The organism is Glutamicibacter sp. JL.03c (assembly GCF_025854375.1).
Lineage (GTDB): Bacteria > Actinomycetota > Actinomycetes > Actinomycetales > Micrococcaceae > Glutamicibacter.
The window spans coordinates 802,898-1,033,583 of sequence record NZ_CP107575.1 but is presented as its reverse complement, the minus strand read 5'-3'; the positions used below and the strand labels follow the sequence as shown (position 1 = coordinate 1,033,583).

The following is a 230,686-nucleotide window of genomic DNA, read 5'->3' as shown; positions in this document are numbered from 1 at the left end:
TCAGGGTGTCCTTGGCTTCCCAAGCACGATCCTCGCGCGGGCGCAGTTCATTGGCGGCTGCAACCAGGGTGTCGATGGTAGGAGTATTTGGCGTCTCGATGACCTCGAATGCAGGAGCATCCGTGTAGTCGATGTCTTCTGGCACCACCGTGGTGACAGCTTCCACGTTGGCTGCATAACCGCCTGGCGAGCGGACGAAGGTATCCTCACCGATAGCGGTCGGGTGCAAGAACTCTTCGGACTTCGATCCACCCATGGCACCGGCCTGGGCAAAGACCGGGACAACCTCAAGGCCAAGGCGCTCGAAGATCTTCAGGTAGGCGCCGCGGTGAGCCATGTAGGCCTCGTCCAGGCCAGCGTCGTCGATGTTGAAGGAATAGGAATCCTTCATGATGAATTCGCGGCCGCGCAGCAGCCCTGCGCGTGGACGGGCCTCGTCACGGTACTTGTTCTGAATCTGGTAAAGGTAGACCGGCAGGTCCTTGTAGGAGTTGTACAGGTCCTTCACCAGAAGGGTGAACATTTCCTCGTGGGTTGGCGCCAAGAGGTAGTCGGCGTCCTTGCGATCCTTCAGGCGGAACAGGCCCTCACCGTACTCGGTCCAACGGCCGGTCTGCTCGTAAGGCTCGCGTGGCAGCAACGCAGGGAAATGCACTTCCTGGCCGCCGATGGCATTCATTTCCTCGCGCACAATAGCTTCAACGCGCGCAAGGACCTTCAAACCCAGCGGCAACCAGGTGTAGATGCCCGGGGCCGCACGGCGGATATAACCGGCGCGTACCAACAGCTTGTGGCTGGCGACTTCGGCGTCAACCGGATCTTCACGCAGGGTGCGCAAGAAGGTAGTGGAAAGCTTCAAAACCACTCGGGGGCGTCCTATTCCGTCCGTCGACATCCGAAAGGGTTTTCGGTGTCGACTAGCTATGCAAAATCAAAAGGGTTTTTGGCCGTAAAGTCGACCGATTCCAATGCTACCGCTTCGGGCCACTTCCCAATAAATTCAAGGGCTATGAGCTATCCCGTGTTGCGAAATGAGCCACCGAAAAGCAGAGCCGGGGAGATCCAAGAGACAGCTCTTCCCGTTCCATTACAGATTGAACGCCACACTACCGCTTTTTCAGGCCTGATGGTAGGTCTCGGCGAGCGCGTATACCGGGGTCGCCAGGCCCTCATAATGAGTTTTGAGCTGCAGGCCTAAATACTTTGAATAATGCCTTGATTGGTGCAATTTACCTCCGTAGAACTACAGGTTCTTGACGTTGGTAGGTTTCCACATACTTGCGCAGTTCCCCATGCCACGGTCCTGGATCCTTCGTAGTTCCTGAACCCAGACCCCAGCATTTGCCACGAACATGCTCAGGACCGGAATTTTGCACGGGACCTTCCCCAGCCATAGCCACGCCGATCCCGTTAGTTCCGACATCGCCCTCTCGCCATCGAGCACGTGTCACGAATCCAATACCATCACTACGACGACGGATCGTGGATGGTCCCCGAACCCAAAGAACGTATCCTTGCACTTCTGATATGACTAATTGGATACCTGCCTGAGTCGCCAAGGTAGCAACCGATCCTTGAAGAGTTCAACGAGATTTGACAGTTCGTGATCTGATTCGCGCAGGTCGCGCACCGATGAGGTATCCAAGGCAACAAAGTATTCATCCAAAGAACCGGCCCGGGACCAAGATCGTGCGACAACAGGACGTACGATGTTTGGAACAAGCGTTCCTTCGGCTCAGCTTTGATGCAACGCCTTGAGATTACGCGCTTTGACCGACGGATTCTCGCCGGCCGTTAATGCTGCCTGAATCAATGCCTCGGGGACACGATACTCCACAGTCACTTATTGATGATGCCACGCTTTTCCCTGCGTTGGGAGGTGCTATGACAACTCCTTAAACCAGAGAGCTCTTCCCCGGGACATGAATGCAACCGGGGAAGAGCCATAGAAACTCTCGAAATCTACTTCGCAGCAGACTTTACTTCAGCGACGGCTTTGTTCAGTTCACCGACAAGCTGTTCTAGCACTTCGCTTTCTGCCTTTTCTTCGGTCCCACCGGTGTAGGCGACCACTACGGCGTTATCGCCAACCAGTCCCTGAAGCTGGTAGGAACCGCCGGGGACTTCAGTACCATTAACTGTCATGCTGGTTTGAGTCGCAACCGTGGTATCAGCATCAGAAGTAGCATCAAGGATTTTCGCCGATGCAGAAATCTCCTGACCTGACATAGACATGGTGAACTTGTCACAGCCTTGCAGGTCTTTCTTTTCTGCCATGGTTTTTGCTTGCTCAAGCTTTGCCGAATCTTCGAATCCGGTGACCGAATACGTCGTCGTTTCCGCGCCTTCACCAGGCACTACGGCCACAGCCATGTTGGTGCCGTCGAGATCCTGAGTTCCCTGCTGTGTCACCAATTCGGCGCACTTTTCAGGCTTGATGTTCATCTGTTCGAGCAGTTTTTGCGAGTCCGGCAAGGATGCCTTAATCGTGTCGCCGTCTAGCACTTGGGCATTGGATTCATCTCCGACCAGCGACTTGACCACCGCGGTAGCCTGCTCGGCCGACAGGGCTCCAGTCTCAGTAGACTGCTCCTGAGCAGTCCCTGACCCTTCGGAGTTTCCAGCCGATTCATTGCCGGAACTGCCGCAACCACTCAGGGCGAACGCTGCTGCAACTGGCAGCACCCAGAAAGCTTGCTTCTTCATGGTGTAATCCTCACGTTGATTGCGAAAAGCCATCTCCAGTATTACACAACACGTTCGAAATAAAAGTCCTTACCGGAACTATTGCGTGGCTTTAATTTCATCAAACGCTTGATCTGTCAGTTCTACCGCTTGAGTCGCCAATTCCGCAGGTTGCATCGATCCCGTCTGTAAGGTGACCAGAACAAAATTGTTTCCATCCAGCGCCTGAACAGCAACTGAACTCAGTTTCTGTCCACCGCCTGCATCCATGATGGTCGACATCGTCAATGACCTCTCGGCTTTGACATCCAACGGCAGAACCTGCCGTTGCGCCTTAATCTCCTTTCCGCCTTGTTCAATAGTGACCGTTTCGCATCCTGCTAGGTCATCCAATGCCAGGGCATCTTGCACGTTTTTTCGCGTCGCTTCGTTGGTCAACGAAAAAACCTGTACTACTTTTCCCAATTGCTCAGAGCTGCTGGTGGACGTGGCCGCTACCGAACCGGTCAGATCCGTAACCGTATATTCTGCATTTAGTTCAGCGCATTTCTCAGGCTTGATTCCATCAGGTTGCGTCGCATTCTTGGCAGCTGAAAGCTGCGGTTGCATTTGCTCGTTGCCGATGACCTGAACGGAGGGGTCCCCATCAAGTAATTTTGAGGCGATGTCTTCTACTTGCTGCGCGCTGAGATTTTTCCCAGTCGTTTGCCCACCGGTGCCCTCTTGGCTTGTCACGGCGCTCGGTGATCCCGAGGTAGCTGGTGCTTGGTCGGATGATCCGGCAGAGCAACCTGCCAATGCCAGGGATGCCGCAATCGGGCAGGCCAATAACAGTATCCGCTTTGTCATGAAATTTTCCTTGCGTTGTCCCTGCGATGTTCTCGGAGAATGGGGCGCTGAATCCTCTAGTTCAGCTCTTTCAGCAATTCATTGATTCTTGCCGAAGCATCTTTGAGTTGTTGCTGCGTTTGGCCTTGGGCGGTGGTTTGCTGAATTCCAATCAGAACATTTGCGGTCGCCGATCGGACGATGAGCTGTTGCTGAGTAGTTTTTCCGTCACTGCTGGTGACGACATAGCTCTCGTCCTGCCCTGCTTGCGAGTCAATCGGCTGTTTAGCCAGGTGGAAGGCACGGGATTCGCTGCCAGAAGTAACGGAGTAGCGAGAGCACTGCTCATTGGCGGAAGCCTTGGCTTCCCACTGCTTCTTCAGAAGTTGGGGATCCTTGTAAACGGCCACAGTCAAATAGCTGTCGTCGAACTCGATAGCGCCCATGGTCGAATTCTGAAGCTGGTCGGCAACGGGTTCAGCAAAGGTGACGCCGCATTTGCTCGGGTTGACCTTGACGCTTTCAAGCCATTCTTGCGCTTGCGGGATACCGGAGCGCAGTTTTTTGTCATTAATGACCGTAGCGTTTGCATCGTCTTGGGAATAGTCTTCAAGTATTTTTTGAAGCTGATCTGCATCGATTTCCACCACCGCTTGAGCGGTTGGCTCTGGCGCAGGCTGAGCAGTGCTGCAGCCTGCCAACGTCACCGTACCAAGGCAAAAGGCAGCGGCCAGATACAACTTGAAACCATTGGCTGGAGCCACAAAATTTCCTATCCCGTTTAGCTTTACCCTCTAGAGTCTAAAAGATCCTCGAGAGCTTCAACGAGATTGCGACACTGGCACGCTCGATCGCGTCAGGCGTTGGCCAAAGATCAATCAAAACAAGATAGTTGCAAAAGTACCTACTTGCTCAAAGCCAATGCGCTGATAGGACTTCAGGGCAGGAACATTAAAATCATTGACATACAAGCTCACTACGGGCGCGAACTGCATTGCGTAGTCAACAGTGCTGCTCATATATCCGGCGGCCAAGCCAAGACCCCTGTATTTGGGATTGACCCACACGCCTTGGATCTGGACTACTTCGTCGGTAACAGTACCTAGATCCGCCTTGAAAATGACTTCGCCATCCTCGTCGCGGTCGATGACCGTGTACGCATCCCGAATGAGTTGCCGAACGCGGCTTCGATAAAAACTGCCACCATTTTCCAGCGGCGAGTAGCCCAGTTCTTCCTCGAACATGGCAGCGCTGGCTGGGAGTACAAGATCAAATTCGTGAATGCGTGCAGGACGGATCCGGTTGCGCTGTATTCCAACAGGTGGCTGGGAAATCGTTAGCAGGGGTTGGTTCTCCCTGACATCAAAGATGGCTTGAGGACCCTCGCGCAGCACCTCGTGCATGGCCAGAACGGACTGGGCTGGGCCGAAAACAGAGGCGAATCGTTGGCGGGACTCCATGGCATGCTGCGCATATTTCTTGGCCTCGTCCTCGGACATGAGGGTAGGCGCCACATTGGCACCCACCCAGCATGCCGATTCGAGACCGTCTTCACCGTCGAGCCCCACAATATGGGCGAAGCCATCTGGTGCGGCCGAACGGTGCAAGTTCACCTGGGAACGGGTGAAAATATTGGCGACGGGGTCGCGGTCGAGCAACTCGATCAGAGCCATCGTGTCACGACGGCTCAAAGTCCGCGGCATCCCTTTGTCGCTTCGCCGGCTGTCTTTAGCTGACGGAGACCACGGGAGAACCCGCGGCAGGATTCTCGTCATCGTTCAGTCCCATTTCGTCAGCCAAACGGTTGGCTTCTTCAATCAGCGTCTCAACAATCTGGTCTTCAGGCACGGTCTTGATCACTTCGCCCTTGACAAAGATCTGGCCCTTGCCGTTGCCCGAAGCGACGCCGAGATCAGCGTCGCGAGCTTCACCGGGACCGTTGACAACGCAGCCCATGACGGCGACGCGCAATGGCGCCTTCATGCCTTCAAGGCCCTCGGTGACCTGTTCTGCCAAGGTGTAGACATCAACCTGGGCACGACCACATGAAGGGCAGGAAACAATGTCCAGCTTGCGAGGTCGCAGGTTCAGCGATTCAAGAATCTGGTTGCCGACCTTGACCTCTTCCACAGGAGGCGCAGAAAGCGAAACGCGGATGGTGTCACCGATGCCCTGGGACAGCAGCGCGCCGAATGCAGTAGCGGACTTGATCGTTCCTTGGAATGCCGGACCGGCTTCGGTCACGCCCAGGTGCAGCGGCCAGTCGCCGCGTTCTGCCAGCAGTTCGTAGGCGCGAACCATGATGACGGGGTCATTGTGCTTGACCGAGATCTTGAAATCGTGGAAACCGTGTTCTTCGAACAGCGAAGCTTCCCACACCGCGGATTCAACCAAGGCCTCGGGAGTGGCCTTCCCGTACTTCTGCAGCAGGCGGCGATCCAGCGAGCCGGCATTAACACCGATACGGATCGAGGTGCCGTGGTCCTTGGCGGCCTGGGCGATTTCCTTAACCTGGTCATCGAATTGGCGGATGTTGCCTGGGTTGACGCGAACGGCGCCGCAACCGGCTTCAATGGCCGCAAAGACGTACTTCGGCTGGAAGTGAATGTCAGCGATCACTGGGATCTGCGACTTCATCGCAATGATCTTCAGTGCTTCAGCATCCTTGTCCGTGGGGCAGGCGACACGCACGATATCACAACCAGCAGCGGTCAACTCAGCGATTTGCTGCAGCGTCGCGTTGATGTCATGAGTTTTGGTGGTGGTCATCGACTGGACCGAAATCGGCGATTCAGAGCCGACCCCGACAGACCCGACCTGGAATTGGCGAGTCTTGCGACGTGGTGCGAGTACCGGCGGTGGGCCTGCCGGCATGCCTAGGCTGACCGAAGTCAATGGACGCCTCCGAGTAAATTGTGGGTAGATCACTTAGTCCAAGTATGTCACCGTATTGAGGTGAGCGGGTACTCATGCGAGAAAGGCCACGGGGTCGCCGTGGCCTTTCTCGCAATTTCAAAGCAATTCAGTCAATAAGCTCTTAGTTGGCTTCAGCAATTTCCTTGATGCTGTTGAGCACCGAAGTCACCTGCTCGACAACCTCAGCGTCTTCCTTTGGGTGCAGTTCAGCGAAGCGAACAACCGAGTTAGGGATGGCCAGCTTGACATCTTCCAGGACCTTGGCGCCTGCGATGCCCAAGGCCTTGCGAGCTTCATCCTGGGCCCACACGCCACCGTACTGGCCGAAGGCGGTGCCAACGACAACGGTTGGCTTCCCGGAGACTGGGCTGGCACCGAATGGGCGGGACAACCAGTCAATAGCGTTCTTCAGAACTGCCGGCATCGTGCCGTTGTACTCAGGAGTGACCAGCATCAGGGCGTCAGAGCCGGAAGCTGCATCGCGAAGTGCCTGAGCCGCAGCTGGAACGCTGCCCTCAACGTCGTTGTCTTCGTTGTAGAAAGGAATGTTTTCCAGGCCGCTGAATACGGAAACTTCCATACCTTCTGGGGCGTTGTGGGAGGTAGCTTCTGCCAACTGCTGGTTGGTCGAACCGTTACGCAGGGAACCAACGAGGGTGAGGACCTTAGTGGCCATGGGGTGTACTCCTAGATCAGAATATAGAAACAAGCTGACGCTTCATCTACTTTCAACTATCGGTGACGCCTGGCAATTCCGCGAACCAAAGTGATCTATCCCATAATTTCTGCGGCTGGTTATTCTTGCCCGGGCCGTCGTCGCAATTGCTTCGTGGTGGATCTGTTGGATTTCGCGTTCAGCCTTCTGCGGTGGGATCCCCGCGTCGGTTTCGTAGGCTTTCGCTTAGGGGCGTCAGGAGCCAAGCCTTGGGCAACAAGCCGGCCCAGCTTCTCCATGGCGATCTGGCGATTTCTCCACTGCGACCGCTCCTCGGAAGCCCGTACAACCAACGCTCCGGACACTAGCCGGGCACCGAATTTGTCGAGCAAGCGCTGACGCTGCCAAACCGACAATGCACGCGAGGCAGCCACGGACCATGACAGCTCGACCCGGGAATCCGACGTATTCACATGCTGGCCACCAGGCCCGGTGGACCTCGTAAATTTCCACGCAAGCTCGTATGCAGGGATCACGAGGTTTTCATCGACGTATAAGTCCATCACTCCCCCACCCTCCGTTCGAATCTTGCAGTTTGAAGTACATGGCAACTTAAATTGACAAGCTCCCGCCTTCCGCGAAAGAAGCACAGGAGCCTACCGGGCCGTTCGTCTAGGCCGAGAATTCCTTCAAGAGCCCGATGACCGGGTTCCATTCGGAGATGTTGGCCTCAGCAATTGCACCGACCTTGCTGAACGGGTCGCTGGCCAAAACCTCGTTCAACGCGGCTTTCGATTCAGCAGCGAAGATCAACAGGGCGCCGTCGGTAGCGGGAGTCGGACCCGAGGCCAGAACCCGCACAGGTCCCTCGTTCACGAAGCTGACAAGGTACTCACGGTGTGCCGGGCGGTGTTCATTTCGCAACTCAACGGAGTCATCGGCGTAAACATATTCAACAGCAAAAACAGTCATGGCTACAGCTTATTTCCCTTGGCTCAGAACAACTGTATTGGCTTAAAGATGTCTGCATATATTAAGAGGCCACCCATGACCAGCATGGCAACAACCACAACGTAAGTCAGTGGCAAAAGCTTTACCGTGTCGACCGGCTTAATATTCTTCAGGTTGAAGACTCGGGCAAATAGTCGCTTGATGCCGTCGTACAGGGCACCTACCACGTGCCCGCCATCAAGTGGCAGCAACGGAATCAGATTGAAAGCAAATAAGGCTAGGTTCAGCCCGCCAACCAAGGAGAGCAAAGTCGCGAATTTGTCAGCCACCGAAATGGAGTCCTCTGCACTGATCTCCCCAGCGATTCGCCCCACGCCGACAATTGACACCGGACCATTGGGATCGCGCTGGCCATCCCCGAAGGCTGCCTGGGCCACGTCAACCATGCGCTGAGGCAGGTGCAAAATGACATTGCCAATGGTGAGCAGCTGGTCGCCGATAGCCCCGGGCACCGCGCTCAGCGGCTGGGTCAGATCCTGCTGCAATGAGCTCATCCCTACGAAGCCGACCTTGGTCATGATGTAGTTGCCCTGGTCATCTGTCAGCACATACCCGTTGTCATCGGTGGCAGGCCGGTCGGTGAGGTACGGGGTCAGCTTCGTAGTGTGGCTTTGCCCATCCCGCTGGTACTCGAGAGTGATCGACTGCCCGGGATTCACCCGGATCACGTCGGTCAGCTTGTTCCATTCGCCCTGCTCCACCGCATGGCCGTTGACCGCGGTAATGGTATCGCCAGGACGCAGCCCCGCCTCATAGGCAGGTGCCGGAACATCCTTATCCGTGCATTCGGTCTTATCGGCGTTTTCCGCGCTGGCGATGCACTGATACACCTCGGAAACCGTCGTTGTTGGCGTTGCCTGCCCGAAGCTGGTGAGCACGATGGCAATGACAACAAAGCCGATGACCAGGTTCATCAAGGGGCCACCGAGCATGATGATCACGCGCTTGTATACCGGGAGCTGGTAGAACAGGCGCCCCTCATCACTGGGCAGCACGTTCTCATTGGCTTGCGAGCGTGCGTCGTCAACCATCTGCCCGAAGACCTTCTGAAAGAGGCTCGGCTTCTTGGCCGGCTGCTCTTTGTCGGTGTCCGGACGTGGCGGATACATACCAACCATGGAGATGTAGCCGCCGAGTGGCAGTGCCTTGATTCCGTACTGGGTTTCGCCCCGTTTGAAGGAAAAGAGCGTTTTGCCAAAACCGATCATGTACTGCGGTACTCGCAGCTTGAACAGCTTGGCCGGGACCAGGTGCCCGATTTCGTGAAGTGCGATGGACAACCCCACGGCCAGGACCATGAACAGTACACCGGCGATGAACAAGATGACGCTCATGCTTTTGCCTCCAGAATCTTGGCAGCATGTGCTCGTGCCCAGCGGTCGGTTTCCAATACCGTTTCAACGCTGAGTTCCGCGTTCACCGGAGTGTAGTCGTCGAGCACGTGCTGGATAGTTTCAACGATGTCAGTGAAGCGGATCTTGCCCTCGTGGAATGCATCCACGGCAACTTCATTCGACGCGTTATATACGGCCATATGGGTCCCAGAGGCCGCCGCGGCCTGCTTCGCCAGCTTCACCGCAAAAAATACTTCTTCGTCCAAGGGTTCAAAAGTCCAGTTCGATGCCTGGGTGAAATCGCAGGGCGCCGCGGCACCGGCGACGCGATCAGGCCAGTTGATACCCAAGGCAATCGGCAGGCGCATATCCGGCGGAGAAGCTTGGGCAATCACCGAACCATCGATGAACTCCACCATGGAGTGAATGATCGACTGGCGGTGGACCACCGGCTCGATCCGGTCCAGCGGCACGTCGAAGAGCAGGTGGGCCTCGATGACTTCCAGTGCCTTGTTGACCATCGTCGCAGAGTTCGTCGTCACCATGCGGCCCATAGCCCAAGTGGGGTGCGCCAGCGCCTGTGCAGGGGTCACTTCACGCAGCTGATCGTAGGTGTATCCGAAGAAGGGGCCGCCGGATGCCGTCACCAGAAGCCTTGACACTTCCTCTGGAGAGCCCGAGCGCAGGGCTTGGGCCAGGGCCGAGTGCTCCGAATCGACTGCTGAGATCTGCCCCGGGGCGGCAATCTGCTTGACCACCTGCCCGCCGATAATCAGGGACTCCTTGTTGGCCAGGGCAAGCAAGTGCCCGGCTTCCAAGGCGGCAATGGTTGGTGCCAGGCCAATGGCACCGGTGATCCCGTTGAGAACTACATCCGCTCCGCCAAAAGCGGCGACGGTCGTTGCAGCATGTTCCCCCGCAACCAGTTCCGGCTCATACCCGCTAACCGAAGCCTGCCTCGCCGCAGTCTTGATTGCGGCGGCAAGTTCATCTACGGAATCACTGGCACAGCCCACAAGAGCCGGGCGGAATTCAACAGCTTGCCGCGCGAGCAGTTCCAGGTTGTATCCGCCGGACAGGGCGGCCACCGAGAATTTTTCTGGTGCCTGGGAAATGACATCCAGGCCTTGGGTGCCAATGGATCCGGTAGAACCGATCAGCGAAACCCGGCGAGGGTGACCAGCTGGGGTAAAAGTTTTTCGGGAGCTCACCCATCCATTATGGTTCGTCTAACTGTGAGCACCCAAAGTGCGCCACGCCTTGTGCATGGCATGGCGCACTGCAGGCATGAAACTAGAGCCCCAGGCTGCGGGCGATGAGCATCTGCTGGACCTGGGTGGTCCCTTCGCCGATTTCCAGGATCTTGGAGTCGCGGTAATGGCGGGCCACCAATGATTCGTTCATGAATCCGTATCCGCCAAAGATCTGTGTTGCATCCCGGGCGTTATCCATGGCTGCTTCGCTGGCGATGAGTTTGGCGTGGGCTGCCTCGATCTTGAAGTCTTTCCCGGCCAGCATTTTCGCGGCCGCCGCGTAGTATGCGAGCCGGGCAGTGTGCACGCGGGAAGCCATGCGGGCGATCATAAATGAAACACCTTGGTTTTTGCCGATGGCGGTGCCAAAGGTCGTGCGCGTCTTGGCATATTTGACTGCTTCGTCAAGGCATCCTTGTGCCGCGCCGGTGGCCAATGCCGCGATGGCGATTCGGCCTTCGTCGAGGATTTCAAGGAAATAGGCGTACCCGCGTCCACGTTCCCCCAGGAGGTTGCCTTCGGGAACCCGTGCACCATTGAAGCTGAGCGGGTGGGTATCGCTGGCTCTCCAGCCGACCTTGTCGTAGGCCTTCTCGGCAGTGAATCCGGGTGTTCCCGCAGGTACGATGATGGCCGAGATTTCCTTCTTCCCAGTCGCTTCATCCATGCCGGTAACGGCGGTGGCAGTGACGTGCGACGTGATGTCGGTTCCGGAATTGGTAATGAATTCCTTGGCCCCATCAATGACCCAGTGGCCATCTTCGAGCTTTGCCTTGGTCAAGGCGGCCGAGGCATCCGATCCTGCTCCGGGCTCGGTCAATCCGAAACCTGCAATGCGTTCGCCAGTGGCCAGAGGGGTGAGCCACTGCTGCTTTTGGGCTTCATTGCCAAAGCGGAAGATCGGCATTGCTCCGAGCGATACGCCAGCTTCCAACGTAATGGCGACGGATTGATCGACCTTGCCCAGTTCTTCCAGGGCGAGAGCCAGATGGAAGTAGTCCCCGCCGGAGCCACCGTATTCCTCGGAGATCGGCAGGCCGAAAAGTCCCATCTGACCCATTTGCTTCACGATGTCGTAGGGAAAAGAATGGTTGGCATCGTTATCCGCGCTCTGTGGCGCAACCACTTCTTGGGCGAATTCTCGGACCATGTCGACCAGGTCTTGGTACTGTTCGCCGAGTTCGAGGTTGATCATCAAGTTCTCTCTTCGTTGAGGGATAGGCCAGCATCGGATTATTGGTTCTCAATATGTCGCTGTTGGTCTTTTTCTGCGTCTGCCGTGTGAGTGCCTTGGTAGCAAGGGGCACGACGAGTATGGTTAATTATTATTAACTGATTGCCGCCTGCTGGTGGGTAAACAGCTTATTTTTGACAGTAGTGGCACCGGTCACACTTGTCCAGAGTTCAACTTGGCAGTCGTAAGGAGAAGATGGTGATGGCGAGCAGGTATCAAGCCCTCAACGAACCAACGGACCGCGAACGCGCCAAGGCAGAACGGCGTGAAGCGCTGCTGCGAGAAGCGACCCGGCTCTTTGCCCAGCACGGCTATGCAGGAGTCTCCCTGGAGGATCTTGGAGCGGCCTGTGGCATTTCGGGGCCAGCGGTGTACCGTCACTTTGCAGGCAAGCAAGCGGTGCTCATCGCGTTGCTGGTCGACATGTCCAAGGATATCTACGCCGGCGGGCAAGAAGCCTGCGAGCAGGGCGGCTCGCCACTTGAGGTGCTTTCACGCCTGGTTGATTTCCACACTGATTTTTCACTCTCGCGGCCAGACATTTTGCAGGTCCAGGACCGCGATCTGAAGTCCTTGCCCAAAACAGAATTGGCTTTGGTCCGCAAACTCCAGAACTCGTATATCGGGTTGTGGACCAGCGAATTGGCGAAGCTGCACCCCACGGGAACCAAGCAGTCACATCGCTTCCGCGCCCACGCAGTCTTCGGGCTGCTCAACTCAACAGCCCACTCAGCGCACTCCCCGAGAACAAAAAAGTCGGGCTTGAAGCCACTATTGTCCAATATGGCTCTCGCAGCGCTGACATCCCCGGTAGTGTAGATCCCAAGCCATTGTTCCGCAGCGTTCCGAAACCGGCATGCTGACCCACCCGATTGAAAGGCCTTTATCGTGCAGCTACGTGAAGTCCGCCCTTCCGACTTGGACGCATTCTTCGCTCACCAGCAAGAACCCGAGGCGAACCTCATGGCCGCTTATCAGGCGCGTAACCCAGCCGACCGCGCGGTATTCGACCACCACTGGAACTCGATCCTCAATGATCCTGATGTCCTGGTTCGCACCATTGAGCACGAGGGTGACGTAGCTGGTTCCATCCTGGTATTCGACGGTGACACCCCAGAAATCAATTTCTGGACCTCCACCAAGTACTGGGGCAAGGGAATCACCACCAGCGCGGTGGATGCCTTCCTAGCCGAGTACACCAAGCGCCCGCTGACCGCGCATGTCGTCCAGGACAACCTTGGTTCCATCAAGGTCCTGGAGCGCCGCGGATTCAAGACCATCGGCACCGAACAGATCTTCTCAAACGCACGTGCCGAGGTCGTCACCGAGAACGTGATGCAGCTGGACTAGGTTCCACGCAACAGGATGGCAAAGACCGCAGGAGCTGGGCCCATGGGCCCAGCTCCTGCGGTCTTTATCCACGGAACTATGGCCGTGGCCCGTAATAGCCCTTGCCACGGTCGATGTCCTTGCGCGCGTGGCGCAATGCTATCGACGTTTCCGGGTCACGGCTTTCCAGTTCGTCAGCCTTGCGATCCAGTCCCCTGAAAGCACCGATAATGAATGGGAACGCGCACAGCACGACCACTGCCACGACGATAAGTATCGATGCCAAGTCCCTGCCAACTCCTAGAGATTCGCTGCTCTGCTCATGCAATGGAAAAGGAGCCGGATAATGGTTCCGGCTCCTGATCCGTGCGGGTGCTACTTGGCGTTGTTCAAGATCCGCCATGCCTCGCGCCGAGTGGCCTGCTCATGGGGATCAGGCACCGGTGCGGCAGCCAGCAAGCGCTTGGTGTACTCGTGGGTTGGCGAGTGCAGCACGGTCTCAACCATCCCCTGCTCCACGGCCTTCCCCGAGCGCATCACCACCACCGCGTCGGCCAGCATGTCCACCACAGCCAAGTCGTGGCTGACGAACAAGCAGGCGAAATTGAAGTCGCGCTGCAGGTCCTGGAGCATTTCCAGCACCACGGCCTGCACCGAAACATCCAACGCGCTGGTCGGCTCGTCGGCAATCAGCAGTTCCGGGTTCAAAGTCAGCGCACGCGCGATGCAAATACGCTGGCGCTGACCACCCGAGAGTTCATGCGGGTAGCGGTTGATGACGTTGCGTGGCAGCTTGACCGCATCCAGCAGTTCCTCGGCACGCTTGATGCGTGATGCCTTGGTACCCACCTTGTGCACCACCATGGGCTCGGTGATGCATTCGCCAATCGGGAAACGAGGATTCAGCGAAGCCGCCGGGTCCTGGAAGATGACGCCGATCTGCCTGCGCACTGCGCGAGCTTCCCTGGGCGAGAGCCTTGGAAGGTCATGCCCCTTGACCGAGAGCGTGCCATCGGCCACCGGCAGCAAGCCGATCACCGCCTTGGCGATGGTGGACTTGCCCGAACCGGACTCGCCCACAATGCCCAGCACTTCGCCCTTGGCAATATCGAAGCTCACTCCCTCAACTGCGCGGAAGATCTTCCCACGCATGTTGTATTCCAAGACGAGGTCCTTGGCTTCAAGCACCAGCTCGCGCCCAGCGGGAGCGGTCTTGCTGCTGTGCGGCGCGTTTTCGGTGATGAGCGCCGGGGCAGATAGCCGCGGGACCGCGGCCAGAAGCCGCTGAGTGTAGGCGTGCTGCGGGTTGAGCAGTACCTGATCCACGCTGCCGGTCTCCACCAGGTTGCCCTGGAACATCACGGCGACTTGATCGGCCATATCGGCTACCACGCCCATATTGTGGGTGATCAGCAGGATGCCGGTGTTCAGCCGGTCCTTCAGCTCGCGCAGCAGGTCCAGGATCTCGGCCTGCACGGTCACATCCAGCGCGGTGGTCGGCTCATCGGCAATGATGACCTTCGGGTCGCAGGAGATCGCCATGGCGATCACGATGCGCTGACGCTGGCCGCCGGAGAATTGGTGCGGGTACTGCTTGATCCGCTTACCGGGCTCTGGGATGCCGACCATGTCCAGCAATTCGATGGCGCGGTCGGTGGCAGCCTTGCCATAGGCAATGCCATGCAGTTCCAGTGCCTCGGTCAGCTGGCGTTCAATGGTCAGCACCGGGTTCAGCGCGGTCATCGGCTCCTGGAAGACCATGGCGATGTCGGTGGCGCGCATCTTGCGCATCTTGCCCTGTTCCAGGCCCACCACATTGACGTTGCCGATCTTCGCTTCGCCGGAGATGTTCGCGTTCTCCGGCAGCAGGCCCATGGCCGCGGTGGATGTCACCGATTTGCCCGAGCCTGATTCGCCCACCAGCGCGACGACTTCGCCCGGACGCACCGCCAAGGACAGCCCCTTGACTGCGTGGACCAGAGGACCTGAGGTTTCGAAGGTGACCTTGAGGTCGTTGAAGCTCAGCGCGTATTCACCGGCGGAATTTTCTGGGGCGACGTGGCTCATGGCTTCTCCTTGCGGGTTGGCAGGGCAAACAGCCCTGCGCGGCGGCGGCGCTTGTCGTTCTGTCGTGGATCGAAGGCATCGCGAAGGCCATCGCCGAGGAAGTTGACCGCGAGCGCGATGACCACAATGATCATGCCCGGCCACCAGAACAGCCACGGACGGGTGACAAAAGCATTCTGATACTGGCTGATCAGCAAGCCGAGGGACGATTCCGGTGGCTGCACGCCGAAGCCGAGGAAGGACAGCGAAGATTCGAGCAGGATCGCGCCAGCGATTGCGAAGGTCGCGTTCACGACGATCACGCCGATGGTGTTGGGCAGCAGGTGCTTGAAGATCACGCGCGAGGTGCGTGATCCCATGGCCTGCGCGGCGGAGACGTATTCACGTTCGCGCAGGGAAAGGATCTCGCCTCGCACCAAGCGGGCCAGGCCGGTCCACGTGACCAGGCCGAGCACCAGCGCCAGCGCGAAGATCGATCCTGAGCTTCGTCCGGCGATCTGTCCGAGCACCGCGGCCAGTACCAGCAGCGGAATCACGATGAACAGGTCGGTGATGCGCATCAGCACCTCATCAACCCAGCCTCGGAAGTAGCCGGCGACCGCACCGATCACGGCACCGAGGAAGGTGGCAACCAAGCCTACGACCAGGCCGATGATAATGGACTTCTGCGTGCCATTCATGACCAAAGCGAAGTAGTCCTTGCCTACCGAGTCCTGGCCGAAAGGATGCTCGCCAATACCGATGCCGGCTCCACCAAGCCACGTTGGCAGCAGGGAGAGGGTCGGCTTGCCGCCGTTGACCACGGTGCCGGCATCCAGATAGCTCTGCTTCCACCAGCCTGGAAGTGGGCCTATTCCTATAGAGGTGAAAGCGACCACCGTGATGACCACCAGCACTACAGCCGAGATCATTGCGGGCTTGTGCTTGATAAATCGCCCGAAGACAATTTGCGACTGGCTCTTTGACTGTTCGGTCGAAGCCGCGAGTTTCGCGTCTTCGACTTCTGCAATAGAGGTCAAGTTTTTCGGAGCTTGTCCGTTTAAGTTACTCATCGATTGTCCTAAATTCCCTAGACCCGGATCCGCGGATCAAGCAGCGCGTAGACGATATCAGCCAGCAGGTTGAATAGGATTGCGGCGCTACCGGTGACCAGGAAGAATGCCATCACGGGGGCCGGATCCACGGAATGCAGACCGGTGTTGAACATATCTCCCATGCCCTTCCAGCCGAACACCGTCTCGGTGACCACCGCGCCGCCGATCAGGCCGGCGAAGTCAAAGGCGGCGATGGTGGCGATGGGAATCAGCGCGTTGCGGAATGCATGGCGGAAGATCACAGTGCGTTCGCTCAGGCCCTTGGAACGTGCGGTGCGGATGTAGTCCTGCTGCTGCACTTCCAGCATCGAGGAGCGCGTGTACCGCGAGTAGCTTGCCAGGGAGATGATGGCCAGCACGATCGTTGGAAGGAGCAGCTGCGTTGCGTTGTCCAGGAAGGTATCCCAGAATCCGCCGCCAAGGTTTGCGGTGGAGGAACCAATCGTTCCGATAGGCCGGCCCTTCAGTTCCAGGAATCCAGGCCATGCGCGGAAGATATGATCCAGCACCGTGAGACCGGCGCCCACAACGCCAACGAGGACCGAAACGCCGGCGGCAATCCGGGATAGGCGGCCGCCCATGAAATTGCCGATCAGGCCAGGAATGGCCACTGCCAGAATGGCGCCGAAGAACAGGATCCAGGCGTTTGCGTCTTTCAGCAGCCAGAAGGTCGCGTAGTACATGACCAGCACCAGCACTACGGTGATCAGCGCCGGGTACAGGACCTTCTTCTCCTTGAGCCCGACGCTCATGGCGGTAGCGGAGAGTGCAAGCAGCAAGGTCAGGACAACGATGATTGCCGGGCCCATTTGCGGGTAGCGATAGAAGTTCAGCCACAGGCTGTACTGCAGCAACAGCGGAACGAAAACTGCCGTAATGATGAACGTGAGTCCGCGGCGCTTGAGCGAGCCTGCCAGCAGCATTTGCAGCACGATTCCGGCAACCACGCCGATGAGGATGCTCGTGCCGATCGATATCTGCGGATTTTCAAGCCAGTCGTTGTATCCGATGGCCATATATTCCTTGAGCAGCACGGCAGCCCAGAAGACAGGCAGCGAGAAGAAGAGGAAGGTCAGGAAGGTGACGAGGTAGTCCAGTCCGGAATATTGACGTACCGCGGTCAGCACGCCAATCGCGATACCGAGAATGGCCGCGATGATGGTGGCCAGCAGCACAAGCCGGAGGGTCGAAGAGGCGGCGTTGGCAAGCAAGCCGCTGACCTCGACGCCGTTTATGTTCCGGCCTAGGTCGCAAGAGCCTACGAAGCATTTGCCGACTCCGCCGAGCCAGGTCAGGTACCGCAGATACCAAGGCTGTTCCAGGTTCATGTATTCGATGCGTTGCTGCATCAGATACTCGCGATTTTCAGCGTTGCTTTCGCGTAAATCGCCCAGGGGGTCGCCTGAGTTGATAACCAAGATATAGAGCAGCAGCGAGGCGCCAAACAGCACGCCAACGGCCGATCCTAATCTTTTGAGAATGAACTTCAACACGGTTCTAATGTCCTCTTTCTTCTCACCTCATAGCGCTGGTGCCGCCCGGTGATGGTGGCAGACACACCGCGGGGCCCGATGGTGATCGGGCCCCGCAGGCGCTCACAGTTGGTGTTAGCAGCTAGTTTGCCCTCGGGGCTTACTCAGCTCGCTGCCACTGCTCGGCGTTCCACACGATGCCGCTCTGGGTAGCGGTGTGGCGAACATTCTGAACATCGGATCCCGAAGCACTCAAGCCTGGGTGTGCGAAGATCGGAATGCCGAACAAGTCATCCCACAACAGCTTTTCAATGACCTTGGTCTGCTCGGCGTGGACTGCTGGGTCAAGGGAGGTTGCCAGCTTGGTCCATGCTTCGTCGACTGCCTCGTTGGAGTACTTGCCGTAGTTCTGTGGCTTGCCGCTGGCGTAGATGTTCTGGCCCGAGGTGATCTGGCCGGAACCTGCCCAAGCGAACAGGGCGACTTCGTAGTCACCACGTTCCTGGGTGCCGCCTGGTGCGAAGAACTTGGGGTCGCCCGCGTCTTCGACCTTGAAGCCTGCCTTGTCGCAGGAGGACTTGATGGCAGCAACCTCATTCGTGCGGCGCTCGTTGGGAGCGGAGTAGCCGATGCGGATCTTGGTGCCTACAGCGTCCTGCTCCTCGAGGATCTTCTTGGCACCGTCGATGTCGACCTGGTCGTAGCGGCCGTCGTAGGACGCATCAACGACTTCCTGGTAGTTGTCCTGGAACGGGAAGACCTCACGCGCGTTCATCACGGTAGCTTCCGGGTTCAGCGGCTTGACCAGGTTGTCAACGATTTCCTGGCGTGGAACACACATGGCGAATGCCTTGCGCAGCTCCAGGTTGGTCATCTCGTTGCCCTTGGCGAAGTTGAAGTCCAGGTGTTCCCAGGTCAAGGTGTCGCCCTGCTGGATGTTCACGGAGTTGCCCAAGCCCTCGAGCTGAGCCAGGGTGTCGACAGTCGGCTGAGGAGCAATAACGTCAACGTCCTTGTTCTGCAGCGCTTGGACCATGCCGGTATCTGCCAAGAAGCGGAAGGTCAGCTTCTTGGTAGCAGCAGGGGTGCCATAGTACTTGTCGTTTGCGGTCAAGGTGACTGATTCGCCGGCCTTCCACGACTCCAGCTTGTATGGACCGGAGACTGGCATTTCGGCTTCATCAGGCAGGGTGCCCGGCTTGGTCATCCAGCCTTCGTTCCAGAACTTGGCCGCCTTCTCCAGCTTCTTGGAATCCCCGTCCTGAATGGCCTTGACCAGTTCCTCGGTGCTCAAACCACCCTTCTTGGCAACAACGTGCGCTGGGTGCATCATCCAAGTTTGCAGCTGCCAGTCCGGATCAGGATCCTTGAAGGTGACAGTGAATTCCTTGCCGTCGATAGCTCCCTCTGGGCCCTTGGGCACGGTATCGCCCAAGTCGGTGGAGACCGAGTTGAACAGCGGCTTGTCCTTGGAACCGCTGTTGAGATTCAGGTTCTGCGTACCCCACGCCAATACGGCATCTGCCACGGTGATCGGTGTTCCATCAGACCACTGCGCATTGTCGTTGATGGTGTACTTGATGGTCAGGGGGTCCTCGCTGACCTTCTCGTAGGAACCCAGATCCTCGTTTTGGTAGATGGTTCCATCGGTACCCATGTAGTAGAAGCTGGCGAACATGCGATCCACGATGGCCGAGTTGTAGGTCGAGTAGGTCTGTGGAGTCATGCCGTTGTAGCTGATGAACTCTGGTGCGCCAACGGTGACGTTGAAGGTGTCATCCTTGGTGGTGACATCGCCCAGATCGGCCAGGCCGGAGTTGGTGACCTCAGCGCCACCATTGGACTCGGCACTCTTGCTGGCCTCCGGGGCGGCATCTCCGCCACCCGGGGCACAGGCCGAAAGCGCCAATACCAGGGCAGCGCCTACGGCTACTGCTTTCGAAACGCGCTGAATCCGCATTTCGCCTCCTTGAGATCGTGATGATACGAGTTGTGAATCCGTATGATTCCTTGTGGATCAGATCACATGACCTGTCCATTGAGGAATACACTAACCTGAATTTTCTGGCTTGGATAGAGAAAGATTCGCTTCACATCTACCTGCGCGAACTGCTCTTGAGAGTGATTTGCAACGAGCTTGTTACCAGCGAGTTCATGCGATCCACGCCACATCCGCTAGATTTCAAGGGTTTCTTTCAGATTGGGAAAATTCAATCGGAACACCCGCGTTACGAGCATGTTTCATGGATGGATTTATAACGGTTTTGCAACATTTGCTTCAGTTTGAAAAAATATGAAATATTCGTTGAATATGACGAAGGATGAGGCTTCGTTTAACGAGCAAGGGGACGCCGAAACCATTGGTTTCGACGCCCCCTTGCGGCGTTTTCGGCGACCGATTAGATCAGTGACGCACCCGGAATAGCACCCAGCAGGTTGCGGGTGTACTCGCTCTTTGGCGCATCGAAGATCTCATCGGCAGTCCCCTGCTCGACGATCTTGCCATGCTCCATCACGCAGACGTTGTCGGCGATCTCGCGAACCACTGCAAGGTCATGGGTGATGAACAGGTAGGTCAGTTCCATCTCCCGCTGCAGTTCATCCAGCAGCTCCAGCACTTGGGCCTGAACCAGCACGTCCAAAGCGGAGACGGCTTCGTCGCAGACGATCATTTCCGGTTGGAGCGCCAGTGCCCGGGCGATAGCGATTCGCTGTCGCTGCCCGCCGGAGAGCTCATTCGGGAACCGGTGCATGGTAGAAGCCGGCATGGATACCTGCTCCAGCAGTTCCTTGACCTTCTTCTGGCGCGAAGCGGCATTGCCGATCCCATGGATGCGCAACGGCTCCTCGATGGTTCGGTAGATCGAATACATCGGGTCCAGGGAGCCATAGGGATCCTGGAAGATTGGCTGAACGCGGCGGCGGTATTTGAACAGCTTCTTTTCGCTCAAGTTGCCGATCTGCTCGCCGTCGAAGAGGATCTCGCCCTCGGTCTTGTCAAGCAAGTTCAGCACCATCTGGGCGATGGTGGACTTGCCGGAACCGGACTCGCCTACCACTGCCGTGGTAGTGCCTTTCGGGATCTCGAAGGAGACATTGTCCACCGCAATGAACTTCTCCTTCTTGCCGAAGCCCTTGCGGATGTCGTAGACCTTGGTCAGGTTGCTGACCTTCAGCAGCGGTTCGGCCTTGCCTGGGACAACCTCATCAACGATGGCCTCGTGCTTGTCGCCGCGTTGCGCCGACAAGGACGGAGCGGAGCTGATCAAGCGCTTGGTGTACGGATGCTGCGGGTTGCGCAGGATGTCCAAGGCCGGACCGTACTCAACAACGCGGCCCTTGTACATCACGACGACCTTCTCGGCACGCTCGGCGGCCAGCCCGAGGTCGTGGGTGATCAGCAGCACCGCGGTGCCCAATTCACTGGTCATGGTGTCCAGGTGGTCCAGGATCTGCTGCTGGACGGTAACGTCCAGTGCGCTGGTCGGCTCATCGGCGATCAGCAAACGCGGTCGGCAGGCCAGCCCGATAGCAATCAGCGCTCGCTGGCGCATGCCGCCGGAGAACTCGTGCGGGTACTGGCCGGCACGAACCTCCGGGTTCGGCAAACCTGCATCAGCAAGGATCTGGGCAACACGCTGCTTGGGGTTGTCCCCCGCCAGGCCATTGGCCTTGAGCGTCTCCTTGACCTGGAAGCCGATCTTCCACACCGGATTCAAGTTGGACATCGGATCCTGCGGAACCATGCCGATATGGTTGCCGCGCAACTCGACGAAGCGTTTTTCGCTGGCGTGCGAAATATCTTCGCCATCGAACAGGATCTGGCCGGAGGAAACCGAACCGTTGCCGGCCAACAGGCCGATGGCCGCCAGGGCCGAAGTCGATTTGCCTGAACCGGACTCGCCCACAATGGCCACGGTCTCCCCCGGCATCACGGTGAAGTTGGCATCGCGCACGGCGTGCACTGGACCGTCAGGAGTGGAGAAGGTGATCGCCAGGTCCTTGATTTCCAGCAACGGCTTGGGGGTTGCAGTCTCAGTCATTCTCTAGGCTCCCTTCCGGGCCTTGGGATCCAGCGCATCGCGCACTGCATCGCCGAGCATGATGAAGCTCAGCACCGTCACAGACAGGAATAGCGCAGGCCACATGAGCATCATCGGATTGTTGCGAAGCTGGGTCTGCGCGGAGGAAATATCATTGCCCCAGCTCATGACATCCGGCGGCAATCCGACGCCAAGGAAGGACAGGGTCGCTTCGGCAACAATGTAGACGCCCAGGTTCACGGTCGCCACCACAATGATCGGCGCCAGCGAGTTGGGAATGACGTGCTTGAGCAGCGAATTGAACTTGGACAGCCCCAGGGCGCGCGATGCCTTCACGTAGTCGGCGTTGCGCGCCTCGATGACAGCGCCACGCGTAATTCGGGCCAGCTGCGGCCAGCCGAAGATCGCCAGCGTGACAATAACTGTCCACACGCTGCGGTTGTCGCGGAACGCAGGAAGCTGCATCACGATGATGGCACCGAGGATCAGTGGCAAGGCGAAGAAGATATCACCCAGCCGTGCCAGGACCGCGTCGATCCATCCACCGTAGAAGCCGGCCAGAGCGCCGAGCGCGCCGCCGACGATGACAACAAACAAGGTGGTGAACACGCCGACCAGCAGGGAAGCCCGCGTGCCGTAGATCACCCGCGCATAGATGTCGCAGCCCTGGAGGTTGAAGCCCATGATGTGGCCAGCGCGGCCAGGCTCGTTCGAATTCTCCAGTGCGCAATAGGTTGGGTCTTGCGAACTGAACAGTTGCGGGAACGCCGCAACCACGATGACCGCGAGAATCAGGATCGCGGAAATGATGAACAGCGGCTGCTTGCGCAGCGAACGCCATGCCTCGGCCCACATGGACAGCGGCTTGCCGGTTTCCTTGACGGAGTCGACAGCCTGCAGCGGCGTCTCATCCAAGGGAGCAACAAAGTGCTCGATCTTGTATTTGGAAACTTTGCCGGCGCGGACCTTGCTGATGGGCAGGCCGTCCTCCGGATTAAAATTCTGGTTCTCAGGCATAACGGATCCTTGGGTCAAGCAGTGCGTACAGCATATCCACGATCAAGTTGGCGATAACGAAGACAATCACCAGCACACCGACAATGGCGACAACGGTCGGGGTTTCGCCCTTCTGGATTGCCTGATAGAGCAAATGTCCCACGCCGGGCACGTTGAAGATGCCTTCAGTGACAATCGCGCCGCCCATCAGCGAGCCGAGGTCCGCTCCGAGGAAGGTCACGACAGGGATCAGCGAGTTGCGAAGGATGTGTACGGTGACAACGCGATTGCGGCTCAGCCCCTTGGCGGTGGCGGTGCGCACGAAGTCCGCGGACTTGTTCTCGATCACCGAGGTTCGGGTCAGGCGGACCACATAGGCCAGCGAAACCAGGCCGAGCACCAGGGCCGGCAGGAAGAGTTCTCCCCAGGTCGCCGCGCCGGAAACGGTGGGCTTGGCCCATTCAAGTTTCACGCCAACGACAAACTGCAGAACGAAGCCGAGGACGAAGGTTGGCACCGCGATCACGATCAGCGAAGCAACCAGAACGGTCGAATCGAACCACTTGCCCTTGCGCATGCCGGCGATGACGCCGAAGATAATGCCGAAAACGCCTTCAATGAGCAGCGCAAGAATCGCAAGCCGCGCGGTGACCGGGAAGGCGCGGCCGAGCAGGTCGCTGACTTCTTGACCCGAGAACGAGGTTCCCAGGTCGAAGGTCACCAAATTCTTCAGATACAGGCCGTACTGAACCCAGAACGGCTTGTCCAAGTTGTATTGCGCTTCGAGGGCTGCCCGTGTCGCCTCGGACATCGGCTTGCCGCCGGAAAGCGCGGCGATCGGGTCGCCAGGTGTGGCGAAAACCAGGAAGTACACCAGCAGCGTCGCACCGATGAATACCGGGACCAGCTGGGCAATTCTCTTCAGCATGAAACTTAGCATGCGTGCATCTCACCTCGAGATGCTGTACGGCACTTGGCCATTTTTTCCCTCTTTCCGTCGATAAATCATTCGACGTTTACTTTTGGGAGGCAGGTCGAACATGCCAAAGGGAGACCCATTGAATCTGGGGTCTCCCTTGACATGCCTTCCAGACAATTTCGAACTTGACCAGCCCGAATGCTGAAATTACTTACTTACCAGTGATTTCGTTGTACAGCGGAACGCCGTTCCAGCCGAACTCGACGTTGGATACGTTCTCGCTCCAGCCGCCCTGGACCGCCTGGTACCACAGCGGGATGGCAGGCAGGTCCTTGAAGAGGATTTCCTGTGCCTCGTTGAAGGTCGTTGCGCCTTCAGCCGGGTCGGTGGCAGCCAAGCCCTTGGCGAGCGCGTCGTCGAATTCCTTGCTGGAGTACTTGCCATCATTCGAACCTGCACCGGTGCCGAATAGTGGGCCCAGGAAGTTGTAGAGCGATGGGTAGTCAGCCTGCCAGCCGGTGCGGAACGATCCGGTCATGGTGTACGCAGTGACCTTGGCGCGAAGCTCCTTGAAGGACGCGAACGACTGCGCGGTGGCGTTGATGCCCAAGTTGTTCTTCAACTGGTTGGCAATTGCCTCGACGAATTCCTTGTTGCCGGCGCCGTCAACGTTGTAGCCAATGGAGAATTCCTTGTCGGCGTCCCACTTGCTGATCTTGTCCGCTTCGGCCCACAGCTTCTTGGCTTCGGCATCGTCGAAGGAGAGCACCTCGCTGCCAGGCAGGTCGTCCGCGTAGCCTTCGAGCACTGGAGCGGTGAAGTCCTTGGCGATGACCTTGCCGCCCTGGTACACCTTGTCGATGATCAGCTGGCGGTCGATGGCACGCGAGATGGCTGCGCGGCGGAGGTTGCCCTCTTCATCCTGCTTGAAGTGATCCAGGTAGCCAGGGATGGTGATGGTTGCGTTGCCTGCGTATGGCGAGTTGACCGAACGGTCGCCCAAGTCGGACTGGTAGGAGGCCAGCTGGCTCGGTGGGATCTGGTCCAGCACGTCCAGGTTGCCGGAAACCAGGTCCTGGTAGGCCGAGTCGGTGGACTGGTAGACCTTGAAGTCGATACCGCCATTGGCAGCCTTGCGTGGGCCGTCGTAGCTCTCGTTGACGTCCATCTTCAGGTTGACGTCGTGGTTCCACTCGGTCAGCTTGTATGGACCATTGCCCACCGGCTTTTCGCCGAAGGCCTTGGGATCCTCGAAAGCTGCTTCAGGCAATGGCATGAAGGCGGTGTAGCCAAGGCGCAGCGGGAAGTCAGATTCCGGCTGGGAGAGTTCGACGGTGAAGGTGGTGTCATCGACAACCTTCAGGCCTTCCATCTTGTCTTCCTTGGACTTCTCTGCGCTCACCTTGTCGTAGCCCTTGATGGACTCGAAGAAGTAGGAATTCAACTGAGCGTTCTTGGCTGCGGCACCGAAGTTCCACGCATCCACGAACGAAGCAGCGGTTACCGGGGAACCATCCGAGAAAGTCTGGCCTGACTTGATCTTGATGGTGTAGTTTTGGGAATCAGTGGTCTCGATGGACTCTGCGAGTTCATTGACCGGGGCTCCCTTTGCGTCATAGCTGACCAGGCCCGTGAAGAGCAGGTCCATGACGCGACCGCCACCAACTTCGTTGGTGTTGGCCGGCAGTAGGCCGTTTTGCGGTTCGGTGGTGTTTGCGGTGACGACGTACGAACCGTCGCCTTCGCCGCCTGCGGAATCAGTTGAACCGCCGCCACAAGCCGACAGGGTCAGTGCCAAGGCTGCTGATAGAACGACAGCCTTAGATGCGTGCGAGTATCGCATCCTATTTCTCCTCAACATAAGGTTGCTGCTTCTGCGTTTAGCAGAGCCGTGCAGGCAAGCGTGAGCTGTAGCACGTAGTGAATGAGATTACATCAAATATTGCGAAACAACCAATGAATATTCATGAAAGCAATGCTTGAAATCGCCTTTATCATTCGGACTCATTTATTTGGTCCTAGTAAAAATCCATTACTTCTCAAATAAAAATATTCATCAATCCTGGGTCCTCCAAAACCGATCCGACACCTGCGAGGAACTCGCTTGCTTCTTTGCCGTCTACGACTCTGTGATCGAAGGACAAAGCCAAAGTCGTGGTATGGCGAAGCGCTACTTCGCCTTGATGCTCCCAAGGCCGGCGCTTCACTTGGCCTAGGGCCAAAATCCCCGCCTGCCCGGGCGGCAGGATCGGTGTTCCGGCGTCCACGCCGAAAACTCCGACATTCGTGATGGAGAACGTCCCTCCGGACATTTGGGCTGGAGACAGCGTGCCTTCTCGCCCTTGGAGAATGATCGCGCTCAGCGCCGAGGCCATTTGCGGCAGCGGCAGGTCCTGGGCATTTTTCACCACCGGAACGAGCAGGCCCCGGTCAGTGGCAACCGCCATCCCCAGATTCACCGACCCGAATTCGATGATCTCGTCGGCCGCTTCATCCCACTTCGAGTTCAATGCGGGGTAGGTGCGCAACAGCCTGGTCACCACCACAGCAGCCAGGGTCGTGAAGTTCAGCTTGACGCCCTTCAGCAGGCGGTGGGACCGCAACCGTTCGATCAATGCCATCGATTCGGTGACATCCACAGTCAGGAACTCGGTGGCATGAGGGGCCGTAAAGGCCGACTGCACCATGGCTTGGGCCGTCGCACGGCGCACGGCAGTGATCCTGACGTGCCGATCCGCTGTGCTGGAAGCCTGGACTACGGCCGCGGCTACCGCCGATTCGCTTTCGCCGGTGGAGGTGGTACCGGCATCGATGGCATCTTGAACGTCGCGGCGAAGCACCAATCCGTCTTCCCCGCTGCCGGCAAGGGTGGAAATATCCACGCCATGATCGCGGGCGAGCTTGCGCACCGGCGGGGTGCAACGGGTCACCGTGCGACGCGGTTGCCCAATGTGCCCGGTGCTTGCTGCGTCGGGAGCCTTCATTGAACGGGACTTCCGTTGCGGGCGGGCCCCGGTGTCCGCAGGAGCGCCATAGCCGACGAGCGTAGGGGTGCGCTCCGCTGCCACGGGTTCCTGCTCCTTGGCCTGCGCTGGCTCTTCATCACCGAAGGTGACCAGCGGGCCTCCGACTTGGACGACCTCGCCCTGGGCAGCATGAATCTGCTGGACCACCCCGGCAAAAGGCGAGGGCAGTTCAACGACCGCTTTCGCCGTTTCCACCTCGGCAATCACCTGGTTCAGCGCCACATGCTCGCCCACCTTGATTTTCCAGTTCAGCACCTCGGACTCGGTCAATCCTTCGCCAAGGTCTGGAAGCTTGAATGTCTGATCTGTCGTCACTGGGCAGCTCCTTTGCGTGCCTCATGGTGTCGCATTACGGTATCCACCGCGTGCATCACTCGATCCAAGTCGGGCAAGTGGTGGCTTTCAAGCCGCGACGGCGGATACGGAACATCGAATCCGGTCACCCGCAGCGGCGCATGCTCCAGGTAGTCGAAGCAGCGCTCGGTGATCTCGGCGCAGATTTCGGCGCCCAGGCCGCTGGTGCGGCTGGCTTCATGGACCACCACCAGCTTGCCGGTGCGTTGCACCGACTGGGCGACTGTATCGATATCCAGGGGATCCAAGCTGCGAAGGTCAATGACCTCCAGGCTCGTTCCTTCGTCTTCGGCCGCCATGGCTGCGTCAATCAGCGTGTAGGTAGTTGGGCCGTAGCCGACCATGGTGGCATCGGTTCCGGAGCGGATGACCCTTGCCTTGGGAGAGGCATCGGGCTGCACGTCACCCAGTTCCGCATCGCTTTTTTCGTGGTACCGGCGTTTGGGCTCGAAGAAAATCACCGGATCATCGCAGAGAATTGCCTGGCGAAGCATCGCATAGGCATCTTCCACGCTGGACGGCGCGAAAACCCGCAGGCCAGCGGTATGGGCAAAGTAGGCTTCGGGAGATTCGGAATGGTGCTCCGGCGAACCGATGCCCCCGCCATAGGGAATGCGGACGGTCACCGGCATTTTCACCCGCCCGCGCGAGCGGTAATGCAGCTTCGCCAGCTGCGAGACCAGCTGATCGAAAGCCGGGTAGGTGAATCCATCGAACTGGATCTCGACCACCGGGCGGTAGCCGCGATAGGCCAGGCCGATGGCCGTGCCGACGATTCCAGATTCAGCCAGCGGGGTATCGACTACCCGATGCTCGCCGAACTCGGCCTTGAGCCCATCGGTCACGCGGAAGACTCCGCCAAGTGTTCCGATGTCTTCGCCGAGCAGGATGACCTTCTCGTCTTCGCTCAGGGCATCGTGCAGCGACTTGTTCAGCGCCTTGAGCATGGTGGTTGCCACGGCTATTCACCACCTTCGAAGTCGGCCAGGTAATCCCGGTAGTTCTTCGCGGCGCGTTCGGTGGGTTCATGCGTTTCGGCATAAACGTTGGTGAACAGTTCTTCCGCCTTCGGGTCTTCCATGCTGGTGATCGCGGCGCGCAGCTTGGCGGCCATCTCATCGGCGGCATTCTGGGCGCGCTGTTCATAGGATTGAACGTCCGCTCCCATTTCGTGCAGATATTTCACCAGGCGGTCGATCGGATCCTTGGCTTTCCACTCTTCGAGCTGTTCGGCCCTGCGGTATCGGGTGGGATCATCGGCCGTGGTGTGCGACCCCATGCGGTAGGTGACCGCTTCAATGAAGGTCGGACCGAGCCCGTGGCGGGCATGGGCCAAAGCGGCCTTGGTTGCCGCGTACACCGCAAGGATGTCATTGCCGTCCACGCGCCAGGTTTTCAAGCCGAAGCCATGGGCGCGGTCAGCGATCTGGGTGCGGCTTTGCAACGCGACCGGCTCCGAGATGGCCCACTGGTTGTTCTGGCAGAAGAAGAGCACCGGAGCCTGGTAGCTGGCGGCGAAGACCATGGCCTCGTTGACATCGCCCTGGCTGGTGGCGCCATCGCCGAAGTAGGCTACGGAGACCTGCCCGCCGCCATCGAACTTGATCCCCATGCCATAGCCGGCGGCGTGCAGTGCCTGGGATCCGATGACTATCTGCTGGCAGGCGATGTTGACCTCATTCGGATCCCAGCCGCTGGCCTGGGCCCCGCGCCAGACGCTGAGCAGGTCCTCGGCCTGCACTCCCCTGGCCCAGGCGACTCCATGCTCGCGGTAGGAAGGGAAAATGAAATCATCGCCATTGGTGGCGCGCACCGAACCGATTTGCGCGGCTTCCTGCCCGAGCAAAGGGGCCCAGAGGCCCAGCTGGCCTTGGCGTTGCAGGGCGGTGGCCTCATTGTCCATCCGCCGCAGCACGACCATGTCGCGCAGGAAATCCGCAAGGTCCGCCTCTGCGAGGTCCTTGAGATGGTGGTCAAGTTCTTCGTCCGGGATTCGTTTCCCGTCGACGTTCAGCAGCTGATGCGTTGGTAGGCTTCCAGCGGCTACGTCCATGTGCTGTGTGGACACGATCGGCATCCTAACTCTCACGTAGTCGGTGGCGGGACTCTTCATCAAACCCCGCTTAATGTGATGCTACTCACGCAACGCAAGACGCACAATGGCGATTCTGAAATTAGCGCAAAACGCCCTATTTATCCCCCGAAGGGGGTGCTAACGTGCTCATTATGCACCTCTTGGACATGACTGACCGCCGGATATTGCTCGCCCTGGCCACCGCGAAAAAGCGCACCGGCTCGGCCATCGCGATGGCGCTGAATTTGGGGCGAAATACGGTGCAATCGCGCATGACCCGCCTGGAGAACGAAATCCTCGAGCCCCCGGACCGCCGGATTCCGCCCGCCGCCCTGGGCTACGGATTGCTCTCCTTCATCGAGCTGCACGTCGACCAGCGCTACCTCGAAGAGATCTCCGCCAAGCTGGCCGCCATCCCAGAGGTCCTCGAAGCCCACGGGCTCACCGGCAACGCCGACATCCTGGTGCGCGTGGCCGCCAAGGATGCCGAGCAGCTCTTCCGGGTGCACGGCCAACTGCTGCATATCGACGGGGTGAATCGCGCGGACTCAGCCCTGTCCATGGCACAGCTGGTCCCCTACCGGACCACGGAGCTGCTGCGGCATTCATTGGAATCCCCCAGCCCATAGCAGCCATGGCAAAGCCCTGGGTGCCACGCCGGATTCGGCGGGCCCCCAGGGCTAGCGGAGTAGCGGCTGGTGCCGCTGGCCTCTAGTGGTCGACAGCCTTTTCAGCGCCGACACCGGTGAGCGAACGAACTTCCATCTCCGCCTGCTTGGCAGGATCCTCGGTGCCCCGATCGGTCACCGAGCCCACCCAGCCGAGAAGGAATGCCAGCGGGATCGAGACGATGCCCGGGTTGGCCAGCGGGAAGATCGACATGTCGATGCTCGGGATCATCGAAGTTTCCGCCCCGGAGAAGACCGGCGAGAAAATGATCAGGATCAGTGCCGAGCCAAGGCCGCCATACATGGACCACACCGCGCCGCGGGTCTTGAAGCCCTTCCAGAACAGCGAGTACAGGATGGTGGGCAGGTTCGCCGAGGCAGCCACCGCGAACGCCAATGCCACCAGGAAGGCGACGTTCTGCCCCTGGGCACCGATGCCGCCGGCGATCGCGAAGACGCCGATCACCAGCACGGTGCGACGGGCCACCTTCATTTCCTTCTGCGGGGTGGACTTCCCCTTGGCGATCACCGAGGCATACACATCGTGGGCGAAGGAAGCCGCGGCGGTAATGGTCAGGCCTGCGACCACCGCGAGGATGGTTGCGAAAGCAACTGCCGAGATCAGGCCCAGCAGCACGGTGCCGCCCAATTCATAGGCCAGCAGCGGAGCCGCCGAGTTCACGCCGCCCGGCGCGGCCTTGATGCGGTCCGGCCCGATCAGCGCGCCGGCTCCGAAGCCCAGAACCAGGGTGAACAGGTAGAAGGCGCCGATCAGCCAGATCGCCCACACCACGGACTTGCGGGCTTCCTTGGCAGTAGGAACCGTGTAGAAGCGCATCAGCACGTGCGGCAGGCCAGCGGTGCCAAGGACCAGGGCCAGGGCCAGCGAGATGAAGTCCAGCTTGGAGGTTTCGCTCTTGCCGTATTGCAGGCCCGGGTTCAGGATTTCCGGGTTGCCCGCGACTTCCGCGGCCTTGCCCAGCAGTTCGGAGAAGTTGAAGCCGAAGAGCGCCAGGGTCCAGACGGTCATGATCAGCGCGCCGGCAATCAGCAGGCAGGCCTTGATGATCTGCACCCAGGTGGTGCCCTTCATGCCGCCGACCAGTACGTAGAGGATCATCAGCGCGCCGACGATCACGATCACCAGCGACTGGCCGAGCTTCTCATCGATACCCAGCAGCAGCGAGACCAGCGCGCCGGCGCCAGCCATCTGAGCCAGCAGGTAGAACACGCACACTGCGAGGGTGGAGATGGCCGCGGCAATGCGCACCGGGCGCTGCTTGAGGCGGAAGGAGAGCACGTCGGCCATGGTGAACTTGCCGGTATTGCGCAGCAGCTCGGCGACCAGCAGCAGGGCCACCAGCCAGGCGACCAGGAAGCCGATGGAGTAGAGGAAGCCGTCATAGCCGTTGATGGCGATGGCGCCGACAATGCCCAGGAAGGAGGCCGCCGACAGGTAGTCGCCGGCGATCGCGGTGCCGTTCTGGGTACCGGTGAAGGAGCGGCCGCCGGCGTAGTAGTCGGCGGCGGTCTTGTTGTTCTTCGACGCCCGCAGCACGATCACCAGGGTGATGCCCACGAAGGCGATGAAGATGCCGATATTAACCAGCGGATTGCCCACCTGGGTGGATTCCGCGGCTTGGGCGAGGATGGGGAGCTGGTGCATTTATTTCACTCCCTCGTGCTCGAGGCGTTCGCGGATGGCAGTGGCCTTGGGGTCCAGCTTCTTGTTCGAGAAGCTGACGTAGGCCGCGGTGATCAGGAAGGTCGACACGAACTGCAGCAGCCCGAGGAGGATGCCCATGTTGATGTTGCCCCAGACCTTGATCGACATGAAGTCATGGAAGTAGTCGGCCAGCAAGACGTAGGCGAAATACCAGACGAGGAAGAGGATGGCCATCGGGAAAACGAAACTGCGGTGCGTTCTGCGCAGTTCCTGGAATTCCCCGGATTGGCTCTCCGTAACAAAATCGACGTCGCCGGTGACGTCGTGTTCCGGGTTGGCACTCATTGATGCCCTCCTTGAGCGAGTTGGGGATGTGATTGAGCGCACATCCAGTGTGTGACTCATTTCACTATTGGCGAAGATTCAGTTCGCGACTAGGGGTATCCGGTGGCCTGTGGCTCAACGGGGCGAAATCTGCGCCCAACGGCGCAGGGGCACCGTTCAGCGGTCCGCGCACCACCGGGCTCTAAGATGGGATCATGTCTCCAGCGTTGCAAGCCACCCTGATCGCGGTCATCGTGGTGCTTGGCATAGCCATCGTCGGCTACTTCGGCTTCAAGATCTCCCGCTCGACCAGGGAGATGGGCACGGACGCCGAAGAAGCCACCTACAAGACGCTGCACCACATGTCGGTAGCGGTCCCCCACCTCGAGCGCGGGCTCACCGAGGAAGGCGCGGCCAAGAGCGCCAAGGCCCTGCGCCGGCTGCTGAACTGCCAGGTGCTGCTGATCAGCGACACCTCGCGGATCCTTGCCACGGATGCCGGCATCGACTTCACCGCGCAGCTGGAGGAAGATGCCTCCAAGGCCTCGGCCAGCACCCTGGCCACCGGGAAAACCCAGGTGAGGCATTCGGCCGGCATGGATATCGTGGCCGCGCCGATCACCGTCGGGGATCAAAGCGTGGGCACCGTCGTGGCCCTGTCCGTGCGCGCCGGGGCCAGCTTCGTGCGCGCGGTATCGGAGGTGGCGGTCTTCGTCTCCGCCCAGGTCTCCACCGCGCAATTGGACGAGTCCAAGGCCATGCTGCTCGAAGCGCAGATGCGGGCCCTGCGCGCCCAGATCTCCCCGCACTTCATCTACAACTCGCTGAATGCCATCGCCTCCTTCATCAATACCGATCCGGCGCGCGCCCGCGAACTGGTGATCGAGTTCGCCGATTTCACCCGCTACTCCTTCAGGCGCCGCGGAGAATTCACGACCCTGGCCGAAGAGCTGGAAGCGATCGACCGCTATCTCCTGCTGGAAAAAGCCCGCTTCGGCGAACGCATCAAGGTGTCCCTGCAGATCGCGCCCGAGGTGCTGCCCACCCAGATCCCGTTTCTGGCCCTGCAGCCGCTGGTGGAGAATGCGGTGCGCCATGGCCTGGAGGCGCGGCCCGATGGCGGCGTCATTTCGATCACGGCCACCGAGGATGGCATGCATGCGGTGATTTCCGTGGAGGATGACGGCATGGGCATGGATCCCGAACAGCTGGCCAGCGTCCTGGCGGGGACCACCACCACCATGCATGTGGGGCTGCGCAACGTCGACCTGCGCCTGCGCCAGCTCTACGGAAACTCCAATGGATTGGTGATCGATACCGCTCCGGGGGCCGGAACGCTGATCACCCTGCGCGTTCCCAAATTCCGCGCGCCAGACACCAGCGGCCAAGATGTTTAGGAAACCGCGGAAAACGGTAGAATTCTTGCATGATTAACGTGGTGGTGGCCGATGATGAACTCCCGGCAGTAGAAGAGATCTCCTTCCTGCTGAGCCAGGATTCGCGAATCGGCAAGATCCACCGGGCCACCTCCGGAGCCGCGGCCCTCAAGGCCCTGGAAGAAAACGATGTCGATGCGCTCTTCCTGGACATCCACATGCCTGCGCTCTCCGGCCTGGATATCGCCCGGGTCATTTCCCGCTTCACCCATCCCCCGCTGATCGTTTTTGTCACCGCCGACGAAGACCAGGCCCTGCAGGCCTTCGAGCTGGCCGCCATCGACTACGTGCTCAAGCCGATCCGCCCGCAGCGCCTGGCCGAATCCGTGCGCCGCATCTGCGAGCTGGTGGAGGAAACCCCGGCCAAGCCCGAAATGATCACCGTCGACCAGGGCGGCATCACCAAGCTGATCCCGCGCAGCGCCATCGCCTACGTGCAGGCCCAAGGCGACTACGCCCGCCTGCACACCAAGGATTCGAGCTACCTGATCCGCGTCCCGCTCAACGACCTGGAGCAGCAGTGGGGCGAATCCGGCTTCGTCCGGATCCACCGCTCCTACCTGGTGTGCATGGACAAGATCGAGACGGTGCGCCTGCAGACCGGCAAGGCCGCGGTGATCGTCCATGGCGCGGAACTGCCGATTTCGCGCCGCGCCCTGCCCTATCTGCGCGAGCGCTTGGCCGCCAACCGCGTTCGCCCGCTCTAGGAACCCGGGCCGCCAGTGCACAGTTCCTCCCCCGGGCCACAGCCCCCTGAGCCCGCCGGGCGTTTTGCCCAGCAACGTCCGCAACGCGTGCGCGTCCAGGCGCCCCAGGATGCCTCGCTGCTGCCGCCGAACCAGAGCCCGGAGCATACCGCCGAGGAATTCTACGTCCGCCAGCTCATCCGCTCCCAGCTGCGCCTGGCCTGCGCGGTGGCCGCGGGCCTCCTGGCCCTGCTGGTGGGCATCTGCTCGCTGCTGGTCTTCTGGCCTGTGGTCTCGCATATCCAGCTCTTGAGCATTCCGCTGCCCTGGTGGGTGCTGGGAGTGGGCATGTACCCGCTGATCATCCTCGCCGGCTTGCTCTACAACCGGGCCGCGGCACGCAATGAGCAACGGTATCGGAGCATCAGCCGTGGCTAGCGCGCTGTCAATCTCCGCGCTCGTGGTGGTCTGCCTGGCCACCATGCTCATCGCCTTTTACGGGTTGCGCCTCTCGCGCACCACCTCGGATTTCTACGTCGCCTCGCGCACCGTGCGCCCGTGGTGGAATGCCTCGGCCATCGGCGGCGAGTACCTTTCGGCCGCCTCCTTCCTCGGGGTGGCCGGGCTGATCGTGCTCTCGGGGCAATCCGGGCTGTGGTTCCCGATCGGCTATACCGCCGGGTATCTGATGCTGCTGCTTTTTGTGGCCGCCCCGCTGCGCCGCTCCCGGGCCTATACGATCCCGGATTTCGCGCAGATCCGCTTCGAGAATTCGCCGATGCTGCGCAAGCTGACCACCTACCTGGTGGTGGTGATCTGCTGGCTTTACATCGTTCCGCAAATGCACGGCGCGGCGTTGACCCTCTCGATCGCCACGGGCCTCCCGGGCTGGGTCGGGCCAGTGGTGGTGGCGGCGGTCGTCTGCGTGACGGTGCTCTCCGGCGGCATGCGATCGGTGACCTTTGTCCAGGCCTTCCAATATTGGTTCAAGCTCGCAGCCCTGGTGATCCCGACGATCTTCCTGCTGGTCCGCGCCATCCCCCAGCAGTCTGCCGGCGAACGCGCGCACAGCCTGTCTGCGCAGCTGGAATCGGTCACTACGATGAACCTGTACGAAACGGTCTCGATCATCCTCGCGCTGCTCTTCGGCACCCTGGGCCTGCCCCACGTGCTGGTGCGCTTCTACACCAACCCCACCGGCCAGACCGCCCGCACCACCACGGTGATCGTGCTGTGCCTGCTCTCGGCCTTCTACCTGCTGCCCACGACACTGGGGGTCCTGGGGATTCTCTATACCCCGGACCTCGGAGCCAACAACGAAACCGATGCGACGATCCTGCTGCTGCCGGCCCGGCTTTTTGACGGCTTCCTCGCCGACGCGCTGACCGCCATTGTGGTCGGCGGCGCCTTCGCCGCGTTCCTTTCCACCACCTCCGGCCTGGTGGTATCGCTGGCCGGTGCCATTTCCCAGGAGTTCTTCTCCGGCACGGTGCGCGGGTTCAGGATCTCCACGGTGCTCGCCACCGCCCTGCCGGTGCTGATCGCGGTGCTCACCAGTTCGCTGGCCTTGGCCGGAGCCATCGGCAATGTCTTCGCCTTCACCGCCTCGACGATCTGCCCGCTGCTGCTGCTGGGGATCTGGTGGCGTTCGCTCACCGCCCGAGGCGCCATCGCGGGACTGCTGGTCGGAGCGATCACCTGCGGGGCATCGTTGATGATCGGGATTTTCCTGCCTGCCACCGACCAATGGTGGATCCACCTCTTGCGCCAGCCAGCTGCGTGGAGCGTGCCCTTGGCGTTTGCGGTGATGATCACGGTTTCGCGCGGCACCCAGCGCGCCGTGCCCGGCAATGTGGAGCGCGTCATGGCGCTGCTGCATGTACCGGATCGCGGGGTGAAATTCTAGCTGGTGCTCTTTTGGCCAACAGCCCCAGGAGCACGCCGGAAAGCACCATGGCCATGCCGCCCAGACTCTGCAAGCCAAGGGTTTCGGCCGCCAGCAGCGTTCCCAGAATCACCCCGGTCACCGGATTCAACAGGCCGAGCAGCCCCACGGTGGCCGAGGGCAAATGCCTCAAGCCACTGAACCAGGCGAGGAACGCGGCCGCGGTCGCGACAAGGCTCAGGTAGCCGAAACCCAGCACTGCGGGGAGGTCCAGAGCCGGGGGCGGTCCCTGGATCAGCCAGGCGAAGGGCAAGAGCAGCAGGCCGCCGGCCACCAGCTGCCAGGCCGTGGTATCCAGGATCCGTTGCCCGCGGGACCATTTCTTGGCAAGGATGAAGCCAAGGCTGGAAATGGCCATGGCGGTCAACGACAAGAGAATCCCGAGCATGTTGATGCGGCTCTGCCCGTCGAACACCATGATCGCCACGCCGATGAAGCCCAGCGCGGCTCCCAGCAGCGGCCAGCGGGTCGGACGCTCCCCCAGCAGCGGCCAGGCCAGGAGCATGAGCACTGCGGCGGACACGGCCATCGTGGTCGCGGCAATGCTGGAAGGCAGGATCTGTGCGACCGCATAGACCAGGGCGAAAAATGCGCCGATATTCAAGGTGCCCAGAACCAGGGATCTCCACCACCAGCTGCCTTGCGGCAACCGGCGGCAGACCAGCAGCAAGATCAGCCCTGCCGGCAAGGCCCTGAATACCCCGCCCCACAGCGCCGCGTCCGCTGGCAGGTACTCGCGGGTGACATAGTAGGTTGATCCCCACGCGATGGGAGCGATGGCGGTGAGGGCCAGCCGGCCCAACGGCAGGCCCCGGGCAGCCCGGCGCGCTGAAATAGTTTCCATGGAAACTATATTAGCTTCCTTGGAAACTATAATAAAGACATGGAGCATTTAGACCATGTGGGGCGCATCCAGCAGCAGTGGGCCACCGAGCGCCCCGATCTGGATCCGGCACCCCAGGGAATCATCGGCAGGCTGCACCGGCTAGCGATCTTCCTGCGCGAAGAAGTCTGCGCGGTATATGCAGAACACGGGCTGACCGAAGCCGAATTCGATGTACTGGCAACCCTGCGGCGCAGCGGAGAACCCTACTCGCTGGCACCCAGCGAGCTCGCTGCCCAAACCATGGTCACCTCGGGAGCGACCACCAAGCGGCTGGACCGGCTGGTCTCAGCCGGCTATGTATCGCGGCACCACGACAACGGCGACCAGCGCCGGCGCCGCATCAGCCTGACCGCCCAGGGCAAGAACAAGATCGACGAGGTCATGACCGACCACCTCGCCAACGAAGCACGCTTGATCGCGCAGCTGTCCGCCAACGAGCAAACCGCACTGGAAGGCGCCCTGAAGAACTGGCTGAAACACTACGAGCCTTTGCAGGAATGACACAAGCCGCAACGGCGGGCAGGAGAAACATCCTGCCCGCCGTTGCGGCTTGTATCTAGTACCCTGCTGCGCTCGTATCAGTCGATGGATGCCATCAACTCGACCACGCGATCGAGGAAGGCATCAACCTGGGATTCTTCATAGCCGTCGGTACCCTGCGCGGAACGGAACTCAACGCGGCGCACGGCATCCACAGCCATCGGCACATCGTTTTCGAAGTAGTCGATCAGCTGGTCGCAGAGCCGGTCGACGTCTTCGACGTTGTAGCTGGGGGCGTTGGATCGCGATGGGCGGCGGAAGCGCTCGCCCTTGGCGCGGTGCAGGCGTCCACGCAGAATGGCTGCCAGGCGTCCGACCTGCTGCAGCCAGACCTCTTCTCCCTGATGCGCGATCAGGTCATCGCGTTCCCGCTTGGCGAAAACGTCTTCAAGCCGATCCAGTGCGCCATCCACTTCGCGCGCCTGGTATCCGCCCTTCTGCGGGGCAAACGTGGTGCGGCGAATCAGGTGGCTGGTGACCACGCTGTCGTCGTTTCCCCCGCCGTTGAAGGTTGCCCGGGCACGGCTGAGGAACGCATCAACCTGCTTTGCGTTGTAGCCGAACTCGGAGTCCGGTACGCGGGAAAACGGAGCATCTTGCTGCTGCGACACGACAGTTCCTTTTTCTCTAGAGAGACGTCAGTGGCTTGCCATCGGCAGACGGCACCCCACCCATTCTATTTGCTCGAGCCGAACTTGGCTCATTGGCCACACCAGCGTCGGTGCCGCGCAGGGATCAGAAGACCGCAACGCTCCAAGCCAACAGGTGCGAAATCAGGTACCCCAGCGGGATGACGAAGAGCACCGAATCCAATCGGTCCATGATTCCGCCATGGCCGGGAAGCAAGTTGCTCATATCCTTGATGCCCAGCTCGCGCTTGACCATCGACTCCGCGAAGTCGCCGGTGGTGGCCGCGATGGTGGTGAAGAACGCGAGGATCACGCCGGCCCACCAGGGCATATCAAGCCAGAACACCATGGCGCAGGCGCCGATGATCATCGAGCCGAGCATCGAGCCGCCAAAGCCTTCCCAGGACTTCTTCGGCGAGATCTTCGGAGCCATCGGATGCTTGCCGATCAACACGCCCACGATGTAGCCGAAGGTATCGTTGGCGACCGCCAGCAACAGGATCGTGGCGATCAGCCACTGGCCGTTCTCCCCTTCGAGCATCAAGAGCGCAAAAGACAGGAGCAACGGTATCCAGCTGATGATGAACACGCTGCTCATCACCGAGGCCACCGCTCCCTTGAGCCCTTCCATGAGCCGGAAGAGCAAGGCTACGAGCATGCACGCGACAAAACTGAATCCGAGCGCTTCCACCCCGCCGAGCACGGCGCTGACCGGCAGCAGGATCGAGGCCAGGTACAGCGGCACCTGGGGCACCGCGGTTTTCGCATGGGTCGTGGCTCGCGCGACTTCCCAGCAGCCGATGCCGCTGAGCACGGTGACGGCAAAGACCAGCAGCGGCTCGTAGAGGAACAATCCCCCGAGCACCACGCCAAGGAGCACCACGCCGACGCCGATGGCCGCTGGCAGGTTGCGTCCGGCCCGCGACTTCTTCGGCTCCGGGTTGCCGATCAGCAACTCGGGCGGGATCGCCGCTTCCTGCGCATCGGGTTCCCCGGTTTCCGCCAGGTCCTCGGAGTCGCTGTGCGGCGGCTCCGGCATCTCAGCCGCGACCGGATCCTTGTCCGGCTTGGATTCGGGCGTCGCGGCGGGCTGTTCCTTGTCGGCTTCGAATACGATCTTGGCGCGCTGCTTGGCGTGGGCGGTCGTGGCCTGGTCCAGCTTGCGCATCTCGGGCGCCTCGGGTGCCGCGCTGTCAGCGGGCTGGCGCGAGGCACCCCCGCGCTTCCTGGCCTTCTCTTCGGCCTCGCGCAGCGCACGGGCTTCACGCCGAGTCATCGGCTGGACGGTACCGGATGCCACTGAGGGCACCGCCGAAGCGTTGCCCTCAGTGTTCTCTGTCGAGCCTGGCATTAGACGTCCAGCAGCTCGGCTTCTTTTTTCTTCAAGATCTCGTCGACCGAATCAACGTGCTTCTTGGTCAGCGCGTCGAGGTCCTTTTCTGCACGGGTGCCCTCGTCTTCGCCGATTTCGCCATCCTTGACCAGCTTGTCGATGGTGTCCTTGGCCTTGCGGCGGTGGTTGCGCAGTGCAACGCGTGCGTCTTCGCCCTTGGACTTGGCCAGCTTGACGTATTCCTTGCGGCGTTCCTCGGTCAGCACCGGAAGCACCACGCGGATCATCTTGCCGTCGGAAGATGGGTTGGCGCCGACCTCCGGGTCACCCAGCGCCTTCTCGATTTCGCGCAACGCGGTGACGTCGAACGGAGTGATGGTGATGGTGCGTGCTTCAGGAACTGCGAAGGAAGCCAGCTGCTGCAGCGGGGTTGGCGAACCGTAGTAGTCGACCATGACCTTCGAGTACATGCCCGGGTGGGCGCGACCGGTACGAATAGTCGCGAAGTCCTCCTTGGCGGCATCAATGGTGCGTTCCATCTTTTCGGCGGTCTCCGCCAGCGTTTCCTCAATCACCGGTACTCCTCAAGTACTTCATCTGTGCTTCCGCAACGGGAAAATAAATCTACTTCAATCCTAGGCCACGATCACCGATTAAACGGTGACGGTGGTGCCGATCCGCTCGCCGCGAATAGCGGAAGCCACGTTTCCTTCGCCTTCCATGCCGAAGACGAGCATATCCAGCTTGTTGTCCTGGCACATGGTCATGGCGGTCTGGTCCATTACGCGGATGTTCTTCAGCAGTGCTTCGTTGTAGGTCAGGGTATCCAGCTTCTTGGCGCTTGGATCCTTCTTTGGGTCCGCCGTGTAGACGCCGTCGACGCCCGACTTGGCCATCAGCACCTCGTCCGCGTCTACTTCCAAGGCACGCTGCGCGGCGACGGTATCGGTGGAGAAGTACGGAAGGCCCGCGCCGGCACCGAAGATGACTACGCGGTTCTTTTCCATGTGGCGGATGGCACGGCGCGGGATATAGTTTTCTGCGACCTGGGCCATGGCGATGGCCGACTGCACACGGGTTTCAACGCCGCACTGTTCCAGGAAGTCCTGCAGGGCCAGGCAGTTCATGACGGTGCCGAGCATGCCCATGTAGTCAGCACGGGAGCGATCCATGCCGGCTGCCGAGAGCTCGGCACCACGGAAGAAGTTGCCGCCGCCGACAACGATGGCCACTTCCACTTCACCCACGGTTGCGGCGATCTGCTGGGCGACACCGCGCACGGTGTCCGGGTCAACGCCGACCTTGCCGCCGCCGAACACCTCGCCGGAGAGCTTGAGCAGGACGCGACGACGTTTGGTTTCTGGGGTGGTTGGCATATGGTGTCTTACTCCTGGAGGTCGGAATCAAGCTGTGGGTAGTACTTCCCAGTTCCCAAGTTATCTTGTGATCCGGGCTCAAGAAAAGGGAGGCGAGTCACCGAGTTATTTCTCGGTGCCCACCTCCCTTTGTCTTGTGCGCTCAGATTCCCCTGAGCGCGTGTCGCTTAGCGCGTGTTGATAGTGCCTGAAGCTCTAGGGCTTAGGCGCCAACGCGGAAGCGTGCGAAAGCAACTGGCTTGGTGCCAGCTTCTTCGAAGACCTTGCCTACGGACTTCTTGGCGTCCTTGGCGAAAGCCTGGTCAACCAGGACGATCTCCTTGAAGAAGCCGGTCAGGCGGCCTTCAACGATCTTGGTCAATGCAGCTTCTGGCTTGCCCTCTGCGCGAGCGGTCTCGTCAGCGATACGGCGCTCGTCGGCAACCTTATCTTCTGGAACCTCTTCGCGGGACAGGTAGGTTGGAGCCAGTGCGGCGGTGTGCACAGCAACGTCGTGGGCAACGGTTGCAGCAGCTTCGCTGTCTGCATCCACAGCCATCAGAACGCCAACCTGAGCTGGCAGGTCCTTGCTGGTCTTGTGCAGGTAGGCAGCAACCTTGGCACCCTCGATGCGGGCAACGCGGCGGACAACGATCTTCTCGCCGAGGATTGCGCCCTCTTCGATGACGGTGTCACCGATGGTCTTGCCGTCCAGCTCGTAAGCCAGCAGTGCTTCTGCATCTGCAGCGCCGGAAGCCACAGCGGCATCCAGAACCTTGGCAGCCAGAGCGATGAACTTCTCGTTCTTTGCGACGAAGTCGGTCTCGCAGTTGATCTCGACCATTACGCCAACGGTACCTTCGACCTTGGCAGCAACCAGGCCTTCAGCGGTCGAACGGCCTTCGCGCTTGGTAGCGCCCTTCAGGCCCTTGACGCGAATGATCTCGATGGCCTTCTCGGCGTCGCCGTTAGCCTCGTCCAGAGCCTTCTTAACGTCCATCATGCCGGCGCCAGTGCGCTCGCGCAGTGCCTTGATATCAGCAGCGGTGTAGTTTGCCACGTGCAATCCCATTCAGCTAGGAGTTTCAAGTTTGATTTGCTTGTGGGACGGGTCGGTTCTCCGGCCCGTCCCACAAGACTTGGCAGAGCTCGCCTCAATCAACACGCTAGTGCCTCAAGGCAAACTCTTTGAGTCACGCAGGTGACTACTTGGCTTCGCCAGCCTCGGTTGCAGCTTCCTCAGCAGGAGCCTCAGCCTTGGCCTTCTCACCCTCAAGCAGTTCGCGCTCCCACTCAGCCAGTGGCTCAGCGGCACCCTCAGACTTGCCGGCAGCCTTGTTGTTCTTGGCGATGAGGCCTTCGGCCACAGCGTCAGCAACAACGCGGGTCAGCAGGTTGACGGAGCGGATAGCGTCGTCGTTGCCTGGGATTGGGTAGGTAACTTCGTCTGGATCGCAGTTGGTGTCCAAGATGGCGACAACTGGGATGCCCAGCTTCTGAGCTTCGTCGATAGCCAAGTGTTCCTTCTTGGTGTCAACGATCCAGATAGCGGAAGGGGTACGGGTCAGGTTGCGGATACCACCGAGGTTGTTCTGCAGCTTGGTCAGCTCGCGCTTGAGCAGCAGCAGTTCCTTCTTGGTGTGACCGGAGCCGGCAACGTCCTCGAAGTTGATCTCTTCCAGTTCCTTCATGCGCTGAACGCGCTTGGAGACGGTCTGGAAGTTGGTCAGCATACCGCCGAGCCAGCGCTGGTTCACGTATGGCTGGCCAACGCGGTTAGCCTGCTCAGCAATGGATTCCTGGGCCTGCTTCTTGGTACCAACGAACAGTACGGTGCCGCCGTGGGCAACGGTCTGCTTCACGAACTCGAAAGCGCGGTCGATGAACGACAGCGACTGCTGCAGGTCGATGATGTAGATGCCATTACGCTCGGTGAAGATGAAACGCTTCATCTTTGGGTTCCAGCGACGGGTCTGGTGGCCGAAGTGGACGCCGCTGTCAAGCAGCTCTCGCATGGTTACGACTGGCATGTCGCAACTCCTTTCAGCAGTGGCGGACCGGGCACACGTGCGCCCGCGGTAACTGCTCTTGGTTGTTCGGGTTGATGCAGATAGCCATTGTGGATATCCGCCCTAGCATGAGGGCCGAAGATGCTTGGCATCTCGCCGTCGGTCCACCGATTCTCTCGGACCACTGGAACCTCTGGCCACAGCCGTTGTGACCGTGGAACCTCATGCGCGAAGTCAATCTCTTGCCTGTTGCATCCAATTTTGGACACACCTATGACAGGAAACTGCTGTTTCAAGTGTACTACACGCATTGCTTCTCACCGCACCCAGAACCGTGATCTAGAGCCCATCGGCTTACCCACAATCCGACGCGTTTTCGCTGATCTGCCTCGTGCTGCATTCCACGCTATAGAAATGAAAACTCATCCGGCATTGAAACTACCAAGGCTTCTGGCATGCGCCGTGGGTGTCATCCTGTTTGCGACGGGGGCATCAACGACACAACTGCCGCCGCAGATTCCATCTGCGCTGAGAACGGCCGATGGCTGGCGATGGCCGTTGGCGGGTGAACCAAGGATCACCGAGCCCTTCGACAAGCCGGCCGAGAACTGGCTTCCCGGACACCGCGGCGTCGATCTCGCCGCCGCCGAAGGGGACAAGGTCTTCGCTCCACAGCGAGGGCAGGTCACCTTCGCGTCGAGAATCGTCGATCGCCCCGTGATGGTCATTGATCACGGCAACGGATTCAAGACCAGTCTCGAACCGGTCAGCTCGAAAGCGGACGTGGGCGATTGGGTGGATGCCGGTGCCCACGTGGGAACAGTGTCCACCGGAGCGCATTGCTCATCAAGGTGCATCCACTGGGGTGTGCGATTGAACGGCGATTATATCGATCCGGTCCTGCTGATCCGGGATATGCGCCCGTCGATCCTGTTGCCGCTGGAGCAATAACGGCCCAGCCCGTTCCGATAGAAGCCACCTGGACAGTAGATCGGCTGGAGCGGGCGATGAAAAAAGCGATAGCCATAACAGTGTGCGCCATGATCGTGCTGCTTGGCGTGATCCATGGGCTCTCGGACGACGATGCAAGAACGAACTTCGGGATCATCCCCTGGATCGCGTTCCCGCTCGCGGTGGCGGCAGGACTCATCCGCCGCCTCATTCTCGCGCGGCGCCAGGGCAATCTTCGCCAGGGCTTTGAACCGCTGGGCGATGCCGGCATCGCCATCGAAAACATGGCTATGGGCAAAGAACCTGACTCCCGTCCTGGAACCATCCAGCATGCAGGGAAGCCGCAGCCGGAAGATCCACTGAGCTGAACACATGAAAATCGCCCGATAACTCGCTGACACGAGCTATCGGGCGATTTGCCTTGGTAGGGAGTATGGGACTTGAACCCATGACCAAGGGATTATGAGTCCCCTGCTCTAACCAACTGAGCTAACTCCCCACATGAGTTCGCAGCCGAAGCCGTAACCACACTCGAAATATTCTAGGGCATCACCAGCCGAAACACCGATTTGGCTCACCGCTGCCCGTCATCGGCATTAATGGGTTGAGACTTCTTCGCCGCGATACAGCGCTTCGAACGAGTCTATGGTTTTCTTCTGCGCGTGGTTCAGCACCTTGCGGTGGCCTGCCTCGCCAAACTTCAATCGCTGCACATCGTCCATGGACAAGATCAGGTCAAGCTTTTGCGCCAGGTCGTTCCGATCCCCCGGCTTGAACATGTACCCGTTGACCCCTTCATCGACCAGGTGCGGCAACGCCATGGCGTTGGCCAAGACGACAGGCTTCGAGGCAGAGAGCGCTTCGAGTGTGACCAGTGACTGCAATTCAGCGGTACCCGGCTGGCAGAACACGTCACAGCGCAGATACGCCTGGCGCAACTCCTCATCGCTGATATGGCCAAGGAAACGCACGCGATCGCGGATCTCCAGCTCGTCAGCGATCTTTTCCAGGTTGCTGCGCTGCTCGCCGCCGCCGACAATCTCGATGATGGCGTTGGGAACTTCACGCATCAGCGGCAGAGCTTCAATCAGTTCGTTGATGTTCTTCTCAACTGCCAGTCGGCCGGCGAAGAGAATCGTCGGGACATCATTCTTGATGATTTGCTCCCCCGGTGCCAGTTCATAGTTGCCGACCTCGATGCCGTTAGACAGCGGCAGCACGTTCATCAACTTTGCCCGCTCGCGCATCGCCTTGGCAGCCAAAGGGGTCGGCGTCGTCACGGCGCTGGCGCGACCGAAGATCTTGCCCATATCCTTCCAGGAATTATGCGCAACAATGCGCTTGAACCAGCGCGGGAATGGCAGGAATGGATCAAGATTCTCGGGCATGAAGTGGTTCGTGGCTACGGAACGGACCTTGTTCTTGCGAGCCCACCCGAGGGAGCGCTGGCCAATCATGTAGTGGCTTTGCGCGTGGATGACATCCGGTTTGATCTCGGAGAGCAGCCTGTCGATCTGCTTGTTCGCTTCCCAGGGGAAGACGATTCGAAAGTATTCATGAGTCGGCACCGAATGCGACTCCAGACGGTGCACGATAGCCTCGTCGCGGATTTCAGTGAAGGTCTTGCCCTTGTCGCCACGCACCGCAAGCACGTGCACCCGGTGGCCACGGGCATGCATTTCGGTAGCGAGCCGGTAGCAAAACATCGCTGCGCCATTCACATCAGGCGGATAGGTATCAGCTGCAATGACAATGGTCAGTGGTTTTTCCTCGGCCACGGGCATCCTTAGTCGTTCACAAGAATCTTGGTTGGGTGAAAAAGTCTGGATCTTCAGTCTATTTCTACTCTGGCAATTGATTGTCAGCTTCGGCTTGGTTGCGTCGCTCGATCACATCCGGGTGATGGCGTGACAGGGCCATGACACCGACGATAGCCAATGCAGCCGCCACCAGCATCAGCACCGTGACCAGCATCGGGACATCGGGGCGCAATTCGCCGAGGATGCTGGCGCCAATGACGATGCCGACAATCGGGTCAATCACGGTCAAACCCGCGATCACCAACTCAGGAGGTCCCTTTGAGTAGGCTTTTTGCACGAAATAGGAGCCAAGGAGACCTGCGACGATAACGGCCAGACCAGCGATCCATGGCAACTGCAGGAAGCTGCTATTGCCGATGCCCAGCACAGCGATGGCAATGGTTCGCACCAGCACCGCAACGAATCCGAAGAGCACGCCTGCGCCTACGATGAAGAAGATCGCTCCGAGCTTCCGATGGAAGAGGATGGTGGCTAATCCCACGATTGCGACCACTCCTGCGAGGATCAGTTCGATCAGATGTGATTGAGCTTCGGTCACTGCATGGTTGCTATTGGTTGCTGTCACTGCCAGAAGGACGAATCCGACCGAACCGACCATGCAGCTGATGATCGCCATCACCGTGGGGCGATTCATCGTGATGTCGGTTTCCTTGGCATTCACCACGGCGGTAATAACCAGCGCGATTGCGCCAATTGGCTGCACCACTGTCAACGGGGCGCTAGCCAAAGCGAAAACATTGAGCGCCATGCCCAGGATCATGAGCAGCAGTCCGCCCATCCATCCCTTATTGGCGGCGAGCTTCCCTGCGTTTTTGAGTGTCAGTTCCAGTCCATCGACCGAATTACGTACTGCGATGGATTGGAAATGGGCGCCGAAGGCAAGACAAAAGGCACTGCATAGTGCCGCCGCAATAGCGATCCAGACCATGTCAGTGCCTTTCTAACCTAAATTCTTCGTACGTAACGGGGCAACCCAGTTCCAATAGGCGCTGTAGCGCCGCCCCGTCAGTCGAAAACTTAGGAGCGCTTGAATAGTGCGCGAATTACTGCACCCAGTGCCAGCGTTGATCCAGCCATCACCAGGTACGGACGTGCCTGCTCTAAGCGTTGGCCATTGGCTCTGTCAGCCTCCGATTGATCTTCGGAAGCCGAAGACGCTGGTCGGACGAATCCACGAGCCTTGGCCGCCGCACCGGAAACTTTGTCTCCAGCGCTTTGCGTAAAGGAACGTACTTTGTCGATCTTGGCCAGCGGCGCTTGAACGCTCTCACCAAGGTTGTCACGCAGCGCCTGAATCTGGCGGCGACGACGGCGGGTCCGAAGGATCAATTCGTCAGCGCTTGGTGCTGGCGGCTTTGGTTCCTTCTTCTTATCGCTATCGTCATCTTCATCAGACTTCTTCTTCAGCGGTTCGTCGAGCGTGCTGACGTCGAACTCGCTGCCATCCTTGAGCACACCCAAGTCATGGCGAATGCCTCTAATTGCTGCTTCGGGCTTCAGCGGCAGCGCCTTCTTCACCTTGGCGTATCCCACCAACCCCAAGATGGCTGCGACCAGCAGGAAGAAGCCGGCAATAATCAGTGCTGCGGCCCATCCAGGAAGCCAGATAGCCAGAACGTTTACCAAGGTCACCACGACGGCAATCACAAAAAGCAAAACCACGACGAGTGCAGCACCTGCAAGTGCCGCTGCCACGCCAAGGCTGATTCCTTTGCCCTTAAGTACGGTCGTCGCCAGCTTGACTTCGTCTGAGAGCTGTTGTGGAACAAGCTCCTTGAGTCCATCAACCTGCGCCTTCGCACTCTTGACGCTCGACTTTAGGCTTTCGTCAGCTTGCGTCGATTCAGCTTCAGTCATGGTTTCTCCATTTTCTCGATCGCGCAGCAACCGGCGTATCTCACGCTAGCACCCCGGTTGCCCCAAACGACTCAGTCGTCAGGCGTAAAACCCATAGCCCAAACTCATGCTGTGGGTGTAACTGTTAACGATTCGAAAGTCTATCGTCTAATCACCTGAGGTTATAGGAGATCCAGCCTTTGCCGGGTAACCACTTCAAATTAGTTGTTTCCCCGAGTTCAATTTTGGGACGACCGAACCGTTCCGATTCGCTTCGGACGTCAGATCCAGTACTGGTGACTTCCACCAAATCTGCACGCGGCATCACACGAAGCTCCAGCGGCTGATACTGCAAGAATCCTCCGACGCTGGCCAACACCATCTCCTGTTGCACATGACCTCGGTGATGCTTGGGGTTAGCGCAAAGTTCATTGCGTGGACTGATCCGCATCAATGCCGCTTGTTGCCGCCGCTCTGCGATTCTTCGCCCTTGCGCTGACGTAGGGTTATTCCATGCAGGACGCCTCATATCGGAACGAAGATCAAGCTCGGAGCTCAATAGCCCGGTCACGGCCACATATCTGGTCTCGTAGCTACTTTGCGCTCCAATCGCTGGCTGGAGTGTGCTGGTGGATTGGTGTTTTTGCCGTCGATGAGATTCGCGCAGCTACCCTTGGCGATTTACCGGCGGGGATAATCGCGTGGTTCGACATACCCCTCTTTGCCGTTGGTTCAGTGCTGGTCGCTTGCGGGTTGCGGCGAGCCGTCTGGATCGTTGTCCCCTGGATTCTCATTGTCACCTTCGGGCTGCTGACTTATTCCCTGGCCACCCGAACAGCTGGTTTTGGCGCGCTGCTGATGATGGCATCCTCGGTCTGCTCGATTCTTGCGGGCACACAACTTCTATGCGGGAGGATTCCGACCGAGCTATTACTGCGTGGACCTTTTGCTTTTCGCACTGCGCCAATGCAAGCTACCCGTAGCCACCTCTGGCGCACCATAAGGCAGCTCATCCTCTTTTGGGTGCTGTTCTTGTGCATCATTCCGGCGATTATCATCCAAGCAGAGCAGCGCTTGGGATTGGCCATCGACTTCGCACTTTGGACTCGGGCCTTCGGGGTCTGCGTATTGATACTGGCTAGCTGCTTGGGCATTTGGTCTGCTGTGACCATGTCCACCCGTGGACAAGGAACACCATTGCCGTCGGCGATGCCGAACCACTTGGTCATTTCTGGCCCCTACGTTTTCGTGAGAAATCCTATGGCTGTCGCAGGAATACTCCAGGGTATGGCGGTGGGGTTAGTGTCGAGCTCCTGGCTCGTTGTCATTTACGCCTTCGCCGGATCGCTGCTCTGGAATTGGCTGGTGAGGCCGTCGGAGGAAGCCAATCTCGAAACGACCTTTGGCGACGAGTTCCGTGCCTATCGAAGCCGAGTGTCCTGCTGGCTCCCGAAAATCCGCAGGCGCCAGTAGGCTGTCGCAGGGCCTGAATGCGGTATTTGGCGTTCTACGGTCACGCGCAGCTGCGCGATGGATCCCTGTTACAACGGCTTGGACCTGCCCGGCCCTTGATGGAGGACATCCGAATAGTTCGTGATTCAAGCCGCCACGCCTCCAACGGCCCGCTGGCCGTTATCCCACCCTTGCCAAGAGAAGCAAGCGGCATCAGCACCCTGAAATTCAAGGCTTCCGGCCCATAGCCAAGGCCTCCCAGGCGCATCTGCGTTGGAAGAGCTTCGGCCCGCGCAAATGAAAAAATCCCGACTCGCGCCTGCGAGCCGGGATCCTCATGAAAGCTCCTCCAACTGGACTTGAACCAGTAACCCTTCGATTAACAGTCGAATGCTCTGCCAATTGAGCTATGGAGGAATGCAACGAGTAATACTTTAGCACTGGCCAAGTCAGGTTTTCAAATCGGCAGCCACTCGACAGATTGGCCTCGATTTCTCGCCACTTTTCCGCGATTTAACCTTGTTTCAGCTTGTTGCCCGGGCGGAAAATCCGGAACTCATTTCCTGTGATCTGACGCATACTTGGCTAGTTCCAGCAGTTGCTGGGCAGAGCGCTCCCAGGAGTAGTGTTCCGCGCGTTGTACCGCACGTTGAGAAAAATCTTTCCAGGTTGCCGGGTCAACCAAGGTGCGCACCTGCTTGGCGAATCCGGGAGCGTCGTCGGGCGAGGAGTAAAGGGCCGCCTCCTCAGCTACTTCTTGGAAGATCGGCATATCGGTGACAACTACCGGTGTGCCCATGCTCATGGCTTCCACCAAGGGCAGTCCATAGCCTTCTTCTCGCGAGAGCGTCACCAAGGCAGTGCATTCGCTGAGCAGCTGTTCATATTCCTGATCGCTCACGCCATCGTGGAACACGATGGCTGCCCCGGCTGGAATCAATTCCGTGAGCTCCTGGCGTCGGGGCTCCTTGATGCCGCTGAGCAGATGCAATTCAAAATCCGGGAGGTATTCCATGGCGCGGATCAGGGTCTCGACGTTCTTGTACTCCATGAAGGACCCCATGTAGAGCAAGGTCCTCTGCGGCTTCTTTTCCGGATCCCGTCTCGCAAAGCCACCGGTTGGAGCGTTGGATACCAGCCCGATGCGCTTCCTGGTCAGGCGATGCTTTCGCATCAGGCCCGCGGTCGTGTTGGAGACGGTTGCCACCGCATCCGCCCGGTTCAGGAGTAGCCGCTGCGGCCAGTAGACCTGATGGAACAGGAACCAGCCGACCCTGATCGGTGCCGGCAGGAATTTCGGCGCATGCGGATGCGCATAGTAGATCAGGTCATGAAGCGTCAAAATGACGGGGAAGTTCCTGCCCAAGGTCCCCATGGTTTGCATGGGCGAAAACACCACGTCGGCCTTCAGCTTGTTGATCTGCAAGGCAACAAAGGGTTCAAGCACGCTAGTGGGGGCGGAGATCTTCAGGTAGGGCACCTCGGGAAGCATGGCCAGCTGGCGGGTGTCGTTAATGAGCATGGTGACGTCTGCCAACTTGCTGGCCGCGGCGATCAAGCCGGCAGTGTATCGGCTGATTCCGTCATGGTGGGTAATGCGGGTGTATCGTGCGTCGATAACAAGTTTCACGTGCGCAGTTGCCTTTGGTTTCTCGGATCCAACACCTTCCAGCCTAGCGGTCGGCAGGTACTCGCAGGATCAGGAAACACGACACCGCGCTCACGCTTGCCGCCACCCAGCCAGCTAAAGCTGCCTGGGTACCTAGCGCGGAGCCCAACGCGCCGCCGAGCAAGCTGCCGATGGGAACTGCGCCGAAAGTCAGCAGGCGGCGAGCGCTCAGTACCCGCCCAAGCAATTCTTCTGGCACCATCTCCACCAGCCACGACGAAGCAGAGATATTGAAGATCAAAGCCACGCTCCCCCAGCCCAAGGCTGTAAGACCGAGCAAGCAAATGCTCCAGATATCGCTCGTAAATGCCGCGGCCAGGACCATCGAAGCCAGAACTATTTGAGCCAGCCCGGTCCACAACAAGAGGGTGGGCGATGGATACTTTCCAGTGATCCTGGTAGCGAGCAGTGCCCCGATCAATCCTCCAGCGCCCGAGACCGAGGCATAGGCGCCGAACCCGGCTTCGCCAAAGCCAAGGTCGTTGATGATGAAGATCGCATCCACAGATGATCCGATGGCCAACCCCAGATTGGAAAGCGCCACAGATACGGTGGTGGCCAGCAGCAAGCGGTTGGAAACCAGGTAGCGAAGGCCGGTGAGCATCGAGCCGGAGCTTGCGCTGCGATCGTGCACTTCGTTGGCGGTGTTTCCGGCGCGATACTCGAGAACCCTCCATGCCAGCATCAAGGCGAAACCGCCGAGTGCTGCGGACAGGCTCAGCAACGCCGGCCCGCCAAACAGGGCGAAGCCGGTACCGGCGAGCGCAGGAATTATCACTGTCAGGCTTTGATCCGCTGCACCCAGTCGTGCGATGAGCTTGCTGATGCCCACGGCCCGCGTGTCGGAGTCTTCGCCGATGAGCCTGGGTACTGCGGCAGTTTGCGCCGTTTCAGAAAAGACATTGCAGATGCCTAACAGCACACACAACATCATGCCCAGCGCGATATCCAACGCCCCGCTGATCGCGAGCACCGCGAGGCAGGCCAGAACTGCTATCTTCCCGGCCAATCCAATGCGCAGCACTTTCAGCGCCGAGCGCCGGTCCACAAGGTGTCCGGCCGGGATGCTGGCGAAGACGAAAGCGAGCGATCCGAGCGTGTTCAGCAGCCCCATCTGGAAGGCGGTTGCGCTCAGCGCACCGACAAAGAGCAGGTCAACGGTGATGTCCGCCAGTGTTCGACTAGCAGCATCCGCGGCGTTGGACCCAAGGAGATAACGCTGGCTGCGGAAACGCTGCCTGGTTTCACCCATCGTGACGTGCACCCCCTTGCTCCAGTTGGTTGAGCATACAGGAATGCCATCACCGTTGCCTTCAATATACAATCGAACGATTAGCGTTATTTCACAAACAATTCAAGCAGAGGGATTTACTCCGCTTCTCCACTTATTCGCTAAAAAGATGAACCTTCAAACTTCAGGTCAGCTGGCAATTTACCACAGGATCAGTAGGCAAGGTCGAAAAATGTCGAAAAAATCTCATCCTCGCAAGACTTGGGTTTCTCGACTTGCATTAACTAATTGCTTTATGTTGTTAATAGATTCTTGTTAGGTGAGCCTGACCAAATATCCATTGACTCTATCTGAGGAGCATGCTCTTGGGTGCCTCACTACCTACCCTGCAAATCCCTGATGTTCCCCTCCCGCTCTACGACGACGCGCTGTTGTGCTCGGAGACCGTAGAAGCCTACGAAGAAGCATCACGCCATGCTGTATCCTTCGTCGCCGAGAGATTCGCGACTACCAGCGCCCCTACCACCGGGCCGACACCGCAGCAGATGGCAGCGAAGATCAACCATGTGGATCTTCATTCGCCCTTGGGCTCGACTGAACAGTCCTTCAACGAGCTGACCGCCCTGTACCTCGACGACGCGGTCTACTTCCATGACACCAAGTACGCCGCCCACCTCAACTGCCCCGTAGCCATCCCAGCGGTTGTTACCGAAAACTTCGTCACCAGCATCAATACCTCGATGGACACCTTCGACCAAAGCGCCGGCGCCACCCTGATCGAGCGCAAGCTGGTCAGCTTCACCGCAGAACTCATCGGCTATGATCCCAGCACCGCTGACGGGATCTTCACATCCGGCGGCACGCAGTCCAATCTCCAAGCCATGCTCATCGCCCGCAATACCGCAACGGCCAGGCTCGAAGGTTCCCTGCCCGAACGCCTGGCGAAATTGCGGATCTATTGTTCCGAAGACGCGCACTTCTCGATCCGCAATGCCGCGATGCTGCTGGGGCTGGGCTATGAAGCAGCGGTCGCCATCCCTACCGATGCCCAGCACCGCATGGATGCCCAGGCCTTGCGCGACCAGCTGGCCGAAGACCTCGACGCAGGCCTGATCCCCATGGCCATTTCCGCCACTAGCGGCACTACAGACTTCGGCGCCATCGACCCTCTGGCCGAGCTACGCCAGATCGCAACCGAGGCCGGCGCCTGGCTGCATGTGGACGCCGCGTACGGCTGCGGGCTGCTCGTGTCGAGCCGGCACCGCCATCGGCTTAGTGGAATCGAGCAGGCCGACTCGGTCACCGTGGATTACCACAAGTCCTTCTTCCAGCCCATCGGTTCCAGCGCCCTGATTGTTCGCTCGGAAGCGAGTTTCGAATCCATTGCTCACTACGCCGAATACCTGAACCCGGCCGCCGAGGCCGCCGCCACCCCCAACCAGGTCTCCAAGTCCCTGCAGACCACCCGGCGCTTCGACGCGCTGAAACTGTGGGTCACCCTGCGCACGCTCGGCGCCTCGCGCCTGGGCGAAATGTTCGACCAGGTCATTGCGCTGGCCGAAGACGCCCAGCAAGAGCTCGCCATGCGCTCCCAGCTCCATCTGGTGGCTGACGTGCAACTGAGCACCTTGGTCTTCTCTTTCGAAGATCCTCAGCACCGCCTGGATCTGGCCGAGCATAATGCCTTGGCCAACCAGATCCGCCAACGGCTCTATGCGAGCGGCGAAGCCATGATCGCAGCCACCACGGTGGCCGGCAAACGCCTGCTCAAGCTCACCTTGCTGAATCCCAACACCACGCTGGCTGACATCAGCGAGATCCTCGATGCCATTTGCCGCATCGGCACCGAAATCCTGGCCGAACGCACCACCGGAGACAACTAATGAATCAACCAAGCGAGCACTTCGACGTCATCGCCATCGGCGCCGGACCCTTCAACCTGGGATTTGCCGCCTTGACCGACGGCATCGAGGACCTCAAGGTCGCCGTCCTCGACGCCGCCGAAAAATTCGTCTGGCACCCGGGAATGATGCTTCCCGGAACGCATCTGCAGGTACCCTTCATGGCGGACCTGGTCACCATGGCCGACCCCACCAACAAGTACTCCTTCCTGAACTACTTGAAGGGACAGCAGCGGATCTACCCGTTCTACATCCGCGAAGACTTCTACGCCCTGCGCCAGGAATACTCCAACTACCTGGCCTGGGCCGCCGAAAGCATCCAGAGCGTCCGCTTCGGGCATCGGGTGCTGGAGTGCGAATACCGCGATGGCCTCTATAATCTCTCGGTGCTCACCGAGGCGGGAATGAGCCGCTTCACCGCGCAGAAACTGGTGCTCGGCACCGGCACCCAGCCCTACCTTCCACCAGTGATCAGCGAAAACGCTTTGAGCACCGGCAAGGTGGTGCACTCCAGCGACTACCTCTTCGAACGCGACGGGCTCGTGGCCTCCACCGGCTCTGCCCGCGCCAAGGTCACCTGCGTGGTGGGCAGCGGGCAAAGCGCGGCGGAAATCTTCCTGGATCTGCTGCGCAGCCTGCCGGAAGAAGACCACTTGATCTGGGCCACGCGCTCCGAGCGCTACTTCCCGCTGGAGTACACGAAGCTGACCTTGGAAATGACCTCGCCCGAATACATCGACCACTTCCACGGCTTGCCGATGGCCAAGCGCGATGAGCTCTCCTCCGAGCAGAAGGGCCTGTACAAGGGAATCAACGCGGATTTGATCAACGAGATCCATGAGGAACTCTACGAACGCAGCATTGCCGCCCCGGCCAACGTGCACCTTCGCACCGGCTGCGCCGCCACCAGCATCACCGCAGATGACCAGAACATCTACGTCTCGCTGCGCCATGAACGCACCGAGAAGGACCTGGACTTCGCGGTCGACAACTTGGTGATGGCTACCGGCTACCGCGCCGGCGTGCCCGACTTCCTGGGCGGGATCACCGAACGCATCAGCTACCTGGCCGACGGCCGCTTCAACGTGGACCGCGAATACTCCATCGGTCTGGAACAGGACATCTTCGTGCAGAACGCCGAACTGCATACCCACGGCTTCACCGCGCCCGATCTGGGCATGGGTGCCTACCGCAATTCGGTGATCATCAACCGCCTGGCCGGACGCGAGGTGTACCAGGTCGAAGAACGCATCGCCTTCCAGGAGTTCGGCGCAGCGGAACTGACCGGACTGCCCACCGCCGCCCCTGCCACCTCGCACGCCTAAGGACACCACCCCATGACGACCTTCACTTTCCGCTCCGTCGACCTGCCGCACGACACCGCCTTGCTCCATTCCTGGATCGCCACCGAGCACGCCGCCTTCTGGGGCATGCCCGAAGCCACCCGAGAACAGATCGCCACCGAATACAGCTCCTTGCTGGCCACCGACGACTATGAGGTCCTGCTCGGGCTCGATGAATCAGGTACCGCCCGGTTCCTCGTCGAGCTGTACAACCCGGCCACCTCGCCACTGGCACAGGCTTATAACTACGTGCGAGGCGATCGCGGGCTGCATTTCCTGGCGCCGGCCAGCGAACAGCCGCAATCGGGGTTCACCCGTGACGCCATGACCGCCGCGGTGGGCCATGCCTTCACTCGTTCTGGCATCGAGCGGATCATTGTCGAGCCGGATGTGCGCAACAAGGCCATCCACGCGCTGAACGCCCGCGTCGGCTTCCGTCCGGTCCGCCCGATTGAGTTGGCCGAACATGATGGCTCGATCAAGCAGGCCTTGCTATCGATCTGCACCCGCAACGATTTCGAAGCCGCCACCGGCCACAACCTGGGTTCGTCCTTCCTCTCCCCCGCGCGCTGGGAAATCGCCCATCGCCACGTGCTGGCCAAGGCCCTGGGCGAGTTTTCCCATGAACGATTGCTGGAACCGGCCGATCACGGCGATGGCACCTATTCGGTGCAGAAGGACGGGCACCGCTACCTCTTCGCCGCACGCCAATTCCAGCTCAATCACTGGCTGGTCCAGCCAGCCAGCCTGGAGCACCACGAATTCATCAACGGAAGCTGGCAGCCCTCCGAGGTCGATGTCATCGATTTCGTGACCCGTTTTTATCAAGAGCTCACGCTCTCCGAAGCCCAGCTGCCGACCTATCTGGAAGAGCTGTCCTCGACGCTGTCCAGCCATTGCTACAAGCAGTCCCATTCCACGCACGATTCGGCCGCCCTGGCCCAGTTCCCTGGCACCGCGGCCCAGTCCTTCCAGCTGGTCGAGTCCTCCATGACCGAAGGCCACCCCTGCTTTGTCGCGAACAATGGCCGCATGGGCATAGGCCGCAGCGACTACCTGCGCTATGCGCCGGAAACCGGTGCCGCAGTGAATCTCGGCTGGGCCGCGGCGCATAAATCCCGCGCCCGGTTCGATGCCATCGACACCCTGGACTACGAAGCCCTGCTCTCCAGCCAGCTGGATGACGGCGAGCGCGAAGAGCTGGAACAGGCGCTGGCCCGGGCGTTGTTCGGCACTGGCTACCCAGCCGAGGACTACATCCTGATGCCGGTGCACCCTTGGCAGTGGGAAAACCGCCTGTCGGTAACCTTCGCGAACGATATTGCGCGCAAGCAGCTGATCTGGCTCGGCACCAGCCACGACGAATACCAGGCCCAGCAGTCCATCCGCACCTTCTTCAACCTTTCGGATCCGACCCGGCACTATGTCAAGACGGCGATGTCCATCCTGAACATGGGCTTCATGCGCGGCTTGAGCGCTGAATACATGAAGGTCACCCCAGCCATCAACCAGTGGCTGGGAGAGCTGTTCGAGAGCGATCCGGTGCTCTCTACCCAGCCAGTAGCCCTGCTGCGGGAAATTGCGGCCGTCGGCTACCGCAATCCGCAGTTCGAAGCGGCGACCGACAAGAGCGCAGCGCAACGCAAGATGCTCGCTGCCCTTTGGCGCGAATCGCCGATCAACCTGCTGGAAGAGGGCCAGACCCTGGCCACCATGGCCAGCCTCCTGCATGTGGATTCACAGGGCAAGTCCTTCGCCGCGGCGCTGATCCGGCGCAGCGGTTTGGACCCTGCCCAATGGCTGGCCCAGTACTTCGACGCCTATCTGGTGCCTTTGGTGCACTGCTTGGCCGCTTACGATCTGGTCTTCATGCCGCACGGCGAGAATGTGATCATGATTCTGGAAAACGGCGCGGTGAAGAAGGTGCTGCTCAAGGATCTGGGCGAAGAAATTGCGGTGCTCTCCGACCGGGTTCAGTTGCCGGAAGACATCCGCCGGGTGCGCACCGGTGGAGATCCGGTTCTCTCGGTCTTCACCGACGTATTCGATTCCTTCTTCCGTTTCCTGGCACCGCTCCTGGATCTCGAAGGCATCATGCCCGAACAGGACTTCTGGAAGATCGTGGTTGAACGACTGCTGGATTATCGTGCCGAGCACCCAGAATTTGCGCAGCGCTTTGACGAGCTGGGGCTCTTTGAGAAATCGTTCCCGCTCTCTTGCCTGAACCGATTGCAGCTGCGCAACAACCAGCAAATGCTGGATCTGACCGACCAGTCCGGCGGCCTGCTCTACGCCGGCGACCTGGATAACCCGTTGGCGTTTGCAGTGCTGGCCGCCAACTAGCGCCCATCAAAATTTGCATCGCGTCGCACAGTATTCGTGCGACGCGATGCTTTCTGCGCTCCCGGCCTCACAAAAGCCTCAAGCGGAGTTCTTCAACTGCTTCGCCCTCCAACTCCCGCAGGAATGCTGGCCTGCCTGCCATAACCATCACCAGATCCAATAGCTGGCCGCGCACTACAGCTCCGTGTCCGGCGGTGAAGGAGTCATCCGTGGCGACGAGCTTGAGGCCTTTGACCAAAGTCCTGCTGTTAACGGCAAAATCCCGCGTGGAATAGAACCGGGCAACTTCACGAACCGCGGCAGGGTCTGGTTCCAGCTTCAGGCCCAGCGCGACGGCAACGTCCTGGCTGTGGACCACGATTTCTCCCAGCAAACCCGGCACCGAATTGAAAACCGCCCTGGATTGAACGCAAGATCTATCAAAATTTTCCAGCGTTTGCTTTGCCGAGGTCCCCCAATATTTTTTCAAGAGCCGATCGTTGTGCCGATCAGTACTAAATCCGCTGAGCACCATATTCAGCAGCCATTGGCCCGTCCCGGTTGAACCTGCCGCCGCGAGGTGCGCGGCTACATGGCGAACGCTCCAGGCCCGGCATAACGTTGTGGTTTGCCACTGGTACGGGTCGAGGTCATTCAAGAGCCGCGAAAGCCTCTCGCGCTCGCTTCTCACCAATTCCCACAGCTGTGTGGATTGCATGCGGCTTACTCCTCGGTGGTTGACTGTTTCCCTACCCTATCGACCAGGTTGTTCTTGCAGCGCTTTTGATTTGCGCCCGTCATGCCGATCTTTGGAAACGCGCGCCAGGCCGCTGCAAAAAATTCTCGGTAGTAAGTGTTGCTATATACCGCTACTTAGTTCTACTATCTACTTGTACTCAATAACACTAAGTAGATAGGAGGTTCGCGATGGCATCACAAATGACCGAGATGCTCAAGGGAACCCTGGAAGGAATCGTCTTGGCCATCTTGGCCGAGCGTCCGGCCTACGGCTACGAGATCACCACCGGATTGCGGGATCGCGGTTTCACAGATCTCGCTGAAGGAACCATTTATGCGCTCCTGGTGCGCATTGAGCAGAAGAAATTGGTTTCAGTTGAAAAGGTGCCCTCCGAAAAAGGGCCGCCACGCAAGGTCTTCACCTTGAACAACACCGGAGAACAGCAGCTCTCGGACTTTTGGGCTACTTGGAACGTATTAGTCTCCCGCATCAATGCCCTGCCCCACCCCGACGGCAACGACGAAAGCAGAGAATCATGACCGCCAAATGGATTGAAAACATCACCGGCTCCCTCGAGCAAAAGAAGCAGTACAAGGAACAGAGCACTCGCCTCAAATCATTGCCCCAGCCCTACGCCAAGGCCGCTCTGGGCATCCATCGATACCTGCTGGCCCAAAGCGGGATCACCGATGGGGACACCATGGTCACGATGTTCACCGACCTCGCCGACCTCTTTGAACAGGCCGCCGCACATGGCACCGCCTTGCGTGAAATCACAGGCAGCGATCCTGCTGATTTTGCCGACGATTTCGCATCAGCCTACGGCGGCCAGCGCTGGACCGACAAGGAACGCAGGCGCTTGGCTGAAACCATCGACGAAGCCGAACAAGACACGTGAGGTGAATGATCATGAACGCAACCCCTGCGGAGAGTCCCGTTGTCGAGGTCCATGGATTGGCCAAATCATTCAAGGATCACCGGGTCCTTGACGGAGTTGAATTTTCGGTCCCAGCGGGCAGCATTTTTGCCTTGCTAGGTTCCAACGGCGCCGGGAAAACCACACTTGTGCGCATTCTCGCGACCCTGCTACCGGCAGATTCAGGGTCGATCACGGTCTGCGGAAACGATGTGTCCCACTCCCCGGGGAAAGTTCGCGAGTCTATCAGCCTGACCGGGCAGTTCGCGGCGGTCGATGACGTTCTTACAGGTCGCGAAAACCTCACCCTCATCGCCCGGCTGCGTCGAGTAGCAGACCCGACGGCCGCCGCCGACGCGCTGCTGGAACGTTCTGGCCTCACCGAGGCCTCGAACCGGCCAGCTGGCACCTACTCCGGTGGCATGCGGCGAAGGCTGGATATTGCCATGAGCCTTATCGGCTCCCCCGATCTCATCCTCCTCGATGAGCCAACCACCGGGCTGGATCCGCAGGCGCGTCGCGAAACCTGGCAATCCATCCGCACCTTGGCGGCGGACGGAACTACCATCCTGCTCACCACGCAATACCTCGATGAAGCCGAGGCCCTGGCGGACTGGATTGCAATCCTGCACGAGGGATCGATCATCCATCAAGGGACGCTCCCCCAGCTTCAAGCACTGCTTCCGCCAGCGCCAACGGAGCTGATCACCAAAAAACCCACGCTGGAGGAGATTTTCCTCGAGCTCATCAGCCGCGCATCGCGGCCAGAGCGGAGCGAAACATGAGCATCGCGTCCTTGTACGAAACCCGAATTCTCACCGGCCGCTCAATGCGCCACATCTTGCGCAGCCCCGACACCATCATCACCACCGCGGTGACACCGGTTGCCATGCTGCTGCTGTTTGCCTACGTCTTCGGCGGTGCTATTGATACGCAAACCACCGAGCCCTATGTGAATTACCTGCTGCCTGGGATCCTGATTATCACGATCGCCTCAGGTGTTGCCTACACTTCTTACCGGCTATTTCTGGACGTGCGTGACGGGCTGGTGCAGCGCCTGCGCGCCATGCCCATCTCGCGCTCAAGCGTCCTGTGGAGCCATGTGACTACGTCCTTGATATCCAATTTGGCCTCGATGGCTTTGGTTCTGGCCGTAGCTCTCATCATGGGGTTTCGCACGAGCGCCTCGTTCGCCCAGTGGCTTGGGGTCATTGGATTGCTCTGCCTCGTCACCTTGTCGATGACTTGGATTGCGGTCCTTGCAGGCCTCAGTGCAAAATCCGTTGATGGAGCGAGCGCCTTCAGCTATCCGCTCATCTTCCTGCCCTTGATCTCATCAGCGTTCGTGCCCACCGATTCCATGCCAGCTCCGGTGGCCTGGTTTGCCGAGCACCAGCCGATCACCGCAATCGTCGAGTCCCTCAGAGCCCTGCTGGCTCAGGAGCCAGTGGGAACCAATCTCCCGATCGCCTTGGCTTGGCTCGTTGCCGTCGCACTACTGGGTTGGGGTGCAGCAACGCGTGTCTTTCGAACGAAAATCTCCAGCTAGGCAATTCAATAGCCGGCGGAACGCCAACCCCCGGTCAAGTGCGCAATGGGAGCCGCTGAATAGAGCATTGCTGTGCACCGCGGCCCATCCAGAACCTTGCCGCTCACATCGGACAGGTGTTTGCCCATGGTCGGCGGTCCCCCTACAGGCCGCAGGACCCGAAGACCTGGTGGACCTAGGCGCGAGGCAGGGTCAGGATTTCCGCGCCGGTTTCAGTGATGGCGATGGTGTGTTCGGTGTGCGCGGTGCGGCATCCGGTGGAGCTACGCAGCGTCCATCCGTCCTTGTCCATGATGAGCTTGTTGGTATCAGTCATAATCCATGGCTCCAATGCCAGCAGCAGTCCTGGGCGCAACTGGTAGCCGCGTCCGGGGCGGCCATCGTTGGATACGTGCGGATCCTGGTGCATGGTCGAGCCGATGCCGTGGCCGCCAAATTCGAGGTTCACCGTGTACCCGGCAGCTTTGATGACCGATCCCATGGCGTAGGACAAATCGCCGATCTTGGCATCCGGACCGGCCGCGGCAATACCGGCGGCCAGGGCCTGCCGGGTGGTTTCGATCAACTTCCGGTCTTCCTCGGTGCCCTCGGCGCCGACAACAAAACTGATCGCCGCATCGGCGGCAATGCCGTTGAGCTTGACCGCCAAGTCCAGGCTCAGCAGATCGCCTTCAACCAGGGCGTAGTCACGTGGCAGACCATGAAGCACCGCATCGTTTACTCCAGTGCAGATATAGTGCCCAAACGGGCCGTTGCCGAAGGCCGGAGCGTAGTCCACGTAGCAGGACTCGGCGCCGGCCCCCAGGATCATCGCCTTGGTCCACGCATCGATCTCCAGTAGGTTGGTTCCGACGTGGACCCGTTCCTTGAGTGTCGCCAGGATCGTTCCGACCAAAGCTCCGGTTTCGCGGGCCTTATCCACTTCTGCAGGTGTGAGAATTTCAATCATGCCAATAACTATACCGGTCATATAGTACCGGTACTATAATTTTCCTATGGTCCGATTACCGCTCACCGCCAAAGAACTTGAACAAGGGAAGATCCTTGGATCTATCCTGCGACGCGCGCGTGGCGAGCGAACCATCCTGGATGTAGCCCTCGAAGCGGGTCTCTCCCCCGAAACCCTGCGGAAAATCGAGACCGGGCGCGTGGCCACCCCGGCATTTTCAACGATCGCCGCCGTGGCAGCCGTGCTGAACCTGTCACTCGACCAGCTCTGGTCAGCACTGAACCAGCCGGGCGATCTAGATTCTCCCGAACCTCGGTCCAGGCAGCTCGCCCACCGCTAGGACGGAATAACCACCCGAAACTACTTGTTGGCTCAAGTATGAAGAACATCGGATTCTTGTCCTTCGGCCATTGGACCGACCATCCGCAGTCAGGCACCCGGAGTGCTTCGGATGCCCTGCTGCAGGCCATCGACCTCGCGGTGGCCGCGGAAGAACTGGGCGCGGACGGCGCGTATTTCCGCGTGCACCACTTCGCCCAGCAGTACGCCTCACCGTTCCCCTTGCTGGCTGCCATCGGCGCTAAAACCAGTCGCATCGAAATCGGCACCGGCGTCATCGACATGCGCTACGAGAATCCCTTGTACATGGCCGAAGACGCCGGCTCAGCGGACCTGATCTCCAATCGCCGGCTGCAGCTGGGCATCAGCCGCGGCTCACCCGAGCAGGTTATCGACGGCTGGCGCCATTTCGGTTTCGAGCCGCAAGCCGGCGAGTCCGATGCCGATATGGGACGGCGCCACACCGAGCGGCTGCTCGAAGTTCTCTCCGGCGAGGGCTTTGCCGAGCCCAATCCCAACCCGATGTTCTCCAACCCACCAGGGCTCTTGCGGATCGAACCGCATTCTCCGGGCCTGCGCGAGCGCATCTGGTGGGGCTCCGGATCGAACGCCACTGCGGTATGGGCCGCCAAGCTGGGCATGAACCTGCAAAGCTCCACGCTGAAGGATGACGAATCGGGCAAGCCCTTCCACGTCCAGCAGGCCGAGCAGATCCAGCTGTACCGCGATGCATGGAAGGAAGCTGGCCATGAGCGCGAGCCTCGTGTCTCGGTGAGCCGAAGCATCTTCGCCCTGACCGATGAACGCGACTGGCAGTACTTCGGCCGCGACCGCTACAGTTCAGACCAGATTGGCAACATCGATGCGAAGACTCGCGCGGTGTTCGGCAAATCCTATGCCGGCGACCCGGACGAGCTGGCCAAGAAGCTGGCCGAAGATGAAGCCATCGCCGCAGCCGATACGCTTCTGCTGACCGTTCCCAACCAGTTGGGCGTCGAGTACAACGCGCACGTCATCGAGTCGATCCTCGCCCATGTCGCCCCGCAGCTCGGCTGGCGCTAACGACGGTAATAGTTACGCCGATTCGCCGGGCAATTAAGCCCGCCGGTCACTGGTCACTAGGCTAGGGCCATAGGAACTGAACTTTCGGACGAGGAACAGGGAGAAACTCATGAGCAATCCATTGAAGGTCGCCTTCATCAAGGCAAGCTGGCACGCAGATATTGTCGATCAGGCACTGGCCGGATTCACCGCCGAGATGGACGCCTCAGGTACCGGATACACCATTGATACCGTCACCGTCCCTGGCGCTTACGAAATGCCGCTACAGGCACAGCGCCTTGCCAAGAGCGGAAAGTACGATGCGATTGTCGCCGCCGCACTGGTTGTCGACGGCGGCATCTACCGCCACGACTTTGTCGCCCAAGCCGTAGTCGACGGGCTAATGCGCGTCCAGCTGGATACCGACGTGCCGACGTTCTCGGTGAGCCTGACCCCGCACCATTTCCACTCCAATGATGAGCACCAGACCTTCTACTTCGAGCACTTCCTGAAGAAGGGCGCCGAAGCAGCTCGCGCGGTTCGAGCCGTGGCAGCCATCGAACTCTAGTCTCCAGCAGACGGTCATCAGGCGCGTTGCTTACTCCTCATCTCGTGGGACCAGGCAGCGCGCCTGAGCTGCACCTATCCTGTCCTTCTGCTTCAGTACGATCAGGACATGATCGATTTTAATAATTCTTCAGTCTTCAAATTGGGCCCTTGGGATCTTGCACAAGTAGCACCAGAAATCATGCCCATGCTCGTTGCCGGCGAAGAACTGCTTGCTGCGTTTAAAGGTGCTCGCGACTACGTGGTTTTCACCAACAAGCGGCTTATCGCCGTCAACGTCCAGGGAATGACCGGCAAGAAGCGCGATTACACTTCGTTGCCCTATTCGAAAATCCAGACTTTCTCTGTCGAGACAGCGGGATCTTTCGATCTCGACGCAGAACTGGATCTTTGGTTCAGTTCTTTGGGCAAGGTCCGTCTGGAGTTCAAGGGCAAAGTTGATGTTCGGGCCCTGTCGCATTTGATCGCCAGCTACGCACTATAGCTACGCTGGCGCGCAAGTAACTTCCCTCATGCGCTTACCATGAGAATTCCAGAATATCCTTGTTCACTGGGCAAGTCTCTTTCCCGAATCCACCGCCTTCGTTACAGAATGCATGTATGCACAGCACAGCAGAACGTTCTCAAGGTCGCGATACCCTGCGCTATGTGCGCCTCATGCTGCTCGTGGTTCCCCTGCTTCTAGTGGTGGCCATCGTGATTTACGGCCTCGTGAATCACCGCATCGAGGACTCGCTCAGTTCCTACTACCTGGGCCCTGCCAGAGATCTGTTCGTGGCCATGCTGGTGACCACCGGAGCCCTGCTGGTGGTGTACAGCGGCGAGGAGCTGGAGGATTATGCACTGAATTTGGCGGGGTTCTACGCCATGTTCGTCGCCCTGGTTCCCACCAAGCTCGGCGAGACGCTCTCCACGCTGGCCCCAGGCGAGCAAAGCAAATTGATCCTCTCGGTTCGCGTGGCCATCGTTGCCGTTTTGGTGGTGAGCGCGGCTTTTGCCTGGCTGGGGATCAAGACCGCCCGTACCCCGCACCAAGCCCTGGCACATAGCTCCTTGACCAAGACCTTGGGATGGGTCAGCACCGGCCTGCTCGCCGTATTTGTCGTGCTGCTGCTCTTCAGAGCCATCGAAGGAAAAACCTTCGCATGGGTTCATGCCAGCGCGGCGTTTTTGCTGATCTTCTCCATGGGCATCGCCATTGCCAGCCATTTAGGCCACGCACCCATGTGCCCAGCTGATACCAGCGGCGGCACTCCGAACCGATATCGCATCATCCTCGGACTGATGGCGCTGGGTTTGATCGCTTGGCCGATCCTGCTGCTCTCCGGCATTGACGAAGCCCTGTTCATCGTCGAGTGGTTCCAGATAGGGCTGTTCGCCTACTTCTGGTATCTGGAATCACGGCGCCTGTGGAACCCGGCCACAGGAAAATAAAAAATCCCGACTCGCTTTCGCGAGCCGGGATTCTTCGATGAGCTCCTCCAACTGGACTTGAACCAGTAACCCTTCGATTAACAGTCGAATGCTCTGCCAATTGAGCTATGGAGGATTGCAACGAGATATAACTTTACCGAAGATTTCCGCTAATGCAAAATCGATCCCCTAGGTGCCCCGCAGGATCCTGCGGCGCATCTCCAGCTCCATCAATTCCCGGTTGATCTGGGCGTATTCCTCGCCTTCCGGCTCCATCTCGGCGCGCTGCAAACGGCCGATCAGCTCAGCCTTCCGGTGTGTGATTTGAAGCTCAATCAATCCGTTGATGATGTCGGCGCAATAGCGGTTCAGGCTGTGCTCATCCGAGGCCGGAATGCTGGTCACCGCCAGCTCCGAGACGAAGCTGCGCAGCTGCTCGGGAACTTCATCGCGGATCACTTCCACCCACGAGGTGGCCGAAGCACCAGCGCTAGAAGCTGCAACAATTCCGTCATGCACCGCCGAATGGGCCGGCGCCATGAACCTCGCCTCGTAGAAGGCCTGCCATTGCTCATCCTGCAAGCGCTGCGGCTGCTGGATCACCACTTCCAGGGCCTGGCGCTCCAGGCGCATGACCGGGTCGCGTTGATCCGGGCGCTCAAAAGCCGGCGCAGCCACCGGCTGCTGAGCACCCTGGGCCGGGGCCGGCAGCTGCTGCTCGGCATTCTTGGGCAGCCGGGCCCGCTTGATCGACGCGCCCACCGAGCGGTTCACGTCCTCGTTGTTCATGCCAAGCCAGCCAGCCAATTCGCGGGCGTAGGCCGGGCGGATGGCCGAGTCCTTGATCTGGGCGACGATCGGAGCGGTCTGGCGCAGCGCCTGCACACGGCCTTCCACCGTATTCAGGTTGAACTTCTTCAGCTCGGCCCGGATCGCGAACTCGAACAGCGGGCGCTTGAGCTCGATCAGCTCGCGCACCGCCTCATCCCCGCGATGCAAGCGCAGATCGCAGGGGTCAGCCCCCGTAGGTTCCACGCAGACATAGGTCTGGGCAATAAAGCGCTGGTCTTCCTCGAAGGCGCGCAGCGCGGCCTTCTGCCCGGCGGCATCGCCGTCGAAGGTGAAAATCACTTCTCCCCCGGTGCCGTCATCCTGCAGCAGCCTGCGGGCGATCTTGATGTGGTCGGTGCCGAAGGCCGTGCCGCAGGTGGCCACCGCGGTGGTGATCCCAGCCAGGTGGCAGGCCATCACGTCGGTGTACCCTTCCACCACCACGATCTGCCGGCTCTTGGAGATCTGCTTTTTGGCCAGGTCCAGGCCGTAGAGCACCTGGGACTTCTTGTAGAGGGAAGTCTCCGGGGTGTTAAGGTACTTCGGGCCCTGGTCATCCTCGTAGAGCTTGCGTGCGCCAAAGCCGATGGTCGCCCCGGACAAATCGCGGATCGGCCACATGACCCGGCCGCGGAAGCGGTCGTAGATCCCGCGGTTGCCCTCGGAGAACATGCCGGTCAGCTTCAGCTCGTCATCGGCAAAGCCCTTGGCACGCAGATGCTTGAGCAGTGCATCCCATCCCTTGGGCGCGTAGCCGACGGAGAATTGCGCGGCCACTTCCGCATCGAAGCCGCGCCCGGCCAAAAACTCCCGCCCGGCGGCCCCCTCCTCGGTGGCCAGCTGCGCGCGGAAGAATTCTTCGGCGATCTTGTGCGCGTCCACCAGGCGCTGTCGCTTGCCATAGTCCTCGCGGCGCGGACCTGGTCCACCGTCCTCATAGTGCAGCTCGTAGTTGATCCGGGCGGCCAACAGCTCCACGGTTTCGGTGAACGAGGAGTGGTCCATCTTCTGGATGAAGGCGATCACGTCGCCCGATTCGCCGCAGCCGAAGCAGTGGAAGGTGCCCAGCTGCGGGCGGATGTGGAAGGAAGGGCTGCGCTCGTCGTGGAAAGGGCACAGGCCCTTGTACGAGCCGATGCCCGCGGATTTGAGCGTGACATAGGATTCGACGACCTCGCGCAGGTCGGTGCGGTTGCGCACCTCGTCGATATCTTCACGCTTGATCAGCCCTGCCATGATTCCCTTCTAGAACAGTTGCGCTTCAGGGGCTACGCCCTTGACCAGATATGAATGCCACTCGGTGGCCGACACGTCGGTGAGTGAGGCGACCTGGTCGATCACCACGCGCAGCTGGGCGGCCTCATCGGCCGCATCTTCCCAGTCCGCGGCGAAGATCGGCTCCAGATTGTCCTTGCCGGTCTCCACCAGCAGCGCCACCAGCTCGGCCAGCAAGGTGCGCTGGTCCAGATACAGCGGCTGGCGCACTTCGGAGGTCATCACGTAGCTGGCGGCGATGCCCTTCATCACCGCGATTTCGTGCACGGTTTCCTCCGGCACGATCAGGCTCGCGTTATAGCGGGTCAGGTTCCCGCTGCCGTAGCGGGCGCGCGTGGCGTCCAGGGCGGCCGCCGCGAAACGCCCGATGAATTGGCTGGTCATATCCTTCAGGCCAGCCATGGAACGGCGTGACCCGTCGAAGTGCGATACCCACTCGTCGCTGGCTTCCAGGCGGCGCAGGGCCGCCTCGATATCGGATTCGCCGGTGGATGGCAGATACCATTCCCGGGTGACCTGCAGGGCCCGTTCCCGCTGCAGATCCTGCTTGAGCCAGCGCAGCTGCAACTGGCCTCCGACGATCGCATCCTCGACATCGTGCACCGAGTAGGAGATGTCATCGGCCAAGTCCATGACCTGGCCTTCCATGCAGACCACGCCCGGGGCGGCTTCGGGAACATCGCGCAGCCAATTGAAGATCGGGGCATCATCCTCGTAGACGCCGAACTTCTTGGTCTTCTTGCCGTTGGCCTCAGGCGCGTCGGCCTTGAGCCACGGGTATTTGCAGGCGGCATCCAGCGAGGCGCGCGACAGGTTCAATCCGGCAGAATGGCCGTTGTGCCTGAAGGTCTTGGTTTCCAGCCGGGTCAGCAGGCGCAGGGTCTGCGCGTTGCCCTCGAATCCGCCGATGCCGGAGGCCAGCTTGTCCAGCGCCTTTTCGCCGTTGTGGCCGAAGGGCGGGTGGCCCAGATCGTGCGCCAGGCACGCGGTATCAACCACGTCCGGATCGCAGCCCAGCGCCGCCCCCAATTCGCGGCCCACTTGGGCCACTTCCAGGGAGTGGGTGAGCCGGTTGCGCACAAAGTCATTCTGGTTCGGCGCGACCACCTGGGTTTTGGCGCTCAGCCGGCGCAACGCCGAAGAGTGCAGCACCCGAGCACGGTCGCGCTCAAAAGCAGTGCGATAGGACTTCTTGGCCGGCTCGGGCACCCACCGTTGCGAATCGGCTTCTGCATAGCCGGGGATCTGAGTCATGTTACCTAGTCTAGTGACATTTAGGGGTGCTCGGCGGTTATCCACGGCGAGCGCCTAGCCGCCGGAAATGTCCAGTTCTGCCGCCTTGATCATTTCGCGGTGCGCATCGGACATCACGCGGTTATCCAGCCAGCCATCAGGCACGTGGGTCTTCTTCGGGTGGCCCGCCCGTCCGCGGGTGCCTTCAGCGGCAGCACCGGGGTACGGCAGGTCCAGATCCAGCTGATCCAGCAGCTCGCGCAGGACAGCCAGGGATGGCACCTGGGCCAGCTGGGAGCGGATTTCGCCGCCGACCGGGTAGCCCTTGAAATACCAGGCGATGTGCTTGCGGATGTCGCGCATGCCCTTGCCCTCGTCCTCGAAGAACTCGGTGAGCAGTTCCCCGTGGCGGTACACGGTGTCAGCCACCTTGCGCACACCGGGACGGAAGCGATCCGCCCGGCCTTCGAACGCGGCCTGCAGGTCGCCGAAAATCCAGGGGCGTCCCTGGCAGCCGCGTCCCACCATCACCCCGGCGGCACCGGTCTGCTCGACCATGTTGATCGCATCCTCGGCGCTGAAGATATCGCCGTTGCCCAGTACCGGCAGGTCGTCCATGGCTTCGCGCAGGGTGGTGATGGCGTCCCAGTCCGAATGACCGGCGTAGTACTGGCCGGCAGTGCGGGCGTGCAGGGTGACGGCTGCGGCCCCGTGATCGCGGGCGATCTTGGCGGACTCCAGGTAGGTCAGGTGGTCCTTGTCGATGCCGGTGCGGATCTTCACGGTCAGCGGGATATCGCCCTTGGCGGCCTCGGAGGTCGCGGCCTCGATGATCGAGGTGAACAGATCGGTCTTCCACGGCAGTGCCGAACCGCCGCCCTTGCGGGTCACCTTCGGGACCGGGCAGCCGAAGTTCAGGTCCACGTGATCGGCCAGGTTCTCGTCAACGACCATGCGCACCGCGGCACGCACGGTGCCCGGGTCCACTCCGTAGATCTGGATGGAGCGGATCTCCTCATCCGGGTCGTGCGAGATGATGCGCAAGGATTCCGGGTTGCGTTCCACCAGGGCGCGGGCGGTCACCATTTCGGTGACGAACAGCCCGCCGCCGTATTCGCGGCACAGCCGGCGGAAGGCGCGGTTGGTCACCCCGGCCATGGGCGCAAGAACCACCGGGGTATCGATGGTGAGCTTGCCCAGCTGCAAGGGCGGCAGCTTCAAGGTGGGGGTGTCATTCGGCGCATCAGTCAGGGTCGTCACCCATCCATTATCGCGCATGCAGGCAAATCGGTAACTGAGATCTTGATCAAATCGTGCCCCGCAGCATCTGGCTTCTGCCCTGCTGCAGGCGGAGAATAGGGCAATGACAAGTAATTTTTCGGTCGCCAGGGTGGTGCTTGTCGTAGTGGCCGCCGCCTGTGTGGCCTTGGTTATAGCCGCGTTGCTTGTGGTTTCGCTGCGTCCGGCACCACAAGCCCACGCGGAGAACACCCCGGAAGGGGTCGTGCAGCGGTATCTGATGGCCTTCGAATCCGAGGATTTGCCTGCCATGCGGGGCTTTGTGCTTCAGGGCGAATCCAGGATGCCGTGCAATCCGGAGCCCTACGCGACGCAGCCGCTGGAGGTGCGGCTGCTCAGCAGCACCGTGGGTACTGCGGACGCTACCGTCCTCACGCGGTTCGATACCGCAGATGCCAGGTTCCTGCCCTGGCCGGATCTGTCCTCCTATGAGGATGCCTTCGAGCTGCGCAAGGTCAATGGGACCTGGCTGATCGACCGCATGCCATGGCAGGTCGGGCTGTGCACCGCCGAGGAGATGGGCTACTGATGGCTGCCGCTACTGATCCAGCTCCACTGTCGCGAAGCAGCAGCATGCTGCGTCCGGTGATCCTCCACGGACTGCTGTTCATCCTGCTGCTGGTCGTGGCCACTGGCCTGTCCGCCCTGCTCACCGCGGTGTTCCATGGGTTCGATGCACAACAGGTCAGCACCGAGCAGCTGGCGATGGCCTTCGCCTTCAGCTTGGTCGGGATCCCGCTGGCTTGGTTGCTGTGGCGCTCCATCCGCAAGCGGCTGGCCCACCCGTCGGCCTTCGACGCGGCGATCTTCTCCTTGCAGGCCTCGGCCACCTATCTTGCCACCCTGGCCGCCAGCAGCTGCGCCGCGTTGGCGGTGCTGTCCGGACTAATTGCTCCTTCCGCTCAAGGCGCATGGCAGCCAACCTTGGGCACGGCTTTGGGATGGGGCGCGGTGTGCGCCTGGCAGCACCGGCAGATCGTGGCCGAGCGGACAGCACCAAGGCAATTCGCGCATCTGGCAGCGGCGGTGGGAAATTACTTCAGCGTGGCGCTCGTCGCACTCTCGCTGGTGGCCTCGCTCAAGGCGGCACTGGAAATCCTGGTCCGGCCGGAAAATGCCTTGGCAGGTGCTACGGGCCTGCAGCATCTGCTGGTTGCTGTGATCTGGCTGGGTGGCGCGTCGGCACTGTGGTTCTGGCATTGGAAACTGCGCCGCGTGCAGAAAATGTCCGATCCCTTCAGCGACGTCTTGCTGATCGCGCTGGGATTGGCCGCACCGGCACTGGCGCTCCTGCTCTCGGGCGCCAAGCTGTTTTCCTGGGTGTGGCCGCAGGCGTGGAGCACCCAGGAACGCACCGGGCTGCTCCTTGCCGGCGGCCCGCAGCTGCTGGCCATCGTCATGGCGGCCGCGGTGATCTGGATCTACCACCAGTTGCAATTGCGTTCCGGATTGCGCTCGGCCGCCGTAGTGAACGCGGCCCGCTTGGTGCTTGGCGGGCTCGGTCTGGCGGTGCTGGCAACCGGCTTGGGCATGATTCTCAATGCGCTCTTCGCGGCAATCGCCGCCAGTGTCACGGCGGAATACCCGGTGCGATTGCTAGGCCATGGCCTGGGACTGCTCATCTTCGGGACGGCGGCTTGGCTAGGGTATTTCAAGCCGCTCAAGCCTTCGCCAGCGGATTCCCGCAGCGTCTACCTGGTCTTGTTCTTCGGAGCCAGTTCCACGGTCGCCCTGATTTCCCTGCTGGTCCTCGGATACCGGATTTTCGAATACTATCTGGAAGCCGGGAATCGCCTTGATTCCCTTCTGGACGCCGTGCGCGTCCCGCTGGGCTGGCTGGTCGCAACCGCTGCCGTGGCTGGCTACCACTTCGTGCTGTGGCGTGCGGACAAGCAGTCCAATGCCGCGTCCTCGGGTACGTCCGCGGTGGACCACAGCTCCGTGACGCGTCGTGCTGTGATCATCGTTGGCCCAGCTGCCTCTGAACCGATGGCCGCACCACTGGCAGCACGGCCCGGGTTGTCGGTGGCGTGGATTGCTTCGGCCGGTCCTGCCTTGGATGACCGGGCCGAGGTGTCGGTGCTGGCGCGAATCGATGAACGCTTGGCAACTGAGGCTGATTCGTTCCTGGCCATTGCCGCTGCTGACGGTTCAGTGCAATTTACCAATCTGGCCTAGTCGCAGGTCGTTCAGCAGCAAATGAACAATAGCTGCATCGATTATGACTTAACTTAGCCTGCCCTAAAAACATCATGATAGTGTGGCTTTTTGTACTTACGTACGAGTGAGTGTCCCCTAATTACGGAAAGTCGCATGACCCTTCTTGCGCCGCATCATCCCGCCAGCGAATCAACCCAGGCAAACGAGGCCCTCCATCCGGCAGGGTTGACCAGCAGCAACGCCTGGAAATCTATAGCCTTGGCGATCTGCCTTGGCTTGCTCGTTGCCGCCGTTTTCGCGTCCCTGGGCATCGGGGCCAAGGCCATTGCACCGATGGAGTCCATGCAGGCATTGCTTGGATCCGGCACTCCCGAAACACTGGTGATCATCAATGAGCTGCGCGTGCCGCGCACCGCGATTGGACTCCTGGCAGGACTCTCGTTGGCTGTTGCCGGTGCTTTGATCCAAGCGCTGACCCGGAATCCACTGGCCGATCCCGGTATTCTCGGGGTCAACGCCGGCGCCGGATTCGCGGTAGTGCTCGCCGTGGCCTTCCTGGGCATCACGCAGATCTCCCAGTACATCTGGTTCGCCTTTGCCGGAGCCGTCGCAGCCACCATCGCGGTCTACGCCATCGGCTCCCGTGGCCGCGGCGGAGCGACCCCGGCCAGGCTGACCCTGGCCGGCGTCGCGCTGGGCGCCGTGCTGGGAGGAATTTCCAACGGGATGACTTTGCTCAATCCCGAGGCCTTCGACCGCATGCGCTATTGGGGCGCCGGGACCTTGAACAACCGCACCATGCCAATGGTGTGGACCATCGCACCTTTCGTCGTGCTGGGCGTGCTCCTGGCGGTGCTGTGCACCCGCTCGCTCAACACGCTGGCCCTGGGCGATGATGCCAGCCTTGCGTTGGGGACCAACATCGGCCTGACCCGTGGATTGGTCATTGTGGCAGTCACCTTGCTGTGCGGGGCGGCGACAGCCGCCGCGGGCCCGATAGGTTTCGTGGGCTTGATGATCCCGCATATCAGCCGCTGGATCGTCGGGCCAGATCAGCGATGGATCTTATGCTTCTCGCTGCTCCTCGGCCCGGTGCTGCTGCTCGTTGCCGATGTGCTCGGCCGCGTCGTGGTCCTTCCGGGTGAAATGCAGGTGGGTGTCGTTACCGCTTTCCTTGGTGCTCCGGTGCTAATTTGGCTGGTTCGGCGGAAGCAGGCCAGCGGACTATGAGCACCGTCGATTTCGGCCCCGGCCACCGCGTTCTGCGCATTGGGCCCATCAGCTTGCGCGTGCAGGCCCGCCGGCTGCTGTTCGCCGCCCTGCTGTGCGCGTTGGCTGCCGCACTGGGACTGTTCGCTTTGGCCACCGGAGACTTCGTGCTCAGCGTGGGAGAAGTGCTCAATGCCTTGGCTGGAACCGGGGAGGCCAGCAGCCAGAGAGTGGTGCTGCAGTGGCGCCTGCCCCGGGTCCTGATGGCACTGGTGCTGGGCGCAGCGCTCGGTGCCAGCGGCGCAATCTTCCAATCCATGACCCGCAATCCGCTGGGTTCGCCGGACGTCATCGGATTCAATACCGGCGCCTATACCGGTGCTCTGGCCGTGATGCTGCTCCTTGGCGGCGGGTACTTCCAGGTAGCGCTTGGGGCGTTGGCCGGCGGCTTGGCCACCGCTGCCGTGGTCTATGCGTTGTCCTACCGGAAGGGGTCCGAGGGGTTCCGGCTGATCATTGTCGGGATTGCGGTCAGCGCGGTGCTGGCTTCGGCCAACACCTGGCTGATCCTGCGCAGCGACTTGGAGGACGCCATGTCCGCTGCCATCTGGGGTGCCGGCTCGCTGAACGCCATCGGCTGGGACCAAGCAATACCGGCCGCGGCCGTCGCATTGCCTCTCGCGCTGTGCGCCATGGCCTGCGCGCGCAGGATGCGCCTGCTGGAAATGGGCGATGACGCGGCGGTAGCGCTGGGCATCAGGGCCGAGTCAAGCAAGCTGGCCCTGCTGGTCATCGGGGTGGCATTGACCGCCTTGGCCACGGCGGCGGCAGGTCCCATCGCCTTCATTTCGCTAGCTGCTCCGCAAATCGCCCGCCGGCTCATGGGCAGCGCCGGGGTGTCGCTGGCATCCTCGGCTCTGCTCGGCGCGGTGCTGCTGCTGGCCAGCGATGTGCTGGCCCAGCGCGTGTTGGCAAATACTTCCCTGCCGGTTGGCGTCGTCACCGTCAGCATTGGCGGGGTCTACCTGATCTGGCTACTACTTCGTGAGGCACGACGCCAATGAGCATCACCCATCCACAGCTATCCGCCGACCAGCTCACCTTGGGCTACGGGCCGGCGGCCATCTCCGAGAACCTCTCGGTGTCCATCCCGCCGGGTTCGTTCACGGTGGTCATCGGGCCCAACGCCTGCGGGAAATCGACGCTGCTGCGGGCCTTGTCCCGGGTCCTGAAACCCGCTTCCGGCCAGGTCATCCTCGATGGCAAGCCGATCCTCTCACTGCCGGCCAAGCACGTGGCGCAGCGGCTCGGGCTGCTGCCGCAGTCCTCGCTCGCCCCGGATGGCATCACCGTAGCGGACCTGGTCGCCCGCGGCCGCCACCCGCACCAGGGCGTATTCTCCCAATGGTCAGCCGCGGATGAGCAAGCGGTGCTCAATGCCATGCACGCCACCGGCACCACCGGGCTTTCCCGGCGGCTGGTCGACGAGCTCTCCGGCGGGCAACGCCAACGCGTGTGGATCGCCATGGTGCTCGCCCAGCAGACTCCCTTGCTGCTGCTCGATGAGCCGACCACCTTCCTGGATATCGCGCACCAGATAGAAATCATGGAGCTCTGCCGCCGGCTCAACGAGCAGCAGGGAAATACGGTGGTGGCCGTGCTCCATGACTTGAACCAGGCCTGCCGGTATGCCACGCACCTGATCGCAATGAAATCCGGCGAGATCATCGCCGCCGGAGCTCCATCCGAGATTGTCACCGAGGAACTGATCAATGAGGTCTTCGCATTGCCCTGCACCATCATCCAGGATCCCGTTTCGCACACACCGCTCGTGATCCCGCTGGGCCACGAAGCCAACTAAGAAGGAAAAGTACATGCAACCAATCACCCGTCGCGCCGTGTTCGGTGCAGCATCGCTGGCCGCGGCGCTGGCCCTGGCCGCCTGCAGCCCGAGCACCCAGGCGGCGCCCCCAGCCAGCAGCGAAGCCGGCGAAGCGTGGAGCTTCACCAGCTCCGGCTATGGGAAGACCATCTCCTTGGACGCCGCACCGAAGTCGCTGGTCGTCGATTCCTACTCGGCCGCGGCCCTCTGGGATTACGGCATCCGTCCTTCCGGCGTCTTCGGCTACGGCCTGAATGAGCCGGGAAGCCTGGCTCTTGGCACGGCCGATCCGGCGCAGATGGAGACCATCGGCCAAGACGGTGAATTCAATCTTGAGAAGCTGCTGGGCCTTGCCCCGGACCTGATCGTGGGCTTCGGCAATGCCGACGGCACCGGGTGGACCTGGTGGGATGAAAAGGTCCAGGCCGAGGCGACCGCCACTGCGCCGTTCGTGGGCATCAAATTCAGCGGCCGGCCCGTCGAGGAGGTGATCGAGGACTATGAGTCCTTGGCGGAGTCGCTGGGAGGCGACGTTGACTCGCAGTCTGCAGCCAAGGCCGACTACGAAGCCAAGCTCGAGCAGTTGCGCACCCTGGCCAAGGACCAGCCGCTGCGGATCATCGCGCTCAACGGCTATGACGACTTGTACGTCGGCCAGAAAACCCTGGGCCAGCTGGCCCTGCTCGACGAACTCGGGTTCGAGATCGTCGGCCCGACCGAAGACAGCGGCTGGGCTTCCTTGAGCTGGGAAAAGGTTGCCGACTACCCCGCCGATGTGGTCCTGAGTTATTCGGGCACCGCCCAGCAGGTCGAGAACCACCCGGTCTTCACCGCTTTGCCCGCGGTCAAGGCCGGCCAGGTGGTCGAATGGGATGACAAGCGTCCCTTCACCTACAGCAGCTATGCGCAATGGTTCGACGAGCTGATCTCAGTGCTCAGCACAGCCAAGAGCCTGGGCTAGAGTCCTGGCTCACCAGGGCACCAGCGCCGCCCTTCCGGCACCCTGCGCGTCTTGGCGCGTCAGGGTGCCGGGACCGGCGGAACGATCCCGGTCAGGCGAGCACCCCCAGCAGCACTCCCCCGAGCCCCGAGATGGCAACCACGATCCATGGCACCATCTTCCAAGCGGTCAGCAGGACAAAGCAGAGCAGCGCCAGCACGAACGCGGGAGCGGAAGTAATCGCCGAGGTGAAGACCGGGTCGTAGAGGGCGGCGGCTAGCACGCCGACCACTGCTGCATTGGCGCCGCGCAGGATAGCGCGTGCCGCCGGCCAGTGGCTCAGCCGATTCCAAAATGGCAGAACGCCCAGCAGCAACAGGAATCCCGGAAGGAAGATGGCCAGCAAGGCAATGGCCGAGCCGAGCATGCCGCCGGGACCTGATTCCACGAAGACGCCGAGGTATGCGGCGAAGGTGAACAATGGTCCGGGCACGGCCTGTGCCGCGCCGTAGCCGGCGAGGAAATCCTGGGAACTGATCAGCCCGGGATCCACGAGCGCGCTTTGGAGCAGCGGCAGCACCACATGGCCGCCGCCGAAGACCAGTGCGCCGGAGCGGTAGAAGGCATCGATGAACGCCAGCAGATCCCAACCGGTGGCCCAGGCAGCCAGCGGCAATCCGAAAAGCAAAAGAGCGAACAGCGCCAGGCAGCTGATCCCCAACGACCTTGAGACCGGGAACTGCAGGACAGTCGCTGGACCCGGATCCGCATCACGGCACCAGAAGTATCCAGCTACGGCGCCGAAGGCGATGGCCAGCAGCTGTCCGAAGGATCCCGCCCAGAGCAGTGCCGAGGCGGCAGCCGCCACGGCGATAGATGCACGTGTCCGATCCGGTGCCAGATTCTTGGCCATGCCCAATACCGCTTGGGCGATGATGGCGACCGCGACGATTTTCAGGCCGGTCAGCAGCCCGGTCCCGGCTGGACCGGCGAACAGTGACGAGCCGAAGGCGAAGACCGCGAGCAGAACCGCGGAGGGAAGGGTGAAGGCCAGGAACGCCGCCGAGGCTCCGCGCAGGCCGGCGCGGTGCAGGCCGAGGCCGAAACCTACCTGGCTGGAGGCCGGGCCGGGCAGGAACTGGCCCAATGCGACCAGCTGGGCGTATTGCTGGTCATCGAGCCAGCGGCGCCGGTCCACCAGTTCGGTGCGGAAATATCCCAAGTGGGCGATGGGACCGCCGAAAGAAGTAAGGCCGAGCTTGAGGAAGACCTTGAAGACCTCGCTGGCCGAGCCCTTGTCCAGCTGCTGTGATTCCATGAATTCCAGCTTAGGCGTGAAAGGGAAACGGACAGTGAACAACCACAGCGCGGCAGGCTATTCGCGCACTGCGACCGGGCTGCGGTCGCTGGATTCCTGTGCGCTGCGCGCCCCCGGGAACGAGGCCAAGCCAACGGCGAGCAGTGTCAGCACGGTGCCCGTGGCGGTTGCGGCCGTGACGGAGGATCCCAGGGCCGGGGGAAATCACATCCAGGACCAGGAAGCCGACAGAAGTTGACCAGGGTCGCCGTCGTGGCACCGCCATAGGGTGCCACTGGCTCGCCGTTGGCCGCAGGCTGGAAGCCCATGAGCAAGCCGAGGATGCGCAGGGCATTGATCTTTCGTGGCGCGGCCCCGCCAAAGCCCACCCGGTCCATGAGCATGGAACCGATCGCCTGGCCGGTTGCCAGGCAGACAGTGAACGCCGCGACGCCGATGCTCGGCACCTGCCGCACGGTGTTGAGCACCCGGGGTACGGCGAGGGCCAGCAGGATCAAGGCCGCCAAGCCGGCTCCGAAGCTGATGGTTGATGCCGCCATGGCATCTCCCAGCTACGCGCCCAGCGCCCCGTTGATGCGCGACTGCACGCACAGCGGCAGGCCGGAGGCGAAGGAGAACAGCACGAGAAAGAACGTGCCGCCGGTGCGGCGCTGCGTGTCACGCAAGCTGCTTTCGTGCCAAAGGGCAGAAGGGGCCGAGAGGACGCAAAAGCGGGACCAGTTCACGAACCTGGTCCCGCTTGAGCTGGCACTACTTGGCTGCGTCGCTGGCCATGATATGCGTGGTCGAAATGACCGTGGCCTGCTCAACCCCCGCCAGCGCGTCAATCAGCGAAGCCAGGATGAACATGGACGAATCCACTTCCAGCTTCACCGGATACTGGTGGATCAGCATCGCGACCATATCGCGCACCGCCTCGGCCACCTCGTCATCACTGAAGGCCGGGTTGTGTCCCACCAGCACATCCGAGGGAGCGTCCTCGCGCGCTGGTACGTAGCTGACTGCGAAGGCCAGCGGCACCCCGCCCTCCCGCTTGGGCTTATCGCGCAGCACCAGGGCCGCTTGGGCGCCGGTATGCTCGTCGAGCAGCATGCGCTGGGCCGAGCCAACGGTCATCTGGGCTGGATCCCACTGCTCGTGGACCTTGTTGTAGAAGTCCATGACCAGCTTGGTCAGCTCGACGCTGCCCGTGGACAGCTCCTCGATCACCCGGTCGTTCGTATCGAACACCGGTTCTGCCAAGGCGCCCGGCTCCAGGATCACATCGCGCGAGACCTGGATTTCGCCCAGCCCCAAAGCCCTGCAGAAACCTGCCGCCGCGGTGGCCGGATCGCCCGGGGTCACGGTGTAGCGGGCCTTGAGCTGCTGGACCTGATCGGCCGGGATCTGCTGGCGCAGCTGCTGGACCAGGGCGGTGCCCACGCCGGAGCGGCGCTGATCGGCAGCCACCTCGACGTAGAGCCACAAGCGCTGCGGGTGCAGCGAGGAGGCGAAGACCACGCCGGCACCGATTGCTACGCCATCGATGCTGGCCACCAGCGTGCGGGAGAACAGCGCATCGCTGTTCTCGCGCAGCATGGTGCGATCCTGGTGGGCCTGTGGCGAGCGCGGATCACCGAAAACCTGCAGCAGCTCCAGGTCATCCCCGTTGCGCCAGGGCCGGAATTCCAGTTCGTTCATCGGGCTCTAGGCTCCGTTCAGACGCTCGGAAAGGTAGGCGGTGACCTGGTCCAGGGACACGCGTTCCTGGGTCATGGTGTCGCGCTCGCGAATGGTCACGGCCTGGTCGTCGAGGGTGTCGAAGTCCACGGTGATGCAGAACGGCGTACCGATCTCATCCTGGCGGCGGTAGCGGCGGCCGATGGCTCCGGCGTCATCGAAGTCGATGTTCCAGCGCTTGCGCAGCTCGTTGGCCAGCTCCTTGGCCTTCGGCGACAGGTTCTCGTTGCGGCTCAGTGGCAGCACAGCGGCCTTGACCGGAGCCAGGCGTGGGTCCAGCTTCAGTACGGTGCGCTTATCCACGCCGCCCTTGGTGTTCGGCGCCTCGTCCTCGGTGTAGGCATCCACTAGGAAGGCCATCATCGAACGGGTCAGGCCGAAGGAAGGCTCGATCACGTATGGGGTGTAGCGTTCGCCGGTAGCCTGGTTGAAGTAGGTCAGCTCTGCGCCCGAAGCCTTGGCATGGCTCGACAGGTCGTAGTCGGTGCGGTTGGCGACACCCATGAGCTCGCCCCATTCCGACCCCTGGAAGCCGAAGCGGTATTCGAAGTCGATGGTGCCCGCCGAGTAGTGCGCGCGGTCGTCTTCTGGCACGTCGAACTGGCGCAGGTTTTCTTCCTTGATGCCCAGATCAACGAACCATGCCCAGCAATCCTTGACCCACTGGTCGAAGTACTTCGGTGCATCTTCCGGAGCGGTGAAGAACTCGATTTCCATCTGTTCGAACTCGCGGGTTCGGAAGATGAAGTTACCTGGGGTGATTTCGTTACGGAAGGCCTTGCCGACTTGGCCGATGCCGAATGGTGGCTTCTTGCGGCTGGCGGTGAGCACGTTAGCGAAGTTCACGAAGATGCCCTGAGCAGTCTCTGGACGCATGAAGGCCATGCCCGATTCTGAATCCACTGGGCCCAGGAAGGTCTTCATCAGACCGGAGAACATCTGGGGCTCGGTGAACTGGCCCTTGGTGCCGCAGTCAGGGCAGGCAATCTCGCTCATGCCGTCCTTTGGCGCACGCCCCTTCTTCGCTTCGAAGGCCTCGATCAGGTGATCTTGACGGTGGCGCTTGTGGCACTGGATGCACTCGACCAGTGGATCGGTGAAAGTAGCTACGTGACCGGAAGCTTCCCAGACAGCCTTTGGCAGGATGATGGACGAGTCCAGGCCAACCATGTCTTCGCGGCCGCGGACAAAGTTCTGCCACCACTCGCGCTTGATGTTTTCCTTCAGTTCGGTACCAAGAGGTCCGTAATCCCATGCGGAACGGGAACCACCGTAAATTTCACCAGCCTGGAAAACGAAGCCTCGACGCTTTGCGAGGGAAATTACCTGATCTAGCTTGGACTGTGGCGCCATATCAACTCCAATGGAAATTACGAGGCCGCTGGTTGCGGTCCGTAGAAAAATACATACCGTTCAAGGGTATCGTTTCCAAGGCCGTGAGACTAAGCGGATGCGGGTAACGCGAAAGTGAACTTCCCCGCTCTTGCCCACATCGTGGCGCGACTGGCCCAGTTATAGGGAAGAATGGGAGCCATGAGTGCCAACGAAGCTTTTGACCTAGAAATCCGCGACGAATCGATCCGCTTGGGCCAGCTGCTCAAACTGGCTTCCCTCGCCGAAGACGGCATCCACGCCAAGGAGCTTATTTCCGAAGGCGTTGTCACGGTCAACGGAGCAGTCGACACCCGCCGCGGGGCCCAGATCCGCCCCGGAGACGTCGTCTGCGTTAACGGCGAATGCGTGAAAGTGACCTCCCAGCAGTAACTATTCCTGCCCGAGCACCACTTTCTTGAGGAACGCATCGACGTCTTCAAGTTCTTCCATGCTGACCGAGTGCCCGATTTGCGGGTAGGTTTCGATGGTCAGCTCTGCATGTTTGGATACCCATCCAAGGGTGAAAGCGATCTTGTCCTGGGTAATCACCGGATCGGCAAGGTCTCTGCCCCAGAACAGCGGAATCGGATTCTGCCGCAATTTTTCGTCGTCGAGAATCTCTAGATCTCGCGGTTCAACGGCAAACCCAGATAGACCAATCACTGCAGTGATGGCCTCGCGCTGATATCGGGCCAAGGATGTTGCCATTGCCATTCCCTGCGAGAAACCCAGCAGCGTGATCGAGGAGTGCTGCTTGCTCAGCGGCTCCAGCAGCTGCCACAATGCAACAACGCTACTTGAAACGGCTTCACTTGAGTAGTCGATTTCTTGCGTAAGCGGGAACCAGCAGAATCCAGGGCCGGCCTGCAGTGGTGCGCGCACGGATAAGTAGGTGAATTCTTCGGGCAGGTAGCGCGAGAGACCCATTAGGTCTTGTTCATTTGATCCATAACCATGCAGGAACACCAGCAACGGGGTGCCCAAGCGAGAATCGTCGTTGCGGGAGATGATGGCCACTGGCGCGGTCTCGGATGAAGTCATGTGCTCAAGATTAGCGAAAAGACATCGTCGAGGTTGGGCTTATTGCCCTATGCCCTGTGGCTAGTGAACGAAAAATCTTGTCATGCCACGTCTTGGATCACTACCTCTGCGGAAGCTCAGAAGTTCCCACCCACTCGTCTTAGTGACTGAAAAAACTTGTCATTACGAGTACGTCGCTGGCGTACGACCAATCGTTCGTTTGTTCAGCATCAACGGACAAAAAAATCCATTCACGCTGTCAGGAATTCAAGCTAGGGTGTAGCCCAAGAATTGAGGCCGCGAGGATTCAAGGCCATCAGCTTCATGGCCGATACCGATACGTGATTATGGGTGGTTTGAAGTCCCTTGCTGACTGAAAATATTTGTCATTCAACGAATCACTAGTGGTCCGCCAGATCAGGCGGAATTAAGCTTTGCTTCCGGCTGTTCCGGATAGCTGAGAACCCGAAGCGTATCTGCGTTGAGCCGGACCTGCGGGATTCGTGGAGGTTCAGGCCGCTGCGGACAGTGATCATTTATGTAATCCAGGTTTTCAACAACGTCAATGCTTTCCGGCGTGATGATGACGTGCAGCCCATGCGGCGTGAGCCAAGACCTCGTCCCGTCGGGCCTTGCATGGATTTTCCACCCCAGTGCGTGCTTGAACATCTGATGCCGCTTGCACAGCAGATGCATATTGTCGCGGTCAGTGTTTCCGCCATGCGCCCAGTCTTCAATATGATCCATTTCCGAAACGTCAGCAGGGCGCCTGCATCCGGGGAAACAACAATGAACATCCCTGTGCCGCAGGAGGTCCTTCATTCCTTGCGTTGGGGTGTACTTCCTACGTTCAACATCAATTACCGCGCCGGTCCACGGATCAGTCAGGACCCGCTGGAATGATGGAGCGTCCTTCGCCAACTCAAGCGCTAGCCCTACGGGGATAGGACCAACGCCTTCCAAATCAGCAAGGGCTTTGTTGGGATTCGCCAGCATTTCCAACGCTGGAATAGTGATCGATAAGCGAGGCTTCAGCGGTGAACCGTCGCTACCAGGCCAGCCATTGATCAAGGCATCCGCATAAACGTCTGCCATCTGCTGCTCAACAGTGCGTTCATCTCTTGGATCATTGTCCTGATCCACCGTCCAACGAAGAGTGCTCATGATGGACTTAATGACGTCGGAACGGTGGGTCAGCTGGATGGTTCCCATACCGGATGCGTCGTCGAACCAGTGCGTTACCTTGCGCGCGGCCTCTGACTTATTGCGACGTTCTTGCGCTGATTCAGGATTCATCCGATCATGCAGTCTGCGTGCTTTCTGATAGACAGTGTCGTCGCTGGCAGTCTTTGCAAGCGGTAGCAAGAGATGCTCCATGATCTCGATTTGCTCTGGCACCAAGTCCTGCGAGAACTTCACAATGTAGTGGGCCGCCTTGACCGTGATTTCCCCGGCGGCAAGTGCTATCAAAGTGTCCTTGCAGACATGGCGCAAGCCCTTTGCATAGAACATGCGCTTGCCCACCATCTGCGGAGTTTCCCTCAGCGCAACCGCGGCCTCGGCCACGAAATTGGCATTGATAATCTGATCAGAGCCAGGGTCTACACGATAAAACTCGGCACTCCGCCCAGCCTCGCGCAATTCGTCCGGGTTGGAAGCGCGCAGCTCAGCAAGGTTATCCGCGAAACCCGCTCCAACCTGCTCAACGGTATCCGCCAGCAAGGTGGACGTCATCGCGTCCAGGGATCCATGGAGCTGTTGAATGGTCTTCAGACGTTCTAGCGCATCAAAAGTACTCTGCACCGGCCCCGCGTTAAAAAGGACTTCAGCTCGCTTCATGACCGGACCATAAAAAATCTGATGCGAAAGATACTGCGAAAAGATGGAGTCTGGACGAGACTCGTTGCGAGTGCCCGGAGGGCTCAGCGGTAGACGATGTTCATCGTCATAATCTTCAGAATAATTTGGATTGCTCATATCTAATTTTCCCGTGAGCGACCGACAAAATAGCCCGGAATCAAGCGGATTGTGGACAATGGTCTCGGATTTTTGCCCGAAAATTTCAGCCCCGAAAAACGACAGTCTTCAAGCCTGAGCAAGGCCGAAGAGGCAGACGGCCACACCATATCGATTGCGATTTGATAAAAGTTGCCGGTCCAGCAGGTTCCATCAAATAATCCATGCTTGACTAGCAATAAGAAGCATTAAACCAACTAATGAATTTTCTTCGCAATTTTACCGAGTAACGACGAACGAAGGTGCAATGAAAAACAGCGAGGTCATTTACGGCTATGACGAGTCACTGCCAGCCGATGAATCCAGTTTTGGCTACATAGAGGACGATCTTTCCACTGGGTCTAGCTTTATAGATGCCACGTTCTCCGTGATGCCGATACTCATAGGGCTAGTTGCCGTATTTTTAGTCTCCATCGTGATTTCCATTGTTTTTGCTCAGGCACGTAATTCGCGCAATATCAAAAGCGCTGGTATGGATCCCATTACCTTCGAAACCGACTTGAAGACAAAATTGGCGCAATCCAATCTCTTGGCGGCGAAGCAGTCGTTGGAAGCAAAGCTGGAAGAGCTAACAAGCCTGCGTTCCCGTGGGATCCTTTCGAACGATGAGTACGTGCAGGCCCGCCAGGATTTGCTGAAAGGCTGGAGTGAGGGGTGAAGTAGATCATCCCCAAGATTGATTGACGGATAGTTACCATAGGGTAACAATGTAGATTGTGCCTAAAGATTTTGACCTTGAAACTCCCGAATCCGCAGTAGAGTCGCTACATCCTTGGCGTCGTTACATCGCGCTGGGTGACTCGTTCACCGAAGGAATAGGCGATCCCGATCCGTCAAATCCCGGCCGTCATTTGGGGTGGGCCGATCGGCTGGCTCAGGAGCTGAGCAGCACTGTTTCAGATTTCGCCTATGCGAACCTGGCAATCCGCGGCCGGCTGATCGGACAGATCGTGGCCGAGCAGGTAGCTCCCGCCATCGCTTTGAAGCCGGATCTGATCTCTTTGTGCGCCGGCGGCAATGACGTGCTGCGGCCGGGCGGGGATCCGGATAAGATCGCTGACATTCTCGACGGCGCGGTCGCGAAGCTCAGCTCAACGGGCGCGACCCTGTTGATCGTCACCGGTCCGGATATTCGCGATACGCCGGTGCTGGGAAGCATCCGCGGCAAGGTGGCCATCTACAACGAAAACATTCGCACGGTGGCCGCGCGATACGACGCCATTGTGGGCGACATGTGGGCGCTACGCGAATTACACCAGTCACAAATGTGGGCCCCGGATCGCTTGCACTTCTCGCCCATAGGTCATCAACGGATTGCGGCCATGGCTCTGGATGCCTTGAACGTGCCGCATTCGATCGACACCGAGGTGGCACCGCTGCCTGATTTGCGAACCTGGCGTGAGGCACGGATTGAGGACCTGCAGTGGGCTCGTGAGCACCTGGCGCCGTGGGTGCTGCGCCGGTTGCGCCACCAGTCCTCGGGCGATGGCATTACCCCCAAGCGCCCGTCGGCGGTGCCGTTCACCGCGCCGAAGCCCAATGATTCGCTGGGCGCCGGCGATAGCGCCCAGTAGCCAATCGTTAACAGCATGAAGGGACAGCGTCCACCGATCACTGGTGGGAGCTGTCCCTTCGCGTTAAGCTGCTAGCGGCTGAAAACCCTGCCGCGCAAGATCCCGTCGAGCTGGCTGGCATCGGTCAGGAAGCCATCGTGGCCGATCGGCGAATCGATGTAATGCACCGAGGTTGGTGTCGCCAAGCTGGCCGCAAGCATCTCGGATTGCTCCGGGAAGTACAGGCGGTCCGAATTCACGGCGGCAACCACCACGTTGACCGTGTCCAGGCGCGCCAAGGCGGCTTGCAGCGACTCGTAGCCGCGCGCCACATCGTGGCTCATCAGCGCCTCGGTCAGCACCAGGTAGCTGTTGGCATCAAAGCGGTTCACCAGTTTGGTGGCCTGATGATCCAAGTAGCTTTCCACCTGGTAACGGCCGCGCGGACCATCCAACTGGCCGGTGGGGTGCTCGCCGGGCTGGGCGGTGCGCCCGAAGCGGGCCTCCAGCTCGGCCGCCGAGCGGTAGGTGATGTGCGCGAGGCGCCGAGCCAGGCCGAGTCCGGCTTCCGGACCTGCTTCGCTGGTGTAGTAATCGCCGCCGTTGAAGTTCGGATCCAGCCGGATGGACTGGGTCTGGACCTGGGCGAAGGCGATCTGTTCGGCCGTAGCTTGAGCGCAGGAGGCCATCACCACCAGGTTCTTGACCTGTTCGGGAAATTCGACCGCGTACTCCAAGGCTCGCGCGCCGCCCATCGATCCGCCGATCACCGCATGCCAGGAGGTGATTCCCAGCAATTGCGCAAGGCGTGCTTCGAGGCGTACCGAATCCTTGATGGTGACGAACGGGAAGCGAGAGCCGTAGGGCACGCCGTGCTCGTCGAGCGAGGACGGGCCGGTGGATCCATTGCATCCGCCGACCATATTCACGGCCAGCACGAAGTACTTATCGGTGTCGATCGTGGCCCCGGGGCCGACAAATCCGTCCCACCAGCCAGCGCTATGCCCGTCGCCCTGGGCAACATGGGCGTCGCCGGTCAGCGCGTGCATCACCAGCACGGCGTTGGATCCGCCTTCGTCCAGGGTTCCCCAGGACTCATAGGCAAGCTCTATCTGCGGCAGGTAGCCGCCGAATTCGAAGTGGTGCTCACCGACGGCGCTACGGCGCATCATGCCGTCTTGGCCGCCGGCGAGCTGTGGTTCCTCGGTGGTTGCAATGGATGCCATTCCTAAAGGGTTTCCTGCAATTCCTTGTTATCGTCGGCCGCGGAATCCAGGGCGGCAACAGCGTTGAAGCCCAGTTCCAAGTCGGCCAGGATGTCCTTGATGTTCTCCAGGCCGACGCTGATGCGGACCAGGGACGGGCTCACGCCGGCGGCGACCTGATCGGCCTCGGAGAGCTGGGCGTGGGTGGTGGAGGCCGGGTGGATGGCCAGCGAGCGGACATCGCCGATGTTGGCCACGTGCGAATGCAACTCCAGCGCGTTGACGAAGGCCTGGCCGGCGGCCGCGCCACCGGCAAGCTCGAAGGCGATCACCGATCCGGCGCCGTGCTCGCTGTACTTCTGGGCGCGCTCGAACCATGGCGAGGAGGCCAGTCCCGCATAGGCGACCTTTTGCACTTCGGCGCGGGCTTCGAGCCAGCTGGCTACCTCGCGCGCATTTTCGCCGTGGCGCTCGATGCGCAGGGACAGGGTTTCCAGCCCCTGGGCGATCAGGAAGGCATTGAATGGCGAGACCGAGGCGCCCAAATCGCGCAGCAGCTGCACGCGCGCCTTGAGGATGTAGGCCAGATTGGCCCCGAGGATGCCGTCCACACCCAGATCGCGGGCGAAGACCAAGCCGTTGTAGGACTCGTCGGGGGTATTGAAGCCCGGGAAACGAGCTGGGTCTTTGGCGAAGTCGAAGTTGCCCGAGTCCACGATCACCCCGGCGATCGCATTGCCGTGGCCGCCGAGGAACTTGGTGGCCGAGTGGATGACGATGTCGGCCCCGAATTCGATCGGGCGGATCAGGTACGGGGTGGCCAGGGTGTTGTCCACCAGCAGCGGCACGCCGTTTTCGTGGGCGATCTTGGCGACCTCTTCGATGTCCAGCACGTCTTGGCGCGGGTTGGAAATGGTTTCGCCGAAGAAGGCCTTGGTGTTCGGGCGGACCGCGTCGCGCCAGTCCTGCAGGTTATCCGGGTCGGCCACAAAGGTGACTTCGATGCCCAGGCGCTTGAGGGTGTGCTTGAGCAGGTTCTGGGTTCCGCCGTACAGGCTGGGGCTGGCCACCAGGTGGTCGCCGGCCTCGGCGAGGTTCAGGATGGCGAAGGTGGTGGCGGCCTGGCCCGAGGAGAGCAGCAGCGCCCCTACTCCGCCTTCCAGATCGGCGATCCGGGTTTCCACCGCGTCGGTGGTGGGATTGCCGATGCGGGTGTAGATCGGTTCCAGCTCCTGCAAGGCGAAGCGGGCGGCCGCGCTCTGCGCGGTCGGGAAGACGAAAGACGTGGTCTGGAAAATCGGCAGCGCTCGTGCGCCGGTGGCCGGATCCGGGGTCTGGCCGGAGTGGATCTGACGGGTTTCAAATGACCAGTTGTTGCTCATGGTTTCCTCCAAATAGCGTTTCATGACTATGGGGGTAGACCACTGAGAAGACACCGACAGGAAGCACCTCGTCAAGAAGTCTTCCAGGGTTACCCGCGCTTGTCCTTAGCTGCCGTATGCACCTAAGGGCCAGGTCTTCACCCGGGGCACCCCACCGCGGTTGGAGGGTTGCCGCCCAGTAAGCCGGGGCTTATTACTGGGACTCATGACCTGTTACCAGTGTGCCCGAAAACCGAAGATCTTTGCAATGCGGGCGCCTGCAAATGGTCGCAATCGGTCATATTCCAGATAGTTCGCGCTTTTGCCGCAGGGAATTCGATCCAGCAAAAAAGATTAGGGTCACCTAAGTAGAGACTGCGGTCACATGTTGCCATGATGGCTTCATGATGAGGCTAGATCACGTTAGTTATGCTTGTGGCCCGGATGGGCTGCTGCCAACCGCGCAAAGAATCTCCGAGTCGCTCGGCCTGGAGTTCGTCAAGGGAGGCGTGCATCCGAGGTTCGGGACGCGCAATGTCATCTTCCCGCTCAAGCATGGGCAATACCTGGAAGTCGTTGAGGTGCTGAACCACCCGGCCAGCGACAAGGCCCCCTTCGGCCAGGCGGTGCGGGCCCGTTCGGAGCTCGGCGGCGGCTGGATGGGCTGGTGCGTTTCGGTGGACGATCTATCCAGCGCCGAAGACCGGCTGGGCCGCAAGGCCGTTCCGGGCAACCGCAAGTTCCCCGATGGCCGCGAGCTGACCTGGCAGCAGATCGGCATCAAGGGCCTGATCGCCGACCCGCAGTGCCCGTACCTGATCTCCTGGGACGAGGAAGCCAGGGATCTGCATCCTTCCAAGGCCCTTGAGCCAGCCGGGGCGATCAGCGAGATCACCATTGCCGGTTCCCGCGATCGGGTGCTGGAGTGGCTGGGGCAGCCGGAAAACGTGCATCTGGGCGCAGTGACCATGGCCTATCAGGCGCCCAATGGCACTCCGGGCATCATGTCGGTGACCTTCGAGACCGAGAACGGCCCGGTAGTGTTGTAGTACGACGGTAGGCGGGGACAATGGCGTCCCCACCTACCATTTTTTATGCGCCGGCATCAAGGCGCTTGCCCAGGACCACGACCTGCTGGTCTTGGAATCCCAGCCGCTCATAAAAGCCGCGCACCGCGGCATTTTCCTCGCGCACCATCAGCTGCACCTTGGGCACACCCCGCGCAGTGAGCCAGTTGCAGGCGGCATCCACCATCGTGGCGCCCAGCCCGAAGCCTTGCCTCTGCGGATCCACCGCCACGTAGTACAGCCAGCCGCGGTGACCGTCGTGGCCGGCCATCACGGTGGCGAGAACTTGTTCGTCGTCGATCATGGCCAGCACCGTGGAGGTGGCGGTTTCCAGGGCGCGCCGGGCATCAGCGCAGGGATCATTCCAGGGCCGGGTCAGCCCGGTGTTTTCCCACAGGGCCACAGCATCGGGAATCAGTGCTTCTCTCAGCTCGCAAATCTGCATTATTACAGCTTAGGTGCTAGCTCCCGATCCCGATGGCCGGGCCAATCAGCGCGTACCCAACAAAGCCGATGGCGTCGAGCAGGAAGTGCGCGATCACCAGCGGCATCACCCGCCCGTACTTGTGATAGACCCAGCCAAAAACCACACCCATGAGCAAGTTGCCGATCATTGGCCCCAGACCCTGATACAGGTGGTAGCTGCCACGAATCACCGCCGAGCCAATGATGGTGGTCCATAATCCGAGGTTCAGCTTCTTCGCGTAGGTGAATAGGAAGCCGAGCATCAGCACTTCCTCAAGCACCGCATGGCGCACCGCCGAGAGCAGCAGCACCGGCACGCTCCACCAGTAGTCCCCCAGATTGGCAGCGGACAGCGCCGTGGTGATGCCCAGTGCCCGACCGGCCGCATAGACTCCCAAGGTGCCAAGGCCCATGGCTAGGAAGAGTCCGGCACCTAACAATGAGTCTTTGCCTGGCCGGCGCACATCAAAACCGATCTCGTGTACGCCGAAGCCCAGGCTGCGCTTCATCAGATACAGGGCCAGCGCCACCGGAACCAGCGCAAAGACAATGTCCAGCAGCTGATAGGAGAAGTCGAAAAATTCGCGGGTGCTCAGCTGGTTGTTCAGCGACGTCGTCTGATCACGCAACGGTGCCCGGGTGACTTTGTCGGCAAAGCTCAGCAGCGAGTAGATCGCGCTCTGCCCCAGCGACAGGGCAAGGACCAGGGCGATCTCGAACTTCAGGATCTTGGCATTCACGTTCTCGATCATAGGCTGATCAGGCTGTGCGGGAGCTTTGGTAGCCTGAAGACAGCGAATTAAAGGAGCATTAGTGTCCCGTCCTGCCACGGAAGAAGAACTGTCCATCGCCCGCCGATTACGCCCTGACCTTTCCTGGGAGCACGCAGCGGTGAACGAGGGCGGACAGTTCCACAAGGTGGTGATCGCCAACCCGGACTCGGTGATCCGCATCGCGCGGACCATCGATGCCACCGAAGAAATGCCGCGCTCCATCAAGCTGCTGGAACTTGTGGCCGAACAGCTGGACTACCAGATCCCGGTGGCGACCTCGCCGATGCTGAAGGTGGATTCTTTGGGGTCGGTGGCCCTGTCCTTCATCCCGGGCAGCGCCCATGAACCGCACTACGGGGACCCCAAAGTCTTGGGCCAGCTGGTGAGCGACCTGGCGCAGGTCGAGCTTGAACCGCTGCGCGAGCACCTGGCCTCCCCTTTTGCCTTCCGCGGCCCGTGGACCGATGAGCGCCAGCAGCAATGTTTTTATGCCTTGCCCGATCAATTGCGCGGCCCTGCCAGCAGCCTGTGGGCGCAGCTTGACGAACTGGCCCAGGTGCCTCCGAGCCTGGTCCATGGAGATCTGGCCGGGCACAATATGCACTGGGTGGATGAAGAACTGATCGGCATCCTGGACTGGGATCTGGCCGCGGCCTGGGACCCGGCATTGAATACGGCGTACCTGAGCCTGTGGCACGGGTTGGAGATGGTGGATTTGATCGCGCCGAGCCCCGATGAAGCCCGTCGGGCGAAGATCTGGCTCGGGCTGATGAGCCTGGAGCGGCTTTCCGATACGCTCTCGCGCACCGATAGCCCAAAGATCGACAAGCTGATGCGCAAGATCGGACCGCGGATTGAGCACGCCGCGCAGGTTGCGGGGTGCTGATGCCCGATCATTGGCATCCCTCCCCCGGGGACGGCGAAGGCCCATCCAAGCTCGATGCTCGGATGGGCCTTGGCAAGCATCACCAATGATGCAGAAGGCGATTAGCCCAGGGCTGCGATGGCTGCATCGTAGTCTGGCTCGGTGGTGATTTCAGGAACGACCTGGGTGTAGGCCACCTTTCCGTTCTCGTCCAGGACGATGACCGAGCGGGCCAGCAGGCCAGCCAGCGGGCCGTCGATCTGGGTCACGCCGTAGTCCGAACCGAAGTCCGAGCGGAAGACCGAAGCGGCGGTGACGTTCTCGATGTCCTCGGCACCGCAGAAGCGGCCCAGTGCGAATGGAAGGTCAGCGGAGACGCACACGACGGTGGTGTTCTCCAGGCCGGCAGCCAGTTCGTTGAAGCGGCGAACGCTGGCAGCGCACACGCCGGTATCGACCGATGGGAAGATGTTCAGGACAATGCGGCGGCCAGCCAGCGATTCGCTGGTGACATCTGCAAGGCCGGTGTCGGTGAGGGTGAATGATGGAGCCTGCGAGCCTACGGCTGGCAGTTCACCAATGGTCTGTACGGGGGTTCCCTTAAAAGCAGTATTAGCCATGGTTCTTGTCTATCACGAATGGCTAATTGACTGCCAGATTTCAGGCGAACCGACCGGAACAAGTCGAAGGCTGGCAGCTCATGGAATACCAGCGACCATGAGTTTGAGCAAAGGCTATGATTCCTATGCAGCGAAGATGCGCAGCATGACCCTAACGGGGACGGATCTTGAGACTGCAGCACGTTTTGTAGATATGTTGTGTCCACGTGGCTCAAGAATTCTAGACATCGGTTGCGGCATCGGCAATACGGTCAATGCCCTACGCCAAAAAGGTCACCAAGCATTCGGAATTGATCCGACACCAGAGGTTCTGAAGGTGGCTGGTGAACTCTTTAACGATGCCTGGTTTACGCAACTGGCCGTTGACGAACTGAAAGCCGAGGTCATGCATGCACGCGGCCTACCGGTCAGTTTTGGAGCCATTGTGCTTGCCGGTAACGTACCCGCATTCTTGTCCACCAAAGAGTTCCGCAAGCTGTCCGCCATTGCTCAAGAGTTGCTCAACGACACTGGAGTTATGATCATCGGATCCACTGCACGGGCACGAAGTGGGACAGTCGATCAAGACGACCTGTTCGCTGATTCACGATTGCAGCTCGTTGGTCGATTCTCAGACTGGCATCTTTCGCCATTTGATTCGACAGCCCAATGGTCCGTCAGTATCTATGCCAAAGATCGGAAGCGAACCGGTTTCAAGGCACCGGATGGAATTTTCGTCTTGCCTGTCTGACCGAGGTACTTGTCATCAGGATCGATACCATTGATGATATGCGTTTGATAGACAAGTGGTTCGAAGAGAGTCACTGGCCACGAGATCCCGAGTTGGATACTTTTCGAGACGCGGTCTGGGAACTGAAGCAAGATGGCCTGCTCCGAGGATGGTTGACGACTTCGGTAGGTATCATGCGCTCATTCCCCATTTTCTGGGAGAAGCAAGAACAGATGTGGTGGCAAACGCACTGGATAGACGGCCACCACGATTTCCTTGAAGAAGACTACGGCCCAGGCTGGTACACGGCCAATGAACTACGTGATGGCTACGTATTGGTGAACGATCCAAAAACGCAAGTCGAAGCTCGTTTTGAAGCAAATCTCATGACGGGCGCTGAACGCGACCGCCTGTGGAAGATTCTGGGCCATGGCTCTATAGGCTAGGACCTACCAGACCAGATCGACAATCGTCTGCGGAACTACACTCCGACGTCTGTTTGGAAATACAAGTGCCTAGGCAGGTTCGGCACCGCAGCGCCAATCGGGAGAGTAGAAGCCAACGCCTTCGATCAGCTGGTATCCCTGCAAAGCGGGATACCAAGCGGCCTCCATCGGTTGCAAGAAATCGTTCAATGCGGACATTGTTTCAAACCAATGTTCGCTCTCCCCCGACGACATTTCTTTCTGGCTGTCAGAATTCCTCAAGATCGCCAGCCAGTAGCCAGTAATTTGACCCAAAAGTTCTGTCTGTTCTGCTTCAACCCAATCAAGTGTGCGTTCCCGTCGTCCGCTTTGAGTGGGCAGCCCATCGGCTTCTACGACAATGTAATGATCTGCGAACCTACTTTTCGTAGCATAGCCCATGAATTCGGCCTGCCCTTTGCCAATATTTATTAGCGAGGGACCCCACTCTTCGGGGTCGGGAACCGAAGCTTCGATTTCTTGTAAGCGGCGAAGGTACGCTTCCTCGCTTTGTGCAAGGATTTTGCGCCTATTGGCTTTTGGCCACATTCCGATCATTGTCTGTTTCAGATGAAATACCACGATTAATTACATCTCAAATTTGGCGAGCACCAAAGTCGGAGTAGAACTGATCGCGGAAAATATTCGAGCAGAGATGTACGGTATGCAACGCATAGCACTCCTTATGCCCGTCCAAAAATTGGTAGCAAACTTCTGGCCCATGCCTCAGCTAACCAGCTTCCCGGCCCGGTAGACACTATGGGTCAGGTTCATTCCCGGACGGTAGGCCAGATGCGCAGCTGCCGGCGCATCAAGAACGTGCAGGTCTGCGCGCTTGCCGACCTCGATGGAGCCTACCTGGTCGGCGATGCCCAGCGCGAGCGCTCCGCCGTAGGTGGCGGCTTCGATGGCTTCGGCCAAGGACAGATTCATCTGCAGCACCGCGGTGGCCACGCAGAAGTTCATGTTGCTGGTGTAGCTGGTTCCTGGATTGCAATTGCTGGCCAGCGCGATGCCCACCCCTGCATCCAGCAGCTCGCGCCCTGGTGCCAGCGGCTGACGGGTCGACAAGTCGCAGGCCGGCAGGCAGGTGGCGACAGTCCCGGGCTTTCCGGAACGTGTCGTGCGGTCCCACTTGGCCCAGCTTCCGGCGAGCGCATGGATATCCGAGTCCTCAAGGTAATTGACGTGATCCACCGAATGGCTGCCGAATTCAACCGCAAGCTTCACTCCCGGGCCTGGGCCCAGCTGGTTTCCGTGGACCTTGGTTGCCAAATTCCGGTCTTGCGCTGCTTGCAGAACGCGGCGGGTTTGATCTTCATTGAAGGCGCCGCGTTCACAGAAGATATCCACAAAGTCGATGTCCTGTGCGACGGCCTCAAGCATGGGGCCGGCGACAAGGTCAGTATATTCATCGGCATCAGCGCCAGCGGGAACCAGATGGGCGCCGAGGAAGGTCAGGGTATCGGCGATGGGTCCGCCCAGGCGCGCATGGCGGCTTTCCTCCGATAGTTCCAGGCCATAGCCGGTCTTGGTTTCCATCCAGGTGGTCCCCATCGACAGGGCTTCGGCGCGGCGGGCGGCAACCAGGCCGGAGAGTTCCTCGTCGCTGAGGCTCCTGGTGGCCGAGGTGGTCACCGCGATTCCGCCGGCTGCGTAGGATTGGCCGGCCATGCGGGCAACAAATTCCTCGGCGCGGTCTCCCCCGAATATCAAGTGGCTGTGCGAGTCGACCCAGCCTGGCAGCACGGTTCGCCCTGACAGGTCGTGAACGGCATCGGCCGCTGGTGCATCTGTTGCAGCGCCGATCCATTCGATCCGGTCCTCGCGGATGAGCACGGCGGCATGCTCCAGTACGCTGCCCGCGGCATCAACGGTGACCAGTTGCGCGATATTCGTCAGCAATGTCGTACCCATATGGCGACCTTTCTTGTTCTGCGCAGCCCGTTGCGGGGCATCGCGAAATCCGTGGATGTTCTCCTTTGACGAGCCTACTGGCCCGCGCCGCGGCTGCGCCCTCGGCGCAGGCTATTCAGATCCGGGATTTCAGACAGAACGAGGGCCCCGGGGATCCGGGGCCCTCGCTGCACCTGCGGTTTCGGCTAGCCCTTGGTGGCCCCTGCCAGCAGGCCACGCACGAAGTACCGCTGCAAGGCGAAGAAGACCACCAGCGGGATGATCATCGAGATGAACGCACCGGCGGTAAGCAGCTCCCAGGATTGCCCGTAGGTTCCCGAAAGATCCTGCAGCGCCTTGGTGATTGGCAGGCCGCCGCCCGAGGTGAATACCGTGGCGACCAGCAGATCATTCCACACCCAGAGGAACTGGAAAATGCCGAAGGAGGCGATGGCCGGCATCGAGAGCGGAAGGACGATTTTCGAGAAGATCTTTCCATGCCCGGCACCGTCCACGCGGGCCGCTTCGATCACCTCGTCTGGGATCTCCGAGATGAAGTTGTGCAGCATGAAGATCGCCAGCGGCAAAGCGAAGATCGTGTGCGCGATCCATACCTTCGCATAGGCCCCATCCAGCCCGTTGACGCCCAGGCCCGGCAGGATGTACAGCCCGCCGATTTTCAGGCCATCGGAGAAGAGCTGGAGCAGGGGAACCAGGGCCATCTGGATCGGCACGATCTGCAGGGCGAATACCAGCACGAAGAGCGTGTTGCGGCCCTTGAAGTTGATCCAGGCGAAGGCGTAGGCCGCGAGGCTGGCGATGATGATCGGCACGATCGCCGCAGGAATGGTGATGACCAGCGAGTTCAGGAACGCCTTGGACAGCGGCAGGCTGTCTCCCGAGGAGAAGGCCTGCACGTAGTTATCCAGCGTGAAGGACGGGTTGGACAGCGCGGTCCACCAGCCCGAGCTCTTGATGTCATCGGCCTGCCTGAAGGAGGAGACAAAAAGGCCGAAGGTCGGAATGGTCCAGATCGCGGCGATGATGAAGGCCGCGATGGTGGCCCCGCGCGAGGTGGTGGCCTTGCGCAGCTTCCCGCTGGTTTTTTCGGTGGCCCGCATCAGGCGGCGAGAGGATTCGCTGACGGCGCTCATCGGATTCCCCTTTGCTTCTTATGCTGCCGCACGTTGTAGATGATGATCGGCAGCACCAGAATGAACAGGATGACCGCCAGGGCCGAGCTATAGCCGGTGCGTGCGCCGAGCTGGAACTGTCGCACCATTTCGAAGGCCAGCACGGTGGTATCCGAGCGGCCGCCAGTCATCGAAGAGACGATGTCGAAGACCTTGAGCGAGGCGATGGAAATGGTGGTCAAGACGACGATCACCGAGGAGCGGATCCCGGGCAAGGTGACATTGGCGAAGCGCTGCCATGGGCTGGCGCCGTCCAGGGCGGCGGCTTCGAGCTGTTCGGCCGGCACGCCCTTGATCGCCGCCGAGAGGATGACCATGGCGAACCCTGCCTGGGTCCAGATCAGGATGACCACCAGGAACAGGGTGTTCCATGGTTCCAGCCCGAGCCAGTCCACGGGCTCGGCACCGAAGGCGGTGATGATCGCGTTCAATACGCCGATCTGTTCGCCCTGGCGGGTGTCGTAGAAGAACTTGAAGATGATCGAGGCGCCCACGAAGGAGATGGCCATGGGCATGAAGACCATCAGCTTGAAGAACTTCTCGCCGCGCGACTTGTCGATGAAGACCGCATAGGCCAGGCCGATGATGGTGGACACCACGGGGGCCACGAGCACCCACACCAGGGTATTGAGCAGGGCGGTGACGCCATCGGGGCTGGTGAAGACCCAGATGAAGTTGCCCAGCCCGACAAATCCGGACCCGTCGTTGGCCATGAACGCGCTGATCGCGGTCCTGATCGTGGGATAGATCAGGCCGATAGCCAGCAGGAGCAGCGCGGGGGCCAGGAAGCCGCCCAGCTGAAGCAGCGAACCGGCACCTTCGCGCGATCGGCGGTCGGCGAGGTACAGCAGTGCTCCGAGCACCGCGGCGATTCCGGCCACCCACATCACCGAGTTGTACAGTCCCAAGGCCAGGAGAATGACCACGGGAACGAGGACCGCGGCCAGAAGCCGCAGCACGGTGAACGTGCGGCCGCGCCTGGTGGCGGCTTCCACGAAGGCGAGGATGAGCGCGATCAGGACGGCGAAGGCGGCCAGGATGATCGGCACCTGGATCAGCGGCGGCACCCCGGCCAGCCACTGGAAGAATTCAGACATGGTTCAAGCTCCTGTCATCACGCCAACGGCCGGGAGGCCCGGCCGTTGGCGAGGTGCGAGGTCGTGGCTAGGAGTCGTATCCGGACTGGATATTTTCCAGTACTTCCTTGGTTGGCTTGCCGTCGATCCAGTCGACCAGGCCCTTCCAGAAGGAGTCCGAGCCCACGCTCTTGGGCATCAGGTCCGAGCCGTCAAAGCGGAAGGTGGTGTTCGGATCCTGCAGCAGCTCCACCGCGGAACGCAAGAGGTCGCTGCTGGCGTTCTCCGGATCCAGTCCGGAGTTCGCCGAGATCACGCCGCCGAGACTGACGCGGCTGTTGGCCCAATCCGCGCTGGCCAGGTATTCCTGGACCTTGGCGGTGTCCTCGTCATTGGAGAAGGCCGCAACGAATTCGCCGCCGCCGACCACTGAGACCGGGTCATCGGCCTTGGCTGGCGGGGCGACGAAGGCCCAGACATCTCCGTCCGGAGCCACGGTGGCCTTCTTGCCGTCGGCGTTCTTGGCATCAAGGACGTAGCCTTCGAGGAAGGAAGCCTGGTGGGTCAGCGGGCAGGTGCCCTTGGCGACGGCGGTTCCCACATCGCCGAAGGCGGTGGCGTTGATCGACTTCACGTCGCCGTAGCCGGCGTTGACCTGCTCGGGGTCCAGCAGGATCTTTCCGACGGACTCGAAGGCGCTGGTGACCTCGGGCGAGGTGAATTCCAGGTCGCCGGCAACCCACTTGTCGTAGGCATCGGTTCCGGCCTGGCGCAATACGGCATCCTCGATCCAGTCGGTGCCCGGCCAGCCCGAAGCCTCGCCGGAGGCGAATCCGGCACACCAGGCAGGTTCATTGGTCTTCTTGGAGATCTCGGTGCCCAGGCTGGTCATCTCGTCCCAGGTCTGCGGCACGCTCACGCCCCATTCTTCGAATTGCTGGGGCGAGTACCAGATGTAGCCCTTGACGCTGGCCATCAATGGCACGCCGTATTGCACGCCATCAACCTTGCCGTAGTTCTGCCAGTCTTCGGACCAGTTGCTCGACAGCTGGCTCTGCACGGCTTCGGGGAGCTTTTGCACCTTGCCCTGAGCCACGGTGGCCTGCAGCAGGCCGGGCTGCGGGAACACGGCCAGGTCGGGGGTGTCGCCGCCCTGGACCTTGATGCCGATCTGCGATTCGAAGTTCTTATCGCCCGTATAGCGGATCTTGATGCCGTTTTCCTCGGACCACTTGGCCCAGGACTTCTCGAGCAATTCCGCCTCGATGCCGGTGACCGGGCCGTAGATGTCCACGACGCCGTCGGCCTGGCCCACCGGGGCTTCACCTGAGCCGGATGCGTTGGGGTCATTGGGGTCGACTCCCCCCGAACAGCCGGCCAGAAGCAGGCTGATGGCCGCTATTGAAAGGACCGGTGCAAGTTTCAGACCGCGTTGTGCTTTGTTCATGATGCCCTCCACGTCGAGTTGTGCCCTGCCGGCTTCGATGGCCTGGCACGGATGATCCCTCCCATAGTGACCCAGCTCATCGACGCGCGTCAACAGTCGGTGGTGGTCCCTGGCTGGATTTCCGGGGGCGACTCAGCGCGGGGCCGGGCCCGAACTGTCACGCACCATCATCTGCGGGGTGATCAGCTCCTGCACCGCGCCGGCGGTGCGGCCCTCGATTTTCTGCACCAGCGCGTCCACTGCGGCATGGGCAATCCGCTCCCCCGAGGGCGCCACGGTCGTCAGGGCGGGGGCAACCATTTCCGCGGAACGATCGCCCACACCCAGGGCGATCACCGACAGGTCCCCGGGAATCCGCAGCGACGCCATCCCCGCGGCGTTGACAAAACCCGCGGTGGCAAATTCCTTCAGGGCGAGCACTGCCGTGGGCCGCTGATCCATTGACAGGTAGGCGTCCAGGGCCTGGCGGCCGCCGCGGGCGTTGTTCTCCACCGGGACTTCTTGCATTTCCAGGCCGCGGCCAGCCACCGCATCCCAGATCGCGCGGGCCGTGCGGATGGCCGGCCCATTCCCGGCTTTCTGGTCCTCGATGGAGACGTTGATGTACAGGAGCGAGAGATGCCCGAGGCCGGCCAGGTAGTCCACGGCGATGCGCCCGGCTTCGGCGAAATCATTATCCACGTAGGAAAGGTCCGCGCTGTCATCGGGACGGCCGATGGAGGCGAAGGGGATGTTGGCCCGGCGCAGAACATCAAAGCGCGGATCGCTGATCGACACTTCCATGAGCAGCACCCCGGCCACCAGCTTCTGGCCGACCAGGCTTTCGAGCCCCATCACATCGGTCATCGGGTTGGACCAGAGCAGCATGTGGTAGCCCAAGGCCCGGGCGCGCTCCATGGCGGCGGTGACGTACTCGAATTCGGTGGAGGAATAGCCGTCCACGCTGGTGGGGAAATGCAGGGCGAGGATGCCGCGGCGCGCCCCGGCCAAGCCCTGGGCAAAGGCATCGGGGGTGTAGTTCAGCTCCCGCATGGCCGCCAGGACCTTGGCCTTGGTCGCGTCGGAGATCGTGCGCCGGCCGCTGATCGCATAGGACACGGTGCTGGGGGAAACGCCGGCCAAGCGCGCCACGTCATCCCTGGTCGCCATGAGTCCTCCGCCTTTGGTTATGCCAACTCGTAGTTCCTATTGAAACATGAGCACCGGCCGGCCCCTGGGTCAGCGGCTGGCGGCAAAGGCCTGGACGCAGGCCTCGATATCCTGTGCCGAGTGGGCCGCGGAGAGCTGCACGCGGATGCGCGCGGCCCCCTGGGGAACCACCGGGTAGCTGAAGGCGGTGACGAAGACGCCTTGCTCGAGCATCCTCGCCGCCACCTCGGCGGCCTTGATGGCATCGCCGAACATCACCGGGATGATGGCGTGCTCGCCGTCCAGCAGCTCGAAGCCCTCCTCGTTCATCCGGCGGCGGAAGTGCGCCGCGTTCTCGAAGAGCTTCTCGCGCAGGTCCCCGGAGCCTGCCACCAGTTCCAGCGCCTTGAGGGTTGCGGCCACGATCGACGGGGCCAGCGAGTTGGAGAACAGGTAGGGGCGGGCCTTCTGGCGCAGCATCGCCACGATTTCGCCGCGGCCTGAGACGTAGCCGCCCGAGGCGCCGCCCAGGGCCTTGCCGAAGGTGCCGGTGTAGATGTCCACGCGGTCCGAGACGCCGGCGTGCTCCGGGGTTCCGGCGCCGGTGGCGCCCATGAAGCCCACGGCGTGCGAGTCATCGACCATCACCAAAGCCCCATACTTGTCGGCCAGATCGCAGATGGCCTCCAGCGGAGCCAGGTAGCCGTCCATGGAGAACACGCCGTCGGTGACGATGATGGTGCGGCGGGCGCCGGCCCCGTCGTTCAGCTGGGCGGCGGCCTGCAGCTGCGTTTCCAGATCCGCCATGTCCTGGTTGGCGTAGCGGAAGCGCGCGGCCTTGGACAGGCGGATGCCGTCGATGATCGAGGCGTGGTTCAGCGCATCGGAGATGATGGCATCCTCCTTGCCGAACAGCGACTCGAAAACGCCGCCGTTGGCGTCGAAGCAGCTGGAGAAGAGGATGGTGTCCTGCGTGCCCAGGAACTCGGAGAGCTTGGCCTCCAGTTCCAGGTGCGCATCCTGGGTGCCGCAGATGAAGCGGACCGAGGCCATGCCGAAGCCGCGCTCGTCCATGGCGGTCTTGGCGGCGTCGATGATCTGCTGGTTATCGGCCAGGCCCAGGTAGTTGTTGGCGCAGAAGTTCAGCACCTGGCGTGCTTCGGCGCCCAGCGAGCCGGCCTTGATGGAGGCGGACTGCGCGGAGTCGATGTGGCGTTCGGCCTTGAACAGCCCGGAGGCCTTCAGCTCGTCGAGCTCGGCGGCCAGCTGGTCTTTGAGGTCGGTATACATGTGGATTGCTCCTTGTTGGTGCGGGGAATTCTTAGCCTTGGAAAACGGTCCAGTCCAGCACGACCTTGCCGCCGTGGCCGCTGCGGGCGGCATCGAAGCCCTGCTGCCATTGAGTAGCCGGAAGGAAGTCGGTGACTACCGAGGAGATGCGCTCGCGCATCACCTCGGAGGAGGTGAGCATGGCGCTCATGGCGTACCAGGTTTCGAACATTTCACGGCCGTAGATGCCGCGCAGGGTGAGCATGTGGGTGACTACCTTGCCCCAGTTGATATCGATCGAGGTGCTGGGCAGTCCCAGCATGCAGATCTTGCCGCCGTGGTTCATGTTTTCGATCATTTCCGGCAGGGCGGTCTTGTGGCCGGACATTTCCATGCCGTAGTCGAAGCCCTCGACCATGCCCAGCTGCTGCTGGGCTTCCTTGATCCGGGTGGTGGCCACGTTCACGGCCAGGTCGATGCCCATGGACTGCGCCAGTTCCAGGCGCTGTTCGGAGACGTCGGTGATGGCGATGTTGCGGGCACCGACGTGGCGGGCCACGGCGGCGGCCATCAGTCCGATGGGGCCGGCCCCGGTGATCAGCACGTCTTCGCCGACCATGGGGAACTGCAAGGCGGTGTGCACGGCATTGCCGAAGGGGTCGAAGATGGCGCCGAGCAGCGGGGTGATGCGCTCATCGCGATGGATGTAGACGTTGCTTTCGGGGATCGACACGTACTCGGCGAAGGCGCCATCGCGCTGGACGCCGAGAGAATCAACGTTGATGCACATCTGCTTGCGGCCGGCGCGGCAGTTGCGGCACAGCCCGCAGACCACGTGGCCCTCGCCGGAAACGCGGTCCCCGACCTTGACGCCGTGCACGAAGTCGCCGATCTCCACGACTTCGCCGTAGAACTCGTGGCCGGGAACCAGCGGGGTGTTGATCATGGCCTTGGCGGCATCGTCATAGGCCTCGATGTGCAGGTCGGTGCCGCAGATGCCGGCAGTCATGACACGGATTTTCACATCGTGCACACCTACTTCTGGTTCTGGGCGGTCCACGAGTTCCAGCCCAGCGTGCGGTCCGGACTTGTACAGTGCTTTCATGCGTGATCCTTTGCAGATGGCCGTCGGGTTCACACGCGACGGACTGTGTTGCTTCCAGTGTCGCACCGCACTCCCGGGGAAAACATATTAGAAGAACCACGATTTGCTGATCTATTGATTTAGCATTTACTTCATGGAATTACATCAGCTGCGGATCCTGCGCGAACTTGCGGATCTGGGGAGCGTCAATGCCGTGGCCAAGGCGCTGTTCGTCTCCCCTTCGGCCGTCTCCCAGCACTTGGCCCAGTTGCAGCGCGGGTTCCCGGCACCCCTGACGCAGAAGGAAGGCCGGCGCCTGGTGCTCACTTCCGAGGGCAAGCTGCTGGCTTCCGCGGCAGCGTCGGTGGCCTCGACACTGGCCGAAGCCTCGGCAAGAATACGCACCGTGGAGCAGGACAAGAATGTTCCCATCAAGATCGCCGGCTTCCATTCCATCGGGCAGACCATTTTTGCGCCGCTGCTAGCCCTGCCCGAAGGCCAGTTGCCGCCCCTGCATTTTTCCGATGAGGATGTGTCGCAGCAGGATTTCCCGGCACTGACCTCGACCTACGATTTGGTCCTGGCCCACCGCATGCCGCATACAGCCCCGTGGCCCGAAGAGCGCATCACGGTGATCCCGCTGGCCTTCGAACCATTGGATATCGCCATCCACAAGGATCACCGGTTGGCCGACTTCGATGAGCTCTCCCCCGAGCAGGTCATCGATGAACGCTGGGTTGTTTCCCGCGCGGGATATTCGCCGGCCGATGTCCTGGAAACCATCGCCGCGCTGGCGGGCAAGGCTCCGCAAATCGAGCACCGGGTCAACGACTATGCAACAGCTGGCGCGCTCGTCGAAGCCGGCGATTGCCTGGGGATATTGCCTCGATTCACGGCGCGGAGAACCCTGGATGAATCGGTGACTTTACGACCGATTAAAGGCATAAACTCCGGTCGACAAATCGACCTTTTATTGCGGGCAGAGCACCTGCACCGAAAGACCGTCAATGACGTCATCGAAGCTATTCGCACGGCGGTGCAGGGACTGGTTACCGGCTGATTTGCCGATTAGGTTTCTGAGCAAACAACTCAACGACGGTTTCATCGGGGTTGCTGAGAACTTTCCGTTGGCGGATCTGCCACGCCTAACAAAGTTACGTGAGTCCAAGACAATCAGCGGTTCCCGACAGCATTGTTTTAATGAGAGTTCTTGCAACAATCAACACTATGGAAGCCTCCAATTTCTACACCGGCATTTTTGCAGAACTTTACGCGCCACTAAAATCCACGAGCCAAGCTTGGGAGCCTTACGCGGAGTTTATCTCGCAGGAAGGTGAACCTGCACTCGAGCTGGGATGCGGCGACGGGGAACGCATTCTCGACTTGCGCCGAAATGGGTTCGACGTTGACGGTATCGATTCATCGACAGACATGCTCGCACGGTGCGCGCAGCAGGCAGCCCAGGCGGACATTGAAGTTGCACTCTTTCCTCAGCGCATGGAAGAGCTTGAATTACCCAGAAGATACCGTTCAATATTTCTCGCCGGCCCTACGTTCACGTTGCTTCCCGACGACGTGACTGCGTTGCGCGCCTTAAAGCGCATCCGTGGTCATCTTGCAGATGGAGACACCGCCCTAGTGCCTTTGTTCATCCCAGCACCCACCGACCCTCGCCAGCTTGGCATGGTCAGCGAAGTGGTTACCAAGGGCGGCGAGGTCTTGCCTTGTTCCATCGTTTCCGCGGATCGCGACGAAGACGCAAGGGTTCAACGCAATCTCCTCCGATACGAGAAGCATGCCAACGGTACTAGCGTGGTCGAGGATAGAACTTGGCTGTTGCACTGGTACACGCAGTCGGGATTTCGGCAACTCGCCGAAGCCGCTGGACTGGTCGTTGTCGCCCTACAAGACAAGGAAGGCCGTACGATCTCCACCGATGCGAACGCGACAGAGTTTAGAGTCGTTCTGCAATCCGCTCGCTAAATCTCCGCCGGCAACGGTCTACCTACACCAGAATGACCATGTGATGAGCATGTTCCGATCGAGATAATTAGGCTTAGCAACGGGCCAAACGATTCGAAGTGCTTCTGCCGTGCAGAAGGTTCCCCTTGCGGGCACGACGGCACGCGCTGCTTCGCATGTTTCGGCGCCCGCATGTTGCCCCTCAAGCGGTGAGCAACGCGAGCGGGATGACCGCCACTCCGTCTGGGCGACGGTAGGCGTAGGCGCCGGTGTTGATAACGACTAGATCGACAATTTGGTCAGGGGCTGATTCTTTTAGCCAGAGAAGATGACGAACGTCGTGGTCCGTGATCGAGGACTTGAGCTTCACTTCAAATCCCACAGCTTCCGCATGCCCGCGGTGAACAATGAAATCAATCTCATGCCGCCCGTCGTGGTCACGGAAGTGAGACACTTGTGCATCGTTTGCAGCGGCATAAGTTTGGAGGCTGAGAGCTGCGAGTGCCTCGAAGAAATCACCGAGGCGGGTACGGTCTCCATTATTGGTCGCAGGCTCAGCAGCAGACAGCAGTTTAGCTTCGTTGAGATTGAGCAGCCGCGCGGCCATTGCCGGATCGGCGAGAAAGTGCTTGGGCGCGAGGGCCGTGCGTGCCAGAATCTGTTGCTGAGGCGACCATGCATCGACCTGGTCAAGTAGAAATAGGCTGCCGAGAACGTCGCGATAGGCAATCGAAGTTTTTTTCGTCGGCCCCGTTGACTCACCTGGGTCGAGAGTGGCACCGATCTTCGTAAAGGTCGTCGCAGAGGCTGTAGCCGAGGCATAACCTCGAAGCCAGCCTCGTAAAAGCTCCGGACGCCGGATGCGATGTCCCTGTTCGGCAAAGTCGTGGGTGATGACACGCTCGATGTAGTCATCAAGCCAAACTCTGCGGGCACGATCACTCATCTGCCGGGCCTGAGGGAATCCAGAGGCGAGGATTTCACGGACATAGTCATGCAGTTCAACGTCGCTGGAACCTTGGATGTCAGGAGTGACTCCATCGAGCAGATCACGGACCCGGACGGTCGGTGTTGCTAGGTCGCGTTCCGCGACGGACAGAGGTCGCATCCGGAATCTGATGATTCGGCCGGCACCGGAGTGGAGTCGTGCGCCCACGGGTGCAGCGCTGCCAGCCAGGATGAATCGCTCGCCGGTCGAGTCACTGTCGACGAGCCGGCGTACACGGTCCCAGATCTCGGGGACATGTTGCCACTCATCAATGAGGACAGGGGTGTCCACTCTGCTCAGATACTTGGGATCGGCTTGGACTAGCTGCCGGATTTCAGGGAGGTCCAAGTCGAGAGTTGCCTTCGCCCGTTGTCTCCCGGTTGAGGTCTTGCCGATCGCGCGAGCCCCTTCAAGGCAGATCGCGGCGAACGAAGGAAACAGTTCGTCGATTGAGTCGTCGATGATCCTCCGTTGGTACCCAGCCACTACGCAACCACACCCCGCCCTCTGTTGGACCACCACATCGATTATTTGTACTATACCTTTTTGATCTTCCCTAGTACACCTTAATGAGCATATCTACTCCACTATCATGAGCGGCATCAGAACTACTACGCGGGCTACCTTTTGCCACTCACCTTACGGCCGCTTAAAGCGCTTCTTGCGCATATTGAAAAGCTCCCCAGATGTTGGTTACTGATTTCTCAGTCCAACTCCTGGGGAGCAGATCAAAATGGGCGGACCCTACCTGAAACGAGAATATTTAGCCGTTGAAGGTGTCCGGGTTTGGTCCGGTGCGGCCGTCGCGATCAAGTGCGTCGATGCTGGCCAGTTCATCGCCGGTCAGTTCAAAGCCGAACAGATCCAGGTTGGCGATGATGCGGGACTCGGTGACCGACTTGGGGATGATCACGCGGCCCTGCTGCAGGTGCCAGCGCAGGATGACCTGTGCAGCGGTAGCCTTGTGAGTCTCTGCAATCGCGAGGATGGTTTCATCAGTGAGCATTGCTCCCTGAGCCAGCGGGCTCCAAGCTTCGGTGACGATACCGTGCTCGGCGTTGAAGGCAATAACTTCTCGGTTCTGCAGGGCCGGGTGTAGCTCAACCTGGTTCACTGCTGGAGTGATGGTTCCCCCAGCGATCAGCTTGTCCAGGTGTGCTGGCTGGAAGTTCGAAACGCCGATGGCGCGGATCTTCTTCTCTGCGTACAGCTTCTCCAACGCCTTCCAGGTCTCCACGTAGAGATCCTTTTCAGGAGCTGGCCAGTGGATCAGGAACAGGTCCAGGTAGTCCAGGCCCAAACGCTCCAGGCTTGCATCGAAGGCTTCGAGAGTCTGCTCGTGACCCATGTCTGCGATCCAGATCTTGGAGGTGATGAACAGTTCCTCGCGGGCAATGCCAGACTGAGCCAGCGCCTTGCCAACGCCCTCTTCATTGCCATAGATGGCAGCGGTGTCGATGCTGCGGTAGCCGGCCTTAAGTGCTGCGCTCACTGCGGCTGTGGTTTCCTCATTGGGAACCTGGAAGACTCCGAAACCTACCTGAGGCATTTCAACGCCGTTGTTCAGGGTGATGGTTGGGATGGCGGTAGTCATATCTAACTCCTAAAAATTGGTTGAAAAACTGGGGAAATCTGTTGGTTAGCTAGCTGGAACCAGCTGAGGTGCCGCGGCCGAGGCCTTCTTGGCCAAGCCCATGGCAACCAGAATGACAATCAGCGCAACGAGGGTGATCAATGCACCGATCCAGATCGGCGAGGTGTAGCCGAGACCTGCTGCGATACCCAGGCCGCCGGCCCAGGCACCCAATGCGTTGCCGACGTTGAAGGCACCGATGTTGGCGCCCGATGCCAAGGTTGGCGCATTGCCGGCGTACCGCATGATGCGGCTCTGCAGGCCGGGAACGGTTCCGAAGCCGAAGCCGCCCATGAGCAGCAAGGCGACGACGGTAGCGATCTGGTTGCTTGCGAAGAATCCGAAGAAGACAAGGACGACCAGCAGTGCCGAGATGAAGAAGAGCAGGGTGCGATCGATGCTCTTGTCGGCCATGCGTCCGCCGATCCAGTTGCCCACGAAGAGGCCCACACCGAAGAGCATCAGCAGCCATGGCACGATGGTCGCATTGAAGCCGGTGATTTCGGTCAACGTGTAGGCGATGTAGGTAAAGGCGCCGAACATGCCGCCGTAGCCCAGGATGGTGACGCCAAGGGAGAGCCAGACCTGCAGGGAAGCGAAAGCGCCGAGTTCCTTGCGCAGTGAAATGCCTTCGGCTGCGTGCTTGATCGCGGGAACCAGGACGAGGATTCCGATGAGCGCCAGGACGCCAATGCCGGAAATGGCCCAGAAGGTCGAGCGCCAGCCCGAGTGCTGTCCAAGCAAGGTTCCGAAAGGAACGCCCAAGACGTTGGCGGCAGTCAGCCCGGTGAACATGATGGCGATAGCGCCGGCCTTCTTATTGGCCGGAACCATGTCAGCGGCCACTACCGAGCCGATGCCAAAGAATGCACCGTGACATAGTGCGGCGATGACGCGGCCGATCATGGCCACTTCATAGTTGCCGGCCAGCGCGGTGAGCGAGTTGCCGATGATGAACAGAACCAGCAGGCCGACAAGCACCGGCTTGCGTGGCAGGCGGACGGTTGCTGCGGTCAGGCCAAGGGCTCCCACAACAACGCTGAGTGCGTATCCGGAAATGAGCCAGCCAGCTGCGGCCTCGCTGACTGCGAAGTCGGTGGCCACGTCTGGCAATAGGCCCATGATGACGAATTCAGTAAGCCCAATGCCAAAGGCACCGATGGCCAACGCAATAAGACCGAGCGGCATAGCGTTACTCCTGATAGACTAGATAAATTAGTTGCACACGCTTGTTATTGCGCGATGGATACTATCGTTGCACACGCAACTAACCAGCGCAAGCAAGTATTTTTGGAGGAACCCATGGGAATCGCAGATGATGCTGTCGAAATCCGTGCTCGTGGATGGCGCACTTTGGCGTCACTGCACGGATTAATCGATGCCGCACTAGAAAAGGACCTGACCGCCCAGGTCGGGCTTTCTGTGGTCGAGTACACATTATTGGACGCCTTGAACCGGCAGGACGGCTGGCACATGCGCATGGCGCAGTTGGCCCGCGCCACCGCACTGAGCCCCAGCGCAACGACGCGCCTGGTCACGAGGCTCGAAGATCGCAATCTGCTCTCGCGCGTGCTGTGCGCGGACGATCGTCGCGGCATCTACACCGAGCTCACCGCCGCTGGGCACGAGCTGTATCAAAAAGCCAAGCCTATCCACGATGCCACGCTGGAACGCGTGTTGAAGCAAGCCGAGGAGCAGCCCGAACTGGCGCCGCTGGCCCGCATTCTCCACGAGTTCTCTGCCGCTTAGCCAATCGATGATTCCGCAGGAAGGATCAAACTTGCCGCGTCCAAAATTCTCCGCTGTGCTCTTTGATTGCGATGGCGTACTGGTGGATTCCGAGTCCATCACGAACGCAGTGCTCCGGGAGATGCTCATTGAATTGGGATGGAACATCAGCCAGGAAGAATGCATCAGCATCTTCATCGGCAAGGCCCTCAAAGACCAGTGGGAACCCATCCTGGCGCATACCGGTGTGCGCATTGACGAGCAGTGGATTACCGGGTTCAGGCAACGCCGCGATATAGCCCTGCGCGAAAACTTGCAAGCCGTGCACGGTGCCTTGGAAGCCGTCATGCAGATATCTGCCGCCTACGGCGAAAAGATCGCCTGCGCCACGGGAGCCGACCGGGCCAAGGTCGAGATGCAGCTATCGATAGCCCAGATGGCGCCATTCTTTGGCAATCGGGTCTATAGCGGCATGGAGTTTGCCCAGAGCAAGCCCGCGCCCGATGTCTATCTAGCTGCAGCCGCCGGGCTAGGAATAGATCCGATCCAAGCCGCGGTCGTTGAGGATACGGTCACCGGAGTGAGCGCCGGGGTTGCGGCCGGAGCCACGGTCTTCGGCTACTGCCCGGGTGGACCCATCAGCAGCACCGAGGAAAAGCTCTTGGCGGCAGGCGCTGCCGAAGTATTTACCAACATGGATCAGCTACCGGGGCTTCTCACGCAAAAATAGCTGAGGCCAGGGGCATTTGGATGCCACAAGCAATGCATCTCAGCCCCAGGGATCCAAGGTGAATTCCTTGCCTAGCGGACCGCGCCCGGCCAACCACGCAACCAGCTCGGTGCGCGCTTCCGGGTTCGCCAAGCGTTCGGGAACCGTGGCCAGCAGGTTGCCCAGATCCCATATTGTGTATTCTTCGGGCCACTGGCTTGGCGAGTATCCCAGCCCAAGATCGACAAGATGCATCTGGACTTCGCGCAGGCGGTGAGCTGGACAACCACCAACACCGTAGTGCCCGCCGCCCATGAAATCGGCGTTAGGCCAGTGAGCCTGCTCGCTTTGCTCAAGAAGACGGTCTAAACGACGAACGCTCGATTCAAGATCCGCCAAGATTTCAGATGCTGCATTCCCCGCACCGTCCTCAATTTCTTGGCGACGCTGCTCTGGACCGTTGGCGTATTTGGGAACGTCCTCGCCGTTCAAGGCTCCTTCCAGACGCCGTGCATGTGCATCGGCATTTCTCGCAAGATGCGTCAGCACATGGCCTACGGACCAACCGGGCAATTTGCTGCCCTGTTGCATGCTCACGTCGCCGAGACCAACCACATGCTCCAATAGCTCCGCGTGGGATTCGAGGCATAAACGTGCAGCCACGCTCGGATTCTTCTCAAGATCCATAGTGGTCCTCTCGCTGGCCAAGACAGTCAATACTCGGGTGATTGAGTTCAGCTTACGGTCTGTAGCAGCTCAAGTGGTGCTCTTTCGGACCTACTCGGAGGAGGCAAGGAGTACTTCCAAGGTTTCCCGCCCAACAATACCCAGAAGATCATCGGTGCCAAGATTTGCGGTGAGCATGGCATACCGCAGTGCCCAACCGCGCGCTCGTTTCCACGTTGGGCTGCCGACTGCGATGCCATAGCTCTCGAAAGCTCGGCTAATGCCAGTGGGGGTGAAATGCATCCAGAACATGCCCAGATCCGAGGCGGGGTCGCCAACGCATAGATCCCCGTAATCAACCAGGGAGACAGCGGGATGCGGCAGCTCGTCGCCAACAATGGTGTTGTGTGGATGCGGATCACCATGCATCCACACTGGAGCGCTCTGATAATCTTCAGCCTCAACGGCTTCCTCCCACAGCGCTAGGGCGCCGGGCCTCAACGACGAATCCAAGTTCGAAATTTGCTCGCGAGTCCGTGCATCCAATTGCGCCAACGCACAACCTCGAAAGCCGCTTCGTGGTTCCGGCGAACTTGCAGGTTGATGAAGAGCTCGCAGCAGTCCAGAAAATTCTTCCGCGTATCCATCGCGGTCGGGCCGCTTGAACCGAGCCGCACTGGTACCAGGAACGTAGCGGCAAATCGAAAAAGTATAGGGGTAGCTGGACGTGGGCTGCCCTTCAAAGATCGCCAGGCCAAGATCAATCCCGCAGTCCTTTGCCATTTGCGGCAGCCAGCGGCGTTCCTTGATGCCAATCTCCTCCCCCAGCTGTCGTCGGGGCAAGCGAATCATCAGGGAATCCCCGAGGCGATAGACCTCGTTGTCCCATCCGGTAGCAAGGTATCTGACCTCTTCATGAGCCCACTGTGGCGCCTGTGCGGCGACCAGCTGGCGGACCATTGACAAATCGATGTCGACTTCAGCGTCGGGCATGACGGACTTCTTAGCTGATGGCTGGCTCATCGCTCAATACTAATCTTCCGCATTGAGCTGACCGCAATTTAGCCCACTGAATTGGAATCCGTGAAGCGCCGCACCTGGTGTCATGAATTGAAGCAGGCCAGATCTCTGATGGCAAGATGACAATCAAACCCACTTGAATCCATGAGGAAGCAGACCGCTATGCATGTACTTCCCGTTGTTCGCTATGCAAACCTGTCGGCTCAGCCTTGGAAGAACGGCAAGGGAGTGTCGCGCACCGTCCTCAGTGACTCGGATGCCCGTGGTACGTGGTCCTGGAAAGTCAGCATTGCTGAAATTTCCCAGGCCCAGCCCTACAGCCAATATCCGGGAATCCAGCGGATTCAGGTGGCCTTAGGTCCTGGCGAGATCGACTTGACCGTTAGTGGCCAGACGAGTCGCCTCCGTGCTGGTGAACAAGCAGCGTTTGCCGGCGACGACGAGGTTTCAGTTGTACCCCTGGGCCCTGGATTCCTGGCCCTGAATTTGATGTTCATCGGCGAAAAATGGGAGGCTAGCGTTTCCACGGTGGACTCGACCACCGGGAGTTCACCGCGCAACGAAGTGAGAATCCTCGTGGCATTGGACAATACCTGTCGAGTTGGAAGTGCGGAACTCGCATGCTTGGATGCACTACTGATTCCCAGAGATACACCTGTAACCACTGTGGGGCGTTTTCATCTTGCAACTTTGATCCCTCGGGGCACGGACACCAAATAGGTGTAACCGGGGTTACCGAGAACGCCGTGGTTTTTCCTGCTGCTGAAACCGCCAGTGATTGACTCTGACGCTACTCTGCACGCAGGCTCCCGTCGTCTGGCCGATGCGTCTTTCAGCTCTTGCCCGCGGCTCATGGCAACGCCTGCTTTCGTCTAGACTCGGGGCATGAATTCACTGTCGAGCAGCGAGCAGATCCTAGCCACACTTCTACTCGACAAGTTCGACCAGCTGTTCGAAACCGTCAACGAAATTCCAGACGAATTGATCAACAGCTGCTTGCCGATGGAAGGCAGCAACTCGCCGGTGCAGATTCTGTTGCACTGTTGCGGCATGATGCGTCGCTGGTCCTCAACGGTGAATCTCGGCATCACAGTCCCCCGGGATCGGGATGCAGAGTGCAGCGCAAAAATGGACAAGCCGGGAGCAATGACGTTGGCTTCCGAAACCAGAACAGCATTCGCCGCAGATATTTCGCGCACCGAAATGCAGCAAGCTCCCGCCGTTTTGCCACGGGGCCGGGAGGCCGAATATTGGATGTCCACCTGCGAAGGCGTCCTGCTGCATGTGTACGAGGAGTTTTGCCAGCACTTGGGCCATCTGGAAATTACTCGCGATTTCTTGTGCCGCCCTGCTCAATGAAATCGTGAACGACGACGTCAGATTTTCAGGTCATCCCAGTCGAAGCTGGTCATTTCGCCACTCTCCCAATCCTGGCGGAGAATGGCTTAGGCGACCGATGCCAATCTTGTGCCATCATCGGCGGGCCAGCTCATCCGATAGTGGGCTTCCTTGAGGAAGCCAGCCTTCAGGAACACCTTGCGCATCCCTATTTTGTCTACTCTGGTTTGCCCCTCGAATCTCACGGCTTCGGGCTTGTCCAGTCCGGGCGAACATGAAACTCGAACTTGCTGCTCGATAAGAACGCGATATTCATGGCGCAAGCCCATGCAAACCATGTCAATTGCGGTCTGCCTGGACATGGGTTTGGTCGCCATCGCAAGCTGCCGGATACCCGCTGTCGTTTCAGTCTTCTTTAAATGACTCCAAAACCTCTCGCGTCGAAACGACCCGCGCAAAGCCATCTCCATGAAGATTTGTCGCTGTCACCTGCATCAAGGTGGCAGTTGGAATGACGGTGCCATCGGGCCCTGCCAGATCGAACGTTCGTGTGGCATCCAGAGGAACAATGACATCAAACCCGAGGTTCCCGCCCATGCGGGCGGTCGTCTCCACACATAGATTGGTTTGGATTCCGCAGACTACAATCTGCTTGATCTGCTGCGATACAAGCCAACTTTCCAGATCCGGCGAACCATAAAATGATGAATTCACTGTTTTAGTCACCAGCAGATCAGCTCTGACCGCTTGCACCGATTCGTGAAGGCCATTGCCGGCTCCGTCCGCGAACAAGGGCGAATTCGGATTCCGGCTATCGTGCCGGACGATCACTATCGGCATGTGCCTGGCGGACCATTCCGCAAGAAGCCGATCAACGTTGTTCTCGCATTCCGGGTAGTTGGTCGTCGGCCCCCATGAGGCGTCGTAAAAACCCTGCTGCATGTCGACCACGATTAAAGCCGTCGTGTTGTTTGCAATCATGGTTCCACTTCATCATCGAAAGGAGGAGGCAACCAATGGCATGAATGACATGATTCGATAAGATTACGCCATGACCATCGTGGGAATTCTTGTGGGCCCAGGACGCCGCGCCTTTGATATCGAAGTTGCGCGCGAGGTCTACGATGACCGCTCGGATCGGGGGCTGCCCCAGCCGGAGGTCCGCATCCTCGCGGCCAGAGCCATCACCGATCTTGATCCGCTCCATTCGATGCGGCGCACCCACGCGCTCTCCACGGCTGACCAGCTCGACATCCTCGTAGTCCCGGGCTGCGTCGACCCGCTCGCAGCCCCTAGAGCCGAGGAAGTCTCCGCCGTAGCACGAGCAGCGGCTGCCGGAGCGCTTGTTGCCTCATTGTGCACCGGAGCATTCACACTGGCCGCCGCTGGCCTGCTTGATGGACGGGCAGCGACGACCCACTGGCGCTTCGCCCAAGAGCTTGCCCTGCGGCATCCGAAGGTCGAGGTCCGGTCCCGGGATTTGTACTGTGGCGGAGACAAGGTTTGGACATCCGCCGGTGTCACGGCAGGAGTTGATCTCCTGTTGCATTTGCTCCGGATGGATTGGGGATCCAGCGCGGCGGAAACGGTCGCGAAGGCAATGGTCACCCCTGTGTGCAGGCCGGGAACGCAAGCCCAATATGCGGATACCAGCCTCCCCATCAAGGCTTGGCCCTCCGTCGAGCAATTGCATTTGACGGTCAGCGAGGATCTCCGGCGGCCTTGGAACATCAAGGAACTCGCAGCTGCCTGCACCATGTCCCCGCGCACCTTTCACCGCTGGTTCGCCGCCAATCTCGGGACAACGCCTCTTGCTTGGCTCAACGGCCTTCGCGTCCGCGAGGCCCAGCGTCTCTTGGAGCAGACGGACCTGCCCGTGGGCGCCATTGCCCGCGAGGTCGGCTTCGCTTCTGATGATCTGCTGCGTAAGCATTTCATCGCCCGGCTGGGGGTCGCACCTACGCACCACGCAGCAGCGTTCCGCCGACAACGTCCTTGATCATCGGGGTTGTCCCCTGCCAAGCCATTTTCGCCAGTGCAGGCGGTCTCGGCTCGCCGGACAGCGCTTGGCCGGCAAGCTCTCGACCGGCACCGTCCCCACGGCAAATTGCTCCACTGGTTCGATGCGCCCGTTCAGAACCTGGCCGCCTCTCTCAGGCAATGGGCTCTGGCTATGGTGCAGGCGTGATCGTGGGCCACCAGCCTTGGGCACTTCAATCCGCGTGTGGCTGGCCGGTGAGAATATGCCGTATCAGGCAGGGAGCTGCAAGCAGCCGATGATTGGGTCGTCACGAGGTGAAAGGATGGATTATTCGATCCCCACCACGAAAGCATGGATTCAAGGGCACCCGTTCCCATCACCCGCTACGCGCAGCTGGCAGCTCGACCTTGGAAGAATGGACAAGGAATCACGCGCACGCTCTGCAGCGACAGCACTGGAATCGATGACAGCTGGACCTGGAAGATCAGTATTGCCGAAATCACCGGCACCCAGCCATACAAGCTTCTATCCGGGAGTGCGGCGCGGGCAAATGGCGTTCGGCCCTGGCTCAGTTGACCTCGTGGTCAATGGCCGCAATGTCCTGTAGCCGGTCGAAGACGCCATCGTCTTCGAAGGCGAAGACGATGTATCTGCTACTCCCGCCAGCGAAGGTTTCCTGGACCTGGACGTCATGGGGCGGCGCAGCAAGTGGGAACCATCGGTGCAGATCGTGGACTCGCCGGCCGCCAACTTCCGCTAATCGAGGATCCAGGTGCTGGTGGCACTGGAGGATTCCTGCCCAATCGGCGGACAGTCATTGGCCCGGCTGGATTCAGTTTTCCTCGCAAGCCCTGCAGAGCAGCAATTTTCTGGACAGTTTGTGCTGGCCACCCTGGCAAGGCACTAGGAGGCGAAGGCGGGCAGGCACGTGCAGCACCGGGTGGGGCACGGATGAAACGCAGATGGCCCGCACTCGGCATGAGCGCGGGCCATCAGCGTGGTATTCAGCGAAGGGCTAGAGGCCCAGCTTCTCCATCACGATCTCGCGGACGCGGCCGGCGTCGGCCTGTCCGCGGGTGGCCTTCATGACAGGGCCCATCAGCGCGCCGATGGCCTGCATCTTGCCGCCCTTGATCTTCTCGACCACATCAGGCATGGCGGCCATGGCATCATCCACGGCCTTGCCCAGTGCGTCGTCGTCGTTCACGACAGCCAGGCTGCGCTTCTCGACGATTTCGCTCGGGGTGCCTTCCCCGTCAATAACGAACTCCAGGACCTGGCGGGCGATCTTGTCGTTGATCTTCTTCGCTTCGATCAGCGAGTTCAGCTCAACGATGGTCGCAGGGGTGACGCCCAGATCGGCGATGTCCTTGTCCGCGGCCTTGGCCAGGCGGGCGATCTCGCCCATCCACCACTTGCGGGCTACCGCTGCAGTGGCACCGGCGGCAACGGTCTGCTCGATCTCGTCGAGCACGCCGGCGTTGACCACGTCGCGGAATTCCTTGTCCGCGTAGCCCCACTCGGCCTTCAGGCGCTTGCGGCGCTCTGCAGGAGGCTCTGGCAAGCGGCCGCGCAGCTCTTCGATCCACTCGGCGGTGGTGACGATCGGCACCAGGTCGGGCTCCGGGAAGTAGCGGTAGTCATCGGCATCCGACTTCGGGCGGCCCGAGGTGGTGGAACGGGTGTCCTCATGCCAGTGGCGGGTTTCCTGGACGATCTTCGCCCCGGAATCCAGCACCGCTGCGTGGCGCTCGATCTCGAAGCGCACCGCGTGCTCCACGGCGCGCAGGGAGTTCACGTTCTTGGTTTCGGTACGGGTGCCGAACTTCTCGGCGTCCTTTGGCATCAGCGAAACGTTGGCATCGCAACGCACGTTGCCGCGTTCCATCTTGGCGTCGGAAACGCCCAGGTTCTTCACGATTTCGCGCACCGCGGCCACGTAGGCCTTGGCCAGCTCGGGGGCGCGCCTGCCGGCGCCAACGATTGGCTTGGTGACGATTTCCACCAGCGGCACGCCGGCGCGGTTGTAGTCCACCAGCGAGTAGTCGGCACCCTGGATGCGGCCTGCGGCGCCACCCATGTGGGTCAGCTTGCCGGCGTCTTCTTCCATGTGGGCGCGCTCGATCTCGACGCGGAAGACTTCGCCGTCTTCCAGCTCGATGTCCAGGTAGCCATCAAAGGCAATCGGATCATCGTACTGGGAAGTCTGGAAGTTCTTCGGGGTGTCCGGGTAGAAGTAGTTCTTGCGGGCGAAGCCGCACTTCTCGGCGATCTGGCAGTTCAGGGCCAGGCCAATGAGGATGGAGTACTCCACGGCTCTCTTGTTGACCACTGGCAGCACGCCGGGCAGACCCAGGTCGACCGGGGTGACGTTGGTGTTCGGGTCGTCGCCAAATGCGTTCGGCGCGTCGGAGAACATCTTGGTCTTGGTGTTCAGCTCAACGTGGACCTCGAAGCCCAGGACCGGATCGTAGCGATCCAGTGCTTCGTCGAAGTCGACCAATTCATCGGTGTAATTGCTCATGATCTCTAGGCCTCCTGCGCGATCGAAGCGGTGTCAATGGCTGGTGCCTGCGAGATCAGCGACTGGCCCCACTGCTTTTCCAGCAGGGTTTCCAGGGCGGCGCCGGCACGGTACAGGCGGGCGTCCTCGAACGCCGGAGCCAGGAACTGGATGCCCACCGGCAGGTTCTCGGACAGGCCGCCAGGCACGGTGATGCCCGGGACGCCAGCGAGGTTGGCCGGGATGGTGGCCACGTCGTTGAGGTACATGGCCAGCGGGTCGTTGTCGTTCGCGCCCAGCTCGAAAGCCACGGTTGGCGCGGTGGGCGAAACCAGCACGTCTGCCTGCTCGAACGCGGCGTCGAAGTCGCGCTGGATCAGGGTGCGGACCTTCTGGGCCGAACCGTAGTAGGCGTCGTAGTAGCCGGCGCTCAGGGCGTAGGTGCCCAGGATGATGCGGCGCTTGACCTCGTCACCGAACCCGGCGGCACGGGTAGCACCCATGACGCGCTCGATGGTCAGCGGGCCCTCTTCTGGCAGCACGCGGTTGCCGTAGCGCACACCGTCGAACTTGGCCAGGTTGGAGGAGACCTCCGATGGCATGATCAGGTAGTAGGCGCCCAGCGCGTACTTGAAGTTCGGGCAGGATACCTCGACGATTTCAGCGCCGGCGGCCTTGAGCAATTCCAGCGACTCGTTGAAGCGCGCCTGGACGCCCTCTTGGTAGCCCTCGCCAGTCAGTTCCTTGATGACGCCAACGCGCAGGCCCTTCAGGTCCCCGGTGGCACCGGCTTCAGCAGCGGCAACCAGGCCTTCTAGGTCCTGTGGCAACGAGGTGGAATCCTTTGGATCGTGCCCGCCGATCAGTTCCTGCAGGTAGGCCGAGTCCAGCACGGTGCGGGAGACCGGGCCGATCTGGTCCAGCGAGGAGGCCATGGCGATCGCGCCGTAGCGCGAGACCGCACCGTAGGTCGGCTTCACGCCCACGGTGCCGGTGACCGCACCTGGCTGGCGGATGGATCCACCGGTGTCGGTGCCCAGTGCCAGCGGAGCTTCGTATGCTGCCACGGCAGCAGCCGAGCCGCCGCCGGAACCGCCGGGAATGCGGTTCAGGTTCCACGGGTTGCGGGTCACGCCGTAGGCGGAGTGCTCGGTGGAGGAACCCATGGCGAATTCATCGAGGTTGGTCTTGCCCAGCATTGGCAGCTTGGCAGCACGGATCTTTTCGATCACGGTGGCGTCGTACGGGCTCATCCACCCTTCGAGCATCTTCGATGCCGCGGTGGTTGGCTGGCCCTTGGTGACGATCAGGTCCTTGATCGCGATGGGCACGCCGGCCAGCGGATGCAGCGCTTCGGCTTCGGCGCCACCGGCGGCACGGATGGCGTCAACTTCTGCGGCTACTGCCAGGGCTTCTTCCGCGTTCACGTGCAAGAAGGCATTCAGTGCGCCGTCCACCTCGGCGATGCGGTCCAGGTGCGCCTGGACGGCTTCAACCGAGGTAACTTCGCCGGCGCGCAGCTTGGCGGCCAGTTCGGTGCCGGAAAGCTTGATCAGTTCGTTCATGGAATTATTCACCGTCCAGAATTGCCGGGACCTTGAAGCGGTCCGAATCCGAATCCGGGGCGTTGAGCAGGACTTCGTCGATGCTCAGCGTCTGCCCCACCGTGTCTTCGCGCAACACATTGGTCAGCGGGATCGGGTGGCTGGTGGCTGGGACGTCGGAGGAGGCGACTTCGCTGACGGACGCGATGGCACCGACGATTGCGTCGAGCTCACCGGTCATCTTGTCCAGCTCTGCGCCGCTCATCTCGATGTGGGCAAGGTGTGCCAGATGCACAACGTCCTCACGGCTGATGGCAGACATGTATCTCCCTTTGAATGGCGGTTGGGTTTCATAGACAAGTCTATCCCTTGCAGGCTCGCCATCAGACCTTTATGTGGCGCAGTAGTTATGCTGTGCGCAATACCAAACCGGTCAATTCCTGGCCCAGCGCGTTTTCCCAGTAGCCGATGACCCCGTCACCTGCGGAGGCAGTCACAACGGGCTTGCGGATAATCACCGCATCCTTGCCAGCGGTGTGGCCTTTGACCTTGACCCGCGGCTCGTCGGTGAAGGACTCGGAATGATGCTGCGCCGTGGTGTTCCCGGCCAGCAGTTGGCGGGCTTGGGCGATGAATACCGGGTCCCCGGCGGCGTCGTAGATGAAGCGCTCGCCCAAGATGGCATGCTCGCTGGTTCCGATCAGGTGCTTGTCGCCGCCGGGCAGCCGGGCCTCGCGGTAGGTCAGTGGCACGTGGTACACCACATCCGAGGTGTCCGAGTGGTCGGCGTAGATGCGCAGTTCCATGCCGACTTTGCCTTCGGGGTCCTCCAAGCGGAAGCCGCCGATGTGCTGGAGCCTTGGGGTGCCTTTACCGGTATAGAAGTCCTGCTGGGGCAACCACGCAGATACCAACTCGTCCTTGCTTGGCGACATACTGGTGTTGTAGACAATTCCCATGGGCTTAGTCTGTCAACTGTGCCATGGCCGCACAAGTCCTACTTGGCCGCGGCTTGGAGCATTGCCTTGACCAGCGGGCCCGCGCTCTGCGCCCCGCCATCGCCGTCTTCGACAAAAGCAGCCACGGCGAGGTCGCCCTGGGCGACGATGGCCCAGGCGTGGGCATTGCGCTCGCTGTCGTATTCTGCGGTGCCGCTCTTGCCGATGATCTTGCCACCAGGCAGCGTATTCAAGTCCTTGAGCGTGCCGTGGTCGATGACTTCACCCATCATGCTGGCCAATTGCCCGGCCTCTTTTTCGGTGAGCTCTGAGGCCGGCTTGGCTGGGGCGTTGGGCTCCGGAGACACCACGAGCTTTGGCTGGACGGTCGACTTGGCCTGGACCGAGGCAGCCACGGTGGCCATCCCCAGAGGCGAGGCCTGCACCACGCCCTGGCCGATCATGTTCGCGGCCTGAGTGGTCCCCTCGGAGTCATCGGGGACCGAGCCGAGCACCGCCCCGACCCCTGTGCCATCTTCTCCGGTCAGGCCAAGTGCTGCGGCGGCTTCAGCCAGCTTCTCGCCACCGATTTCCGCTCCCTGGTTCACGAAAACGGTATTGCAGGACTGGGCAATGGCTTCGGACAGCGGAATCGTGCCCAGCTGGGCGGCCGGGTATCCGTCGTAGTTCTTGAAGGTCTTTCCATCCACCACCGTGGTGGCCGGGCACTGGACCTTGGAGTCCGGGGTGGATCCTGCACGCAGCATGGACAGTGCGCTGATCACCTTGAACGATGAGCCCGGGGCGTAGGCGCCCTGCAGGGCGGTGTTCAGCCCGGAGTCCACGGGGCCCGAAGCGGCAGCGAGCACGCTGCCGTCCGAGGGGCGGATGGCGACGATGGCTGAATTGGAATCGGCGTCTTCCAGCAGCTGGTCGGCACTTTGCTGCAGGTCCATGTCCAAGGTTGTTTCCACGTCTTTGCCGGCGACAGGTTCAGCGGTGAAAAGTTCAGCTTCAGCCTTGTTCTCGCTGTTGTACCGGGAAACCACAACGCCGTCGGTGCCCGAAAGCGTGTCGTTATAGGCCGACTGCAGTCCAGACATGCCGACCTGGTCGCCGCTCTTGATCTTGCCCTCGGACTTCTTGATGATTTCCGCGGTGGCTTCGCCGACGGATCCCAGCAGCGGGCGGGCGAAGGAGCGAGTGGGCGCCAGGGGAATTTCGTCTTCCTGGAAGGTGGCTCCAGGGATCTTGTTGATTTCTGCGTCGGTGACTTCGCGGGTGGCATCATCGCGCAGCACGATGGCCTGGACCCAGGCCTTGTCGCCGGCGGCGAGCACGGTCTTGGCGTACTGCTCTTCATCGATGTCGACCAGCTTGGCCAGCTGGGTGGCGGATTTTTCCCAATTGGCTTTTTCGGTGTGGGTCTTGTCGATGCCCACCCGGATCACCGGGCGGTTGGTGACGATCTTCTTGCCGCCTGCCGCGGTGATGCTGCCTCGGTCGGCGGCCTGGTAGCTGGCCTTGAGGTAACCGCCGGTTTCCAGATCCGGTGCGAGCACCGATGGATCAAAGCGCAGCTTCCACTGCTCGGCGTCCTTGTCATATTCCCAGACGGCCTTGGTGGTGTAGCTCAGGTCCTTGTCCGTTTCGTCGACATCCCAGACCGTGGTGATGTCGGCCGTGGCGGTCTTGACGCCGTCAGTTTCTTCCTCGTCCTCGGCCACCGAGCTCACGGTGCTGTTGTGCTTGATATCGCCCATGGGGCCGAAGGCCGTTTCCTGGGCCTTGGCCACTGTCTGGGCATCGGAGCTGGCGAATTGCACCTTGGAGAAGTCGCCGGAGTTGATGGCTGAAACCAGCTCGTCGGCCACCGGGGCGGGATCGGGTGCGCCAGCGCTGCAGGCGCTCAGCGATCCCAGGGCCAGGGCAGCAACGGATAGGGCAACGGCAGAACGGCGAAGGTCACTCATAGCGCCATTCTATTCACGCGGGGAGGACTGTTGGCAAAAAACTCCTGGACGACACCTCATTATTTCCTGCGTTTGGGCTTTGAGGCCGGTCTCAGAGTTCCAGCGTGTACACCACAAGCTTGATGTCGGTCCCGGGAACGGTCCAGTCGCGCTGTGGCGCATGGGCGAAGTCCATGGACTCGTAGAGGGACCTGGCCGAATGCCAGGTGGCCCCGGTGGTCAGGCTGACCGAATGGATTCCGGGCAGTCGGCGAGCGCGTTCGATGCTGGCGTTGACCAGGGCGCGGCCGACGCCAGCGCGCTGGGCGGCCGGATCGACGCTGAGCATCCGGATCTCCAGTTCGCCCGGCAAGGCAATGTCCGCATAGTCGCTGCCGATCTGGATCAGGGTCATTGACCCGATGATCTCCCCTTGGCGCCGCGCAACGTAGATCTCGGATTGCTCGGAACGTTCCTGGACTTTGCGTACAAACTGCAGGTAGTCATGCTCGGGGGTCTCGAAATGCCCTGCGGCGAAGTATGACTGCGCGGTCAGCTCCCCCACGCGCTCAAAGTCCCCGGGCGTTGCCAGTTCGATGACCAGATCTTTGGCGCGGTAGCTGAAGGTGTCTGCCTGATTCATGATGCTCTTAGTGTGCCAGAAAAGTCCGGGTTCAGCCCGGCACTGGCACAGGGCCCTGGGATTTGCCCGGCCTCATGGTTCGACTCATTCGATCATGGCACCTGCTCTCGCAGGCCAGTGCAGGTTGGCGCGCCGTCTGGCGGAGCCTCGGGGTCACCGCTCTTGCACGGCGGGCCGCGTGGGGCGGATGACCGTCCGGTGGCGAAGCGGCGGCTAGCGGATAGCGCCACTTCGGGTGTCGAACCGTGCCGGGTCGTGGTGCGGCCTGCGAACTACGGACCGGGGGTGCCCTGCCCTGCGTCCCATGGCAGACTGATCGCATGGCTGTCTACTTTGAATGCGTCACCATCACCGATATGCCGCGGCAGGAGCTCTTCGAGAAATCCCTGAGCATCGATGCGCATACCGGTTCCATGGCCGGTTCCGGCGAGCAGGCCGTCGGCGGGGTCGTCAGCGGACGAATAGGCCTCGGCGAGCAGGTTACCTGGCGAGCGAAGCATTTCGGGTTGCCGCTGCGCATGACCTCGGAAATCAGCGAACTGGAGGAGCCCTCACGTTTCACCGACCGTCAGGTGCGCGGACCTTTTAAGAAGTTCCATCACGTGCATGAGTTCCATGCCGCTGAGGCAGGCACCATCATGGTGGACAAGATCCATTTCGAAGCGCCCCTGGGGCCGCTGGGTTGGTTGGCCGAGCGTTTGGTGCTTAGCTGGTACATGCCGCGACTGATCCGGGTGCGCAATGCGTACCTGGTGAACACTTCAGCAACATAAGCAAGGCGTGAGAATTTTGATGCAGGTTTCCTCCCCCGCCATCGATTCCATGGCCGTGCGCCGGATCGCGCTGGGCATTTCGCATCTGCTCTCGCCCATCGTCCTGGCCACCTTGTTGCTGGCGCTCTCGCCATTGCGCGATGCACGCATCAGCTGGGCTGGGGCGACAGTGGCTGCCCTCTTCACCACGGTGATCCCGTGGTTGCTGCTGGTGACGGCAAAATTGCGTGGCAGGGTCACGGATTTGCATGTCACCGTGCGCCGCCAGCGCCACGGAATTTATGCGATGACTTCCGGCTTGATCCTCTGCGGCTTGCTGGTGTTGTGGCTGCTGGACGCCGGCGCCGGCATTTTCCGCGAGGTCCTGTGCATGTTGCTGGGACTGCTGGTGGTGGCCATCATCAACATCTGGTGGAAAGTCTCGGTGCATCTGGCGGTGGGCACGTATGCCATCTTGCAAGTTGCCGGGCAGAGTCCGCAACTGACGCCGTGGGTGCTCTTGTTCATCGCGGTGCTCTCATGGTCCCGCATTCGAAGCTTCCAGCACACCGCAACACAGGTGTGCGGCGGTGTCGCTGTTGGCATCGCCATCCACTACGCGCATGAAGCGATGGCCCTGGTGCTGGGCTAGTTTCCGGGTTCGATCAGTTTGGCGGTATCCACCAAGCCGGCATACTGCCACCCGGGATTGCTGGCCGGACGGCCCACCTGGCATCCGGCTTCCTCGGCAATCAATGCCCCGGCGGCCCAGTCATACTCCTGGGTGCCGTATTCCGCATAGGCATCCAGTGCGCCTTCAGCGACCAGGCAGAGGTCCAGGGCTGCCGAGCCGATTCGGCGAACATTGACATAGTCTTCGAGCATGCCTTCCAGGACGCGGGCCTGGAATTGGCGGCGTTCGGCATCATAGCCGAAACCGGTGCCAAGGATCTTGGCTGGCGATTGAACCGGACCGGTCAGCTGGGTCAGCTTTCCGGTGCGCAGGTCATGCTTCCACGCACCCAGGGACTTGCCCGCGAAATACTCCACCTGCAGGGCCGGGGCCGCAATGGCCGCTGCCACCCAGGTTTCGGTGCCGTCTTCCTCGAGCTGGCACGCGCCCACCGAAGAACAGTAGTAGGCGATATTGCGGACGAAATTGGTGGTGCCGTCCAATGGATCGATGCTCCAGCGCACGCCGCTGGGGTTGGCCGGCTTGGCGCTGGGGAACTCCTCGCCGGTCAATTCGTCGCTGGGGCGCGAGGTCACAATGGTGGCGCGGATGGCCTCTTCTGAGGCGCGGTCGAAGTCAGTAACCCAATCCCCGGCCGCCGACTTGTCGCTGAGGTTGAACTGCGATTCATCACGCCGGGCCAGCACCTCGGCTCCGGCGGCCGCGGCGCGGCGCGCCACCAGCACCAGCGGGTCGTGGCTGATTGCCTTGTCCATGTCTTAGCCTTCCGTAGGTACGGCGAGGGCGACCTCGCGCGCTGCGTCGGGTCCCTGCTCGAGGAGCACGCCGAAGCCTGCTTCATCGAGTACCGGAACGCCCAATGATTGTGCTTTGTCCAGTTTTGATCCGGCGGATTCCCCGGCAACCAGGAAGTCTGTTTTCTTCGAAACGCTGCCGGTGGCCTTGCCGCCACGAACGATAATGGCTTCCTTGGCGGTGTCCCGGGAGTAATTCTCCAATGTTCCGGTCACGACGATGGCGAGGTTTTCGAGATTTTTCGTGATGTTCTCGTCTTGCTCATCTTTCATCTTCACGCCGGCATTCTGCCATGCGGAGACGATCTCGCGATGCCAGTCGACCTTGAACCATTCGACCAGGGCCTCGGCGATGATGGACCCGACAGAATCGATTTCGCTCAGCTCGGTGACCGCGTCGCCGGAGTCCAGGACTTCGAGCAGTGCATCCATGGAGCCATAACGGGTGGCGATGGCGCGTGAGGCGTTGGGGCCCACATGCCGGATGGACAGGGCCACGAGCACCCGCCACAACGGGTTCTCCTTGGCTTTTTCGAGCTCGTCAAGCAGCTTCAGCGTGCTGCGCGTGGGCGCCGACGGCTTCTTCGCGGTGGCCTTGGAGTAGAAATACGGAACCAGTTCGAACTTTCCGGTGCCTTCGCCCTTGGAACGCTTTTCACGCCAGACCTTGACCTCGCCCAGTTCTTCCAGCTTGTCCTTGAGGTTGAACAGCTCCGCCTCGTTGTGCAGCGGGCCCGGTCCTGCAGGCAGCACGATGCCGCCTTGGGTTGCCGGATCCTCCCCTGGTCCGCTGGTCAATGCAGCTGCCGCTTCATAGCCCAGGGCTTCAATGTCCAATGCGCTGCGCCCGCCGAGATAGGCGACGCGTTCGGTCAACTGGGCTGGGCAGGATTCGGCGTTCAGGCAACGGATATCCACGTCGCCTTCCTTGGCCGGTGCCAAGGGCTGGCCGCAGGACGGGCAGACGGTCGGCATCACGAAATCACGCAGGCCGGTGTTGCCCTCGCGCAATGGCAGGACCGGTCCGACGATTTCAGGAATGACATCGCCTGCTTTGCGCAGGATGATGGTGTCGCCGATTTTCACGTTCTTGGCCTTGACCACCTCCTGGTTGTGCAAGGTCGCGCGCGCCACGGTGGACCCGGCTACGAGCACCGGCTCCATCACGCCAAAGGGAGTGACTCGGCCGGTACGGCCTACCTGCACCTGGATATCAAGAAGCTTGGTGTGCACTTCCTCAGGCGGGTATTTGTAGGCCACAGCCCAGCGCGGAACCCGGGAGGTGTATCCCAGTTGCTCCTGGGTGGACAGGTCATTGACCTTGATGACAATGCCATCGATGTCGTGGATCAGGTCATGGCGCTTTTCACCGTGCTCGGCGATGTAGTCCTTGGCTTCGGCCCGGCTGTCAACCACCCTGCCATACGGGGAAACCGGCAGTCCCCAGCCCCGCATGAGCTCATAGGCCTCAGACTGCTCGGTCATGTTGAAGTCGCGGCTGCGGCCCAGGCCGTGGACAAACATGCGCAGGGGGCGCTTGGCGGTCTGTTCCGGGTCCTTCTGGCGCAGGCTGCCGGCGGCTGCATTGCGCGGGTTGGCCAGAGGGGCCTTGCCCTGGGCAATCAGGGCCTGGTTGTAGGCGTTGAAGTCGTCGGTGGCGATGAAGACTTCGCCGCGGACTTCGAATTCGGCAGGCCAGCCGGAACCGGCCAGCTCCTGTGGAATATCGCTGATGGTCAAGGCATTGTGGGTGACATCCTCGCCGGTGGTGCCGTCGCCGCGGGTGGCAGCGCGGACCAGCTTGCCATCACGGTAGGTCAGATTGAGCGCAAGTCCATCGATCTTCACCTCGCAGAGCCATTTGACCGGGGTCTGCGGGTGCAGGCGTTCGGCATTTACCTGTGCCCGTTCCAGCCAGGCGTCGAGTTCTTCGAGTGAGAAGACGTCTTCCAGCGAGTACATGCGGCTGGCGTGAGTGACCGAAGCGAACGCCGCGGAGACTTCGCCGCCGACTTCTTGGGTGGGTGAGTCCTGTCCGGCCAGGATCGGATATTTCGCTTCGAGCAGCTGCAGCTCGTGGAAGAGCGCGTCGTATTCCACATCGGAAACCAGCGGAGCGTCATTTTGGTAGTACGCGTCGCGGTGGGTGCGGATCTGTTCGACCAGCTGTCCATAGCGGGTCTTGTCAGCTTCCGGCGGAGCATTAGTCGTCTCAACTGGGGTTACGGAATTTTCACTCACGTATCCAATTGTGCCCCACCGGCCGGCAGAATCGCAGACTTGAAAGCCTAGTTCTCTTCTGCGTCTGGCGTCGGGTATTGCGCAGCAACCACGTCGATCACGATCACCGCGATATTGTCCCGGCCGCCGGCTTCCAAGGCCGCCCCGGTCAAAACCCGCACGGCTTCGGCCCGGTCCTTGAAGTTCACCAGAATGGTCTGCAGGATGTCCTCGGTCAGCTCGCCGGAGAGGCCATCGCTGCACAGCAGGTAGCGGTCGCCGATGCGCGGCTGAAGCACGGTCACGTCGGGCTGGCTCTCGGCGCCGGCTCCCAATGCCCGGGTGATCAGGTTGCGATGCGGATGGTTGCGGGCCTCGAATTCGGTGATCTGCCCGGCATCCACCATTTCCTGGACAGCCGAGTGGTCCCGGGTCAGTTGCTGCAGGGCGCCATCACGCAACCGGTAGCCGCGCGAATCGCCTACGTTCACGAGCAGCAGGTTGGGGATTTCCTCGATGAGCACAGGCAGCGGAGCGGTGCCCGGAGCTGCGGAGTCGCGGTGCTCTTCGAGCATTTCAGGCGTGATCTTGGCGATCACGTCGGTGTTGACCTTCATGGAGAAGCTAGAGGTCCAAGGCGGTACCGCGGAAATCGGAGCGGTGACGTTATCCCTGCCTTGATCAGGGGCCTTGATCTGCAACAGGGCGCAGAGCGTGGTGCCGCCGCGGGCTTCCAGGGCTTCGCGGATCCGGTCATCTGCAAGCTGCACCTGTCGCTGGACTTCAGCCACGGTGGGCAGCTTGCGCACGGAGCTCTTATTAGCGAAGGTGCAGATCTCCTGCATGGTTTCCACCGCCAGCTGGCTGGCGACTTCCCCGGCTTCGTGCCCGCCCATGCCATCGGCGACGGCATACACGATGTCATGCATCAAGATCCGGTCCTGGTTTTCGGTCCGGCGCCGCCCAACGTCCGTCATTCCGGCGGCGGCAAGGTTGAACGGCACGGGTGTCGGTTCATTATTCATCAGTCAATCACCAGTCCGGCTCCCTCGCCTGGCGAGAGTTCGTAAGGTTGGATGTCACCGAATCCGCGCACTGCCGTGATTTCCTGGGCAGTGAGAACGAAACGGGCATCGTTGCGCAGGGTATTGGCGGTCAGCGCATCGGTGAGCACTGAGCCGGGTTCTGCCAAAGAGGTCAAGCGGGCCGCCATGTTCACGGTCGGTCCGTAGATGTCGCCAAGGCGCGAGAGCACACGGCCCCACACCACAGCACCTCGGGTTTGCGGGAATAGCTCGTCCTGCGCCAATTCGCGGGAGAGCGAGAGCGCGATGCGGGCACCGGCCTGCGGGGTTTCGGCCACATAGAGCACTTCATCGCCGATGGTCTTCACCAGGCGTCCGCCACCGACGGAGATGATTTCCGCGCACTTCGCTTCGAAGCGCTGGACCAGCTTCGCCAGTGTGCGCTCGTTCATGCGTCGCGACAGCGAGGTGTAGGAGACGAGGTCGGCGAAGCCCACGGCACGGGCCAAGGGCAGCGGCGTGCCGCCATCGGCTTCCGGGCTGTCCTGCTTATAAGCGGCGACGCCGGTTTCCACGCGCAAGGCCATGCGGTGCACTGCGGAATTCAGCTGGCGGCGCCAGGAGTACAGCAGCAGGTCTTCAATGGCCGGAATGATTTCCGGCAGCATGCTGAACAGCTGGCGGCGGGCCTGGCGGTCAGACATGTTCTGGTTGGCGATCATGTCCTCGACCAGGGCTTCGATCTGCCAGACCACCATTCGGTCGGTCATCTGGCCTACCGAACGCATCAGCGAGATGGCGGTTTCCTCGGTGAGCTTGCCTTCGCGCACCATGCCCACCATGGTGCCCAGCGCGGCCTTGTCGGCCTTGGTGAAGAACACCTCGTCATCGCCGAGTTCTGGGAATCCGATGGCGCGCCAGAGCTTGCGGGCGGAGTGCAGGGAAATCCCTGCTTCGGCAGCGACCTCGCGGCGGCGGAATTCGCGTTGCCCGCCGATCAGCCGGTCTTCCAGCGAGGCGACGTTATCGCGCACGGCATCCGGGGTGTGCGCCGGGATGCGCAGCGGGCCTTCCATGGCCTGGGCCAATTCGAGGATTGGATCGGCGAGGTCCGGGCTTTCGACGGCAGGGGCCTGGCGGGCTTCGCGAGCGGCCTGCGCGGCAGACTGCGGGGAGTCGGCCCGGGGTGAATTGGTGTGCTCGGTGCTCATGCCCCCATGCCCTCACTGTTCGTCGTTTCGGTGTGTGCCGCGCCTTGGTTGTTGCGCAGATTCGTCATAGCTTCCATGGCCAGCGACCGGAAATACGGGACGGAAGGAACGTGCGCGATTCTCACGTATCCCTGGTTCAGGACGATGTCCAGGGTTCCCGCACGAGTCATCGCATTATTCTGCTTAGCGTAGGCGACCAGGTCGCGAACCGTAAATAATCCTACGGATTGCAGCTGCCCCTGGCTGTAGGTCGAGCGGAACATGATGCGCTCCGTAGTCAGCACGATCAGACTGCGCGTCCAGCGGATCCAGGGAACGATACTCCAGATCAGAACCAAGGCGGCCCAGAGAACCACGGCCACGATCATCCATACTTCGGCGTTGGCGGCCAGCCAGTCGGACAGGTCATCACGCGAGAGGTAGCCGACGGCGAAAGCGCACAGCGCAGTGAGGATGAGGAAGGCGCTGATGGGCTGTCGCAGTACCCGGGAGTGCTCACGAGTCTTGATGATCACTCGTTCCCGTTCATGTAGCGGCAGCTTCATCGTTGTGGTCCTCGCCCCTCCTGTCTGGACACGGTTCTTCGGTCTGTACATTCAATAATAGTCCCGGTGCTAGGCACGATGCTGGTTAGGCATACTTTCCATCGGCGCGCCGCACATGGTGCACATCCCCCGCCAGCACGTGGGTGCGCCGCCCTGAACTCTCCTCCAAAACCAGCGCGCCGTCAGCGGCCAGCTGAACCGCGGTGGCTTCCAGGCTCTTGCCATCGGGGAATTCGACGCGAACGATGTGCCCCAGGGTGGCCAGTTTTTCACTGACCAGTTCTTGCAGGCTGCGGCCCTCGAATCCTGGCAGAGGCACCTGCGCGGAACCGGAGACCTGGCGGAATGCGCGATCCAGGTCCACCAGTTCCTTGAGGTACTCGGCCAGCAGCTCGGTGCGGTCGATGGCACGGGAGCTGGCAAGGCGCAGCGAGGTGGCGGTAGGGACCGGCAGTTCTTCACGGCTTTGATCCACATTCATCCCGGTACCGACTACAACCCCGTGTCCAGAGCCGGCGGGAACCATTTGGGCGAGGATTCCGCAGATCTTGAATCCACCGGCCAGCAAGTCGTTGGGCCACTTGATCCGCACGGGCACTTCGGCAACGCGTTCTGCGGCCCGGCTCCAGGCGAGGGCTGCGAGCATGGTGTACCAGGAGAGCGCTTCGGTGGGGAAGCTGGCCCCGGGAACCATCAGCACGCTTACGGTGATCGATGAGCCCAAGGGTGTCACCCAGCTCCGGCCAAGGCGCCCTTTGCCCGCTTGCTGATGCTCGGTGTAGTAGACGCTCAGATGCCCAGCCGTGCCAGCGGCGGCAAGCTCCGCCAGCTCGGTGTTTGTCGAACCCGAGCTGCTCTTGAACAGCACTGCCCCCAGTTCGAGCCGCTGTGTGAGTTGCGCGAAGCGGGCTGGGTCTATGGCCGCGCGGGCGGTGCCATCAGAAGTGTTCATAGCTAAAACCCTAAAACACCGTCGCGCGGTCGGCCTCCTTGCGTGGATTCTTTAAAGGAATATGTCCTCTACCAGTGGCACGTCGGGGTTCAGCGCGTACTTCTCCAGATCCGTGGCTCCTGCCAGCTTCAGCACCTGGCCGTCGGTGAAGAAATTGCCGCTGAGTTTCTTCGGATCGCTGCCCAAGATGGCCATGGCAGCATCGGCAACGATTTGCGCGTCGCGGGCGCCCTGGATCATCTTCTGGCCTCCGGGCAGGTTGCGGATGGCTGCGGTATCAATCAAGGTTTCCGGCCATAGCGAGTTCACGCCGACGCCTTGTTCCTTGAGCTCTTCGGCCAGCCCCAGGGTGGTCATGGACATGCCGTATTTGGCCATGGTGTAGGCCAGGTGTTCACCGGCCCAGCGTGGATCCAGGTTCAGCGGAGGCGAGAGGGTCAGGATATGCGGGTGCTGCGAGGCGCGAAGGTAGGGCAGCGCGGTTTTCGAGAGCAGGAAGGTTCCGCGCACATTGATGTCCTGCATCAGGTCGTAGCGCTTCATATCCACTTGATCGGTTTTGGCCAGGTTGATGGCCGAGGCGTTGTTCACCACTATGTCGATGCCGCCGAAGGTGGCGACCGCCTCGCTGACGGCGCGCTGCACGTCCTCGTCGATGCGCACGTCGCCGACTACCGCCAGGCCGCGGCCACCGGCCTGGTTGATTTCTTCCACGGCGGTATGGATGGTGCCTTCGAGGCTCGGGTGCGGGTCTGCGGTTTTGGAAAGCAGGACGACGTTGGCGCCAAGGGCTCCGGCCGCCTTGGCTATGGCTAATCCGATACCGCGGCTTCCGCCGCTCATCAGGATGGTGCGATTCTTGAGGCTCGCTGAGACCGGAGCGATTTCAGTGCGGGATTCACTAGTCATGTGATCCAGATTACGCGAAGTTCCTCGGCTAAGCTACTGTACAGTAACTTATTCTGGGGTGCCACCCACTGGATATCGAGCCATTTTGTAAGTTTCCTACAACCAGAAGTCCTGTTTCCCCAGCTAGACTGACTTAGATGGCATTTTTCTTGTGCTATTCCTACACATTGAAGACAACTCGAGGGAGTCGAAGGCATGACGCAGGGCAGAACCGAGGCAGCCGAGTCAATCGACCTGTCCACCACCGCCGGCAAACTTGCTGAATTCCGCCGCCGCCAGAAGCTCTCCGAAGCACCAAGCGGCCAGGCAGCAATCGAAAAGCAGCACTCCCGCGGAAAGCACACCGCCCGTGAACGCATTGAAATGCTCATGGATGAGGACTCCTTCGTAGAATTCGATGCCCTGGCAGTTCACCGTTCCACCGCATTCGGCATGGAAAAGAAAAAGCCAATGGGCGATGGCCTGGTTTCCGGCTACGGCACCGTTGACGGACGCCTCGTTGCGGTCTATTCCCAGGACTTCACCGTTTACGGCGGCTCGCTCTCCCAGGTGAACGGCGAAAAGATTGTCAAGGTCCAGGAATTCGCCCTGCGCAACGGCTGCCCAGTGGTCGGCATCCTGGACGGTGGCGGCGCTCGCATCCAGGAAGGCGTGGCCTCCCTGGCCATGTTCGCCGATATCTTCCGCAACAATGTTCACGCCTCGGGCGTTGTTCCGCAGATCTCCTTGATCATGGGCCCATCGGCCGGCGGCGCCGCCTACTCCCCTGCGCTGACCGACTACGTGATCATGGTCGATAAGACCAGCCACATGTTCATCACCGGACCAGATGTCATCAAGACCGTCACCGGCGAAGAAATCGACATGGAAGCCCTGGGCGGCGCACGACAGCACAATGCCAATACGGGCACCGCGACCTACCTGGCCAGCGATGAAGAAGACGCCGTCGAGTTCTGCAAGGAACTGCTGGACTTCCTGCCTTCCTCGAACCTCGCCGACGCGCTGATCGCCGACTTCGATGAGGACCTGGAAGTCTCCGCGGATGACCTGGCCATGGATACCATCATCCCGGATTCAGCCAACCAGCCCTATGACATGCGCAAGGTCATCGAATCCGTGGTCGATGACGCCCACTTCTTCGAGATGCAGTCCCTGTATGCTCCGAACGTCATGATCGGCTACGCCCGCGTCGAGGGACGGACCGTCGGCATCGTGGCCAACCAGCCGATGCAGTTCGCCGGCACCTTGGATATCGCCGCCTCGGAGAAGGCAGCACGGTTCGTGCGCAACTGCGACGCCTTCAACATCCCCATCCTCACTTTCGTGGATGTCCCGGGCTTCCTGCCGGGCAAGGACCAGGAATTCCAGGGCATCATCCGACGCGGAGCGAAGTTGCTCTACGCCTACGCGGAGGCCACGGTGCCGAAGCTGACCGTGATTACCCGCAAGGCCTACGGCGGAGCGTACATCGTGATGGGTTCCAAGAAGCTTGGCGCCGATGTGAACCTCGCCTGGCCTACCGCGCAGATCGGCGTGATGGGCGCACAGGGCGCAGTCAACATCCTCTACCGCCGCGATCTGGCAGCAGTGGAAGCCGAGGGCGGAGACGTCGAGGCACGCCGCAAGCAGATCATCGACGATTACGAGGCCGAGCTGCTCAACCCTTACCAGGCGGCCGAGCTGGGCTACGTGGATGCGGTCATCGCACCGAGCGACACCCGAGTGCAGCTGGTGCGCGGCCTGCGCGCCCTGCGCGAGAAGCACGCGGTATTGCCGCCGAAGAAGCACGGCAACATCCCGCTGTAACCACCGCCCGCACCGCCAAATCGCGAACTACCCAGGAGCAAAGCCAATGGAACAGGACACCGCGACGCCTGCCGCCCCACAGATCCGCGTGACCAAGGGCAACCCCACCGCCGAGGAACTGGCGGCAGTCACCGCCTTGCTGTGCGCCATGGGCAATACTCCCGTTGATCAGCCCGAAGCAGCGGCGCCAGCCAAGAAGCGGGTCACCCGTCTGCGTAAACGCCGCGCACTGACTCCGCGCCTGGGGTGGACTATCGGGCACCGGTAAGTCCGCGTCCGCGCAATCAGCACAAAGCGATGGCTTGGCGCTGCCCTTGAAGGGCAGTGCCAAGCCATTACTCGTTGAATCCCTCGGGCCAGCTAGTCGTCCTCGGGCACCTCGGCGTCGAGGAGATCCAGGTCCGATCGGGTCACCAAATGGGAACTGACCGCATGTTCAACAAGCCGGGCCTTGCGATTGGTGGCCAGCTTCCCCGGCCCGCCGCGGAGCCCTGCAATACCGGCCCGGTCCAACTTATCGCAGACGTTATCGAGCTTGCGGTTGAATTTCGTGATTCCCCAGCCCAACCGTTCGGCGGCCGCGGCACTGGTGGGAATAGCGCTCAGTCCAGTCCCGTCGCGTTTGAGCATTGGCTCGCTCAGCGCGACAATCAGGGCGCGCTGGGCCTGAGTCAGCAGGACCGGCCCGATGGTGGTTTCGCCATCGCCGTCGCTGTCAATATGGTCCTGCCGGAATGCCGGCTGCGCAACATGGATGGATAATTCATAAGTGGTCGGGCCAGCAGTGAAGACCACCGAGACCCGGTTCAGCACCAGCGGGAGGCTGGACTCCGGGGAAAGCCAGGCCTGCAGGCCACCGGTCTTGTCAGCAATGGTGGCGGTCAGGCGGGAGCCCACATTGTTCAGCCACCACAAGCCCGCATGTTTTGAAACAGTCAGGAATTGGCGGTGGAGATAGGGGTTGTCATCAATCACGAGATCCCCTTCGCGTCCGATGACGAAGGTCTTGTCCTCTTCCAGTGGATAGAACTGCCCACAATACTCAACGTAGAGTTCGTTCAAGGATTTCGCCTTCTCTCCTGATTATCAACCGGTGCAGAACTTGGAAGCTTCGGAAATCCGGCCATCGTCGCGTACCAGCTTAACCTCTATGCATGTCTGTCCGCCCTCGGCGATGGCCGTGGTCGCACTGGTGGATTTGGTCTGCTGGACCTTGCCCTTATCGGTCGCCGTAATGGGAGCCCACCGGTAGGAGTCCCCCTGATTCGGTTCGGGGTTTTCCCAGCGGAAGGTCACTGTCTTACCCACCGTAGAGTACTTGAAATTCTCGACCGTCGGCACCGTGCCACCAATCAGCGCGTCCTTGGGATCGTCGGAGGCCGTGATCGGAGGCCCGCTCTGGGTACTGCTTTGCTCTTGCGGCAGCATTCGATTCACTGCTATGGCACCGCCAACCAGCAGGACCAGGAGGATTCCGACGGCAATGAATATTTTCGGGAAACTCCTAGCTTCATTTGCCGCCTGGGGCGCGTCGGCTTCATGCACGGCGCTGGCGGAGGAAGAATCCTCTGGGCCATCCGGGGCAGCGACAAATCGTTCTGCAACCCGTGGCTTGACCGGACGCGCGGAGCCGGAGTCGTTCGGGCGCTGGCCGGGCACGAAGGAAATCATCGGCCCCGAAGACAGCGGACGCTGGGCATCACTGATCGAGGTGACGCTCCGAACCCGGGTTGCCTCCCCTTCTTCATCCGGCAAAGTTTCGGCCGGATCCTCCAGCACTTCGAAATCGGTGACAGAAAAACCCAGTTCGATCTGGATGCGCTGCAAGCTGCGAGCCAGTTCAGCGGCCGAGCCGAAGCGGCTTTCGGATTCCTTGGCCATGGCAACCGCCAACGCCTGATTCAACGAGTCCGGCACGTCGGCTCGATCCAAGGCCTTCAACTCGGTATTGCAAATGCGCTCGATGAGCACCGCTTGGGAGTTATCCTGCCCCGGGCGCACAAAGGGCGAGTGCCCAGCCAGCACGGTATAAATTGTGGCGCCCAGGGAGTAGACATCCATGCGCACCCCGGGTGGCAATCCATCGTCGAAGGCCTCGGGCGCGGACCACGGAACCGACATCCCCGCAGCATGGGAACCCACGGTTCCCGAGATGCCGAAGTCGGTCAATGCCGGCCGATTGTAGTCGGTCGTCAAGACGTTCGCCGGCTTGATGTCGCGATGCACAATTCCTGCCAGGTGGGCGGTATGCACCGCGGAGCACAATTGGATCGCCAGGGTCAGCGCCTCGTCCACGCTCAGTACACCCCGGCGGTAGCGCGCATCGAGGGAAGGCCGCGAGCAATACTCCATGGCCAGGTACGACCGGCCGTCGTCGGTAATTTCGGCCTGGTAAATAGTCACAATGTACGGATGCGAGGACAGCTGCGCCATGAGGTTGGCTTCAGCTTCGAAGCGCTGCCGTGCTTCGTCCTTGCTGACATCAGCCAGCAGCACCTTGATGGCCACCTTGCGGTTGGGCCGATGCTGCTCATAGAGATACACATCGGAGAACCCGCCCGTGCCCAGCGGCTTGATGAGGGTGAACCCCGGAATCTGTGGCGCGGGCGCCGACGGACGCCGTGGGCTCACGGCAGGTCCTCAAAGCGCAGGCTCACGCCGTCGCCGAGGTCTGCCACGTCGCCGTTGATCAGCATGACTTCCTGGTTCTTCGACAGACGTCGCGGCGCCTGGCCTTCACGCAAAAGCATCGTGCCGTTGGTGGCGCCCAGATCCACCAGCTGCACATGCCAGCCTTCCAGGCGCACCAAAAGGTGCGAGCGGGAGATGTCTCCGCTAGGGCTGTCAATCTGCAGCAGTCGCGGCGGGTTTGGCTCGTTGACGGCTGAGACACTGGGCTGTCGTCCAAGGACGACAGAGCGGTTCAGCTCATGCGAATACTGGCGGATGCCGCCGCGATCACGCACCATCATCCGGCCCATGGCCGGCTTGCGCACCTGGCGGGCGGGGCCTGAGAGGGTTGCTCCGCACAGGTGGCAGGTGGATGAGGTCGGCGGGTTGGGGTGGTGCTGTTCGCAGGAGCGGGCCAGGATGTATTCGGTCGGACCCGAGTGGGACTCATCGCCCGCATCCGGTTCCGGGCGTGGCGGTGGCACCTGATTCATCCCCTTGATTCCGCGGATGATGGTGTGCTCATCGGCTGGCTGGGCTGATGAGGCGGCCGCGCGGGATTTGATGATCGTATCGAGGTCATCGCCTTCGCCGGTATCGTACTTGGTGTCTAGGGCGCCGCGGATGCCCAGCAGCTGGCTGGCTAGCGAGAACTCGGCCGAATGCAGATGGTGCTCGTAGTCTTCGGGGTCCTGAGTCTGTCCATTAACGTCATCATCGGGGTAATCGCGTTCCGAAGAAGGAATGAAGGTATCGTCGTTGTCGGCATCTTGGGATTCTGGTTGCTGTGGCTTCGGGATTTGCCCGAGGCTCGGCTGCTTGTCTGCCGCCTCCTTGGCCACCGGAAGCTGTGGCTTAGGCGCTTCTTCTTCGTTCTCGGGCTTGGCTGGCGCTGGTGCCGGTTTTTCAGCAACCGCCGAGGCATCGGCGGCATCCTCGACCACCGGAGGCTGTGGCTTAGGCGCTTCGGCCACGCCCGGTTCATTGGCAGCAGGTGGAGTCGGCGCCGAGCTCGGCATGGCTGGAACGGACTTGGAAGCCGTGGCTTGAGGTTCCTGCTTTACCGCTTCTTCGACGTCAGTTGTCGGGGTGTTGTCCTGGTTCCACGACAGGTGGGAGACACGAACGATGCCTTCCTGGATTGGCAGTGCGGCTGCATCGCCCGGCGTGGCTTCAACAGGTCCCAAGGTCCAGCCTTGTGATTCAGCTAGTTGGCGCTCAGCCCAGGTGGCAATGCCAACGCCGCTGACCAGTTCGTCGCTGCTGTTGCTCTTCGAACGCAGTTCGAGGCTTCCGCGCACGACAGTATGAGGCGCTGTTGTCCGGGAGACCAGGGCGAAATCCGGAAGGGCCGCAATATTCATTTGGTACAGGGACAGCAGCTCGGAGAGCAATGACTCAACGGTCGCAGCTTCTTGGAGCTTGTTCCAGAAGGCCATGACCTGCGCGGAGCTGGTGTCGGCAGGCAGAAGTACGGCATGCTCGGCATTGACCAAGGCGCACCAGTCGCCGGGGGTGTAACGCAGGCTGTTCATGATTTCTCCTCTGTGTGGCTCGTGGTCGACAGTCGCGGGACGGTCACTTCGACGTCGTCGGGATGTCCGTACTGGACATCGGCTACGATCACGCTGATATTATCGCGTCCTCCGGCGGTGAGGGCTGCTTGGACCAATTCTTCGGCAGCCTGTTGCGGATCCGGGAAGTACGCCAAAATCTCTCTTATTTTTTCATCGCTCACTTCGCTGCTCAATCCATCTGAGCACACCAGGATCCGTTCGGCGCCTGAGACAGGCAACATCCAGAAGTCCGGCTGGCTGTCAGCATTGATGCCCAGCGCTCGGGTGATCACGTGGCGCCGCGGATAGCTGGCGGCTTCATCCGGGCTCAGCTGACCGTTGTCCACCATTTCCTGGACTTCCGAATGGTCAATGCTCACCTGTTGCAGCTGGTCATGCGACCACAGGTAGGTCCGCGAATCCCCGATATTGAAAACCAGGAGCTGCGGCTGCGCCATTGCGGCTTGGGATGCTTCGTCAACGAACACCGCCCCGCTCAGCGTGGTTCCTGCGCGTCCTGCCCCGACGGCTATGATCTTCTGGTCGGTGCGTTCAAGCAGTGCTTCGAGCTGTTCCGGGTCGATCTGCGCGTGCACGTCACCGAGACCATCATCGAGCAGCTTCAAGCACAAGGCACTGGCTATCTCTCCCGCTTCGTGTCCGCCCATGCCATCAGCGATGGCGATCACGCGGTCGGTGGCCAGCATGCTATCTTCATTCAGCGCGCGGCGCAGTCCACGATCCGTAGCTTGGCCGCAGCTGAAGGTCGGGGTGAAGCTGGGCGCTGGGCCGTTCACGGTTGCTCCACGTAGAAGTACCGGTCGCCCAGGTAAACCGTCTGCCCCACCAGTGCCTGTTCCGGTTTGCCCGGTTCCAATGCACGCACGGCACCCTGCGCGTCAACGATCGATGAGCCGTTAGCCGAGCCGCGATCGGTGACCCAGATGCAGCCGGCACCGGGCTGAATGAGCAAATGGGTTTTGGAGACGCTGCGTTCGGGATCATCCAAGACGACCAAACGCACTCCGACGTCCCCGTCGCCGTGCGAGGGGTTGCGGCCCAACAGGATGCTTCCATCAAGTTCAATGCACTTCTGGTCATCAAATTCCAGATGAAGGCCTTCCGGCGCTGGGGTGCGCAGCCGGGTGTAGCCGGCTTCGTCGTCATCGTCGGCGCCATCATGGTTCGGGATTTCCGGCCTCCGTTGCGGCTGCGGCTCCGGTTGCGGTTCGGGGGCGCGCACCGCGCCGGGCACCGAATCGATAACGGCTAGTTCCTTCTCCGCGGGAACGTCGGCTTCGTTCTTTGGCGCTTCGGCAGCTGGCTCAGCTTTGCTGGCTGCTTGCTGCGGTGCGAAGGACTCTGGCCCCTGCTTGCCGCCCGTGCTCAACGGATCGCGACCGGCCTTGATATCCGCCACCAGCGTGCCAGCCGCCTTGTCATGCCATCCCTGCTTTTTGCCATTGGCGTCAAACTGATTGGAAATGACCATAAGGATGGAACCGACCACCGGGATGATGCCGGCAACGGCAATCAGCAGACGGCGTCCGATGGTTTTCCCCCAGCCGGGCACGCCACCTTCGAGGTTCGTGGTACGCACGCCGAGCAGCAGGTTGCCCGGTGTCTTTCCAGCGGTGGCCTCCCACCACCAAAGGAACACGGTGTAGGCCAAGGAAAGCAGCCCGTAGGTGACATAGAGTCCGGCGATATCCCCCAGCACGTCGGGGACGCTCAGGGATTGGATCATCTTGGCTGAAATCATCGGCAGGAAAATCACCGAAAGAATCAGCACCGGCACCATATCAACCAGCCATGACAGCAGTCGTTGGGTGGACGTGGCGTCCACCAGATTCATTTTCGCTGCCATGGCAATTTCCTGTTCTTGTGTTTGAAAGTTCTTGCGCTCTTGACCGTTTTGGCCGCTAGTTCGTGGATCAGCGACCGTGGCGAGAAATTCACCCGCATCCGGCCGAAGACACCCAACGGCTCCTGCATTTTCCGGGTATGTGTCATGACGTCATCCCAGTACTTCTGCACCTGCTCATCGGTGGGCTGCTCGCTGGAGAAGTTCGCAGCGTCGGCCCGGTGGGACAAGGTCGCCACCGAGGACGCTAGATCCGGGAACCCGGTAGCCAGTACTGCCGCGTTTTCCCGGCGCGTTGCCCCGCTGGCGGTCGCAACCCGATGATCCGTGGCGTAGCTCAAGAGTTCCTGCCATCCACCGCTCATGCGTTCGGCCGTGTTGCCCGTGCCGGAGCGCTTCTTGCGGCGTTGAAGTTTCAGCAGCGCAATCAGCGCCAGCGGCGAGAGCAGCACCAGCAAGGAACCAAGGGAAATGCCAATCACCTTGATCAGCATGCCCCAGCGTTCCCAGAAGGTCTTTGGCTCTTCTTCGACTTCCTGTGGTTCCGGTGCGGTCTGCGGCGGAAGGTCCGCTTCATCCTGCGCCGGCGGCGGTGGCTGCAGCACCTGCGGCTGCGGTACGGATTTGGGCTCCTGCTCGGGCGGAGTTGGCTGCTCATCCTCGTCGGGAGTCGGGTTAAAGGCCACCCATCCGGCGCCTTCAAAGGCGATTTCCACCCATGCGTGGACATCGGAACCGGTCAACTTCACTGCCTGGTCAGGACGATATTCTTCAGGGTAGAAGCCCATGACCACACGTGCTGGCATGCCTTGTTCGCGAGCCATCAAGGCCATGGCCACGGCATACTGCTCGTCGTCGCCAATCATCTGGTCCGCATCCAGCAGGCTGGTGATGCGCCCTGCGCCATGGCCGGAGAGCGACGGGACCTGGCCCTCGGTGCCGTTGGAGAAGAATCCGGTGCCAGACAGCATCGATTCCAGGCTGCGTGCCCGTTCCAGGTCGCTGCGGGCGGTCCCGGTGAAGTCGGCGGCCTTGGCCCCCGCCATGGCTGGAACATTGGCCAATTCCGGCATGCGCAGCTGGGCGAAGTCCACCTGCGCGAGTTGTTCGTCGGTAGGCTGCGCCGGGAACTGCACCTTCGCGGTGTACGAGTCGCCCTTGCGCAGGCCCATGGAGCTCAGCACGCTTTCGGAGGTATCGGAATAGAACAGCGAACGGGCTAGCTCGTCTTCGCGGTCGCCAGAAAGATCCATGCCCAGCAGTTTTCCGCCAGCAGGGACCCAGACTCCTTCGTAGTCCTGGATATCAATGCTCAGATCCGCGGTTTCCCGTCCATCCGCGGAGTCTGCGGAGCGGATGTCGCTCGCGTCGCCTACCGGGGAGAAACTGCCTCCGGCGGCCGGGTCGACGTTGATCACCATGCCATTATAGGAATCCAGCGCGGCCAGGCGGATGCGCTGGCCCTTGGGAAGGCCCTTGACGGTGAGCAGCGTGTCATCAGCCATGGTCTTGACATACTTGCGGAAGCGGGTCAGCGGGCTGGGATAGTCATACAAATCCACCGGTGGTTCCAGCGCATCGCGCAGCACCTGGCGGGGATTCTCGGGAGCCAGCAGCGGGGTTGCCGCCGCCGTGATGGTGCCGGCGCCAGCCAATACCAGCGCTCCGGCAATGACGCGGCGCACCAGCAATTGCTGGCTGCCGCGGGACTCTCCGTGAGCGACATCCAAGGTATTGAAGTCGCCGGCGATCCGAGCGGACATGAAGGTGCGCCAGGCCAGCCAGCCCACCAGGACCGCCACCAGGGCTACGCCGCGGGCAATGGGCAAGGGCACATCACGGGTGCCGAAGGCGATCCCGAGGACAAACATGGCCAGCAATGGAATCAAAGCCCAGTACGGCGAACGCAGCCGCCATGCGGCCAGTCCCGCCAATACCGCGGTCAGCAGGGTGGAGAAGAAAGCGACGATCAGCACCCCGCCGTAGCTGCCCACGGGCGGGGCAACGGTGAGCATGTCTTTCCAGCTGAACACCAGGCCAGCGAGCAAGGTGCGCAGCGATGAGGCCGTGGGCAGCACGCCGAAGGCGGCCTCGCGCGGGGTGGCCAGCGGGGTGCCCAGCAGCAGGTACAGCAGAGCAAAGATGCCAACGGTGCGCCAAGTACCCAACCGGAAATAGACGTTCGCCCAGGCCAGCGCCAGGCCGGCAAGAATGCCGCCGGTGGCAGCCAGGATGAAATTTGGGCTGGCGCCATAGGCGTCCAGAAGCCCCAGGGCGCCGAGCAGCAGGGCCACGGCCAGGCACGCGGCATCCACTCCGAAACGCCAGATCGGTCGCTTGTTCATGCCACCGCCTTTCGCAGCATCAGCCCGAGTTCCTCGAGCTTGCCCAGGCTGAGCACGGTCAATTCGCCAATATTCGATCGGGTCGGCTCGATTCCTGCTTCGCAGCGGATAGCGATGGCCCGCACTCCCACGGGCACATGCATCCAGGCTTCGCGCAATGCCTTCGCGCTGGTGCCGGTGCCGGTCAGGAAGAACACCACCGAGGCCCCGGGCACGGTGTCAGCGGTATGCCGCACCACATCCACGAGATAGTCGCGCAGCACCGGCGCGGATTCGATACGGGTCAGCCCGTCCATCATCATGCGCCCGCTGTCGGTGCGCACCGGACCTGCTTGGGTGAGAATCGCCAGCTTGCGCTGTTCGGCTACCGCTTGCTGGCCGATGGAGGCGGCCACCGAGACGGCCAGCTCGAAGTCCTCTTCGGCATGGGCCTCGGAGTATTCCTCCAAGTTGGTCGACAGGCTCAGCGCCAGGTGCGAGCGCCGGGTCTCCTCGAACTGCCGCACCATCAGCGCCCCGGTGCGGGCCGTGGATTTCCAGTGGATATGCCGGCGGTCATCGCCGGGCTGGTAGTCGCGCAGGGCGTGGAAAGAGACATCCGAGTTGGACAGATCCGAGGTAGGCATGCCTTCTAGATCGCGGATGAAACCGGCCGAGGAACCATCCAGGGCCGTGGTTTTCGGGTGGATGAACAGTTCGTAGGTGTCGGTCCACTTCACCTGGCGGCGCAGGATCGCGAAGGGGTCCTGGCGTACCGAACGCACCGGCCCGACATCCAGGACCTGGCGCCGCTGGGTGGGGATGGTGAACAGTTCTTCATGCTGTTCGCCGGTGGCCAGGCGCGGAATCCTGAACGCGGTGGCGCCGTGGCCCACCGGCAGCTCCATCATGACCGCGGCCGAGCCACGCGATGCCTTGTTCGTGATCTGCAGCGCGCCGACGGCACGGTCGCCGACCGCCACGCGGGTGCGGTGCAGGTCCAACTGCACGCTGAAGTCGTTGCGCCCGAGAATGAACCCGACGGCGGCCAAGAGCAGGACGGTGGCCATGAACGCGCCGAGGATCGCTTCTTGCCAGCCGAAGACCGCCCCGAGGATCCACAACAGGATGGTGGTGCCGGCCAGGGCGAAGCCGAGCGGGGAAATCACCGAGGCCAGCGGAGCGAAGAAGCGCTCGCTGAAGCTGCGCACCTTGCCGGTTGCCGGGCGCAGGTATTCGCGCAGCACCGACAACGCCTCGCTGGCCATGCTCAGCGATTGGCCGGCCCTGCGGTTCAGCGCCCTGCGCCCTGATGAACGCCTAGCTTTTCGGTTCATTAATGCGCTTCCTGGCCGCTGCCGGATTCCTGGTTGCCGGTCCCCGTCTCGTCGCTGCCGCGGCGGGTCGGAGCCGGGACCTTGTTGAGCACCGAGGTGATGACCTGGGCTGCGGTGGTGCCGGTGAATTCGGCTTCCGGATCCAGGACCAGGCGGTGGGTGAAGATATGCGGGGCCAATTCCTTGATGTCATCAGGCAAGACGTAGTTGCGCCCCTGGCTGGCGGCCCAGACCTTGGCCGCGCGGACCATGGCCAGCGCGCCACGCACCGACACACCCAAGCGGGTTTCGGGCACGTCGCGGGTCTGCTCGCACAGGGCAGCCACGTAGTCGAGCACCGCGGCGTCCACGTGCACGGTGGTGGCCAGCTGGGCCATATCCACCACGGCTTCGGTGGTGATCACCGGGCGCAGCGAGGCCGAGCGGTCGCGCTGGGCGCTGCCCGAGAGCAGCGCCACCGTCGCTGCGCGGTCCGGGTAGCCGATGGAGGTCTTGATCAGGAAGCGGTCCAGCTGGGCTTCGGGCAACCGGTAGGTGCCGGCCTGCTCGATCGGGTTCTGGGTGGCGATCACCATGAACGGCCGGGCCTGCGGGTAGGTGACGCCGTCCACGGTGACCCGGCCTTCTTCCATGACTTCCAGCAGCGCGGACTGGGTCTTGGGCGAGGCGCGGTTGATTTCATCGGCCAGCACCAGGTTGGCGAAGATCGGGCCGTGGTGGAATTCGAATTGTCCGGTGCGCTGGTCGTAGATGGTGATGCCGGTGACGTCCGAGGGCAGCAGGTCCGGGGTGAACTGGATGCGGGAGTTGCTGCCCTTCACGGTGGCGGCGAGCGAGCGCGCCAGCATGGTCTTGCCGGTGCCCGGGGCATCTTCGAGCAGGACGTGGCCTTCGGAAAGCATGGCGGTCAGCACCAGCTTGATGGTCTGGTCCTTGCCCAGCACGGACTGCCCCACGTTGGAGACCAGGGTGGAAAAGGTGTCGGCGAACCAGCTGGCCTGCTCGGTGCTCATGGTCGTTGGCATAGTGCCCTTTCTGTGTCTTGCTGTGCCACAAGGTGGCAATTAGAAACTGGTCCTGTTGGATTCGGTGCCATCGATTCTGGCGAAGTACGGGGTGGCATAGCCCGGCTCGATCACGCAGGGCAGGTCTTTCGATGCCCGTCCGTTGCCGTTGACCGTGAAGCTCACATAGTTGTCCGAGAACATGCCGCCGGAGTGGTAGCACTGGGCCAGGTAGGTATGCGTCCCGGGCGCGAAGTTGTACAGCTCCACGTGGTACTTGTAGCAGTCCGGCTGGCAATCCGAGTTCGAGTAGCCGTTGTACAGCGGTCCCTTGGACAGGGTAATCGAACGCGCAGGCTTCGGATTGGTCTTCTCGGTCTTGGACCAGGAGCGCGACTGTCCCGCGTTATCGCTGGCGATGACCTTGATGGTGCGATCGGTGGAGTAGCCAAGGCCGGTCACCTTTTGCGTGCCGTCATTCTTGGTATTGTTTCCGCCGATCTTCACGGTCTGGCTGACCGTGCGGCCATTATCCTCGCCTGCGTTGGTGTTCCAGTTGAAGGTGATCCAGTCATCTCCGTGCGAGGCGGAGATGTTGGCGTTGTCGCGCAACGGGCCGTAGGCGCTTTCCTGGTTGCTGGCCGGGCTCGGCGACGCCGCGCCGGCAGCGTTGAGCGCCCGGACCCGCCAGGTGTGGGCGTTGCCGTTCGATCCGGTGTCAATCACCGCGCCGGGACCGCCAAAGGACTTCCAGGCCCCGCCGTCGGTGGAGTACTGGTATCCGGTGATCTTCGACCCGTTGGATCCCGGAGCCTGGAAGTTCAGCTGCACCATCCGGTAGGCCCCGGTGGCCTTGGCGGCCACCGACGAGATGGTCTTGGGCCGCCCGTAGGGGGTGACCGCAGCCGAAGGCGAACTCTGCGCCGAGGCACCGACCCGGTTGCTCGCGGCAATGGTGAAGGTGTAGGAGCCGGAGGTGCTCAACCCGGTGACGCTCTGGCTGCGCTGGTCGGCCGAGATGGATCCCACGGTCTTGACCAGGGTGCCCGACTTGAACACGCGCAGGGTGTACCCGGTGATCGGTGCACCGTTGTTTCCCGGTGCCGTCCACGCCACGTTGACCACGCCGCCGTCCACCGCGGATTCCTTGCGGGCCGCGGTCGGCGCCGCGGGCTTGAACGGCTTTCCGGCCGGGGTGACGGCCGCAGAGTAGGCGCTGAAGGCCGAGGGCTTTGCGGCCTTGTTCACCGCGCGCACCCGGACTTGGTAGTCGGTGCCGTTTTTCAGGCCCTTCCAGGTGTAGGAGGTGCCGGTGATCCCGGTAACCTGGGTGATCCCGTTGCCAGGGGCCGGGGAGATTTCCAGCGTGTAGCTCTGGATCGCCGACCCGCGGCTGACCGGCGCGGTCCACTTGAAGGCGGCCTGCGTATCACCGCTGGTGCCGGTCGGGGCAGCAGGCTGCTCCGGCTCGACATCCGGGCGCGCATCGGCGGACTGGGCGGAGGCCGGGGATTCGCCGACCGCGTTGGTGGCGGTCACGGTGAAGTTGTACACCTTGTCGTTGGTCAAGCCGGTGATGGTGCAGGTGGTGGTGGCGCACTGCTGGGTGTGCCCGCCGCCGGTGACGGTGTAGTGCGTGATGGCCGAGCCGTTATTGGCGGGCGGATCCCACTGCAGCACGACTTTTTCATCGCCGGTGGATTGCACGCGCGGCAGGCCCGGTGCTTCCGGAGCGCCCTTGACGTTCAGGGTCACGGTCCCGATGACATTGCGGGCCACATCCTCGGTGACATCGCCAATGGTGTATTCCACGCGCATCGTGCCCACGAAGTCGTCCTTCGGGGTGATCGCTACCTTGTCCCCCTTGATCTCGACCTTTCCGGTGTCCTGCAGCGCCCGGGCATTGATCAGGCGCAATGGGCCCTGGTCCGCGTACGGGTTGTGGTCATTGGCCAGGACGTCAACCACTTCGGTTTTGCCCTGTGCCGCATCGGCGACATTATCGGCCACTGCCACCGGCAATTCGCGGTTGGAGCCAGTGACGGTCACCCTCATATTCGCGGCCACCGGCGGGTTCACCCCGTCGCTGACGGTGACCGAGACGGTGCCGCTGGTGCCCTTGGGCGTGGAGGCGTCGGCGCTGACCTTCAGCGTGTGGCCCTCCACCAGCTGGGCTTCGACACCCTGGATGTCCACGCCCCCGAGGGCGAATTTGAGCTTGGGCACATCCTCCTCATTGGCGTCGTTCGCGGCCATGCGCAGATCCAGCAAGGCTGGTTCCTCGCCCTGGCCAACCGAGAGGGAGTTGGACTGCAGGGTCGGGGCGAAATTCTCTTCGTCCGGCTGCTTTTCCTCTTCCTCTTCTTCCTCTTCTTCCTTGCTCTTGCCGTCTTCGCGCTGGTCCTGTTCCTCGTCGCTGTTGTTCTGCCCCGGAGCCGGGGTGACGTTGATCGGCACGGTGAGCTTGGATGTCAAGCCCTTCTCGTCATCCGGTCCCGAGCCGTCGGTCACTTCGAAGCTCACGGTGGCTGAGCCGTCGAAGTCCACCGGTGCGCGGAAGTTGAGCTCCGTGGCGGAGGAGACCAGCGCGCCATCGTTCTCCGGCATGGAGGTCACCGATTCCTCGGTGGTCAGTCGCGGGCTGCGTCCTTCGCGGACCAGCACCAGGTCCTCGAGCTTCAGCGGCAGGTTCTTGCCGGCCTGGACCTGCAGGTTCAGGCCGCTGCGCAGGATCGGGCGGGCGCCAGCGGTACCGGGCACGTGGACGAATGCGGTCGAGGTCAAGCCATCTGCGTCTTCCAGGGAGTAGGCGATGACCTGCGGGTTTTCACCGGCGGTGACCGCCAGCCCCTCATCGGTCACGCGGGCGCTGTCGGGGTTATCGGGCAGGGACACTTCCAGCTCATCGGCACTGCCATCGGGGTCCTCGTCATTGCGCAGGATGTCAACGGTGATTTCGTCGTTGCTGATGACCTGTTCCAGGGACACCCGGTCATCGCGCGCGATCGGAGCCAGCAGCTGGGCCTGGGGATCGGATTTGATGCTCAGGGTTCCCGCTGCGGTGCCGCCGCGTCCATCGGAAATCATGTACCGCACCGAAATGCTGCCGTCCTCTCGCGGCGAGGTCAGGATCACCCGGCCGTCGGCGACGCTCACGTCGGCCCCGGATTCGGTGGAGACTTCACTCATCAGGGCGATGGGGTCCCCATCCGGGTCGGTGTCATTGTCCATCACGTCCACGGCGACCGGGCGGTTGGGACGCACGGTGAGGAAGTCGTTGACCGCCACCGGGGAGTTGTTGGTTTCGGCCAGCGGCGCGACGCCGATCTTGATGGTTCCGGTGGCGCGGGCGCCGAGGCGGTCCTCGACGACATAGCTGAATTCATCGGTCCCCGAAGCATCGGGGTTCGCGGTGTAGTCGATGGAGCCGTCGCGGATCTTCGCGGTGCCCAGGCGCGGCGCATCACCGAATTGCACGAGCGAGACGGAGTCTCCATCGGGGTCGATATCCTCGATGGGCACCTGCACGTTGGTGCTGGAGCCGGCGAAGACCCGGCCGGTGACCGGTTCCGGATTCGGCGGGCTGTTCTTTTCCAGGTCGCTGGCCGCAGCGGCGGGCTGGATATTAAAGGTGACGGTGGCGCTGGTTTCCTGGCCGTCGGGGCCGGCCACGGTGTACACGGCGGAGACCTGCTTGGCCTTGCCGCCGAAGTCGCCGGCGCGGAAGCGGATGGTCTCATCGGCCACCGAGATGATGGAGCCTTCGCCCAGGCCGTCGGTTTCCTCCAGCTTCGGGCGCAGGGTGAGTTCCGCGCCGTTGGGGTGGACGTCGTTTTCCAGGACCTTGACCGTGGCCACGTCGTTCTCGCGCACGGTGACGGTATCCGGGTTGGCCTGTGGCGGGTCCATGCGCGGCGGGGCGGGGATCGGGATGACGCGGATGGATCCGGTGGCTTCGCGGCTGCCGTTGGAGACGGTATAGCTGATGGTGGTCGGGTCACTCAGGCCGCGCACGTCGGTGATGCGCACGAAGGTGTTGCGCTCGATGCTCGTGGAGAATGGCTTGTCGGTGGCGCTTTGCACGCCGGTGGCCACCAGCACCCCGCCGGCCGGGTCGGAGTCGTTGCCCAGCACGTTCACCAGCACGTCCTGGCCTGCCGGGAGCAGGGCCACATCGCGCACGGCGATCGGGTCGGCGGCCTGCTCTTCAGGCTTCTTCACATCGATCCGGGCCAGGCCCGGAGCGCTGGCCGGGCCGTTGGTGGCCATATATTCCACGTAGTAGGTTCCGGCGCGTTCGGCCTTGACGGTAACGGTTCCGGTTTGGGCGTTGCTGGCCAATTCCAGTCCGGCCACATCATCCACGCCGGCCAGGCGCAGTCCGTCGCCGGTCGGGTCGGTGTCGTTCTCCAGCGGGCTGAAGCTGGCCGATTCGCCGATGTTCGTGACCACGTGGTCGGTGGCGGTGACCGGCTTGATGGTCGATTCGGCCATGACCTCCACCAGCACGCGGCCTTTGGTCCCCTCCCTGCCGTCGGAGACCTGGATGGCGACTTCCTTCTGCCCCAGCTTCTTCCCGTCGTCCTGGAAGGTCATGGTGCCATCGGGCTGGACGCGGATCACGTCGTCGCCGTCGGAGGTTCCGCCGAGCAGGCGCAGGTCATCGCCTTCCGCGTCGGTCCAGTCGGTGAGCAGGTTCTGGCTGACCGATTCGCCCTGCTGCACGCGCAGGACGGTGGTGCGCTGCTGTTCGGGGGCCTTGTTGCTGTCTTCGCCAACCACATTGAGCTTGACGGTGGCGGTGTCCTGTCCGCCGCGGCCGTCCTTGGTGGTGTAGTTGAAGCTGGCCGATCCCTTGGCGTCCTCGGGGACCACGATCTGGAAGCCGGTGCCGTCATGGACCGGCTGGATGGAGCCCAGCGACGGCGAAGCTCCTTCCACGGCTGCTGTGAGCAGGTCGCCGTCCGGGTCCACGTCGTTGTAGAGCACCGGCAGCAAAGTGGTGCGTCCGGGGCGGATGGAGTACTGGTCGTCTTCCGCGATGGGCTTCTTGTTCTCCTCGGTGCGGTTAGGCAGCTCGATGGCGTCGGTGATCTCCTTGGTTTCTTCCTCCTTGGCTTCGCCTTCACCGGCCGGAGGCTCCAGATCGCTCCAGTTGCTGACGATTTCCATGCCTTCGTTGGCCAGCCAGACCTGGCCGGAGTGCACGTCGTTGAGGACCACGACGTCACGGTTGACGCGGAAGGCCAGTTCAGCGCCCTCGGTCATTTCCGGGATGAGGGTGCTTTGGTTGCCGGATGGGTCATCGCAGTATCGCAGGTACTCGCCGCTGGTCTGCCAGGCGGCGTAGGTGCACGAACCAACTCGCACCGGGGCGATGGGTGTGCCCGCGGTGTCGACCTGTTCGTAGTTGGTGTCCTTGCCCGAAAGCGACACCGTGGCCAGCGATTGGTCCAGGGCGATGGCGACATTTCCGGAGTCCGGTCCTGGGGCCTGGATCCGGGCGTTGGCCGCGTTGTCCACGGTGGCCTTGCCGCCCTTGGACGTGACCAGCTCGCCGCTGGCTTCGTCGAAGACCACGGCGGTTTTTCCCACTGCGGAAAGCTGCGGCTTCTTCATGGACGCCAGCTCTGAGATTTCCAATTTCTCGCCGGCGACGGCCGTGCCGTCGTTGTCCAAGGTGAAGCTGGAAAGGGTGCCGGCGGCATAATCTGCCGCCCAAATGGTGTCGTCGGTACCCACCACGGCTCCGACGTCGCCTTCGGAGTCGATCAGGGGTTCAGCGCCTTCGCCTTTGAAGTCGCCGATATGCTCGAGGGCGCTGGCTTGAACGGTGCCATGTTCTGCATCGGTAACGGCGACAACGGATGACCCGAAGGAGAAGGAGGAGTTCGCTGGCAGGTTGTTGTCGCCGGCGAATTGCACCATGGAGGGGTCGATGGTGGTCAGTGAGGCCTGCTCCAGATTGCGGACCATCACGTTTTCTTCGTGCTGCACCAGATCGTAGCTGGCCAGCGGCGTAGCTACGCCACCATCGATCGTGCGCGACTGGTAATTGACGTGGCCGATCTTGCCTTCGGACTGGTTGACCACCCAGACGCCGCCATCGTTGAGTTCAACGTCAGCGGTTTCGAATCCGGGGTAGATAATGGCCCCGGTGACGGCGAGGGCGGCAGCCACCGGTATGGCAGTTGCTTTGAAACCGGTGCTTTTCAACATGCCGGTCCAACCGGATGAGGCAGTTCTGGCCATTAAAGGTCATTCCTTGAATTGCTGGTACGAGTGCGCGCCGGCTAATGACTTTTAGTCACCAGATGCATAGTCAACGCCCACCAATTCTATCGATGCGATAAAAAGCGCGCCATGGTGACTTCTCCCCATGCGGGTGAATAGGCCGTTCGCTCACGAAATATCTTAACGGAACCTGCGGAGATCGAGGTTGCGGGGTTGAATGGCGAAACTCTTCAACAAATCTTTCATATCAACTATTCTTAGCTACATGACATCTCCCGCACCGCACCGCGAACCATCTGCGATCGACCAGATCGCCGAGGAGTTCTATCGCAAGAGCCTGGAGCTCACCCCCGAATGGGGAGTATCCCTGGGCCTTCCCGGTTATGAATCCGCCTATGGCGATTACTCGCCCGCCGGCACTACCGGGCACATCCGGCTCCTGAGCGACACCCTCTCTTCCCTGGCCAATGCCGCGCCCGTTGATGCCGTGGACGAGGTGACGCTCGATGCGATGACCGAGCGCCTCGGCCTGGAACTGGAGATTCTTTTTGCCGGGCGCACGGAACTGAACAACATTGCCAGCCCGGCCCAGGAGATCCGTTCGATCTTCGATCTCATGCCCCAGGACAGCGCCGCGGATTTCGCCTTCATCGCCCAGCGCCTGGAAAACCTGCCCGCAGCCATCGACGGCTATATCGCCTCCCTGCGCGATTCGGCGGCCAACTCGATGATGCCCGCCAAACGGCAGGTGCGGATAGTTGCCGGACAATCGATCGACTACGCCAAGGACGGCGGATTCTTCGATCAGCTCGCCGCCTCAGGCAGCGCCATCGATTCCGCTGCGGCTGAACGCCTGGAACGCGGTGCCGATGGCGCAAAATCCGCTTATCGCAAGCTGGCCGAATACCTCGAAACCGAGCTCCTGGAACAAGCGCCAGAGCAGGATGCCGTAGGGCGTGAATACTATTCGCTGATGTCCCGCCGATTCCTGGGCGCAACCATCGACCTGGAGGAAACCTACGCGTGGGGCGTCGCCGAACTTGATGCCATCATCGCCGAGCAGCAGCGCGTCGCCCAGCAGATCAAGCCGGGCTCGACCATCGACGAGGCGAAGCGCGTCCTGAACGAGGATCCAGCGCGCAAGCTCAACGGGACCGATGCCTTGCGCGAATGGATGCAGGGCAAAGCCGATCAGGCGATCGCGGACTTGTCAGGCAAGCACTTCGACATCCCGGCACCGATGGATCGCATTGAATGCATGATCGCGCCGACCCAGGATGGCGGGGTGTACTACACCGGGCCTTCCGAGGACTTCACCCGGCCCGGGCGCATGTGGTGGTCGGTGCCGCCAGGCGAGGACCAGTTCACCACGTGGGCGGAACTGACCACGGTGTACCACGAGGGCGTGCCCGGGCATCACCTGCAAATCGGCACGGCGCAGATGCAAGCGGCGACCCTGAACAGCTGGCGCCGGCTCATGTGCTGGGTTTCCGGCCAGGGCGAAGGCTGGGCCCTGTATTCGGAGCGCCTCATGCACCAACTGGGCTACCTTGATGATCCCGGCGACTACATGGGCATGCTCGATGCGCAGCGCCTTCGCGCGGCCCGGATCGTTTTTGATATCGGCGTGCACCTCGGATTGCCGGTGCCACCGCAGTGGGGCAAGGGCACTTGGGATGCGGAGAAGGGATACGAGTTCCTGGAGCGGAACCTCGATCTGTCCCAGGGGCAGCTGGACTTCGAGTACAACCGCTACCTGGGCTGGCCCGGCCAAGCGCCGTCCTACAAGATCGGCCAGCGGCTGTGGGAGCAGATCCGCGATGAATACGCTGCCGCCGAGGGCGCTGCCTTCTCGCTCAAGGATTTCCACACCGCGGCCTTGCAGCTGGGCTCGGTGGGATTGGATACCCTCAAGCGCGCGCTGCTGAATTAGCCTGCTGAACAAGCCGGGCCCCACGGGCCCGGCTTGTTCATCCCTTGTAGCTGGAAATCTGGATCAGGTTGCCGCAGGTGTCATCGAAGGTTGCCACGGTCACCGGGCCAGTCTCGGTGGGACCCTGCGTGAATTCAACGCCCCATCCAGTCAACCTCTCGTACTCTGCTTGCACGTCGTCCACCGCAAAAGACGTGACAGGAATTCCGTCGGCCTTCAGCGCCTCACGATATGGCCCAACAGCCCGATGGGCAGCGGGCTCCAGCAGTAGCTCCGGCCCAGTTTCATCGTCGGGCGCTACAAGGGTCAACCAGCTGTAGGGTCCAACAGGCACGTCCTGCTTGATCCTGAAACCCAAAATCTCGGTGTAGAACTTTTTGGCCTTTGTCTGGTCATCAACGAAGACACTGGTGATATATACGCGCATTGAGAGTGATCCTTCGGTTTGATCGGCACTTTCATCGCCCGGTGCCACAGTACGACGCGAGCTTGCATCCAACTCTTCCATACCGCTGCCCCGAATCAAGGGGCGGCAGACTGCAGATTCGATATTTCGGCCTCGTGGGACCCACCGCTCAGCGGCGGCCTCCGGTTCTTGGTGCAAGAGTGCCGCCAGCTTGCCGTGAAGCTCCTGCCATAGGGGGCTCCGAGATTCCAGCTGGATGGCCAAACCGAAGAGCGATCATCGGCGCCGCAGGCGATGTGCAGATGACTGGATGTGACCAGTGATTGCGGAGTATCACCGGATTCATGCGCCACTTCACACTATTTGGGTGTTCAAAAACACAATGCAGGCATATTCGTCATTTTGCGTCATCTCGACTGCGCCCGGCGGTGAGAACCGACCTAGCCTTGAAAGCATGTCAAACGCCGCACCTTCATCTAAACTCCCTCGTTGGATGACCAGCTTCGGGCCGCAGATCATTGCGGCCCTCATCGCAGGTCTCATCCTGGGACTCATCGCCAAGTACACCGGCAGCACGGCCGACGAGCCTAACGGCCTGGGCCGCGCCCTGTCGATCATCGGCTCCAGCTACGTATCACTGCTTCGCACAGCGGTCATCCCGCTGATCTTCTTCGCGGTGGTCGCTTCCATCGCCAACCTCTCCAAGGTCACCAATGCCGCCCGCCTGGCATGGCAGACCTTGCTCTGGTTCGGAATTACCGCGCTGGTGTCCGTCACCATCGGCATGATCCTGGGCGTGGTGTTCCAGCCAGGTGCAAACACCGGGCAGGAAGCTCCTGCAGGCTATGACGGCAAGACCGGCGACTGGCTTGGCTTCCTGACCGGCCTGATCCCATCGAACTTCTTGGGACTCGGCGCCAGCACGTCCATTGACGAGGGAGCGGCCAGCACTTCGATCAGCTTCAATGTGCTGCAGATTCTCGTGATCGCCATCGCCGTCGGCGTGGCAGCGCTGAAGGTCGGCAAGGCTGCCGAGCCATTCCTGGCATTCTCGGCTTCGGCTCTGGCCATCATCCAGAAGGTGCTGTGGTGGATCATCCGCGTTGCGCCAATCGGCACCGTCGGCCTGATCGGCAACGCTGTGGCAACCTACGGCTGGGACACCATTGGTGCCTTGGGCAAGTTCACCGTAGCGATCTACGTGGGCCTGGCCTTGGTGCTCTTTGCCCTCTACCCGGTCCTGGTGCGCAGCCACGGCCTGTCGATCAAGCAGTACTTCTCCGGGGTCTGGCCAGCGGTCCAGCTGGGCTTCGTATCCCGCTCTTCGATTGGCACCCTGCCACTGACCCAGCGTGTGACCGAGCGGAACCTCGGCGTGCCTTCGGGCTACGCTTCATTCGCTGTGCCTCTGGGCGCGACCACGAAGATGGATGGCTGTGCGGCGATCTACCCTGCGGTTTCCGCCGTCTTTGTCGCCCAGTTCTTCAACATTGACCTGACCCTCACCGACTACATCCTGATCGCGATCGTTTCGGTGCTCGGTTCGGCAGCCACCGCCGGCACCACCGGCGCGGTGGTCATGCTGACGCTGACGCTGTCCACCCTGGGCCTGCCGCTTGCCGGCGTTGGCCTGCTGATGGCTGTTGATCCGATCATCGACATGGGCCGCACCGCGGTGAACGTTGCTGGCCAGGCACTGGTTCCAACCATTGTGGCCAAGCGCGAAGGCATACTGGATCTTGATATGTACAACGCTCCACGCAACGGCAACCCGTTTGCCGATGAGTCCGTGGCCGAAGGCGAAGCCATCGCGGAACCTGCATCCGTGAAATAGCACCGATCGCTGAAATTGGCGTCCGAGCAAGATTGCTCGGACGCCAATTACCTTTAAGGATCCAAAAGTGAATACTGGAGAACTGCGCCAACTTGCACAGCGTGCAAGTTTGCACGTAGTGTAAGTATGTGACTTCCCTGAGTACCGGCACGCGCCGAGAACAAAATAAACGAGCCACCAAGCAGGCCATCGTCGACGCCGTCGCGCAGTTATTGCGCCAGGGTGCCGACACTGCGCTCACGGCAAATCAAATCGCTGATGCCGCCGGGATTTCACGGCGCACCCTGTTCAACTATTTCCCCACAGTGGACGCCATCTATTCCTATCCCCTGCATCAGGTCCTGGACACGATGGTCGAATCCATGGGCGAGACCGCCGACTCCGTGCCCCTGCTGGACTCCATCATCAAGGCGCTCAAATCCGATGAAGTCGCTGAGCAGCTGGGACAGGTGGCCCATTTCGGCGCCTACGTCATCGGCAACGAGCCCAATGGCTGCATTACAGCGAATATGAACGAATGGCAGCAGGCCACCGCCGATGTCCTCGACAAATTCGGCCGCCGCTACCCCCACGCCGACAGCTTCTCCATCCGCGTCCTGACTCATGCCCTCCTAGGGGCAGGCCAAGCCGCCTTCGATGAGTGGATGGAACACATCCCGGCCCAGCAAAACCAGAACATGGATATCTCGCCAGAACTCATTGCCACCTTCCACACCCTGGTGACCAAGGCAATGCACACCCTGGAACAAGGCTTCAACCACTTCCCGCTGAACAGCACTAGCACTTCGAAGGACATCTAAGCTCATGGCATCAATCCTTTACCGCCTGGCACGATGGGCTCACCGCCACCGCATGCGCGTCATCTCGATGTGGCTCGCTGCCTTTATCTTCATTGGTGTTTGCGCCAGCTTGTTCATGGGGCAGCTCTCGAATACCTTCACGCTCCCGGGAACTGAAACCCAGCGCACCCTGGACCGCATGAAACAGGAATTGCCGGATCTTGCCGGCGGTTCCGGTTCCATCGTGTTCCGCGAGAGCACCGACAAGCCGCTGAGCGAAGGACAGCAGAAGTCCATCACCGAAGCGCTGGAACAGCTCTCCTTGCATCCTCAGGTTGTGGACGCGATGAGCCCCTTCGATCTGCAGAAGCAGCTTGACGAGGCCCAGCCGGAGATCGATAAAAACGAGAAGAAGCTGGTGGATGGCCAGAAGAAACTCGACGACGCCAAGAAGCAGATCGCTGATGGCAAGGTACAGCTCGAAGACGGCCGCGAGGACCTGACCGATGGCTGGGCCCAGTACTTTGATGGCGAAAAGAAAATCAAGGACGCTCAGCCGCAAATCGATGCCGGCGAGAAGAAGCTGGCCGACAGCCGCGCGCAGCTGGAGGCTGGCCAGAAGAAGCTTGATTCGGGAGCGGCCCAGCTGGCCGCGGGCGAAGCCAAGTACAACGACGGCCTGGCAAAGTACAAGTCCGGCAAGAGCACTTACGAATCCGGCCAGGCACAGTACGATGCCGGCGAGAAGAAGCTCGACGCTGCTCAGAAGGAAATCACTTCCGGCGAACAGCAGTACACGTCGGGAATGCAGCAGCTTCTTGGCGGTTCTTCACGCTCGGAATTCGAATCCACGCTTGCCTCCGGCAAGGCCGAAGCCACTGCCGGCCTGGAAGAAGCCGAGGAAGGATTGGCCCAGGCCAAGGCCGGGCTGGCTGAAGCAGAAGCCGCCATTGCGCAGCTGAACTCGCAGATCGAATCCACCGAGCAGGCACTGGCACAGGCTCAAGCCGACGGCGACGAGGAAGCCGTTAATGACTACACTAAAACCCTGAACCGCTTCAAGGCCGGTTTGGCCCAGGCACAGCAGGGCAAGACCGCGGCTGAGGCCGGAATCTCGAAGGCCCAGGCAGGCAAGGAGCAGGCCACCGCCGCGCTGGCGAAGATCGCCCAGGGCGAGGACGGCCTGAAGCAGCTCGATGCCGCGCGCACGAAGCTCGATGCTGGCCAAGCCCAGGTGGATGCCGGACGCAAGGAACTGAAGGCGAACAGCAGCAAGCTCAGCGCCGCGAAAACCCAGCTGGCCGATGCGAAGAAGCAGCTCGATGAAGCAAAGTCGCAGATTGACGCCAACAAGGCGAAGCTGGCTGAGGGCCAGGCCGAGTTGGATGCCGGACGCGCCCAGCTGAATGCAGGCCAGAAGGAATTCGACCAGAAGAAGGCCGAGTTCCTGAAGGGCAAGGCTGATCTGGCCGAGGCCAAGGAGAAGCTCGAATCCGGCGAGAAGACCCTCAAGGAGAAATCCGCCGAACTTGAGCAGGCCGAAAAGGATGTTGAAAAGGGCCAGAAGGAACTTGAAGCTGGCCACGCAGAATTGCAGTTCGCTGCCCGCCAGGTGGGCGCCAACTCGGACATGCGTTTTGTCTCCGAGGATCGTAGCACCGCGGTCTCGCAGGTAAGTTTCAAGATCCAGACTGATGCGTTGACCCCTGCTGATCGCGAGCAGATCAAGGCCATCGCCGCGGGCCCCCAGGCCAATGGCGTGGAGGTCCTGTTCTCCAAAGAAATCATGCAGGACATGTCCCAGGTCTTCGGATCATCGGAAATCATCGGCGTGGTCATCGCCGCGATCGTCCTGATCATCATGCTTGGCACATTGATTGCCGCAGGCCTGCCATTGCTCTTGGCGGTACTGGGTGTCGGCGCCGGCGTCGGCACCACCATGGCCTTCTCCTCGGTGATCGACATGGCCTCGATTACCCCGGCACTGGCCCTCATGCTGGGCCTTGCGGTGGGTATCGACTATGCGCTGTTCATCATCCATCGACACCGCACGCAGATGCTGGCCGGCATGGAGGTAGGCGAATCGATCGCGCGCTCCGTGGGCACCAACGGCAACGCTGTGGTTTTCGCCGGCTTGACAGTGATCATCGCGCTGGCAGCGCTGGCCGTTCCAGGACTCCCGTTCCTGACGGTGCTGGGGCTATCGGCGGCTTTCACCGTGCTCTGCTCGGTTCTGCTGAACATCACCTTGCTGCCCGCCTTGCTCTCCCTAGCTGGCAATCGCCTGGTTTCCCAGCGCGCCCGCCGCAAGGCCGCGGCCAAGGCGGAGAATCCGGAAATCAAGGAGCCGTTCTCGGCACGCTGGGTTCGCATGGTGACCAAGGTGGCCGTGCCAGTCACGTTGCTGGTGGTCATCGTCCTGGGCGCTATTGCGTTGCCGGCAACCCAGATGCGCACCGCCCTGCCCGATGGCAGCGCGGAACCCGCCGATTCGCAGGCCTTCCAAGCCTTCGAGCAGACCAGCGACAAGTTCGGCGCCGGATACAACGGCCCGTTGCTGGTCCTGGCTGACCTGCCAGAAGAGCTCACCAAGCGCCAGGCCGAATCCAAGGCGTTGGACGTGGCCGATAAGCTGCGCGAATATGACGGTGTTGTGGCCGCGATTCCGGTCGCCTTGACCGACAACCACCGGCTCTCGGCCATCCAGGTCATTCCGACCGATGGCCCGTCGTCGGAACAGACCGAAGCACTGGTCCATCAGCTGCGTGGCGACTACGCGGAATTCTCCGCAGCCACCGGAGCGGATATCGCGGTCACCGGACAGGTTGCCGCCCAGATCGACGTCTCCGAGAAGGTGACCGCGGCACTGGTTCCGTACCTGAGCATCGTGGTTGGCCTGTCGCTGATCCTGCTGTTGCTGGTCTTCCGCTCCGTCGTGGTTCCACTGCTTGCCACCGGTGGCTTCCTGTTGTCCTTGGCGGCGGCCTTCGGCGCTAGCGTCATGGTCTACCAGTTCGGCTGGTTCTCCAGCTTCTTCGACGTCAATGTCCCTGGCCCGTTGCTCAGCTTCCTGCCGATCCTGCTGACCGGCATCCTCTTCGGCCTGGCCATGGACTACCAGGTCTTCCTCGTCTCGGCGATGCGCGAGCGCTACGCCCACGGCGAGCCTGCCAAGGATGCGGTGCGTTCGGGCTTCTCCATGGCCGCTCCTGTGGTGACCGCCGCGGCGCTGATCATGATTTCGGTCTTTGCCGGATTCGTCTTCTCGCATTTGGCGATGATCCGCCCGCTGGGCTTCGCTCTGGCCTTCGGCGTGCTCTTCGATGCCTTCATCATCCGCATGACATTGATTCCAGCAGTAATGCATCTGCTTGGCGACAAGGCCTGGTACCTGCCCAGGTGGCTGGATAGAATTCTTCCGGACGTTGATGTGGAAGGGTCGAAGTTGAACGAGCTGCTTGATTCCGAGGAATCAATCGCAGACGATGACTACGATCAGGATTACACCAAGGAGAACGCCACCGTATGAGCACGCAGCCTCGACCTTCCGCCCGGCTAGTTCTGGCCTCCGCGTCATGGGGACGCAAGAAAGTGCTCACCGATGCGGGCCTGGAATTCACGACCCAGGTTTCGGCGGTGGATGAGGATGCGGTGCTCGCCCGGGCGGTAGCCCAGCACGGCGAGCAGTCCCCTGCGCAAACCGCGCAGCTATTGGCTCGGGCGAAGGCCGAGGAGGTCGCCAGCGGCCAGCACCCTGCGGGGACCCTGGTGCTCGGTTGCGATTCGGTCTTCGAGCTCGACGGTGCCGCCTACGGCAAGCCGCATACCGAGCAGGTGGCCAGGGAACGCTGGCAGCAGCTCAGCGGAGCCACCGGCGTGCTGCATTCGGGCCATTGGCTCATCGACACGCAGCAGCCGGAAGAGCCGGTCGGCAAGGTGTCCTCCGCTGTGGTCCACTTCTCGACGGTCAGCGATGCAGAGATCGAAGCCTATGTCGCCAGCGGTGAACCGCTGCCTTGCGCCGGGGCATTCACCATCGATGGCTTGGCAGCCTCATTCATTGAATCCATCGAAGGGAACTTCCAGAACGTGGTGGGCTTGGATGTCTTCGTTCTCCGGAAGCTGCTGGCTGAACTCGGAGTAGGGATCGTGGATCTCTGGAAGTAGTCGCGGGATGCGCGCCTGGAAACACCGTTTCTAGGCGCGTATTTCTTTGCTCGCTTTGGGCGCCTGGCAGTCGTATCCTACCTGCCTCATCTGCTGGGTTTTGCACGTGTGGCACTGCAGGTACTGGACGATTCCGGTCGAGGTGTGGTGGCTTGATCGGGTCTGCCAGCTGTGTTCATGTTCGCTGGCGGGAACTGCGTGGCTGGCCATGGCGATGTTCTTTGAAGTGGTCATGGCTTCAGCATGATGTAATGTCCTTATGCAACTCAACCCTTACGGTGAATATGCGGTGCTGCTGGCTGCTTCCCTGGCCAACCGCTGGCCCGAGGATCGCGGGAATATTGAGCAACGCACCAGGGATGCGGGGATGACCATGCCCTTCCCTTGGCACCCCGACGACCATGAGCAGACGCGCCGGGTCATCGACGACTGGTTGCGCATCGTTGATGCCACCTCCGATGAGCACCGCGCCGAACTACTCAATGAGCAGATGGCCCGTGCCGCGGCCTACCCGCGCATGGTGGATCATGATGGCGAAGGCTGGCACTTGCACTATCGCGATAACGGGCAGAGCCTGCCGCAGGTCCTGCGGTCGGTGATCGCGGTGGGCACTGCCCTGCATTTGACCACTCGCGGAATGCATCGGTTGCGCCGCTGCGAGGCCGAACCGTGCAGGCAAGTGGTAGTGGACGTGACGCGCAATGGACGGCAACGCTACTGCTCGGTGCGCTGCGCCAACCGCGCGGCGGTGCGGCGCCACCGAAGTCGGCAGTCCTAGCAGCAAGGCGTCCGCGATGTTCTCGTGGGTGCGGCTCCAGGCAGACTCCTCCAGCGCTGCAGCATCCGCATCTTCGCGCACCAGCATCATTTTGAAGGACGGGATCTTCACCTCGACAGCGATCGCCGAGCCACCGGCGACTGCGCAGCCGGCGACGCTGTGCAGTACGGAATCCTCCTCGAATCCGCAGAGGCAAGCGGCCTGCTGGTGGGTCGAGGCCACGACAAAATACCTGGCGCCCTCATGCGAGGCCAGTGGCCGCACCGACTGCTCTTCGAGGCCTTCGAGCGGCCCGCTGTCCCCTGGCCATTGATCTCCCTCGACCGCCGGATTAGCCCAGGGCGGCAATCCCCGCGGATGGCGAGCAAGCGGTGATAGCCATATCAGCCCGGCCATGGCCAATGGAACGGCCTGAGCATTCGACGTTTCCCTTTCAGATCCTGGGCTTGAAGGTTGCTCCAACCCCAATACGGACTGCGCTGGGGCGCTAGAGCCACTCAGTGAGGAGCGCTAGCACGAATATTTTGTAGGATTCCTCCAAACTTTTCAGGCAAACACCCGGGTTTGACCGTTTAACTACATATAGTTCCCACAAAAACGATAGGCTCCTAGATGAGAAACCCTATTTTTGAAGACAAGGTTCATGATGAATCAATTGACGAAGGTGCTTATCGCCAACCGCGGCGAGATTGCCGTGCGCATTATCCGGGCCGCACGCGATGAAGGAATCGAGTCCGTAGCGGTCTACGCTGACTCCGACCGCGATGCACTGCATGTGCGCCTGGCTGACGAGGCCTACGCGCTGGGTGGCACTACCGCAGCCGAGTCGTACCTTCGCATTGAGAAAATCCTGGACGCCGCCGAGCGATCCGGCGCTGATGCCATCCACCCGGGCTACGGCTTCCTTTCGGAAAACGCAGAATTCGCCCAGGCCGTGATCGACGCTGGCCTGACCTGGATCGGCCCTTCGCCGGATTCCATCGACCAGCTCGGCGACAAGGTCAAGGCCCGCCACATTGCCGAAAAGGTTGGCGCCCCGCTGGTGCCGGGCACCAAGGATCCGGTGGCTTCGGCTGATGAGGTCTATGCCTTCGCCGATGAGCACGGTCTGCCACTGGCCATCAAGGCCGCCTACGGCGGCGGCGGACGCGGCATCAAGGTCGTGCGCAACCGCGAGGAAATCGGCGAGCTCTACGACTCCGCAGTTCGCGAGGCAGTGGCCGCCTTCGGCCGCGGTGAATGCTTCATCGAGCGCTTCCTGGACGCGCCACGCCACGTGGAAACCCAGTGCCTGGCCGATGCCCACGGCAATGTCGTGGTCGTCTCCACCCGCGACTGCTCGCTGCAGCGCCGCAACCAGAAGCTGGTCGAGGAAGCTCCGGCTCCATTCCTGAGCGAAGAGCAGACCACCCGCCTGTACGAGGCATCCAAGGCGATCCTGCGCGAAGCAAAGTACACGGGCGCTGGCACCTGCGAGTTCCTGGTAGGCCAGGACGGCGTGATCTCCTTCCTCGAAGTCAACACCCGCCTGCAGGTCGAGCACCCGGTTTCCGAGGAAGTCACCGGACTGGATCTTGTCCGCGAGCAGTTCCGCATCGCTCGCGGCGAGGAACTCGGATATGGCGACCCGGAAGTCCGCGGCCACTCCTTCGAATTCCGCATCAACGGCGAGGACGCCGGCCGCAACTTCATGCCGACCCCAGGCACCATCACCAAGATGGCCCTGCCTTCCGGCCCTGGCGTCCGCGTTGACTCCGGCATCGAGCAGGGAGAAAGCGTCTCGGGGAACTTCGACTCGATGATCTCCAAGCTGATCATCACCGGCAGCACCCGCGAGGTCGCCGCCGCGCGTGCCCGCCGCGCCTTGGAAGAATTCCAGATCGAAGGCATGGCCACCGTTCTGCCATTCCACCGCGCCGTGATGAGCGACCCGGCCTTCGTTCCTGCCGAGGGGACTTTCAAGGTCCACACCCGTTGGATCGAAACCGAGTTCAAGACCGCCATCGAGCCCCACCCGATGCCGGGCGCGGAGGCTGAGGACGAGGAGAACGAGCGCACCAGCGTGACCGTTGAGGTTGATGGCAAGCGCCTGGAGGTGACCCTGCCCTCCTCGCTGGGATCGGTGTCCGCCAACGGCGCGGAGCGCGCGGCAGGCAAGAAGAAGCGCAAGACCAGCCGCAAGGCCGCTGCCGGAACCAGCGCCAACAGCGCTGAGCTGCGTTCGCCCATGCAGGGCACCATCGTGAAGGTGGCTGTGGCCAATGGCGCTGAAGTGTCCGAGGGCGACCTGGTTGTTGTGCTCGAAGCCATGAAGATGGAACAGCCGATCACCGCGCACCGCGCCGGTGTGGTCAACGGCCTGGAAGTTGCTCCGGGCGAAACCTTGTCCTCCGGTGCCGTCATCGCGACCATCGACGACGCCAGCTAGGACTGTCCTTAAAGGCCCTGAGGGGTCCTGCCGCGCAGAATCGCGGCAGGGCCCCTCAGGGCCTTTTTCTAGCTAAGGCAAATCCGCAGGTTCGCGGCTATTGCCGGGCGAGCCAGTCGGTGAAGGTCTCCTGGCCCAGCCGTGCCGAGGTGTCCGGCAGGATTCCGCCCTGGCGCATGGCTTTGCCCATCGCCCCGGGAACCGGGACCTCGATGATCTTCGGGGACTTCCCCTGGTGCTGGAGATACTGCGCGAAGAGCTCTGGCATATTCTCTTCTTTCGGGCCGGCAAGATCCTGCACCAGACCTTGGGCAGGGGCCAGCGCCAGATCTATCAGCGCGTCAGCAACCTCGGATCCGGCAATGGGCTGTAGCCGCATCTTTGGTGCCATCTGCACCGGGCCGGCGCCCAGCCGGTTGATATTCTGCCCGACAAATTCATGGAATTGGGTGGCGCGCAGGATCGTGTAGCCGTCCTGGAGGATCTGGAGCATGCGTTCCTGGGCCGCCTTCCCGGCGTAGTATCCGGAGTCGATGCGGGCCGCACCGACAATGGACAGCGCCACGTGGTTCTCCACGCCTGCCTCTCGGCCGACGCGAATGAGGTTGGCGGTGGATTGGGTGAAGTAGCGCATGGCAGCCGAGGCACTCGTCGTGGACGAGCCGGAAACATCGATGACCGCTTGGCAGTCAACCAGCCATTGCTTCACCGAGTGGAAGTTGGTCAGGTCGCAACCGGCAGATCGCGCGAGCACCACCGGCTCGTGGCCCAGTGCCGCGAGCTTCTCCACGATCTGGCGTCCCAGGACTCCGGTGCCTCCGGCAACTGCAATGCGCATGACTACTCCCCCTGCGAAAGATTTCGGTTACCTGCCCATAGTGGCACACATATTCCTTGATGCAACGGGCAAAGGCCGGGCAGCCCATCATCCAAGGATGGGCTGCCCGGCCTTTGCGCTTCGAAAAGTTCGGCTTATTCGACGAATTCTTCCATGTCGATATCCGAGGTATCGCGGGTCATGAACAGTGCCACCAGGGTCAGCACTGCGCCCAGGGCGAGGTAGAGCCCGACGCCCAAGGTGTTGCCGTTGCCGGCCTTCCACAGCGCCACAGCGACGAAGGATGCTGGTGCCGCACCGATCACCGAGGACAGGTTGTAGGCTACGGCCGAGCCGGTGTAGCGCACGTTCGAAGGGAACAGCTCAGGCAAGTAGGCGGCCATCGGACCGAAGGTCGAACCCATCAGGGTGAAGCCGATGATCAGACCGGCCATGGCAGCGCCCTGGCCCGGACCGAAGAAGAGAGTCCACGCCAGCCCGAAGACCAGGATGCCGGAGGTGACCCAGATCAGGAACTTGCGGCGGCCGAACTTCTCAGCCAATGGGCCGGAAACGACGGTGAAGATGCCGAAGAAGACAACACCGATGATCAGCATGGTCAGGAAGGTCGGGCGTTCAATGCCCAGGCCCGGGACGAAGCCGGCAGCGTCAAAGGTCTTTCCCTTGGCTTCGGCCGCCGCGGTAGCCTGCTCCACGCTGGCTGGCTGGGTGCCGTAGGTCAAAGTGAAGGAGGTCATCAGGTAGAACAGCACATAGGTAGCCAGCATGATGAAGGTACCGGCCAGGGTTGGGCGCCAGTGCTTCTTCATGGTCACCGCGAATGGCGACTTTACAACCTTCTTCTGATCCAGGACCTTCTGGAAGGAAGCGGATTCAACCAGCTTCAGGCGTACCCACAAGCCGATGATGACCATCACTGCGGAGAAGAAGAACGGAATGCGCCAGCCCCATGCCTGGAACTGCTCGGCAGTGGTCCAGGTCTGCAGTGCGACGAACATCAGATTGGCAATGATGAAGCCGATAGGAGCGCCCAGCTGCGGGAAAGTCCCGTAGATGGCGCGCTTGTTCTTTGGAGCGTTCTCGGTGGCCAGCAGCGCAGCGCCGGACCACTCGCCACCCAAGGCCAGGCCCTGGGCGAAGCGCAGCAGCACCAGAGCGGTTGGTGCCAGCACCGTCCAGCTGCCGGCCGCCGGTGGCAGGAAGCCGATGAGGAAGGTCGCAATACCCATCAGCAGCAGCGAGGCAACCAGGGTTCCCTTGCGGCCCAGCTTGTCGCCGTAGTGGCCGAACACGATCGAGCCGAGCGGGCGAGCCACGAAGGCCACACCGAAAATCGCGAACGAGGAAAGGATCGCGTTGATTGCGGTGGCGTTCGGGAAGAACAGGGCCGGGAATACGAGAACCGACGCGGTGGCGTAGGCGTAGAAATCAAAGAATTCGACCGTAGTGCCGATCATGCTGGCAAACAGCACGCGTCCGCGTGAGTTTTCCTTTGGCACCACCGTCTGGTTAGCCTGCGACATTGAGGCTGCTCCTTAGGGTGAAAGTACGAGTGAATCGTTCATTTGCGAATGTCACAATCTTAAACCTCAATGCCCAGTATTCGGATATTGATGTCCACTATTTGGACATCATTAGGCCATCAACCAGCTGCCAGCAGGTCATTTGCCATCTAACTAGCGGGAATACGCCAGTTCACATAATGAGACGTGACTAGTCCACAAAGGAATCCCACTTATACCAAAAGGCGGATCGAATGTGAACTCCATCACTATATTTCACCAACGGGCAGTTAATAAAGCAACGGCGGCATCTGGCATGAAATGCCGATGCCGCCGTTGCTGACAAGCGATAGCTAGCTGTGCCGATGCAGACGGCGTGCGGCCTCTGCCAGTGAGCCAGACAGCGATGGGTACACGGTGAAGGTCTCAGCGACGTCATCCACGTGCAGGCCGTTCTGGACGGCCAAGGCCAGTGAGTAGATCAGCTCGCTGGCACGTGGCGCAACCACCACGCCGCCGATGACGGTGCCCGAGCCCTTGCGCGAAACGATCTTCACGAAACCATGCTCCACGTTCATCATCTTCGCGCGGGCATTCGCGTTCAGATCAACCTTGATGATGTTCGCCTGGTACTTGCCCTCGGCCACAGCACGCTGAGTGACACCGACAGTGGCGATTTCAGGAGAGGTGAAGACGTTGGAAGCCACCAGATCAAGATTCAGCGGCTTCACCGAGTCTCCGAGCAGGTGGGCTACGGCAATACGGCCCTGCATCGCGGCCACCGAGGCGAGCGCGAAGACGCCGGTGCAGTCACCGGTGGCGTAGATATTGGTAGCGGTAGTACGGGATACGCCGTCGACCCTGATATGGCCGGATTCGGTGAGCTGCACGCCAGCTTCTTCCAAGCCGAGGTTGGCGGTATTCGGAATGCCGCCGACGGCCACCAGGCAGTGGCTGCCTTCCAGCACGCGGCCGTCAGCCAAGGTGACAAAGACCTTGTCGCCCTTGCGCTCCACGCCTTCTGCGCGGGCCTGGGACACGACGTTCACGCCGTTTTCCTTGAACGCGTCTTCCAGCACGCCAGCTGCATCAGCATCCTCGCCGGGAAGAACACGGTCGCGCGAAGACACCAGGGTGACCTTGGCGCCGAGCAGGTTGTAGGCCGAAGCGAACTCTGCACCGGTAACACCGGAACCAACAACGATCAGGTGCTCCGGCACCTCGTTCATGTTGTAGATCTGAGTCCAGTTGAAAATGCGTTCGCCGTCCGGCTTCGCGGAAGGCAGCTCTCGCGGGTGCGCGCCAACAGCGATCAGAATGGCATCGGCATCAATGGTCTGCTCCGAGCCGTCCGGGTGGGAGACCGCCACCGTGTGCTGGTCAAGCAGGCGGCCTTCGCCGATGACAATGCGAACCCCGTTGCGCTCCAAGCCGGTACGGATATCCGAGGACTGCTCCTTGGCAAGGTCCAGCAGGCGGTGGTTGACTACCGAGAAGTCGGTCACTGCGGAGTCCAGTCCATCAACGTGGACGCCGAAAGCCTCGGCCTGCTTCACGCGGCGCACGGCGTCGGCGGTAGCGATCAGAGTCTTGGACGGCACGACATCGGTCAGCACTGCTGAGCCGCCCATGCCGGAACGTTCCACAATGGTGACATTGGCGCCCAGCTGGGCCGCCCCCATGGCAGCTTCATAGCCACCCGGTCCGCCACCGAGGATAACTAAACGGGTTGCTTCATTCGTACGATCTGCGCTCACGGTTTCTATTGTTCACCATGTCGGTTCAATGCGCACATCCGAATGGCCGTTTCTGGACGTGATATTGATTCTGAAGCACTAGCTTCACCTGACAAAGCGCCTCGCTACCGGTAGCGTATTGCCCGTGACTGATATGCATAATGACCCACAGGCTCTAGCAGCACAGGCTGCACAGGTAATCGCCGAGCAGACCAACGTTGAAAAACACGATATCGCGCTAGTGCTGGGCTCCGGATGGGGCCAGGCCGCCGAACTGATCGGCGAAACCACCCACACCCTGGATGCCACCACCATCCCCGGCTTCCTTGCCCCGGCCGTGCCCGGCCACAAGGGCAGCATTTCCTCGATCCTGACCTCCACCGGCAAGCGCGTTCTGGTGCTCGGCGCCCGCACCCACTACTACGAGGGCCGTGGCGTGCGCTCAGTGGTCCACCCCATCCGCACCGCAGCGGCCACCGGGTGCCAGACCCTGGTGCTGACCAACGGCTGCGGCGGCTTGAACGAGGACTGGGCCCCAGGCACCCCGGTGATGATCTCGGATCACATCAACCTCACAGCCGCTTCCCCGCTGGAAGGCGCTACCTTCGTAGACCTGACCGACCTGTATTCCTCGCGCATTCGCGGCATTGCCCGCGAAGTGGACTCCAGCCTCGATGACGGCGTCTACGCCCAGTTCACCGGTCCGCACTACGAAACCCCGGCCGAGGTCCAGTACGCCAAGAGGATCGGCGCCGACCTGGTGGGCATGTCCACCGCTCTGGAAGCCATTGCCGCACGCCACGCAGGCATGGAGATCTTCGGCATGTCCCTGGTGACCAACCTGGCCGCAGGCATCAGCCCGGTTCCGCTGAGCCACGAAGAAGTGATCGAAGCCGGCCAGGCCGCTGGCCCGCGCATTTCCAAGCTGCTCGCGCAAATTATCGCCAAGCTCTAGGCCGCAGCGCAGTACCGGGAATCAACGGCGTTCTTCTCAGAGGGAAAACAGTGAATCACACGCAAAAGATCCAGCTCCTTGATGCAGCTGGCAAATGGGCGGCCCAGGATCCAGACCAGGAAACCCAGGCCGAATTGCAACGGCTCATCGAGCGGGTCACCGAAGGCGACGCACAGGCCTTTGACGATATCGCCGACCGCTTCAGCGGCGTGCTGGAATTCGGCACCGCGGGCCTGCGCGCCGAGCTCGGCGCCGGGCCGATGCGCATGAACCGCGTTGTGGTCATGCGCACCGCGGCGGGCATCGCCCGTTTCCTCGCCCAGAAAGCCGCCGGCCAGTACACCCCCAAGGTCGTCATCGGCTTCGATGCCCGATTCAACTCGGATGTCTTCGCCGAAGACTCCGCAGGGATTTTTGCGGCCGCCGGCTTCGAGGTGCTGCTGATGCCTTCGCCACTGCCCACCCCGGTACTGGCCTGGGCCGTCCGCGAATTCTCGGCCGAGGCCGGAGTCATGGTCACCGCCAGCCACAACCCGCCCCGCGATAACGGGTACAAGGTCTACGTCGGCGGACGCATCACCGACGAGTCGGGACGGGGCGCGCAGATCGTCTCCCCCATCGATGCTGACATCGCTGCCCTCATCGACCACCAGCAACCGGTCGCCCAAATCCAGCGGGCCGTCGAAGGCTGGGACGTGCTGCCAGCACCCGGTGCCCCAGGCGATATCGAGGCCGCCTACCTGGCAGCCATCAGCCCGGTGATCCCCGGGGCACAGAACCAGGAGGCCGCCCGCAAGAACCTGCGTATTGTCGTCTCGGCCATGCACGGCGTCGGCGGGCACACCATGAAGCAGGCATTGCTCAACGCCGGATTCACCGACGTCCACATGGTTGCCGAGCAGGAACAGCCGGATCCGCTGTTCCCTACCGTGAAATTCCCCAACCCGGAAGAGCCGGGAGCCATCGACTTGTCGCTGGCCCTGGCACGCACGGTGGACGCTGACCTGGTCATCGCCAATGACCCGGACGCTGACCGCTGTGCCGCCGCCATCCTCGATGGCGGAACATGGCGGATGCTGCGCGGCGACGAAGTGGGATGGCTTCTGGGCGACCAGATTTCCAAGAACCTGCCCGAAGGCAAGAAGCTGGCCAATTCGATCGTCTCCTCCCGCATGCTGGCTGCCATTGCCAAGGAAGCCGGACGAGAGCACGAGGAAACCTTGACCGGTTTCAAGTGGATCTCCCGTGTCGAGGATCTGGGCTTCGGCTACGAAGAGGCTCTAGGGTACTGTGTTGCCCCGGATCTGGTCCGAGATAAGGACGGGATTTCCGCCGGCATCGTCCTGGCTGACCTCGCCTCGCAGCTGAAAGCCGAGTCAGGGTCCTTGGCAGGCCGTCTCGATGAGCTGGCCGCCAAGCACGGGGTGCATGTCACCGACCAGCTGTCGCTGCGCTTCACCGATTTGGCCCAGATTCCAGTGCTGATGGACAAGTTCCGCCATCGCGCCCCCGAGACGCTGGGCGGTTCCGAGGTTTCCGAGGTCACCGACCTGTCCGCGGGAACCGAAAAGCTCCCGGCCACCAACGCGATCATCCTGCACACCTTCTCCGGTGCGCGAGTGATCATTCGCCCGTCCGGCACGGAGCCAAAACTCAAATGCTATCTGGAAACCATTGAACCGGTCGACGGCCTGGATGGGGTCCGGGCAGCTCGCGAGCGAGCCACCGAACAGGTGCAAGCCATCAAGAAGGAATTGGCAGCCTACCTGAATGCCAACTAGGCTTGCCCTTTCGAGACATTCATTTGAACTGCTTGAGATCTTAACTGTTAGAGGAAAAGATGACTGAACTTACCGCCCGCGAGATCGCTGGCTACATTGACCACACCTTGCTGGCTCCAAATGCTTCGCGGGAGCAGATTGTCCAGATCTGCGATGAGGCCAAGAAGTACGAATTCAAGTCGGTCTGCGTCAACCCGCTGTGGGTCTCCACCGTGGCTCGCGAGCTCGAAGGCTCCGAGGTCTTGACCTGCTCGGTAATCGGATTCCCTCTGGGCACCTCGGCCACCGACACCAAGGTCTTCGAAACCAAGCACGCGGTGGCTGACGGCGCCAATGAAATCGATATGGTCATCGATATTGCCGCGGCCTTGCGCGGAGACCGCGATGCCCTGGTCAATGAGATCTTTGCCATTGCCCAGGCAGCCCATGAAGGCGGAGCGATCCTGAAGGTCATCATCGAGACCTGCCTGCTCACCGAAGATGCCAAGGTCCTGGCCTGTGAGGCGGCGAAGGCTGCCGGCGCTGATTTCGTGAAGACCTCCACCGGATTCTCCACGGGAGGAGCCACCGTTGAAGATGTGGCATTGATGCGCCAGACGGTCGGACCGGAAATGGGTGTCAAGGCCTCCGGCGGCGTCCGCAGCGTTGAAACCGCTCGTGCCATGATCGCTGCTGGTGCTACCCGGCTGGGATCCAGCTCAGGAGTTGCTATCCTAGAGGGAGAGCAAAGCGGTTCCAGCTACTAGGACATCGCACCTATCAGTTTCCTCAAGGAGAAAAAGTGTACTCGAACGGCAAGAACACTGCCCATTCCGGTGAAGGCCGCCTTGTCGGCAACCTCATCAATTTTGTGATCTTCTTCGTGATGTTCGCAGCCGGCATCTACACCCTGGGCTACTGGGAACTGGACAATGCCTGGTGGCCAACCCTGGTGGGCTTCGCTCTGATGTTCCTGGCCTTTGCCATTCCGATGCACCTGATGGGCCGCTCGGAAAAGTCCGAGGACCTGGTTGCAGCCAGCGCTGCAAGCCAGAAGTAGCTTTTAGGCCTCTTGCGAAAGGCTGCCGGGCCCGCTGGGCCCGGCGGCCTTTCCTGTTTAACCGCCTAAACTGGGCCCATGAGCAAGACGTGGGAACAACGGGTGGAAACCTACTGGAATACGACTGCGGGGAAAAGCGCGGAACAGCTTCGTGAAGAGCTCGGGGAGCTGCTCCAAGGCCGTGACCCCGCGGATCCGCGGGTGCTCTTTGAAATTGCTTCGCTGCATGACTTCCTCGGCGAAGAAGAACAGGCGGTTCTGCCTTATCAGCGGGCCTTGCAGGCCGGCCTAAGCGGTCAGAAACAGGAAGAAGCGCTCATCCAGCTGGCAAGCACCCTGCGCAATCTGGGACAGCCCAGGCGGGCCATGGCCTTGCTGGAACCGATTCAGCCGTCCTCGGTTCTGCATGCAGATGCCCAGGGGTTTTTGGCTTTGGCCCTGCTGGATGCCGGCCGCAGCGCCGAAGCGCTGCGCACAGCCATCACCGCGCTGGCGCCGCACGCCCGGCTCTATGGCCGGGCACTGGCTGCCTACGCCCAGGACCTTGACATCCCGGGCGCAGCACAGCGCTAGCGTCCGAAACAACTAGGCAGTTGCCGGGGCCGGGGTCGGCTCAAAGATCGCGTAGAGCAGCTTTTCAGCCCATTCGAGGATCTCTTCATCCGCCAAGTCACGGCCGCCAATCGGCGAGGTCTTGGGCTTGGGCAGGAATATCGAATTCAGTGCCGGCTTGTTCGCGGCCCCCGGGTAGAGGCGTTCCAGGCGCACCTGGCGTGATGCCGGAAGGTCCTCGATCTTCGCAGGCGACAACTTGATATTGTTGCCGATCTGCTGGATATCGTGCAGCCCCACGGCGCGGGCGCGGATACGCAACGCGGCAACCCGCATGAGATTCTCCACCGGCTGCGGCAGCTTGCCGTAGCGATCCACAAGCTCTTCGCGTACTTCGGCGAGCGCCTCGTTCGTTTCCGCCGAGGCAATATTGCGGTAGGCCTCCAGGCGCAGCCGCTCGCCGGGGACATAATCATGTGGCAGATGGGCGTTGACCGGCAGGTCGATTTTCATCTCGGTGGCCTCTTCTTCACCTTCGCCCTTGTAGTCGGCCACGGCTTCGCCCACGAGGCGCAGATAGAGGTCGAAGCCCACGCCGGCAATGTGGCCAGACTGTTCGCCGCCGAGCAAGTTGCCCGCCCCGCGCAGTTCCAGGTCCTTCATCGCCAGCTGGTAGCCCGAGCCCAATTCGTTGTGCGCGGCGACGGCCTTCAGACGTTCCAGGGCAACCTCGCCCAACGGCTTTTCCACATCCCACAAGAAGTAGGCGTAGGCACGTTCGCGCCCGCGGCCTACACGCCCACGCAGCTGATGCAGCTGGGACAGGCCATAGTTGTTGGCCCGGTCCACAATCAGCGTATTGGCATTGGAAATATCCAGACCAGTTTCGATGATCGTCGTGGAGACCAGAACGTCAAACTTCTTTTCCCAGAAATCCTGGATAATCCGCTCCAGCCGTGATTCGCTCATCTTGCCGTGCGCGACTTCCACGCGAGCTTCCGGAACGAGTTCACGTAATTCCGCGGCCACACGCTCAATGGAGCTGACGCGGTTGTGCACAAAGAACACCTGCCCGTCGCGCATGAGCTCGCGCTTGATGGCTGCGGAGATCTGCTTGTCGCTGCGCGGGCCCACATAGGTGAGCACCGGGTGGCGTTCTTCTGGCGGTGTTGCCAGGGTGGAGGTTTCGCGAATGCCGGTCAATGACATTTCCAAGGTACGCGGAATCGGGGTGGCGCTCATGGCCAGCACGTCCACGTTGGTGCGCATCTTCTTGAGCTCTTCCTTGTGCTCCACACCGAAGCGCTGTTCCTCGTCGATAATGACCAGGCCAAGATTCTTGAACTCGACATTCTTGGAAAGAAGGCGGTGGGTGCCGATGACGATATCCACGCTGCCGTCCTTCAGCCCGGCCAGGATTTCCTTTGATTCCTTGGCGGTCTGGAAACGCGACAGGGTTTTCACGCGCACCGGGAAGCCGGAGTAGCGCTCGGTGAAGGTCTGGTAGTGCTGGGAAGCCAGCAAGGTGGTGGGCACCAGCACGGCCACCTGCCGCGAATCCTGCACGGCCTTGAAGGCAGCGCGCACGGCGATTTCGGTCTTGCCGAAGCCCACGTCGCCGGAAATCAACCGGTCCATCGGGATTTCCTTCTCCATATCGGACTTCACCTCATTGATCGCGGTGAGCTGATCTGGAGTTTCAATGAACGCGAAGGCTTCTTCCAGCTCGTTCTGCCACGGGGTGTCCTGGCCGAAGGCGTGGCCGCGGCTGGCCATGCGTGCCGAGTACAGCTTGATCAGATCCCCTGCGATTTCCTTGACCGCTTTTCGGGCCTTGGATTTGGTGCTGGCCCAATCCGAGCCGCCCATCTTGGACAGGGTGGGGGCTTCGCCGCCCACGTACCGCGTGACCATATGCAACTGATCCATCGGGACGAAGAGCCGGTCCCCCGGCGCTCCGCGCTTGGAGGAAGCGTATTCCACCACAAGGTATTCGCGCTTGGCGTCTTTGCCTGAGCCGTTGACCTTGCGGGCCATCAGCTCCACGAATTTGCCGATGCCGTGCTGCTCGTGGACGATGAAGTCCCCTGCCTGCAGGCTCAGCGGATCAACCGCGTTGCGCTTGCGCTTCACCGTGAGCTTGCGGCCCTTGCGGTTGGGGTACGCGCTGGAGCGGCCCAGCAGGTCGGCTTCGGTGAGCAAGCCGAGCTTGAGGCCTTCAAAGACGAAACCTCGCCCGGCGGTGGCCTGGGTGATTTCGATCAGCCCCGGCGTTGGCGCCTGGTCCATGTTGTCGACGCGATGCGCGGGGATGCTGAATTCCGCGAAGAGTTCAGAGAGTCGCTGGGCCGGACCAGGACCTTCGGTGGCGACGACAAAACGCCATTGGTCCTTGACTCGTCCGGCGATGAATTCCATCATCGCTTCGATATCGCCCTGATAGCCGTGGGGTTCTCGGGCCGGGATGCGGATAGTCGAAGCGCCAAGATCCAGTTCTTCATCCGCGCCCATGGCGGTCAGCGCCCACCAGGAGACCTTGGCCGCCTTGGCATGTTCCAGGGTTTCGGCCAATGAGGCGAAGTCGCCGGTGGCGAGCTTGCGCTCGGAGGTGGCGGTGTTCAGATCCAGCGGAGCAGTGGCGCCGTCGGAGGCCGAGGCCCAGGCAGCGGCCAGGAACTCGGCGTTGGTAGCGTTCAGATCCTGGGCACGGGCGCGCACGCGTTCAGGCTCCATTACCAGGGCTATGGAGGACTCCGGCAACAGCGAGAGCAGGGGAACCATCTTGTCGACCAGCAATGGCGCAAGAGACTCCATGCCTTCCACTGCGATGCCGCCAGCAATTTTGGTGAGCATTTCCTGGGCTGCGGGGAAATGGTTTTTCAGGTTTGCCGCGCGGCTCATGACCTGCGGGGTGATCAGCATTTCACGGCAGGGGGTAGCAATGATTTTCCGCGGTCCGGCGTCATCGGTGGAGCGCTGATCGGCGATGGCGAAGTAGCGCATGGAATCGATCTGATCCCCGAAGAAATCAATGCGGACGGGATGGTCGAGCGTCGGTGGGAACACGTCGATGATGCCACCGCGCACAGCGAATTCGCCGCGATGGGTGACCATGTCAACGCGGGCGTAGGCCGCGGCGGCCAGATCCCTGATGACTTGGTCGAAGCCTGGTTCGGCATCCAGTTCCAGGGACACGGGACGCAATTCGCCCAGACCGTCCACCAGTGGTTGGAGCACGGCGCGGATCGGTGCGATGACGACGCTGAGGCTGTCATCACGCTGGTGGAGCCGGCGCAAGACTTCGAGCCGGCGGCCGACGGTATCGCTGCGGGGCGAGAGGCGTTCATGCGGAAGGGTTTCCCATGAAGGGAACTCGGCAATCCGCTCTGCTGGCAGGTAAGCGCTCAGCGAGCTGGACACCTCTTCCGCCTCGCGTCCGGTGGCGGTGACGATCATCGTCACTCCGTCATTCTTGCTCTCATCCAGGGCCTGGCTGATATGAGCGGAGAGGATTGCGCGCATGCCCTGCGGGGCCGCGATTTCCAGTTCTTCGCTTCTGGTGGAGAAGCTATTGGCTGCACTCGTGCGGATGCGGCGGAAGGCTGGCTCCTCGCGCAGGAAGTCATGAAGTCCGTTAAGGCTCATGGGGATTTCGGATCCTCTCGTGCAGGCGCTAGGTGCAGTGTGCCCAGTGGTATTACGGGGCGAAACGACACCACGAACACCGACCGCAAATGTTTTCCGCGGCCGGCTCAACGCCAATATGTTGTTTTAAGTGCAGTCCTAGCCTACCTAATACATCCCACCGGATAGTGTTAATACTGTCCATCCCCGGGCCGGCTCCTTTTGCTTGCCCGTCCAGCCAAATTTCCAGATTGGGATCAGCTTTCATGGCATTGAATGCAAGCACTCAGATCAGCCACCCTGCCCAGCAGGTCATCGCCACCCTGAGCGATCGTGGCTTCGCCGAGCATCTGACCAAAGTCGCCAACGGCACTTTGAATGAATTCACCGTAGATGGCGATGTCGCTGGTGCTTTCACCTTGACCACGGTCCGCGCGGTTCCTACCGACCGGGTGCCAGATATCGCCCGCAAGTTCGTGGGCGCTTCCATCGAGATTACCCAGGTGGAGAAGTGGAGCGCGCCTGATGCTGACGGCAGCCGTTCTGCGTCGGTGCAGATCACCGTCGGCGGTGTTCCAGTCACCGTCAGCGGCACCGAACAGCTGACCGGCCAGGGCGAGGTCTCCGAGCTCGCTGTGGACGCCAAGGTCTCTTCCTCGATTCCTTTCATCGGTGGCAAGCTGGCGTCGGCGGCTGAGCCATACATTGGCAAGGCGCTGAATCTGCAGGCTGCTCAGGTCAACGATTGGCTCTCGAAGTAGATCTGCCAGTCCTCACGATTTGAACTTCCTCAATCCCCGGATGCGCGTTTTCCGCAATACATCCGGGGATTTGTAGTCCCCAGCACTGATCGCGATAGGGTGGAATCAGGTGTGCCGGGAAGTCTGGTCGGCGAGAAATATTCATTTAACGAATTAAGCGAGTTGAACGCATGAGCCAAACTCCGACTTCGGGTTCCGGCAGGAACCTGTTTTCACGCCCAAGCTACAAGGAATCAGTGCGCATCGGAGATATCCTGCGCAAGGAAACCGTCGGTGGCATGGTCCTCATCGCCGGCGCATTGCTAGCTTTGGTCTGGGCCAACACTCCCCTGCGGGACTCATACTTCACGCTGCGTGATTTCCACTTCGGCCCGACGCTCTTTGGCGTTGATCTGAACCTGTCCATCGGCCATTGGGCCGCTGACGCACTGCTCGCAGTGTTCTTCTTCCTCACCGGTCTAGAGCTGAAGAAGGAGTTTGTCATTGGCGATCTGCGCAATGTCAAAACCGCTGCGGTTCCGGTGGCGGCGGCCTTTGGCGGCGTGCTGGTCCCGGCGTTGATCTTCATGGCCATTGCAGCCGGTTCCGGCGGTGGCGCGGAACTCCTACGTGGCTGGGCCATCCCCACGGCCACCGACATCGCCTTCGCAGTGGCCGTGCTCGCGGTGATCGGCTCCGCCCTCCCCGCTGCCCTGCGCATCTTCCTGCTCACACTAGCAGTGGTCGATGACCTGATTGCCATTGTCATCATTGCGGTGGCCTTCACCGATGAACTCAAACTGTCGTACTTGGGACTGTCCCTGATCCCGATCATCCTGTTTACGGTTCTGGCCCGCTACCTTGGCAAATTCTTCGCCAAGAACGCTTGGGCTGCCTGGGTGATCTTGTTGCCACTGGGCATCATCACCTGGATCTTCGTCTTCGGATCCGGCATCCACGCCACCATCGCCGGAGTGGTCCTGGGCTTCTGCGTCCCGGTCAAGCGCACCGATGGACGGGAGGGCGCCGGATTGGCAGAACAGTTCGAGCACCGTTTCCGTCCGCTCTCCTCAGGTTTCTGCATCCCGATCTTCGCCTTCTTCGCCGCCGGTGTCACGGTGGTTTCCTCGGAGTCCGGTGGCGGCAGCGTCCTTGCCGACCCGGTCTTCTGGGGCATCGTTGCGGGCCTGGTGCTTGGAAAGCCAATTGGCATCATGGGATTCACCTGGTTGCTGACCAAGTTCACCAAGGCCTCATTGGACAAGGACGCGCGATGGGGCGATCTGCTGGGCGTGACGCTGCTTGCCGGCATTGGTTTCACGGTGTCTTTGCTGGTTTCTGAATTGTCCTTCGGCTTGGAGTCCCCGCACTATGAGCATGCCAAGGTGGCCATCCTCAGCGGCTCCTTCATCGCAGCCATCCTGGGTGCCCTGTGGCTGGTTCCCCGCAATCGCCGCTATAAGATGCTCGACGAGCGCGAGACGCGCGATGAGAACAAGGACGGCATTCCTGACGTGTATCAGCAGGATGAGAACAACAGCTAGGCAGCGACCGAGCTAGTAGCTATTAAAGACTCTGGCGCCTGGCCTCCATTGTGGAGGCCAGGCGCCAGAGTCTTCGGCTGTCGCCTACTTGTTAGCACCGAGCATTGCAGCTTCAGCGGCGACCCAAGCCAGCATCGCGCACTTGACGCGTGCAGGGAACTTGGAGACGCCGACAAAGGCGGCTGCGTCTTCCAGGACCTCTTCATCTGGCTCGAACGCACCCTTGGAACGCATCATTTCGCGGAAAATCTCCAGCTTGTCCAAGAACTCGTCCTTGGTCATCTCTGGGAGCATTTCGCTCAGGACCGACGCCGAGGCCATGGAGATGGAACAGCCATCGCCTTCCCAGCTCATGGCTTCGAAATGATCATCGTCATTCAACTCGACGCGGACGCGGATCTGGTCACCGCAAATAGGGTTGTGCTGGTGCGATTCACCATGCAGGAAACCCTCGGTGAGGTCTGCCAGCGGTGAGCCGATGCGTCGCTTGGAGTGGTCCAGAATGACCTGTTGGTATAGCTGATCTAATTCGTTCACTTAGACTCCAAAGTATTCACGCACGGAACCCAGGGCTTCGAGAAGCGCCTTGATGTCGTCTTCCGTGTTGTACAGGTAGGTGCTTGCTCGGGTGGTGGCAGTGACTCCCAAGGCACGGTGCAGTGGCTGGGCACAGTGGTGTCCCACGCGCACGGCGATGCCTCGCGAATCGAGGTACTGGCCCACATCGTGCGGGTGCACTCCAATGACTTCAAATGGCACGGTGCCGATACGGCGGGCCTCGCTCGGGCCGAAGACGCGCACGCCTTCAATCTGGGACAAGCCTTCGTAGAGCATTGCGCCGAGGTGTTCTTCCCACTGCGCGATGCGGTCCATGCCAATTTCCTGCAGGTAGCTGACTGCAGTGGCCAGGCCATGGGTCTGGGCGATGCGCTGGGTCCCGGCCTCAAAGCGCTGCGGCGCTGGCAGGAATTCTGCGTGTTCCATATCAACGACGGTGATCATTGATCCGCCGGTGAGGAATGGCGGCATGGCGTTGAGCAGTTCTTCACGGCCGTAGAGGGCGCCGATGCCGGTTGGACCGAGCATCTTGTGGCCGGAGAAGGCCATGAAATCAATGTCGAGCGCCTTGACGTCTACGGGCAGGTGAGGCACCGACTGGCAGCCGTCGAGCACAGTCAAGGCGCCAACCTTGCGCGCGGCGTCGACAAAGCGCCGGGTGTCGGTGATCGTGCCGAGCACGTTGGATACGTGGGTGAACGCTACCAGCTTGGTTTTCTCGGTGACCAGTTCATCCAGCAGGTCATAGCGCAGTGCGCCATCTTCGCCCACTGGCACATAGCGCAAGGTGGCGCCGGTACGGAAGGCAAGTTCCTGCCAAGGGATCAGGTTTGCGTGGTGCTCGATTTCGGTGGTGAGGATTTCATCGCCTGGTCCAATGCGGAAACGTTCGGCGGCTTCGCCGCCACGTCCCAAGGAGGCATTGGACATCGAGTAGCTGATCAGGTTCAGCGCTTCGGTGGCATTCGAAGTCCATACCAATTCGTTGGTGCGCGCACCGATGAATTTGGCGACGGTCTCGCGGGCCTCTTCATAAATCTCGGTGGCTTCGACGGCCAAAGTGTGAGCGCCACGGTGCACGGCGGCGTTGGCGTTCTCATAGAAGTGCTGTTCCGCTTCGTAAACGCAACGCGGTTTCTGGCTGGTGGCGCCTGAGTCCAAGTACACGACGTCGGTACCGTTGACTTGGTGCTCCAGGATCTCGAAATCTGCTTTGATACGCTGAACCTCTACGGCACTGAGCGATACCTGGGCATCTGGCTGACCGGTCATCGTCTGCACGTGGTCCTCCGAATAATTGTCATGGGTTGCCTTGTCACCACGGCGATCTAGCGACAATGATGGAATAGGCAAGGTGTACATTGGGTAATTATTCCACTCCGCGCCAAGATACACATCTAAGTTGGGCCTTAGTAAGTAACACCTCAAACGGTGCCTATTTAACGGTCCAAGGACCGCGGAGAGCCGGCTGTGCCGTCCCGCGATCCTTGACAACTCATTCTTCCCGCGTTGCCTGGCAACGATTCAAGAATCAGCTGGTATGAAATTTGGCTTGCGCTACTTCGAGGCCTGAACTGATCAGCAGCTCGACTGCATCAGCACAGTTGTCAATCAAGAACGGAAGATCCTGCTTCTCGGTCTTGGAGAAATCCTGCAAGACCCACTTCGCGGTATCCATGCGTCCCGGCGGGCGTCCAACGCCAGCGCGAACACGCAGATAATCTTTGGATCCCATCGCCTTGGAGATATCCCGCAGGCCATTATGGCCGCTTTCTCCCCCGCCGCGCTTGAGCTTGATGGTGTCGAAGGGAATATCAATCTCATCGTGCACCACGATCAGATGCTCAACGTCGATTCCGTAGAACTTGGCAGCATTAGCTACCGGGCCACCGGAAAGGTTCATGAACACCATCGGCTTGGCCAGCACGATCCGCGGACCGCCGATGCCCAGACGTCCTTCAACAACTTGCGCGCGTGACGAGTGGGTTTTGAATTTCGAGCCGATCCGAAGGGCCAGCTCATCGAGCACCATCTGCCCGATATTGTGTCTATTGCCAGCGTAGCCGGACCCGGGATTCCCGAGTCCGGCTACGAGCCAAGTTCCATCACTCATGATGCTTAGCTAAAACCTAGGTCGCTGGAATTAAGCAGCGATGATCAGGTCCAGGTGATCAACGGTGCGGTGCAGCGCGTGGATCTGGATGTCCTTGATGGTGGTCTTGACGGTCTTGCCTTCGACGTTCAGCACCAGCTCAACACCGCGGTCGCGAACGGCCAGCGAGGTTTCGCGGGCTGGAAGCAGTACGTGCTGTGGCTCGGAGCCTGCACCGTAAACAACTGCTGGGATCTGGCCGTCGCGGCGAGCCTGGCGGGCAGCGCCCTTGCCGAAATCGCTGCGTACTACGGCGTCAAGGTTGACGGATGCCATGATAATTCTCCTTAGGAAATGAATGCTTCGTTAAGGCCCTTGCGTGGACTCGGGAAGCATCCAACATCTAGGAGATGAAAGAGCTTGTCCGGCCTTGTCGATAACGGTCCCACCATTACTGGTGTTTCCCTCGCCTGGGCACAGTCACCAATTCTACCAGCTGCAATCACCAACGAGAAAACCTGTAATTGAAGACACTGCCGAGGAACCGGAGCTAGCGCGGCAGCTGGCTTCTTTCACCGAGGTATGGTGCATCTAAGCGACACCTTGAGGAGCAAGCCCATGCCATCGACCCAGCCTGCAATGTCCCCGTCTGGACTACCAGTCGAATCCGTGCTGGACCGCGCCTCTGGTCCGCGACGGGCCGAGGCCGAAGAACTGGTTGAAATTTTCCGGGGGATTTCGCATGCTGAACCGGTGGTATGGGCGGGGCGAATTCTCGGATTCGGAGAACTCGAATACCGTTACCAGTCCGGGCACGGGGGAATCGCTCCGCTCCTGGCATTTGCACCAGGTCCCAAGAACCACACCATCTACCTGGTTTCCGATTTCGCTGAGCGGTGGCCGGACCTTCTTGGCAAGCTAGGAAAACACCGCAGCAGCAAGGTTTGCCTTTACATAACCCGCCTCGCCAACGTTGATCGGACCGTATTGCGAGAGCTGCTCCAGCGAACGATGACGCTCACCCTCGAAGAATCTTCAGGTGGCGGCTAGGGGCACACAGGGCTTCGGCGTTGCGCCGGTTAAACGCCTCTGGCCGGCACCCGAAGGTGCCGGCCAGAGGCGTTGCGAAACGAGGGCTGCTAGGCGCGGCCGTCAAACAGGTTCGTGACCGAACCGTCGTGGAATACTTCCGAGATCGCGCGAGCGATAGTCGGTGCGATGGAGAGCACCGTCAGGTTCTCAAAACGCTTCTCTTCAGGGATTGGCAGGGTGTTGGTGACAACAACCTCGCGGGCACCGCAATCAGCCAAACGCTGGGCAGCTGGGTCCGAGAACACTGCGTGGGTCGCGGCGATGATGACATCCTTGGCGCCGGCTTCCTTCAGCACACGCACAGCGCCTGCGATGGTTCCACCAGTATCGATCATGTCGTCAATCAAGATCGCGGTGCGGCCCTCAACCTGGCCCACCACGGTCTTGGACTCGGCCTGGTTAGGCACGGTCAAGTCGCGGGACTTGTGCACGAAGGCCAGCGGAACGCCACCCAAACGGTCGGCCCACTGCTCGGCGACGCGAACACGCCCGGTGTCTGGGGAAACCACGGTGGCTTCGTTGACGTCGATATTGGCCTTGATGTAATCAGCCAGCAGCGGGAAGCCGAACAGGTGGTCGACCGGGCCGTCGAAGAAGCCCTGGATCTGCGCGGTGTGCAGATCGCAGGAGATCACGCGGTCTGCGCCGGCGGTCTTGAACAGGTCGGCAACCAGACGAGCCGAGATAGGCTCGCGGCCACGGCCCTTCTTGTCCTGGCGGGCATAAGGGTAGAACGGAGCCACCACAGTGATGCGGCGAGCCGAAGCGCGCTTCATCGAATCGATCATGATCAGCTGTTCCATCAGCCAGTTGTTCGTTGGCGCCGGGTAGGACTGCAGCAGGAAGACGTCCTTGCCGCGGACCGACTCGTCCGAGCGAACGTAGATCTCGCCGTTGGCGAAGTCATAGGCGTTCAGCGGCAGCAGTTCGGTGCCCAGTTCCTTGGCGACCTCGGCGGCTAGTTCCGGGTGTGCACGACCGCTGGCCAGCACCAGCTTTTTGTCGACGTTATGGCTGATTTCACTCATGGGGTTTGCTTTCTCGCTCGCTTCGCTATCACGTATGAGGTTGTTGTCGAGGAAATTAAGTCCGTGGCCGGATTACTCGGTGCCCGAGGAATTCAGAGAGGACTTGAATGCGGCGTCAGCCGAAGGGGTGCCCGGACGCTTTTCAAGCGTCCAGCCCTCGGTATTGCGCTGCGGGGCCACAGTCAGTGCCAGGGCACCGGCCGGGACGTTCTTGCGGACGATGGCGCCCGCACCAGTGTAGGCGCCATCCCCGATTTCAACTGGGGCGACAAATACGGTGTTGGAGCTGGTGCGAACATGCGAACCGATCTTGGTCCGATGCTTCTTTTCGCCGTCGTAGTTCGCGGTGATATTGCCACACCCGATATTGGTGAATTCACCGATTTCAGCATCTCCGGCGTAGCCGAGGTGCGAGAGCTTGGAGCCACGGCCGATCGTGACATTCTTGGTTTCGTAGAAGGCGCCGATCTTGCCGTCTGCGCCCAGCTCGGTTCCCGGACGCAGGTAGGCGAAAGGGCCCACCGAAGCGCCGGCGGAGATCCGCGAATCGGTGGCGTCGGTGCGCTTGACGGTGGCCCGCTGGCCGACAACAACATTGGTCAGCGTGGTGTCCGGGCCAACGGTGGCGTTATCGCCAATGATGGTGGTTCCGTGCAGCTGGGTTCCCGGCTTCAGGGTGGCGTCGCGGCCGATGATGACCTCTGCGTCGATCCAGGTGGTCGCAGGATCGATGATGGTCACGCCTTCACGCATCCAGAATTCGGCCTTGCGCTGGTTGTAGATGCGGGCCAGGTTGGAGACCTGGACGCGATCATTCGCGCCTTCAATCTGCCAGCGGTCGGCGATCTGCGACGAAGCCACACGGCCGCCGCGGGCACGGGCAATAGCCAGCACGTCGGTCAGGTACATTTCGCCCTGCGCGTTCTCGGTGGTGACTTCGGTCAGCGCCGAACGCAGCATCTTGGCGTCGAAAGCGTAGATTCCGGAGTTGATTTCCTTGATCAGCAGTTCTTCAGCCGAAGCGTCCTTCTGCTCCCGGATGCCTGCAACATCGCCGTTCTCATCGCGCAGGATGCGCCCGTAGCCGTTGGGGTCATCCAGCGAGGTGGTCAATACGGTGACCGAGTTGCGGTTGGCTTCGTGGGTGGCCACCAGGTCCTGCAGCACTTCGCTGGTGAGCAATGGCACATCGCCATAGGTCACCACGACGGTGCCTTCAAGGGCAGGGTCGATAGCTTCCAGGCCCTGCTGCACGGCGCGGCCGGTGCCTGGGATTTCGTCCTGGTCGGCGATGGTGATGGAGGGGAACTGGCTGACGATATGTTCGGCAACCAGGTCGCGCTGGTGGCGGACCACGGCCACCAGGTTCTTGGGCTGCAGCGCCGAAGCGGCATGAAGCGCATGGGCAATCATGGAGCGACCTGCGATTTCGTGCATGATCTTCGGCTTGGCCGACTTCATCCGGGTACCAGCCCCGGCGGCTAGGACGATGACAGCTACTGGTGCATTGGCCTGATCGCTCAAGTGCGTTCTCCTGCAGATTAGATTCAAGGTTTTGGGCAGAGAAGAAAACCCTTAGACAAGTCTAACGTGCACAGCGAGCAGGGCTGAACTGGCTAAAGAACAAAAGCGCCACTTGCGTGACGCTTTTTCCGTGGTTCCGCCCCTAGGATTCGAACCTAGAATACACAGCTCCAAAGGCTGGAGTGTTGCCATTACACCAGGGCGGAAAATGGCTTATGCGGGTTATCCCCACAAGCACGGTAATTATTCTGCCATGTTCGGCCCTTATGAGCGAAATCGCAAAACGCCATAACTGCCAAGAGGTCCTTCGTTCCGGGTGGAGCACTCTGATCCGCGCCGATTTGCACTCGGAACGTAAAATGGAAATCGTGGCTCATTTACTCGGGGGCGAAGCCCTACATTTGGAATATCCCACCCATACTGTCTTCGACTCGGTGACGATCGGCATTTCCGATGGAGACCGCATCGGACTGGTGGGACGCAACGGCGAAGGCAAATCCTCGTTGCTCGGCATGCTCTCGGGCAAGATCGAGCCCAACTCCGGACGCGTCACCTTGCGTAATGGGCTGCGGGTCGGCGTTTTGGACCAGTCCGACACCTTGGATCCGCAAGCCACCGTGCACTACAGCGTGGTGGGCGACATGGAAGACCATGAGTGGGCTGGCGAGGCCCGAATCCGCGACATCATTGCCGGTTTGGTCGCGGACCTCGACTGGGAAGCAACCGTAGGCACCCTCTCGGGCGGACAGCGCCGCCGCGTCGCCCTGGCCGCGCTGCTGGTTCAGGACTGGGATGTCATCATCCTGGACGAGCCCACCAACCACTTGGATGTGGAAGGCATCTCGTGGCTGGCCGGGCATATCAATAACCGCTGGTCCAAGAATTCCGGCGGCCTGATGGTCGTCACCCACGACCGCTGGTTCCTCGACGCCGTATGCACCACCACCTGGGAGGTGCACGACCGGCTCGTTGAGCCTTTTGAAGGCGGTTACGCCGCCTATGTCCTGCAGCGCGTGGAACGTGACCGCATTGCCGCGGTGACCGAAAACAAGCGCCAGAATATGATGAAGAAGGAACTGGCGTGGCTTCGCCGCGGTGCCCCGGCCCGTACGTCCAAGCCGAAGTTCCGCATCGAAGCGGCCAATCAGCTGATCGCTGATGTGCCGCCGGCGCGTAATCCGCTGGAACTGCAGAAGATGGCCACCAGCCGTTTGGGCAAGGACGTCATCGACCTGCTGGATACCGAAGTATCCTTCGGCGCCAAGCAGGTGCTCAAGCCCTTCACCTGGCGCATCGGTCCAGGCGAGCGCACGGGTCTGCTCGGTGCCAATGGCGCCGGTAAGTCCACCCTGCTGGGCCTGATTGCCGGAACCGTGGAGCCCACCGGCGGCAAGATCAAGCGCGGCCAGACCGTGAAGCTGGCCGTGCTTGACCAGCAGTTCCGCGAGCTGGAGAAGATCGGCCAGGACAAGGTCCGCGAAGTCCTCGCCCGCTACCGCACCACCTTCAACGTGGATGGCAAGGACCTGACCCCGGCACAGCTGCTGGAACGCCTGGGCTTCTCTTCGGCGCACCTGTCCACCAAGGTCGCTGAGCTCTCCGGTGGCCAGCGTCGCCGCCTGCAGCTGCTGATGATCTTGATGGATGAACCGAATGTCATGATCCTCGATGAGCCCACCAACGATGTCGATACCGACATGTTGGCAGCTTTGGAGGACCTGCTGGATTCGTGGCCGGGCACGCTGATCGTGGTCTCCCACGACCGCTACCTGCTCGAACGCGTCACCGACCAGCAGTACGCCATCCTCGGCGGGACATTCCGCCACGTCCCAGGTGGCGTGGATGAATACCTCAAGCTGCGTGCCGCGGAAGGTTCCACCGGTGGTTCCAACCCTTCGCAGTCGCAGGGCGGATCGACTCCGGCCAAGCCTTCTGGCCCGTCGGGTGCCGAACTGCGCGCGGCGCAAAAAGAGCTGAACGCCAACGAGCGCAAGGTGTCGCAGCTCAACGAGAAGATCGCCAAGGTCCATGCCAAAATGGCCGATCACGACCAGAGCGACTACGAGGGCTTGGGCAAGTTCACCGCGGAAATCGATGAATACCAAACCCAGATCGATGAGCTCGAAGAGCGTTGGCTGGAACTGACTGAAATGCTTGAGTAATCATTTCTAGCCTCACCGTGTAGTTGTTGGCCCGGAACCAGATGGTTCCGGGCCAGCGTCGTATTCTGCCTCCGGTGCCACTGATTCGAGGGCTGCGTGGCAGACTCGGATCATGGGAATTGTTAGCCTGACCGGGCGCCTTATATGCTCCAGCCAATCAGAAGCAGATAGCGTGAATCAGCTCCTGCCTGTCCACGTGCAGCTCACGACGGCAGAAGCTGGCTGCCTCTCGTTCCACGTGACTCCCACCGAGGATCCTTGGATTTGGAATGTCGCCGAAGAATTCACCGATCCGTCAGCCTTCGAAGCGCATCAGGTGCGGGTCCGCGATAGCGCGTGGGGCCAAGGAACCGCGGGCATCAAGCGCGAATATCGCGTAGAGGGGCTGTAAAAAACCTAAACCCGTATATCCCAGTCGGGACGCGCTTCAGCATAATGCCGACCATGCTAACCAAAAAGTAGATCGGTACGACATCCTAAAATCAGAAATTCGATGAGTCGAGAAGAATTCTAGATGTACTCATAGATGACGCCGCCCAAGCAACTAATCGCGCCGAACCAGCCGAGACGGCGGATAATGAACTTCACTGCATTTTTAGGCGTTGCAAGTTCCTGTACAAGGGCTTCAAGTGTGGTGGCTCCTTGTAACCCGAGCCCGAAACATGCCTTGATGAACCTTTTTACCTCTGACTTAGCGCTAGCTGGCTGGGCAAGGATCAAGTCTCCTGAACTCTGGTTCAGCGAACTGGTCGAGTACGCGGAACTGACTTCAGAAATAACTTCACCGTTGGAATTTAGAGCCACGATGCGCCCCGAATCGAAGTACCGCATGGCTTTTACGTTTTTCCCGAGAGGCGCCTTACCAGCAGCGACCCTTGATTCATTAATGGTCAACAGCATTGTTGGTGTCAGTTCTTCAGCCGCACCAGAGTCAGGAATATCCCCAGCGAGCTAGTCATACGCGCGCGTAGTTCTGGTTGGGCACTTCCCAAAATGTTCCGAATGCAAACTTACTCTCACGGAAGCATGATAAGCGCTGGAACCAAGAGCAGGCGAAACTGCTGACGGTTCAGTTGCCAATGCGCCGCTGGGGGCAGCAATCAAATAACGACCGACCAATGCTCCTGAACAAGGCACTGCAACGGTTTATTCAACACTAGGGATTTCTCCCAAATAGATCTGGAACACGAGTTGATAAGGTTTTACCTCTCATCTTCGTGGTGCCCAAGTTTTTCTTTTGCTCTCAAAAGGGAACGCTCAGAAATCACAGTGGCGAGCAGTAGTGTCATCGAGGCAAATATGCCTGGTACATATTTTGCGAAGCTGTCCTGTTGGACATCTGAAAGCAACCAAGACGTTAGGAAATACATTGCTGCGGCAAGAACAAAAGACCCTAAGAACGCGAACGCTCGTTTTTTCTTGTCGACGCCTTGCCAAATTGGCAGAGTACCGTCGGAATCGTCGCTGGAGAGTCCTAGATATTTCAGCATTTTCTCCCTCACTGATCGTGGATCTATGGCAAACCTTTGTTATACGTGCATGTTCGGTGGTTCAAACTTCACCACACGAACATCTCAAAGATTTTCTATATACACACTAATCAAAGCCTTTTAGATGAACAATCATACTTAAGTTGGAGGCCAACAGAACTAAATGATTGGCTGCGACCGGCCCTTTGCCATTCATCTCCATTTGGAACCCAGCCCTACGGACCTCGACGTGGAATACTCAAGTAGTGCTCGGACCAATTTGAATTTGGATCCGCTAATTTCCGTATCGATTGCTTAGCTTTGCCCGCATGAATGTTGGGAACGTGCCAACGTGGGGCTAAACATTGAAGTTGGGCCTAAGTTTCCAGACAGTAAGAATCTGCCAACGATTATCAGTCACATCCCAAGTCGAGCGCAGTTCAAAACGTATTCATTCACCCCGGCCCGACGAACGTGCTGTTCCGTCAACCATGGCTAATACTGATGCTGCCCGGTAGCCCGCTCCCCCCTATGGCTTGCCGGTGATCTTATCAGCGATGAGGGCCAGAGTTGACGACTCTTCCCGGCCCTTGAGCTCGCTTCGATCCGCCTGGCCGTAGGCGGCATAAAGCCCTTTAGTGGCCAGCCAGCGCAGCGGCTCGGGCTCCCATTTGCGCACCTCGTGATTGACCCATGGCAACCGGGTTAGGTCCGTCTCCTGCCCCAAGATCAAGTCGCGCAAGGTCCTGCCGGAAAGGTTGGTGGTGGCCACTCCGGTGCCGACGTACCCGCCGGCCCAGCCGATGCCGGTCTGCGGATCCAGACCCACAGTTGCCGCCCAGTCACGTGGCACACCGAGCACACCGGACCAGGCATGGGCAATTTTTGCCTGTTGTGTTTGCGGGAACATCCGGTACAGGATTTCTTGAAGCCCGGTGATGGTGCTCTGCGGTGTCTGTCCATCCATGTCGGTGCGCGAACCATATTTGTAGGGCACTCCTCGACCGCCAATGGCAATCCGGTCATCGGCGGTGCGCTGAGCGTACATGTACACGTGGGCGTAGTCCCCCAGCACTTCGCCGGCGCTCCAATTCAATTCTTCCCAGACGGATTCAGGCAATGGTTCGGTGACGATCATCGAAGAGTTCATGGGCAGCCACAATCTCTTGTGTCCGGCCAGCTGTGCTGTGAATCCTTCGGTGGCGCGGACGATATATGTCGTATTGACCGTTCCGCCATCCAACTCGAGTTGCCGAGGACGGATTGCCTTGACCCGCGTATCTTCATAGATTTTCACGCCAAGGCGTTCTACAGCCTCGGCGAGTCCGCGCACGAGTTTTGCTGGATGAACTCTCGCGGCGTGCGGATGCCACAGGGCCGCGCGGGTCCCGGCGACGTTGATCTTGCTTAATGCCTCGGCTGATTCCAAGAGCTTGGTTCCGGTGTGTTCCCAGGACTTGTTCACCTCGGCATGGGCGCGCAGGCGCTGTTCCTGTGCCGGCGTGTAGGCGACTTCGAATTCTCCGCCACGAAGAATATCGGCATCGATGGATTCGGCTGCACAAACGTTGATGACTTCATCTACGGTGCGGTTCATGGCCAGCTGGAAATCGTTGATCTGCTGGACCGAATGCGTTTTGAGGTAGTGGTCCGCGCCTGCGGTGATGGTGTTGGTCAGCCACCCGCCATTGCGCCCGGAGGCTCCGTAGCCAACGTGGCGGGCTTCGAGAATCGCGATATCCAGGTCCGGATTGGCCTTGGCCAGGTAGTAGGCGGTCCACAGGCCGGTGAACCCGGCTCCGACGATAGCGACATCCACGGTGCTGTGCCCGCGAAGTTTCGGCCTGGGCTCTGGGACGCCGATTTGTTCCCACCAATGCGATACCTGGCCATTGAGCATGCGTGGACCACCTGAATTCCCTAAATGAATCGCTTTAAATTAGCGCTTGGAACTCAGCCTATGAGCAGTCTTATCGCACGACAAGAGCAATCAAGGAAGTTAACTTTGTGGTTACACGCAGCGATGGCGGGTTCGCTTGCTCCCGCTGGGCCTTACTCGCTGAGGGTGATGCGTGCACCAGCAGCAGGTGCAGTGACATCAATGGTGGCAACGCCCACCTCGTCGCCGAGCTGGGCCATCACTTCTTCGGCGTGCTCGCCATCGCGCACCAGCAGGGCCAAAGTCGGCCCGGAGCCCGAGACCATGGCTCGCAAGGCGCCCGCGCCTTCGGCAAGGTCCCGCATAGTGCCCAACTCCGGAGCCAAGGCCAGCGAGGCCTGGGTCAGGTCATTGGCAAGCACCTGCGCCAGGGCCGGAGCGTCGGAGGCCATCAATGCCTCAATGACCGCTGGGTCGATTTCCTTTGGAACCTCGATGTCCATGCCGGAGCGCAGGCGATCCAGCATGCCATACACCCGTGGCGTGGACAATCCATAGCTGGCAGGAATCAGTACCCAGTGGGTTTTGGCACGGGTTAGCAATGGTGCCAGCTGGTCTCCGATGCCCAAGCCGATTGCTGCGCCGCCCATCAGCGCAAAAGGCACGTCCGCTCCGAGTCGCGCACCCAATCGGCCAAGCTCCTCGCGGTCCAGATGGGTCTGCCACAATTCGTTGCAGGCGACCAGGGTGGCAGCGGCGTCCGCCGATCCTCCGCCCATGCCGCCAGCAATGGGAACACGCTTGGTAATGTGCAGGTCCGCGCCTAGTGTCGTCCCGGTATGCTCACGCAGCAGCTGGGCGGCCTGGTACACGAGGTTGCCTTCGCCCAGCGGAAAGTTTTCCGGATCGTGGACCACTGGCGAATCAGGTTCAAGGCTCAGCAGCAGTTCGCCATCGGTACGTAGCGAGGCTTCGATTTGCTCGGTCAGGGATACCGCGACGTAGAGGCTTGCCACTTCGTGGTAGCCGTCTTCGCGAGGTGGCCCCACCCGGAAGTAGCAGTTGATCTTTCCCGGGGCTGTGGCGATAACGCGCTGTTGTACCACGGTTAGCCCTCGCTGTCTGCTACGTCTGCTGGAACTTCTTTGGCGGCCCGGGCGATGTTGATGTACTGCTCGATATCGAGCTTTTCGCCGCGTTCCTTGGGATCGATTCCGGCGGCCACCAAGATCTTTTCGGCGCGTGCGCCCGAACCGGCCCAGCTGGACAAAGCGGCACGCAGGGTCTTGCGACGTTGCGCGAAAGCGGCATCGATGATGGCGAACACTTCCTTGCGCTCCGGAGCGCCGCTGCGGTCCTTGTCGCGGGTGAAGCCAACCAGCCCGGAGTGGATTTTCGGGGCTGGCCAGAAGACGTTCATGCCGATCACGCCGGCTTTGCGCATGGTGCCGTACCAGGCGCCCTTGACCGATGGGACTCCGTAGATCTTGTTTCCCGGCGTCGCGCTCATGCGGTCGGCTACTTCGTCCTGGACCATGACCAGGCCGTTGCGGATGCTCGGGAAGTGTTCCAGCAGGTGCAGGACCACCGGAACTGCGACGTTGTATGGCAGATTGGCCACCAGTGAGGTCGGCTCCGCTGGCAGCTCGGTGACCTTCATGGCGTCACTGAGGATGACTGTCAGGTCGTCCTCGCGGCCTGGACGGAACTCGGCCATGGTTTGCGGCAAGCGCTTGGCCAGCGGCGGGTCGATTTCCACGGCAACAACTTTGGCTGCCGCATCCATGATGCCAAGGGTCAGCGAACCGAGCCCCGGACCTACCTCCAGAACCGTTTCAGTTGGGTCGACATTGGCGGCTGCGACAATGCGGCGGATGGTGTTCCCATCAATCACAAAGTTCTGCCCCAGGGTCTTGGTAGGGCGGATTCCCAGCTCTTCGGCCAGGCGACGGATTTCGGTGGCCCCAAGCAGAGGCAAAGATTCCTTAGACATCACAAGTCCAATTCTAGTTCAGTCAGTTGGATCCAAACATAACAACGCGACGCGCCCACCGTGATGGTGAACGCGTCGCGTCGTTAGGTTTGTTGGTCTCTAGCGCAGGCCCAGCTTCGACGAGCAGGCTGGCCAGTGGCCCCAGCCTCCGGAGGCGCGGAGCTTTTCAGCGGCTGCGATCTGTTCCTGGGGGGTTGCCTGGTGTGGCAATGGCGCATATTTGGTGCCGCCCACTGCTCGCCAGGACGAGGCCGAGAACTGCAGGCCGCCGTAGTAGCCATTGCCGGAGTTGATGGCCCAGTTTCCGCCGGATTCGCACTTAGCCAGCGCCTTCCACGTTGCCGAGATATTTCCGGTGTTGGTTGAAGGCTTCGAAGAGGATTCTTCCTTCTTCTCTTCCTTTTTTTCTTCCTTGGTGCCAACGCGAATCACTTCAGCGACAGGTTCCTTGGTGACCTTGGACTTGAGGACTTCTTCCTCGCCCTTCTTGCCGTTGCGGGTTTCCTGGCGCAGGGTCAGTTCGCGTTCGCCCTTTTTGCCTTCGGTCTTGACTTCGGTATCGCCTTTATCCAGGGACTTGTCCTTGACTTGCTTGGTCTCGAAGTCGATGTCGCGGGTTTCGTCCCAGGTCTTGACGTTGACCTCGATAACCTCGATCTCTGCGCCAGCGTCGATGGCGGTGCTGTCTTTGACGTTCTTTTCGGTCTCGTCGTCAACCTTGACGTTGATTTCGTCGTTGTCATCAACTTTGATTTTCTGCTCGTCGAGCAGTTCCTTGACGGTCGATGCGGTGGTGGACACGTCCTTCTTCTTGTCGCCCACGATCAGGGTGAAATCTTTCGGAGTGATCACTTCGAAGTCGTCGCTCAATGCGGTCAACTGCATGTTTTCGTCAAGGGAAATCTCGGATCCCTTTTGGAGATCCAGCTGGTTGACTACGTCAGCCACGGTCATGCCGGTGGTGTGAACAACGCGTTCGGTGCCGTCAACGGTCACTTCAACGGACTTGTTGCGCTTGATGTCAATCTTCTGGTCATCAGAAAGATTGGAATCGAGGGCTGCGGAGATTTCATCGCGTTCATCCAGCGAAATCTGCTGCTGTTCCAGCAGCGCGCTGACAGTCGCAGCACGAGTGCTGACTTCCTGGTCTACTCCATCGACGGAGATGACTACCGACTTCTGGCCAGCAACATAGAACACGGCGCCGGCGATAACCACAGCCACGGCGAGCGCCTGAGCCAGGTATTTCACCCAGCTTTTCTTGAGCAAGTGAGTCACGGTAGTGAGATCCCCATCGTTTATTGGCTCAAGCCCCGAAAATTATTTCAGTCGTTCGCGTCGAGCCCAGCAGCACCCGCTGCCTACTTATCAGTCAGATTCATGCCGTTTTTCCCGGACGCAACGATTTGCGAGGATCAGGCTGCCAAGGACTTCCCCACCCCATAAAGTGGACGGAAAAACCTCAAACATCTCATCCACCGTAACCGAATTGTTACATTCAAGGCAAGTGTCCTGTAATGAGGGGCACAGCCCGCGAGTCTAGAATGCTCCGTACACTTCACGGGTATTGGCCTCGATTTGCTCGCAGAATTCGGCTAGCTCAACACCTTTGGTTTCTGCCATGAACCTAGTCGTATAAGGAATCATGTAGCTCGCGTTGGGCCTCCCGCGGAATGGATGCGGGGTCAAGAACGGGGCATCTGTTTCCACGAGCAGCAACTTCGGGTCCGCCACGTTCAGCGCAGCACGCAAGCCATGGGAATTCTTGAAGGTCACCGTTCCGGAAAATGACATGTACCAGCCATTGTCGTTGCAGATTTCCGCCAAATGCTCATCCCCCGAGAAACAATGGAATACGACTTTCGGCGGCAACTGGGAGCTTTTGAGGATCTTCACCACATCATCATGCGCATCGCGGTCGTGGATCTGGACAGCCTTGCCCTGCTCTACAGCGATACGCAAGTGTTCGCGGAATGAGCGCTCCTGGGCCTCGCGCCCATCCTCCCCAGTACGGAAGTAATCAAGACCGGTTTCCCCCAAGGCTCGCACCCGAGGGTCCGCAGACAGCTCTTCGATGCGCTTGAGGGCATCGGCAAGTTCATCGCGTTCAGCAAGTCGTGCCGCGTCGTTCGGGTGGATGGCCACCGCAGCCAGGATATTGGGGTATTCATTGGCCACCTGCACTGCATATTCTGAGGAAGGGACATCGCAGCCCACCTGGATCAGGCCTTTGACTCCTACAGCGGCAGCAGCTGCCAATGCGTCAGCGGCAGAGACCTTGATCGTGCCATCGAGGAAGTCCAGATGGGTATGGTTGTCGACCACCGCAACCGGCAAGGCCTCCGGCGCTTCGGGATAGTGCAGGTTCCGCTTGCTGCCGCCATTTTCGTTCTGGGTCTTGCGCGCGCGCCCTTCAGGATCGGTTGAATCATCGATTTCGCTGGGACGGTAAGCTTCAGGAACACGGGTGATGTCGGTGCCCGACTTCTTCTTTGACACGGTTATCCTTTTCGCTCGTTCACTGCTGCCTACTGCTTGTTTTATTGTGTCACCAACTCAGACTTCAGCCCCAATCATCCTCCGGCTCGGCCAAGATTAGACTCTTCTGTTGGACAAAAGATGCCCATATGATAGTGATCAAGAGTCTTTTGAATGCCTCAGGATGCGAAGTGTCTCGCGGCTGACCCATTGCGCAGGAGGAACTTCGAATGAGTGCGAACCCGACGATGCCATCGCTGGATTCAACGTTCCAGGCGAATTGCCAACGCATCTTCGATGCCGTGCAGAGCGTGATCAACGGAAAACCGGAGGCCATCACGAATGCGCTGACGGTACTGCTGGCCCAAGGCCATTTGCTGCTGGAAGATGTTCCCGGCGTGGGCAAGACCATGCTGGCCAAGTCCCTGGCCAAAAGCGTGAACGGGTCCGTCCACCGTATCCAGTTCACTCCCGATTTGCTGCCCAGCGACGTGACCGGCGTATCGGTGTATTCGCCGCAGACCCACGAATTCACGTTCCATCCCGGCCCGATTTTCGCGAATATCGTCATTGCCGATGAAATCAATCGCGCCAATGCGAAAACGCAATCAGCGTTGCTTGAATGCATGGAAGAAACCCAAGTAACCGTCGATTCGATCACCCACCCGCTCGAACACCCCTTCATGGTGGTCGCGACCCAGAACCCCATTGATTCCGAGGGGACCTTTGCGCTCCCCGAAGCGCAACGCGATCGCTTCATGGGCCGGGTCTCCCTGGGATATCCGCAACGTGAAGCCGAAATATCCATGATCACCGGGCATCATCATCATGAGCCCTTGGAAACTTTGACCTCGGTCTTACAACTGGCTGACCTGCGGCAGATGATCAAGCAGGTCAGCTCGATCACCGTTACCGAACGGCTGAGCTCCTATGTCGTGGACTTGGGCCGTGCTTCGCGAAATCATCCGCACGTCGAGCTCGGCGCTTCACCTCGTGCCCTGATCCAGTGGGTGCGGGCCGCCAAAGCGCACGCTGCGATCAATGGCCGCGACCATGTTCTGCCCGAAGATGTGCGAAGCGTGGCCCAAATGGTCCTGAACCACCGGCTGATCCTTACCCGACGCGCGCTGGCTGATGGGGTGGACGTCCAAGACCTCATCCAGGAACTGCTTTCCAGCACCCCCGTCAGCTAGCTGATATCGCATGGAGAAGACACCTCGCTTTGACTCCCGCAATGCCTTGTCTTGGGTTCGCACGGAAGGATCGGCACCGGCCACGTTGCGCAGGGTGCGCCTGGACCTGCTCACGGTGCGCGGATGGTGCACGCTGGGCGCCGGGGCACTGCTCGTGTTTTTCGCCTATCTCTTCGGACGGCATGAGCTCATGGCCCTGGGCATCAGCCTGATCGTCTTGGCGGCGGTGAGCTGGGGACTCGCGCTGGGCCTTCGCGGGCGCACAGGAATCCAGAGACAGGTGCTCTCCACGGTGCCTAGCGTCGGCGACGTGTGCAGGGTAAGGCTGAGCTGCGCGGATTCGGCAACCATCCAAGAGCGGCTTCCAGAGAGCTTCGGCCCCGGACCCAAATTCGAGGCCCCGGGAGGCCTGGACTACGAACTGATCTTCGGCACCCGCGGCATCCACCAGCTCGGTCCCGCGCAGCAAATCGTCTCGGACACCCTGGGCCTCATCCAGGGAATGGTCAACACCGGTGAAACCATGGATGTCCCTATTCGCTCCGAATTGATTGATCTGCACCGCCTCGCCTCTCTTGGCGAGCAGATGCTCACCGGCGATGCCCGGCACTCGCTCAGCACCACCGCGGATTATTACGATGTCGCCATTCGCGAGTACCAGCAGGGCGATTCCATCCGCCAGGTCCATTGGAAGGCCAGCGCGCGGCAAGGCAAGCTCATGGTCCGCCAGGAGAATCATGTAGCCACCGCCCAGGCGCTGCTGATACTGGACACCGCATTCGATCATTGGTGCCACAGCGGTGCGGATCTTCGCCTGTCCATCCCCGCCGGGGCGGAGGAAGACCTGCCTAGCAGCCGTCGATTCGAAACGGCCTTATCGCTGGCCTGCAGTATCGGGCTGCGCTACGCCTCCAGCGGCTACCAATTATCATTCCGTGATCTCAACGGCGCGCCGCTGATCAGCCAGCATCCGCAAGCAACTTCCGAGGTTGCGGCCCCGTCGAACTTCGAATCCTTCCACGCGGCCACCGCGGTACTAGCGCTGAGCACCGGCGCGGCAGAGATGAATGCCTCGGAAATCTTCGGCGACGGCCTGCACAAGGAATTATTGGGGTACCGGGACGAACCGGTCATCATGATCCTGGGCGAGCTCACGATGATCCAGGCTCGATGGCTTGCCACATTGGCGCGCACGGTACGCCATGCCGAAATCTTTATTCTGGTAGCCCATCCGGAACGATACTCGGGAGTGCACCAGGAACTGGCCGGAACCGGGTGGAAGGTCCACCTGATCCCGGCAACCATGGGCGCAGAGCATATGTGGGGCGGAGCATGAGCATCAAGCTAAGCGACGCCCCCGCAACGGGCCGGGCCAGCGATCAAGAAGGACCGGGCATGAACCAAACACCGGTAGTCGAGAATTTCCTCGCGTGCGTGCTGGGCTCATTGTGCATGGCGGTGGCGGTACTTGCAGGCACGGCATCACTCACCGGTGTTGTCGAGGGCAGTTCCTGGTTCCCCTACCTTGTACTGCCCATCACCGCCATGCACGTTGCGGCCGGGGCGATACGAAGCGTGAGAGCCCTGCGCTGGCTGGCGCTTCCGGCTGCCATCCTCATCGGCATTCTCGCCATCGCCAGCCACGACGCGATGACCGCCAATACCTACGGTTTTTCCGCGCCGCAATGGTTCTTCTCGGCGTTGTCCGAGGCGGGCATCCAGCTGGCCACCCAGGTTCCGCCAGTAGCCAGCTCCATCTACGTGGACTTCGCCATTCTGGTCTTGGCGCTGGGCGTGAGCCTGATAGTGGAACTGCTCTCCAGTTTCCGGCGCACCTCCTTGCTGGTCATCATCCCGCTATCGTTTGCCCCGATTATCGCTTCCTTGTTCAAGCAAGAGGGCGCGGGCATCGGCTACCTTGCACTGCTGATTCTGGGGGTATTGGGGTACGCGGCCCTGGTGCCGCGCATCTTCGCCAAGCCCTCGCCTCGCGCCAGCGGGGCTCGTCTGCTGGAGCCGAAGGCCCTTGGGGTCTTCGGCCTCACAGCACTGGCCTGTGTGGGGTCCTTGATCGCCGCGAGCCTGTGGATGCCGGGCTTCCGTACTGGGATGTTCCCCGAAGGACAACGCCCGTCCGGAGACCTGCTCGCCAATAACGTTGATCCGCTGATCAATCTGGGACGAGATCTTCGTTCCAATGGGTCAGAGCCCTTCCTGACCTATTACACCAGCGCAGACCAAGCACCTTACCTTCGCAGCCAGGTCATCAAGGACCTGACCCAGGAACGCTGGGAGCCCACCGAGGGCCTCTTCCATTCCGATTACTTCGGCGATGTCGCGGTCAACAATAATTTCACGTCGTTCGGCAGCTCGGAAGAAGTACTGCAGATGACGTGGCCCAAGGGCAATAGCAATCCACTGTTGCCGCTTCCAGACCGAAGTTACCTGGTCAACGGAATCGTTGGCGATTGGCAGTGGACCCATGAGACCTCTGTGGCCCGGCTTGGCGGCGACGCGCTCGGAGCGACCAACGAAATTTCGGTCGCCTACGCGCAACTGGACATCACCGCGGAGATGATCGACTACCTTGACCAGCAGAATCTCGGGACGAACGACTTCATCACCGATGACTACACCCAGCTGCCGCAGGACCAGGACAATGCGCTGCAACCGTTGCTGAGGCAGACGCTTCAAGAAGCCTACGGGGCGGACAGCACGCCGAGCAGCGACCTGGACAAGGCCGTGGCGCTCCAGGAGTACTTCCGTTCCGGGAACTTCGTCTACTCTGAGCGCACTCCCTTACGCGAAGGCTATGACGGGGCCAACGCCGAAGTAGTCAAGGCGTTCCTTGACCGGCGTCAGGGATACTGCGTCCACTTCGCCTCGGCGATGGCATTGCTCGCACGAGAAGCAGGGATTCCCTCGCGGATTGCCGTGGGCTACGCGCCCGGTGAAGCCACCGGAGAATCCCTGGTGGTGGTCGAATCCGAAGAAGCAGGAGCGTTAGCCAGAGGCCTTGAGACCGGGACCGAATTGACAGGCTACAGCGTCAGCGGACAGCAGGCCCATGCCTGGCCTGAACTGCATCTTGACGGTATTGGCTGGGTTCCTTTTGAACCGACCCCCGGCCGCGGCTATAGCCCGACCTACGCGCCAGAGCCAACCGCCTCCGCTGCGGCGGAGGAAAGCACAGCACCTGAAGTGCCCACCGCACGCAGCACCGAGGTGCCTTCCGAATCGCCGACTCCTACCCCGCAGGCTACGACGGGGACTTCGGCCAGCGACGGAATGGGTGCCCTCTGGCTGATTCCGCTGGTGGCCCTCGTAGTGGTTGCGGGATTGTGCATCGGCCCGTGGCGCCGGCAGCGCACCCGGCACAAGCGCCTCGATCTGGTTCGTTCAGGCACGCCCGACGCGGCCCAGGCGCTCTGGGCCGAGTTGCTGGGCATCGGGATGGATGCTGGGAGCAAGGCGGGCGACCACGAATCGGTGGGCGACTACCTCGTGAGGCTGGCAGACGATCATCCGCAGCTCGCCGAGCCATTGCGCCTGCTGCAAAGCGCCATCGAGCAAAGCTTCTACGCCTCGCGCCATCCGCAGGCGCACGACGCCCCGATGCTGCTAGACGCCCTGCACGAGATCGAGCACCAGCTGCGAAGCGAGTTGCCCTTCGGACGCCGGATCCTCGGTTTCCTTTTCCCGCGTTCCCTGGCCTCTGCCCGAGGACAGCGCTGCGCCGTGAAAGACGCCGCAGATCATTAGACATTAAGACAGTTCGAGCCCAGCCATTTGGCTGGGCTCGAACTGATTCTGCGGCATCCTTGGATGCCTTGGGATTACTTCTTGGCTGCGTATGGATCGGCGATGCCGATGTACTGCACGGTGGTGTACTCGGCCAAGCCTTCCGCGCCGCCTTCACGGCCAAGACCGGACTGCTTCACGCCACCGAATGGTGCTGCAGCGTTGGAGATGACACCGGCGTTGAAGCCAACCAGACCGAATTCGATCTGCTCCGAAACGCGGAACATGCGGTTGAAGTCCTGCGAGTAGATGTAGGAGGCCAGACCGTATTCGGTGGAGTTGGCCAGCTTGATGGCCTCTTCTTCCGAGGTGAAGGTGGTGACCGGTGCGACCGGGCCGAAGATTTCCTGGGTGAGGATCTTGGCGTCGTTGGCCACGTTGGCCAGCACGGTTGGCTGGTAGAAGTAGCCTGGGCCCTCGACTGGAGCGCCACCGGTGACGGCGGTGGCGCCCGCGCTCACCGCCGCCTCGACCAGTGCATGCACTTCGTCGCGAGCCTTCTCTTCAACCAATGGGCCAACGGTGGTGTCGGCATCGGTGCCACGACCTGGCTTCAGAGCCTTCATGGCCTCGGCGAACTTGGCGGTGAATTCCTCAGCCACGTCAGCATGGACCAGGAAGCGGTTCGCCGCGGTGCAGGCTTCGCCCATGTTGCGCATCTTGGCTGCCATGGCGCCTTCAACAGCGGCATCCAGATCAGCATCTTCGAAGACGATGAATGGCGCGTTGCCGCCCAGCTCCATGGAGGTACGCAGGACCTTGTCGGCCGCGTCCTTCATCAGCTGCTTGCCCACTGGGGTGGAGCCGGTGAAGGACACCTTGCGCAGGCGGTCATCCTGCATCAATGGACCGGAGATCTTCGAAGCCGAGGCACCGGAAACAACGTTCAGCACGCCTGCTGGAAGGCCGGCTTCCATCATGGTGGCGGCAAACAGCTGCGAGGTCAGCGGGGTCAGCTTGGCTGGCTTGAGCACCATGGTGCAACCTGCGGCAACAGCCGGGCCGACCTTGCGGGTAGCCATGGCCAGCGGGAAGTTCCACGGGGTGATCAGCAGGCATGGGCCCACCGGCTTGTGGTGGACCAGGACCTTGTTCTTGCCCTCTGGGGTGGTGACGTAGCGGCCGTAGTGGCGCACGGTCTCCTCGGAGAACCAGCGCAGGAATTCGGCACCGTAGGTCACTTCGCCGTAGGCCTCGGCCAATGGCTTGCCCATTTCAAGGCTCATCAGCAAGGCGAAGTCATCCTTGCGTTCGGTGACCAGATCGAAAGCGCGGCGCAGGATTTCGGCGCGTTCGCGAGGAGCGGTCAAGGCCCACTCGGCCTGCACTGCGTCTGCTGCATCCAAGGCGGCCATAGCGTCTTCGCTGGTGGCGCTGGCCAAGGTCAGCAGCTTTTCACCGGTGGCTGGATCGAGCACGTCAAAGGTGCCGCCATCCGAGGCGTCACGCCATTCGCCATTGATCAAAAGACCGGTTGGAACCTTTGCAAGCAGTTCTGCTTCACGCTGGGCAGTGATCGACATACGCGCATCTCCTGAAACTCTAAATGAAACTAATCGTCGTTGATGCCTACGCTATTCTCGGCACAAGCGAACTGTAAATCGCCCTGTGCACTATGAAAGCGCAGATTCATTGTGCAATCAGCCTATGCGAGTTTCGCTATTTATCCGCTTCGTGACGTTCGGCCAGCACAGCCTCATAAAGATCGCGTTTCTTCACCCCGAATTTTTCGGCCACCTCAGCCACCGCTTGCTTCATTCGAGTGCCCTGCTCCACCAGTTGCGCAACCTTGGGTAACAACTCTTCTACGGTGGCCGGCTCGGCTTCCTCTGCACCGTGGATCACCACCACGATCTCACCACGCACGCCCTCCTGCGCCCACTGCAGCAACGAGCCGAGCGAGTCGCGCCGGACCTCTTCGAACTTCTTGGTCAATTCGCGGGCCACGGCCGCCTGTCGGTCCTCGCCAAAGGCTTGGACGGCGGCTTCCAGGAAATCATCCAGGCGGTGCGGCGCTTCAAAGAACACCATGGTGCGCTCTTCGGTGAGCAGCGAGTCCAGCCGCTTGCGCCGCTCCCCTGCCTTGCGCGGCAGGAATCCCTCAAAGGTAAAACGCCCTGTGGGAAGGCCGGAGAGCGAGAGCGCAGTGAGCACCGCAGACGGGCCTGGGACCGCGGTGACGCGAATGCCTGCGCTGAGCGCTGCCGCTACCAGCGGGTAGCCGGGGTCGGACACTGCGGGCATTCCGGCATCAGAGACTACGAGGATCGTGGCGCCTTGGGCTGCCAGATCGATGACTTCCGAGAGCTTGTGCGCCTCGTTGTGCTCATGGAGGCTCATGACCTTGGCGGTGATCTTGATTCCCAGCGCGTGGGCCAAGTGGTGGAAGTTCCTCGTATCCTCTGCGGCGATGATATCCGCGGTGGCCATCATCTCCCGCAAGCGCGGGGATGCATCGGATAGGTTGCCAATTGGGGTAGCGCCGAGGACGATGACGCCCTCATTCTCTGAGATCTGCACATTCTTAAGCCTACGCGAAGTACGAAAAGCCCACATTCCACCCTTTACGCCGGTAGCATGATCTGGTGATGGGCATCCCGACTTTCAACTCCGCGGATACTGGCCACGTCCGCTCAGCGCGTCAGGCCTTTACTTTCGAGAGCCTGAAACAGCGGCTTCTCCCCACGGTTGCGCTCAGCGGACCACTGATGTGGATCGTCCCGCTGGCGGTAACCATGCTGGCTGGGCTGCTGCGCTTCATCAATCTGGCGCACCCGCACCTGCTGATCTTCGACGAAACCTATTACGTCAAGGACGCGTTCTCGCTATTGCAAAGCGGTTATGAACGCGAATGGGCCGATGACAGCGACGCCCAGTTCATCGCGGGCGATCCGCAGCTGACCAACGATTCATCTTTTGTCGTCCATCCTCCGCTGGGCAAGTGGCTCATCGGCTTGGGAATGCTGCTCTTCGGCGACTTCAATGGCTTCGGTTGGCGATTCAGCACAGCGCTCTTCGGCACGCTGTCTGTGCTTCTGGTGACCCTGTGCGCCCGGCTGCTCTTCGGTTCGCACACCTTGGCTGGCATCGCCGGGCTGCTCATGGCCATCGACGGCCACTCCATCGTGATGTCCCGGACCGCGCTGCTGGATATCTTCCTGATGTTCTTCGTCCTGGCAGCGTTCTATGCGCTGCTCAAGGATCGAATCCAGGGACGCACCCAGCTGGCGAGAAAACTCTCCGTACCACGCGGCAACAGGCCCGATGACTTCCTGCTCGCCGACGGCCCGATGCTGTGGTGGCGTCCTTGGCGCCTGGTAGCCGCCGTGATGCTCGGCGGAGCTGTTGGCATCAAATGGTCGGCATTGTCCTTCGTGGCCGTCTTCTGCCTCCTGGCGGTCCTGTGGGATTTCGCGGCACGGCGCACCGCGGGGATCCACCGCTGGCAGCGCTCGGCCTTCTTCCGCGACGGAATCTATTCATTCTTCACGATGATCCCCATCGTCTTGCTCACCTACCTGTCCACGTGGACCGGCTGGCTGATCACCGCTGGCGGGCGCTACCGCCAGTGGGCCGTGGAGAATCCCGGGGAGGGCATCAGCTGGCTGCCGGCTCCGTTGCGTTCGCTCTGGCACTATCACCAGGCCGGCTATGCATTCCACACCGGGCTCAGCTCGGAACATGGCTGGCAGTCTTCGCCATGGACTTGGCCCTTTGCCGGCCGTCCGGTGCTGTTCTACTTCGAAGGCTACGACCGGGGTGCCAACGGCTGCGATCTGAAGCGCTGCACCGAAGTGATCACCGACCTGCCTAATCCGCTGTTGTGGTGGGCCTGCTCGATCAGCATGTTCCTGTTGATCTTCTGGTGGCTGGGCGCGCGCGATTGGCGGGCAGGAGCAATCCTCTCCTCCGCCGTGGCCGGTTTCCTGCCTTGGCTGATGTACCCGGAGCGCACGATGTTCTTCTTCTACACCCTGCCGCTGGTTCCGTTCATGATCCTGTCGTTGACGTATATGATTGGCAGGTTCATTCCACGTGAGCCGAATACCGGTCTAATGTACCGCTCGCGCATTATCGTGGTCGCCCTTGTAATTGCGATATTCCTGGTCACTTCGGCCTTCTTCTGGTCGATTTGGTCCGGGCAGATGATCGCGGATGAACTCTGGCGTCTTCACGTGTGGATCCCCAGCTGGGGCTAAGCCGTCGTGCTCCTGAGTGCTTGAAGCCATGAAATAGGCCACTTTGACGATTTTCTATTCCCGAAGGATCCAGCTTCCATGCAAGAAGTAACCGTCGAGCTGCTCACTGAATTAGCACCAGAGTTCAATACGACGAATCTTCTGATCGACCGCGTCGCCCGCGGCGCAGATCAACCCCTGTTCAGCGTGCAGCGCGACGGCTCCTGGCACGACGTCAGCGCGTCGGGCTTCCTCGCCGATGTGAAGCGCCTGGCGATGACCTTGATCAACGACGGGCTGCAGCCTGGCGACAAGGTCGCGATCATCTCCCGCACGCGCTACGAGTGGGCACTGGCAGAAGAGGCCATCTGGTTTGCCGGCGGCGTCTCGGTGCCCATCTATGAGACCTCCAGCCCCTTCCAGATCGAATGGATCCTGCGCGATTCCGGAGCACGCGTCGTCTTCGCCGAGGATCACGCGCTGCGCGCCAATGTGCGCCAGGCCGTGGCGCAGCTGGGCGAAGAGGTCCGCATCCATATCTTTGAAGGATCCGATCAGGCCGATAAGTCGCTGATCCCCTCGGCCGGGCTGCACCAGCTTCTTGTTGATCCGCAGCGGGTCAACGAAGAGCTCATCGAATCGCGTCGCGCCAGCATGGCGCTCGAAGATGTAGCCACCATGGTCTACACCTCGGGCACCACCGGCCGTCCCAAGGGCTGCAATATGTCCCATTCGAACTTCGCCATGGTGGCCCACAATCTTGCCGCGCATATGCTCGATATCCTCGGAGACCAGCGCCGCACGCTGATGTTCCTGCCGCTGGCCCATGTTCTGGCGCGCGCCGTGCAGCAGACCTGCATCCACGGCGGATCGATCATCGCCCATTCCAGCTCCATGGCCAATCTGGTCCAGGACATGGCCGCGGTGAAGCCCGGCTTCCTCTTGGCGGTGCCCCGCGTCTTCGAAAAGATCCGCACCACTGCCCTGGCCACCGCCGAGGGCAGCGGCAAGGCCGACTTGTTCTTGAAGGCCGAGCAGACCGCCATCGAGGTCTCCAGGATCCGTGACGCCCGTGCTCGCGGCCAGAAGGCACGCATGCCGCTGGGCCTGCGGGCCCGCCACGCGCTGTTCAACAAGGTCCTCTATCCGAAGCTGCGCGGCGTCTTCGGCGGCGAGTGCGGCTACGCGATCTCCGGGGCCAGCGCGCTGAACCAGGATCTGGCACATTTCTTCCGCGGCGCCGGCATCGAGCTGGTGGAAGGCTACGGACTGACCGAGACCACGGCCCCTGCCACGGTGAACCAGGCGTCGAGTACCCGGGTGGGCACCGTGGGCCGGCCTATCCCCGGTACCAGCGTCAGGATCGCCGAGGACGGAGAGATCCTGATCAAGGGCATTGGCGTCTTCTCCGGCTACCACAACAATCCCAAGGCCACCGCAGAGGTCTTCGACGCCGAGGGCTACTTCAAGACCGGTGACACCGGTGTCCTGGATGAAGCCGGATACCTGAAGGTCACCGGCCGCAAGAAGGAACTGATCGTCACAGCTGGCGGCAAGAACGTCTCGCCTGGCCCGCTGGAGGAAATGGTGCGCGCTGGCCGCATCGTGGCCCAGTGCGTCCTGGTCGGTGAACAGCGCCCGTTTATTTCCGCCATGGTCACCTTGGATCCCGAGGAACTGGTGCTCTGGGGCAAGGCCAAGGGCCTGGGCGATTTGCCCCTGGCCCAGGCAGCTGTGCATCCGGAGGTCATTGCCGAAGTCCAAAGCTATGTGGACACCGCGAATCTGACGGTGTCCCAGGCCGAGTCCATCCGCAAATTCGCGGTCCTCGATGAGGAATTCACCGAAGCCTCCGGACACCTGACCAATTCGCTCAAGCTCAAGCGGCAGGCCGTCCTTGAGCAGTTTGATGAGCAGATCCAGGCCTTCTACACCAAATAGCCTCACGATTAAGCAGCTCAGGCGCCGCTGTCGCGGCGCCTGAGCTGCTTAATGCCATTGACGGCTAGTTGCCGATGCCGAAGGCCCGTGCTTCCTGGCGAAGCCGGGAGGCCTCGCGGCGGCGTCCGGTCGGCCAGCAGCTGGCCAGCACGATGGCGATGGTCGCCAGGACCAGCACGGCGATGCCGATGGCGCTGTCCATCCAGAACTGCTCCGGGTACAAGCGGATCAGGGTGTCCCGGACGCTGAAGGTCCAGGATCCTTCGGAGAAGAACAGGGCGTGGAACTGGGTGAAGAAGGTTTCCCAACCCAGCAGCGCGGCCACCGCAAGCACGGCGATCATGGCCAGGGTCAAGATGGCCCCGGAGAACAAGGCCCGGCGCACTCCCCCGGCGTAGCGCTTGGCCAGGTACCACACGCCAATGAGCAGGATGAGGGCGAGGACCAATGCGAGGATGTAGGCGAAGCCGATCAGGTTCTTCACGTCGACCATATGCTGCACCTCCCCGTCGGTGAACATCGCCGATCCGGTGGAAAGCTTGAGCCCGGCCAGGTATTCGGGCCCGGCAAAGTTATTCAGGTAGTCCACGCCGTAGCTGCCGTAGGTCAGGCGTTCGGCGTCGGTGAAGCCGAAGCTGTCGCTGGGGAAGCCCGGACGGGCATAGGACAGCGCCAAGAAGGCCGGCGTGGCGATCAGCCGAATGGCCGTGATCAGGGTCAGCAGCGGGAAGACCAAAGCCACGATGACCTGGGCGGTGCGGCCCAATGGCGGCTTGGAGTTCAAAGCGCGTTCCCGGGCGACCCGGCGCTGCACTGCGGCTTCGGATCGTTCGGGCTCTGGCTCGTAGCTGCCGAAGACCCGGTTGCGTGCCTGGGCGACGGCCGCTTTGGTAGTGGGCAGCGATCCGGTCTTGGGCGCGACCGACACCGGTGGTACTTGCTGGGCGGTATTCGTGCTCTGTTCCTCCACATGCGGCTGGACACTGGTGGCCGGTGCTGGCGACTGGCTCTTGGCCTTCTTCTCTGCTTCGATCTCGTGTGGCAGCTTAATGGCGCGGATCACGTCTTCTACTGGTTCTTTGGCTTTCGGCGGGGCAGCTGGTTCCGCAGATGCCGGCTTGCCCGCAGCTACGGGCTTTCCCGCGGAGGCAGGAGCCGCGGTGTTGGCTGGCGCGGCTTGCTTGCCTGCTGCAGGTTTCTGTGCCAGCGGGGCCGCAGGGGCTTTGGCTGCTTCCGGCTTTTCCGCCGCCGCCTTGGCGGCTTCCGGTGGCGCAGGATCCGCGGTTTTGCCGGACATGGCTCGCCGGACAGCATCCTTGCGGGCAGCTTCCTTGGCGGCGGCGTCCTTGGCCGCTTCGGCCTGGGCCTGGTTTTTGTGGGCTTCCAAGCGCGCAGCAAGCTCTTCAGCTTTTTGGCTCAGCGATGCCTTTGGTCTTGGCGCGCCTTCAGGGCTAGCGGAGGCGGGCTGGCCCGCATCTCCTTGCCCTCCGGTAGGGTTCTTCGCCGCCTCAGCCATGAGCAAGCCTCCTGCAATTCGCGCGATGGTGTGATGTTTCGGGTCAATGGCAAGCCGCTGAGGGCTCACGCGCCTTCAGCATATCCACCGGGAAGGCACATGCGACGGATTACCACACCTAAAACACGTTTCGGCTAGGACACAAGCTGAGGTGCCCGCAAAAAGTACTTCGAGCGGAACTTACTGGTCCTTCTCGGGCAAGACGGCCAAACGCACGCGGGAGTCGAAGCGCTGGCCCCGGTAATCGCGCGCCCTCACCGAGTCCACCGGGGAGCTGGAGGCATGGCGTGGTTCGCGGGATGACGGCTGCTTGTCGCGTACCGCATCGACCAGGGCGTTGAGTTCGTCTTCGGGTTCCAGCACGTCCGGCATGGCCCCGCGAATCAGGCGCCAGCCGCTGGGCACGGTCAGGCGATTGGCATGCCGTGCGCACAGGTCGTAGCAATGCGGCTCCGGATAGGTCGCGAGCGGACCCAGCACTGCGGTTGAATCCGCGTAGACGTAGGTGAGGGTTGCACGAGCTGCTTCACGGCAAGCTGGGCGAGAACAAAGACGAAGACCTTCCACGCGCTCCATTCTACTCGCGGCATGCCCGCTAACCGGGGATCTAGGGGTGCCTGCGGGCCGATCCGCCCCGGGTGGCGAGCCAGGCGATAGGCTGGGAGGATGAACTCGAAGTTGCCGGATCAGCCCAGCGGGCCACGGCGCAACCGCCATGGCCGGGGACGACGCGGGCCGCTGGTGCCGATGCACCTGCCGGCCTACCGCTCCCGCCAGGAGCGATTCGACGACGCGGTGATGGCCAGCGCCCAGCGGCTGTCCGAGCGCTGGGCGCAGAAGATCGAGATCATCGACTTCCTGATTGAGCCGGTTCCCAGCGACAAGCTGATCAACCAGGCCCAGGCCGTCGGCGACCGGATACCTTTGGCATCGTCCGTGCCGGCGACAGCCCATGCACGGGCCAAGATCATCATTTTCCGGCTGCCCATCGAGCAGATCGCCGACAGCCCCGGGGAATTGCTGGACCTGGTCCACCAGTGCATTGTGCACGAGGTGGCGCAACTGTGGGTCAAGCCGATCAATGAGGTCGACCCGTCCTATTTCCCGGACGACCCCGACTACGAGTGAGCCCGGGCGGCCGCCGTGCCCTGTGGCGCGTGGGTGGCCAGCATCAGGCGGACCGCTCCGATCCAGACCAGCGCCGAGCCCACCAGATGGCAGACCACCAGGAGCTCGGGAAGGTGCGTGAGCGCCTGCACGATGCCGATCAGGCCCTGGCCGGCGAAGACCAGCACATACATTGCGCCCTTGCGGGCAACATTCGGAACCTGCTGCTGGTTCGCGGTGCGCCAGATGACCAGCGCCATGGCCAAGGCCAGCACCGCGGCCGCGGCGTGGACCACGGTGATGCCCAGCCAGTCAAAGCCCATGCGCGGCACGTCGGCGGAGTCCCCGGCATGCGGGCCGGAACCGGTGACCGCGGTGCCAAGGATGACCAGGACGGCGTTGAGCGCCAGCATGCTGGTGCCCAGCGTCTTGAGCAGCGGGGTGCTCTCCGGCGGCCGCATGGCCGTCAGGTTCTGGGTCTTGTCCCAGGTGATCGCCGCGGCGGTCAGCAGCAAGGTCGCCGCCAAAAAGTGCCCGGCCACCATGAACGGATTCAGCTTCACCCAGACGGTCACTCCGCCGATCACGGCGTTGAGCACCACAAGCCAGAACTGCACCCAGGCCCAGCGGGTAATGGCCGGCACCGGTTCGCGTTGCAGCCGGGCTGCGATGATCACCCATCCCACCGCGGCGCACAGCACCGTGGTGAGCAAACGGTTGGCGAATTCGATGGTGGCGTGGATGCCCATTTGCGCCGTGGGCGCCAAGGACCCGTCGGTGCAGGCCGGCCAGTCCGGACAGCCCAGGCCCGAGCCGGTCACGCGGACCACGCCTCCGCCGACAATGATCAAGATGGCAGCGACCATGGCAGCCAGGCTGGCAGCGCGCAGCGAACGGCGCTCCAAGGCGATTCGGCTGGCGAACCAGCCGAAGGGGGTAACCATAAAACTATTCCTTGGTGGCGGGAGGCTACCCGCCGATATTCACCACAATGCCGTCGCGACCGGCATTGGCCTGAGGCATGGCAGCCCAAGCGATAGAACGTTCAGAGCTCAGGGTCACAGCGCCGATGAAGGTGTTCGCGTCGGTCGAGAAAATCACTGCCTGCGCGTCATCCGCCACGGTTTTCGGATCGAAGACAATGCTGGATCCAGCACTGATCTCCAGCTTCCTGCCCTTGCTGAGCTTTCCGTCCTGGTGCACCACCGTGGCTTCCACGGAGGAATCCGAGTCCACGGCGGCCAACGAGAATTTGCCGGTGCCATTGGCCGGGAGCGGCATGGCCTGCGTTCCGGCCAATACGTTGGAGCTGGCGGCCCATGCAGTATCCGAGGAGTCCTTCGGGTTGCTGCCTCGGACCATGCGCACCGCAGCGGTCACCGGGGCATCCGACTCCACCACGATGGTGTAGTAGCCGCCGGCAAGTTGCTTGAGGCTCTGCACATCGGTGGCATTGGAGGCCACCGCTAGGTTGTCATCGAAGCTGGCAGCTACTTCGCCGTCCTTGCCCAGAACCTTGACCTTGTATCCGGCACCGGAGGAACCGGTGGCGGAAACGTGCAGCTGCGGCACCAGCGAGCTGTCCTCCTTGCTCAGGGCATCGGCATTTGATTTCTCATCGATCCAGACGCCCGGGATCACCTGGGTGTTGGACGCCGAGGCATTCGGAGCAACAAAGTCCACGCCGGACGGGGTCAACCCGCGCAATGCGGCTTGCTGGACCGATGCGGTGATCTTGCCGCCAACACTCGTGACCTCGGCGGAGACCGAATCCATGTTCTGTGCGTAACCACCCAGAACCAGGGCGCGGCTCTGCCCCGGTGCCAGGACGATGCTCTGCAGGGTCGGGGTATCGATCAGGCCTTCCGGCCCGCGCAAGCGAACAGAGATCTGAGCGGTGGTATGGGTCGGATTCGACAGGTTCATCACGCTGGTCGAACCGGTGCTGGTCTGCAGGCCGGTGAATCGCCAGTTCGATGCTGGCGCCTGGCAGGTGGCAGTGGCCAATCCTGCAAGGTCGCCGTCCTTGGCCTGGTAGCTGCGCAGCGCGCTGCCTTCCGAGGCCAGGCCGCCAAGGGGCTGCAGCGAATAGACCTGTGCGTCATCAACATCATTGATGGTCGAGATCTTGCTCGTGCGTCCGGTCTGCCCGTCGTCATCTGAACCGCGCGCCTCCAGGGCTTCGGCTTCGGCGATGCGCTCGGTCAGCGATCGCTCCGAGGAGCCGTCGAGCTTGGCGAACGAGGATCCAGGGATGCGCTTGGCCAGGTCCGATACGGCGATGCCGCGCAGGTTGCTGGAAACCTCTTTGGCTCCGGCGGCGAACTGCGGGTCGGTGCCGTCAACGCCCTTGAGCAATTGCGGGGTCGGTGCGCAGATGCTGCTGGCATCGCCTGCGGGCAGGTTGGTCACGGCCGCTGGCAGCGTCCTTTCCGCGGCCTTCGGAGCGACCACGGATCCGCCCGCGACAACTGCGCCGGCGGCGATGACCGCAGCCAGGCTCAGGAGCACGGCCCCGGTCTTCCTGCGGGCGGGCGCGGCGGCCGCGTCCTTGCTCGCGGCAATTCGTGCCGTCTCCAGCTTTTTGCGGCGGGCGTTGACCTTGCCCTCGGTGGACTCGCTGGCCGGGCTTGCCTCGGTGGCCTGGGCCTTGTGGGCCTGCTCTTCCTTAGCTGCTTCGGCCGCGCGGATCTTTTCCAGCTTGCGGCGCCGCATGGACACCTTGGCGTTTTCCGGTTCCTCTGCGTTGTCCCGGGACGCGGCGGCAGGGGTGGTTGCCGCTGGGGTCGCTACTGCGGCTTGTGCTGCCTGCCCGCTGTCATCGGCCGGCGTTTCAGCCTTGTCAGCAGAGGCCTTGCCCGATTCTGCCTGCTCCGGTTCTGCCTTGTGCGCAGCCTTTGGTCCATGGGCGGCAGCTGGGGTGAACGGGGTCGATGAGCTGGCCGCCTGGTGCGCTGGGTGGGCCTCGGACGAAGCCGGATCCTGCGCGGGCGCAGCAGCTGGCTGATCCTCGGTTTCGGAGGTATCCCCCGGCTTGGCGCCGGATGCTGGTTCTGCGACTGCGGCAGGCGTGCCCGCTGCCTTCGATGGTTTCTCGCTGGACGGCTCGGAGGCCTCGGCCGGCTCGGTCTCCGGCGCAGCAGCTGGCGCAGCCGCTGGCTTGGCAGTTTCCTTTGCTTGAGCCTTCTGCTCCTTGGCCGCGTTCTTGGCGTCCATCTTGGCACGCTGTTGCGCTTCCTTGGCGCGCGCCTTTTCGAGCTTTGCGTCGACCTTGGCTTTGGCCTTGGCGGCTTTCTGCTCTGCTCGCGACAGGGCAGCGGAAACAGGCTGCGAAGGTGCCGCCGATTCCTGCGGGCTTGCCGCCGGTTTTGGCGAAGGAACCTGCTCGGCTGGCTTGTCAGCAGAATCCGCTGAGTTCACGTTCTTCTCGTCGCTCACTACTTCTTCTCCTGCTCGGCGTCATCGTCCGAAATTCGGTCGTTGAGCTTCGGGGTCAAGTTCTCCCGGATCTCATTGGCACGCTCACGGGCCTCGCGTCGGCTCTGCGGAAGCACGCCGGTGGCCGTGGAAGGGCTCTGCACTTCAGCTGCCGCCAGGACCTCGGAACCGTCAGCCAGTTCTTCGTCTTCTGCCCGTGGTTCACGGAACCGGTAATCGCTATTGCGGTAGTTGGCGAAGCGCCGGGAGCTTGGAACCGGGATGGCCAGCAATATGGTGATCAGCAAGACCAGGCATCCAAGAACCAGGACTGGGGTGGCCATGGCTTCCTTGTGCGAGAGCGTCAGTTCGCCGCCTTCGGCGGGAACCTCGAAAGCTTGCGCCCAGCGGGTGTCCGAATCCTCGGGGTAGGCGACGGAGCGCAGCGCATCACCGTTAAAGCTCGCCCGCAGCTTGGCATCGGCGGCAGTGGCCAGGACCAGGGTGCGCTTCGCATCGGATGCGGGGATTTCTACCTTGCTGCTCTTTCCGCGTTCGGTCGGCAACACGGTGACTGCGCCGTCTTCGCTGACCAGGCGTGCGAAACCGGTTCCTTCAGCGCCGGCCGAGGTCCCGTAATCCACGCGCCAGAGCCAGCCGCTGTCCGTTTGGCCGACAGAGGCCAGGCCGGTGGCGGCGTCAAGGGTGCGCACGGTCGCTGGAACGGATTCACCGGTTTCGTTCAGGACGATGTACCCGATGCCCAGTTCGCGCAGCGACTCGCGGGAATCAAGCGCCGACTCGGAGAGCAGCATGGCCACGGCCTTGCTCTGCACCGAAGCGGTGATGGATCCTTCATTGCGCTCTGGATCCAGCAGGCTTCCGCCCAGCGCCTTGACTTGCGAATAGCGGCTGATGCTATCCAGGGTTTCACCCGAGCCCGACACCAGCTGGCTGTCGATTTCGCCGGAAGACCGGGGGCTGAGCACCAGGGTGCGTTCCCGGAATTCCGAACGTCCAGCATCGGCCGCCGTGGCTGGCAGGGTACGTGGCTGCGATGGGCCCACCTGCTGGGTGTTGACCAGCTTGGCCAGGGATTCCGAGGTTGCAGCCGGGTTCAGCTGCGTAGCCAGGAGCACCGAGCCGGAAGCCAGAACGGCCACGACGCTCAGTGCGGCTGTCAGGGCCAAGATCGGCCGAGGAGCACCGCCACGAATGGCGCGTGGCTTGTCCTCGTGGCGCGCAGCGGCCAAGGCATTGGCGGCGGCGGCCATCAGGGCGAATACCGCGAAGGAAACAAATGGTCCGGTGTACGCGGTGACCGCGGTGTGCGAATCCATGGAGACCGGGATGAAGCCGATGGCCCATCCTGCGGCCACTGCGATCACAGCTGCCCAGAGCAGCCGGCGGGAGTTCCGGCGCATGACGGCGTTGAAGCTGAATGCGGAGCTCAGGGTGCCAAAGACCGCCATGAGAATCATCGGTGCGCCGACCAAGAGGGCGGCAACCAGTGCCCATGGGCCGGCAGGCAGCATATCCCAGCCCACCAGGCCGACCTTGGGGTCGAAGGCTTCCGGGAAGCCGAGCAGCATCTGCCATGGCGCTGCCGGCGAGAATGCTGTGGCAGCTCCTGGTTCGGTGAAGAGCAGTCGTGGTTCGCTCAGCGAAGCCACCAAAAGCGGAAGGTTCCACAGCACGGCCGGCAACGGGATCCACCACAGGCTGCGCGCTCGCCGCAGCGAAGACAAAGCCAAGGCATAGATCAACACGGTGGCGGTGAGGAAGAACGCCATCGATCCTGCGGAGATCGCCCAGAGCAGCAAGGCTGCCGAAGCTGAGGACGTCCAGGCCGCCACCGACTGCTGCTTCGCCGTCTTGGGCTTGGCCCCCTCGACGGCTACCTGTGCGTTCATGGAACGCAGGACTGCCATGACAAAGACCGGCAGGAGGATATGCACCATCGCGGCACCGACTCGGCCCGAGGCCAAGGCGGAGGCCAGCGATGGCAGCAGTGCCCAGATGAGCGCCGCGAAGAATCGTACGGCTCGGGAGCGGCTGACCGCTCCAATCCCCCACCATGCGCTCAGTGCCGCTAATGGCATGGCAGCGAGGAAGAGGTAGGGCGAGGCCTGGTTGGCGTGGCCGAATGTCACCAGCGAGAACAGCCAGAAGAGGATATCCGAGTTGTCAGGCGGCGCGCTCGCACCGGTGCCGATGCTCTGCCACCAGGACAGGGCGTTGGCGCCGACTTCCTGGGTGCTCTGCGAGAACGGGCGCAAGGCGCCACCGGAAAGTGCCGAAGCGCCCAGCACGTTGCGCCAAGCGATCAGCGAGGCGGCCACGGAAAGCAGCAGCGCGAAGACCAGAGAGAGCACCGCAGTGGTGCGTGGCGGGCGGGCGATTCTGACGAAGTCCGAGAAGTTATCGCCGCTGGGCTCCACCATGGCGTCGGCTCCGCTGCCATCGCCGAAGACTTCTGCGTCATCGCGTCCGGTATTCAGGTTGCGGCGGTATTCGCGCACTTGGGCAGCCGAAGTCATCAGCTTGCGTACCTGCCGGCGAGGGACCTGGCGAATCTGCGAGACATTGCGACGGGAGGCCGCCAGCTTGCCCGGAGTGAACAGGCCACGCAGGGTCGCGCCGAGGTGGCTGAACCCATGGCCCGGGTCCTTGGCGAGCAAGGCCAGCAGGAAGTGGCCGATGGCTCCGAAGAGCAGCCCGATCCATAGGAACGGCAAAGCCAGCGGCGAAGCGAACTTCAGTCGCTGGAAGACTTCTGAGCGCTTGGCTTCACGCGGTCCAGCCAAGGAGTCGACTACCTCGACCTGGTGGTACATCTTGGCGGTCGGGACCACTACCACGCGGTGTCCGGCCAAGCGGTTTCGCCAGCACAAATCCACGTCGTCGCCGCGGCCTGGAATCGCCGGGTCGAATCCTCCGAGGTCTTCGAAGACTTCGCGGCGGATGAACATGCCTGCCGAGGACACGGCAAAGTAGTCGCTGCGTCCGTCGTACTGGCCCTGATCGACTTCGTCGGTATCGATCATGGTCAGGCGCTGCGCCTTGCGGTCTACGCTCAGGCCTACTTCGGCCAGGTGCCGCGGGTTGTCTATATCCAGCAGCTTGCAGCCGGCGATGGACACCGATTCGGACGCTTCGACGGCTCGCGTCAAGCTTTCAAGAGCATCAGGCGCCGGCATGGAGTCATCGTGGATGATCCACAGCCACTCATCTCGGTCGGTGCGGGCTTCTGGAAGCTGCGCTACAGCTGCTTCCAGGGATAGGCCGAGGGATCCTTTCTCGGCCAGCAGCAGGGCTGCGTTGGAGGGCAGGTTGGCCCGAAGGACTTCAAATGAAGCATCGGAGGAAGAAGCGTCGACTCCGACAAATCGTTCAATAGGCCGCGACTGGTTGCGCAGCGCGGCCAAAGTGCGTGGTAAAAAGTCAGCGCCATCGTGCGAGGCAACGATGGCGGTGACGTGAATTGGCGGACGAATTAGATTGCTCGTTTCCGTAGACGGCGACGTTCGCGCTCTGAGAGCCCTCCCCATATGCCGAAGCGCTCATCATTGCTCAAGGCATATTCTAGACATTCAGAGCGGACAACACATGCGCCGCAGACGCGTTTCGCGTCGCGAGTCGAACCGCCCTTTTCAGGGAAAAACGCTTCCGGGTCCGTTTGCGCGCACAGTGCGCGGGCTTGCCAGCCCAGTTCGCCTTCATCAACTTCGCCGCCAACACCCAGCCAGACGGCCTTGATGGTGTCGCGTACTTCTTCGTCCTCATCCAGCTCCGGCGCCCAGGATCCGACGGAAGGAATTTCTTCAGCGTCCGGTGCTGTCTCGTGCTCTTTAAGGTAATTGTCGGCCGCGGTCTCCAGGTCGGCTGCTACTGCAACACGTGCGGACTCACCGGCTTGAGGATCGACAAACCAGTCAGACGGTGCGTCTTCAAGCCCGTACTGAGCGGACGCAACAGCCGAGGTCGAAAATTCGGAGTACCCCTGCTCCAGATTCGCCATGGTGATGTTGACCTTTCGATTGGTTTGAGTGGATGGGGCCTTCTCTGGCACCTACCCATCCGGCAGCATTTATTCCATCAATCTAGAGAATGTGATGGATTCCGCCGGACTCACCCTCTAATTACATCCGTGTAACTCCGCTAGAGTCAAGTGGGGAGGCCATTCTAAGAAGGCTTCTCAGGAAACTCTCGGCACAACACGCCGTCAAAACAGGCAGATGAGACGGGCGAGTCCCGACTTGCTTGAATTCTCGGTGAATTCTCAGTATCTAGTTTTAAAGGACGTTCAATGAGCAGCATTCAACGGCAGGGAACTTTCGCGGAGGAACTACTTGCTCCACGACGGGCCTCGGCTACCCCGTGGCTGACGTGGCACTCACGCAGCGGTGAGCGCATCGAGCTCTCCGCGCGAGTATTTGACAATTGGGTAGCCAAAAGCGCCAATTTGCTCGGCGATCTTTTCGATCTGGATGAAGGTTCCACCGTCGTTATCGACCTTGCCCCGCACTGGAAGTCCCTGGTGCTCGCGCTGGCCTCATTGCATCATGGCTCGACTCTCGTCGATGCCGGACATGGCAACGCCGCACAGGCCACGCTGTGGATCACTGCCGAGCCCCTCGATCAGCGCATCCCCGGAAGCAGTGAAATCCTCGCCGTGAACCAGGCAGCTCTCGCGCTGTCCTTCGGCCCGGATCTCGGCCCCGTCGCCGAGGACTTCAATGCCTCGGTACGTTCATATGGTGATCAGTTCTACCCGTCGGCTGTTTCTTCCGCAACAACCGCTATTGCAAGCAGCACCGGTTCGGCTCTGGCGCTCAATGAGCTCTTTGGCAGTTCGGTTGAAGCGCGGGGCACCATCCTGGTGCGCGCGCAGCAGCCGCTGCTGGCCCTCCTGCCCTATCTGATCGGCCAGTGGGCAGCCGGCGATGCGGTGGTGCTCGTGGAAGAAGGCGTGGAAGTCACCGAGCGCTTGCGTGAAGGCGAGCGCATCAGCTTCGACTATGAGCCTGCCAGCTAGCGCATGACCTTTGGCGTTGAACCGGTATCGGTGGGCCCGGCGGATCCATCCACCGCTGCACCGGTATCGGTTTTGGGCCGCCCGAGGATTTCGTGATCGTGGGCGAATTCTTCTTCCTCGTCCATTTCGTTGCCGAAGACCCAGAAACGGTAGGCGAAGAAACGGAAGATGGTGCCCAGGATCAAGCCGACCACCGAGCCGGCGATGAACACCGACGTCGGATCGGTCAGTCCCAGCCAGTACTTGGTCACCCAAACGCAGGCTGCTGCGATGCCCAGGCCGATGGCGTTCATGATGATGAACATCACCAGCTCGCGGACCACGTTGGCCTGGCGGCGGTGGCGGAAGGTCCAATAGCGGTTGGCTACCCAGGAGAAAATGGTCGCAACAACACCGGCGATGATCTTTGCCTTCACCTGCGAGTCGCTCATGGAACCGTGCAATAGCCAGACATAGATGCCCGAGTCGATGATGAACGCGATGCCACCAACGACGCCGAACTTCGCAACTTCACGCCAGAACAGCGAGATGAGTCCGGCAATTTTTGATTTGATGCGCTCGAGCAAATGGTCCTCCAGGGAATCAAGTTCCCGTCTGGCTAGCAGTAACAGGGCGCGCGGAGCCGAACTCCGGGCACGCGATCTTGCCATTTTATCCGTATTTTCTGGAAATTGACCGAATTGTGAGAGTAATCAGACATCTCACATGCGATTCTGAACCGCGCTTTCGTTACCCTAGATATCGTGAGCTTTCCAAAAATTGGTGTGATTGGTGGCGGGCAGCTAGCCCGGATGATGGCCCCCGAGGCCCTGAACCTAGGATTTGAACTTCATATCCTGGCCGAAGGACCCGATGTTTCGGCCGCCCGCAGCGTTCCTGATGCGCCCGTGGGCGACTACAAGGACCTCGATACCCTGCGTGCCTTCGCCCAGGGCAAGGATGTCGTCACCTTTGACCATGAGCATGTCCCCAACGAATTCCTGACCACGCTGATTGATGAGGGCGTCAATATCCAGCCGCGTCCTGCGGCGTTGATCCATGCCCAGGACAAGCTGGTCATGCGTGAGGCCATTGAACGCCTGGGCCTGCCCAACCCTGCCTGGGCAAAGGTCGAGAACATCGAAGAGCTGATCAGCTTCGGCGAGCAAACCGGCTGGCCGATCGTGCTCAAGACCCCCCGCGGCGGGTACGACGGCAAGGGCGTGCGCATGCTCGATAACGCCCAGGACGCCAAAGATGCCGCCGATTGGTTTGCCAACGGCCCGCTGCTGGCCGAGGACAAGGTCGACTTTTCCCGCGAGCTCTCCGCGTTGGTGGCCCGCACCCCCTCCGGCGAGGCCAAGGCCTGGCCCGTGGTCCACACGATTCAGGTTGATGGCGTCTGCGACGAGGTCATCGCTCCCGCGCAGGACCTCGACGAGGCCATCGCCGATGCCGCCGCCGAGGCCGCCCTGCGGATCGCCAACGAATTCGGCGTGACCGGCGTGATGGCTGCCGAGCTTTTCGAAACCCCTGGTGTCGGTGCCGGGTTCGTCATCAATGAATTGGCGATGCGCCCGCACAACACCGGGCACTGGACCATGAATGGCTCGGTCACCAGCCAGTTCGAGCAGCACCTGCGTGCCGTCTTGGATCTGCCCTTGGGCCAGACCCGCGAACTCGGAGTCACCGTCATGAAGAACTACCTCGGTGGCGCCAACCAGGACCTGTACTCCGCCTTCTCCGCAGCCCTGGCCGCGGCCCCCGAGGTGAAGGTCCATGCCTACGGCAAGTCCGTTCGCCCTGGCCGCAAGATCGGGCATGTGAATGTGGTGGCCACTGCCGGGCAAAGCGTGGATGAACTGCGCGAGCAGGCAAATAAAGTCGCCGCGCTGATCCGCGATGGCGTGGACGCCAAGAACTGATCTGTATTCCAGCAAGAGCCACTGCTCCTTCGGGCAGTGGCTCTTACCAATGACACACCCAAGGAAAAATCTGATGTCTGATGCACCTCTTGTCGGCCTAGTTATGGGTTCGGATTCCGATTGGCCAGTGATGCGCCTGGCGGCCCAGGCGCTGGCCGAGTTCGGCATTCCATTTGAAGCCGACGTGGTGTCGGCCCACCGGATGCCTACCGAAATGATCGAATATGGCAAAAAAGCGCATGAGCGCGGGCTGCGCGTGATCATCGCCGGCGCTGGCGGCGCCGCTCACCTGCCGGGCATGCTCGCAGCTGTTACTCCGCTTCCTGTCATCGGAGTTCCAGTTCCCCTGGCTAAACTTGATGGAATGGATTCCCTGTTGTCCATCGTCCAGATGCCAGCAGGAGTCCCCGTAGCGACCGTTTCCATTGGCGGCGCGCGCAACGCAGGTTTGCTTGCCGTGCGCACCCTCGCCTCGGGAACCGACGAACTTGCACAGTCGTTACAGGTAAAGTTGCTTCAGTTCGCGGATTCACTGCGCGAGTCAGCCCATGCCAAGGGTGCTGCGCTGCGCGATGAAGTTGCTAACGAGAATTTCGCTTCCTAGGGAAAGTCATACAAGTACATGGGTTCTGCCAGTCACCGCGCACCAAGTCCGTTGCGCCAGCCGGAGACGATTAGCGCTCCGCAACGCAGCAAACGTGCGCTGATTTTGGTTCTTCTGACCATCTTCTTCCCGGGCAGCGCTCAGCTGGTTGCCGGTAATCGGAAACTCGGACGGATTGCGGTCTCCATTACCATGCTGTGCTGGGTTGCCATTCTCAGCATCCTGGCACTCTACTTCATCAACCGCTCGGTCATCCTCGGTTGGGTGGCGCACCCGAACTTCCAGTTGTTCCTGATCATCGTGCTCGGCACGTTGGCCGTCGGCTGGTTCATCATGTTCATCAACACCTTGGTGATCATCCGGCCCGGCATGCTGGCGCCCGGAATGCGCGCGATCGTCACCGTTTTCACCCTGGCTGCGGTGGTCGCTACCAGTGGCGTGTTCATCTACGGCGCGTCCCTGCTGAATACGGGTCGCGAGACCATCGTCTCCGTCTTCGATGAAGGCCCGGCCTTTGATCCAATCGACGGGCGCTACAACATCGCGGTATTCGGCGCCGACTCCGGTTCCAACCGCGAGGGCGTGCGCACAGACTCGGTGGCCCTGCTTTCAGTGGACGCCAAGACCGGCAAGACCCTGCTGATCTCGGTACCGCGCAACTTCCAGGGCGCCCGCTTCGCCGATGATTCGCCGATGAAGAAGATCTGGCCTGACGGCTACAACTGCGGCGACGAATGCATCTTCAACGCGATCTACCGCAACGCTGCCGACGAGCACGCTGATGCTTTCCCGTCTTCGGTGAAGAACGTCGGAGCCCAGGCCGCCATGGACGCGCTGGAAGGCACCACCGGGCTGCCGGTCCAGGGCTACGTCATGGTGGACATGGCTGGCTTTGAGCAGTTCGTCGATGCCTTGGGCGGCGTCACCATTGATTCAGGTGGCTGGGTTCCCTACAACGGCAAGCGCTACCCCAACAGCACCGTGCGCACCCACTGGTTCGCTCCGGGCACCCACACCTTCACCGGCAAGCAAGCCCTGTGGTTTGCCCGCTCACGCGACTTCACCGATGACTACCACCGCATCAAGCGCCAGCAGTGCTTGCAGCAGGGCATCATCAAGCAGTTCACCCCGCAGACCATTCTGACCAACTTCACCAGCATCATGTCCGCTGGTGAGCAGCTGGTGGAAACCAATATTCCGGCCGGCCAGCTGGGCTCCTTCGTGTCCTTGGCGGAGAAAGTCTCTTCGCAGCCCATGGCTCGCCTGACTCTGGGCGCACCGGACTTCGAACGCACCTTCTCGACGTATCCCAACTTCGATGAGCTCCAAGAAAGGATCCGCACCCTGATTGCCAAGCAATCGGAGAGCGATAAGAAGAAGTCCGAAAAGTCTGAATCCCCGAAGAAGGATGAAGATTCCTCCAAGTCCTCTGAGCCCTCCGAGAGCTCGGAAAGCGCTGAAGAGAGCGAAGATACTTCGGATGCCACCGATGTCAATAACGCTCCCAAGCTTTCCAATGGTTCAGACCAGGAATTCACCCAGCCTGATGGAAGTCCAATCACCGAGGAATACTTGGTGCAGCTGGAAATGGCTGGATACACCACCCGCATTTCGCAGATCGCCGCCAACAACGACGAGTGCTCTGTTCCGTAAACGGTTAAGCCCCCCCGACCGCAACGCAACCCATTCACTGTTCCTGAAAGGCTATGGTCAAACTACGTGTTCGAGTTGAAAAACGCGATGAGGGATTACCATTGGGGATCTGAATCACAGATTTCCGACCTGCTGAATCTGCCTGCGGAAATCTCCCCGCAGGCGGAACTGTGGCTTGGGGCCCACCCGGGCTGCCCGAGCCGGCTGGCCGATGAAGACATTGCGCTCAATGACTTCATCGCCCAGGACCCGCAGCACGTACTGGGGGTAACGGTCGCGCAGCGCTTTGGCCGCCTCCCGTACCTGTTCAAGGTGCTCTCAGCGGCCCAGCCGCTGTCGATTCAGACCCACCCGACGCTCAAGCAGGCCCAGGAGCGTTTCGCCGCGGAAAACGCCAGCGGCAAGCCCCTGGATGCGGCCGACCGCAACTACCGGGATGATAACCACAAGCCGGAAATGCTTTACGCGCTCACCGACTTCGTGGCCCTCTCGGGCTTCCGCCAGCCAGGACAGATCGTCAATGATCTGCGTGTGCTGGCAGCAGAACTGACCGCAGGCCAAGCAAGCGAGATCGAGACGATCATCCAGGCCCTGCAGGGAGCGGATCCACTGGCTGCCGCGTTCAAGCATGTCCTGACCGCAGGGGGACCGATTGCCCGAACCGTCGACCTGATCTGTGCGGCCATCGAGGCTTCGCCGCGGTTGAAGGCCAACGTCCACTTCGCCGAGCTGGTATCGATCAACAGGATCTATCCATCGGATCCGGGCGTGCTGGTGGCGTTGCTGCTGAACCTGGTGTTCCTGGAACCCGGCCAGGCGATCAGCCTGGGCGCCGGAAACGTCCATGCCTACCTGCGGGGATTGGGCATCGAGGTCATGGCCAACTCGGACAATGTCCTGCGTGGCGGATTGACCAGCAAGCACATCGATGTACCTGAGCTGCTGGACGTCACCATCAGCGAGCCCTCCCCCGCCCCGATTCTTGCGCCGGTGGCCTTGAGTTCCCACGACCGTCTCTACAAGCCGGACTTTGAAGAGTTCCAGCTGCAGGTTCTGGATCCCAAGAGCTCAGGATTAGCCTCCGAGCTCCAGCTGCATGGCGCGGCAGTTCTCCTGTGCACCTCGGGTGAATTCCTGATTCAAACCCAAGAAGGCCAGCGGAGCATCGAGCGCGGGCAGTCGCTCTTCATTACCGCAGCAGAGCTTCCGGCCACGGCTACTCTGCAAGGCACCGATGCTGGACAGCTCTTCGCTGCCAGCGCCCAGATCGATTAGCATGGAACTGGACCGAGGCTTGGAATAATCCAGCCCATAAACTGATGGCCATGAACCTGCAAAGGTTCATGGCCATCAGTGCGTTGTGCCCGGATTTAGCGGGTGTAAGCTTCCCACTTATCCTGGTGGTGCTCGCCCTCGACAAATCGGATGGTGCCGGACTTAGCGCGCATCACGATCGACTGGGTGCTGATGCGGTTGCCCTTGTATCGAACGCCACGCAGCAGGTCGCCATCGGTAATGCCGGTAGCTGCGAAGTAGCAGTTATCGGAGGTTACCAAGTCGTTGGTGGTCAGTACGCGGTCCAGCTGGTGCCCTGCATCCAAAGCCTTCTGCTTTTCGTCATCATCGGTTGGCCACAGCCGGCCCTGGATAACGCCGCCCAGTGCCTTGATGGCGCAAGCGGTGACGATGCCTTCTGGAGTGCCGCCGACGCCCATCAAGGCGTCAACACCGGTACCTTCGCGGGTTGCCGCGATGGCTCCGGCAACATCGCCGTCCATGAGCAGCTTGGTCCGGGCACCAGCTGCGCGGATCTCTTCGATGAGTCCGGCGTGGCGTGGACGGTCCAAGACGGTGACGGTGATCTGGCTGAGCTTCTTGCCCTTGGCCTTGGCGATCAGGTGCAGATTCTGCTTCACCGGCAGACGCAGGTCGACCAGGTCGGCGGCTTCCGGACCGGTGACGAGCTTTTCCATGTAGAAAACAGCCGAAGGGTCGAACATGGATCCGCGGTCGGCCACTGCCAAGACAGACAGCGCGTTGTTCAGGCCTAGGGCCGTCAGGCGGGTTCCGTCGATTGGGTCAACGGCGACATCGCATTCGGCACCGGTGCCGTTGCCGACCTGCTCGCCGTTGAAGAGCATTGGGGCTTCGTCTTTTTCGCCCTCGCCGATGACGACAACGCCGTTGAAGTTCACGGTGGAGAGCAGACCACGCATCGCATCAACTGCAGCCCCGTCGGCTGCATTCTTGTCGCCGAATCCAACCCATGGCGTGGAGGCGATGGCAGCGGCTTCGGTAGCGCGCACCAGTTCCAGTGCTAGGTTGCGGTCCGGCTCCGCGTCGGTTACCGACAGCCGCGGAGAAAGGTGGGCAAATTTGTTCTTTTCGGTCACGAAAGATCCCATCACTGAGTCGTAGTCATTGCACCTATGCAAACAACCACATTCTATCTTGTTCGGAATTTCAGAGACAGTTCATGTCGCCATGGCTTTTCAGCAAACCAACGTGGGGTTGGGCACGCTGGTTCTCATTACACAGAATCATCGGGGAGAATGGAAGACGTGCAACTTGAGAACAACAGTGGGAACACCGTGCCTGTGAACGAGCCTTCGGACCAGCCAGCAGAGACAGCTCCTGGACAGCGCCGCGATCTGAATGATCCGGATGCTACCTTCGAAGACCTGCCGTTCAAGCCACAGCTCACCGAGAAGCAGGCCAAGCGCGCCAACCAGACGTTTAAGGGCATGGTGCTTTCGGTTGGCTTCACTCTTGCAGTTGTCATTCCCCTGGTCCTGCTGAATCCGGCTCCCAAGGACGAGGCATTTGAAAGCAAGGTGAACTTGCAGCAGACCGCCGAACAGACAGAGCAGATTGCCGGGTTCGATGTCTTCGCTCCGGATTTGGGCGATGGGCAGTATGCCAACTTCGCTCGCTGGCAGGCCAATACCGCGCAGGGTGTCCCCTACTGGGAATTCGGCATTGTCACCCAAAACAAGGATTTCGTGTGGGTGCGCCAAGCCGCTGAAGCCAATCCAACATGGATCGCCTTGACCACCGATACCGCTGTCCCGGCTGGCTCGAAGACGATCGGGAGCTGGGAATGGGAAGTGCTGATCAAGGACGAAACAACATACTTGATTTCGGAGCACAAGGATTCAACCATCATCCTCTCGACCGATACGTCGCAGGAGCAGCTGGAAAACGTTGCCGCTCTCGCTCAGGCCGAGCTCGGCTAGATGAAGCTCCGGCTCTGCACCTCGGGACACATTATTCGATATTCGAACAACTTCCCGTAGACTTTGGGCTATGCCAACTGAAACATCCACACACTCCCTGACGCCCCAAGAGGCCTGGGAAAAGCTTAGTGCAGGTAATTTCCGCTTCGTCCAGGAAGAGACTGAGCACCCAAATCAAGATAGCGCAAGGCGCCAGTCCCTGGTTTCCGGCCAGGAGCCGTTTGCCGTGATCTTTGGATGCTCGGATTCTCGGCTTGCCGCAGAGATCATCTTCGATGTCGGCCTTGGCGACATGTTCGTCGTTCGCACGGCCGGGCATGTCATCGATCCAGCAAGTCTCGGATCGCTCGAGTTCGCCGTCGATGTGCTGAATGTCCCGCTCATTGTCATCTTGGGCCACAACTCCTGCGGGGCCGTGACCAGCGCCATCACCGCCAAGGAATCTGGCACCATGCCCAAGGGATTCATCCGCGATCTGGTGGAACACATCACCCCGTCGGTGCACGCCGCTGAGCGCAAGGGAATCACCGACGTTAACGGCACCGTCGTGGAACATGTGAAGCAAACCACGGATCGCCTGGTTGACCTGTCCACCATTATCGCCCGGGCCATCGAAGATGGCAGAACCGCGGTGGCCGGCGTTGCCTACCACCTGCACGACGGAAAAGCCCAGCTGGTTTCGAGCCTCGGCCTGGACTAGGCTGTTCGAGCCTGGGCGCTGGCGCGGTGCGTGTCGCGGCCTGCTGCGCACCGTGCACACGTCACTGTTAGTTGTGATATTTACGTCAGACTTCTGTCTTTTAATTGCCGTGAAGGCGTAATCTGGGCGCATGACTAACAGTGACGAATTCCGCATTGAACATGACACCATGGGCGAAGTCCGAGTCCCTTCTTGGGCCTTGTACCGTGCCCAGACGCAGCGCGCCGTCGAGAATTTCCCCATCTCGGGCAAGACGCTGGAGTCATCGCACATCAAGGCCCTGGCCCAGGTCAAAAAGGCTGCCTCCCAAGCGAACCTCGCACTGGGCGTGCTGGACGCCGAGCGTGCGAGTGCCATCGCCGAGGCCGCTGAAGAGGTCGCCAGCGGCAAGTATGATGAGCACTTCCCGATCGATGTTTTCCAGACCGGTTCGGGAACTAGTTCGAACATGAACACCAACGAAGTTCTCGCCGAGCTGGCCACCCGGGCCTTGAAGGCCAAGGGCAGTGACACGGAGGTTCATCCCAACGACCATGTGAATGCCTCGCAGTCGTCGAACGATGTCTTCCCTACATCCGTCCACCTCGCAGCTACCGGGGCCTTGATCAACGATTTGATCCCGGCTATGGAACAGCTTGCCACCGCGCTTGAAGCCAAGTCGGCTGAGTTCAATGATGTCGTCAAGTCCGGCCGCACCCACCTCATGGATGCCACGCCAGTGACCTTGGGACAGGAATTCGGCGGCTACGCCGCGCAGGTGCGCTACGGCATCGAGCGAGTCGAAGCGGCCTTGCCTCGCGTTGCCGAGGTCCCGCTCGGTGGCACCGCCGTCGGCACCGGAATCAACACCCCGGATGGCTTCCCAGAGAAGGTCCTGGAGTTCCTTCGCGAGGATACCGGTTTGCCGGTGACCGAAGCCCGCAATCACTTCGAAGCCCAGGCAAACCGCGATGGCCTGGTAGAAGCATCCGCGGCCTTGCGCAGTATTGCCATCTCGCTGATCAAGATCGCCAACGATTTGCGCTGGATGGGTTCTGGCCCGAACACCGGCTTGGGTGAAATCTCCATTCCTGATCTGCAGCCGGGCTCCTCGATCATGCCCGGTAAGGTCAACCCGGTGATTTCCGAAGCAACAATTCAGGTGGCTGCTCAGGTCATCGGCAATGATACGACTATCGCATGGGCCGGGACGAACGGTGCCTTCGAATTGAATGTCGGCATACCAGTGATGGCATCCAACCTGCTTGAGTCCATCCGCTTGCTGTCCAATACCACCAGCGTCATGGCCGAGAAGATGATCGATGGGATCAAGGCCAATGTTGAGCGTGCCCGCTTCCTCGCCGAGGCCTCGCCTTCCATTGTCACCCCGCTGAATAAGCTGATCGGCTACGAGAACGCAGCCAAGATCGCCAAAAAGGCTGTAGCAGAAGGCTTGACAGTTCGCGAAGCCACGATTGCCCTTGGCTTCGTTGAGCGCGGCGAGGTCACCGAGGCCCAGCTTGATGAACTGCTGGATGTCTCCACCATGGTGGGCAAGCACTAGCCAGAATCTCATTGGGGTTTCGCGCCGAACGGGCGCGAAACCCCATTCTTATTCCCTGACCATTTGTTTACCGCAGCGTTGCAAGTCAAACTGTATAAATGAACGATGAGAACCGGTCCTCCAGCCGGTATTTGCTGACGCCTACTTCTGCTCAATGGACCTCGCTGCCTTTGCGCCGCTCGAGGCGATTTGCCGGTAACATCTCGCTCGCCATCACGGCTGCCACACTGCTGGGCATTTTCCTAGGCTTCGAGCATTGGCTTGATGACGATGCGCCTTCGTGGCATGGCGAGTACCGACTGCTCGACATGCTGGGGCTCTCCAGCATTGCATTGATCATAGCCACGTCAATCTTCGGCTGGTTATTCGCCCGCTACATGGTGTTCCTAGCTCCGCTGTTCCTAGGCTACGCGGCCATCGTTCACAGTCTCGATAGCGGTGCCGAGGCACCTTTCTGGTGGCTCGGGACCGTAATCGCCCTGGCATGGGGACTGTACGATCTGAGTTCGCTCGTCCGGCAGACTCGACAGGTAGGCGAATTAGCCCATTCTCTTAGTGGCAGCAAAACGATTGAACTGACTGAAGATTCGGATGACGACTTAAGCTTTAGCGCTGGCGTGGATGTCGTATTGGCGGTGGTGTGGTGGGGCCTTGCCTCAGCAGGATGGTGGTGGACATTTACGGTGTTCGCCAAAGAAAAGGGTGCCACCGCAGCACAGATCGAAGAAACAGCATACGCAGATTTCATTGCGGCGGCATCGGTGATCGCTTCAGCCTTTGGGCTGTTGCTGCTGCTGAGGGCCGTCACCAGTTGGTGGGCACGGTCCACGGTCGGAGTGCATGTCTGGCATGTTCCTCTAGCGCAGGGCCCTTTGATTGATTTTGGTTCACTACAGGGTGTGCCCACGGGTTGGATATCCAATGACCCGGAGCGCCCTGTAGCCCGTTGCGTCTGCGCTGCGGAACTAATTCAGATGTACCCGCATGATGCTGAGGAAATTCGGGAAAGCTTTGACGTTGCCGCCAGCCCTCATTGCCCAATTCACGGTATTGATGCCATCAATTCAATGAGCCCTGAAGAGTTTGCGCACTCAGCTGATCAGGCATGGCTCTGGGCAGCAGAGTCGCCCTGGCCTTCAAGTCAGGGCCAGGGGTCAGGATCAACAGTCGTCCTCGGATTCACAGGGGCTGCGTTTACGGGCTATTACGCAACAATAGATAACGAAGGCCGAGTGTACACCGGTGACGAATCAGAGCGCGTCGAAGAATTCACCGGCCAGCAACTTGATGAGCCCGAGGCGCTCGCTGCGCCACCCCTCGGAGTCATCGACAAAATTGACCTTCACGGTTCGGGATTCTCCGGTTCCGCACTGCGCTACAAGCATTCAAGGGCTTGGTTCGTAGCGGATGAGACTCCGGCAGATGCTCTGACAACTACAGGGTAATCCAATAGCGGCGTACATCGTCCGGGCAGCCGAATAGTGGCCCGACCACGCTCTGGGGCTTGATGCCTTCAAGCACTCCGCCGCGGGATTCGATGGTCTTCGCTGATCCGATATTGGAGTCATTGCAAGTAATCAGCACTTTCGGCATTCCCAATGCACGCGCTTGCCCCAACGAGCCGGCGAGCGCCAGCTTGGCTAGGCCCCTGCGCCTGGCACTAGGCCGGATGCCGTAGCCAATGTGGCCGCCGACTTCTTTGAGATAATCGGTGCCTAGTTCATGCCGCAAACTCACTGCGCTCAGGTACTGCTCGTTTTCCACTACCCACAGGGTGCTCTGTGAAACGAAACCGGGCAGGGGCGTGAAGTCCGGTCTTGCCAGATCTTTGAGCAATTGCACCCACAGCGCAAAATGCGTGCGGTCGGCCAGATCCCAGCCATATTTATCGGCAAAGAACATCGAGGTGCCGTCCTGGTCCACGCCGTTCCATTCCGCAGTGCTCTGCATGAATGATTGATGCAGGTCAACGGTGGGTTCGCGAAGTTCTATCAGACTCATGACGCCAGCCTAATACACATGGTCATATGCGACAGATCATGGCTGGTCAGCTGGCGAAAATGTTGCAGATCACTTAAGTTGCACCCTTTGTTCCATAGTGCAATAATGCACTATATGGATGATAGTGCAAAAAGTGGCATGGGGTCGCCCATCCAGGCGCCGACGTTGAGTGGACGCATGCAAAAAACCCGCACAGCCATCACTCGCCATAGCCGCGAGTTGACGGCAGAGTTCGGTTTCAACGGTTTCACCATTGAACAGGTGTGCGAGCGTGTCGGCATTTCACGCCGCACCTTTTTCAACTACTTCCCCAGCAAGATCGACGCGGTCTTCGGCCATGACTCCGATGCCATGCCAGAAGGCATCATCGAGCGTTTTATGGCTGCCCGCCCCAAGGCCATTACCGGCATTTCCCCTACACTGCTGGCGGATTTGGTGGAGATGACCGCCGAACGACTGAGCTTTGACGAAACCGACATCGTCAACGCCCACGGCTTTTTCACCATTGCCCACCGCGACCCCGAGCTACTGCAGCACATGGTGCAGACTGGGCCCAAAAAAGAGGCAGAGTTCCGTGAACTCATCGCATCACGCGAAGGAATGGATCCGCAGGATCCATTGCTCTCAAGCCTCTTGCACATCCTCAAGCACACCACCCTCCAAGCCATCGAAGCCTACGTTGACGCGTCCGGCAAGCGCCCGCTGGCTGAGGAATTCTTGGATCTGATGACCAGGATTCAGCACATCATGGGCCAGCCCCTGAGACGCAGCAACGACTGACCGACTTCTTTACCCCATCTCGCAAGGATTGCCATGACAACAACCACCAGTTCCCGCAAAACGCCGGGCGATGCGCCACTGGTACTGACCCAGCGGCGCATTTGGATCATCTTCTCCGCGCTGATCGCAGGCATGCTCCTGTCATCGCTGGACCAAACCATCGTTTCCACCGCCATGCCAACCATCGTTGGCAAACTCGGCGGCGTAGAGCACCAGGCCTGGATCACCACGGCCTACCTATTGGCGACCACCATTGTGATGCCGATCTATGGCAAGTTCGGCGACGTGCTCGGACGCCGCAATCTGTTCATGATTGCCATCGCCTTGTTCACCCTGGCATCGGTCGGGGCAGCTTTCTCCACCACCTTCTGGATGTTCGTGATCTTCCGCGCCATCCAGGGCCTAGGTGGCGGTGGCTTGATGATCCTCTCGCAGGCCATCATCGCTGATATTGTCCCGGCTTCCGAGCGCGGCAAGTACATGGGACCGCTGGGCGGCATCTTCGGTTTGTCCGCAGTTGCCGGACCGTTGCTTGGCGGCTTCTTCGTTGACCACCTGACCTGGGAATGGGCTTTCTACATCAACATCCCGGTAGGCATCGCCGCCTTTGCCATCGCCTGGTTCGCTCTGACCCTGCCTAACAAGAAGGCAGAAAAGAAGATCGACATCCTGGGTGTGCTCCTGCTGTCGATTGCCACGACCTGCCTGATTTTCTTCACCGACTTCGGCGGCTCCGCCGCACACGGCTGGACCGCTTTGGAAACCTGGGCTTGGGGTACCGGCCTGGTTCTAGCCGCCAGCCTCTTCGTCTTGGCTGAGGCCAAGGCCGAGGATCCGATCATCCCGCTGAGCCTGTTCAAGAACAAGGTCTTCATCAACGCCACCGCGATTGGCTTCACCCTGGGCATCGGGATGTTCTCGGCAATTGCCTTCGTGCCAACCTTCCTGCAGATGTCTTCGGGCACCTCCGCTGCCGTATCCGGCCTGCTGATGGTTCCAATGATGATCGGCATGATGGGTACCTCGATCTACTCCGGTATGGCCATCTCCAAGACCGGTCGATACAAGGGCTACCCGATCGCTGGCACGATCGTCACCATCGCGGCCATGCTGGCCTTCACCACGCTGACCGCGCAGACCCCGCTGTGGCTCATTTGCGTCTACCTGTTTGTCCTGGGCGCCGGCATGGGCCTGATCATGCAGGTTGTGGTTCTGGTAGTCCAGAACGCTGTTGGCCCGGAAATGGTCGGTACGGCCACTTCCACCAACAACTACTTCCGTGAGGTCGGCGCGTCGCTGGGCGTCGCGATTTTCGGTGCCCTGTTCACCAACAGCTTGTCCGAGAAGCTCTTGAATGTCTTCTCCGGCGCGGGGGCCAGTGCTGCTGACGCCGGCCAGGCTGCTTCCACGCTGGATCCGCAGACTCTGTCGTCGCTGCCCGATGCGCTGCGTGATGGCATCGTTGATGCCTACGCCAGCTCGCTGGCTCCGGTCTTCTGGTACCTGATTCCATTCCTGGTGGTGGCCTTCGCCCTGGCCCTGCTCCTCAAGCAGATCCCGCTGTCGGACACCGCCGGCATGGTCGCTCGTGGCGAAGCCATCGGCGGCGATGACGCCATCGCTTATGAGGAAGCCCAGCGCACGGCGCACACCGAGCCTGCTGGCAACGACATGGAATCCGAAGGCAACGTGCTGGTCGCCGAGCGGACCGGCGACGACGGCATTCCAGAGGAAACCAAGTAGCCCTCTGGCAGCTGCAGTCCACTGCAGCTGCCAGAGCATCGGGGCGCGAACCATGTGGTTCGCGCCCCGATGCTTTTTTGCTGAGGACTATGCGAAGTAGCCGCCCGGACGTGGAGCCAAGGCCCACGACAAGGCCCGCTCGTGCAATGGAGGAAGTTCCGGACGATCCAGCAGGTCGAAGTATCCCACCTCAAGATTTTCGTCATCGTTGATCAATGCCTCGCCACTCAGATGCCGAGCTCGGAAGACGATATCAAGGTACTGAGCGTGGTCGCCATTGGGATAAACAGTTGGCGCAGTCACTCCCACGCCAATCAAATCTGTCACCTCGCACGAGACTCCCGTCTCCTCAAGCACCTCACGCCGGGCGGTATGCGAAGGTTCCTCGCCCGGGTCGATGATTCCGGCAGGCAAGGTCCACAAGCCGTTATCGGCGCGACGCACCAGCAACACCTGCTCGCCATGGAACACGACGACTTTCACCCCGGAGAGCCACAGCAGCTCATGACCTATATGTGTACGCAGCTTGGTGATGAATTCCGGAGTTGCCATGCATTCATCGTGCCATAAGCAGCACGGCGAATGCTCCAAGGATCATGAACGGACCGAAGGGTACCGCGGACTTCAACGTCAGCTTGCGCGCCACCACTCCCGCAATCACCCAGCATGTTGCCGCGACAAAAGTCAGCAATGTGGCCAGGAACAGAGAGGACAAAGAATAATAGCCAAGGTTCAAGCCGAGCACCGCCGCCAGCTTCACATCGCCCATGCCCATGGCTCCGGCAGAAATCAGGCTGATCAGCAAATATCCCCCGCCCAGCAATGCCATCCCCAAGGCGCCTTGCAGAATCCCGGGCAGCCCATCGCGGCTGATGCCCAAGCTAATAACAAGGACCAGGCTGGCAAGGAACCACAGGCCCACAAGCCGGTTCGGCAGTCGATGACTGGTGATATCTTCCTTGGACAGCAGGAATCCAAAAACAATAAAGCAGAGCACCTGCAACGCCGCAAGGACCGCCTCGACGGGTCCTTCCAGGGCAATGCTCCAAATCTGCGACATGTATAGAGCATAAACACCAGGCACAAGCCGTGGGACGCGCAAGCTGCCCTTGTGAATAATTCAGGCACTTCTACAATTGGATTATGGACGTACCATCAGCCCCGTTGCACTTCCCTGGTTCGCCGATGCCAGACTCCACCGCGCGGCGTAAGTTCCGTGCCCTGGCCCGCTCCGCGCCATGGCTGAGCACCTCATTGAACATTGAAATTGCCATTCCCGAGGAACTCAGCGATCCTCCACGAGGTCTTGCCGGCACAGTGACCGCCAAGCTGCGCCAACGCGAGGCCATCGTCGTGCACGATGCCGCCGGTAACCTGGTCTTCCAGGACGAGACCTTTAGCGCTCAACGCAGCCGCGATTATGTCGCGGCCACCAGTTCGTCATGGGCACTGCCCTCCACGCTGATCACGCCCGTCTACACGGCAGACCATCTGGTGCTGCGCCGGCCAGAAATCGCTGGATTCCATGGTCTGATGCCGTTGGATTATTGGGCCGCGGTATTGGATCCGGTCGAGATCGCCGGCAGTGAACCGGCCGCCCACGACCTGGCTTTTGATCATCCCACTTACATCCATGAACTGAGTGAAATATCCTATGAAGGGCGTCCAGGTATTGCCGCGGTGCTCAGCGCAGGGCACACCTACCAGCCCGCATTGGCGGACTTCGCCTTGGTTCCCGCTGATACCCGCACGCTGTTGATTTTGGATCAGGCAACCGGAGTGGTCCTCCTGCGCCAGGTGCTCACCGGATCCGGTCCGGCCCGGACAGCTCCTGATCTGAAGCTGCGGGTGCTGGCCCAGGATGAGTACTACATCAATTCGCACTTCCAGAAAGTGCATTGGCTCGACCAGCCGGTAGTGCGCTCATAGGATCGACCCTGATGCTCGTCAAAAAAACGAACTGGCTTCCACCCCTTCACTGAGTTGAAGAGGCGGAAGCCAGTCCTTTGTCCGAGAATCAGCGCAGCGACGGCGAATCGAGCATTTCGGTCACCAGGGCGGCAATAGCTGAACGCTCCGAACGGGTGAGCGTCACGTGGCCAAACAGGGAATGTCCCTTGAGCTGCTCTACCACTGCGGCGATGCCGTCGTGGCGCCCCACGTGCAGGTTGTCCCGCTGGGCCACATCATGGGTGAGCACCACCTTGGAGTTCTGCCCGATGCGCGAGAGCACGGTAAGCAGCACGTTGCGTTCCAGGGACTGGGCCTCGTCGACAATGACAAACGAGTCATGCAGGGAACGTCCGCGGATATGCGTCAGCGGCAGGACTTCGAGCATTCCGCGTTCCAGGACCTCGTCGATCGCGTTCTTCGAGACAATCGAGCCGAGGGTATCGAATACCGCTTGGGCCCAGGGCCCCATTTTCTCGCCCTCGGAACCCGGAAGGTAGCCCAGCTCCTGGCCGCCCACTGCGTAGAGCGGACGGAAGACGGTGATCTTGCGGTGCTCGCGGCGCTCCAGGACCGCTTCCATCCCGGCACACAGTGCCAGTGCCGACTTGCCGGTACCGGCGTTACCGCCAAGGGACACGATGCCCACTGAAGGGTCCATCAGCAAGTCCAAGGCGATCCGCTGCTCTGCGCTGCGGCCATGCAGCCCAAA

Annotated in this window: 208 protein-coding genes, 4 tRNA genes, 1 pseudogene and 1 riboswitch (2 of these 214 cut by a window edge); of the genes and pseudogenes, 84 read left to right on the top strand and 129 right to left on the bottom strand. The window is 60.9% G+C overall.

Translation table 11 applies throughout. The annotated features are described in order from the left end of the window. The 13 genes and pseudogenes from OF385_RS04770 to OF385_RS04710 all read right to left on the bottom strand — a co-directional run. Positions 1-865: the 5' end (the start) of a proline--tRNA ligase gene (locus OF385_RS04770; RefSeq protein WP_264277229.1), read on the bottom strand. The gene continues 923 nt to the left of window position 1, outside the view; the window shows 865 of its 1,788 coding nt (coding positions 1-865); its start codon is at positions 863-865; its stop codon lies beyond the left edge, outside the window. Positions 866-1,117: 252 nt separating this feature from the next. Continuing rightward, positions 1,118-1,346: pseudogene (locus tag OF385_RS04765) on the bottom strand (NAD(P)/FAD-dependent oxidoreductase); the annotation flags it as partial. Between the two features lie 616 nt (positions 1,347-1,962). Continuing rightward, positions 1,963-2,706, bottom strand: coding sequence for a hypothetical protein (locus OF385_RS04760; RefSeq protein WP_264277228.1), 744 nt, complete (start codon positions 2,704-2,706; stop codon positions 1,963-1,965). 78 nt (positions 2,707-2,784) lie between these two features. Continuing rightward, entirely contained in the window at positions 2,785-3,534 is a 750-nt protein-coding gene (locus tag OF385_RS04755) for a hypothetical protein (protein WP_264277227.1), read from the bottom strand. A gap of 56 nt (positions 3,535-3,590) precedes the next feature. Continuing rightward, positions 3,591-4,277, bottom strand: coding sequence for a hypothetical protein (locus OF385_RS04750; RefSeq protein WP_264277226.1), 687 nt, complete (start codon positions 4,275-4,277; stop codon positions 3,591-3,593). Positions 4,278-4,391: 114 nt separating this feature from the next. Then, complete coding sequence (locus OF385_RS04745; protein ID WP_264277225.1) at positions 4,392-5,204, bottom strand: DUF4081 domain-containing GNAT family N-acetyltransferase; 813 nt, start codon at positions 5,202-5,204, stop codon at positions 4,392-4,394. Positions 5,205-5,241: 37 nt separating this feature from the next. Further along, positions 5,242-6,408 (bottom strand): flavodoxin-dependent (E)-4-hydroxy-3-methylbut-2-enyl-diphosphate synthase, encoded by a 1,167-nt coding sequence (gene ispG, locus OF385_RS04740; protein WP_264277224.1) that lies wholly within the window; start codon positions 6,406-6,408, stop codon positions 5,242-5,244. 142 nt (positions 6,409-6,550) lie between these two features. After that, positions 6,551-7,105: an NAD(P)H-dependent oxidoreductase gene (locus OF385_RS04735; protein ID WP_264277223.1), complete on the bottom strand. Its 555-nt coding sequence runs from the start codon at positions 7,103-7,105 to the stop codon at positions 6,551-6,553. 119 nt (positions 7,106-7,224) lie between these two features. Further along, the gene (arfB, locus tag OF385_RS04730) at positions 7,225-7,647 is read right to left on the bottom strand and encodes an alternative ribosome rescue aminoacyl-tRNA hydrolase ArfB (protein WP_264277222.1); all 423 of its coding nucleotides are present in this window, start codon (positions 7,645-7,647) and stop codon (positions 7,225-7,227) included. A gap of 109 nt (positions 7,648-7,756) precedes the next feature. Then, positions 7,757-8,056, bottom strand: a complete 300-nt coding sequence (locus tag OF385_RS04725) for a YciI family protein (RefSeq protein WP_264277221.1) — start codon at positions 8,054-8,056, stop codon at positions 7,757-7,759. A gap of 23 nt (positions 8,057-8,079) precedes the next feature. Beyond that, positions 8,080-9,429 (bottom strand): M50 family metallopeptidase, encoded by a 1,350-nt coding sequence (locus tag OF385_RS04720; protein ID WP_264277220.1) that lies wholly within the window; start codon positions 9,427-9,429, stop codon positions 8,080-8,082. Beyond that, complete coding sequence (dxr, locus tag OF385_RS04715) at positions 9,426-10,640, bottom strand: 1-deoxy-D-xylulose-5-phosphate reductoisomerase (protein WP_264277219.1); 1,215 nt, start codon at positions 10,638-10,640, stop codon at positions 9,426-9,428. The genes OF385_RS04720 and dxr overlap by 4 nt, the downstream gene beginning before the upstream one ends. Before the next feature lie 82 nt (positions 10,641-10,722). Then, the gene (locus tag OF385_RS04710) at positions 10,723-11,877 is read right to left on the bottom strand and encodes an acyl-CoA dehydrogenase family protein (RefSeq protein ID WP_264277218.1); all 1,155 of its coding nucleotides are present in this window, start codon (positions 11,875-11,877) and stop codon (positions 10,723-10,725) included. Positions 11,878-12,117: 240 nt separating this feature from the next. Between OF385_RS04710 and OF385_RS04705 the strand changes: the two genes are divergently transcribed. Both OF385_RS04705 and OF385_RS04700 read left to right on the top strand, forming a co-directional pair. Beyond that, the gene (locus OF385_RS04705; protein WP_264277217.1) at positions 12,118-12,735 is read left to right on the top strand and encodes a TetR/AcrR family transcriptional regulator; all 618 of its coding nucleotides are present in this window, start codon (positions 12,118-12,120) and stop codon (positions 12,733-12,735) included. 69 nt (positions 12,736-12,804) lie between these two features. Further along, positions 12,805-13,266, top strand: coding sequence for a GNAT family N-acetyltransferase (locus tag OF385_RS04700; protein WP_264277216.1), 462 nt, complete (start codon positions 12,805-12,807; stop codon positions 13,264-13,266). A gap of 76 nt (positions 13,267-13,342) precedes the next feature. Here OF385_RS04700 and OF385_RS04695 read toward each other — a convergent pair whose 3' ends face one another. From OF385_RS04695 to pdhA, 12 genes are all read right to left on the bottom strand, one after another. Further along, positions 13,343-13,531 (bottom strand): hypothetical protein, encoded by a 189-nt coding sequence (locus OF385_RS04695; protein WP_264277215.1) that lies wholly within the window; start codon positions 13,529-13,531, stop codon positions 13,343-13,345. An 89-nt stretch (positions 13,532-13,620) separates the two neighbouring features. Beyond that, positions 13,621-15,312: an ABC transporter ATP-binding protein gene (locus OF385_RS04690; protein ID WP_264277214.1), complete on the bottom strand. Its 1,692-nt coding sequence runs from the start codon at positions 15,310-15,312 to the stop codon at positions 13,621-13,623. Beyond that, the gene (locus OF385_RS04685; RefSeq protein WP_264277213.1) at positions 15,309-16,364 is read right to left on the bottom strand and encodes an ABC transporter permease; all 1,056 of its coding nucleotides are present in this window, start codon (positions 16,362-16,364) and stop codon (positions 15,309-15,311) included. Before OF385_RS04685 ends, OF385_RS04690 begins: the two co-directional genes overlap by 4 nt. A gap of 17 nt (positions 16,365-16,381) precedes the next feature. Further along, the gene (locus OF385_RS04680; RefSeq protein WP_264277212.1) at positions 16,382-17,899 is read right to left on the bottom strand and encodes an ABC transporter permease; all 1,518 of its coding nucleotides are present in this window, start codon (positions 17,897-17,899) and stop codon (positions 16,382-16,384) included. A 139-nt stretch (positions 17,900-18,038) separates the two neighbouring features. After that, positions 18,039-19,838 carry an ABC transporter family substrate-binding protein gene (locus OF385_RS04675; protein ID WP_264277211.1) on the bottom strand — a complete coding sequence of 600 codons (1,800 nt, stop codon included), beginning with the start codon at positions 19,836-19,838 and terminating at the stop codon, positions 18,039-18,041. Between the two features lie 439 nt (positions 19,839-20,277). Next, positions 20,278-21,921 (bottom strand): ABC transporter ATP-binding protein, encoded by a 1,644-nt coding sequence (locus OF385_RS04670; RefSeq protein ID WP_264277210.1) that lies wholly within the window; start codon positions 21,919-21,921, stop codon positions 20,278-20,280. A gap of 3 nt (positions 21,922-21,924) precedes the next feature. Then, on the bottom strand, positions 21,925-22,938 hold the full coding sequence (locus OF385_RS04665) for an ABC transporter permease (protein WP_264277209.1): 1,014 nt from the start codon (positions 22,936-22,938) through the stop codon (positions 21,925-21,927). Then, positions 22,931-23,857: an ABC transporter permease gene (locus OF385_RS04660; RefSeq protein ID WP_264277208.1), complete on the bottom strand. Its 927-nt coding sequence runs from the start codon at positions 23,855-23,857 to the stop codon at positions 22,931-22,933. The genes OF385_RS04665 and OF385_RS04660 overlap by 8 nt, the downstream gene beginning before the upstream one ends. 190 nt (positions 23,858-24,047) lie before the next feature. Further along, positions 24,048-25,679, bottom strand: a complete 1,632-nt coding sequence (locus tag OF385_RS04655) for a peptide ABC transporter substrate-binding protein (protein WP_264277207.1) — start codon at positions 25,677-25,679, stop codon at positions 24,048-24,050. Positions 25,680-25,875: 196 nt separating this feature from the next. Then, positions 25,876-27,177 (bottom strand): dihydrolipoamide acetyltransferase family protein, encoded by a 1,302-nt coding sequence (locus OF385_RS04650; RefSeq protein ID WP_264277206.1) that lies wholly within the window; start codon positions 27,175-27,177, stop codon positions 25,876-25,878. Continuing rightward, positions 27,174-28,163 carry an alpha-ketoacid dehydrogenase subunit beta gene (locus tag OF385_RS04645; protein WP_264277857.1) on the bottom strand — a complete coding sequence of 330 codons (990 nt, stop codon included), beginning with the start codon at positions 28,161-28,163 and terminating at the stop codon, positions 27,174-27,176. The genes OF385_RS04650 and OF385_RS04645 overlap by 4 nt, the downstream gene beginning before the upstream one ends. A 14-nt stretch (positions 28,164-28,177) precedes the next feature. Beyond that, a complete protein-coding gene (gene pdhA, locus OF385_RS04640) occupies positions 28,178-29,293 on the bottom strand; it encodes a pyruvate dehydrogenase (acetyl-transferring) E1 component subunit alpha (RefSeq protein ID WP_264277205.1) in 1,116 nt (371 codons plus the stop codon). Positions 29,294-29,442: 149 nt separating this feature from the next. Between pdhA and OF385_RS04635 the strand changes: the two genes are divergently transcribed. Next, positions 29,443-29,919: an Lrp/AsnC family transcriptional regulator gene (locus tag OF385_RS04635; protein ID WP_264277856.1), complete on the top strand. Its 477-nt coding sequence runs from the start codon at positions 29,443-29,445 to the stop codon at positions 29,917-29,919. Positions 29,920-30,001: 82 nt separating this feature from the next. On the opposite strand, the gene OF385_RS04630 is transcribed toward OF385_RS04635, so the two are convergent. Beyond that, positions 30,002-31,624, bottom strand: coding sequence for a cation acetate symporter (locus OF385_RS04630; RefSeq protein ID WP_264277204.1), 1,623 nt, complete (start codon positions 31,622-31,624; stop codon positions 30,002-30,004). Beyond that, on the bottom strand, positions 31,625-31,969 hold the full coding sequence (locus OF385_RS04625) for a DUF485 domain-containing protein (RefSeq protein WP_264277203.1): 345 nt from the start codon (positions 31,967-31,969) through the stop codon (positions 31,625-31,627). 194 nt (positions 31,970-32,163) lie between these two features. Between OF385_RS04625 and OF385_RS04620 the strand changes: the two genes are divergently transcribed. Genes OF385_RS04620 through OF385_RS04605 form a run of 4 tightly spaced genes read left to right on the top strand, consistent with a single transcriptional unit; the run spans position 32,164 to position 35,976 of the window. Then, positions 32,164-33,345, top strand: a complete 1,182-nt coding sequence (locus OF385_RS04620) for a sensor histidine kinase (protein ID WP_264277202.1) — start codon at positions 32,164-32,166, stop codon at positions 33,343-33,345. A gap of 29 nt (positions 33,346-33,374) precedes the next feature. Continuing rightward, the gene (locus OF385_RS04615) at positions 33,375-34,091 is read left to right on the top strand and encodes a LytR/AlgR family response regulator transcription factor (RefSeq protein WP_264277201.1); all 717 of its coding nucleotides are present in this window, start codon (positions 33,375-33,377) and stop codon (positions 34,089-34,091) included. A 15-nt stretch (positions 34,092-34,106) separates the two neighbouring features. Further along, a complete protein-coding gene (locus OF385_RS04610) occupies positions 34,107-34,508 on the top strand; it encodes a hypothetical protein (protein WP_264277200.1) in 402 nt (133 codons plus the stop codon). Beyond that, positions 34,474-35,976, top strand: a complete 1,503-nt coding sequence (locus tag OF385_RS04605; RefSeq protein ID WP_264277199.1) for a cation acetate symporter — start codon at positions 34,474-34,476, stop codon at positions 35,974-35,976. The genes OF385_RS04610 and OF385_RS04605 overlap by 35 nt, the downstream gene beginning before the upstream one ends. Here OF385_RS04605 and OF385_RS04600 read toward each other — a convergent pair. Then, a complete protein-coding gene (locus tag OF385_RS04600; RefSeq protein ID WP_264277198.1) occupies positions 35,933-36,859 on the bottom strand; it encodes an EamA family transporter in 927 nt (308 codons plus the stop codon). The two genes, OF385_RS04605 and OF385_RS04600, sit on opposite strands and share 44 nt — an antisense overlap. A gap of 39 nt (positions 36,860-36,898) precedes the next feature. On the opposite strand from OF385_RS04600, the gene OF385_RS04595 reads away from it, so the two are divergent. Continuing rightward, the gene (locus tag OF385_RS04595; protein ID WP_264277197.1) at positions 36,899-37,402 is read left to right on the top strand and encodes a MarR family winged helix-turn-helix transcriptional regulator; all 504 of its coding nucleotides are present in this window, start codon (positions 36,899-36,901) and stop codon (positions 37,400-37,402) included. 77 nt (positions 37,403-37,479) lie between these two features. On the opposite strand, the gene OF385_RS04590 is transcribed toward OF385_RS04595, so the two are convergent. The 6 genes from OF385_RS04590 to rpsB form a co-directional block, all read right to left on the bottom strand. Further along, complete coding sequence (locus OF385_RS04590; RefSeq protein ID WP_264277196.1) at positions 37,480-38,052, bottom strand: DivIVA domain-containing protein; 573 nt, start codon at positions 38,050-38,052, stop codon at positions 37,480-37,482. A 124-nt stretch (positions 38,053-38,176) separates the two neighbouring features. Beyond that, positions 38,177-39,421, bottom strand: coding sequence for a phosphatidate cytidylyltransferase (locus OF385_RS04585; protein WP_264277195.1), 1,245 nt, complete (start codon positions 39,419-39,421; stop codon positions 38,177-38,179). Continuing rightward, complete coding sequence (gene frr / locus OF385_RS04580) at positions 39,421-39,978, bottom strand: ribosome recycling factor (RefSeq protein ID WP_022876016.1); 558 nt, start codon at positions 39,976-39,978, stop codon at positions 39,421-39,423. Before frr ends, OF385_RS04585 begins: the two co-directional genes overlap by 1 nt. Positions 39,979-40,056: 78 nt before the next feature. Beyond that, on the bottom strand, positions 40,057-40,779 hold the full coding sequence (gene pyrH, locus OF385_RS04575) for a UMP kinase (protein WP_264277194.1): 723 nt from the start codon (positions 40,777-40,779) through the stop codon (positions 40,057-40,059). A 202-nt stretch (positions 40,780-40,981) separates the two neighbouring features. Then, complete coding sequence (gene tsf, locus OF385_RS04570; RefSeq protein WP_264277193.1) at positions 40,982-41,818, bottom strand: translation elongation factor Ts; 837 nt, start codon at positions 41,816-41,818, stop codon at positions 40,982-40,984. Positions 41,819-41,963: 145 nt separating this feature from the next. Continuing rightward, a complete protein-coding gene (rpsB, locus tag OF385_RS04565) occupies positions 41,964-42,788 on the bottom strand; it encodes a 30S ribosomal protein S2 (RefSeq protein ID WP_264277192.1) in 825 nt (274 codons plus the stop codon). Between the two features lie 393 nt (positions 42,789-43,181). Here rpsB and OF385_RS04560 point away from each other — a divergent pair, with 393 nt between their 5' ends. Next, positions 43,182-43,718 (top strand): M23 family metallopeptidase, encoded by a 537-nt coding sequence (locus OF385_RS04560; RefSeq protein ID WP_264277191.1) that lies wholly within the window; start codon positions 43,182-43,184, stop codon positions 43,716-43,718. 89 nt (positions 43,719-43,807) lie between these two features. Further along, positions 43,808-44,086: a hypothetical protein gene (locus tag OF385_RS04555; protein ID WP_264277190.1), complete on the top strand. Its 279-nt coding sequence runs from the start codon at positions 43,808-43,810 to the stop codon at positions 44,084-44,086. A 54-nt stretch (positions 44,087-44,140) separates the two neighbouring features. Here the strand turns inward: OF385_RS04555 and OF385_RS04550 are convergent. The 4 genes from OF385_RS04550 to OF385_RS04535 form a co-directional block, all read right to left on the bottom strand. After that, positions 44,141-44,217, bottom strand: a tRNA-Ile gene (locus tag OF385_RS04550). 97 nt (positions 44,218-44,314) lie between these two features. Then, a complete protein-coding gene (locus OF385_RS04545; RefSeq protein WP_264277189.1) occupies positions 44,315-45,502 on the bottom strand; it encodes a glycosyltransferase in 1,188 nt (395 codons plus the stop codon). A 58-nt stretch (positions 45,503-45,560) separates the two neighbouring features. Beyond that, positions 45,561-46,466 (bottom strand): DMT family transporter, encoded by a 906-nt coding sequence (locus OF385_RS04540; RefSeq protein ID WP_264277188.1) that lies wholly within the window; start codon positions 46,464-46,466, stop codon positions 45,561-45,563. An 89-nt stretch (positions 46,467-46,555) separates the two neighbouring features. Beyond that, positions 46,556-47,395: a phage holin family protein gene (locus tag OF385_RS04535; protein ID WP_264277187.1), complete on the bottom strand. Its 840-nt coding sequence runs from the start codon at positions 47,393-47,395 to the stop codon at positions 46,556-46,558. A gap of 492 nt (positions 47,396-47,887) precedes the next feature. Here OF385_RS04535 and OF385_RS04530 point away from each other — a divergent pair, with 492 nt between their 5' ends. Beyond that, positions 47,888-48,847, top strand: coding sequence for a methyltransferase family protein (locus OF385_RS04530; RefSeq protein ID WP_264277186.1), 960 nt, complete (start codon positions 47,888-47,890; stop codon positions 48,845-48,847). A 323-nt stretch (positions 48,848-49,170) separates the two neighbouring features. On the opposite strand, the gene OF385_RS04525 is transcribed toward OF385_RS04530, so the two are convergent. The 3 genes from OF385_RS04525 to OF385_RS04515 all read right to left on the bottom strand — a co-directional run bounded on the left by OF385_RS04525 (position 49,171) and on the right by OF385_RS04515 (position 51,747). Further along, a tRNA-Asn gene (locus tag OF385_RS04525) sits at positions 49,171-49,243 on the bottom strand. Positions 49,244-49,382: 139 nt separating this feature from the next. Next, a complete protein-coding gene (locus OF385_RS04520) occupies positions 49,383-50,456 on the bottom strand; it encodes a glycosyltransferase family 4 protein (protein WP_264277185.1) in 1,074 nt (357 codons plus the stop codon). 43 nt (positions 50,457-50,499) lie between these two features. Beyond that, positions 50,500-51,747, bottom strand: a complete 1,248-nt coding sequence (locus OF385_RS04515) for an MFS transporter (protein ID WP_264277184.1) — start codon at positions 51,745-51,747, stop codon at positions 50,500-50,502. 344 nt (positions 51,748-52,091) lie between these two features. Between OF385_RS04515 and OF385_RS04510 the strand changes: the two genes are divergently transcribed. From OF385_RS04510 to OF385_RS04500, 3 genes are read left to right on the top strand one after another with little or no spacing between them, the layout of a single operon-like run. Continuing rightward, positions 52,092-53,609, top strand: a complete 1,518-nt coding sequence (locus tag OF385_RS04510; RefSeq protein ID WP_264277183.1) for a pyridoxal phosphate-dependent decarboxylase family protein — start codon at positions 52,092-52,094, stop codon at positions 53,607-53,609. Then, entirely contained in the window at positions 53,609-54,952 is a 1,344-nt protein-coding gene (locus OF385_RS04505) for a lysine N(6)-hydroxylase/L-ornithine N(5)-oxygenase family protein (RefSeq protein WP_264277182.1), read from the top strand. Before OF385_RS04510 ends, OF385_RS04505 begins: the two co-directional genes overlap by 1 nt. Before the next feature lie 12 nt (positions 54,953-54,964). Further along, entirely contained in the window at positions 54,965-57,313 is a 2,349-nt protein-coding gene (locus OF385_RS04500) for a GNAT family N-acetyltransferase (RefSeq protein WP_264277181.1), read from the top strand. Between the two features lie 67 nt (positions 57,314-57,380). Here OF385_RS04500 and OF385_RS04495 read toward each other — a convergent pair whose 3' ends face one another. After that, on the bottom strand, positions 57,381-58,010 hold the full coding sequence (locus OF385_RS04495) for a maleylpyruvate isomerase family mycothiol-dependent enzyme (protein ID WP_264277180.1): 630 nt from the start codon (positions 58,008-58,010) through the stop codon (positions 57,381-57,383). 209 nt (positions 58,011-58,219) lie between these two features. Between OF385_RS04495 and OF385_RS04490 the strand changes: the two genes are divergently transcribed. The 4 genes from OF385_RS04490 to OF385_RS04475 are packed head-to-tail and all read left to right on the top strand — an operon-like array spanning position 58,220 to position 60,496. After that, positions 58,220-58,570 (top strand): PadR family transcriptional regulator, encoded by a 351-nt coding sequence (locus OF385_RS04490; RefSeq protein WP_264277179.1) that lies wholly within the window; start codon positions 58,220-58,222, stop codon positions 58,568-58,570. Next, entirely contained in the window at positions 58,567-58,929 is a 363-nt protein-coding gene (locus OF385_RS04485; RefSeq protein ID WP_264277178.1) for a DUF1048 domain-containing protein, read from the top strand. The genes OF385_RS04490 and OF385_RS04485 overlap by 4 nt, the downstream gene beginning before the upstream one ends. A gap of 11 nt (positions 58,930-58,940) precedes the next feature. After that, positions 58,941-59,732 (top strand): ABC transporter ATP-binding protein, encoded by a 792-nt coding sequence (locus OF385_RS04480; RefSeq protein WP_264277177.1) that lies wholly within the window; start codon positions 58,941-58,943, stop codon positions 59,730-59,732. Further along, complete coding sequence (locus OF385_RS04475) at positions 59,729-60,496, top strand: ABC transporter permease (RefSeq protein WP_319019236.1); 768 nt, start codon at positions 59,729-59,731, stop codon at positions 60,494-60,496. Before OF385_RS04480 ends, OF385_RS04475 begins: the two co-directional genes overlap by 4 nt. A 175-nt stretch (positions 60,497-60,671) precedes the next feature. Here OF385_RS04475 and map read toward each other — a convergent pair whose 3' ends face one another. Next, complete coding sequence (gene map, locus OF385_RS04470) at positions 60,672-61,445, bottom strand: type I methionyl aminopeptidase (protein ID WP_264277176.1); 774 nt, start codon at positions 61,443-61,445, stop codon at positions 60,672-60,674. Between the two features lie 46 nt (positions 61,446-61,491). Here map and OF385_RS04465 point away from each other — a divergent pair, with 46 nt between their 5' ends. From OF385_RS04465 to OF385_RS04445, 5 genes are all read left to right on the top strand, one after another. Beyond that, the gene (locus OF385_RS04465) at positions 61,492-61,785 is read left to right on the top strand and encodes a helix-turn-helix domain-containing protein (protein WP_264277175.1); all 294 of its coding nucleotides are present in this window, start codon (positions 61,492-61,494) and stop codon (positions 61,783-61,785) included. Positions 61,786-61,823: 38 nt separating this feature from the next. Then, complete coding sequence (locus tag OF385_RS04460) at positions 61,824-62,846, top strand: LLM class flavin-dependent oxidoreductase (protein WP_264277174.1); 1,023 nt, start codon at positions 61,824-61,826, stop codon at positions 62,844-62,846. Positions 62,847-62,955: 109 nt separating this feature from the next. Beyond that, the gene (locus tag OF385_RS04455) at positions 62,956-63,393 is read left to right on the top strand and encodes a 6,7-dimethyl-8-ribityllumazine synthase (protein WP_264277173.1); all 438 of its coding nucleotides are present in this window, start codon (positions 62,956-62,958) and stop codon (positions 63,391-63,393) included. Positions 63,394-63,501: 108 nt separating this feature from the next. Then, complete coding sequence (locus tag OF385_RS04450; protein WP_264277172.1) at positions 63,502-63,876, top strand: PH domain-containing protein; 375 nt, start codon at positions 63,502-63,504, stop codon at positions 63,874-63,876. Between the two features lie 116 nt (positions 63,877-63,992). Next, positions 63,993-64,826 carry a hypothetical protein gene (locus OF385_RS04445; protein ID WP_264277171.1) on the top strand — a complete coding sequence of 278 codons (834 nt, stop codon included), beginning with the start codon at positions 63,993-63,995 and terminating at the stop codon, positions 64,824-64,826. A gap of 42 nt (positions 64,827-64,868) precedes the next feature. Here OF385_RS04445 and OF385_RS04440 read toward each other — a convergent pair. The 4 genes from OF385_RS04440 to dusB form a co-directional block, all read right to left on the bottom strand. Further along, a tRNA-Asn gene (locus tag OF385_RS04440) sits at positions 64,869-64,941 on the bottom strand. 53 nt (positions 64,942-64,994) lie between these two features. Further along, positions 64,995-66,872, bottom strand: coding sequence for a DNA primase (gene dnaG, locus OF385_RS04435; protein ID WP_264277170.1), 1,878 nt, complete (start codon positions 66,870-66,872; stop codon positions 64,995-64,997). Positions 66,873-66,881: 9 nt separating this feature from the next. Further along, entirely contained in the window at positions 66,882-68,165 is a 1,284-nt protein-coding gene (locus OF385_RS04430) for a deoxyguanosinetriphosphate triphosphohydrolase (RefSeq protein ID WP_264277169.1), read from the bottom strand. A 54-nt stretch (positions 68,166-68,219) separates the two neighbouring features. Next, complete coding sequence (dusB, locus tag OF385_RS04425) at positions 68,220-69,422, bottom strand: tRNA dihydrouridine synthase DusB (RefSeq protein ID WP_413468088.1); 1,203 nt, start codon at positions 69,420-69,422, stop codon at positions 68,220-68,222. Between the two features lie 85 nt (positions 69,423-69,507). Between dusB and OF385_RS04420 the strand changes: the two genes are divergently transcribed. The 6 genes from OF385_RS04420 (at position 69,508) to OF385_RS04395 (ending at position 75,655) form a co-directional block, all read left to right on the top strand. Continuing rightward, entirely contained in the window at positions 69,508-69,972 is a 465-nt protein-coding gene (locus tag OF385_RS04420) for a hypothetical protein (RefSeq protein ID WP_264277167.1), read from the top strand. After that, entirely contained in the window at positions 69,972-71,621 is a 1,650-nt protein-coding gene (locus OF385_RS04415) for a DUF5671 domain-containing protein (RefSeq protein ID WP_264277166.1), read from the top strand. The genes OF385_RS04420 and OF385_RS04415 overlap by 1 nt, the downstream gene beginning before the upstream one ends. Before the next feature lie 135 nt (positions 71,622-71,756). Next, positions 71,757-72,833, top strand: a complete 1,077-nt coding sequence (locus OF385_RS04410) for an iron chelate uptake ABC transporter family permease subunit (RefSeq protein ID WP_264277165.1) — start codon at positions 71,757-71,759, stop codon at positions 72,831-72,833. Further along, positions 72,830-73,876, top strand: coding sequence for a FecCD family ABC transporter permease (locus tag OF385_RS04405; protein ID WP_264277164.1), 1,047 nt, complete (start codon positions 72,830-72,832; stop codon positions 73,874-73,876). The genes OF385_RS04410 and OF385_RS04405 overlap by 4 nt, the downstream gene beginning before the upstream one ends. Beyond that, on the top strand, positions 73,873-74,673 hold the full coding sequence (locus OF385_RS04400) for an ABC transporter ATP-binding protein (RefSeq protein ID WP_264277163.1): 801 nt from the start codon (positions 73,873-73,875) through the stop codon (positions 74,671-74,673). The genes OF385_RS04405 and OF385_RS04400 overlap by 4 nt, the downstream gene beginning before the upstream one ends. A 13-nt stretch (positions 74,674-74,686) precedes the next feature. Continuing rightward, on the top strand, positions 74,687-75,655 hold the full coding sequence (locus tag OF385_RS04395; protein WP_264277162.1) for an ABC transporter substrate-binding protein: 969 nt from the start codon (positions 74,687-74,689) through the stop codon (positions 75,653-75,655). Positions 75,656-75,746: 91 nt separating this feature from the next. Here OF385_RS04395 and chrA read toward each other — a convergent pair whose 3' ends face one another. From chrA to OF385_RS04375, 4 genes are all read right to left on the bottom strand, one after another. Next, positions 75,747-76,952 (bottom strand): chromate efflux transporter, encoded by a 1,206-nt coding sequence (gene chrA, locus OF385_RS04390; RefSeq protein WP_264277161.1) that lies wholly within the window; start codon positions 76,950-76,952, stop codon positions 75,747-75,749. 146 nt (positions 76,953-77,098) lie between these two features. Next, positions 77,099-77,491, bottom strand: a complete 393-nt coding sequence (locus OF385_RS04385; protein WP_264277160.1) for a DMT family transporter — start codon at positions 77,489-77,491, stop codon at positions 77,099-77,101. A 211-nt stretch (positions 77,492-77,702) separates the two neighbouring features. Continuing rightward, complete coding sequence (locus OF385_RS04380; protein WP_264277159.1) at positions 77,703-78,632, bottom strand: GNAT family N-acetyltransferase; 930 nt, start codon at positions 78,630-78,632, stop codon at positions 77,703-77,705. Positions 78,633-78,638: 6 nt separating this feature from the next. After that, entirely contained in the window at positions 78,639-80,024 is a 1,386-nt protein-coding gene (locus tag OF385_RS04375) for a glycine--tRNA ligase (protein ID WP_264277158.1), read from the bottom strand. Between the two features lie 180 nt (positions 80,025-80,204). On the opposite strand from OF385_RS04375, the gene OF385_RS04370 reads away from it, so the two are divergent. Then, entirely contained in the window at positions 80,205-80,435 is a 231-nt protein-coding gene (locus OF385_RS04370; RefSeq protein WP_022875051.1) for an RNA-binding S4 domain-containing protein, read from the top strand. Here OF385_RS04370 and OF385_RS04365 read toward each other — a convergent pair whose 3' ends face one another. Together OF385_RS04365 and OF385_RS04360 are read right to left on the bottom strand one after the other, a co-directional pair. Then, positions 80,436-81,086 carry an alpha/beta hydrolase gene (locus OF385_RS04365; protein ID WP_264277157.1) on the bottom strand — a complete coding sequence of 217 codons (651 nt, stop codon included), beginning with the start codon at positions 81,084-81,086 and terminating at the stop codon, positions 80,436-80,438. 396 nt (positions 81,087-81,482) lie between these two features. After that, positions 81,483-83,042, bottom strand: a complete 1,560-nt coding sequence (locus OF385_RS04360) for an HNH endonuclease signature motif containing protein (RefSeq protein ID WP_264277156.1) — start codon at positions 83,040-83,042, stop codon at positions 81,483-81,485. Positions 83,043-83,328: 286 nt separating this feature from the next. Here OF385_RS04360 and OF385_RS04355 point away from each other — a divergent pair, with 286 nt between their 5' ends. Next, a complete protein-coding gene (locus OF385_RS04355) occupies positions 83,329-83,739 on the top strand; it encodes an SHOCT domain-containing protein (protein WP_264277155.1) in 411 nt (136 codons plus the stop codon). 58 nt (positions 83,740-83,797) lie between these two features. Next, the gene (locus OF385_RS04350) at positions 83,798-84,655 is read left to right on the top strand and encodes an SGNH/GDSL hydrolase family protein (RefSeq protein WP_264277154.1); all 858 of its coding nucleotides are present in this window, start codon (positions 83,798-83,800) and stop codon (positions 84,653-84,655) included. Positions 84,656-84,726: 71 nt separating this feature from the next. On the opposite strand, the gene metX is transcribed toward OF385_RS04350, so the two are convergent. Both metX and OF385_RS04340 read right to left on the bottom strand, forming a co-directional pair. Beyond that, on the bottom strand, positions 84,727-85,860 hold the full coding sequence (gene metX / locus OF385_RS04345; RefSeq protein WP_264277153.1) for a homoserine O-acetyltransferase MetX: 1,134 nt from the start codon (positions 85,858-85,860) through the stop codon (positions 84,727-84,729). Between the two features lie 2 nt (positions 85,861-85,862). Then, positions 85,863-87,221 (bottom strand): bifunctional o-acetylhomoserine/o-acetylserine sulfhydrylase, encoded by a 1,359-nt coding sequence (locus tag OF385_RS04340; protein ID WP_264277152.1) that lies wholly within the window; start codon positions 87,219-87,221, stop codon positions 85,863-85,865. 90 nt (positions 87,222-87,311) lie between these two features. Continuing rightward, positions 87,312-87,432, bottom strand: a riboswitch (SAM riboswitch). A gap of 172 nt (positions 87,433-87,604) precedes the next feature. On the opposite strand from OF385_RS04340, the gene OF385_RS04335 reads away from it, so the two are divergent. Continuing rightward, positions 87,605-88,249: a VOC family protein gene (locus tag OF385_RS04335; RefSeq protein ID WP_264277151.1), complete on the top strand. Its 645-nt coding sequence runs from the start codon at positions 87,605-87,607 to the stop codon at positions 88,247-88,249. 43 nt (positions 88,250-88,292) lie between these two features. Here OF385_RS04335 and OF385_RS04330 read toward each other — a convergent pair whose 3' ends face one another. Both OF385_RS04330 and OF385_RS04325 read right to left on the bottom strand, forming a co-directional pair. Continuing rightward, positions 88,293-88,712, bottom strand: a complete 420-nt coding sequence (locus OF385_RS04330) for a GNAT family acetyltransferase (RefSeq protein ID WP_264277150.1) — start codon at positions 88,710-88,712, stop codon at positions 88,293-88,295. A 16-nt stretch (positions 88,713-88,728) separates the two neighbouring features. Next, positions 88,729-89,484: a CPBP family intramembrane glutamic endopeptidase gene (locus OF385_RS04325; RefSeq protein WP_413468087.1), complete on the bottom strand. Its 756-nt coding sequence runs from the start codon at positions 89,482-89,484 to the stop codon at positions 88,729-88,731. Between the two features lie 61 nt (positions 89,485-89,545). Between OF385_RS04325 and OF385_RS04320 the strand changes: the two genes are divergently transcribed. After that, positions 89,546-90,391, top strand: coding sequence for a phosphotransferase family protein (locus tag OF385_RS04320; protein WP_264277149.1), 846 nt, complete (start codon positions 89,546-89,548; stop codon positions 90,389-90,391). A 101-nt stretch (positions 90,392-90,492) separates the two neighbouring features. On the opposite strand, the gene tpx is transcribed toward OF385_RS04320, so the two are convergent. Then, on the bottom strand, positions 90,493-90,990 hold the full coding sequence (tpx, locus tag OF385_RS04315; protein ID WP_264277148.1) for a thiol peroxidase: 498 nt from the start codon (positions 90,988-90,990) through the stop codon (positions 90,493-90,495). Between the two features lie 97 nt (positions 90,991-91,087). Here tpx and OF385_RS04310 point away from each other — a divergent pair, with 97 nt between their 5' ends. Beyond that, complete coding sequence (locus OF385_RS04310; RefSeq protein ID WP_264277147.1) at positions 91,088-91,720, top strand: class I SAM-dependent methyltransferase; 633 nt, start codon at positions 91,088-91,090, stop codon at positions 91,718-91,720. Positions 91,721-91,758: 38 nt separating this feature from the next. Then, complete coding sequence (locus OF385_RS04305) at positions 91,759-92,145, top strand: hypothetical protein (RefSeq protein ID WP_264277146.1); 387 nt, start codon at positions 91,759-91,761, stop codon at positions 92,143-92,145. A 69-nt stretch (positions 92,146-92,214) separates the two neighbouring features. Here the strand turns inward: OF385_RS04305 and OF385_RS04300 are convergent, their stop codons facing one another. The 8 genes from OF385_RS04300 to tdh form a co-directional block, all read right to left on the bottom strand. Then, a complete protein-coding gene (locus tag OF385_RS04300) occupies positions 92,215-92,712 on the bottom strand; it encodes a hypothetical protein (RefSeq protein WP_264277145.1) in 498 nt (165 codons plus the stop codon). A gap of 177 nt (positions 92,713-92,889) precedes the next feature. After that, positions 92,890-94,080 (bottom strand): imidazolonepropionase, encoded by a 1,191-nt coding sequence (hutI, locus tag OF385_RS04295; RefSeq protein WP_264277144.1) that lies wholly within the window; start codon positions 94,078-94,080, stop codon positions 92,890-92,892. Between the two features lie 185 nt (positions 94,081-94,265). Further along, positions 94,266-95,213, bottom strand: coding sequence for a carbohydrate ABC transporter permease (locus OF385_RS04290; RefSeq protein ID WP_264277143.1), 948 nt, complete (start codon positions 95,211-95,213; stop codon positions 94,266-94,268). Next, entirely contained in the window at positions 95,210-96,349 is a 1,140-nt protein-coding gene (locus OF385_RS04285) for a carbohydrate ABC transporter permease (protein ID WP_264277142.1), read from the bottom strand. The genes OF385_RS04290 and OF385_RS04285 overlap by 4 nt, the downstream gene beginning before the upstream one ends. Positions 96,350-96,416: 67 nt before the next feature. Continuing rightward, complete coding sequence (locus OF385_RS04280; RefSeq protein WP_264277141.1) at positions 96,417-97,775, bottom strand: ABC transporter substrate-binding protein; 1,359 nt, start codon at positions 97,773-97,775, stop codon at positions 96,417-96,419. A gap of 132 nt (positions 97,776-97,907) precedes the next feature. Beyond that, the gene (locus OF385_RS04275; protein WP_264277140.1) at positions 97,908-98,924 is read right to left on the bottom strand and encodes a LacI family DNA-binding transcriptional regulator; all 1,017 of its coding nucleotides are present in this window, start codon (positions 98,922-98,924) and stop codon (positions 97,908-97,910) included. A 69-nt stretch (positions 98,925-98,993) separates the two neighbouring features. Then, positions 98,994-100,193 (bottom strand): glycine C-acetyltransferase, encoded by a 1,200-nt coding sequence (locus OF385_RS04270; RefSeq protein ID WP_264277139.1) that lies wholly within the window; start codon positions 100,191-100,193, stop codon positions 98,994-98,996. 31 nt (positions 100,194-100,224) lie between these two features. Then, positions 100,225-101,277, bottom strand: a complete 1,053-nt coding sequence (tdh, locus tag OF385_RS04265) for an L-threonine 3-dehydrogenase (RefSeq protein ID WP_264277138.1) — start codon at positions 101,275-101,277, stop codon at positions 100,225-100,227. 133 nt (positions 101,278-101,410) lie between these two features. Between tdh and OF385_RS04260 the strand changes: the two genes are divergently transcribed. After that, the gene (locus tag OF385_RS04260) at positions 101,411-102,316 is read left to right on the top strand and encodes a LysR family transcriptional regulator (protein WP_264277137.1); all 906 of its coding nucleotides are present in this window, start codon (positions 101,411-101,413) and stop codon (positions 102,314-102,316) included. Positions 102,317-102,483: 167 nt separating this feature from the next. After that, on the top strand, positions 102,484-103,239 hold the full coding sequence (locus tag OF385_RS04255) for a class I SAM-dependent methyltransferase (RefSeq protein ID WP_264277136.1): 756 nt from the start codon (positions 102,484-102,486) through the stop codon (positions 103,237-103,239). 181 nt (positions 103,240-103,420) lie between these two features. On the opposite strand, the gene OF385_RS04250 is transcribed toward OF385_RS04255, so the two are convergent. From OF385_RS04250 to OF385_RS04240, 3 genes are all read right to left on the bottom strand, one after another. Then, entirely contained in the window at positions 103,421-104,692 is a 1,272-nt protein-coding gene (locus tag OF385_RS04250; protein WP_264277135.1) for an ATP-binding protein, read from the bottom strand. A 277-nt stretch (positions 104,693-104,969) separates the two neighbouring features. After that, positions 104,970-105,800, bottom strand: coding sequence for an aldo/keto reductase (locus OF385_RS04245; RefSeq protein WP_264277134.1), 831 nt, complete (start codon positions 105,798-105,800; stop codon positions 104,970-104,972). A gap of 45 nt (positions 105,801-105,845) precedes the next feature. Continuing rightward, complete coding sequence (locus tag OF385_RS04240) at positions 105,846-107,027, bottom strand: MFS transporter (RefSeq protein WP_264277133.1); 1,182 nt, start codon at positions 107,025-107,027, stop codon at positions 105,846-105,848. A gap of 114 nt (positions 107,028-107,141) precedes the next feature. Between OF385_RS04240 and OF385_RS04235 the strand changes: the two genes are divergently transcribed. Then, positions 107,142-107,588 (top strand): MarR family winged helix-turn-helix transcriptional regulator, encoded by a 447-nt coding sequence (locus OF385_RS04235; RefSeq protein WP_146277908.1) that lies wholly within the window; start codon positions 107,142-107,144, stop codon positions 107,586-107,588. A gap of 31 nt (positions 107,589-107,619) precedes the next feature. Next, entirely contained in the window at positions 107,620-108,297 is a 678-nt protein-coding gene (locus OF385_RS04230; protein ID WP_264277132.1) for an HAD family hydrolase, read from the top strand. A 39-nt stretch (positions 108,298-108,336) separates the two neighbouring features. On the opposite strand, the gene OF385_RS04225 is transcribed toward OF385_RS04230, so the two are convergent. Then, complete coding sequence (locus OF385_RS04225) at positions 108,337-108,939, bottom strand: maleylpyruvate isomerase N-terminal domain-containing protein (RefSeq protein ID WP_264277131.1); 603 nt, start codon at positions 108,937-108,939, stop codon at positions 108,337-108,339. A 114-nt stretch (positions 108,940-109,053) separates the two neighbouring features. Then, positions 109,054-109,965: an aminoglycoside phosphotransferase family protein gene (locus OF385_RS04220; protein ID WP_264277130.1), complete on the bottom strand. Its 912-nt coding sequence runs from the start codon at positions 109,963-109,965 to the stop codon at positions 109,054-109,056. Positions 109,966-110,106: 141 nt separating this feature from the next. Here OF385_RS04220 and OF385_RS04215 point away from each other — a divergent pair, with 141 nt between their 5' ends. After that, a complete protein-coding gene (locus OF385_RS04215; protein ID WP_264277129.1) occupies positions 110,107-110,682 on the top strand; it encodes a HutD family protein in 576 nt (191 codons plus the stop codon). Between the two features lie 165 nt (positions 110,683-110,847). Then, positions 110,848-111,321: a DUF664 domain-containing protein gene (locus tag OF385_RS04210; protein WP_264277128.1), complete on the top strand. Its 474-nt coding sequence runs from the start codon at positions 110,848-110,850 to the stop codon at positions 111,319-111,321. Positions 111,322-111,407: 86 nt separating this feature from the next. Here OF385_RS04210 and OF385_RS04205 read toward each other — a convergent pair whose 3' ends face one another. Both OF385_RS04205 and OF385_RS04200 read right to left on the bottom strand, forming a co-directional pair. Then, positions 111,408-111,662, bottom strand: a complete 255-nt coding sequence (locus OF385_RS04205) for a hypothetical protein (RefSeq protein ID WP_264277127.1) — start codon at positions 111,660-111,662, stop codon at positions 111,408-111,410. 43 nt (positions 111,663-111,705) lie between these two features. After that, a complete protein-coding gene (locus tag OF385_RS04200; RefSeq protein WP_264277126.1) occupies positions 111,706-112,281 on the bottom strand; it encodes a cysteine hydrolase family protein in 576 nt (191 codons plus the stop codon). A 70-nt stretch (positions 112,282-112,351) separates the two neighbouring features. Here OF385_RS04200 and OF385_RS04195 point away from each other — a divergent pair, with 70 nt between their 5' ends. Beyond that, a complete protein-coding gene (locus OF385_RS04195; RefSeq protein WP_264277125.1) occupies positions 112,352-113,299 on the top strand; it encodes a GlxA family transcriptional regulator in 948 nt (315 codons plus the stop codon). A gap of 333 nt (positions 113,300-113,632) precedes the next feature. Next, positions 113,633-113,857: a HutD family protein gene (locus OF385_RS16700; RefSeq protein ID WP_413468086.1), complete on the top strand. Its 225-nt coding sequence runs from the start codon at positions 113,633-113,635 to the stop codon at positions 113,855-113,857. Between the two features lie 439 nt (positions 113,858-114,296). Here the strand turns inward: OF385_RS16700 and gatB are convergent, their stop codons facing one another. The 6 genes from gatB to OF385_RS04165 all read right to left on the bottom strand — a co-directional run bounded on the left by gatB (position 114,297) and on the right by OF385_RS04165 (position 120,861). Further along, the gene (gene gatB / locus OF385_RS04190; RefSeq protein WP_264277124.1) at positions 114,297-115,805 is read right to left on the bottom strand and encodes an Asp-tRNA(Asn)/Glu-tRNA(Gln) amidotransferase subunit GatB; all 1,509 of its coding nucleotides are present in this window, start codon (positions 115,803-115,805) and stop codon (positions 114,297-114,299) included. A gap of 5 nt (positions 115,806-115,810) precedes the next feature. Then, on the bottom strand, positions 115,811-117,349 hold the full coding sequence (gene gatA, locus OF385_RS04185; RefSeq protein ID WP_264277123.1) for an Asp-tRNA(Asn)/Glu-tRNA(Gln) amidotransferase subunit GatA: 1,539 nt from the start codon (positions 117,347-117,349) through the stop codon (positions 115,811-115,813). 4 nt (positions 117,350-117,353) lie between these two features. Then, positions 117,354-117,650, bottom strand: a complete 297-nt coding sequence (gatC, locus tag OF385_RS04180; RefSeq protein WP_022875011.1) for an Asp-tRNA(Asn)/Glu-tRNA(Gln) amidotransferase subunit GatC — start codon at positions 117,648-117,650, stop codon at positions 117,354-117,356. An 85-nt stretch (positions 117,651-117,735) separates the two neighbouring features. Further along, entirely contained in the window at positions 117,736-118,287 is a 552-nt protein-coding gene (locus OF385_RS04175) for a maltokinase N-terminal cap-like domain-containing protein (RefSeq protein WP_264277122.1), read from the bottom strand. Between the two features lie 38 nt (positions 118,288-118,325). Then, positions 118,326-120,239 (bottom strand): penicillin-binding transpeptidase domain-containing protein, encoded by a 1,914-nt coding sequence (locus OF385_RS04170; protein WP_264277121.1) that lies wholly within the window; start codon positions 120,237-120,239, stop codon positions 118,326-118,328. A gap of 91 nt (positions 120,240-120,330) precedes the next feature. After that, positions 120,331-120,861, bottom strand: coding sequence for a GNAT family N-acetyltransferase (locus OF385_RS04165; protein ID WP_264277120.1), 531 nt, complete (start codon positions 120,859-120,861; stop codon positions 120,331-120,333). A 320-nt stretch (positions 120,862-121,181) separates the two neighbouring features. Here OF385_RS04165 and OF385_RS04160 point away from each other — a divergent pair, with 320 nt between their 5' ends. Further along, positions 121,182-121,634: an SRPBCC family protein gene (locus OF385_RS04160; protein ID WP_264277119.1), complete on the top strand. Its 453-nt coding sequence runs from the start codon at positions 121,182-121,184 to the stop codon at positions 121,632-121,634. A 19-nt stretch (positions 121,635-121,653) separates the two neighbouring features. Then, a complete protein-coding gene (locus OF385_RS04155; RefSeq protein WP_264277118.1) occupies positions 121,654-122,265 on the top strand; it encodes a hypothetical protein in 612 nt (203 codons plus the stop codon). Here the strand turns inward: OF385_RS04155 and OF385_RS04150 are convergent. The 7 genes from OF385_RS04150 to OF385_RS04120 all read right to left on the bottom strand — a co-directional run bounded on the left by OF385_RS04150 (position 122,262) and on the right by OF385_RS04120 (position 129,963). Next, positions 122,262-123,062: an inositol monophosphatase family protein gene (locus tag OF385_RS04150; protein ID WP_264277117.1), complete on the bottom strand. Its 801-nt coding sequence runs from the start codon at positions 123,060-123,062 to the stop codon at positions 122,262-122,264. The genes OF385_RS04155 and OF385_RS04150 overlap by 4 nt on opposite strands. Positions 123,063-123,065: 3 nt before the next feature. After that, complete coding sequence (gene ligA, locus OF385_RS04145; RefSeq protein ID WP_264277116.1) at positions 123,066-125,342, bottom strand: NAD-dependent DNA ligase LigA; 2,277 nt, start codon at positions 125,340-125,342, stop codon at positions 123,066-123,068. Between the two features lie 47 nt (positions 125,343-125,389). Then, positions 125,390-126,346, bottom strand: coding sequence for a PP2C family protein-serine/threonine phosphatase (locus OF385_RS04140; protein WP_264277115.1), 957 nt, complete (start codon positions 126,344-126,346; stop codon positions 125,390-125,392). Next, positions 126,346-127,557, bottom strand: a complete 1,212-nt coding sequence (locus tag OF385_RS04135; protein WP_264277114.1) for an adenylate/guanylate cyclase domain-containing protein — start codon at positions 127,555-127,557, stop codon at positions 126,346-126,348. The genes OF385_RS04140 and OF385_RS04135 overlap by 1 nt, the downstream gene beginning before the upstream one ends. Further along, positions 127,554-128,102 carry a hypothetical protein gene (locus OF385_RS04130; protein ID WP_264277113.1) on the bottom strand — a complete coding sequence of 183 codons (549 nt, stop codon included), beginning with the start codon at positions 128,100-128,102 and terminating at the stop codon, positions 127,554-127,556. The genes OF385_RS04135 and OF385_RS04130 overlap by 4 nt, the downstream gene beginning before the upstream one ends. An 85-nt stretch (positions 128,103-128,187) precedes the next feature. After that, positions 128,188-129,054: a biotin--[acetyl-CoA-carboxylase] ligase gene (locus OF385_RS04125; RefSeq protein ID WP_264277112.1), complete on the bottom strand. Its 867-nt coding sequence runs from the start codon at positions 129,052-129,054 to the stop codon at positions 128,188-128,190. A 51-nt stretch (positions 129,055-129,105) separates the two neighbouring features. Then, entirely contained in the window at positions 129,106-129,963 is an 858-nt protein-coding gene (locus tag OF385_RS04120) for an SDR family oxidoreductase (RefSeq protein WP_264277111.1), read from the bottom strand. Between the two features lie 195 nt (positions 129,964-130,158). Between OF385_RS04120 and OF385_RS04115 the strand changes: the two genes are divergently transcribed. Together OF385_RS04115 and OF385_RS04110 are read left to right on the top strand one after the other, a co-directional pair. Next, positions 130,159-131,769: an acyl-CoA carboxylase subunit beta gene (locus tag OF385_RS04115; protein WP_264277110.1), complete on the top strand. Its 1,611-nt coding sequence runs from the start codon at positions 130,159-130,161 to the stop codon at positions 131,767-131,769. A gap of 46 nt (positions 131,770-131,815) precedes the next feature. Then, positions 131,816-132,037 carry an acyl-CoA carboxylase subunit epsilon gene (locus OF385_RS04110; protein ID WP_264277109.1) on the top strand — a complete coding sequence of 74 codons (222 nt, stop codon included), beginning with the start codon at positions 131,816-131,818 and terminating at the stop codon, positions 132,035-132,037. A gap of 92 nt (positions 132,038-132,129) precedes the next feature. On the opposite strand, the gene OF385_RS04105 is transcribed toward OF385_RS04110, so the two are convergent. Genes OF385_RS04105 through OF385_RS04065 form a run of 9 tightly spaced genes read right to left on the bottom strand, consistent with a single transcriptional unit; the run spans position 132,130 to position 148,776 of the window. Next, positions 132,130-132,831: a hypothetical protein gene (locus tag OF385_RS04105; protein WP_264277108.1), complete on the bottom strand. Its 702-nt coding sequence runs from the start codon at positions 132,829-132,831 to the stop codon at positions 132,130-132,132. A 24-nt stretch (positions 132,832-132,855) separates the two neighbouring features. Then, positions 132,856-134,400, bottom strand: coding sequence for a serine/threonine-protein kinase (locus OF385_RS04100; protein WP_264277107.1), 1,545 nt, complete (start codon positions 134,398-134,400; stop codon positions 132,856-132,858). Next, positions 134,397-135,974, bottom strand: a complete 1,578-nt coding sequence (locus OF385_RS04095) for an FHA domain-containing protein (protein ID WP_264277106.1) — start codon at positions 135,972-135,974, stop codon at positions 134,397-134,399. Before OF385_RS04095 ends, OF385_RS04100 begins: the two co-directional genes overlap by 4 nt. Further along, positions 135,971-136,792 carry a PP2C family protein-serine/threonine phosphatase gene (locus OF385_RS04090; protein WP_264277105.1) on the bottom strand — a complete coding sequence of 274 codons (822 nt, stop codon included), beginning with the start codon at positions 136,790-136,792 and terminating at the stop codon, positions 135,971-135,973. Before OF385_RS04090 ends, OF385_RS04095 begins: the two co-directional genes overlap by 4 nt. Continuing rightward, the gene (locus OF385_RS04085) at positions 136,789-137,862 is read right to left on the bottom strand and encodes an RDD family protein (protein WP_264277104.1); all 1,074 of its coding nucleotides are present in this window, start codon (positions 137,860-137,862) and stop codon (positions 136,789-136,791) included. Before OF385_RS04085 ends, OF385_RS04090 begins: the two co-directional genes overlap by 4 nt. Further along, positions 137,847-140,204 (bottom strand): transglutaminase-like domain-containing protein, encoded by a 2,358-nt coding sequence (locus OF385_RS04080; RefSeq protein WP_264277103.1) that lies wholly within the window; start codon positions 140,202-140,204, stop codon positions 137,847-137,849. Before OF385_RS04080 ends, OF385_RS04085 begins: the two co-directional genes overlap by 16 nt. Further along, entirely contained in the window at positions 140,201-141,520 is a 1,320-nt protein-coding gene (locus OF385_RS04075; RefSeq protein ID WP_264277102.1) for a DUF58 domain-containing protein, read from the bottom strand. The genes OF385_RS04080 and OF385_RS04075 overlap by 4 nt, the downstream gene beginning before the upstream one ends. Further along, entirely contained in the window at positions 141,520-142,545 is a 1,026-nt protein-coding gene (locus tag OF385_RS04070) for an AAA family ATPase (protein WP_264277101.1), read from the bottom strand. The genes OF385_RS04075 and OF385_RS04070 overlap by 1 nt, the downstream gene beginning before the upstream one ends. A 39-nt stretch (positions 142,546-142,584) precedes the next feature. Continuing rightward, positions 142,585-148,776: an Ig-like domain-containing protein gene (locus tag OF385_RS04065; RefSeq protein ID WP_264277100.1), complete on the bottom strand. Its 6,192-nt coding sequence runs from the start codon at positions 148,774-148,776 to the stop codon at positions 142,585-142,587. A 247-nt stretch (positions 148,777-149,023) separates the two neighbouring features. Between OF385_RS04065 and OF385_RS04060 the strand changes: the two genes are divergently transcribed. Further along, positions 149,024-150,691, top strand: a complete 1,668-nt coding sequence (locus OF385_RS04060; RefSeq protein ID WP_264277099.1) for a DUF885 domain-containing protein — start codon at positions 149,024-149,026, stop codon at positions 150,689-150,691. Between the two features lie 37 nt (positions 150,692-150,728). Here OF385_RS04060 and OF385_RS04055 read toward each other — a convergent pair whose 3' ends face one another. Further along, a complete protein-coding gene (locus OF385_RS04055; protein WP_264277098.1) occupies positions 150,729-151,118 on the bottom strand; it encodes a VOC family protein in 390 nt (129 codons plus the stop codon). A gap of 433 nt (positions 151,119-151,551) precedes the next feature. Between OF385_RS04055 and OF385_RS04050 the strand changes: the two genes are divergently transcribed. The 4 genes from OF385_RS04050 to OF385_RS04035 all read left to right on the top strand — a co-directional run bounded on the left by OF385_RS04050 (position 151,552) and on the right by OF385_RS04035 (position 157,877). After that, on the top strand, positions 151,552-152,931 hold the full coding sequence (locus OF385_RS04050; RefSeq protein WP_264277097.1) for a dicarboxylate/amino acid:cation symporter: 1,380 nt from the start codon (positions 151,552-151,554) through the stop codon (positions 152,929-152,931). 128 nt (positions 152,932-153,059) lie between these two features. Beyond that, on the top strand, positions 153,060-153,731 hold the full coding sequence (locus tag OF385_RS04045; protein ID WP_264277096.1) for a TetR/AcrR family transcriptional regulator: 672 nt from the start codon (positions 153,060-153,062) through the stop codon (positions 153,729-153,731). 4 nt (positions 153,732-153,735) lie between these two features. Beyond that, positions 153,736-157,239 carry an MMPL family transporter gene (locus OF385_RS04040; RefSeq protein ID WP_264277095.1) on the top strand — a complete coding sequence of 1,168 codons (3,504 nt, stop codon included), beginning with the start codon at positions 153,736-153,738 and terminating at the stop codon, positions 157,237-157,239. After that, complete coding sequence (locus tag OF385_RS04035; protein ID WP_264277094.1) at positions 157,236-157,877, top strand: Maf family protein; 642 nt, start codon at positions 157,236-157,238, stop codon at positions 157,875-157,877. Before OF385_RS04040 ends, OF385_RS04035 begins: the two co-directional genes overlap by 4 nt. Before the next feature lie 30 nt (positions 157,878-157,907). On the opposite strand, the gene OF385_RS04030 is transcribed toward OF385_RS04035, so the two are convergent. Further along, positions 157,908-158,111 carry a hypothetical protein gene (locus OF385_RS04030; RefSeq protein WP_264277093.1) on the bottom strand — a complete coding sequence of 68 codons (204 nt, stop codon included), beginning with the start codon at positions 158,109-158,111 and terminating at the stop codon, positions 157,908-157,910. 25 nt (positions 158,112-158,136) lie between these two features. Between OF385_RS04030 and OF385_RS04025 the strand changes: the two genes are divergently transcribed. The 3 genes from OF385_RS04025 (at position 158,137) to OF385_RS04015 (ending at position 161,083) form a co-directional block, all read left to right on the top strand. Beyond that, positions 158,137-158,655, top strand: coding sequence for a CGNR zinc finger domain-containing protein (locus tag OF385_RS04025; RefSeq protein ID WP_264277092.1), 519 nt, complete (start codon positions 158,137-158,139; stop codon positions 158,653-158,655). A gap of 16 nt (positions 158,656-158,671) precedes the next feature. Continuing rightward, positions 158,672-158,968, top strand: a complete 297-nt coding sequence (locus tag OF385_RS04020) for a hypothetical protein (RefSeq protein WP_264277091.1) — start codon at positions 158,672-158,674, stop codon at positions 158,966-158,968. A 333-nt stretch (positions 158,969-159,301) separates the two neighbouring features. After that, the gene (locus OF385_RS04015; protein WP_264277853.1) at positions 159,302-161,083 is read left to right on the top strand and encodes an acetyl/propionyl/methylcrotonyl-CoA carboxylase subunit alpha; all 1,782 of its coding nucleotides are present in this window, start codon (positions 159,302-159,304) and stop codon (positions 161,081-161,083) included. A gap of 97 nt (positions 161,084-161,180) precedes the next feature. Here the strand turns inward: OF385_RS04015 and OF385_RS04010 are convergent, their stop codons facing one another. The 3 genes from OF385_RS04010 to OF385_RS04000 all read right to left on the bottom strand — a co-directional run bounded on the left by OF385_RS04010 (position 161,181) and on the right by OF385_RS04000 (position 165,105). Then, positions 161,181-161,921, bottom strand: a complete 741-nt coding sequence (locus tag OF385_RS04010) for an SDR family oxidoreductase (RefSeq protein ID WP_264277090.1) — start codon at positions 161,919-161,921, stop codon at positions 161,181-161,183. A 134-nt stretch (positions 161,922-162,055) separates the two neighbouring features. After that, complete coding sequence (locus OF385_RS04005; RefSeq protein ID WP_264277089.1) at positions 162,056-163,444, bottom strand: MFS transporter; 1,389 nt, start codon at positions 163,442-163,444, stop codon at positions 162,056-162,058. Between the two features lie 332 nt (positions 163,445-163,776). Further along, positions 163,777-165,105 (bottom strand): NAD(P)H-quinone dehydrogenase, encoded by a 1,329-nt coding sequence (locus OF385_RS04000; protein WP_264277852.1) that lies wholly within the window; start codon positions 165,103-165,105, stop codon positions 163,777-163,779. 208 nt (positions 165,106-165,313) lie between these two features. Here OF385_RS04000 and OF385_RS03995 point away from each other — a divergent pair, with 208 nt between their 5' ends. The 5 genes from OF385_RS03995 to OF385_RS03975 all read left to right on the top strand — a co-directional run bounded on the left by OF385_RS03995 (position 165,314) and on the right by OF385_RS03975 (position 169,507). After that, positions 165,314-166,114, top strand: a complete 801-nt coding sequence (locus OF385_RS03995; RefSeq protein ID WP_264277851.1) for a purine-nucleoside phosphorylase — start codon at positions 165,314-165,316, stop codon at positions 166,112-166,114. Between the two features lie 50 nt (positions 166,115-166,164). After that, complete coding sequence (locus OF385_RS03990) at positions 166,165-167,895, top strand: phospho-sugar mutase (protein ID WP_264277088.1); 1,731 nt, start codon at positions 166,165-166,167, stop codon at positions 167,893-167,895. Positions 167,896-167,954: 59 nt separating this feature from the next. Further along, positions 167,955-168,641: a deoxyribose-phosphate aldolase gene (gene deoC / locus OF385_RS03985; RefSeq protein WP_264277087.1), complete on the top strand. Its 687-nt coding sequence runs from the start codon at positions 167,955-167,957 to the stop codon at positions 168,639-168,641. Positions 168,642-168,676: 35 nt separating this feature from the next. Then, positions 168,677-168,934 carry a hypothetical protein gene (locus OF385_RS03980; protein WP_264277086.1) on the top strand — a complete coding sequence of 86 codons (258 nt, stop codon included), beginning with the start codon at positions 168,677-168,679 and terminating at the stop codon, positions 168,932-168,934. Positions 168,935-169,012: 78 nt separating this feature from the next. After that, on the top strand, positions 169,013-169,507 hold the full coding sequence (locus OF385_RS03975; protein ID WP_264277085.1) for a tetratricopeptide repeat protein: 495 nt from the start codon (positions 169,013-169,015) through the stop codon (positions 169,505-169,507). Between the two features lie 12 nt (positions 169,508-169,519). Here the strand turns inward: OF385_RS03975 and mfd are convergent, their stop codons facing one another. Then, positions 169,520-173,131: a transcription-repair coupling factor gene (mfd, locus tag OF385_RS03970; RefSeq protein ID WP_264277084.1), complete on the bottom strand. Its 3,612-nt coding sequence runs from the start codon at positions 173,129-173,131 to the stop codon at positions 169,520-169,522. A 245-nt stretch (positions 173,132-173,376) separates the two neighbouring features. On the opposite strand from mfd, the gene OF385_RS03965 reads away from it, so the two are divergent. Both OF385_RS03965 and nhaA read left to right on the top strand, forming a co-directional pair. Next, the gene (locus OF385_RS03965; protein WP_264277083.1) at positions 173,377-173,871 is read left to right on the top strand and encodes a DUF2505 domain-containing protein; all 495 of its coding nucleotides are present in this window, start codon (positions 173,377-173,379) and stop codon (positions 173,869-173,871) included. A 170-nt stretch (positions 173,872-174,041) separates the two neighbouring features. Next, positions 174,042-175,394, top strand: coding sequence for a Na+/H+ antiporter NhaA (gene nhaA, locus OF385_RS03960; RefSeq protein ID WP_264277082.1), 1,353 nt, complete (start codon positions 174,042-174,044; stop codon positions 175,392-175,394). A gap of 84 nt (positions 175,395-175,478) precedes the next feature. Here nhaA and sufU read toward each other — a convergent pair whose 3' ends face one another. The 4 genes from sufU to OF385_RS03940 form a co-directional block, all read right to left on the bottom strand. Beyond that, a complete protein-coding gene (gene sufU, locus OF385_RS03955) occupies positions 175,479-175,931 on the bottom strand; it encodes a Fe-S cluster assembly sulfur transfer protein SufU (RefSeq protein ID WP_264277081.1) in 453 nt (150 codons plus the stop codon). Next, positions 175,932-177,224, bottom strand: coding sequence for an aminotransferase class V-fold PLP-dependent enzyme (locus OF385_RS03950; RefSeq protein WP_264277850.1), 1,293 nt, complete (start codon positions 177,222-177,224; stop codon positions 175,932-175,934). A 259-nt stretch (positions 177,225-177,483) separates the two neighbouring features. Next, positions 177,484-178,065 (bottom strand): aminoacyl-tRNA hydrolase, encoded by a 582-nt coding sequence (gene pth / locus OF385_RS03945; RefSeq protein ID WP_264277080.1) that lies wholly within the window; start codon positions 178,063-178,065, stop codon positions 177,484-177,486. Positions 178,066-178,095: 30 nt separating this feature from the next. Beyond that, complete coding sequence (locus tag OF385_RS03940; protein WP_264277079.1) at positions 178,096-178,380, bottom strand: 50S ribosomal protein L25; 285 nt, start codon at positions 178,378-178,380, stop codon at positions 178,096-178,098. Between the two features lie 282 nt (positions 178,381-178,662). On the opposite strand from OF385_RS03940, the gene OF385_RS03935 reads away from it, so the two are divergent. Further along, the gene (locus tag OF385_RS03935) at positions 178,663-179,094 is read left to right on the top strand and encodes a DUF1801 domain-containing protein (protein ID WP_264277078.1); all 432 of its coding nucleotides are present in this window, start codon (positions 178,663-178,665) and stop codon (positions 179,092-179,094) included. Positions 179,095-179,183: 89 nt separating this feature from the next. On the opposite strand, the gene OF385_RS03930 is transcribed toward OF385_RS03935, so the two are convergent. From OF385_RS03930 to OF385_RS03920, 3 genes are all read right to left on the bottom strand, one after another. Continuing rightward, positions 179,184-180,164, bottom strand: a complete 981-nt coding sequence (locus tag OF385_RS03930; RefSeq protein ID WP_264277077.1) for a ribose-phosphate diphosphokinase — start codon at positions 180,162-180,164, stop codon at positions 179,184-179,186. A 72-nt stretch (positions 180,165-180,236) separates the two neighbouring features. Beyond that, on the bottom strand, positions 180,237-181,688 hold the full coding sequence (gene glmU, locus OF385_RS03925; RefSeq protein ID WP_264277076.1) for a bifunctional UDP-N-acetylglucosamine diphosphorylase/glucosamine-1-phosphate N-acetyltransferase GlmU: 1,452 nt from the start codon (positions 181,686-181,688) through the stop codon (positions 180,237-180,239). 131 nt (positions 181,689-181,819) lie between these two features. Continuing rightward, a tRNA-Gln gene (locus tag OF385_RS03920) sits at positions 181,820-181,894 on the bottom strand. 162 nt (positions 181,895-182,056) lie between these two features. On the opposite strand from OF385_RS03920, the gene OF385_RS03915 reads away from it, so the two are divergent. Together OF385_RS03915 and OF385_RS03910 are read left to right on the top strand one after the other, a co-directional pair. Further along, a complete protein-coding gene (locus OF385_RS03915; RefSeq protein WP_264277075.1) occupies positions 182,057-183,850 on the top strand; it encodes an ABC-F family ATP-binding cassette domain-containing protein in 1,794 nt (597 codons plus the stop codon). Positions 183,851-184,022: 172 nt separating this feature from the next. Continuing rightward, positions 184,023-184,241, top strand: coding sequence for a putative quinol monooxygenase (locus OF385_RS03910; protein WP_264277074.1), 219 nt, complete (start codon positions 184,023-184,025; stop codon positions 184,239-184,241). 119 nt (positions 184,242-184,360) lie between these two features. On the opposite strand, the gene OF385_RS03905 is transcribed toward OF385_RS03910, so the two are convergent. From OF385_RS03905 to OF385_RS03870, 7 genes are all read right to left on the bottom strand, one after another. Beyond that, positions 184,361-184,750 carry a hypothetical protein gene (locus tag OF385_RS03905; RefSeq protein ID WP_264277073.1) on the bottom strand — a complete coding sequence of 130 codons (390 nt, stop codon included), beginning with the start codon at positions 184,748-184,750 and terminating at the stop codon, positions 184,361-184,363. A 302-nt stretch (positions 184,751-185,052) separates the two neighbouring features. Beyond that, positions 185,053-185,340 carry a hypothetical protein gene (locus OF385_RS03900; protein ID WP_264277072.1) on the bottom strand — a complete coding sequence of 96 codons (288 nt, stop codon included), beginning with the start codon at positions 185,338-185,340 and terminating at the stop codon, positions 185,053-185,055. A gap of 508 nt (positions 185,341-185,848) precedes the next feature. Next, positions 185,849-187,219, bottom strand: coding sequence for an NAD(P)/FAD-dependent oxidoreductase (locus tag OF385_RS03895; RefSeq protein WP_264277071.1), 1,371 nt, complete (start codon positions 187,217-187,219; stop codon positions 185,849-185,851). Between the two features lie 152 nt (positions 187,220-187,371). Further along, complete coding sequence (locus tag OF385_RS03890) at positions 187,372-188,304, bottom strand: 4-(cytidine 5'-diphospho)-2-C-methyl-D-erythritol kinase (RefSeq protein ID WP_264277070.1); 933 nt, start codon at positions 188,302-188,304, stop codon at positions 187,372-187,374. 2 nt (positions 188,305-188,306) lie between these two features. After that, positions 188,307-189,191, bottom strand: coding sequence for a 16S rRNA (adenine(1518)-N(6)/adenine(1519)-N(6))-dimethyltransferase RsmA (gene rsmA, locus OF385_RS03885; RefSeq protein ID WP_264277069.1), 885 nt, complete (start codon positions 189,189-189,191; stop codon positions 188,307-188,309). A gap of 99 nt (positions 189,192-189,290) precedes the next feature. Continuing rightward, positions 189,291-190,469 (bottom strand): transglycosylase family protein, encoded by a 1,179-nt coding sequence (locus OF385_RS16630; RefSeq protein ID WP_319019227.1) that lies wholly within the window; start codon positions 190,467-190,469, stop codon positions 189,291-189,293. A gap of 261 nt (positions 190,470-190,730) precedes the next feature. Beyond that, complete coding sequence (locus OF385_RS03870; RefSeq protein ID WP_264277068.1) at positions 190,731-191,690, bottom strand: TatD family hydrolase; 960 nt, start codon at positions 191,688-191,690, stop codon at positions 190,731-190,733. Positions 191,691-191,899: 209 nt separating this feature from the next. On the opposite strand from OF385_RS03870, the gene OF385_RS03865 reads away from it, so the two are divergent. From OF385_RS03865 to OF385_RS03855, 3 genes are read left to right on the top strand one after another with little or no spacing between them, the layout of a single operon-like run. Next, on the top strand, positions 191,900-192,862 hold the full coding sequence (locus OF385_RS03865; RefSeq protein WP_264277067.1) for an AAA family ATPase: 963 nt from the start codon (positions 191,900-191,902) through the stop codon (positions 192,860-192,862). 10 nt (positions 192,863-192,872) lie between these two features. Beyond that, positions 192,873-194,198 (top strand): DUF58 domain-containing protein, encoded by a 1,326-nt coding sequence (locus tag OF385_RS03860; protein WP_264277066.1) that lies wholly within the window; start codon positions 192,873-192,875, stop codon positions 194,196-194,198. Further along, positions 194,195-196,624, top strand: coding sequence for a DUF3488 and transglutaminase-like domain-containing protein (locus OF385_RS03855; protein WP_264277065.1), 2,430 nt, complete (start codon positions 194,195-194,197; stop codon positions 196,622-196,624). The genes OF385_RS03860 and OF385_RS03855 overlap by 4 nt, the downstream gene beginning before the upstream one ends. 74 nt (positions 196,625-196,698) lie before the next feature. Here the strand turns inward: OF385_RS03855 and OF385_RS03850 are convergent, their stop codons facing one another. Beyond that, on the bottom strand, positions 196,699-198,186 hold the full coding sequence (locus OF385_RS03850; RefSeq protein WP_264277064.1) for an NAD-dependent succinate-semialdehyde dehydrogenase: 1,488 nt from the start codon (positions 198,184-198,186) through the stop codon (positions 196,699-196,701). Between the two features lie 136 nt (positions 198,187-198,322). Continuing rightward, a complete protein-coding gene (rsmI, locus tag OF385_RS03845; protein WP_413468084.1) occupies positions 198,323-199,183 on the bottom strand; it encodes a 16S rRNA (cytidine(1402)-2'-O)-methyltransferase in 861 nt (286 codons plus the stop codon). A gap of 68 nt (positions 199,184-199,251) precedes the next feature. Between rsmI and OF385_RS03840 the strand changes: the two genes are divergently transcribed. Together OF385_RS03840 and OF385_RS03835 are read left to right on the top strand one after the other, a co-directional pair. Then, complete coding sequence (locus tag OF385_RS03840; RefSeq protein WP_264277063.1) at positions 199,252-200,862, top strand: dolichyl-phosphate-mannose--protein mannosyltransferase; 1,611 nt, start codon at positions 199,252-199,254, stop codon at positions 200,860-200,862. A gap of 78 nt (positions 200,863-200,940) precedes the next feature. Then, positions 200,941-202,782 (top strand): AMP-dependent synthetase/ligase, encoded by a 1,842-nt coding sequence (locus OF385_RS03835; RefSeq protein WP_264277062.1) that lies wholly within the window; start codon positions 200,941-200,943, stop codon positions 202,780-202,782. 64 nt (positions 202,783-202,846) lie between these two features. Here the strand turns inward: OF385_RS03835 and OF385_RS03830 are convergent, their stop codons facing one another. Both OF385_RS03830 and OF385_RS03825 read right to left on the bottom strand, forming a co-directional pair. Beyond that, positions 202,847-204,298 (bottom strand): TIGR01906 family membrane protein, encoded by a 1,452-nt coding sequence (locus OF385_RS03830; RefSeq protein WP_264277061.1) that lies wholly within the window; start codon positions 204,296-204,298, stop codon positions 202,847-202,849. Positions 204,299-204,478: 180 nt separating this feature from the next. Then, positions 204,479-204,874, bottom strand: a complete 396-nt coding sequence (locus tag OF385_RS03825; RefSeq protein ID WP_413468083.1) for a DUF3499 domain-containing protein — start codon at positions 204,872-204,874, stop codon at positions 204,479-204,481. Between the two features lie 90 nt (positions 204,875-204,964). On the opposite strand from OF385_RS03825, the gene OF385_RS03820 reads away from it, so the two are divergent. After that, positions 204,965-205,426 carry a metallopeptidase family protein gene (locus OF385_RS03820; RefSeq protein ID WP_264277059.1) on the top strand — a complete coding sequence of 154 codons (462 nt, stop codon included), beginning with the start codon at positions 204,965-204,967 and terminating at the stop codon, positions 205,424-205,426. Here the strand turns inward: OF385_RS03820 and OF385_RS03815 are convergent. The 4 genes from OF385_RS03815 to OF385_RS16625 all read right to left on the bottom strand — a co-directional run bounded on the left by OF385_RS03815 (position 205,417) and on the right by OF385_RS16625 (position 212,843). Beyond that, the gene (locus OF385_RS03815) at positions 205,417-206,349 is read right to left on the bottom strand and encodes a COX15/CtaA family protein (protein ID WP_264277058.1); all 933 of its coding nucleotides are present in this window, start codon (positions 206,347-206,349) and stop codon (positions 205,417-205,419) included. The genes OF385_RS03820 and OF385_RS03815 overlap by 10 nt on opposite strands. 25 nt (positions 206,350-206,374) lie before the next feature. Further along, complete coding sequence (locus OF385_RS03810) at positions 206,375-208,843, bottom strand: DUF5719 family protein (RefSeq protein ID WP_264277057.1); 2,469 nt, start codon at positions 208,841-208,843, stop codon at positions 206,375-206,377. Continuing rightward, positions 208,843-212,250, bottom strand: coding sequence for a glycosyltransferase (locus tag OF385_RS03805; RefSeq protein WP_413468082.1), 3,408 nt, complete (start codon positions 212,248-212,250; stop codon positions 208,843-208,845). The genes OF385_RS03810 and OF385_RS03805 overlap by 1 nt, the downstream gene beginning before the upstream one ends. Before the next feature lie 68 nt (positions 212,251-212,318). After that, a complete protein-coding gene (locus OF385_RS16625) occupies positions 212,319-212,843 on the bottom strand; it encodes a WhiB family transcriptional regulator (protein WP_319019225.1) in 525 nt (174 codons plus the stop codon). 288 nt (positions 212,844-213,131) lie between these two features. Between OF385_RS16625 and OF385_RS03795 the strand changes: the two genes are divergently transcribed. Further along, positions 213,132-213,860, top strand: a complete 729-nt coding sequence (locus OF385_RS03795; protein WP_264277055.1) for a TIGR03089 family protein — start codon at positions 213,132-213,134, stop codon at positions 213,858-213,860. On the opposite strand, the gene OF385_RS03790 is transcribed toward OF385_RS03795, so the two are convergent. Beyond that, positions 213,857-214,426, bottom strand: a complete 570-nt coding sequence (locus OF385_RS03790) for a GtrA family protein (RefSeq protein WP_264277849.1) — start codon at positions 214,424-214,426, stop codon at positions 213,857-213,859. The genes OF385_RS03795 and OF385_RS03790 overlap by 4 nt on opposite strands. A 225-nt stretch (positions 214,427-214,651) precedes the next feature. Between OF385_RS03790 and OF385_RS03785 the strand changes: the two genes are divergently transcribed. The 4 genes from OF385_RS03785 to manA all read left to right on the top strand — a co-directional run bounded on the left by OF385_RS03785 (position 214,652) and on the right by manA (position 219,296). Then, positions 214,652-215,764 carry a 5-(carboxyamino)imidazole ribonucleotide synthase gene (locus OF385_RS03785; RefSeq protein WP_264277848.1) on the top strand — a complete coding sequence of 371 codons (1,113 nt, stop codon included), beginning with the start codon at positions 214,652-214,654 and terminating at the stop codon, positions 215,762-215,764. Between the two features lie 73 nt (positions 215,765-215,837). Continuing rightward, positions 215,838-216,368: a 5-(carboxyamino)imidazole ribonucleotide mutase gene (gene purE / locus OF385_RS03780; RefSeq protein WP_264277054.1), complete on the top strand. Its 531-nt coding sequence runs from the start codon at positions 215,838-215,840 to the stop codon at positions 216,366-216,368. A gap of 18 nt (positions 216,369-216,386) precedes the next feature. Further along, the gene (locus tag OF385_RS03775) at positions 216,387-218,021 is read left to right on the top strand and encodes an LCP family protein (RefSeq protein ID WP_264277053.1); all 1,635 of its coding nucleotides are present in this window, start codon (positions 216,387-216,389) and stop codon (positions 218,019-218,021) included. Between the two features lie 66 nt (positions 218,022-218,087). Continuing rightward, positions 218,088-219,296 carry a mannose-6-phosphate isomerase, class I gene (manA, locus tag OF385_RS03770; RefSeq protein ID WP_264277052.1) on the top strand — a complete coding sequence of 403 codons (1,209 nt, stop codon included), beginning with the start codon at positions 218,088-218,090 and terminating at the stop codon, positions 219,294-219,296. A gap of 95 nt (positions 219,297-219,391) precedes the next feature. Here manA and glpX read toward each other — a convergent pair whose 3' ends face one another. After that, positions 219,392-220,426: a class II fructose-bisphosphatase gene (gene glpX, locus OF385_RS03765; RefSeq protein WP_264277847.1), complete on the bottom strand. Its 1,035-nt coding sequence runs from the start codon at positions 220,424-220,426 to the stop codon at positions 219,392-219,394. Between the two features lie 156 nt (positions 220,427-220,582). On the opposite strand from glpX, the gene OF385_RS03760 reads away from it, so the two are divergent. The 4 genes from OF385_RS03760 (at position 220,583) to OF385_RS03745 (ending at position 224,945) form a co-directional block, all read left to right on the top strand. Then, positions 220,583-221,257, top strand: coding sequence for a DUF4245 domain-containing protein (locus OF385_RS03760; RefSeq protein WP_264277051.1), 675 nt, complete (start codon positions 220,583-220,585; stop codon positions 221,255-221,257). 70 nt (positions 221,258-221,327) lie between these two features. Further along, positions 221,328-221,957 carry a carbonic anhydrase gene (locus OF385_RS03755; protein ID WP_264277050.1) on the top strand — a complete coding sequence of 210 codons (630 nt, stop codon included), beginning with the start codon at positions 221,328-221,330 and terminating at the stop codon, positions 221,955-221,957. A gap of 130 nt (positions 221,958-222,087) precedes the next feature. Continuing rightward, positions 222,088-223,500 (top strand): class II fumarate hydratase, encoded by a 1,413-nt coding sequence (locus OF385_RS03750; RefSeq protein ID WP_264277049.1) that lies wholly within the window; start codon positions 222,088-222,090, stop codon positions 223,498-223,500. A gap of 98 nt (positions 223,501-223,598) precedes the next feature. After that, complete coding sequence (locus OF385_RS03745; protein WP_264277048.1) at positions 223,599-224,945, top strand: hypothetical protein; 1,347 nt, start codon at positions 223,599-223,601, stop codon at positions 224,943-224,945. Here OF385_RS03745 and OF385_RS03740 read toward each other — a convergent pair. Then, positions 224,935-225,501 (bottom strand): GNAT family N-acetyltransferase, encoded by a 567-nt coding sequence (locus tag OF385_RS03740; RefSeq protein WP_264277047.1) that lies wholly within the window; start codon positions 225,499-225,501, stop codon positions 224,935-224,937. The two genes, OF385_RS03745 and OF385_RS03740, sit on opposite strands and share 11 nt — an antisense overlap. 177 nt (positions 225,502-225,678) lie before the next feature. On the opposite strand from OF385_RS03740, the gene OF385_RS03735 reads away from it, so the two are divergent. Beyond that, a complete protein-coding gene (locus tag OF385_RS03735) occupies positions 225,679-226,281 on the top strand; it encodes a TetR/AcrR family transcriptional regulator (RefSeq protein WP_264277046.1) in 603 nt (200 codons plus the stop codon). 33 nt (positions 226,282-226,314) lie between these two features. After that, positions 226,315-228,024, top strand: a complete 1,710-nt coding sequence (locus OF385_RS03730) for an MDR family MFS transporter (RefSeq protein WP_264277045.1) — start codon at positions 226,315-226,317, stop codon at positions 228,022-228,024. 87 nt (positions 228,025-228,111) lie between these two features. Here the strand turns inward: OF385_RS03730 and OF385_RS03725 are convergent, their stop codons facing one another. Together OF385_RS03725 and OF385_RS03720 are read right to left on the bottom strand one after the other, a co-directional pair. Then, the gene (locus OF385_RS03725) at positions 228,112-228,576 is read right to left on the bottom strand and encodes an NUDIX hydrolase (RefSeq protein ID WP_264277044.1); all 465 of its coding nucleotides are present in this window, start codon (positions 228,574-228,576) and stop codon (positions 228,112-228,114) included. 4 nt (positions 228,577-228,580) lie between these two features. Next, entirely contained in the window at positions 228,581-229,084 is a 504-nt protein-coding gene (locus tag OF385_RS03720; RefSeq protein WP_264277043.1) for a prepilin peptidase, read from the bottom strand. Between the two features lie 83 nt (positions 229,085-229,167). On the opposite strand from OF385_RS03720, the gene OF385_RS03715 reads away from it, so the two are divergent. Continuing rightward, positions 229,168-229,953 carry a hypothetical protein gene (locus OF385_RS03715; RefSeq protein ID WP_264277042.1) on the top strand — a complete coding sequence of 262 codons (786 nt, stop codon included), beginning with the start codon at positions 229,168-229,170 and terminating at the stop codon, positions 229,951-229,953. 88 nt (positions 229,954-230,041) lie between these two features. Here OF385_RS03715 and OF385_RS03710 read toward each other — a convergent pair whose 3' ends face one another. Continuing rightward, on the bottom strand, positions 230,042-230,686 hold the 3' end of the coding sequence (locus tag OF385_RS03710; RefSeq protein ID WP_264277041.1) for a PhoH family protein. Its footprint extends 672 nt past the window's final position; 645 of the gene's 1,317 nt are visible here — the last part of the coding sequence; its start codon lies off the right edge, out of view; its stop codon occupies positions 230,042-230,044.

Excerpts from the sequence above, each read along its gene's own strand:
- OF385_RS04210 (WP_264277128.1), top strand. The coding sequence starts at position 110,848 with ATGAATTCACTGTCGAGCAGCGAGCAGATCCTAGCCACACTTCTACTC.
- OF385_RS04125 (WP_264277112.1), bottom strand. The coding sequence starts at position 129,054 with ATGAACACTTCTGATGGCACCGCCCGCGCGGCCATAGACCCAGCCCGC.
- OF385_RS03840 (WP_264277063.1), top strand. The coding sequence starts at position 199,252 with ATGGGCATCCCGACTTTCAACTCCGCGGATACTGGCCACGTCCGCTCA.
- OF385_RS03735 (WP_264277046.1), top strand. The coding sequence starts at position 225,679 with ATGCAAAAAACCCGCACAGCCATCACTCGCCATAGCCGCGAGTTGACG.
- OF385_RS04235 (WP_146277908.1), top strand. The coding sequence starts at position 107,142 with ATGGGAATCGCAGATGATGCTGTCGAAATCCGTGCTCGTGGATGGCGC.
- OF385_RS04370 (WP_022875051.1), top strand. The coding sequence starts at position 80,205 with ATGAGTGCCAACGAAGCTTTTGACCTAGAAATCCGCGACGAATCGATC.
- OF385_RS04720 (WP_264277220.1), bottom strand. The coding sequence starts at position 9,429 with ATGAGCGTCATCTTGTTCATCGCCGGTGTACTGTTCATGGTCCTGGCC.
- arfB (WP_264277222.1), bottom strand. The coding sequence starts at position 7,647 with ATGGACTTATACGTCGATGAAAACCTCGTGATCCCTGCATACGAGCTT.
- OF385_RS04305 (WP_264277146.1), top strand. The coding sequence starts at position 91,759 with ATGCGTTTGATAGACAAGTGGTTCGAAGAGAGTCACTGGCCACGAGAT.
- OF385_RS03725 (WP_264277044.1), bottom strand. The coding sequence starts at position 228,576 with ATGGCAACTCCGGAATTCATCACCAAGCTGCGTACACATATAGGTCAT.
- OF385_RS04150 (WP_264277117.1), bottom strand. The coding sequence starts at position 123,062 with ATGGACAAGGCAATCAGCCACGACCCGCTGGTGCTGGTGGCGCGCCGC.
- OF385_RS04325 (WP_413468087.1), bottom strand. The coding sequence starts at position 89,484 with ATGATCGAGAACGTGAATGCCAAGATCCTGAAGTTCGAGATCGCCCTG.
- OF385_RS04260 (WP_264277137.1), top strand. The coding sequence starts at position 101,411 with ATGGAATTACATCAGCTGCGGATCCTGCGCGAACTTGCGGATCTGGGG.
- gatA (WP_264277123.1), bottom strand. The coding sequence starts at position 117,349 with ATGAACGAACTGATCAAGCTTTCCGGCACCGAACTGGCCGCCAAGCTG.
- OF385_RS03720 (WP_264277043.1), bottom strand. The coding sequence starts at position 229,084 with ATGTCGCAGATTTGGAGCATTGCCCTGGAAGGACCCGTCGAGGCGGTC.
- OF385_RS04220 (WP_264277130.1), bottom strand. The coding sequence starts at position 109,965 with ATGAGCCAGCCATCAGCTAAGAAGTCCGTCATGCCCGACGCTGAAGTC.
- OF385_RS04560 (WP_264277191.1), top strand. The coding sequence starts at position 43,182 with ATGAAAACTCATCCGGCATTGAAACTACCAAGGCTTCTGGCATGCGCC.
- OF385_RS04690 (WP_264277214.1), bottom strand. The coding sequence starts at position 15,312 with ATGAGCCACGTCGCCCCAGAAAATTCCGCCGGTGAATACGCGCTGAGC.
- OF385_RS04475 (WP_319019236.1), top strand. The coding sequence starts at position 59,729 with ATGAGCATCGCGTCCTTGTACGAAACCCGAATTCTCACCGGCCGCTCA.
- OF385_RS03995 (WP_264277851.1), top strand. The coding sequence starts at position 165,314 with ATGCATAATGACCCACAGGCTCTAGCAGCACAGGCTGCACAGGTAATC.
- OF385_RS04060 (WP_264277099.1), top strand. The coding sequence starts at position 149,024 with ATGACATCTCCCGCACCGCACCGCGAACCATCTGCGATCGACCAGATC.
- OF385_RS04365 (WP_264277157.1), bottom strand. The coding sequence starts at position 81,086 with ATGACTTCATCCGAGACCGCGCCAGTGGCCATCATCTCCCGCAACGAC.
- OF385_RS04035 (WP_264277094.1), top strand. The coding sequence starts at position 157,236 with ATGAGCACGCAGCCTCGACCTTCCGCCCGGCTAGTTCTGGCCTCCGCG.
- glpX (WP_264277847.1), bottom strand. The coding sequence starts at position 220,426 with ATGGGATCTTTCGTGACCGAAAAGAACAAATTTGCCCACCTTTCTCCG.
- OF385_RS04070 (WP_264277101.1), bottom strand. The coding sequence starts at position 142,545 with ATGCCAACGACCATGAGCACCGAGCAGGCCAGCTGGTTCGCCGACACC.
- OF385_RS04095 (WP_264277106.1), bottom strand. The coding sequence starts at position 135,974 with ATGAACAGCCTGCGTTACACCCCCGGCGACTGGTGCGCCTTGGTCAAT.
- OF385_RS04500 (WP_264277181.1), top strand. The coding sequence starts at position 54,965 with ATGACGACCTTCACTTTCCGCTCCGTCGACCTGCCGCACGACACCGCC.
- OF385_RS04660 (WP_264277208.1), bottom strand. The coding sequence starts at position 23,857 with ATGCTAAGTTTCATGCTGAAGAGAATTGCCCAGCTGGTCCCGGTATTC.
- OF385_RS04025 (WP_264277092.1), top strand. The coding sequence starts at position 158,137 with ATGCAACTCAACCCTTACGGTGAATATGCGGTGCTGCTGGCTGCTTCC.
- OF385_RS04330 (WP_264277150.1), bottom strand. The coding sequence starts at position 88,712 with ATGCAGATTTGCGAGCTGAGAGAAGCACTGATTCCCGATGCTGTGGCC.
- OF385_RS04540 (WP_264277188.1), bottom strand. The coding sequence starts at position 46,466 with ATGGTCTGGATCGCTATTGCGGCGGCACTATGCAGTGCCTTTTGTCTT.
- OF385_RS04420 (WP_264277167.1), top strand. The coding sequence starts at position 69,508 with ATGACAAGTAATTTTTCGGTCGCCAGGGTGGTGCTTGTCGTAGTGGCC.
- OF385_RS04115 (WP_264277110.1), top strand. The coding sequence starts at position 130,159 with ATGACGCAGGGCAGAACCGAGGCAGCCGAGTCAATCGACCTGTCCACC.
- OF385_RS03750 (WP_264277049.1), top strand. The coding sequence starts at position 222,088 with ATGACTAACAGTGACGAATTCCGCATTGAACATGACACCATGGGCGAA.
- OF385_RS04725 (WP_264277221.1), bottom strand. The coding sequence starts at position 8,056 with ATGACTGTTTTTGCTGTTGAATATGTTTACGCCGATGACTCCGTTGAG.
- OF385_RS04395 (WP_264277162.1), top strand. The coding sequence starts at position 74,687 with ATGCAACCAATCACCCGTCGCGCCGTGTTCGGTGCAGCATCGCTGGCC.
- OF385_RS04410 (WP_264277165.1), top strand. The coding sequence starts at position 71,757 with ATGACCCTTCTTGCGCCGCATCATCCCGCCAGCGAATCAACCCAGGCA.
- OF385_RS03930 (WP_264277077.1), bottom strand. The coding sequence starts at position 180,164 with ATGAGTGAAATCAGCCATAACGTCGACAAAAAGCTGGTGCTGGCCAGC.
- OF385_RS16700 (WP_413468086.1), top strand. The coding sequence starts at position 113,633 with ATGGATTCAAGGGCACCCGTTCCCATCACCCGCTACGCGCAGCTGGCA.
- OF385_RS03905 (WP_264277073.1), bottom strand. The coding sequence starts at position 184,750 with ATGCTGTTGACCATTAATGAATCAAGGGTCGCTGCTGGTAAGGCGCCT.
- OF385_RS04630 (WP_264277204.1), bottom strand. The coding sequence starts at position 31,624 with ATGCACCAGCTCCCCATCCTCGCCCAAGCCGCGGAATCCACCCAGGTG.
- OF385_RS03900 (WP_264277072.1), bottom strand. The coding sequence starts at position 185,340 with ATGCTGAAATATCTAGGACTCTCCAGCGACGATTCCGACGGTACTCTG.
- tpx (WP_264277148.1), bottom strand. The coding sequence starts at position 90,990 with ATGGCTAATACTGCTTTTAAGGGAACCCCCGTACAGACCATTGGTGAA.
- OF385_RS04620 (WP_264277202.1), top strand. The coding sequence starts at position 32,164 with ATGTCTCCAGCGTTGCAAGCCACCCTGATCGCGGTCATCGTGGTGCTT.
- OF385_RS04675 (WP_264277211.1), bottom strand. The coding sequence starts at position 19,838 with ATGCGGATTCAGCGCGTTTCGAAAGCAGTAGCCGTAGGCGCTGCCCTG.
- chrA (WP_264277161.1), bottom strand. The coding sequence starts at position 76,952 with ATGGAATCACAGCAGCTGGACAAGGGCTCGGCCAGCGAGGTCTTCAAG.
- OF385_RS04175 (WP_264277122.1), bottom strand. The coding sequence starts at position 118,287 with ATGGGAATTGTCTACAACACCAGTATGTCGCCAAGCAAGGACGAGTTG.
- OF385_RS04000 (WP_264277852.1), bottom strand. The coding sequence starts at position 165,105 with ATGGGGGCGGCCCAGCTGGGCGCCAATGTCACCATTGTGGAACGTTCC.
- OF385_RS04340 (WP_264277152.1), bottom strand. The coding sequence starts at position 87,221 with ATGAGCAACAACTGGTCATTTGAAACCCGTCAGATCCACTCCGGCCAG.
- OF385_RS03855 (WP_264277065.1), top strand. The coding sequence starts at position 194,195 with ATGAGCATCAAGCTAAGCGACGCCCCCGCAACGGGCCGGGCCAGCGAT.
- OF385_RS04130 (WP_264277113.1), bottom strand. The coding sequence starts at position 128,102 with ATGAAGCTGCCGCTACATGAACGGGAACGAGTGATCATCAAGACTCGT.
- OF385_RS03865 (WP_264277067.1), top strand. The coding sequence starts at position 191,900 with ATGAGTGCGAACCCGACGATGCCATCGCTGGATTCAACGTTCCAGGCG.
- OF385_RS04495 (WP_264277180.1), bottom strand. The coding sequence starts at position 58,010 with ATGCAATCCACACAGCTGTGGGAATTGGTGAGAAGCGAGCGCGAGAGG.
- OF385_RS04085 (WP_264277104.1), bottom strand. The coding sequence starts at position 137,862 with ATGGCAGCGAAAATGAATCTGGTGGACGCCACGTCCACCCAACGACTG.
- OF385_RS04375 (WP_264277158.1), bottom strand. The coding sequence starts at position 80,024 with ATGGCGCCACAGTCCAAGCTAGATCAGGTAATTTCCCTCGCAAAGCGT.
- mfd (WP_264277084.1), bottom strand. The coding sequence starts at position 173,131 with ATGAGCCTTAACGGACTTCATGACTTCCTGCGCGAGGAGCCAGCCTTC.
- OF385_RS04465 (WP_264277175.1), top strand. The coding sequence starts at position 61,492 with ATGGTCCGATTACCGCTCACCGCCAAAGAACTTGAACAAGGGAAGATC.
- OF385_RS04080 (WP_264277103.1), bottom strand. The coding sequence starts at position 140,204 with ATGAACAAGCGACCGATCTGGCGTTTCGGAGTGGATGCCGCGTGCCTG.
- OF385_RS04385 (WP_264277160.1), bottom strand. The coding sequence starts at position 77,491 with ATGGCGGCATCAACCATCAGCTTCGGAGCCGGCTTGGCGGCCTTGATC.
- OF385_RS04245 (WP_264277134.1), bottom strand. The coding sequence starts at position 105,800 with ATGACTACCGCCATCCCAACCATCACCCTGAACAACGGCGTTGAAATG.
- OF385_RS04595 (WP_264277197.1), top strand. The coding sequence starts at position 36,899 with ATGGAGCATTTAGACCATGTGGGGCGCATCCAGCAGCAGTGGGCCACC.
- OF385_RS03715 (WP_264277042.1), top strand. The coding sequence starts at position 229,168 with ATGGACGTACCATCAGCCCCGTTGCACTTCCCTGGTTCGCCGATGCCA.
- nhaA (WP_264277082.1), top strand. The coding sequence starts at position 174,042 with ATGAGCCAAACTCCGACTTCGGGTTCCGGCAGGAACCTGTTTTCACGC.
- OF385_RS04300 (WP_264277145.1), bottom strand. The coding sequence starts at position 92,712 with ATGTGGCCAAAAGCCAATAGGCGCAAAATCCTTGCACAAAGCGAGGAA.
- deoC (WP_264277087.1), top strand. The coding sequence starts at position 167,955 with ATGACTGAACTTACCGCCCGCGAGATCGCTGGCTACATTGACCACACC.
- OF385_RS04485 (WP_264277178.1), top strand. The coding sequence starts at position 58,567 with ATGACCGCCAAATGGATTGAAAACATCACCGGCTCCCTCGAGCAAAAG.
- OF385_RS04205 (WP_264277127.1), bottom strand. The coding sequence starts at position 111,662 with ATGTCCAGGCAGACCGCAATTGACATGGTTTGCATGGGCTTGCGCCAT.
- map (WP_264277176.1), bottom strand. The coding sequence starts at position 61,445 with ATGATTGAAATTCTCACACCTGCAGAAGTGGATAAGGCCCGCGAAACC.
- OF385_RS04555 (WP_264277190.1), top strand. The coding sequence starts at position 43,808 with ATGATCGTGCTGCTTGGCGTGATCCATGGGCTCTCGGACGACGATGCA.
- OF385_RS04405 (WP_264277164.1), top strand. The coding sequence starts at position 72,830 with ATGAGCACCGTCGATTTCGGCCCCGGCCACCGCGTTCTGCGCATTGGG.
- gatB (WP_264277124.1), bottom strand. The coding sequence starts at position 115,805 with ATGAGCAATTACACCGATGAATTGGTCGACTTCGACGAAGCACTGGAT.
- OF385_RS04215 (WP_264277129.1), top strand. The coding sequence starts at position 110,107 with ATGAGGAAGCAGACCGCTATGCATGTACTTCCCGTTGTTCGCTATGCA.
- OF385_RS04505 (WP_264277182.1), top strand. The coding sequence starts at position 53,609 with ATGAATCAACCAAGCGAGCACTTCGACGTCATCGCCATCGGCGCCGGA.
- OF385_RS04755 (WP_264277227.1), bottom strand. The coding sequence starts at position 3,534 with ATGACAAAGCGGATACTGTTATTGGCCTGCCCGATTGCGGCATCCCTG.
- gatC (WP_022875011.1), bottom strand. The coding sequence starts at position 117,650 with ATGTCTGCCATCAGCCGTGAGGACGTTGTGCATCTGGCACACCTTGCC.
- OF385_RS04705 (WP_264277217.1), top strand. The coding sequence starts at position 12,118 with ATGGCGAGCAGGTATCAAGCCCTCAACGAACCAACGGACCGCGAACGC.
- OF385_RS04280 (WP_264277141.1), bottom strand. The coding sequence starts at position 97,775 with ATGAACAAAGCACAACGCGGTCTGAAACTTGCACCGGTCCTTTCAATA.
- OF385_RS04055 (WP_264277098.1), bottom strand. The coding sequence starts at position 151,118 with ATGCGCGTATATATCACCAGTGTCTTCGTTGATGACCAGACAAAGGCC.
- dusB (WP_413468088.1), bottom strand. The coding sequence starts at position 69,422 with ATGCGCGATAATGGATGGGTGACGACCCTGACTGATGCGCCGAATGAC.
- OF385_RS04535 (WP_264277187.1), bottom strand. The coding sequence starts at position 47,395 with ATGACTGAAGCTGAATCGACGCAAGCTGACGAAAGCCTAAAGTCGAGC.
- pyrH (WP_264277194.1), bottom strand. The coding sequence starts at position 40,779 with ATGCCAACCACCCCAGAAACCAAACGTCGTCGCGTCCTGCTCAAGCTC.
- OF385_RS04140 (WP_264277115.1), bottom strand. The coding sequence starts at position 126,346 with ATGAATAATGAACCGACACCCGTGCCGTTCAACCTTGCCGCCGCCGGA.
- OF385_RS04530 (WP_264277186.1), top strand. The coding sequence starts at position 47,888 with ATGCAGGACGCCTCATATCGGAACGAAGATCAAGCTCGGAGCTCAATA.
- metX (WP_264277153.1), bottom strand. The coding sequence starts at position 85,860 with ATGGCATCCATTGCAACCACCGAGGAACCACAGCTCGCCGGCGGCCAA.
- OF385_RS04400 (WP_264277163.1), top strand. The coding sequence starts at position 73,873 with ATGAGCATCACCCATCCACAGCTATCCGCCGACCAGCTCACCTTGGGC.
- OF385_RS04290 (WP_264277143.1), bottom strand. The coding sequence starts at position 95,213 with ATGAGCGCCGTCAGCGAATCCTCTCGCCGCCTGATGCGGGCCACCGAA.
- hutI (WP_264277144.1), bottom strand. The coding sequence starts at position 94,080 with ATGGGTACGACATTGCTGACGAATATCGCGCAACTGGTCACCGTTGAT.
- OF385_RS03820 (WP_264277059.1), top strand. The coding sequence starts at position 204,965 with ATGAACTCGAAGTTGCCGGATCAGCCCAGCGGGCCACGGCGCAACCGC.
- OF385_RS04335 (WP_264277151.1), top strand. The coding sequence starts at position 87,605 with ATGATGAGGCTAGATCACGTTAGTTATGCTTGTGGCCCGGATGGGCTG.
- tdh (WP_264277138.1), bottom strand. The coding sequence starts at position 101,277 with ATGAAAGCACTGTACAAGTCCGGACCGCACGCTGGGCTGGAACTCGTG.
- OF385_RS03935 (WP_264277078.1), top strand. The coding sequence starts at position 178,663 with ATGCCATCGACCCAGCCTGCAATGTCCCCGTCTGGACTACCAGTCGAA.
- OF385_RS04710 (WP_264277218.1), bottom strand. The coding sequence starts at position 11,877 with ATGATCAACCTCGAACTCGGCGAACAGTACCAAGACCTGGTCGACATG.
- OF385_RS04685 (WP_264277213.1), bottom strand. The coding sequence starts at position 16,364 with ATGAGTAACTTAAACGGACAAGCTCCGAAAAACTTGACCTCTATTGCA.
- dnaG (WP_264277170.1), bottom strand. The coding sequence starts at position 66,872 with ATGGCAGGGCTGATCAAGCGTGAAGATATCGACGAGGTGCGCAACCGC.
- OF385_RS03775 (WP_264277053.1), top strand. The coding sequence starts at position 216,387 with ATGGGTTCTGCCAGTCACCGCGCACCAAGTCCGTTGCGCCAGCCGGAG.
- pdhA (WP_264277205.1), bottom strand. The coding sequence starts at position 29,293 with ATGCCGATCGTGTCCACACAGCACATGGACGTAGCCGCTGGAAGCCTA.
- OF385_RS04195 (WP_264277125.1), top strand. The coding sequence starts at position 112,352 with ATGACCATCGTGGGAATTCTTGTGGGCCCAGGACGCCGCGCCTTTGAT.
- OF385_RS03860 (WP_264277066.1), top strand. The coding sequence starts at position 192,873 with ATGGAGAAGACACCTCGCTTTGACTCCCGCAATGCCTTGTCTTGGGTT.
- OF385_RS04165 (WP_264277120.1), bottom strand. The coding sequence starts at position 120,861 with ATGAATCAGGCAGACACCTTCAGCTACCGCGCCAAAGATCTGGTCATC.
- OF385_RS04545 (WP_264277189.1), bottom strand. The coding sequence starts at position 45,502 with ATGCCCGTGGCCGAGGAAAAACCACTGACCATTGTCATTGCAGCTGAT.
- OF385_RS04380 (WP_264277159.1), bottom strand. The coding sequence starts at position 78,632 with ATGAACGAACTGGAATTCCGGCCCTGGCGCAACGGGGATGACCTGGAG.
- OF385_RS03815 (WP_264277058.1), bottom strand. The coding sequence starts at position 206,349 with ATGGTTACCCCCTTCGGCTGGTTCGCCAGCCGAATCGCCTTGGAGCGC.
- OF385_RS04600 (WP_264277198.1), bottom strand. The coding sequence starts at position 36,859 with ATGGAAACTATTTCAGCGCGCCGGGCTGCCCGGGGCCTGCCGTTGGGC.
- OF385_RS04645 (WP_264277857.1), bottom strand. The coding sequence starts at position 28,163 with ATGCTCAAGGCGCTGAACAAGTCGCTGCACGATGCCCTGAGCGAAGAC.
- OF385_RS04005 (WP_264277089.1), bottom strand. The coding sequence starts at position 163,444 with ATGTCGCAGGCTAACCAGACGGTGGTGCCAAAGGAAAACTCACGCGGA.
- OF385_RS04120 (WP_264277111.1), bottom strand. The coding sequence starts at position 129,963 with ATGACTAGTGAATCCCGCACTGAAATCGCTCCGGTCTCAGCGAGCCTC.
- OF385_RS04515 (WP_264277184.1), bottom strand. The coding sequence starts at position 51,747 with ATGGGTGAAACCAGGCAGCGTTTCCGCAGCCAGCGTTATCTCCTTGGG.
- rsmA (WP_264277069.1), bottom strand. The coding sequence starts at position 189,191 with ATGTCTAAGGAATCTTTGCCTCTGCTTGGGGCCACCGAAATCCGTCGC.
- OF385_RS03785 (WP_264277848.1), top strand. The coding sequence starts at position 214,652 with ATGATGGCCCCCGAGGCCCTGAACCTAGGATTTGAACTTCATATCCTG.
- OF385_RS04255 (WP_264277136.1), top strand. The coding sequence starts at position 102,484 with ATGGAAGCCTCCAATTTCTACACCGGCATTTTTGCAGAACTTTACGCG.
- OF385_RS03755 (WP_264277050.1), top strand. The coding sequence starts at position 221,328 with ATGCCAACTGAAACATCCACACACTCCCTGACGCCCCAAGAGGCCTGG.
- OF385_RS03795 (WP_264277055.1), top strand. The coding sequence starts at position 213,132 with ATGAGCAGCATTCAACGGCAGGGAACTTTCGCGGAGGAACTACTTGCT.
- OF385_RS04585 (WP_264277195.1), bottom strand. The coding sequence starts at position 39,421 with ATGCCAGGCTCGACAGAGAACACTGAGGGCAACGCTTCGGCGGTGCCC.
- OF385_RS04015 (WP_264277853.1), top strand. The coding sequence starts at position 159,302 with ATGAATCAATTGACGAAGGTGCTTATCGCCAACCGCGGCGAGATTGCC.
- OF385_RS03825 (WP_413468083.1), bottom strand. The coding sequence starts at position 204,874 with ATGGAGCGCGTGGAAGGTCTTCGTCTTTGTTCTCGCCCAGCTTGCCGT.
- OF385_RS04050 (WP_264277097.1), top strand. The coding sequence starts at position 151,552 with ATGTCAAACGCCGCACCTTCATCTAAACTCCCTCGTTGGATGACCAGC.
- OF385_RS04110 (WP_264277109.1), top strand. The coding sequence starts at position 131,816 with ATGGAACAGGACACCGCGACGCCTGCCGCCCCACAGATCCGCGTGACC.
- OF385_RS03950 (WP_264277850.1), bottom strand. The coding sequence starts at position 177,224 with ATGACCGGTCAGCCAGATGCCCAGGTATCGCTCAGTGCCGTAGAGGTT.
- OF385_RS03975 (WP_264277085.1), top strand. The coding sequence starts at position 169,013 with ATGAGCAAGACGTGGGAACAACGGGTGGAAACCTACTGGAATACGACT.
- OF385_RS04065 (WP_264277100.1), bottom strand. The coding sequence starts at position 148,776 with ATGGCCAGAACTGCCTCATCCGGTTGGACCGGCATGTTGAAAAGCACC.
- OF385_RS03835 (WP_264277062.1), top strand. The coding sequence starts at position 200,941 with ATGCAAGAAGTAACCGTCGAGCTGCTCACTGAATTAGCACCAGAGTTC.
- OF385_RS03745 (WP_264277048.1), top strand. The coding sequence starts at position 223,599 with ATGAACGATGAGAACCGGTCCTCCAGCCGGTATTTGCTGACGCCTACT.
- OF385_RS04615 (WP_264277201.1), top strand. The coding sequence starts at position 33,375 with ATGATTAACGTGGTGGTGGCCGATGATGAACTCCCGGCAGTAGAAGAG.
- OF385_RS04270 (WP_264277139.1), bottom strand. The coding sequence starts at position 100,193 with ATGTATACCGACCTCAAAGACCAGCTGGCCGCCGAGCTCGACGAGCTG.
- OF385_RS03830 (WP_264277061.1), bottom strand. The coding sequence starts at position 204,298 with ATGGCTGAGGCGGCGAAGAACCCTACCGGAGGGCAAGGAGATGCGGGC.
- OF385_RS03940 (WP_264277079.1), bottom strand. The coding sequence starts at position 178,380 with ATGGCATCCGTCAACCTTGACGCCGTAGTACGCAGCGATTTCGGCAAG.
- purE (WP_264277054.1), top strand. The coding sequence starts at position 215,838 with ATGTCTGATGCACCTCTTGTCGGCCTAGTTATGGGTTCGGATTCCGAT.
- OF385_RS04240 (WP_264277133.1), bottom strand. The coding sequence starts at position 107,027 with ATGCCGCTCGGTCTTATTGCGTTGGCCATCGGTGCCTTTGGCATTGGG.
- OF385_RS03730 (WP_264277045.1), top strand. The coding sequence starts at position 226,315 with ATGACAACAACCACCAGTTCCCGCAAAACGCCGGGCGATGCGCCACTG.
- OF385_RS04625 (WP_264277203.1), bottom strand. The coding sequence starts at position 31,969 with ATGAGTGCCAACCCGGAACACGACGTCACCGGCGACGTCGATTTTGTT.
- OF385_RS04415 (WP_264277166.1), top strand. The coding sequence starts at position 69,972 with ATGGCTGCCGCTACTGATCCAGCTCCACTGTCGCGAAGCAGCAGCATG.
- OF385_RS04285 (WP_264277142.1), bottom strand. The coding sequence starts at position 96,349 with ATGTCTGAATTCTTCCAGTGGCTGGCCGGGGTGCCGCCGCTGATCCAG.
- OF385_RS04010 (WP_264277090.1), bottom strand. The coding sequence starts at position 161,921 with ATGCGCATTGCAGTTGCCGGAGGCACCGGAGTCCTGGGACGCCAGATC.
- OF385_RS04480 (WP_264277177.1), top strand. The coding sequence starts at position 58,941 with ATGAACGCAACCCCTGCGGAGAGTCCCGTTGTCGAGGTCCATGGATTG.
- OF385_RS04310 (WP_264277147.1), top strand. The coding sequence starts at position 91,088 with ATGAGTTTGAGCAAAGGCTATGATTCCTATGCAGCGAAGATGCGCAGC.
- OF385_RS04490 (WP_264277179.1), top strand. The coding sequence starts at position 58,220 with ATGGCATCACAAATGACCGAGATGCTCAAGGGAACCCTGGAAGGAATC.
- OF385_RS04040 (WP_264277095.1), top strand. The coding sequence starts at position 153,736 with ATGGCATCAATCCTTTACCGCCTGGCACGATGGGCTCACCGCCACCGC.
- OF385_RS04635 (WP_264277856.1), top strand. The coding sequence starts at position 29,443 with ATGCACCTCTTGGACATGACTGACCGCCGGATATTGCTCGCCCTGGCC.
- OF385_RS04430 (WP_264277169.1), bottom strand. The coding sequence starts at position 68,165 with ATGACTCAGATCCCCGGCTATGCAGAAGCCGATTCGCAACGGTGGGTG.
- OF385_RS04075 (WP_264277102.1), bottom strand. The coding sequence starts at position 141,520 with ATGAACCGAAAAGCTAGGCGTTCATCAGGGCGCAGGGCGCTGAACCGC.
- OF385_RS04735 (WP_264277223.1), bottom strand. The coding sequence starts at position 7,105 with ATGGCCACTAAGGTCCTCACCCTCGTTGGTTCCCTGCGTAACGGTTCG.
- OF385_RS03895 (WP_264277071.1), bottom strand. The coding sequence starts at position 187,219 with ATGCTCAATGGCCAGGTATCGCATTGGTGGGAACAAATCGGCGTCCCA.
- OF385_RS04355 (WP_264277155.1), top strand. The coding sequence starts at position 83,329 with ATGAAAAACAGCGAGGTCATTTACGGCTATGACGAGTCACTGCCAGCC.
- OF385_RS04135 (WP_264277114.1), bottom strand. The coding sequence starts at position 127,557 with ATGAGCACCGAGCACACCAATTCACCCCGGGCCGACTCCCCGCAGTCT.
- OF385_RS04460 (WP_264277174.1), top strand. The coding sequence starts at position 61,824 with ATGAAGAACATCGGATTCTTGTCCTTCGGCCATTGGACCGACCATCCG.
- rpsB (WP_264277192.1), bottom strand. The coding sequence starts at position 42,788 with ATGCCAGTCGTAACCATGCGAGAGCTGCTTGACAGCGGCGTCCACTTC.
- OF385_RS04655 (WP_264277207.1), bottom strand. The coding sequence starts at position 25,679 with ATGCGATACTCGCACGCATCTAAGGCTGTCGTTCTATCAGCAGCCTTG.
- OF385_RS04445 (WP_264277171.1), top strand. The coding sequence starts at position 63,993 with ATGCACAGCACAGCAGAACGTTCTCAAGGTCGCGATACCCTGCGCTAT.
- OF385_RS04020 (WP_264277091.1), top strand. The coding sequence starts at position 158,672 with ATGTTCTCGTGGGTGCGGCTCCAGGCAGACTCCTCCAGCGCTGCAGCA.
- OF385_RS04200 (WP_264277126.1), bottom strand. The coding sequence starts at position 112,281 with ATGATTGCAAACAACACGACGGCTTTAATCGTGGTCGACATGCAGCAG.
- OF385_RS04155 (WP_264277118.1), top strand. The coding sequence starts at position 121,654 with ATGCAGGTTTCCTCCCCCGCCATCGATTCCATGGCCGTGCGCCGGATC.
- OF385_RS04275 (WP_264277140.1), bottom strand. The coding sequence starts at position 98,924 with ATGGCGACCAGGGATGACGTGGCGCGCTTGGCCGGCGTTTCCCCCAGC.
- OF385_RS03850 (WP_264277064.1), bottom strand. The coding sequence starts at position 198,186 with ATGTCGATCACTGCCCAGCGTGAAGCAGAACTGCTTGCAAAGGTTCCA.
- OF385_RS16625 (WP_319019225.1), bottom strand. The coding sequence starts at position 212,843 with ATGGCGAATCTGGAGCAGGGGTACTCCGAATTTTCGACCTCGGCTGTT.
- OF385_RS04450 (WP_264277172.1), top strand. The coding sequence starts at position 63,502 with ATGATCGATTTTAATAATTCTTCAGTCTTCAAATTGGGCCCTTGGGAT.
- OF385_RS04030 (WP_264277093.1), bottom strand. The coding sequence starts at position 158,111 with ATGACCACTTCAAAGAACATCGCCATGGCCAGCCACGCAGTTCCCGCC.
- OF385_RS04455 (WP_264277173.1), top strand. The coding sequence starts at position 62,956 with ATGAGCAATCCATTGAAGGTCGCCTTCATCAAGGCAAGCTGGCACGCA.
- OF385_RS03965 (WP_264277083.1), top strand. The coding sequence starts at position 173,377 with ATGGCATTGAATGCAAGCACTCAGATCAGCCACCCTGCCCAGCAGGTC.
- OF385_RS04360 (WP_264277156.1), bottom strand. The coding sequence starts at position 83,042 with ATGAGCAATCCAAATTATTCTGAAGATTATGACGATGAACATCGTCTA.
- OF385_RS04605 (WP_264277199.1), top strand. The coding sequence starts at position 34,474 with ATGAGCAACGGTATCGGAGCATCAGCCGTGGCTAGCGCGCTGTCAATC.
- OF385_RS04160 (WP_264277119.1), top strand. The coding sequence starts at position 121,182 with ATGGCTGTCTACTTTGAATGCGTCACCATCACCGATATGCCGCGGCAG.
- OF385_RS04670 (WP_264277210.1), bottom strand. The coding sequence starts at position 21,921 with ATGACTGAGACTGCAACCCCCAAGCCGTTGCTGGAAATCAAGGACCTG.
- pth (WP_264277080.1), bottom strand. The coding sequence starts at position 178,065 with ATGAGTGATGGAACTTGGCTCGTAGCCGGACTCGGGAATCCCGGGTCC.
- OF385_RS04665 (WP_264277209.1), bottom strand. The coding sequence starts at position 22,938 with ATGCCTGAGAACCAGAATTTTAATCCGGAGGACGGCCTGCCCATCAGC.
- OF385_RS04170 (WP_264277121.1), bottom strand. The coding sequence starts at position 120,239 with ATGAGTGACCTTCGCCGTTCTGCCGTTGCCCTATCCGTTGCTGCCCTG.
- OF385_RS04760 (WP_264277228.1), bottom strand. The coding sequence starts at position 2,706 with ATGAAGAAGCAAGCTTTCTGGGTGCTGCCAGTTGCAGCAGCGTTCGCC.
- OF385_RS03740 (WP_264277047.1), bottom strand. The coding sequence starts at position 225,501 with ATGAGTCTGATAGAACTTCGCGAACCCACCGTTGACCTGCATCAATCA.